We start from the raw sequence: 224,468 nt of genomic DNA, 5'->3' as shown, positions 1-224,468 counted from the left end.
CGTACACCGCCGTGACATAGGGGCGGGCCAGCAGAACGGCGTCAGCACCCAGCGCCAGTGCCTTACACACGTCCACGCTGCTGCGGATGCCGCCGTCCACCAGGATGACCATCTGATCCCTCACCGCGTCGGCAATGGCGGGAAGGGCTTCGGCCGTGGCGGGGACACCGTCCAGCACCCGGCCCCCATGGTTGGATACCACGATGCCCGCCGCGCCGGCCTCCAGAGCCTTGCGGGCCCCCTTCACGGTCATAACGCCTTTGATCAGGAAGGGGACTTCGGCGTACTCCACGATCTCCCGCAGCTCCGCCACCGTCTTGCTACCCGCCGGGGGCTGGAGCCCCTTCAGGAAGGGGAGGCCGGCGGCGTCGATGTCCATGGCGATGACCTGAGCGCCGGCCGCCTTGGCCTCGTCCAGCTTGGAGAAGAGTGTGTTGCGGTCCCAGGGCTTTACGGTAGGAATGCCCTTCCCGCCGGAGGCACCGATGGCCCTGGTTGCGGCGGTGAAGACTGCGGGGTCGGTCCCGTCGCCGGTGAAGGCGGCGATGCCGGCCTGGGCACAGGCCGGGACCAGGATGCTGTTGTAGGCCTGGTCGTCATATTTTTCGCCGTAGTGCAGCTTGGTGGCGCCCACCGGGCCGGCAAAGACGGGCAGATCGTACTGCTGCCCGAAGAAGGTGTAACGGGTGTCCACAGGCTTGTTTTCGCAGATGGTGTCCAGATCCAGCCGGATGCTCTGCCACGCCTCATAATTCCGGACGGCGACGGTGCCCTTTGCTCCCGGGCCGGGCATGGAGCTGCCGCAGGCCCGGCCATTGCATACCGGGCAGGCTTTGCAGTAAGGGCCGCTGCATCCCCTGGCGGCCTGCAGGACTTCAGAATAGGTCATGGATCTTCCTCCTCACGTTTTCTCTCGTTATTGTATCGGCTGGGAGGCGGCACGTCAAGAAGAACAGGACAGCCCGCCGAGCCCTCCAAGGGGCACGGCGGGCTGCTCTGCTGTTTCAGCGGCGGTAGGTGCGGGTGATCTCACGCAGCTTACCGGAGACGTAGGGGTTGAAGGCCTCCTGACGGACCCGCCAGCTCCAATTCTGGCTGCCCATAGTGCCGGGGGTGTTCATCCGAGCGTCGCTGCCCAGCCCCAGTACATCCTGGAGGGGGGCGATAGCCAGGCGGCTGGGAGCGGCCCAGGCGCCGGAGATCACGCCCCAGCCCAGCCCCTCGTCCTGCCGGAGCCGGAGATAGCGGCTGGCGAACAGGCGGGAGTCGGGGTCGGTCTCTCTCAGCCACTGGAGGAAGGTCGGGGTGTCATGGGTGCCAGTATAGATGACGGAGTCCCGCTGGCAGTTGTGGGGGAGGTAGGCGCTCTCCCCCACGGGGTCGAAGGCGAACACCATCACCTTCATGCCGGGGATGCCGCAGGTACGGACGAACTGCAGGGCTTCGGGCCCCAGGTCCCCCAGGTCCTCCGCAATGAGCTCCAACTGGGGGGCGGATTTTTGCAGGGCATGGAGGAGCTCCATCCCCGGTCCATCCTCCCAATGGCCCTCCCGGGCATTCTCCGCGCCAGTGGGGACGGACCAGTAGCTGTGGAAAGCCCGGAAGTGGTCGATGCGCACGGCGTCATAGATGGCGGCGCACCACTGGATGCGCCGCTTCCAGAAGTCAAAGACCCCCTGCTTGTTTCCCTTCCAGTCATAGAGGGGGTTACCCCACAGCTGGCCCTGGTCAGAAAATGCGTCGGGGGGAACGCCGGCCGAGGCGGCCAGATGGCCCTTCCCATCCAGCTGAAAGAGCTCGGGCTGGCGCCACATCTGAACGCTGTCTGGGGAGAGGTAGAAGGGGATGTCACCCATGATGCGGATGCAGCGCCGGCTGGCATATTTCTTCAGAGCCATCCACTGGCGGTAGAAGGTCTCCTGGAGGAAACGGTGAAAATCAATCTCCTCCGGCTCCGGCGGAGGGGCGTCCTCAGGCCACTGCCAGAAAGGGGCTTGATACCGGTCGTGGAGGGAGGCGAAGGTGCAGTAGTCCTCCAGCCAGGGCAGGTCTGGGGCGTCAGACTGGAGGTGGGCGGTTTGGGAGCGTTCCCAGGCCTTCTGCAGCAGGGGGATACGGGTCTGGGCCAGATGGTCGTAATCCACCCGGTCCGGGTCGGGCCAGCGGGCCCCGTCCAGCTCCTGGGGGGTGAGGAGCCCCTCGGCCGCCAGTTCATCCAGGTCGATGAGATAGGGGTTGCCGGCAAAAGCGGAGGGGGACATATAGGGGGAGGAGCCGTCCCCCGGTGGGACAAGGGGCAGGATCTGCCAGTAGTGCTGCCCGGCCTCGGCGAGAAAATCCACGAACCGCCGGGCGGGTCCGCCCAGGGAGCCGATGCCGTAGGGGCCGGGCAGAGAGGACACGGCCAGCAGGATGCCGCTGGAACGATGATCTTCCATGAAACGATGCCTCCTAAACGGGAATATGGCAAGCCCCGCTGGTGACCAGCGGGGCCGTGCATGTGCTGAGGGGTCGCCTTATGGGCATTATACCACAAAAGAAAAGGAAAGGAAAGAGAAAATTGTGCAATATTTCCGTTCATTTCGGGGAAACTGGGCGAACTGTGACCTTGCCTTGGGAGACGGAGACCTGGAGCGTGTCTCCGGGTACCAGGGCACCCCGCAGCACCAGGTCTGCGGCGGGGTCCTCCACCAGGGAGGAGACCGCGCGGCGCAGAGGGCGGGCGCCGTACTCCCGGTCCCCGCCGCTGCGGGCCAGCAGTTCCACCGCACCCTCCTCCGCAGACAGAGAGACGCCCAGCTCCGCCAGGCGAGCCCCCGCCTGGTCCAGCAGCTGCCGGGTGATGGAGACCAAGGAAGTGTGGTCCAGTGGGTGGAAGACAAGGGCGGCGTCCAGACGGTTGAGGAACTCCGGGGGAAAGGACTTCCGTGCGTCGGCCAGCACCTCCCGCTCCAGGGCGGTCCGGTCCCCCTCAGGGCCGGGGGAGAAGCCCAGGCCGGGTCCCCGCACGAAGCGTTGGGAACCCAGGTTGGAGGTCATGACCAGCACGGTGTTGCGGAAATCCGTTTTGCGGCCCCGGCTGTCGGTAAGCACCCCCTCCTCCATCACCTGGAGCAGGATGGACCAGATATCCCGATGGGCCTTCTCCAGCTCGTCCAGCAGCACCACGGACCAGGGGGAGCGGCGCACTGCCTCGGTGAGCTGTCCGCCGTCCTCATGGCCCACATAGCCCGGTGGGGAGCCGATGAGGCGGGAGACGGAGTGGGGTTCCATATACTCCGACATGTCGAAGCGGATCAGGGCGTCCTGACTGCCGAAGAGGACAGCGGCCAGGGCCCGGCACAGCTGGGTCTTGCCCACGCCGCTGGGACCCAGGAGGAGGAAGCAGCCGGTGGGCCGGCGGCCGTCTTTTAGTCCCAGCCGTCCCCGTCGGATGGCTCGGGCCACCTGTTCCACTGCGGCATCTTGGCCCAGCAGCTGCCCGCGCAGATGGTCCTCCAGCTCCAAAAGGGCCCGGCGGTCCCCATCGTCCAGATCGGTGACCGGCACCCCGGTCCATTGGGAGAGGACCTCCCGGATGTGGCAGGGCTCCACCGAGCGCCGCTCCTGGCTGGCCTGCCAGGCCCGGCGGGAGTGATTCAGCTCCTCCCGAAAATCCTCCTCCGCGTCCCGGAGCATGGCTGCCTGCTCGAAGTCCTGGGCCCGGATGGCCTCACGCAGCTGGCGGCCGGTCTGGACGGCCCGGAGCTCCAGGGCTTGGAGCTCCGGGGGGAGGGAGCGCCCGGCCAGCCGGGCCCGGCTGGCCGCCTCGTCCACCAGGTCGATGGCCTTGTCCGGGAGAAAGCGCTGGGGCAGATAGCGGCAGGACAGGTCCACCGCCGCCTCCAGGGCCTCATCGGAGATGGAGAGGTGGTGGTGCCCCTCGTATCGGCCCCGAAGGCCCTGGAGGATGGCCAGGGCCTGGTCACGGGTGGGCTCCCGGACCGTGACGGGCTGGAAGCGGCGCTCCAGGGCGGCGTCCTTCTCGATATAGCGCTGATACTCGTCCAGTGTGGTGGCCCCCAGCACCTGGAGCTCCCCACGGGACAGAGCGGGCTTCAGGATGTTGGCGGCGTCGATGGCCCCCTCCGCGCTCCCCGCCCCCACGATGGTGTGCAGCTCATCGATGAAGAGGATGATGTTGCCTGCCCGGCGGACCTCCTCCAGCACGTGTTTGAGCTTCTCCTCGAACTCCCCACGGTACTTGGTGCCCGCCACCATGGCGCATAGGTCCAGAGCGCACACACGCCTGCCCAGCAGGTGGGAGGGGGCGGTGCCATCAGCGATGGCCAGGGCCAGCCCCTCCACAATGGCAGTCTTTCCCACGCCTGGTTCCCCGATGAGGGCGGGGTTGTTCTTGGTCCGCCGGGACAGGATCTGGATCACCCGGGTCAGTTCCTCCTCCCGGCCGATCACCGGGTCCAGCTGTCCGTCGGCAGCCATCCGGGTCAAGTCCCGGGCGCACTGGTCCAGCAGGCGGGTATCGGTGCTGCGCTCCGGTTCCCGGGGTCGGACGGAGCGGGTGGGGAGTTCCTCGCCCCCCAGAAAGGCTGCCAGTCCCTGGGAGAGCTGGTCCAGATCCGCCCCCTGCTCCGCCATAAGGCGGCAGGCGGCGCACTCACGGTCCTGGAGCAGACCCAGCAGCAGGTGCTCCGCGCTGACAGTGTTCTGCCCCAGGCGGCGGGAGGCGGCCGCTGCCTGCTGGATGGCCAGGCAGCACTTGGGGGTCAGGCCCTGGTGGAGGGACCGGGCGGGCACGCCGGTGCCCACCAGCTGGGAGATGGCGGAGCGCAGGGAGCGGCTGTCCACCCCGCTGCTCTGAAGGGACCGGGCGGCGGCGCTGTACTCCTGGCTGGCCAGACCCAGCAGCAGGTGCTCGCTGCCCACATAGCTGTGCCCAAGCCGGGCGGCGTTCTCCTGGGCCAGCCGCAGGGCGCCCAAGGCGGTGGAGGTAAAGCGGCATTCTGGCATACATATCACCTCTGGATAGGTTTTCCTCTCAGTATTTCCAATTTCAAAAAAATTATCATTGCATTTTTCAAAACTTGTGATAAAATGAGACTAGATTTTTATGGAGGTGTTTCCCATGGCTTACAAGATTAGCGATGCCTGCATCAGCTGCGGCTCCTGCGCCGACGGCTGCCCTGTGGGTGCGATTTCTCAGGGCGATTCCCAGTATGTCATCAGCGAGGATGCCTGCATCGACTGCGGCGCTTGCTCTGACACCTGCCCTGTGGGTGCCATTTCCCAGGGCTGATTGGCAACAAAAAAACAGCGCCGGCGTGTGCGGCGCTGTTTTTTTATGCTCAAAAGGGCCTGAAAAGCAGGAGACTGTGTAATATGACGGATATTTTCGGCGGGACGGGAAGAAAATCTCTATTTTTCGTCAAAGATTTCATTGAAGCGGTCCGCCGGGTGTGTTACAATGGACCACAACACAAGAACAAATGCCCTTGCAACACGGACACGGGGCGGGGATGACGCATAGTCTGGAGGGAGACGCAGTTGAGCGGAGGGGCGAAGTACTTTATCGTGGAGGCAGAGGCCATGCCGGAGATCATTCGGAAAGTGGCGGAGGCCAAGCGCCTGTTAGAGACCGGGGAGAAGACCACGGTGAACGGCGCGGCCCGGGAGGTGGGCATCAGCCGGAGCGCGTTCTATAAGTATAAGGACGCGGTGCATCCCTTTCAGGATATGCTCCACGGCAGGATCGTCACGCTCCAGACCGTACTGCGGGATGAGCCCGGCGTGCTCTCCGGCGTGTTGAACGTGTTCGCCGGTACAGGCATCAATATTCTGACCATCAATCAGAACATCCCGGTCAACGGCTGTGCGGTGGTGACCATCACGGCGGAGACCTCCGCCCTGCGGCGCTCCCTGGAGGAGCTGCTGGCCGCCGCGGGGGGCAGCCCCGGCGTGCTGCGCTGTGAGATCCTGGCCGGATAACGGGCCGTGTTTTTAGATTATCGTGGAAGAGATTCATGAGGTGAACGGAATGGTAAATGTTGCGATCTTAGGCTTTGGCACTGTGGGCTCCGGCGTGGCAGAGGTGCTCACCACCAACGGCGGGCTGATCGACCAGCGGGTGGAGAATCTGGTGCGGCTGAAATATATCCTGGATGTGCGGGATTTCCCGGACAGCCCGTACCGGGACTGCTTCGTCAAGGACTTTGGGGTCATCGAGAGCGACCCCGAGGTGGACATCGTAGTGGAGACTATCGGCGGCGCCACGGTGGCGCTGGACTTTACCACCCGGGCGCTGAAAGCGGGCAAGAGCGTGGTCTCCTCCAATAAGGAGCTGGTGGCCACCCACGGCTATGAGCTGCTCCAGCTGGCCCGGGAGCACGGGGTCAGCTATCTGTTCGAGGCCAGCGTGGGCGGGGGCATCCCTATCCTGCGGCCCCTGACCTCCTGCTTGGCAGCCAACGAGCTCAGCCAGGTCACCGGCATCCTCAACGGCACCACCAACTATATCCTTACCCGGATGATCAAGGCGGGCCTCACCTTCGAGCAGGCGCTGAAGGAGGCACAGGAGAACGGTTACGCGGAGCGGGACCCCTCCGCCGACGTAGACGGACACGACGCCTGCCGGAAGATCTGCATCCTGGCAGCCCTGGCCTTCGGGCAGCACGTCTACCCTGACCAGGTGCCCACCCAGGGCATCCGGGGCGTCACCCTGGCCGATGTGGCCTATGCCGACTCCTGCGGCTATAAGATCAAGCTGCTGGGCCGGGCCATCCGGGAGGGGGAGGGAAAGCTCTGCGCCTTTGTGGCCCCCCATCTGGTGCCCGCCTCCAACCCCCTGTCCGGGGTGGAGGACGTGTTCAACGCCATTTCCGTCACCGGAAACGCCATCGGCGACGTGATGTTTTATGGCCGGGGGGCGGGCAAGCTGCCCACGGCTTCCGCCGTGGTGGCCGATGTCATCGACATCGCCAAGGATCTGAAGACTGCCCGGTGTGCGGTCTGGGGACCCGGGTCCCGGGACCTGGTGGTCAGTTCCGACATCCTCAGCTCCCGCTGGTATGTCCGGGGGACGGCCTCCATGGACAAAGTCCGGGCCGCCTTCGGGGAGATCAGCCCCCTGGCAAGGGGAGGTGCGCCTGCCGGGGAGACCGCTTTCCTGACCGCACCCATGACGGAGCCCCAGGTCCGGGCCAGGCTGGAGGGGATGGAGCTCCACTCCCTTATCCGGGTGCTGGAGTGAGGAACGCCGCCGGCATAGAATGGTGTGCAGAGTCCTGCGCGCTGATCGAGAATTGACCTTTAGGGGGAAACAGATATATGGCATTGATCGTACAAAAATTCGGCGGCAGCTCCGTCGCCGACACGGCCCGCATCCGGAATGTGGCCCGGATCATCACGGAGACATATCGCAAAGGAAACAACGTGGTGGTGGTCCTGTCCGCCCAGGGGGACACCACCGATGACCTGATTGCCAAGGCGGAAGAGATCAACCCCGGAGCCTCCCGCCGGGAGATGGACATGCTGCTGGCCACTGGAGAACAGATCTCCATCTCCCTGTGCGCCATGGCCATCGAAGCTCTGGGGTATCCTGTGATCTCTCTCACTGGCTGGCAGGCGGGGATGCTCACCAACTCCGCTTACGGCAGTGCCCGGATCAAGCGCATCCGCACCGACCGCATACAGACTGAGCTGGACGCCCGGAAGATCGTCCTGGTGGCCGGCTTCCAGGGCATCAATAAGTATGATGACATCACTACCCTGGGACGGGGCGGCTCCGACACCTCGGCGGTGGCTCTGGCCGCCTCCCTCCATGCAGATCTGTGTCAGATCTACACCGATGTGGACGGCGTGTACACCGCCGATCCCCGCTCGGTCACCGGAGCGAGAAAGCTGGAAGAGATCACCTATGACGAGATGCTGGAACTGGCCAGCCTGGGGGCGCAGGTGCTGCACAACCGCTCGGTGGAAATGGCCAAGCGATACAACGTCAATCTGGAGGTTCTCTCCAGCTTCACCGGGAATCCGGGTACGAAAGTTAAGGAGGTCGTAAAAAACATGGAAAAATCCCACGTCAGCGGTGTGGCGAAAGATAAAAATGTGGCCCGGCTGGCCTTGGTGGGCCTGGCCGACGAGCCCGGGATCGCCTTTAAGATCTTCTCTCTCTTGGCAAAGAACCGGATCAACGTAGACATCATCCTCCAGTCCATTGGACGGGACAGCAGCAAGGATATCAGCTTCACCGTGGCCCGGGGCGACACTGAACGGGCCAAGGCGCTGCTGGAAGAGCACAGGGAGGCCATCGGCTTCCGGGAGATCGAAGTGAATGAGCAGGTGGCCAAGGTCTCCATCGTGGGGGCCGGGATGGTAAACAACCCCGGTGTGGCCGCCAAGATGTTTGAGGCCCTCTACGGTGCCAGCGTGAACATCAACATGATCTCCACCAGCGAGATCAAGGTCTCTGTCCTGGTGAATGAGCGGGACGCAGACCGGGCGGTCCAGGCCATCCACGACCGCTTCTTCAACGAATTTGGAGGCAACGCCTGAACAGGCGTCAAAGCGATGCAGCCCCCCTCATGGCCCGGTCCCGGGCCGCGAGGGGGTGCCCTGTTTTCAGGTTTTCGCCCGTTTTTGCCGGAAAAATCCTTTTTTAGCTTGCAATATTTGTGCCGGTCTGGTAAAATAATAACTCGACTGGATATTCTTTTCCCATCCAGTCTGTTTTATCCCCCCGCCGGGAGGCAGACGGAACGGGATGCGGGCTGACTGAAAACGAGAATCTCAGGGTTGCCGCCCAAGGGCGCCCCTGCTGCAAGTAAGGAGAGAATCATCGCAATGGACAAGAATCAGAGAGAAGAGCGGCGCCGTCAGGAGGATATCGCACTGAACCGGGGCTTGCTCTGGGTCGGGGCGGCCATCCTGATGGAGCTGCTTTTGATGCTGGTCAATAAATACTATATCAACTACTACTCCACGGTGGAGTCCATCAATATGGTCTACGCCTTTGACGCGGGCCTGAAGGCGGTGCGCATCGTGGCGCTGATAGCCCTGGCGGCCTCCGCAGTGTGGTGCTTCCTGCGCTTCTCCCGGGAGGGGCGCACCGGCACCATGCCCCTGGTCCTGGTGGCCGCTTTCAGCGCGGTGACGGCCATCGCCCATATCACGATCTGTTTTAAGGACGCCGGCGTCCGCATGCTGTTCCTGCTGGTGCCTGCCTGGGCCGCCCTGGCGCTGGTGTACTACCTGTATCAGCGGGAGTTCTTTTACTCCGCCTTCTATACCGGTCTGGGCACCATGCTCCTGTGGATGCTGCGCCACAAGGACAGCACAGTGGACCCCTCCTCCTCCCGGCTGACTACGTACGTGTTCCTGGCCATCGTGGCCATCCTGATGGTGCTGGGGCTGGTGATGCTGCTCCAGGCCAGGAAGAACGGCGGCGTGTGGAGCCTGGCGGGCCGTGAGGTCCGTGTCCTTCCCGCAGAGGCTGGATACTCCCTGATCTTCCTGACCCTGGCCGTCAATGTGGTGGCGGTAGCCGCCGCCGCAGTGATGGGCGGAAATGTGGGCTACTATCTGATTTATGTGCTGGTGGCCTGGCTCTTCGCTCTGCTGGTGTATTACACCGTCAAAATGATGTAAGAGCGGCCTGAGGAAAAGTAAGGCTGCGGTGTGCTTTGACGCCTCCGTAGAAAAGTGTCAGGAGACGCCTATACTGTGTGGTCAGCAAGTGAAATGTGGAAATTTAAAGAGGGACTATCGGTGAAAAGCCGATAGTCCCTCTTTTTGTGCTGCATTGGGCACAGATAGAGCCGGAATACAAGAAATGCCGGCTGTCAAAGGAGGCTTCTCCTGGCAGACGACGTTTCATTGTCCTTTTGGAAGATATTTCTTTTGTCAATGCTCATGTGCGGTAAAGCAGCACATAAGGATTTGACAGACAGCCTCCCACTATTCCGGCTTAATGGGAATTTCAATTTGAGTGATATAATCGTCTATACTATCAATAACCAACTCATTGATCCCCGTTTCATAAGCATAGCCACACAGAGTTGTCCCTTGCTTTTTTGCGTAGGCAAGGATTTCTTTGTATCTTTCGGGAAGCTTTTCCCAATTTCCCTTACAAAAAGCCCTTAGGTATGTTCCGGCAGGCTGCAGATGCAGTCCTCTTTTGGAAACAGGAAAAGGCATTTCAATATATATGGCACTATACTCGCTGAATTTTCCTTGATATAAATGCTCCACTGGAAGCATGGCACCATAGGAAGCGTCATGCAGACGGCGAAGTTGGTGTTTTTTTGTTTCGGCAATGACCCGTTCAATTTCTTGTTCAAATGATAAGTTTTCAGCCATATCAACAGCCACCAAATAGCGGCTCTGCTTTTCCACAAGGCTGATTTCTGCAATATCCAAAGAGCGCAGCATATCCATATCCTGCTGCTGGTTGATCAGAATTTTTTGGATAGATCTCAAATGGGAAATGGTTTGATTTAATTCTGTGATTTTTTCTTGCAAAAGAGAAGCGAAGTTATCAATGGTACGGTTTTCCATAAATTGTTTGATTTCATCAAGAGATACATTTAACTCCCGCAGCATTAAAATGGTTTCCAGTGCCGCACTCTGCTGGTAGCTGTAATACCGATAGCCGTTTTCCTTAATACAGGCAGGTTTCAGCAGACCGATCTCATCATACCACATCAAAGTTTTTTTGTTGATTTCATGGAGCGCCGCAAACTGCCCTATGGTAAACAGTGCAGCTTTTTCTTTCAGCATTTTTGAAGATCCCCCTTGACTGTACTGTTACTGTACGGTTTATTATATAAAATGTTCAGAGAAAAAACAAGGAGGATCTTTATTTATGCTGAGCGAGAACGCATACAGCCGCCCGGTAACATTAAAAAATGTTTTGAGATTTGCTGTCCCGACTATCGTTATGACGGTATTCATGTCCTTTTATACCATGGTGGACGGTCTGTTTGTATCCAATCTGATTGGTACAGATGCACTGTCCGCAGTCAATTTGACCGCCCCGATTATTTCACTGGTAACTGCCATCTCTACCATGCTTGCTACGGGTGGAAGCGCTGTCATTATGAGAAAGGTAGGAGAGCAAAAAGCAAGGGAAGCAAATGAGGACTTCACATTTCTAATTGTTGTGAATGTGATCGTAGGGCTTGTCATGTCCGTTTTAGGTTATCTTGTCATGGACGGCATCTTTGGAAGCATGAACCTTTCGCCGGTTGTATTTGATCACTGCCACGATTATTTGAGCCGCTATTTGATTTTCACAATCCCTATCCTGCTGATGAATAACTTTACCCTTTATATGATCGCCGCCGGGAAGTCAGATCTTTCTATGGTCTGCTCCATTACAGGCGGCGTGTTGAATATGGTCCTTGACTATGTTTTGATCGCTGTACTTGATATGGGGATTGCGGGGGCGGCGATTGCCACCGGCTTGGGGTATTCTGTTACGGCGGTAGTGGGAATTGTGCTGTTTTCCAAGAAAAACAGCCTGCTTCATTTTGTAAAGCCGGTATGCCGGAGGAAAACTTTGTGGGAAGCTGCCACAAATGGCAGTTCGGAAATGGCGACCGCCTTAGTGACAGGTATCGTTACTATGATGTTTAACTGGACAATGCTGAAATATGTAGGGGAAAACGGCGTAGCAGCCATTACCATCATTATGTATGTGCTGATGTTCGCCACTTCTCTCTATACCGGCTATTCCTACGGAGTCGCGCCTATGATCAGTTTTTACTATGGCGAACAAAATCATGGAAAATTAAAAAAGCTGATACGTATGAGCTTGAAGATCATCAGCGTGATCGCTGCTGTGACCCTCATCGCTTCGCTGGTCGTTACAGAGCCGCTTGTCTCGGTGTTCGCCCGCCCAGATAACCCAGTATATGATTTGGCGGTTACAGGAAACCGTATCTGTTCCTTTGCCCTTATCTTTATCGGCTTTAATGTTTTTGCCAGCGGAATGTTTACGGCGTTATCCAACGGGCTGATCTCAGCGGTGCTTGCTTTTTCACGCTCCTTTGTATTCATGGTGATCGCTATGCTGATACTTCCCGCACTTTTCGGCGTAACAGGTGTGTGGTTTGCGACACCCGCTGCGGAGTTTGCGGCGATCTGCCTATCTCTTATTATGTTTGGCAGATACCAAAAGAAATATGGATATTAACAGGAACGATCATTTATGATGTGGATTTTTGGAATTGTCTTGATTTCAGGCATGAAAGCGCTTTTATGCAAGGGATTTTCGTTAGGAGGGTTTCTGCTGCTGTTTTGGATCAAAGGCAGACAGCTCCGATTTAACTCTGACGAGTGGGATAGCTTTTTCATTTCACTTCCGGAAAGAAAGCTGCAAAAGTATGTTATCTGTATCTATCTGGTGGCTGCTATGTTCTCTTCGTTTATCAGTTATTTCATTCTTGAGTTGACTGGATACCGGAATAGCATTGGAATAGCGATATTGATCTTTGCAGTTGGGGTACTGATCACAGCCTGCAAATGGCATACAAAAGAAAGGGACTATCTGCTCAGACGGTATCGAGAAATACCAGACACGATCCTTGAAAGACAGAAGCAAGAAACGGAGGAAATAGAAAAAAGTGAGTGAACTGATTACTGAAGGGAATATCAGAAAGCAGACTGTTCTTGAAGCGCATAGCAGCTAAGGTGTTATGCGGGCGTCGGCTCGATCAGCATATTTGAAAGAATATTTGCTTGCCTTGGTTGCAATAGGAATGAGTTTGTCTGGCATTTCCCAGGAGCTTAAACTCAAAAGAGCCCAGTAAACAGCGGACCTGCCTGAGCCAGTCAGCACGGCAAGTAAATGGGGCTGCGCTCACCGCTGACAGCCCCGTCTGCCCTCGCCGCCTGCCAGGTGTGAGATCCAACTGGCCGATCTGTATCCTGCCCCGTGGATAAAACGGACAAAGACTCTTAGACCATCACTTATCTGTTCCATTGTTAATATGTGACATGTTAACGGGGAAATTGAGATCGCAGAGAGCGCCGTTCAGAGGAGCTGTTTTTGAATTGTGCGGCGGTAGAGGAGTGCGGCGGCAAAGCAGGAGATCAGCTCCGAGAGGGGAAAGGCGGCCCAGACCAGGGCCGGCTTCAGGGCCAGCAGAAGGGCAGCGGCGGGGAGCAGGAGCAGGATCTGGCGCAGCAGGGCCACCAGAAGAGACCAGCGGCTGCGGCCCAGGGATTGAAAGGCGGAGCAGAAGATAATGCTGGTCCCGGCGAAGAAAAAGGAGAGGGCGATGATCCGCAGAGCGGGGGCCCCCATGGCCAGGGCCTCGGGGCTCGCCCGGAAGGCGGAGCGGAGCAGGGGGGAGGCCAGCAGGGAGAGCAGCAGGGCCCCGGACAGGGAGAGGACGGCGGTGAACTGCTGGCCAAAACGGACAGAGGCTGACACGCGCCGGAGTGCCCCGGACCCGTAGTTATAGCTCAAAATAGGGATCAGGCCGCTGCTGATGCCGAATATGGGCATGAAGATAAAGGTCTGGAGCTTGAAGTAGGCGCCCAGTACAAAGACCGCGGACTCGGACCACCGGGTCAGCAGCTGGTTCAGCCCCAGGGACATGAAGCTGCTCAGCGACTGCATCACCACGGCGGGGGCGGCGACGCGGCCCATCTCAGCCAGCATTTCCCCCCGGGGGCGGAAGCCCCGCAGGCGGATGGGGAGCTGGCGCCGGAGGCGGTACACCAGCCAGAAGCCGATCAACGCGCCGGAGATCTGACCGATGACCGTGGCTGCCGCGGCCCCCGCAACTCCAAGGTCCAGGACGAAGATGAAGATAGGGTCCAGGATCAGGTTGAGGATGGCACCCGAGCCCTGCACGATCATGAAGCCGGCGGGGCGGCCCATGGCCTGAAGAATGCGCTCCGTCAAAAACTGCATGCAGGTGCCGATGGACAGTCCGCAGCAGATCAGCAGGTACTGGGCCCCCTGCCGGGCGACGGAGGGGTCCTCTGTGGAGAGGCGCAGGAAGGGGGCGGCCCCTGTCAGGGCGAAAAGAAGGAAGAGGAGCCAGCAGAGTCCATAAAGGAAAAACCCGTGACAGACCGCAGAAGCAGCCTGTTCCTGGTCTCCCTCCCCCAGCCGGCGGGAGAAAATGGCGCTGAAGCCCACCCCGATGCCAGAGCAGAAGGCCACCAGCAGCATCTGGATGGGGTAGGCGTAAGAGAGGGCCAGAAAGGCCTCGTCGCTGTACTGGGCCACATAGACGCTGTCCACCAGATTGTAGACGGCACTGATGAGCATGGACAGCATGATGGGCAGGGACATAGTCACCACCAAACGGGGCACCGGCATGGCGCCCAGCATACCGTCATTGGACTGCCGCACAGAGCTCTCACCTCCTGTTTTACCGATGTGGGGCGGCATCATGGCAGGGAACGGGTGTAGCGCAGGTCCACGCAGATGGTGTCCGGCGGGAAGGGGATGTCCTCGTGGGTCCCGTCCCAGGCAAACCCCATTTTTTCGTAGAAGCGGCGGGCGTTTTCATTCTCCCGCAGGACAAAGAGAAAGACCTGAAGATAGCCCTGGCCGCTCAGGCGGCGGAGGACTTCCTCCATGAGCTTGGTGCCATAGCCCTTCCTTTTATGGTCTGGGTGGGTATAAAAGGAGATGATCTCTCCCCAGCCCTCATATCCTCGGGAGTTGAACTTGCACACCGTACCTGCTTGGAGACCTGCATCGATCCGGGCGGGGCCGAAGGTGGCACAGCAGACGGGAATATCCTCATCGTATAATAGAAGGAGTTGATTGCGATTTGTTTTCAGATTTTCCCGGAATGTGGGGACCCAGCGGTCATCGGTGATCTCCCGGGCCATGAAGTCGGCGGGGATGGCGCCGGCGTAGGTGGTCCGCCAGCCCAGGGCGTGGATCAGGGACAGGGCGGCGAACTGCTCCTCTGTGCGGGCCTCTTCAAAATGAAGGCGGGACATGGACAGCGCTCCTTTCAGAATGTTCTGCTCTACTGTCTTCGATTATATCCGTCCGATTCCCGGTTGGCAAGGAGGAAAGCGCCGCTGGGCCCCCGCCGCCGAAGGGGAGGCCGGCCCCGGAAGGCAGAAAAACTGGACAGAAGGTGGAAATTGTACAAAAAGTCCTGAAAAAGGGGTGGAACGGGAAAAAGGCATACAATATATCCACCTTTTTGGAAAAAATGAGAGGTGAAAGAAGAATGAAATGGGAGGGAAATAAGAAAAAAAGGAAAATTCCCCTTGCTTTTTTGGACAAATTCACATAGTATTGGAGCAGATACCCCCACAGCAGGTCCGCTGCGTTGAGATGGGGGAAGCGGGTGGTGAGAATATGGAAATGGACTCCATTCAAAAGGTAGCCGGCGCAGAGCAGGAGAGCCAGGAGCGCCGGGAGGCGGCCGCGGCGGAGAGCCGGCGGACCGTGGCTGAGGCCCGGAAGGCAGCTGAAGAGCTGCTGGAGGAGGCCCGCCGCCAGGCGGGGGCTGAGACCCGGCAGATGCTGGCCCGGGCGGAGGCGGACGCCGCGGAGGAGACGAAGACCATCCTGGCGGAGGCGGAGCAGCGCTGCCAGGCGCTGAAGCAGAACGCCCGGACCCGTCTGGATCAGGCGGCGAAGCGCATCGTGGAAGGGGTAGTGAAGGGCTGATGGCGATCGTCAAAATGAAGCATCTGCGCCTGGCGGCCATGCAGTCGGACCGGGAGGCCCTGCTGCGGCTGCTTCAGGGGATGGGCTGCTTGGAGATCGAAGAGCCGTCGGTGGACTGGAGCGATCCGGAGTGGGCCGGGCTGAAGAGCCCGGACAGCGGGGCGCTCTCCGCCGCCCGGGAGGAGAAAAACGCAGCCCAGCACGCCCTGGAGGTGCTCAAGCGCTACGCAAAGGTGAAGGGGGGCCTCCTGAGCCCCAGGCCGGTGGTCTCCCCCCAGCAGTTTTTTGAGGAGCAGGCGTACCGAAGCGCCCTGGAGACCGCCAGAGCCATCAATGATGGGGAGCGGGAGCTGGCGGCGCTGAAGGCGGAGCGGGACAAGCGGGCTGCCCAGCGGGCCTCCCTGGCACCGTGGATCCCCCTGGAGCTCCCCCTTGACACGGCCTCCACCCGGGAGGTGGAGGTGCAGTTCGGCACGGTATCGGCGGAGACCCCCTTCCCCCAGCTGGCGGGGGAGGTGCAGGCAGTGAGTGAGCTGGCCCAGTTGACGCTGGCCAGCGCAGACCGGGAAAACCAGTATCTGCTGCTGATCTGCCACCGCTCCGCCTTGGACGAGGTGCTGGAGAAGCTGAAGGAGCACGGCTGGTCCCGGGCAGTGTTCCGGGATCTGACAGGCACGGCGGCAGACAACGACCGCCGGCTGGAGCAGGAGATGGAGGAGCTGTCTCAGCGCAGGGCGGAGCAGGAGCGGCGGATCGCCGCCCAGGCCGGCCAGCGGGAGGCGCTGAAGCGGGCGGTGGACCGAGCCTCGGTGGAGATCGACCGTGAGGAGGGCAAGAGCCGCCTGGTGGAGACCCAGGTGGCCTTCTTCCTGGAGGGCTGGGTGCCGGAGGAGCGCTGGGACCAGCTGCGGCAGGCCCTGTCCGACTACCCCTGTGCCTGGGAGGTCCGGGACCCAGAGCCGGAGGAATATCCCCAGGTGCCGGTGCAGCTGAAAAACAACTGGCTCACCCGGCCGCTGAACATGGTCACGGAGATGTATTCCCTGCCTGCCTACGGAAGCGTGGACCCAAACCCCCTGATGGCCCCCTTCTTTATCCTGTTTTACGGCATCATGATGGCGGACATGGGCTATGGCCTGCTGATGATGCTGGCCTCGGTGGTGGTCCTGCGCCGGATGAGACCCAAGGGCACCATGAGCCACTTCTTCGGTCTGCTGGGACTGTGCGGCGTCAGTACCTTTTTGATGGGGGCGGTCACGGGAGGCTTTTTCGGTGACATGATCCCTCAGGTGCTGAAGATCCTGAATCCGGAGAGCACCTTCGTCTGGTTCTGGCCGCCCCTGTTCACCCCCCTGGATGACACCCTGATGATCCTGGTGGGGGCCATGGCCCTGGGTTTGATTCAAATCGTCACGGGCATGGCCATCAGCTTCATCAAAAAGATCAGGGAGGGGCAGATTCTGGATGCGGTATGGGAGGAGCTGACCTGGTGGATCGTCTTTGCCGGTCTGGCCCTGGCAGTGCTGGGGGTGACCAACGTGGTCATCATCCTGGGCGGCGTCATGGTGCTGGTGGGCTCGGGCTGGAACGCCAAGGGCTTCGGTAAGGTGACCGCCGTGTTCGGCTCCCTGTATAACCATGTGACCGGGTACTTTGGGGACATCCTCTCCTATTCTCGTCTCATGGCCCTGATGCTGGCAGGCAGCGTCATCGCCCAGGTGTTCAATACTCTGGGCGCGATCCCGGGCAACCTGGTGATCTTTTTCATCATCTCCTTGGCAGGCAATGCCTTGAACTTTGCCTTGAATCTGCTGGGCTGCTATGTGCATGACCTGCGTCTGCAGTGCCTGGAGTATTTTGGAAAGTTCTATCAGGATGGCGGAAAGCCTTTCCGGCCTATGGCGGTGAACACCCGGTATGTGGATATCAAAGAACAATGATTTGAGGAGGATACAAAAATGGATATGTCACAAGTGGTAGAGTATGGACAGAGCATGACTTTCCTGGGTAGCATCGGCGGGCTGGCCCTGGCCCTGCTGGGGGCTGGACTGGCGGCTGTACTCAGCGGCATCGGCAGCGCAAAGGGCACCGGCCTGGCCGGCGAGGCGGGCACCGGCCTGCTGTGTGAGGATCCCTCCAAGTTCGGCAAGGTGATGATCCTTCAGGTCATCCCCGGCACCCAGGGCCTGTACGGCCTGGTAGTCTGGTTCTTCGCCATCTTCCGTATGGGCCTGCTGTCTGGGACCCTGCCTCAGCTGACCATCGCCCAGGGGATGCAGTATTTCGTGGCCTGCCTGCCTATGGCGCTGGGCGGCCTGTTCTCCGCCATCGCCCAGGGCCGTGTGGCCGCCGGCTCCATCAACATTCTGGCCAAAAAGCCGGATGACTGGTCCAAGGGCATGGTGCTGTGCATCACTGTGGAGTTCTACGCCATCCTCTCCCTGCTGGCCTCCATGCTGATGATCATCAACATCAGCGCCTGAGCGCCGGAAAGGAACAGCTATGGACGGACTTGAAAAGATCACGGCCAGGATCAGCGCCGACGCGGACGCGGAGATCCAGGCCATTCGGGACAAGGCCCAGGCCCAGGCGGAAGAACTGCTGGCCCAGGCCAGGGCCCAGGCGGAGAAGGAGAAGGGCGAGCTGCTCGCCCGGGGCCGCCGGTCCGCGGAGGAGCGGAAGGCCCGCCTGATCTCTGCCGCTCAGATGGAGGGGCGGAAGATGTCCCTGGCTGCCAAGCAGGAGGTGCTGGACGAGGCGTTCCGCCAGGCTCTGGAGGAGATGTGCTCGCTGCCGGAGGAGCAGTACATCCAGCTGCTGGCCCGCCTGGCGGTGCAGGCGTCCTCCACCGGCCGGGAGCAGCTGATCTTCTCCCCCAAGGACCGGACGCGCATCGGCAAGGCGGTGGTGATGGCGGCCAACGACGCTCTGGTGAAGCAGGTGGCCCCGGAGCTGCCCGACGCCATCACCGACTCCAAGGTGGGGGCCTTCCTGGGCAAGGTGGTCAACAGCGCTGCGGCGCAGATCACCGGCACCGGGCTTTTGACCCTGTCCGAGGAGACGAGGCCCATCCGGGGCGGCTTCATCATGGTGGACGGCCCGGTGGAGGTCAACTGCGCCTTTGAGGCCATGGTGCGTGCCCAGCGGGAGCAGCTGGAAAAGCCGGTGGCGGAGATCCTGTTTCAAAAGTGAAGAGTGAGGAGCGGAGCGGGGGGACGGAGGGCCCGGGTGCCCATTGCCAGATCCCGCAGGAAGCAAAGACTGCCCGCAGAGATACGCGCGGCGCTCTGCTCTGACCCGAAAGGGGTGGTATTTTGTCCCAGAAACGAGATACGGATTATTTAGCCGTCTCCACCCGCATCCACGCGATGGAAAACCGCATGCTGACCCGGGAACGGATGGAGCGGATGATCGACGCCAAGGACAGCGGCGAAGCAGCCAAGGTGCTCAGCGAGTGCGGGTACGGCGAGCTGACCCAGCTGACCTCGGCGGCGCTGGAAGAGCTGCTGGCCGATGCCCGGCGGAACACCTTCCGGGACATGACGGACTCGGTGCCTGACCGGCGGCTGGTGGAGGTCTTTCAGCTGAAATACGACTACCACAACGCCAAGGTGCTGATCAAGGCCCAGGCCATGGGGCTGGACGAGGCGCGTCTGCTCTCCCAGGGCGGGCGGTACGATCCCCAGCGGCTGCGGGAGGATTTCCTTCGAGATGACCTTCGGGACTGGGGCGAGGTGTTCCGCCAGGCGGTGCTCCGGGCCAGGGAGGTGCTGGCCGCCACCGGAGATCCTCAGCAGGCCGACCTGGTGCTGGACCGGGCCTGCTTTCAGGAGATGGAGAGCCTGGCACGGGCATGCGGCAGCGCTTTCCTGCAGGGCTATGTCCGCCTGTCGGTGGACGCCGCTAATCTGCGCGCCGCTGTCCGGGCAGCCCGGATGGGCAAGGGCAGCGAGTTTTTGAACCAGATCCTGCTCCCCGGTGGGAACGTATCGGAGCGCGCCCTGGCCGGAGCGAGACCGGAGGAACTGGCAGAGCGCTTCCGTAGCGGCCCCCTGGCCCAGGCGGCGGCGCTGGGGGCGGCCCGGACCCAGCCGGATTCTGGTCCTCTCACCGAATTTGAGCGCCTGTGTGATAATGCGGTCACGGGATATCTGGCCTCGGCCAGCCGGGTCCCCTTCGGGGAGGAGACGGTGATCGGCTATCTCTACGCCCGGGAGGCGGAGATCACCGCTGTGCGCATCATCATGGCGGGACGCATGGCCGGCCTGGATGGGGAGACCATCCGCAGCCGCCTGCGGGCCACCTATGTATAAGGGGGAGAGGAGCATGTATAAGATCGCGGTGGTGGGCGACCGAGACAGCGTGCTGGGCTTCAAGGCCCTGGGGCTGGAGGTCTGTCCTGCCCAGAGCGCGGACGAGGCCAGAGAGATCATCCATCGTCTGGCGAAAGAGAACTGTGCCATCCTCTACCTCACGGAGCAGCTGGCGGTCCAGCTCCAGAGTGAGCTTCAGCGCTATAAGGACGCCCTCACCCCCGCTATCATCCTGATCCCGGGCAAAGAGGGCTCCCTGGGGATCGGGATGGCCAATGTGAAGACCGCCGTGGAGCGGGCGGTGGGGGCGGATATCCTATGAGAGATGGATTCGGGACCTTCCGCAGGGCAGCAGCTGGGGAGGCGGAGCAGGTCTTTGACCTGATCCGGCAGCGGATCGCCTGGATGGATGAGCGGGGCATCCAGCAGTGGAACCACCCCGGCTACCTCAGGCGGTATCCCTTGGACTATTTCCGGCAGTGCGCTGAAGAGGGACAGCTCTACGCCCTGTGGACGGAGTGCGGCGCTCTGGCCGCGGGGGCCGTGGTGTTGGAGGAGGACCCGCGCTGGACCGGCTATGGCGGGAAAGCGCTCTATGTGCATAATCTGGCGGCCAGCCTCCACTTCTCCGGAGCGGGCACGGAGCTGCTCAGGCGCTGCCTGGCCCTGGCCGCGGAGCGGGGGCAGGACTATCTCCGCCTGGACTGCGCCCGGGACAACCCGGTTTTGCATGATTATTATGAACGTTTTGGCTTCCGATTTGTGGCGCCTGTGGAGGACCAGGGGTATCTCGGGGATCTCCTTCAGTACCCCCTGGGGTCCCGGGACTGAGCGGGACGGCGGCACAGGAAGGATCAGAAAGAAGGTTTGAGCCAATGGGAAAAATCGTCAAGGTCTCCGGCCCGCTGGTGGTGGCCACCGGGCTCCAGGAGGCCAACATGGCCGACGTGGTCCGGGTGGGCGAGCAGGGCCTGATCGGAGAAGTGCTGACCATGAATGGGGACACCGCCTCCATCCAGGTCTATGAGGAGACTTCCGGCCTGGGTCCCGGGGCGGAGGTGGTCACCACCGGCGCCCCCCTGTCCGTGGAACTGGGCCCCGGCCTGATCGAGAACATCTACGACGGCATCCAGCGCCCGCTGGAGGTCATCATGGAGACGGTGAAGGGAAATAACCTCCCCAGAGGCGTGGAGGTGCCCGCCCTGGACCGGGAGAAGAAGTGGGATTTCCAGGCCGTGGTGGAGCCGGGCACCCAGGTAGTGGGGGGCGACATCATCGGCACGGTGCAGGAGACCCCCTCTATCCTCCACAAGATCATGATCCCGCCCAGGATGCAAGGGAAGATCGTCTCCATCCAGTCCGGCTCCTACACCGTCACCGAAACAGTGGCCGTGCTGGAACGGGAGGACGGCTCCCGGGTGGAGCTGCCCATGATGCAGAAGTGGCCCGTCCGCGTGGGACGGCCCTATAAGCACAAATATCCCCCTGTGGTCCCACTGTCCTCCGGCCAGCGCATCGTGGACACCTTCTTCCCGGTGGCCAAGGGCGGCACAGCCGCCATCCCCGGTCCCTTTGGCTCGGGCAAGACGGTGATGCAGCACGCCCTGGCCAAGTGGTCTGATGTGGACATGGTGGTGTATATCGGCTGCGGCGAGCGGGGCAACGAGATGACCGACGTGCTGCGGGAATTCCCCGAGCTGGTGGACCCCCGCACCGGCGAGACCCTGATGAAGCGCACTGTGCTGATCGCCAACACCTCCGACATGCCGGTGGCCGCCCGGGAGGCGTCCATCTACACTGGCATCACCATCGCCGAGTATTTCCGGGACATGGGCTACGCCGTGGCCGTCATCGCCGACTCCACCTCCCGCTGGGCGGAGGCGCTGCGGGAGATGTCCGGCCGCCTGGAGGAGATGCCCGGCGAGGAGGGCTACCCCGCCTACCTGTCCTCCCGCCTGGCCCAGTTCTATGAGCGGGCGGGCTCGGTGTCCTGTCTGGGCTCTGAGGAGGACCGCAGAGGCTCCCTCACCGCTGTGGGCGCGGTCTCGCCCCCTGGCGGCGACTTGTCCGAGCCCGTGTCCCAGGCCACCATGCGCATCGTCAAGGTGTTCTGGGCCCTGGACTCCTCCCTGGCCTACCGCCGCCACTTCCCCGCCATCAACTGGCTCAACTCCTACTCCCTCTATCTGGACTCCCTGAAGCCCTGGTACGACGAGCACCTGGGCCCTGAGTTCCTCCAGAACCGGGAGTGGGCTATGGCGGTCCTCCAGGAGGAGGCCAGCCTGAACGAGATCGTCCAGCTGGTGGGCAAGGATTCCCTGTCCGCCAAGGACCAGATCACCCTGGAGACGGCCAAGATGATCCGGGAGGATTTCCTCCAGCAGAACTCCTTTGTGGACATCGATTCCTTCTCCGAGTATGACCGGCAGGAGAAGATGCTGGCCATGATCCGAAGCTATGACCGGCAGTGCCGGGCCGCCGCTGAGAAGGGCGGGGCGCTGGCCGAGCTGTTCACCATCCCCGCCCGGGAGGGCATCGGCCGGGCCAAGTCTGTCCCCGCCGACCGGTATGTGGAGGCCTATGCCCAGCTGGTCCGCCAGATGGAGGAGCAGATCTCCGCCGTGGCAGAGAAGGGAGAGGAAGCGCTGTGATTCGGGAATATAAGACGATCCAGGAGATCTCCGGCCCCCTGATGGTGGTGGACCATGTGCAGGGCGTCACCTATGACGAGCTGGGGGAGATCGAGCTGTCTGACGGTACCATCCGCCGCTGCCAGGTGCTGGAGGTCAACGGTGATTCCGCCGTGGTGCAGCTGTTTGAGAGCTCTGCGGGCATCAATCTGGCGGAGTCCAAGATCCGCTTTTTGGGGCACCCCCTCCAGCTGGGGGTGTCGGAGGACATGCTGGGCCGGGTCTTTAACGGCATGGGCCGGCCCATCGACGGCGGACCTGCCATCCTGGCTGACGAGTACCGGGATATCAACGGCCTGCCCATGAACCCTGCCGGCCGGGACTACCCCAACGAGTTCATCCAGACGGGCATCTCCACCATCGACGGACTGAACACCCTGGTCCGGGGCCAGAAGCTGCCAATTTTCAGCGGGTCCGGCCTGCCCCACGCCGCGCTGGCCGCTCAGATCGCCCGCCAGGCCAAAGTGCTGGATGGGGAATCCAACTTCGCGGTGGTCTTTGCCGCCATCGGCATCACCTTTGAGGAGTCGGAGTTCTTTGTCAGCGAGTTTAAGCGCACCGGTGCCATCGACCGCACGGTGCTCTTCACCAACCTGGCCAACGACCCGGCGGTGGAGCGCATTGCCACCCCCCGTATGGCCCTGACCGCTGCGGAGTACCTGGCCTTTGAAAAGGGGATGCACGTACTGGTCATCATGACCGACATCACCAACTACGCCGAGGCCCTGCGGGAGATCTCCGCCGCCAAGAAGGAGGTCCCGGGCCGCCGGGGCTACCCCGGCTATCTGTACACCAACCTGGCCACCATCTACGAGCGGGCGGGCCGCCAGCTGGGCAAGGAGGGCTCTATCACCCTCATCCCCATCCTGACCATGCCGGAGGATGACAAGACCCACCCCATCCCTGATCTGACGGGGTATATCACCGAGGGACAGATCATCCTCTCCCGGGAGCTGTTCCGCCGGGGCATCAATCCGCCGGTGGACGTGCTGCCCTCCCTGTCCCGCCTGAAGGACAAGGGCATCGGCGTGGGCAGGACCCGGGAGGACCACTCGGGCACCATGAACCAGCTCTTCGCCGCCTATGCCACCGGTAAGGAGAACAAGGAGCTGATGTCCATCCTGGGCGAGGCCGCCCTCAGCCCCACCGACCTGCTGTATGCCAAGTTCGCGGACGAGTTTGAAAAGCGCTATGTTTCCCAGGGAACAGAGGAGAACCGCTCCATCCAGGAGACACTGGACCTGGGCTGGGAGCTGCTGTCTATCCTGCCCACCGCGGAGCTCAAGCGCATCAAGCCGGAGCTGATCGAGAAGTATCTGCCCCAAAAGGGCTAAGGGGGGACCAGAATGCCTTCCACGACCATAAATCCCACCCGTATGGAGCTGACCCGCCTGAAGGGCCGCCTGCGCACCGCCCAGCGGGGCCACAAGCTGCTCAAGGACAAGCGGGATGAGCTGATGAAGCAGTTCATGGAGGTGGTGCGGGAGAACCGGGCCCTCCGCCGCCGGGTGGAGGAGCAGCTGATGCGCGCCCAGAGCTCCTTCACGGTGGCTGCCGCTGTCATGTCCCCGGAGATGCTGGAGCAGTCCCTGCTCTATCCCAAGCAGAGCGTAGAACTGGACATGACTTTTCAGAATATCATGTCGGTGGATGTGCCTCAGTACCACTTCAGGACCCACAGCCAGGACCCGGGGGAGATCTACCCCTACGGCTTCGCCAACACCTCAGGAGAGCTGGATGACGCGGTCTCTGCCATGTCCCAGGTGTTCCAGGATATGCTGAAGCTGGCCGAGATCGAAAAGACCTCCCAGCTGCTGGCGGAGGAGATCGAAAAGACCCGCCGCCGAGTCAATGCCCTGGAGTATGTAAAGATCCCGGAGATGCAGGAAAATATCAAATATATCACCATGAAGCTGGACGAAAACGAGCGGGCCAACACCATACGCCTGATGAAGGTGAAGGAGCTCCTGCTCAGAGACGCCATTGAGGAGCGGAGAGAGGCCGACGCCAAGGCGGTGGAGGCCTTCGCCGGATACCCGGAGGGACCGGCAGGCGTTTGACGCCCAGCAGGATCTGCATGAAAGAGCCCGGATGGGACCATAGGGTCCCATCCGGGCTTTTCGCAGCCCGTTCAGCTGTGCCGCTGAGAGTCGGACTGCGCCCGGGCCCGCTGGAGGACGAAACGCAGGAAGGCCTGCATAGAGGGGGGCTGCTCCTCATCCCGGCGATAGGCCATATAGATGGTGCGCTTGTAGAGGCGGTCCTTCAGGTGAAGGAGCTTCACTTGGCTGTTGTCCAGCACATCCGTTTTGGCCACGATGGAGACTCCGAAGCCGCTGGCCACCAGAGAGGAGATGCTGGCCTCTCCGGTGGCATTGCAGAATACCTGAGGCGTCCAGCCGCTCTGGGAGATGTACGCCATGATATCCCGGTAGATCTGGACATGGGGCATATAGGTGATAAAGGGGTAGGGGGCGAGCTGACTGAGCAGGATCTGGTCCTCCGCAGCCAGCGGATGGTCCGGCGGCACGATGGCCACCAGCTCCTGGTCCAGCAGGGGGACGAACTCCACCTCCGGCTCGCCCTCCTCGTAGATACAGAAGACCACGTCATAGAGGAAGGTCTTCAGCCCGTCCAGCAGCTCCCGGGTGGGCAGCTCCCGAAAGCCGAAGGTGACCTGCTCATAGCCTGGCTGCTGGAGAAAGGCCCGCACCGTCTCGGGCATGAATTTGGGGGAGAGGGGGGCGATGTAGCCCACGTCGATGTGGCCCTGCCCCGGGCGGGCGGCCCGCTTCAGGGTGGCGTTCACAGAGTCCAGGCGGCCCAGGAGGGCGTCCACCTCCTTAAAATAGAGCAGGCCGTATTTGCTCAGTTCCAGGTGGCGTCCCTTTCGGAGAAAGAGGGGGACTCCCAGCTCCCGTTCCAGGCTGGCGATGGCGGCGCTGAGGGAGGGCTGGGAGATCATCAGCTGTTCCGCGGTCCGGTGGAAGTTCAGCTGTCCGGCTGCTGTCCTAAAATAATAGAGCTGATTCAATGTCAAATTGCTGCACCTCCCCAAAAATGCGGAAAAATATCCTATATATTTCCCTATATTTTATTAAAAATTGAGAAGTTTGTCAAGAAATAAACAAATATTGATAAAATTAAATCTATCAAAAAGGCAATGAATTGGTATTTTACTTTTTGACGACTTGGCTGGATAATAGAGACAGGAAAAGGAAAAGAAAACCCAATTAGATTTGTGATAATATCCAAACAAAGAGCTTTAGAAATGAGGGATCGATATGGAGCGTTATCAGGATAAAGTGGTGCTGATCACCGGTGCGGGTGACGTGGCCGAGGCGGCTGCTAAGCGGCTGCTGTGTGAGGGAGCAAAGGTGGCTTTCTCTGACTTCTCCCAGGAGGCGCTGGACGCAGCCATCTCCGGGCTGAAGGCCGAGGGGTGGGACGGGGAGCGCCTTATGGGCATAAAGTGCGACGTGCGGAAGTATGAGGAGTGCGAGGCGGCGGCCAATGCCGTCCTGGCCAGGTGGGGGCAGATCGACACCCTGGTAGCCACCGCCGGCATCATCCGCCACTGTCCTATCGACGAGATGACTGAAGCCCAGTGGCAGGATGTTGTGGACATCAACCTCACCGGCGTGTTCCACGCGGTGAAGTCGGTGGTCCCCTCCATGAAGGAGCGGAAATACGGACATATCGTGGTCATCTCCTCCATTGGAGGTCGGACGGGCCGTCCCGGCGTGGGTGTCAACTACGCTGCCACCAAGGCCGGTGTGAACGGGTTGGTGATGTGCCTGGGCTATGAGCTGGGGCCCTGGCAGATCACGGTGAACAGCGTGGCCCCCGGCCCCCTGAAGGGAAAGATGTTCGCCGGCATGACCCAGGACCGTATCGAATCCCTGTCCGCCGGTATCCGCCTCCAGAGGATGGGCGAACTGAGCGACGTGGCCGCCGCCATCGCCTATCTGGGCAGCGACGACGCCGCCTGGACCACCGGCGAGGTGCTGGATGTGAACGGCGGCCTCCAGTATTGAGGCCGGCAGATCCTTTGTGCAAAAGCCGTGAAAACGGCGCTGATCCATAGCTGATACATAAAACGAGGAGGAAAGACAATGAAAAAAGCGATTGCCCTGATTCTGACCCTGGCCATGTCCCTGAGCCTGGCCGCCTGCTCAGGCGGTGGAAGCGGCTCCGGAGCCGCTTCCAATCCCCCGGCTGCTTCCGGCGGTAGCAGCACATCTGGTACGGTCTCTTCCGGTTCTGCTTCCGGGGCCTATGCGGATCTGGAGCCTGTGGAGCTGTCTCTGGCAGATGCTGCCGCGGTGGGGGCGGCTGGAGAGACTTTCGACCGCCTGTTTGCGGAGAAAGTGGAGGAGATCACTGGCGGAAAACTGACAGTCTATCTCTATCAGAATGGAGAACTGGGCAGTGACATGGACATACTTTCCCAGATGCAGGATGGACACCTTGATTTAGTGGGCTCCCAGATCGCAGCGGTCGTAAACTTTGTCCCTGAGATGGCTATCTTCGACCTGCCCATGGTGTTTGCCCAGTATGACGGCGAGACCATCGACCAGGTGCTCAACGGCGACAGCCAGACCCATGCCGCCATGTCCGCCGCCTATGAGACCGCCGGTCTGGAACTGCTGGGCATCCAGCAGTACGCCACCTACCGCCTCACCACCGCCAACCGGGACTTGAAGACCTTGGCAGACTTTAAGGGGCTTCAGATCCGCACCATGGAGAACGGCAACCACATGGCCTTCTGGACTGCCATCGGCGCCGCCCCCACCCCTCTGGCCTGGGCTGAGGTGTTTATTGCCCTGCAGAACGGGACCATCGATGCCCACGAAAATGCGGCGGATACTGTTCTCGGGGCCAATATTCAGGAGGTGCAGAAGTACCTGGCCTGCACCAACCACATCCTGTACGCCAACCAGCTGTCCATGAACAAGGAGAAGTATGACTCTCTGGACCCCGCCTATCAGGCGGCTATCGTGCAGGCGGTGGAGGAAGCCATTGAGGAAATGAAACCTGAAATGAAGAATATTGATGAAACCAGCAAGCAGGCTTTGGTGGACGGGGGTATGACTCTCATCGAATATGATGATTCTTTCTATCAGGAGATCCTGGCGCTGGATACTGTCCAGGCCCTCTACGATAAGATCGATGCGGATGTAAATGGTTTGGGCACCACCCTTCAGGAGGAGCTTGCCGCCGCTCAGGGCTGATCTATCCCGCGATATTCCGCTTAGCAGCAGTTTCTTCCTGTTGCTCCTCTTAAACCGAATGCCTCTTTGCGGTCCGCTGGTCAGAGCGGGCCGTAAGGGGGCATTCCCCTTCCAGCAATCAAACAGACGGGCGAACGCCCCACAGAATAAGGAGGTCTCTCTTATGAGCAAGTTTTTTTCCCTGGCCTATCTGACTCTGCCCAACACCCACCCGGTGGATCAGATCGAGATCGCCGCCCAGTGCGGCTATGAGGGGGTGGGCCTGCGGACCATCTCCCAGCACCTGCCCGGAGAACCGGACTACGCCCTGGCCAACGGCCGAATGTTCCAGATGGTCCGCGCTGCCCTGGAGCGCACCGGCGTGAGGCTGATGGACATCGAACTGGCCCGGGTGGCGGACGGGGTGGACGTAATGAGCTACGAGAAGGAGTTCGCCCTGGGGGCCGAGCTGGGGGCGAAATACGCTATCGCCAGCGTGTGGAGTGCGGACCGGGACTTCTCCCGGGTGCAGTTCGAGAAGATGTGCGATCTGGCGGACAAATACGGCATGAAGCTCAATCTGGAGTTCGTCCCCTTCTCAAACATCCCCGGCCTGACCGAAGCCCTGGCCTGGATGGACCTGATGGACCGGCCCAATGTGCAGGTGCTGGTGGACACTCTGCACGCCCACCGGGTGAAGGTCACCCCAGAACAGCTGCGGGAGGTAGCGGCAGAGCGATTCGGCTTCGTCCACCTGTGCGACGGTCCGGCCTTCATCCCGCCGGTGGACCACCCGGACATGGTGGGCGTGGCCCGGGGCGGACGGCTGTACGTGGGAGAGGGCGGCATCGACCTGGCGGGGATGCTGAAGAACATCCCTGATCCCCCCTACTATTCCATCGAGCTGCCCAACGCGGCGGAGGTGGCGATCCGGGGCAAGCTGGAGCACGCCAGACGCTGCCTGGAGACCGCCAAAACCTTCTTCGCGGCGCACCAGATCTGAAGAGAAAAGAGGCCCGGGATCTTCTGATCCCGGGCCTCTTTTTGGCGTTTGGTCAGTCCTGACGAGCGGCCAGGCGGCGGCTGCGGAACTCGGCGGCCGCGGTGAACAGCACGTCGGAGGAGGAGTTCAGTGCCGTCTCGCAGGAGTCCTGGACGACGCCGATGATGAAGCCGATGCCCACCACCTGCATGGCGATGTCGTTGGGAATGCCGAACAGGCTGCACGCCATGGGAATCAGCAGCAGGGAGCCCCCCGCCACACCGGAGGAGCCGCAGGCGGCGATGGAGGCTACCACGCTGAGCAGGAAGGCGGTAGGAAAGTCCACCGAGATGCCCAGGGTGTTGGCAGCGGCCAGGGTGAGGACCGAGATGGTGATGGCGGCCCCAGCCATGTTGATGGTGGCTCCCAAGGGGATGGAGACGGAGTACTTCTCCTCGTCCAGGCCCAGCTCCTTGCACAGCCGCAGGTTGACCGGGATATTGGCGGCGGAGCTGCGGGTGAAGAAGGCCATGATGCCGCTCTCCTTCAGGCAGCGGAACACCAGAGGATAGGGGTTGCGCCGGATGCACAGGAAGACCAGAATGGGGTTGACGATCAAGGCCACGAAAAACATACAGCCCGCCAGGACGCAGAGCAGGCGGCCGTAGTCCATGAAGGAGGAGAAGCCGGTCTCCGATACCGTGGTGAACACCAGACCCAGGATGCCGAAGGGGGCGCAGCTGATGACCCAGCGGATGGCGGTGGAGAGGGTGTCAGACAGGTCGCCCAGCACCTGCTTGGTGCGGTCGGAGGCGTCCCGCAGGGCGATGCCGAAGACCACAGCCCACAGCAGCACCCCGATATAGCTGGCCTCCGCCATAGCGGAGATGGGGTTGCTCACCGCGTTGTTGAGCAGGGTATGGAGGATCTCGCCGATGCCGCCGGGGGCGCTGGAGGCCGCCTCCTGGGCCAGCGCCAGGGTGGAGGGAAACAGAAAGCTGGCAACCACCGCACACAGCGCAGCCAGAAGGGTGCCGATGAGGTAGAGCGCGATGACGGTGCTCATATTGCTCTTGGCCCCTTTCTTGTGCTGTGCCAGGGAGTGCAAGACCAGGAAAAAGACAAGCAGGGGGGCCAGGGCCTTCAGCGCGCCTACGAACAGGGTGCCCAGGAGGCTGAGGAAGGAGGCGCCGGGCAGGAGGAAGCCCAGGACAGCGCCCAGGATCAGGCCGATCAGAATACGTTTGACCAGGCTGAGCTGGTTCCATTTGCAAAGCAGTTCCATGAAGAGGTTCCTTTCTGGCCAAAGGCCGGGGAATGGAGGGTGTTCCGCCGGAAGAGGACATCTGTCCGTCCGGACAAAGAGGTCAAAAAAAGACACGCTTAGAAGCGTGTCTTTCTTTTTGGAGCGAGTGACGGGGCTCGAACCCGCTACCTCCACCTTGGCAAGGTGGCGCTCTACCAGATGAGCTACACTCGCAACGACAAAGCATATTATAGCAGAAAATTTGTCGCTGTCAAGCATAAAATGAAAAAATTGAGAATGATCTCATTCCGCCCCGTCGGAGGAGGCGGAGGAGGTGCCGGGAACCTCCTCCGTCCCCTCCTGGCTGTCCGACGGCTCCCCGCAGGGGGGGACCGCCTGGGTATCCCACTGGTAGCCCAGGGCGGCCATCTCCCGGTCAGAGAGGAGGGGGTACTGCCCGCGGCTGTCCGCCCCCCGGGTGAGGTCCAGATGGCGATAGCCGCTCTCGGTGCGGACGACGTTCCAGAAGTGGGGTGACCCGTCCAGGGTGCCCGGTACCACCATGCCGGTCAGCTCCAGCCGTTGGGCCAACAGCAGGGCGGCCAGGGCAAGTCCCTCGCTGTCTGCTGCCCCCGCCACCAGGGCGTCATAAGCGCTGCCCCCCCCCTCCGGATCGTAGTGTCCGGCGTCCAGCACGGCGGCAGATACGGTCTGGATGGCCTCGTCCCCCTCGGTCCCCCAGATGGAGACCACGATCTCATTGGCGCGCCGGGCCAGGGCGGTCCGGCGGCGCTGGAGCTCTTTCTGCTCCAGGTGGTAGGTAAGCAGGACCTCCACGATGCGCTGGCGGCCGCTCTCCTCCCCTTGGGGATAGATATAGACCTGGGCCTCGGGCAGATCCAGGGCGGTGTCTGGACTGGCATAGTAGGCCTCCCGGAAGAGGGTTTGGATGTAGGTCTCGTCCCCCTCGAAGTAGCTGATGCGCAGGGCGGCCTCGGTGCCGAAGGAGGAGAGCAGGTCCTTGAGTTGGGAGCGGATGGCGGTGGCACCGGTGGCGGCCACGATGGCGGAGACCTGCTCCCGGGTGCGGCGGTAGGTGATCTCCACAGCGGCCTCATAGTAGGAGACAATAGGGGTCACATCATAGCGGATGAAGTCCACTGAATAGGCTCCCAGAGGGTCCTCCTGGACCACCTCCAGACAGGCGTTGGACAGGGACTGCTCCACATCCTGGTCGTAGTTGTACATCCGGACAGTGCCCTCCTCCTCACCCAGGGAGATGAGGTAGATCAGGGCATTGACCAGCTCCTGGTAGTTCTCCACCCGAAGGATGGAGGAGTCCCCCTCGGCAGGGGGCGTGGCGCTGTGGGGAGTCACGCTGGTGTAGCTGCGGGCGAGCAGTGAGGAGCACCCGGACAGCAGCAGGGACAGCGCGGCCACGGCCGCGCAGAGCCTCCATTTCATCAGATCCCTCCTCCCATGTTCCCGCCGGGGCTCACATCCCCAGCGCCTCTCCGATCAGTACGACTTCCATCTCCTCTGTGGCATTGGGACGAGCCCAAAGAACCGCAAGTCCTCGGCAGATGCGCTCCGGGCTCTTGCAGTCATAGCACCGGTCTGCCTTGGCGGCGCAGGGGGTCCTGCACCCCATGGACTGTGCCCGCTTGGGGGCGGCCACGTTCCGGGCCCGCCACAGTGCCGCCTCAAAATCGGGGGCGACCTTGTTGACACCCACCAGGAAGTAGACCTTCTGGTGGCCGTACAGGGTGGAGGAGACCCGGTTGCCGTTGCCATCGATGTTGACGATCTCCCCGGTCTCCGCCAGCGCGTTGGCGGAGGTGATGTACACATCGGTGAGGACGGCGTCCCTCAGGGCGCCCCCCTCCCAGTGCCAGACCACCTGGTTGTGGGCAGCCAGCCTGGGGTAGAGCCCCATCTCCTTCACCGTCATGGACCCGCCGATGCCCACCGTTTTCCCATCGATCTGGCCGTCCAGATAGGCGGCCGCCTCATCTGCGGTGGGGAAGTAGGCGGTGCGGAAGCCGCGGGCCTCCAGGTTGGCGCGGAGTTTTTCCAGATCTGCCATGGTGATACCTCCCTGAAAAAATGAATGGATCACAGGTCATGCTGGTGATAGCTGTGGAAGCCCTGGCCCAGCACCTCGTGGGCATCGCAGACGATGAGAAAGGCGGAGGGGTCGGTCTCCTTTACCGCCCGCTTCAGGGCCACGATCTGCTTCTGCTTGAAGGCGCACATGAGCACGTCTTTTGCCTCCCCGGACCAGGCCCCGGCCCCCCGGAGGATGGTGACGCCCCGGTCCAGCTCCGTACTGATGGAGCGGATGATCTCCTGGGGGCGGTCGCTGATGATATAGGCCACCTTGGCGTTGTCCAGGCCGTAGAGCACCCGGTCGATGACCAGGGAGGAGATATACAGGGAGACCAGCCCGTACAGGGCGCTGCTCAGGCTGTGGAAGGCCAGAGCGGCCAGGGCGATGACCACCAGGTCCACCGCCATGACCAGGGTGCCCATGGGCAGATGGCCGAAGCGGAGCTTCAGCAGCCGGGCGATGAGATCGGTGCCGCCGGTGGTGGCTCCCTGGAGGAACACCATCCCAAGGGACAGCCCGATCAGCGCGCCGCCGAAGACGGAGGCCAGCATGGGGTCCATGGGCGGGAAGGAGTAACAGGCGGCCAGCAGGTCCACCCCCAGGGAGGTAGCGGCGGTGGCGAAGAGGGAGGAGGCCAGCAGCTTCCACCCCAGCAGCCGCCAGCCCAGCAGGAACAGGGGCAGGTTGAGGGCGATGACCGCACTGCCCACCGGGATGGCGGGGACGATGGCATGGATGATCTGCCCCAGACCGGTCATCCCGCCCAAGGTGATCTGGTTGGGAACATAGCACCAGTCAAAGCCCAGGGCAAAGACAGCGGAGGCCAGTGTGATCCACAGATAGGGCCGGAAGGCGGCCCAGAGCTTGCCGGTGCGCACAAAAAAACTTCCTTTCCTTTTCTGGTTGGGCGGCGCGGCGGCTGCCCGGGACGGTGGTGTTACAGCAGGGTCATCTGCTCCTCTCCCCGGTCGGGCTCCCGAAGGAGGGCTCCCGCAATGGGCAGGGAGCGGGCCCGGTAGCGGGCGGCGTTGCGGATGGGGGTCTGAGCCAGGGGCAGGGCCTTCTCCACCCGGTATTTAGGCTTGAGGGACATGACGTTGACCCCCTGGGTGGTGCGGGTAGTCTTGGGGGAGAGGGCGGAGGTGTGGAAGATCATGCAGCGCCCCTCGGTGGAGTAGACCGCCATCTCCTGGTCCTCCTCCAGCAGGAAGGCGGAGACCAGGGGGGCCTTGTCGGAATAGGCCCCGGTGAGCTTTTTCCGGCGGGTCTGGGTCTGGTAGGCGGACAGTTCCACCCGGGCCGCCTTGCCGTTGTCAAAGAAGAAGAGCAGCTGGCGGCGGTAGTCCCCGGGGATGCAGGCCCAGACCACCCGCTCCTCCTGGTCCATGGCAAGCTTGGTGGGCAGGTAGTCCCCCAGCACGCTGGCCTTGGTGTCCTCAAATTCGCTGAGCCGGGTCTTATAGCACTGCTGCCTGTCGGTAAAGACCAGCAGCTCGTCCCGGTTGGAGGCCTCCCAGGTAAGGAAGGGGCCGTCGCCGTCCTTATACTTCTGCTCGCCGGACATCCGCAGGGACTGGGGGGTGATTTTCTTCAGATATCCCTCCCGGGACAGGAAGAGATTCACCGGGTAGTCGGGGACCTCCTCCTCAGCGGTGAGCAGCTCCTCGGTCTGGTGGTCATAGACGATATCGGTGCGGCGGGGGAGGGCGTACTTTTTCTTGACTTGCTCCAGCTCACCGATGATGACCTGACGGATGCGGCGGGGGCTGTTCACCAGGTCCTGGAGGTCAGCGATCTCCTCCTCCAGGGAGTCCACCTCCTGGGTGCGCTTGAGGATGTACTCCTTGTTGATGTTCCGCAGGCGGATGTCGGCTACGAACTCGGCCTGGATCTGGTCAATGCCAAAGCCGATCATCAGGTTGGGCACTACCTCCGCGTCCTCCTCGGTCTCCCGGATGATGCGGATGGCCCGGTCGATGTCCAGCAGGATGCGCTTGAGGCCCTTGAGCAGGTGCAGCTTCTCCTGCTTCTTCTTCAGGGAGAAGTATGTGCGGCGGCGCACGCAGTCGCTGCGCCAGGCGGTCCACTCCTCCAGGATCTCCCGCACCCCCATCACCCGGGGCATCCCGGCGATGAGGATGTTGAAGTTGCAGGACTGGCTGTCCATCAGGGGGGTGGACTTGAACAGCTTGGCCATCAGCTTGTCCGGGTCAGTGCCCCGCTTCAGGTCGATAGTCAGCTTCAGGCCGGACAGGTCGGTCTCGTCCCGCATGTCGGCGATCTCACGGATCTTGCCCGACTTGATGAGCTCAGCCACCTTGTCCATGATGGCCTCCACGGTGGTGGAGTAGGGGATTTCGTAGACCTCGATGATGTTGTCCGCCTTGAGGTAGCGCCACTTGGCGCGCACCTTGAAGGAGCCCCGTCCGGTGCGGTAGATGGAGGCCAGCTCCGAGGCGTCGTAGAGCAGTTCACCGCCGGTGGGCAGGTCGGGGGCCTTCAGGGTGGACATGAGATCGTGGTCCGGGTCCTTCAGATAGGCGATGGTGGTGTCGCACACCTCCCCCAGGTTGAAGCCGCACAGGTTGCTGGCCATGCCAACGGCGATGCCCTGGTTGGCGGAGACCAGCACGTTGGGAAAGGTGGTGGGCAGGAGGGTGGGCTCCTTCAGCTTGCCGTCGTAGTTGTCCACAAAGTCCACGGTGTCCTGGTCGATGTCCCGAAACAGCTCGGCGCAGATGGGGTCCAGCCGCACCTCGGTGTATCGGCTGGCGGCCCAGGCCATGTCTCGGGAGTACACCTTTCCAAAGTTGCCCTTGGAGTCCACAAGGGGGTGGAGCAGGGCCCCGTAGCCCCGGGAGAGGCGGACCAAGGTGTCGTAGATGGCGGCGTCCCCGTGAGGGTTGAGCTTCATGGTCTGGCCTACTACGTTAGCGCTCTTGGTACGGGCCCCGCCCAGCAGTTTCATCTGATACATGGTGTAGAGCAGCTTCCGGTGGGAGGGCTTGAAGCCGTCGATCTCCGGGATGGCCCGGGAGACGATGACCGACATGGCATAGGGCATATAGTTGATCTCCAGCGTCTCGGTGATGGGCTGCTCCAGCACCTCGGCCCGCAGGCCCATGACGTTGGGGTTGGTTACCTTGGGTTTGGTCTCGTCGGGGTTTTTCTTCTTTGGCATAGGGATATCCGTCCTATCTTCTGCCCCAGCTTAGGGGGACATTTTCAATCAAACACTGAAAGAGATCACGCATCTGCCCGATATAGAGGGATCAGGCTGGCAAAACAAATGCTCAAAGATCCAAAGATTTGAGTACATAAAATAAGATCCTGGTCGAACCGCAGAAAAAACCACAGAAGAAAACCTGTGGGGCAGAGCGCTCCATTGAGCAAAAACAGAGCTCCGAGGATCTTTTTCCAGTAATCCCATACGGCGGAGGAAACTTTCCGACTTGTCCAGGCGGAAGGCATTCCGCTGGCCGTCAGAAAGGATACACCGAATAACAGAGAGAAAATGGTCATGCAGGCGTACAGAGCGGGGAGAGAGGGAAAACTGTGTGAGAAGACATTCAGAAAAGCGATGGATGCCAGTGTATAGAAAAAGAGATGTGTGAGCCGTTTCATATCACCCCTCCTTGGGTGCGTACGCCATCCCAAAGGGCGTTGCGGCCAGGCCGCCCTTTCCCGTCTCCCGGAGGGAGGGGGGCAGGGAACGGCCCACCTCTGCCATGGCGTCCAGAACCTGGTCTGGGGGGACCCGGCTCTCGATGCCGGCCAGAGCCATCTGGGCCGCCGAAAGGGCGTCCATGGCCCCGATGACGTTGCGCTTGACGCAGGGGACCTCCACCAGCCCGCCCACAGGATCGCACACCAGCCCCAGCAGATTCTTCACAGCCATGGCGCAGGCGTGAGCCATCATGGAGGGAGTGCCGCCCCGGAGGTGGACCAGGGCGGGGGCGGCCATGGCGGCGGCAGAGCCGATCTCCGCCTGACAGCCGCCCTCGGCCCCGGAGATGGAGGCCCGGGCGGCGATGACCATTCCGAAGCCGGAGGCCACATACAGGGCCTGAACCAGCTGCTCCCTGGAGAGAGAGAAGTGCCGGGCGCAGGGGAGGAGCACCGCGGGCAGCACGCCGCAGGCCCCCGCCGTGGGGGCGGCCACGATGCGCTTCATGCAGGCGTTGCACTCCCCCATCCGCAGAGCCCCGGCCATCACCTGGGAGAGAAGGGGGCCGCACAGGGGGTCCCCGGCGGCGTACAGGGTCATTTTGGCCCCGTCACCCCCAGACAGGCCGCTGTGGGAGCGGTCCTGGGCCTGATAGCTCTCGTCCGCCTGCACCATGGCGTCCAGCATGGCCCCCATCCGCTCCAGAGAGCGGGCGCGGGGCAGGTCCTGCCGCCGGCAGTCGGATTCCAGAATGTTTTCCCAGAGGGGCAGGCCGGACTGTTCCGTATCCTGGAGCATCTGGGCGATGGAGTCAAAGGCGATCAAAGGGGCACCTCCTGTTCTTCCGGGGTGTAGCGGGTGACCCGCAGGATGCCGGGCAGGGCCCGCACGTCCCGGGCGGCGTCCTCGGGGATGGGCTGGTCGCACTCGATGACCATGACGGCGCTGCCGCCCCGGCCGCCCCGATTGAGCTGGAGGGTGGCCACGTTGAGGCCCCGCCCGGCCAGCACGCCGGTGACCTGACTGACGCAGCCGGGCTGGTCGGTGTTGTGGACCACCAGGGTGGGCAGCTCCCCGCTGAAGGAGGTGTGCAGTCCATCCACCTGAAAGACCCGGATGCGCCCGCCCCCAGGGGAGGAGGCCCCCACCTCCAGCTGTCCGCCCCCGGCATCCTCAAGACGGATGAGGGCGCTGTTGGGGTGGACGTCCCGCAGGACGCAGGTGCCGAAGGAGAAGGACAGCCCCCGCTCCCGGGCCAGACGGAAGCTGTCTGGGACCCGGCCGTCGGCCGGGGAGAGGCCCAGCAGCCCGGCCACCAGGGCCTGGTGGGTGCCGTGGCCCTCTCCGGTGGAGGCAAAGGAGCCGTGGAGCAGCAGCTGGGCCCGGACGGGCTCCTGCCCCAGCAGAGCCCGGGCCATGCGGCCGATGCGCACCGCCCCCGCCGTGTGGGAGCTGGAGGGCCCCACCATGACGGGACCCAGGATGTCGAACAGGTTCATAGGTGTGTTCCTCCGCTGCGATCTCATGTGAAGTAAAGCAATAAAAGAAAGAGAAACATCAGGCAGGAAAGGCCGATCACAAAGCGCCCCAGCCATCTGGCCAGCCGACGGCGGTCCTCCGGCGTGTCGTCGGCAAGTCGCCTGCCGTTTTTGACCAGATAGATGCCTCCGTCCTTAAAATAGCAGAGGGCCTGAATTGCAGCGTCAGTCCTGTACAGGATGATGCCCAGCAGGAGAAAGAAGATACACAGGATGGAAAATCCAAACATCACAATGGAATCGTCTGACATTGGGCTTCTCCCTGCCACTCGTGATGAGATGATTACGAGATGTCCGCCAGCTCCAGATATTTGTAGCCGTTGTCTGCGATGTGGCTCTTGCGCCCCTGGAGGTCATCCCCCAGCAGCAGGTCAAAGACCTGGGCGGTGCGCTCCACGTCCTCCGGCATCACCTTGATGAGCCGGCGGGTCTCAGGGTTCATGGTGGTCAGCCACATCATATCGGGCTCGTTCTCGCCCAGGCCCTTGGAGCGCTGCACATCGCACTTTTTTCCCTCCAGAGAGGCGACGATGTCGTTTTTTTCCTTGTCTGAGTAGGCAAACCAGGTCTTTTCCTTACAGGTGATCTCGTACAGGGGGGACTCCGCGATGTAGACATAGCCCTGCTGGATCAGGGTGGGGGTTAGGCGGTAGAGCATGGTGAGGATCAGGGTGCGGATCTGGAAGCCGTCCACGTCGGCATCGGTGCAGATGACCACCTTGTTCCAGCGCAGGCTGTCCAGGTCAAAGGAGGCCAGGTCCTTCACGTGCTTGTCCTGGACCTCCACTCCGCAGCCCATGACCTTGAGCAGGTCGGTGATGATCTCGTTTTTGAAGATCTTGGCGTAATCCGCCTTGAGGCAGTTGAGGATCTTGCCCCGGACGGGCATGATGCCCTGGTACTCCGCGTCCCGGCTGAGCTTCACCGCCCCCATGGCGGAGTCTCCCTCCACGATGTAGAGCTCCCGGCGGGACACGTCCTTGGTGCGGCAGTCCACGAACTTCTGCACCCGGTTGGAGATGTCCATGGAGCCGGACAGCTTCTTTTTGATGTTCAGGCGGGTCTTTTCCGCGGTCTCCCGGCTGCGCTTGTTGATGAGCACCTGCTCGCAGATCTTGTCTGCGTCGAAGGGGTTCTCGATGAAATAGACCTCCAGCTGGGCGCGGAGGAAATCGGTCATAGCCTCCTGGACGAATTTGTTGTTGATGGCCTTTTTAGTCTGGTTCTCGTAGCTGGTCTGGGTGGAGAAGTTGTTGGAGACCAGCACCAGGCAGTCCTGGATGTCGTTGAAGCTGATCTTGCCCTCCGACTTCTGGTACTTGCCCAGCTGCTTGAGCCGGGCGTCGATGGCGGAGACGAAGGCGGATTTCATGGCCTTCTCCGGGCTGCCCCCGTGCTCCAGCCAGGAGGAGTTGTGGTAGTGCTCCACGATGGACACCCGGTTGGAGAAGCAGAAGGAGACCGACAGCTTCACCTTGTACTCCGGCTTGTCCTCCCGGTCCCGGCCCTTCCGCTCGGTCTGCCAAAACACAGGCTGGGTCAAGGGATTTTCCCCGGCCAGTTCAGTGACATAGTCCAGGATGCCGTTGTCATAGCGGAAGTCAGTGGTCTCGAACTTCCCACCGGTCTGGTTGCGGAAGCGGAAGGTGACGCCGGAGTTAACCACAGCCTGGCGCTTCATCACGTCCAGGTAGTACTCCACGGGGATGTCGATGTCGGTAAAGACCTCCAGGTCGGGCTTCCAGCGGAAGGTGGAGCCCGTCTTTCTGCCCCGGTCAGTGGGCTCTTTGTGGAGCCCGCCGATATTCTCCCCCTTCTCAAAGTGGAGGGTGTATTTGGAGCCGTCCCGGTAGATGGTTGCGTCGAAATACTCGCTGGCGTACTGGGTGGCGCAGGAGCCCAGGCCGTTGAGGCCCAGGGAATACTCATAGTTGTCGCCGTCCCCGCCGTACTTGCCGCCGGCGTACAGCTCACAGAACACCAGCTCCCAGTTGTAGCGCTGCTCCTTTTCGTTCCAGTCCACCGGACAGCCCCGGCCGAAGTCCTCCACCTGGATGGACTTGTCCTCGAACCGGGTGACGATGATGAGATCGCCGTGGCCCTCCCGGGCCTCGTCGATGGCGTTGGACATGATCTCAAACACGGCATGCTCGCAGCCCTCCAGCCCGTCGGAGCCGAAGATGACGCCGGGGCGCTTGCGGACCCGGTCGGCCCCTTTTAGGGCGGAGATGGATTCGTTGCCGTAGCTGGGTTTCTTCTGAGCCATAGTAATAAAGATCCCTCACAGTACAATGCGGCGCGGGACCGCGCAAAATAACAATTATAATAATACCCCATTTGGACGGAGAAAGTCAAGAAAAGGGCGGAGCGGCCTGGGACAGAAAAAAGAGGCTGGGAGACAGACAAAAAGGGAAAGAATGGGTGGGGTGGGAATAAAAAGAGGAGAAATGCCCCAGACTGAGGAGGAAAGGGGCGGGATCTGTGGAGAATTTCTGGGTAGCCGAGGAGAGCGAGGGCATCGGGGAGGCGGTGCGCCGGCAGCTGGGGGAGCGGGACCGGCGCACGGCAGCGGGAGGATCACCCTGGCTGCTGGTGGTCTCCCCCCGGGCAGCGGAGCGGAGGAGGCAGCTGCCCACTGGGTGCCGGACGGTGCTTCTGCCCGGCGGAGCGGGGGGGCTGCTCTCCGGGCTGGACCCCGCGGCGGCGGTAAGCTACGGCACCGGGCCCAGGGACACCCTGACCCTGTCCAGCCGGGAGGGGCGGCAGCTGTGGTGCGCCATCCAGCGGGAGCTGGTGACGGTGGAGGGACGGGTGGTGGAGCGGCAGGAGCTGCCCCTCCGCCTGCCGGATCACATGTCTCCCCTGTCTGTGCTGGCGGCGGCGGGGGCCCTGCTGCTGCTGGGGGTGCCCCCGGAGGAGCTGGGCCGGGACCGCGGGGCGGTCAGGGGCGGCCAGGGATGAAAGACCGGCGGCCGGAGGTGTCCCCTCCGGCCGCCGCACCCGTGTTACGGTTTTTTCATGGTCAGGCTGATGCGCTTTTTCTTCTCGTCCACCTCCAGAACCCACACCGTGACCACATCTCCCACGGAAAGCAGCTGGGAGGGGTGCTTCACCCGCTGGGGCAGCTTGCTGATGTGGACCAGCCCATCCTGATGGACCCCGATGTCCACAAATGCCCCGAAGTCGATGACGTTGCGCACCGTCCCCTGGAGCTCCATCCCGGGCTTCAGGTCCCGGGCCTCCATCACATCGGTGCGCAGGATGGGGGCGGGCAGCTCGTCCCGGGGGTCCCGGCCGGGCTTCATCAGCTCCTTGATGATGTCCGCCAGGGTGGGGACGCCCACGCCGCACACCCGGGCCAGCGCCTCCAGGCCCATGGCCTCCGCCTTCTCCTTCAGGGCCCCCATGGCCCCCGCCCTGACGTCGGACAGGGTGTAGCCGCACTGGGCCAGCAGCGCCTCCGCGGCGGCGTAGCTCTCCGGATGGACACCGGTGTTGTCCAGAACGGAGGCGCTCTCCGGCACCCGCAGGAAGCCGGCGCACTGCTCAAAGGCCTTGGGGCCCAGCTTGGGCACCTTCAGGACCTGCCTGCGGGTGGTGAAGGCCCCGTTCTCCTCCCGGTATTTCACCAGGTTCTTGGCAGTGGCGGCGGTGAGGCCGGACACCCGCTGGAGCAGGGAGGGGGAGGCGGTGTTCACATCCACGCCCACCGCGTTGACGCAGTCCTCCACCACCCCGTCCAGGGCCTCGCCCAGCCGGGCCTGGGGCATGTCGTGCTGGTACTGGCCCACGCCGATGGCCTTAGGGTCGATCTTCACCAGCTCAGCCAGAGGGTCCTGGAGCCGCCGGGCGATGGACACGGCGGAGCGCAGGTTCACATCGTACTCGGGGAACTCCTCGGCGGCCAGCTTGGAGGCGGAGTAGACCGAGGCCCCGGCCTCGCTGACGATCATATAGCTCAGGCCGCCCCCCAGTCTGTGGATCAGCTCCACCGCCATCTGCTCGGTCTCCCGGCTGGCGGTGCCGTTGCCGATGGCGATGTGCTCCACGCCGTGCTTTCTCACCAGATGGGACAGCTTGGCGATGGCCTCCTGTTTCTGCCGCTCCCCATAGGTGGGGTAGACTACCGCCGTGTCCAGCACCTTGCCGGTGCCGTCCACCACCGCCACCTTGCAGCCCATGCGGTAGCCCGGGTCCAGCCCCATGGTGACCCGCCCCTTCACCGGGGGCTGCATCAGCAGGGGCTTCAGGTTCAGGGCGAAGTTGTGGATGGCACCCTCGTCCGCCTGCTCAGTGAGGTGGGCGCGGATCTCCCGCTCCATGGAGGGCTGGATCAGGCGGTCATAGGCGTCGTCCGCCGCCGCCCGGACAAAGTCCATGCAGGCCGCGCCGGGCACCACGGCCCGGCGCACCGCCACGTGGGCGGTCTCCGGGTCCAGCTCCACCGTGACCTTGAGCACCCCCTCCCGCTCACCCCGGTTGACGGCCAGCACCTGGTGGCCCTGGGCCCGTCCCACCGGGACCTTGAAGTCATAGTACAGGCGGTAGACCGTGTCCTCCGGCTCCTTGGCCGCAGCCCGGGAGGCCAGCATGCCCCGGCGCAGATACAGCTGCCGCAGCTCCCTGCGGATGTCGGCGTCGTCGGAGATCTCCTCGGCCAGGATGTCACTGGCCCCCTGGAGGGCGTCCTCCGCCGTCTCCACCCCCTTGTCCGGGTCCAGAAAGTCCAGGGCCGCCTGACGGGGGTCCACCGCCGGGCCCTGAGCGGAGAGCAGCCGGACCAGGGGTTCCAGCCCCTTCTCCCGGGCGATGGTGGCCCGGGTGCGCCGCTTCTGCTTATAGGGGCGGTACAGGTCCTCCACCTCCGCCAGAGTGGCGGCCGCAGCGATGGCGTCGGAGAGCTCCTGGGTGAGCTTGCCCTGGTTCTCGATAGCGGCGGCGACCTCCCCCTTCCGGGCCTCCAGGTTCCGCAGGTACTGAAGGCGGTCCGCCAGCCGGCGCAGCAGCTGGTCGTCCATGGAGCCGTGGAGCTCCTTGCGGTAGCGGGCGATAAAAGGGATGGTGGCACCCTCGTCGATGAGGGTCACCACATTTTGTACATGCTCCGGAGAGCGTTCCAGCTCCCGGGCGAGCGTTTGAAGGATGGCGTCCATGCAAAAGTCTCCTTGGTTCAGAAATCCCTCCCAGTGTAACCGAATTGGAAGAAAAAGTCCAGGGGGAAAGGGTCACCAGGTGATATGGATCTCCCACTGGTCCCACTCCCCGTCCCAGGTGAGAGTGAGAAAACAGTCCTCCGCCTGAACGGCCTCCCCTTCCCGGAGCCCCCAGACGACTGTGTAGTCCTGGTTCTGGTCCAGCATCTGGAAGCGGCCCAGAGACTGGTCCGGCCTGTGGCGGAGGCAGTAGAGAGGATGGGGGCCCGGGTCATCCGCGAAGCGGACGATGCCCGTCCGGGCGGTGGAGGAGCACTCGCTGTGCATGCCGGTCCTGATGTCCAGCATGGAGACGCCGTCGGAGTGACAGTGGCGGTAGACGGACAGGGGCTCCAGATAGCCGCCCCTGGTGTCCCAGATGTAGGTCTCGCCGTTGCTGATGAAGTAGTCCTGGCACAGGGGGCAGAAGGCACCGTTGCAGACGACGAAGTACAGGCCGGTGACCAGAAGGAAAAGCGCAGTCAGCCCCAGGACCATAACGTCGAATTTGGTGGGCTTGAATTTTTTCATCCGGATTCCTCCCTCAAAGACAACAGTTTTCTGTAAAGCACGCCCTCCTGCAGAGCCCGGTGCCCCTGTCGGGCGGCGTGCCGTTTTCCCCAAAGCCTTCCCCCTCTGGGGGGAAGGTGTCACGGCGCATGCCGTGACGGATGAGGGGTCTTCCTTCCCGTGTCCCAGCCGTGGGATGGCGAAAGGGGTTCCGCCCTGCGGGGCGGGTCCCTTTCCCAGCGATGGGAAAGGAACCAAAGGATCGCCGGGGGACACTCCCGGCGGGACCACGGCTCCACGTGCGTTCCGCCTGGGTCCCACAGTCCGCTTTCCCCCGGCCCCCCAGGCACGTGAGCCACCGAGCGGAGTTGTCTGAAACCTGACCGGCGCGGCAATGCTTTCGCACTGACCAGCGCCTTGCGCCGCTGCCGCTGATGCCCTGCGTCATTTGGGTCCATGCGCTGTGCCAGCTTTGCGCCTAGTGTTTCCGGCCTGGCAGGGGTTGCGGCCCCCTGTTCGCGTTGTTGCCGCGAGTGCGTTCAATGGGAGCGGCCCAACGATAATCTTGCACATTTGCTCAAGATACATGATATAAGAGGGAGGGCTGTCCAGGAAGATATTCACAATGCATATATATGCAGTTTGAATATCTGGTAAAAAATCTCAGTCAATTTATTATAATGATATGCAGAGGTTTAGCTTATGAACTCTGCATATCACCGCCTATACAGAACATTAGGCATCAATATTGCCTATTATCGAAATATGAAAGATATGAGTCAGGAACAGCTCGGAGACAGGCTGGAGATCGACCAGAGCCATGTCAGCAAAATCGAGAGGGCTTCCATCGGGATATCCATGGATATGCTGTGTGATATTGCAAAGGAACTGGTGGTAGAACCGTACCTCCTGCTGAAACCGAAGGATTGAAAAGGAAAATAAAGTTGGGACCGGGCCGTCTGCATCACCAGACGGCCCGGTCCTATTGTTTTGTGCCGCCCCTAAAGCCTTCCCCCCTCAGGGGGGAAGGTGTCACGGCGGATGCCGTGACGGATGAGGGGTCTTCCTACTCCCGTCTCTGTTCCAGTCATGGGACCTGCCAGAGAGGTTCCGCCCTGCGGGGCTGGTTCCTTTCTGAGCGTCCAGAAAGGAACCAAAGAGACGCCGGGGAACGCTCCCGGCGGGACCACGGCTCCACGTGCGTTCCGCCTGGGGCCCGCAGTCCGCTTTCCCCCGGCCCCCCGATGCGAGAGACGCGGGCCTTGGGCATGGCACCGGCGTCCGGCGCGGGTGGGGGACGACACACGGTTCCCCCGTTTGCGCTGCCGCCGCTGGTGTGTCCAATGGGCATACACACCCCGCGGTGGTGTCGCGCCTGGATTGGCAGAATAGGGGCAGCAGGTGCGAAATCAGCGGGCGCGCAAAAGCTGAAGATATCTCCTCGCAGGGGCGGCTTCCAGCCGCCCGAAAAGCCTTCCCCCCTCAGGGGAGAAGGTGTCACGGCGTATGCCGTGACGGATGAGGGGTCTTTCCTTCCGCGTCCCAGTCACAGGATAGGGAAAGGGGGTCCGCCCCGCGGGGCGGACCCCCTTTCCCCTGCATCTCCCACTGTCCCCGAGGAGAAAACCATGGTATAATGAAGGACAAGAGACCCCTGAAACAAAAATAGAACAGGAGGGACTGCTGTGAGGACATTGGAGGATATCAACGCCGAGCTGGAGCAGGTGCGGCAGAAGCTGGACCGGGCCCGGAAGCTGTCCGCCGTGATGGAGGATCTGAAGGCCCAGCATGAGGAGCGCAAGCGGGCGGCGGAGGACGCCCTGAAGGTGCTGTACCGGGAGCAGGAGGATGTGGAGGAGCTGGAGCGGCTCTCCTTTGCCTCCTTCCTGGCCAGAATTCGGGGGGAGCAGGCGGAACGGCTGGACCAAGAGCGGAGGGAGGCGGTGGCGGCCAAAGCCCGCTATGACGCGGCCCGCCGTGATCTGGAGGATCTGGAGGCCCGCTTTCAGGCGGCCCAGAAGGAGCGGGCGGGTCTGGAGGGCCTGAGGGGGCGCTGGAAGGCCCTGATGGAGGAGAAGGAGGAACTGCTCTGCCAGGCGGGAGGGGAGCGGGCGAAGCGCCTGATCCAGATCGGCTGTGATCTGGACAGCCTGGGCGCCCAGATCCGGGAGCTGGATGAGGCCATATGTGCGGGAAAAGATGTGGGCTATGCTCTGGACCAGATGATCGGCCAGCTGGACTCGGCGGCGGGCTGGGGCACCTGGGACATCCTGGGGGGCGGCATGCTGGCCACCATGGCCAAGCATGGACGTATGAACGATGCGCAAAACGCGGCTTTCCAAGCCCGACAGGCCATAAGCCGCTTCCGCACCGAGCTGGCCGACGTGTCCCAGCTCCGGGTGCCCGACCTTCAGGTGGGGGAGTTCACTTCCTTTGCGGACTATTTCTTCGACGGATTGTTCGTGGACCTGTACATCCAGGACAAGATCGGGACGGCCCGGCGTTCCGCGGAAGAGACGGCGGCCCAGGTGGAGGACCTGCTCTCCCAGCTGCGCCGGGAGCGGGACCGGACAGTGGAGCGGGCCGCCGAGCTGGAGCGGGAGCGGGAGAGACTGCTGGCCGGCATGTGAGGACAGCGGCCAGGAAAGGAGCATGGATATGGAACAGGAGCAGAGGACCCTGCAGAAATGGGTCGATGAGAGCAGACGCATCGTCTTTTTCGGCGGGGCGGGCGTGAGCACGGAGTCGGGCATCCCCGACTTCCGCAGCGTGGACGGGCTGTATTACCAGAAGTATGACTATCCCCCGGAGGAGATCCTCAGCCGCAGCTTTTTTGATGCCCGACCGGAGGAATTTTACCGCTTTTACCGGGAGAAGATGCTCTGCCTGGACGCCCAGCCCAACCCGGCCCACCGGAAGCTGGCGGAGCTGGAGGCGGCGGGGAAGCTGACCAGTGTGGTGACCCAGAACATCGACGGACTGCACCAGCGGGCGGGCTCCCGGCGGGTGTGGGAGCTCCACGGAAGCGTCCACCGCAACCACTGCATGAGGTGCGGCAGGGCCTATCCCGTGGAGTTCGTGCGGGACAGCGGAGGTGTGCCCCGATGTGCCTGCGGGGGCATCGTCAAGCCCGATGTGGTGCTCTATGAGGAGCAGCTGGACGGGCATACCCTGCAGGGGGCTCTTTCGGACATCCAGGGGGCGGATATGCTCATCATCGGCGGCACTTCACTGGCGGTGTACCCCGCCGCCAGCCTGGTGAACTACTACCGGGGGCACCGCCTGGTGCTCATCAACAAGTCCCCCATCCCCTACGACGCCCACGCCGACCTGGTGATCGCCGGCCCCATCGGGGAGATCCTGGGCGGCGTAGCGGTGGTGTGAGGGCGCGGGATGAAAAACGGCCGCCTGTTTGAGCTGCTCTATCTGCTGGTGGAGCGCCGCGCCCTCACCGCCGGGGAGCTGGCGGAGCGCTTCGAGGTGTCGGAGCGGACCATCTACCGGGACGTGGACGCCCTTTCCGCCGCCGGTGTGCCGGTCTATACCCAGCGGGGACAGGGGGGCGGCATCCGCCTGATGGATCAGTTCGTGCTGGACCGCTGCCTCCTCTCCCCCAGGGAGCAGGATGAGGTGCTCTTTGCCCTGCGGGCCCTGCTGTCCACCGGCGGGCTGGAGGGGGCGGAGGCCCTGGAACGGCTGTCCGCCCTGTTCCGGCGGGAGGCGGAGGGCTGGGTGGAGGTGGACTTCACCGACTGGGGCAGCGGGGAGCAGGAGAGGGAGAATTTCCGCATCGTGAGGGAAGGCATCCTGGGGCGCCGCCTGCTGGATTTCACCTACTACGCCTCCTCCGGCACCCGCACCCGCCGCAGGGTAGAGCCGGGCAAGCTGGTGTTCAAATCCGGTTGCTGGTATCTCCAGGCGTTCTGTCTTGCCAGGAGGGACTGGAGGATTTTTCGACTTGCGCGGATGGAGGGGCTGTGTCTGGAACGGGAGGGCTTTCCTCCCAGACGGCCGCCGGAGCAGCTGGAGGTTCCTTCCCCGGAACAGCGGCAGAATGGGACCCTGACCCTCCGTTTTGCCCCCTCCGCGGCCTGGCGGGTGCGGGACTATTTTGCCCCGGGCCAGATCCGGGCGGGAGAGGACGGCTGCCTGCTGGTGGAGTGTGACTTTCCTCAGGACGGGTGGCTGCTGGGCTTTCTTCTCTCTTTCGGAGACCAGGTGGAGGTGCTCGCCCCTGCCTCTTGGCGGGAGGTCCTGGGCCGGACTGGGAAAAAGATCGCGGCCCTGTATGAAACTGGACATTCCGTGTCAGGTATTCAGGCGTATCCTGAGGGCACAGAGGAGGGGAGCACCCCTCCCGAACAAAAGGAGGAACCTGATATGGAAGAGCGGATCTTTTGCCAGTGCTGCGGCATGCCCCTGGATGCCTCCGAGGACATGGGGAGCAACGCCGACGGAAGCCCCAACCGGGATTACTGCCGCTGGTGCTATCAGAGGGGCGCATTCACCGCGCCGGAGGCCACAGTGGAGGACATGATCGCCTTTGACCTGAAATTCAATGAGGAAAACGGACATCCCTTCGGCCCCCAGGAGGAGGCGGAGAGGCTCCTGCGGGCCTGGCTCCCCACCTTGAAGCGGTGGCGGAAGTAGGAAATGGCAATTGAGGCACGGCCTGCGGCTGGCCGGCTTTTCTCCGTGCAGGGTGTCGGGCGCATGATATGCGCCCCTGCGAAATAGACGGAGCCCCACGCCTCCCCCAAGGGGGAAGGCGTGGGGGCGTCCTTCTGCGGGGCCGGATCAACAGGATGGACAGGGCCCCCCTCTCTGAGGGAGGTGTAAAAACAGCTGCTTCCGGGGCGGCCCTGACGGACGGAGCCCTCCGCAAACAAAAAACAGACGGATCTTGTAACAGATCCGCCCCTTGGCCGTTATACAGACAGAGGGGAGGGAGCCCGTTGGACTTTGGACGCATCTATGAGGAATACTTCCGGGAGCTTCAGCGGTACCTCCTGAGCCTGTGCCGGGACAGCCGAATAGCGGAGGAACTGACCCAGGAGACCTTTTTCCGGGCCGTCCGCTCCGCCGGGCAGTTCCGGGAGGGGAGCGACCTGCGGGCCTGGCTGTACACCATTGCCCGGAACGTGTTCCTGGACCAGGCGCGGCGGAAGCGGAACACCGAGATCCAGCTGCCCCGGGAGCTGCCAGACACGGCGGGAGTCACTTTGACGGAGGCGCTGGAGGACCGGGAGGAGGCCCTGCGGCTCCACTGCCTGCTCCACGGCCTGGGGGAGCCTTACAAGGAGGTGTTCCATCTGCGGGTGTTCGGGGAACTGCCCTTTGGGGACATCGCCCGGGTATTTGGGCGGACGGAGAGCTGGGCGCGGGTGACCTTTTATCGGGCCAAGCAGAAGATCATCGCGGGATTGGAGGAGGAGAAGCATGGCGGATAGACCCATGGGCTGCGGGGTGATCCAGGATCTGCTGCCCCTGTATGTGGACGGCGCGGCGGGGGAGGAGTCCCGGGCCCTGGTGGAGGAGCATCTCAGATCCTGCCCCGTCTGCCGCCGGGAGCTGGAGCAGCTGCGGGGGCGGGTGGTCCTTCCGCCGGAGACGGACGGAGGGGAGGTCCGGGCCTGGGAGAAGGGCATCCGACGCCGGCTGGAGCGGCGGGTGACGGCCGCAGCCGCCGGGGTGGCGCTGCTGCTCATTGCCGCCATGCTGGCGGCCTCCCAGTTCGTCCGCTTCGGGATACCGGGCTGGCAGCTGGCGGAGCGGGACCGGGGGCGGGGAGAGGAGGGGCAGCCGGTGGTGCTGTCAGAGGCGCGGAACGGGGACATGGCCTTTTTCCTCTATCAGGAGGGCTCCAGCCTGCGCTACACCTACTATGAAAACGAGCCTGGGCTGGACTTCGGCTATCACTTTCGGGCCAGCGGCACCGGCCATGAGGAGACCGGGGTGTATGTGGTGCAGCACGGGGAGACACTGCTGGTGGTCTCGCTGAACCGAGTGGAGGAGGTGGAGGGGATCGAGGTGACCGACCCGGAGAGCGGTACGGTCTGGCAGACATATCCGGTGGCCCCGGGGGAGCCCTTCGCGGTGCTGGTGACTCTGGGAGAAGGGGCGGAGGACTTGGCCCTCCGGGCAGTGGACCGCAGGGGGGAGACCGTTCCCTTTGAGAACTACTACGTGCGGTGAACGGGAACGAAACCGCAGAAAAAGCAGGAGCAGGACAATACAAAATGTATTGTCCTGCTCCTGCTTTACGATTTGGATAGAGACTGGGCCCTCAGGTGCCCAGATAGGCCTTCTTCACGTCCTCGTTTTTCAGCAGATCCCGGCCGGAGCCGGTAAGGGTGATGCGGCCGGTCTCCAGCACATAGCCCAGGTCCGCGATCTTCAGGGCCATGTTGGCGTTCTGCTCGATGAGCAGCACGGTGACCCCCTGCTTGTTGATCTCCTGGATGATCTCAAAGATCCCCTTGACCACCAGGGGGGCCAGCCCCAGGGAGGGCTCATCCATCATGATGATCTTCGGCCGGGACATGAGGGCCCGGGCCACGGCCAGCATCTGCTGCTCACCGCCGGACAGGGTGCCCGCCGCCTGCCAGGAGCGCTCCTTCAGCCGGGGAAACAGATCGTACACCCAGTTCAGGTCGTCTTCCAGGTCGTCCTTCCGCAGATAGGCCCCGATCTTCAGATTCTCCACCACCGACAGGTCGGGAAACACCCGGCGTCCCTCGGGGACCAGGGTGACCCCCTTGGAGACGATGCGGTCGGGGGACAGACCGGTGATGTCCTCCCCCTGGAGATGGATGCGGCCGTGGGCGGGCTTCACCAGCCCGGCGATGGTGCGCAGGGTGGTGGACTTGCCTGCTCCGTTGGCGCCGATCAGGGTGACGATCTGCCGCTCGGGCACTTCAAAGGTGATGCCCTTCACGGCCTCGATACCGCCATAGCTCACCTTCAGTTCATCAATCTTCAGCATCGTCTGCCACCCCCAAATATGCCTCGATGACCCGAGGATCGTTCTGGACCTCCGCCGGTGTGCCTTGGGCGATCTGCTTGCCGAAGTCCAGGACGTAAATGCGGTCGGAGATCCGCATGACCAGGTCCATGTGGTGCTCGATCATCAGGATGGACAGGTCGTACTCATCCCGGATCTTGTGGATGAAATCGGTGAGCTCCTGGGTCTCCTGGGGGTTCATGCCGGCGGCCGGCTCGTCCAGGAGCAGGAGCTTGGGAGCAGTGGCCAGGGCCCGGGCGATCTCCAGATGGCGCTGGAGGCCATAGGGCAGGGAGCCGGCCACCTCGTCCTTCAGGTGGGCCAGGTTCTGCTCCTCCAGCAGGGACATGGCCTCCTCCCGCATCCGCTTCTCCTCCGCCCTGTTGAGGCGGAAGGCGGCCGAAAACACGTTCTGCCTGGCACGCATGTGCTTGGCGATGAGCACGTTTTCAAATACCGTCAGGGCCGAGAACAGGCGGATGTTCTGGAAGGTACGGGCGATGCCCTTCTGGGTGATTCGGTCCGGGGTGGGGGAGAGGACCTGAGAAAACATACCCTGGTTCTCCCCCTGATAGAGCTTCTGCATTCTGCCTTGGGGGTGGTTTTCCACCATGGGCTCTCCCAGAAAGGAGATCCGCCCGTTGGTGGGCTCATACACTCCGGTGATGCAGTTGAAGGCGGTGGTCTTGCCGGCGCCGTTGGGGCCGATCAGAGCCACGATCTCCCCTTGGTTCACCTCCAGGGAAAGGTCGTTCACCGCCACCACGCCGCCGAACTGCATGGTGACGTGCTCCAGCCGGAGGACATTTTCCACTTGGCTCATTTCACCGCCCCCTTTCCGGACGCCTTGCGGCGGGCAAACAGAATGTCAGAGAATTCCTTGTCCCCCATTATGCCCCGGCGGAAGAAGAGGACCACGATCATGATGATGACCGAGAAGACCACCATGCGGAAGCCGGTGCGCAGCAGGGGAACGGTGAGGGAGCCGCTGATGATGAAGAAAGCCAGCCAGACCAGCAGGGCCAGGGCCGCCAGGGAGACCAGCAGCTCCTTCCAAACCTTTTTGGTGGTGCGGCGCTCCCGGCGGATCAGCAGGAGGGCCCCGCCGATGACCAGGGCGGCGAAGACCAGGATGAAGAGGATGCGCCGGGTGTCGGTAACGGAGGTGAAGGTCATGGGGCTGTCCAGAAAGCGCAGCCACCACTCGGCGCAGGCCACATACAGGAAGGTGGCCAGGCAGGAGCCGGAGATGGAGCCGATGCCGCCGATGACCACGATGAGCAGGATCTCATAGGTCATGGTGGAGGTGTACACTTTGGCCTGGGCGTTGTTGACGAACATGGCAAACAGGGCGCCCCCCACTCCGGCGAAGAAGGAAGAGATGCAGAAGGAGAGCATCTTGTGCTTGGCCAGGTTGATGCCCATGGCTTCGGCGGCGATCTCGTCCTCCCGGATGGCCTTGAAAGCCCGGCCGTAGGAGGAGTTGATGAGCATAACGATGACGATAATGCAGAGAATCGCGATGAGGAAGGGGAAGAAGGTGGAAAGGCGGAGGAACACCTTCCCGCTCCCGTCGGTGAGGTTGAAGTTGTTGAAGGAGGGGATCTGAGTGATCATATTGGCGCCGTTGGTGACGGGCCCAAGGGCCTGCCACTGGAACACCGCCCGGATGATCTCTGCAAAGCCCAGGGTGGCGATGGCCAGGTAGTCGCTCTTCAGACGCAGCACAGGCAGGCCGATGAGCCAGGCAAAGAGGGCGGCCACGCATCCGCCCAGCAGGATGGCCAGCAGCACCCCCAGGATCAGGCCCGCGGGGGTGTCCACCCCGCCGAACAGGTCAGGAAGGGAGAAGGGCACCGCCGAGCCCCCGTACAGGTAGTACACCGAATCTTTGGCGGAGACGGGGACGGTGAGGATGGCGTAGGTATAGGCGCCCAGCAGCATGAAGCCCGCCTGCCCCAGGGAGAACAGGCCGGTGAAGCCGTTGAGCAGGTTCATGGACACGGCCACCAGGGAGTAGACCGCCCCCTTTTTCAGTACAGTGAACAGCTGGCTGGTGGGCTGAAGGACAGCGGGGACGCTGGGCAGCAGGCTGCTCAGGTTCTCCAGCAGGACCACCAGCACCAGCACCACAGCGGCGAAGATCAGCCCCGCCGCGGCGCCCTTTTTGCTTTTTCTGTCTTGGATCATGTCGTCATTCCCTCCTTACACCTTGTCGGTGGCCTTTTCCCCGAAGAGGCCGGTGGGTTTGAAGACCAGGATGATGATGAGCAGGGCGAAGGTAAAGGCGTCCACGAAGGTGGTGGCGCCGTCAAAGGGCATGATCTTCACAAAGTTCTCACAGATGCCGATGAGAAAGGCCCCGATCACCGCTCCTGGAATGGAGCCGATGCCGCCGAACACCGCGGCCACGAAGGCCTTCAGGCCGGGCATGGCGCCCGCAGTGGGGACAATGGCGGGGTAGGTGGTGAAGTAGAGCATGGAGCCCACCGCAGCCAGGGCGGAGCCGATGACGAAGGTGACGGAGATCACCGAGTTGATCTTGATGCCCATGAGCTGGCTGGTCTCGAAATCCTTGGCCACAGCCCGCATGGCCATGCCCACCTTGGTATGGTTGATGAGCTGGGTGAGCACCAGCACCAGGGCGGCCACCAGGAAGGGGGTGAGGATGACTACCCACTTGATGGAGGTCCCCGCCAGGGAGATGGTGTCCGACAGGAAGGGAATGGAGGGGTAGGTCATGGGCTGGCCGCCGGTGATGTAGGTGGCCGAGTTCTGGAGCAGGTAGCTCACCCCGATGGCCGAGATCATTACGCTCATCCGGGGAGCGGAGCGCAGGGGCTTATAGGCTGCCCGCTCGATACAGAAGCCCAGGGCCACCGTCAGCGCCAGAACCAGCAGCAGGCTGACGGGGATGACGGCGGCGGGGGGCAGGTAGGCGGAGAGAAAGCTGCTGAGGTAGATGCCCAGCAGGCCGGCCACCATGAACACGTCGCCGTGGGCGAAGTTGATGAGGCGGAGGATGCCGTACACCATGGTGTAGCCAATGGCGATCAGGGCGTACTGTCCCCCCACCGAGATGCCGAAGAGCAGGGTGGAGACAAAAAATTCCATAGGGGTTCCTCCCATTTGCTGTTTTTCAGGCCGCAGGGCCTGGAGAGGCGGCGGAACGGTCTCTGTGGGACAGGTCTGGACTGTCTCAAAAAGAGGCGGGACTGCCTCCTTTTGAGGCGGCCCAGTCCGGTACGGCGGGGACCTGGAGGCCCCCGCCGTACCGGAAAGCGGTATCAGTCAGAGAGCGGCGCTCACTGAACGGTCTGCTGGGTCTCCAGCTCCCAGGCGCCGTCGTTGGTGGAGTGCTTGATGTAGGCGGTGTCACGGACGGCGTCGCCGTTTTCGTCGTCAAAGGCGATGTGGCCGGAAACACCGTCATGCTCCACATCCCACAGCGCGGCCTTGATGGCGGCGGGGTCCACGGAGTCGGCGGCCTTGATGGCCTCCAGAGCCACATAGTATGCGTCATAGCCCATGGCGGACACCGCGGCGACGGTGTCGTTTCCGCCGTTGGCCTCCAGAGCGCCGGAGGCGGTGTTGATGTACTCCTTGATGCCCGCGTCAAACTCGGGGTTGCCGCCCTCCTGATAGAAGGTGGACACATACAGCTGCACGTCGGTGCCCTTGGCGGCCTCCAGCACCATGTTGTCGTCCAGGGTGTCGGAGCCCAGGAAGGGGATGTCGATGCCCAGAGAGGCGGCCTGGGAAATGATCTGGGTGGCGTAGGCGATGGAGACTGGGGTGAAGATGACGTCGGCCCCCTCGGCCTTGGCCTTGTTCAGATAGGAGTTGAAGTCGGAGTTGTTGGTGGGGAAGGCGTCCTTGATGACTTTGCCGCCGGCGGCGGTGAAGGCCTGCTCGAAGAAGTTGATCAGGCCCTGGTCATACTCATTGCCCGCCTCGCCCAACAGATAGGCGGTCTTGGCCTGGAACTTCTCCATGGCGAAGTTGGCCAGGACGGTGCCCTGGAAGGGGTCCAGGAAGCAGATGCGGAAATAGTAGTCATTGCCGGCGGTGACCATGGGGTTGGTGCAGGTGACGCCGATGGCAGGCAGCCCCGCGTTGCCGAAGGTGGGGCCGGCGGCGATGGACACGCCGGAGCCGTAGGAGCCCAGCACCAGAGAAACGCCCTCGCTCACCAGCTGGGTGGCGGCGGTCAGGGCCTTGTCAGTGGAGGAGCCGTTGTCGGCGTAGACCAGCTGGATCTGATACTCCTGGCCGCCCACAGTGACGGTGGGGGTCTCAGAGTTGGCGTACTGCATGCCCAGCATCTCCTTCTTGCCGCCGGAGGCGGAGTCGCCGGTGGAGGGCTCGAACACGCCGATCTTGAGGACATTGTCCCCGGAGACAGCCGGGGTGGAGACGGCGGCACCGCTGCCGGCGGGGGCATTGCCGCTGCTGGAACCGGCGCCGGCACAGCCGGCCAGCAGGCCCAGCATCATAGAGGCGGAGAGCACGCAGGCAAGAAACTTTTTCATCTTCGATACTCCTTTTTTCAGTTGGATTCAAGTGATTCACCGCACTGAAATGTCTGTGCAACAAAAACACTTGTGCGCGGATATAAAGGAATTATACCTTGCCAGACGAAAAAAAGCAATACAAAATGCAAAATGGATCAGAAAAAATTGCAGAAAGGGGACAGGCCCAGGGAAACGCATTAACGGGAGACTGTCGGGCGGTGAGAAATACGGCCCATCCGCTTGTTCTCCGGGGAGGGGTGTGATACAATAAAAAACGAGGAAAGGAAAAGCGGGGCGCGGGACCCGGATGCCCCATAAAAAGCAGCCGGACCGCCATACTAGAGGCAGCACAGCGTGCCGCCCGGGGCGGCTCAGGGAGGTCATTTATGTCTCAGACACTGTATTTTGGAGGGCCTATCGTCACGATGGAGCGGGAGCTCTATGTCCAGGCGCTGCTGACAGAGGGGGAGCGGATCCTCTACGCCGGCAGTCTGCACGGCGCGGAGGAACGAGCGGAAGGGACTGTGCGCCGGGTGGACCTGAAGGGGCGGGCCCTGCTCCCTGCCTTTGTGGACGCCCACAGCCACCTGACCGCCTATGCCAACACCTTCCTCCAGGCCGGCCTGGGGGAGTGCGCCGGCTGGGAGGAGCTGGGGCGGCGGCTGTCCGCCTTCGCGGCAAGGGAGGGCCTGGCCCCGGGAGAATGGGTCCGGGGAGAGGGCTACGACCACAATGAGCTGGCGGAGGGGAGGCATCCCGCCCGCCAGCTGCTGGACGCGGCCTGCCCGGGCCATCCGGTGATGATCCAGCACCGCTCAGGACACGTGGGGGTCTTTAACACCTTGGCACTGGAGCGGCTGGGGGTAAATGAGGAGACCCCGTGCCCGCCGGGCGGGAGGATGGAGAGGGGCCCTGACGGGAAGCTCACCGGATATATGGAGGAGAACGCATTCCTGCAGCTCCAGAAGCGGGTGCCCTTGCCAGACACAGAAGACCTGCTGGCGGCTTATGACAAGGCCCAGAGGAGCTATGCCTCCTACGGCGTGGCCACAGTACAGGAGGGGATGATGCCGGACCAGCTCATCCCCCTCTACCGCCAGCTGCTGGAGCGGGACCTGCTCTGGCTGGACGTGGTGGGCTACGCTGATGCCGACGGACAGGCGGCGGAGGCGTTCTCCGGCCATATCCGGGCGTACAGCGGCCATTTCAAGCTGGGGGGGTATAAGATATTTCTGGACGGCTCGCCTCAGGGACGCACCGCCTGGATGCGCACCCCCTATCTGGGAGGCGGACCCCAGGACCGGGGCTACCCGGTCCTCACCGACCGGCAGGTGTATGACCGGATGGCCCTGGCCCTGGACCAGGGGATGCAGCTGCTGGCACACTGCAACGGCGACGCGGCGGCAGGGCAGTACTTGTCCGTGCTGGAGCAGCTGGAGCGGGAACGGGAGGCACATCTGGAGCGGCCAGTGATGATCCATGCCCAGCTGCTGGATCTGGACCAGCTGGACAAGGTGAAGGAGCTGGGGGTGGTGCCCTCCTTCTTCGCGGCTCATGTGTACCACTGGGGAGACGTGCATGTGAAAAACTTTGGGGCGGAGCGGGCGGCCCGGATCAGCCCCGCCGGGGCGGCCCTGGAGCGGGACATCCCCTTCACCTTCCACCAGGACACCCCGGTGCTCCCGCCGGACATGCTGGAGACGGTGTGGTGCGGAGTGAACCGGCTGACCCGCTCCGGCGCGGTGCTGGGGCCGGAGCAGAAGATCCCCGTGGTGGAAGCCCTGGCCGCAGTGACCATCCGGGCGGCCTGGCAGTATTTTGAGGAGGGGGAGAAGGGCAGCCTGCGGGAGGGGAAGCGGGCGGACCTGGTGTTGCTGGAGCGGGACCCGCTCACTGCGGACCCCATGAGCCTGCGGGACATCCCCGTGCTGGCCACCTGGAAGGATGGACGGCTGATCTACCGCCGGGAGGGCTGAAGCCCTGGGGGCGCAAAATAAAGAAAGAGGTGCCTGACTATTATGAAAACCATCTTGCAGGAACAGCGGCGCAGCAGCGTCATCGTGGCTTTGATCACCATGGTGCTGGGGGCGGTGCTGGTGGTGTGGCCCGACCGGTCTGTGCGGCTGATGTGCACCCTGCTGGGGGCGGCCCTGCTGATCTGCGGCCTTGTGTATATCCTGGGCTGGCTGGTCCGCAGGCGGGAGGGGGGCATATCGGCCTTCACCCTGATCCCCGGCGTGGTGCTCTCCGGCCTGGGGATCTGGCTGATGACCAGCTCCGACTCGGTGATCGCCCTGGTGCAGTATGTGTTCGGCGCTGTGGTCATCTTCCACGGCGTGCTGGATGTCCAGAGCTCGGTCTCCCTGATGCGCCAGGGAGCGGCTCGGTGGTGGCTGGACCTGGCCCTCTCCGCCCTGACCCTGGCCCTGGGGGCGCTGATCCTCATCAACCCCTTCGGCACCTTCGCCGCCCTGGTGACCCTGATCGGCCTGGTGCTGATCTACGACGGGCTCAGCGACCTGTGGATCATCCACCGGCTGAGCCGGATGGTGCGGGACCTGGAGCGGGATCTGAATGGGGACATCATCGAGACAAGGGGGCGGGACTTGGATGAATGACCTGCGGGAGGTGGACCTGGAGCGGGGCATGCCCCGGGCCGAGCAGGCTATCCGTCAGATGCTCTTTGAGCTGCGCCGCAGCCCCGGCCTGGGGTGCTCCGGGGTGAAGCTTATCCACGGCTACGGCTCCTCCGGCGCGGGAGGGCGCATCCGGGTGGAAGCCAGGCGGCGCCTGGATCGGATGAAGGCGGGGGGAGAGATCTGGGGCTACATCCCCGGAGAGTCCTTCTCCATCTTTGACTCCGACACCCTGGCCGCCTTTCAGCGCTGTCCCACCCTGCGGAGGGACCGGGACCTGGAGCGGCACAACAACGGCGTGACCTTCGTCCTGCTGTAAGGGAGCGGCAGAGTTCTGCCCTGGACAGAAAAAATGAAGGATAAAAAATTTTTCTTGCATTTTGGGGCGGGAACCCTTATAATTCCTTTCAAAAGAGCGGGGCGGAGAAGGATGGGAGGCCCCGCGGGGAGAGTTCCGGAGATCAATAGAGCGCGGCTGCCTCGGACCGCGCTCTTTTTTTACCCTGACCGGGCCGGACGCTCCCAGAAACAGGAAAGGAAGGGAAACCATGATTGAAATCATCACCAAGATCAACTCGGCCGTCAACAACTTCGTGTGGGGGCCGGTGATGCTGCTGCTCCTGGTGGGCACGGGCGTCTACCTCACCGCCCGCACCGGGTGCATCCAGGCCGCAAAATTTGGGTATATCATGCGCAATACGGTGGGCTCACTGTTTCGCAGGCGGGAGAAGCGGGACAAGGATGCCAAGAACCTCACCCCCTTTCAGGCAGTGACCACTGCGCTGGCCGGCACCGTGGGCACTGGCAACATCGCCGGTGTCACCGGGGCTATCTTCGCCGGAGGGCCGGGGGCGGTGTTCTGGATGTGGTTCGCGGCTTTCTTTGGGATGTTCACCAAATTTGCGGAGATCGTACTGGCCCTGAAGTACCGGCAGGTTGACGAGAACGGGGTCCACTACGGCGGGCCCATGTATTACATCGAAAAGGGCCTGGGCATGAAGTGGCTGGCGGTGCTGTTTTCACTGGTGGCGGGCTTCGCCTGCTTCGGGATCGGGAACATCTCCCAGAGCAGCGAGATCGCCGGGGCGATGGAGGGGCTGTTCGGGATGAGCGGCCTGACCACCGGCGTGCTCCTGGCGGTGGTGGTAGGCATTGTGGTGCTGGGCGGAGTCCAGCGAATCGGCCGGGTGACCTCCTACATGGTGCCCTTCATGGCCATCTTTTACATTGGGGCGGGGCTGGCGGTGATCCTGCTGCGGATCGACCAAGTGCCGGCGGCCCTGGCCTCCATCTTCACCAGCGCCTTCAGCTTTGAGGCGGTGGGGGGCGGCGTATTCGGCTATGCCATTATGGTGGCTATGCGCCAAGGATTTGCCCGGGGCGTATTCTCCAACGAGGCGGGCCTTGGCTCCGCCCCCATGGCCCATGCGGCCTCCGAGACCCAGGAGCCGGTGGAGCAGGGGATGTGGGGCGTGTTTGAGGTGTTCATCGACACCATCGTCATCTGCACGCTGACCTCCCTGGCCGTCATTCTATCCGGTGTGCTGGACGTGGGGCTGGACAGCTACGCCACCAACGGCGCGGCGGCGGTGGCCGCCTTCAATGCCATCCTGCCCGGGACCATCGGCGGGACCATCATTCAGATCAGCCTGCTTTTCTTTGCCCTGTCCACCATCCTGGGCTGGAGCTACTACGGTGAGCGGTGCTGGGCCTATCTGTCCAACAACAATAAAGCGGTGGTGTGGGTCTTTAAGGTAGTCTTTGTTCTGGTGTGCATCGTAGGTGCCACCGGAAACGGCACCCTGATGTGGGATATCTCCGACACCCTGAACGGCATGATGGCCATCCCTAACCTCATTGGCCTGCTGCTGCTGTCCAATGTGATCATTCGCAGCACCAACGACTATTTCAAAAAGCACTGACTTCCGGGAGAGACCTGGTATTTTGAAGCACCGGCCGGATGCCGGAAAAGCCCGCGGCCCCCGCCTGCCCCAGAGCAGGCGGGGGCTTTTGCTGTGGAGCTGGCACCGCAGGGGCGCCAGGAGCCATCCCTGTTTTCGGACGGAGTGCCTTTTTCCGCAGAGGGGTGAGCCATTCCCCTGCAAGGGGCACAGGCGGCAAAAGAAAACCGGCGGATGGACGCTTGCGTCCGTGGGGTGGAACCGATATAATATAGAAAGAAAAACGGAGGTCCGCCTGAGGCGGGGAAAGGAAGGCCAGATCATGCAGGAGAGAGCACTACAATTTCATATCCAGTGCGGTCCGGGGGATGTGGGGGGCTACTGTGTCCTGCCGGGTGATCCGGGCAGATGCCGCTCCATTGCCCAGCGGCTGGAGGGGGCGGTCCATGTGCGCACCAATCGGGAGTTTGAGACCTGGACCGGCTCCCTGCTGGGGGAGAAGGTGAGCGTGGTCTCCACCGGCATCGGCGGCCCCTCCGCCGCCATTGCCATGGAGGAGCTGGCCAACCTGGGGACCCACACCTTTGTCCGGGTGGGTACCTGCGGCGGCATCCGCCTGGATGTCCGCAGCGGAGACGTGGTGGTGGCCACCGGCGCGGTGCGAATGGAGGGGACCAGCCGGGAGTACGCCCCCATCGAGTACCCCGCTGTCCCTGATTTCCAGGTGGCCGGCGCGCTGGTGCAGGCCTGCCAGGCGCTGGGGAAGCCCTGGCACGCGGGGGTGGTCCAGTGCAAGGACTCCTTTTACGGACAGCACGACCCCGCCCGGATGCCGGTATCTGGGGAGCTGGAGGCGAAGTGGGAGGCATGGAAGCGGCTGGGGGTGCTGGCCTCAGAGATGGAGTCTGCGGCTCTGTTCACCGTGGCAGCGGCCCGGGGAGTGCGGTGCGGCTCTGTGTTCCACGTGATCTGGAACCAGGAGCGGGAGCAGGCGGGGCTGGACCAGCAGGAGTCCCACGACACCGCGCTGGCCATCGACGTAGGGGTGGAGGCGCTGAAGCTGCTGATCCGCCAGGACGCCCAGAGCCGGGCCGGAGAAGGCCGCTAGACAGAAGAGGGAGGAGCCCCATGGAGCAGGAGAAGAGACAGAAGGAGATTACCCGGCACGGCCTGATCCGGGTGGGACTGTGGCTCGGCGGGGGCTGGCTGCTGCTGGTCCTGTGCGCCTGGGGCATCCTCCCAGACCGGGAGGTGCCCGGGATCCTCTGGGTAGGGCTGGGCCTGTTGACCGCGGAACTGGCCATCCTGTGGGGGAAGACGTGGTGGGAGAGCCGGGGACGCGGCCAGGCGATCCCCGCCGGAGCGCACTGGTGGCAGGCAGAGAAGGAGGAGCTGGCGGCCGCCGCTGTGATGCTGGCGGTGTGGTGGGGCTTTCTGGCCCTGCGCGCCGCGGGGGTGCTCCCCCACATGGAACCGGACCGGTACAGCTGGCTCCTGGCGGGAGCGGTGACCATCCTCTTCGGGGCGGAGCTGCTGCTCTGGCAGAGAGGGAGGCGGGACCGGTAGCCGGTGGCGCCTGCCACCGGCGGGCCCCGGCCGTCAGGCGGCCGGGGCTTTTTTCCGGCTGACCGCTTTTAGTTGGCAAACGGGGAAAAGCGTGGTATAATGGCCCTGAATTTGAAGCAGGCCGCCCCAAATGGGACGCGCCGGGGAGGGAGCGGAAAATGGACCTGACAGAGCGCACCATTGAAAGCAAAACGATGTTCCAGGGCCGGATCATCACGGTCCTGCTGGATACCGCCGGCCTGCCGGACGGGGGGACCGCCCAGCGGGAGGTGGTGCTCCACCCAGGGGGCGTGGCCATTTTGGCATTGGATGAGGCGGACAACGTGGCGCTGGTGCGGCAGTACCGCTATCCGCTCCACGGTCTGCTGCTGGAGCTGCCCGCCGGCAAGCTGGACCCGGGGGAGGACCACCGCCCCGCCGCCCTTCGGGAGCTGAGCGAGGAGACCGGCCTGGAGGCGGGGGAACTGACCTATCTGGGCCATATCTATGCCTCACCTGGATTCTGCGACGAGGCGCTGCACATGTATCTGGCGCGGGACCTGACCCGCGCCCGGCAGCACTTGGACGAGGACGAGTTTCTGGATGTGGTGACCATGCCCTTTGACACATTGGTGGAGCAGGTCATGTCCGGGGAGATCACAGACGCGAAGACAGTGGCCACCGTGCTGAAGGTTAAGACTCTGCTGGGCCGCTGATATGGACGACAAGGAGGGATTTCTGTGGGAAAGAGCATCCTGATCGTAGAGGATGAGCAGAACATCGTGGATATTTTGTCCTTCAACCTGAGCCGGGAGGGGTATGACACACTGGAGGCCTACGACGGCCCCACTGGGCTCCAGCTGGCGCTGGAGCAGGACCCGGACCTGATCCTGCTGGACCTGATGCTGCCCGGGATGGACGGCTTTGAGGTGTGCCGCCAGGTGCGGGAGAGCGGCTCCTCAACCCCTATTATCATGCTCACCGCCCGGGAGGAGGAGACCGACAAGGTCCTGGGCCTGGAGCTGGGGGCGGACGACTACATCACAAAGCCATTCTCCATGCGGGAGCTGCTGGCCCGGGTGAAAGCCAATATCCGTCGTATGAGCATGGTGCCCGCTGGGAAGGGGGCGGCAGCCTCCACCAACCGGATGGAGCTGGGCCGGGTGACAGTGGACACGGACCAGATGGCGGTGCTCAAGGACGGGCAGCCCCTTCAGCTGTCTCAGCGGGAGTACGATCTGATCCGTTTCCTGGCGGCCCAGCCGGGCAAGGTGTTTTCACGGGAGGCCCTGATGGAGCATGTGTGGGACTATGAAGGCTATGTGGGCGATGTGCGGGCGGTGGACGTGGCCGTCCGCCGCCTGAGAGAGAAGATCGAGGACGACCCCGCCAGTCCTAAATTCGTGGTGACAAAGCGGGGGATGGGGTACTACTTCGGCGGCTGAGCCGGAGAGGCCGAGGGCGGGGACGTCCTCGGGGACCCGCCGCAGGGGGGACGCCGGTGGTCCGGCGCGGACCCGGAGCGGGAGCGGAGGGTCCTCTCCGGGACGATCCATTCGTCCTGGAGATCAGAAAAAAGAAAAGGGCTCCCGCAGGACGAGTCCTGCGGGAAACTGACCCCGCCAGTCCTAAATTCGTAGTGACAAAGCGGGGGATGGGGCACTGCTTCGGCGGCTGAGCCGGAGACCGCCCAGGGTGCCGCAGAGGCCATTTCCCAGGGCGCCGAGGTGTGGTGCCTGTGACCGGCAGGCGGATGGAACAGAGCCCGCCCCCCTGAGACAGAGGGACGGAGAGAGAAGAGAGGAGGTGCCCCGATGCTGCGCAGCCTGCACATGAAGCTGGTGATGCTGATGGTGCTGCTCATCCTGTCGCTGATGACGGTGGTGGGGGCTTTCCTCATCAACTCTGTGGTGGCCTTTTACATCCAGGACTTTTACAGCCAGATGAGCACAGTGTTCGGAGACCAGGAGATCGTCTCCGACCTGCGCACCGCTGCGGATGGGGAGACCGACGGGGCAGGGGCGCTGAAGACGGTGCTGAATGCCTATGCCGGCCAGCTGGGCGTGGATACCCGCAACCGCAATTTCTACATCCTGGACGGGGAGGGGACCTCAGTGCTGGCCAGCTCCAACGGTGAGAGCGGCGCCTCCGGCTTGTCCTACACCGGGAACCTGATGACGGCTATCGAGTCCGGCCAGGTGGGAGACGAGAGCAACGCGGCCGCCGATTACATGGATGTGGCCATCCCCATCCAGCGGGGCGGCAGCGACTATATCATCTATATCCTGGACAACAAGGCCACCGTGTCCAACCTGAACAACCAGCTCTTCCTGCTGATCATGGAGGCGCTGCTGTTCGGTCTGGTGATCTCAGTGCTGCTGTCCTTCCTCCTCTCCAAGACCATGATCACTCCCATCCAGCGGCTGACGGAGGGAGCCATGCGGGTGGCAGAGGGGGACTTCGCCCATAAGATCGAGGTGGCCTCCCGGGACGAGATCGGCGTGCTCACCGACACCTTCAACGATATGGCGGGTCAGCTCCAGGACACCATCCGCCAGGTGGAGAACGAGCGCAACAAGCTCAACACCCTCTTTCTCCACATGACGGACGGCGTGGTGGCCTTCTCCCGGACTGGAGAGGTCATCCACTTCAATCCCTCCGCGGAGGAGATGCTCCACCGGCCCATCGGGACGGACACCACCTTCGGGGAGCTGTTCGGCGGCCTGGTCTCTCTGGAGCGGGTGCTGGCGGTGCCCGACTACCTCCAGGAGGAGCAGACGGTTGAGGAGCGATTCCTCCAGCTGCTGATGGCTCCCTTCGACCGGGACCGGCAGGGGGGCGTACTGGTGGTCATCCACGACGTCACCGAGCAGCGGAAGAACGAGGAGATGCGCCGGGAGTTCGTGGCCAACGTGTCCCACGAGCTGCGCACCCCCCTCACCAACATCCGCAGCTATGCCGAAACGCTGGTGGACAGCGCCGGAGACCTGCCCCCAGCCATGGAGAAGAAGTTCCTGGGAGTCATCCTCAACGAGAGCGACCGCATGACCCACATCGTGCAGGACCTGCTCACCCTGTCCCGGTTCGACTCGGGGCGCACCGATTTGAAGCTGACCCAGTTCTCCTTTTCTGCGGTGCTCCATGACCTGTATAACGCGGTCTATATGGAGGCCCAGCGCCACAGCCATGCCCTTGAGCTGAAGATCGAGCCGGAGCTGCCCGAGATCGTGGCCGACCGGGAGCGAGTGGTCCAAGTGATGATGAACATCGTGTCCAACTCCATTAAGTACACGCCGGACGGAGGGCGCATCGTCATCTCCGCCGGACGGCGGGGGGACCGGGTGTGGATGTTGGTGGATGACAACGGCATCGGCATCCCGCCGGAGGACCGGCCCCGCATCTTCGAGCGGTTTTATCGGGTGGACAAGGCCCGGTCCCGCCAGTCGGGCGGGACCGGACTGGGCCTGTCCATCGCCAAGGAGATCATCGACCGGCACCAGGGCGTGCTGGAGCTGGCCGACAAGGAGGGCCCGGGACTGGCGGTGCGGATGGAGCTGAAGATAGAGGGGCCGGACCATGAATAGAAAGAGCAAGCACGCCCGCCTGCTGGAGCTGGGCAAGGACGTGCTGATCGTCCTGCTGGCCTGCTCAGCGGTGTGGCTGACTACCAGGGTCCAGCGCACCGGGAGCTTGGGAGATCTGCTGGCGGACACGCCCCAGGAGGGGCAGGGCCAGACCCAGGCCCCCGGCCAGATGGAGATGGTCCGCCCGGTACGGATGGCGGCAGTGGGCAGGAGCGGAGAGACCACCATCCGCTATGGGGCACAGTATGACCAGCAGAGCACCGACGCCCTATTCCAGCAGGTGGCCAATCTGCTGGTGGAGGCGCTGAGCGACGGGGGAGAGATGAGCCCCGTCAGCCAGTGGGAGTGGCGCACCGCCCTGACCTCCCCGCCCAGCCTGTACTTCGACCTGATGGAGGGGGTCCCCCTGTCGGTGCTGACGGGCTGGCTCACCGGGGAGAGCACAGGGGGGGAGGTGTTCGTGCGCCGGCTGGCACTGGCCGCCTCCCGGGGACAGGTGTTCCTCTACTACCAGGATGAGGAGAGCGGGCAGTTTTACGCCGGCCCGGTGGACGTGATCAGCGTCAGCCGGCTGGAGTCCGCTGTCTCCGGCCTGTCGGACAACGGCGCCTGTTTTGCCTTTGAGAAGGAGGGGTACAGCCTCCTGTCTCCCTACACCCTGCTGATGCCGGGCACACCCCAGCCGGCGGTCTATCAGGTCTACAACCCCCTCAGCCGGGAGGAGGGCCTCAACAGCCTGCTGGAGGCACTGGACTTCCCGGCCAGCAGCAGCTACACCTATCAGGGGACCGACGGAGAGTTGGTGGTGCGCAACGGGTATGACACCCTGCGGGTATCTGCCCAGGGCACGGTGCGCTACCATACTACGGAGGGGGAGATATCCCGTTATCCGGTGGCCTCGGACACCGGCGGAACGGGGTCCTATGAAGCGGTAGAGGCCTGCCGGGTGCTGGTCTCCGAGACACTGGGCACCCAGTGCGGGGCCGCCCGGCTGGTGCTCACCCATGTGGAGCGGATCACGGGGGGCTGGGCGGTGGAGTTCGGCTACTGTCTGGACGGCGCGGCAGTCCAGGTGTACGAGGAGGGATGCGCGGCCCGGTTCCTGGTGCAGAACGGACAGATCGCGGAGATCACCCTCCAGGCCAGAAGCTATGAGGAGACGGCGGAGAGCGGGCTGGTGCTGCCCCGGCTCCAGGCCATGGCCGCCATGGAGGCGGCGGGGCTGGAGGGCCGGGAGCTGCTGCTGGGATATCAGGACAGCGGCGGCGGAACGGTCACCGCCGGCTGGATCGCCCGGTGAGAGAGACCGGAGGGGAGGGAGAGCCGTGGCCTGGCCCAAGATCAAAAATATCATCATCCTGATGCTGCTGGTGACCAACCTGTGCCTGCTGGCCTTTGTGGGCTGGCGGGAGATCCGGGACTGGCAGCTCCAGGACAAGGCGCTGGAGCAGGCCGTCTCCTTCCTGGCGGAGCGGGGCATCCAGGTGGACGAGCGCATCGTGCCCAGGTCTGCGGAGCTGCCGCCCATGGGCATGGAACGGGACCTGGAGGAAGAGCAGACCCTGGCAGCAGCGCTGCTGGGGGATGGCCTGACCCGGGAGGAACGTAGCGGCGAGGTCTATGTCTATGAGGGGGAGCGGGGGCTGCTCCAGTGCCACAGCAGCGGGGAGTTCTGGGCCGACTTTCAGAGCGGCGCCTTCCCGGTCCCAGAGGGGGCGGAGATGGCGGAGCATGCTCTGGAGACCATGGAGCTGCTCCACTTCCAGGGGGAGGTGGTGAGCAGCGCGGGCAACGCCCAGGACGGGAGCGTCACCCTGCGGCAGCTGTGGAATGGCGTGCCGGTGCTGCCCTGTCGGGCGACCTTGGTCTACGAGGGGGGCGAGCTGAAGCGGATCGAGGAGGGCCGGCGTCTCACCGGGACGCCCCAGACCACAGCAGGTACGCCCATCACGGCGACGACGGCGCTGATGCGCTTTTATGCGGGCCTGAGCGAGCGGATGGACATCTGCAGTGAGGTCCGGGAGATCGAGATTGCCTATACCCTCTCCAACGCCCTGGGGGGTCCCATCTCGCTGATCCCGGTCTGGCACATCACCACCGACACCGAGATATATGAGCTGGACACCTTGGACGGGAGCCTGGCTGCGGCAGGCGCCGAAGAGACAGAGCGGACGGAGCAGTAGAACGAGACCACTGACATGCCCGGCCGGAAGGGCCGGAGCGGGACAACAAAGAAAGAAGGAGATCATCATGTTCAGCAAAGAAAGCCCCATTGGGATCATCGATTCGGGGATCGGCGGCTTCAGCGTGGCCCGGAAGGTGCAGAAGCTGCTCCCGCGGGAGAATCTGGTCTATCTGGGGGACGGGGCCAACACGCCCTATGGCAACCACACCGCGGAGGAGATCCTCACTATGACCCGCTACATGCTGCGCTTCATGGAAGAAAAGGGGGTCAAGGCCCTGCTGGTGGCCTGCAACACCATTTCCTGCCTCATTGATCAGTACCGGGATGAGATGAGCTGCCCGGTGCTCAGCGTAGTCCAGGCGGGTGCGGACGCGGTAAAGGACTTGGATGTCCATAAGGTAGGAGTCATCTCCACCTGCTTCACTGCCTCCACTCACTGCTACCCGGATCTGATCGGCAAGGCAGCGCCGGACAAGGTGGTCATCAGCCATGGCTGCCCTGACCTGGCCAACGTGGTGGAGCGAAACGTGGGCAGGCCGGAGGGACAGGCGCTGATCGATGCAGATGTGCAGAAGAACCTGGAGGGACTGGTCCGGGACGAGCAGATCGAATGCTGTGTGCTGGGCTGCACCCACTATCCCTTGGTGGAGGAAAATATCCACAGGCTCTTCCCGGACCTGCGGCTGCTGGACCCGGCGGAGCAGATGGCCAAGGACGTATTGGCCTATCTGGAGCGGGATGGCTTGGTGAACGACGGTCCTCAGCCCGGACGGCTGGATATCTTCACCACCGGCAGCGCGGAGGAGTACGCCATGAAGGCGGAGAAGGTGGGACTGGAGCCGGTGACCTCGGTGCAGTTCTATCCCCCCATGAAACTGTAAAAATAGTCCGGCGGAGCCGGCGTCAGAAAAAAGGCTCAAGGGCCGCCCCACCGGGGCGGCCCTTGAGTTTAAAAAATCTGCTTACAGCTTCATGATCCAGCCGTGGGGATCGGGAACGCGGCCCCACTGAATGCCGGTGAGGGTGTCGTACAGCTTCTGGGTGACAGGGCCGATCTCATTGTGGTTGATGATGGCCTTCTCGTCCCCCTCGGCCAGCTCGCCGATGGGGGAGACCACAGCAGCGGTGCCGGTGCCCCAGGCCTCCTCCAGGGTTCCGTCCTTGGCGGCCTGGAAGAGCTCCTCGGCGGAGATGCGGCGCTCCTCCACCTCATAGCCCCAGTCCTTCAGCAGCTGGATGCAGGAGCGGCGGGTGATGCCGTCCAGCACGGAACCGTTCAGGTCGGGGGTGAGGATCTTGCCGTTCACCTTGAACATGACGTTCATAGCGCCTACTTCCTCAATATATTTGCGGTGGACGCCGTCCAGCCACAGGACCTGGGTGTAACCCTTCTGCTCGGCGCGGTTGCCCGCCCGCAGGGAGGCGGCGTAGTTGCCGCCGGTCTTGGCCATGCCGGTGCCGCCCCGAACGGCGCGGACGTCCTGGTCCTCGATATAGATCTTGGTGGGGGCCAGTCCCTCGGGGTAGTAGGCGCCCACAGGGCAGACGATGACGATATACTGGCAGTGGTGGGAGGTGTGGACGCCCAGGGTGGGGTCCAGACCAATGACAAAGGGACGGATATACAGGGAGGTGTCCTTCTCATAGGGGACCCACTCCTGATCCAGCTTGACCAGCTCAGTGATACCGGCCAGGGCCAGGTCTTCAGGCACCTCGGGCAGGGCAATGCGCTCGCAGGACAGGTTCAGCCGACGCACGTTGTCCATGGGGCGGAACAGCTGGATGGAGCCGTCTGCGGTGCGGTAGGCTTTCAGACCCTCGAAGATCTCCTGGGCGTAATGGAGGACCTTGGCGGCTGGGTCGATCTGGAGGGGGGCATAGGGGACGATGCGGGCGTCATGCCAGCCCTGACCCTCATCATAGTCCACCACAAACATGTGGTCGGTCATATACTTGCCGAAGACCAGCTTGGAGGAGTCAGGCTTCTCCTTCCGCTGCTCGGCGCGGGTGATCTTGATCTCTTGCATCTTGGTTTCCTCCTAAAGTAAACTCAAATCGAGCGGTCCTGGTTTGGAGGACGGCTTTTCTGGTATTTCCATATTATATCAGCCTTTTTTTCCAGACGCAACGGGTAATCGTGGGAAAAGTGGGGCCGGCCCAACTTTTTAGGGAAAGAATTCCGCCATTTCCCCAGAGAATGGCCCCGCCTGGACGGTTTGCTATTGTTTTTCCCCTGGGGGTTTGATATAATATCACCAATCACCGCGCTGATACGGCGGCACGGCGCGGGAATGGGGCGTGAAGAAGGTCCTGCTGACGGGCGGACCTTTTTGTTGTGATAGGAGGTCCCGCCCCCGGGAGGGGGAGGAACGGCCGCCCCAAAGAGGAGGAACGGATCTTGAACCGAAAAATGACGCAGATGCTTCAGCCAAGCTTTCAGCTCTATTTCGTCTGTCTGATCCTGTTTGCCGCGGCATCCGCCTTTTTCAGCATGTATCTGGCGGCGGCGGAGGCCGTGGTGGTGGTCCTGCTGGGGCTGTATTACCGGGAGAACAGCCGCCGGCGGCGGCGGGAGATAGCCAAGTACATCGAGAACGTCACCGGGAACATGGATGTGGCCACCAAGGACACCATGGTAAACTCCCCCCTGCCCATGGTGATCTTCCGGCCGGAGAGCGACGACATCATCTGGACCAATGACCGTTTTCTCCATCTGGCAGGGGAGAAGGAGCACCTGTTCGACGCCAAGCTGAGCAGCGTGATCCCGGATTTTGATACCCGCTGGCTCATGGAGGGGAAAAACGAGTGTCCCACCGAGGTCACCTTCGGTCCCCGCCGCTTTCTGGTGTACGGACACCTGGTCCGGGCCTCGGGCCGGGAGGGGGGCTTCCTGGCCACCACCTACTGGGTGGACGTGACCGAGTTCTGCCAGGTGCGGGACCAGTTCCGGGGGAGCCGCCCGGTGATGGCGGTGCTGCTGCTGGACAACTATGAGGACCTGATGAAGAACCAGACGGAGAACCAGCGATCCACCATCTACGCCGAGGTCAACGCCCGGCTGGATGCCTGGGTGGCGGGCACCGGGGGCATGCTCCGCAGAATGGAGCGGGACCGTTACCTGCTCCTGTTCGAGGAGCAGTACCTGTCCCGGTTCGTGGACCAGAAGTTCGACATCCTGGACACCATCCACCAGGTGGTCAATTCCAGCGGCCTGGCGGCGACCCTGTCCATCGGCATCGGCAAGGACGGCGGCAGCTTCCAGGAGCTGATGCAGTACGCCAACCTGTCCATTGAGATGGCCCTCTCCCGGGGGGGAGACCAGGCGGTCATCCGCAACAAGTTCACCTTTGAGTTTTATGGAGGCCACTCCACCGAGACGGAGAAGCGCACAAAGGTGAAGAGCCGGGTGATGGCAAACGCCCTGTCCGCCCTGGTGTCCGACTCCTCCAAACTGTTCATCATGGGCCACAAGATGCCCGACATGGACGCCACCGGCGCCGCGGTGGGCGTGTGCGCCATCGCCCGGAAAAAAGGAGTCCCCGCCTACATCATCCGGGAGGGGGGGACCAATCCCTCCAAGCCCATCCTGGATAAGCTGGACCAGCTGCCCGAGTACCGGGGGAATTTCCTCAGTGCCCAGGAGGCCCTGGTGGCGGCGGACAGCCGCTCCCTGGTGGTGGTGGTGGACACCAACCGCCCGGAGCAGGTCCAAGCCCAGGAGCTGCTGGAGTCCTGCAACCGGGTGGCGGTCATCGACCACCACCGGCGGGCGGCCACCTATATCGAGGGAGCGGCGCTGAACTACCACGAGCCCTACGCCTCCTCCGCCTGTGAGCTGGTCACCGAGCTGCTCCAGTACATCGCAGAGCCCACCGACCTGCTCCGCACAGAGGCGGAAGCCCTGCTGGCGGGCATCGTGCTGGATACCAAGAACTTCACCATGCGCACCGGCGGCCGCACCTTTGAGGCGGCAGCTTTCCTGCGCCGCTCCGGCGCCGACACCGGGGAGGTGAAGCGGCTGTTCCAGAACGACCTGTCCGGCACCATCGCCAAATACGATATCATCCAGAATGCGAAGCTGTACCGGGACCACATCGCCATTGCCGTGGTGGACCACACGGTGGGCCGGGTGACAGCGGCCCAGGCGGCGGACGAGCTGCTGAACATCGTGGGGATCAGCACCTCCTTTGTGCTCTTTCCCGACGGGGAGCAGATCATCATCTCAGGCCGCTCCATGGGAGACACCAACGTCCAGGTCATCCTGGAGCAGCTGGGGGGCGGAGGCAACGCCGCCGCCGCCGGCGGACAGGTGGCGGGCAAGACGCTGGAACAGGTGGCCGTGGAGCTGACACAGGCCATCGACCGCTATCTGGAGGAGGACTCCTGAGGGAGCCGCTCATTCCCAAATAAGATATTTCCTAAAATTATTACTGATAGTATTTGGAGGAACACAACATGAAAGTGATTTTACAGCAGGATGTCAAGGGCCAGGGCAAGAAGGGCCAGATGGTGGAGGTCTCCGACGGATACGCCCGCAACTTCCTTCTGCCCCGGAAGCTGGCCGTCTCTGCCACGGCGGACAATATCAACACCATGAAGCAGCAGGAGAAGGCACGCAAGGCCCAGGAGGCCGCCGAGAAGGCGCAGGCCGAGGCCACCGCCAAGCAGTTGGAGGGACTGATGGTGAAGATCACCGCCAAGGCCGGCGAGGGCGGGCGCCTCTTCGGCGCTGTGACGGCCAAGGAGATCTCCGAGGCCCTGGCCGAGCAGCACCAGGTGGAAATCGCCAAGACCAAGCTGGTTCTGGACGAACCCATCAAGGCCTGCGGCGGCTATCAGATCCGCGCCAAGCTGGGCTATGAGGTGGTCGGCACGGTAAACGTCATGGTGGCGGAGGCCTGAGAAGGAAGGTGAGGGGTGAGGAGAGGGGCGCTGTGCAGAGCGTTGATGCGCGGCCCTCCCACCGCCCGGCGGTTCCGGGCACCAAAATCCCGAACTCTCGATTTTGAATTCCTGATTTGGAAGGCAGGTGGTCTCATATGGCGCTGGAAGAGGAAGAGCTGCTCCTTAAGCAGCTCCCCCATTCTGTGGAGGCGGAGCAGGCCGTGCTGGGCTCCATGCTCATCGACCCCCGCTGTGTCCCGGATGTGATCGAGCAGCTCCGGCCGGAGGACTTCTATATCCGGCAGAACCGGGAGATCTACGAGACCATTTACTCCATGTTCAACTTCTCCCTCACCATCGACCCGGTGACGGTGCTGGAGAACATGCGGAAAAACGGGGTCTACGACGAGAATGTCTCCCGCAACTACATCCTCCAGCTGATGGACACCACGCCCACTGCGGCCAACGTGGGGGAGTACGTGGCCATCATCAAGGACAAGACCCTGCTGCGGCGCATCGCCGAGACGGCGGGGGACATGACCGCTATGGTCCAGCAGGGCACAGACAGCGGCCAGGACGTGCTGGAGGCGGCGGAGCAGCGGATCTACGCCATCCGGCAGGGGCGGGCCGCCCGGGGACTGACACCCATCTCCGCCGTGCTGCTGGATGTGTATGACCGGCTCAATGAGCTGGCCGCCAGCGACGCGGCGGTGCCCGGCCTGTCCACCGGACTGGGGGACCTGGATCTGGCCATCTCCGGCCTGAACAAGTCCGACCTGATCCTGCTGGCCGCCCGGCCCGGCATGGGAAAGACCTCCATGGCGCTGAACATCCTGCTCCACGCGGGCAAGTTCTCCGGGAAGAGCGTGGCCTTTTTCTCCCTGGAGATGAGCCGGGAGCAGCTGGTGCTGCGCCTGATCTCCAACGAATCCTTTGTGGACAACAAAAAGCTGGTGACCGGAAAGCTCAATGAGAGCGACTGGGAGAAAGTGGCCGCCGCCGCCGACGCCCTGAACCGCACTAAGATCCTCATCGACGACGACTCTACGGTGTCGGTGGCCGATATCAACGCCAAATGCCGCCGGGTGGAGGACCTGGGGCTGGTGGTCATCGACTACCTCCAGCTGATGACCTCCGCCGGCGGAAAGGAGCGCAGCGGCGACAACCGGCAGCAGATCGTCTCCGACATCTCCCGGGCCCTGAAGATCATGGCCAAGGAACTGAACGTGCCGGTGCTGTGCCTGTCTCAGCTCTCCCGTGCCAACGAGAGCCGGACCAATAAGCGGCCCATGCTCTCAGATCTGCGGGAATCGGGGGCCATCGAGCAGGACGCCGATATCGTCATGTTCCTCTACCGGGAGGACTACTACGAGAAAGAATCAGAAAACCACAACCTGGCCGAGTGCATTATCGCCAAAAACCGGCACGGGGAGACCCGGACGGTGGAGCTCCAGTGGCTGCCTGAGTACACCACCTTCTCCTCCATCGACCGGACCCATGAGGAGTATTGACCATGGCCCATTCCAGCCCGTTCCATGGGCTGAACACCCTCATCGAGACCTACGGAATGATCCCGCCGGGGAGCACGGTGCTGTGCGCCTGCTCTGGGGGGGCGGACTCGGTGTATCTCCTGCACCGGCTGTACCTGCTCCGGGAGCGGATGGGGTTCCGTCTGGCTGCCGCCCACTACAACCATCAGCTGCGGGGGGAGGAATCCCGGCGGGACGAAGCATTCGTCCGCCGCTTCGTCGCCCAGTGGTGCGGCCCCGCCCAGGTGGACGGACATGAGCTGCCCGGTGTCCCCCTCTATGTGGGCCGGGGCGACGTGGCTGCCCAGGCCGGAGAGCTGGGACGAGGCCTGGAGGAGACCGCCCGGGAGATGCGTTACGCCTTCCTCCGGGAGACCGCGGCAGAGCTGGGCGGAGCCCTGATCGCCACCGCCCACACCGCGGATGACAATGGAGAGACCATCCTGCTCCACCTGCTCCGGGGCAGCGGCCTGCGGGGGCTGACCGGCATCCGCCCGGTGGGGGAGGGGCTGATCCGCCCCATGCTCACCACCACACGGGCCCAGGTGGAGGAATATCTGCGCCTCTACGGACTGCCCCATGTGGAGGACAGCTCCAACAGGGACGAGTCCTTTTCCCGCAACCGCCTGCGCTGGCAGGTGGTGCCGGAGCTGGAGGACATGTGCCCCGGCTTCGCCAGACGGACGGCGGAGACCGCAGCCCTGCTGCGGACAGACGAGGACTACCTCACCGGCCTGGCGGAAAAGGCGGTGGCGGACCTCCTCCCCCGCGCGGGGACCCTCCGCCTGCCCGCGGCAGCGGTGGGGGATCTGCCTGACGCCTTGGCGCCCCGGGCGGCCCGGCTGCTGCTGGCCCGCCTGCGGGACGGAGATACCGATCTGGCCGCCCCCCATCTGGGGGGGGTGGTGGCCCTGTGCCGGGGGAGGGACCCCTCTGCCCGGCTGGATCTGCCGGAGGGCATCACCGCCCGACGGGAGTATGAGATGCTGGTGCTCACCCGGGAGACTGCGCCCCCGGCACTGGAGGAGGCATCCCTCCCCATGCCCGGGCAGCTGCGGACGGGGGAGTGGACCCTGACCTGCGCGGCAGCGGTGTACCAAGGGGAGCCCCAGTCGGGCCGGGAATTCTGGCTGGCTGGGGCAGAGGGGCTCACCGTCCGTCCCCGGAGGACCGGGGACCGGCTGGAGCGTCCGGGCCGTCCGGGCCGAACCGTGAAAAAAATCATGATCGACCAGAAGCTGCCCAGGCACCTGCGGGATACCGTCCCTGTGCTGGACAGCGGCGGCAGGGTGGCTGCGGTGGCGGAGCTGGGGCCGGACGCGGCCTTTCTGCCCCGCCTGGGGGAGCCCTGCTGGCATATTACGGCGAAAAGAAAAGGAGAATATTTCATGTTGGAAAAGGATATCCAGGAAATACTGTTTTCAGAGGAACAGCTGGCCCAGCGGGTGAAGGAGATCGCCGGTGAGATCAACCGGGACTACGTCGGACAGGAGATCATGCTGGTCAGCGTGCTCCGAGGTTCCTTTGTGTTCATGGCGGACCTGTGCCGGCGCATCGATCTGCCCTGTACGGTGGACTTCATGGCGGTGTCCTCCTATGGCGGCGGGACCTCCTCCAGCGGCCAGGTGCAGATCACCAAGGACCTGTCCAGCGACATCACGGGGAAGAACATCATCGTGGTGGAGGATATCCTGGACAGCGGAAACACCCTGAGCTATCTGCTGAAGGTGCTGGAGCAGCGCAGCCCGGCCTCCATCCGGCTGTGTACCCTGCTGGACAAGCCGGAGCGCCGGGTCAAGCCAGTGGAGGTCCACTACTCCGGCTTCACCATTCCAGACGCCTTTGTGGTGGGCTATGGGCTGGATTACGCAGAGCATTACCGGAACCTGCCCTACATCGGCATCCTGAAGCCGGAGGTCTACGGCGGCTGAGCCGGAGAGACTTGGAGGGCGGCGGCCTCCTGAAATTTGTGATCCGCCGGAAAGGACGTGGTTTTCCTGAAACGGTTCAGCGCGCGGGACCTGATCTTCTATCTGCTGGCCATCCTGGTGATGGTGTTCACCTTCAATGCGGTGCAGCAGATGAACGAGCCGGATGACCCCACTTATAATGAGATCCGCCTGCTCTTTGAGCAGGAGAAGGTGAAGTACTTCTCCGTGGAGGACAATGTGCTCACTCTGACTCTGCGGGGGGAGGGGGAGGACACCTCCACCCTGAAGTACCACCTGGCCGACTTCAATGTGTTCTATAACGACCTGCACGAGCTTATCGACAGCCAGCGCCAGGCTGGGATCATCCAGGACTATGACTACCCCGCCGGCTGGGCGGAGCCTTGGTGGTTCGTCTATGTGCCCTACCTGGTGATCCTGCTGGGCTTCGGCATCCTGATGTACACCATGTATCTGCGGCAGAACACTGGGGGCGGCGGAGGAGGGGGGCCGTCCCGCTTCGGCCATGCCCGCACCCGCACCCTGGCAGACCAGGGGAAGAAGGTCACCTTTAACGATGTGGCCGGTGCGGATGAGGAGAAGGAGGAGCTGGAAGAGATCGTGGAGTTCCTCCGGGACCCCCAGAAGTTCACCGCCCTGGGCGCCCGCATCCCCAAGGGCGTGCTGCTGGTGGGGCCTCCGGGCACGGGCAAGACCCTCATCGCCAAGGCGGTGGCCGGCGAGGCGGGGGTCCACTTCCTGTCCATCTCGGGCTCTGACTTCGTGGAGCTGTATGTGGGTGTGGGTGCCAGCCGGGTGCGGGACCTGTTCGACCAGGCCAAGAAGGACGCCCCCGCCATCGTGTTCATCGACGAGATCGACGCGGTGGGCCGGCAGCGGGGCGCCGGCCTGGGCGGCGGCCACGACGAGCGGGAACAGACCCTGAACCAGCTGCTGGTGGAGATGGACGGCTTTGGCTCCAATGAGGGGGTCATCGTCATGGCGGCCACCAACCGGCCGGACATCCTGGACCCCGCCCTGCTGCGGCCTGGCCGGTTCGACCGCCAGATCTATGTGGGACTGCCCGACATCAAGGGCCGGGAGGAGATCCTGAAGGTCCACGCCCGGAAGAAGCCCCTGGCGGAGGACGTATCCCTCTCCGATGTGGCGAAGGCCACCTCCGGCTTCACCGGTGCGGATCTGGAGAACCTGCTCAATGAGGCGGCTCTGCTCTCTGCCCGGGAGGACCGGCGTTTCATTACCCGCCAGGACCTCCACGAGGCCATGATGAAAGTAATTGCCGGCCCGGAGAAGCGCAGCCGGGTGGTGACGCCCCATGCCAGGCGGCTTACCGCCTACCACGAGGCGGGCCACGCCGTGGTGATCCACGAGCTGGACAGCCAGGACCCCGTGCACCAGATTACCATCGTGCCCCGGGGACAGGCGGGAGGCATGACCATCTCTCTGCCCAGGGAGGACCGGGCCTATCTGTCCAAGCGGGAGCTGGAGGAGCGCATTGCTGTCTGCCTGGGCGGCCGGGTGGCGGAGCAGCTGGTGCTCAACGACATCTCCACCGGTGCCTCCAGCGACATCCAGAAGGCGTCTCAGACTGCCCGGGCTATGGTCACCAAGTACGGCATGAGCGAGCGGCTGGGGACCATCGCCTACGGCAACGAGAACGATGAAGTGTTCATCGGCCGCACCATGGCCCAGGCCCGGACCTACTCCGAGGAGGTGGCAGGCCAGATCGACGAGGAGGTCAAGGCGATCGTGGACCGGGCCTATGCCCGGTGTGAAGAGATCCTGACCCGGCGGCGGCAGGAGCTGGAGCTCACCGCACGCTATCTGCTGGTCCATGAGACCATGAGCGGCGAGATCTTTCAAAAAGTGTTCACTGACCCGGCGGCCCCTGAGCTGGCGCTTCCGGAGGAGGACCAGCCGGCCCAGGAGGGCTGAGCGCGGCGGCAGCCGGGAGGTGGAAGGACCTCCCGGCTGTTTCATATGGATAGGGAGAGGGGGACGGAGGATGAGAAAAAGAAGAGCTGGAGGGACGGCGGCGCTGGTCCTGCTGCCGCTGCTGGCCGGATGCGGCGCCTCAGGGCCGGAAGCGGCGGGCTCCGGGCTGGAGGAGGTGTCCTCCCGATAGGGGCCAGACGCACAGGGGGCGCGCCTGCTGGGCACGCCCCCTGTGCGTTATGTCATGTTACAGCTGACGCAGCTCCTGAATGGTCTCCTGGATGGTCCTCTGGGGCAGCCAGACGGCGGCCATCTCCGCCAGCTGAGCCAGGGTCAGGGACCGGGAGGCCCCCACCAGCGGGTGGTTCATGAATTTCCCAAACCGGCGCTGGAATACAGACCGGGAGGCCCGGTTATCCAGCAGCTCCCCCACCGTAATGGTGTTGTTTCTCAGATCCAAGGTCATTTCACCTCCGCTCCATTCTATGCAGGGGAGGGGAAAAGAATGTGGAGTCAGGACGGTGAGACTGTTGAAAAAGTAGCTCTGCCGCTTTTTCGAGCAGGAGCTTAGAAAAGTTTACCCACAATTCCTTGCAGAATTGTGGGTAAAGATTTCATGAAAAGCATCATTTCTAAGGCACATGCCCTGAGAAATGACGCAATCAAACCTTGCTCGGCTGCCTGCGGGCGCTGGAACTCCGAGCAGGAGGTTTTTTCCACAAGCTAAGTGGGAGCTTCCTTATACAAGAAGCTCCCACTGGTGAGGTTTAAAATTGTGGTGTGCTCAACTCTCCGCATACCGGGAGAGGAACTGCCGGGTGCGCTCCTGAGAGGGGTGCTCGATGACCTGATGGGCTGGGCCCTGCTCCACAATGACGCCGCCGTCCATGAAGATGACCTGATCGGCCACATCCCGGGCGAAGGCCATCTCGTGGGTGACGATGATCATGGTGGTCTTCTGCTCCGCCAGGGAGCGGATGACCTTGAGCACCTCACCGGTGAGCTCCGGGTCCAGGGCGGAGGTGGGCTCATCAAAGCAAAGAATGTCCGGGTGGAGGGCCAGGGCCCGGGCGATGGCCACCCGCTGCTGCTGGCCGCCGGAGAGCTGACTGGGGTAGTGGTCCGCGCGGTCACTCAGACCCATCTTGGCCAGCAGCTCCCGGCCCTCGGCCTGGATCTCCTCCAGGATCTGCTTCCGGTTGGCTTTGAAGTCAGGCCGTTCCTGGCTGAGGAGCTCCTTGGCCAGGGTGACGTTCCGCAGGGCGGTGTACTGGGGGAACAGGTTGAAGGACTGGAACACCAGGCCGAAATGGAGCCGCTTTTTCCGCACCTCGCTCTCCCGCTGGGTGGCGGGATCGTCGGCGTCGAACAGAGTGTCCCCCTGGACGACGATCTGCCCCTGGTCGGGGGTCTCCAGAAAGTTCAGGCACCGCAGCAGGGTGGTCTTGCCGCTGCCGGAGGAGCCGATGATGGCCAGAGCCTGGCCCTGCTCCAGGTCAAAGCTGATGTCCTCCAGCACCCGGGTCGCGCCAAAGTGCTTTTCAATATGATGTACTTCTAAGATCGGCATGTTCGCTCCCCCTTATACCCGGAAGTAGTCCAGCTTCTTTTCCAGCCGGCCCAGCACCATGGTCACGATGGCGCTGAAGGCCAGGTAGTAGACCGCCGTGAACATCAGCGGCCACCACAGGCCGGAGATCCCCTGATTGCCCTTCATGAAGGACTCAGCCGCCCAGATGACCTCCTGCAGCGCAATGGCACGGGCCAGGGAGGTGTCCTTGACCAGGGTGATGATCTCGTTGGACATGGGGGGCACGATGCGCTTGACCATCTGGAGCAGGGTGACCTTGAAAAAAATCTGCCGCTTGGTCATGCCCAGCACCAGGCCGGCCTCGTTCTGCCCCGCCGGCACCCCCTGGATGCCGCCCCGGTAGATCTCGGAAAAATAGAAGGCGTAGTTGATGATGAAGGCCACGCATACCGCCGCCATCCGTCCCACCTCGCCCCGGGGCCATGGGCTGCCATCCTCCAGTATCAGACCGGGCACATAAAACAGGGCGATGATCTGCAGGATCAGGGGCGTGCCCCGGACAATCCAGACCAGCAGACGGGTGACCAGGCTGATGGGGCGGAAGGAAATGAGCGCCCGGGCCACCCGGCCGGGCTCCTGCCCCCGGCGGAGCAGGACCCACCGGGTGGGCCGGGACAGGGGCGTCCAGCGGTTCATGGAGCCGAAGGCGATGACCAGCCCCAGAGGGAGCGCCCCGATCAGGGTCACGAAAAACAGCTCCAGGGTCACAAGAAACCCCTGGTTCAAGGCTATCAGTACCGTCTGGGTCACTGGTGATTGAAAAAAGTCGAGCATAGGGGTCGTCCTCTCTGTCTGTGATAGTGGGGCGCAACCGCTCAAAAGCAGAGAGCGGACCCGCTCTCTGCTTTCAAGGGATTCAGCTGCGGAGATCGTTTACTCCAGGATGACGGCATCCTGCAGGCCATAGGTGGCAGCAATCTGCTCCACGGTGCCGTCAGCCACGGCCTGCTTCCAGAACTCGTTGAAAGCATCCACCAGGTCAGAGCCCTTGCGGAAGCCCACGCCGTAGAACTCAGATGCCTCTGCTCTTATGTCGTTAAGGTTAAGGTCGTACACCAGATCGCCGTAGCTGGTGCCCTCGCCGGTCATCTCGGCGGCCATGAGCACGTCGATAACAGCGGCATCGGAGGTGCCGGAGGCGACCTCCATCAGGGTGTTGGCCTGGGACTGCACGGGCACGGTGGTGGCCCCCAGCTCCTTGGCGGCGTCCTCACCGGCGGAGCCGGACTCTACGGCGATGCTCAGCCCCTCCAGAGAGGTCAGCCCCTCAAAGTCCGCCGCCCTGTCGGCGGGGTAGACCAGGGTCTGATAGTTGGTGCAGTAGGGCTCGGAGACGCCCATGGCGGCGGTGACCTCGTCATTGATGGTCATGCCGTTCCATACACAGTCAATGGTCTTGGAGTCCAGCTCCTGGACCTTGTAGTCCCAGGTGATCTCCTGGAACTCCACGTTCACGCCCAGGCTCTCGGCAAAGGCCTTGGCCATGTCGGCATCAAAGCCGATCCACTCGTCACTCCCCGCTTCCTTATAGTCCATCGGGGCGAAATTGGTGATACCCACATACAGGGTGCCCTGGTCCTGGACATAGGCCAGGTCGCTTTCCGCGTCCGCGGGAGTGCTGGATGCCCCCTGGCTGGAGCTGGCGGCGGGGGTGCTGGCAGCGGGAGACTGGCTGCTCTCCCCCTGAGAAGTGGTCCCGCCAGAGCAGGCGGCCAGAGACAGGCACATAGTGATTGCCATTACAAGAGACAACATCTTTTTCATACCGAGAGATCCTCCAAAATGCAGATTGGTCAAAAACAGAGCATTTGACACTTTCACATTTTAGCACGCTAATGTAATGTTGTAAAGAGGTTTTTAATTTTTTTTGATCTTTCGGGGAAAAAGCAAGCGTCCCCCCGCAGCCCATAGGGGACAGCGGGGGGACGCCTTCCGCATCCGATCAGAGAGGCGGCAATTACTTCATGCCGTTCTCGTAGGCTTCGATCATCTTCTTGACCATCTGGCCGCCCACGGAACCGGCCTGCTTGCTGGTCAGGTCGCCGTTGTAGCCCTGCTTCAGGTTGACACCCACCTCGTTGGCCGCTTCCATCTTGAACTTATTCAGAGCCTCGCGGGCATTGGGGACCAGAGACTGCTTGTTGGTAGACATAATTCGTTTCTCCTTTACCTGTTCATTTTGATCTTCTTTGTTTCGTTGGATGGAACATCCGAGCATAGCATTGCCCTGGAGAAGCGGACTATGCAGGAAAAGGCTTTCCTGTTTTTGTTGATTTTCCATCATTTTCAGATCAGGGAAACGGCAGGAAGGAAACCGGCGCAGAGAACGGGGGCCGGGCGGACGGCGGGGCTCATCCGCGGCGGCGGAGACGGCGCAGCAGGCCGCCCAAGGGGCCGGAGGGCAGGGCACGGGCGGCAAATTCCACCTCCCGGCAGCTCCGAACGGCCTCGTCCATGAAGAAGTCCTGAGAGGAGAGGCCGGGGGCGCCCGGGGCGGGCACTTTTTTTTGATAGCTCCCTTCACTGTCCAGGGCCCGGGCCTTCACGGTGTCCCGCAGCAGGATGTCCAGAATGTGATTCAAGCGGGCCTTGGTGTGGGTGGCATAGACGGGACAGATGACCTCCACCCGGCGCTGGGTGTTGCGGGTCATCATGTCCGCCGAACCCAGGAAGAGGCGCTGGTTCTCTCCAGAGCCAAAGCTATAGATGCGGGAGTGCTCCAAAAAGCGCCCCACCACGCTGGTGACGGAGATGTGCTCCGTGTGGCCGGGGACGCCGGGCCGCAGGCAGCAGATGCCGCGGATGATGAGATCGACCCGAACCCCTGCACGAGAGGCCTCGGCCAGCTTTTCCATGACATCGTAGTCGGTGAGGGAGTTCATCTTCATGATGATGCGGCCGTGGCTGCCCCGGGCGGTCTCTTCCCCGATGAGCAGGAGGATGATCTGCTTCAGGTTGGAGGGGGAGACCAGGAGGTTGTGGTAGCTGCCCTCCAGATTGCCCACAGCCATGTTTTTGAAAAATTCCGCTGCATCCCGGCCGATGCCCTGATCCGCGGTGATGAGGGAGAGGTCTGTGTACTGCTCTGAGGTCTTCTCGTTGTAGTTGCCGGTGCCGATCTGGGTGACGTACTGGATGCCGGATTTGCCTTTCAGGGTGATGAGACACACCTTAGAGTGGATCTTATAGTCGCTGAACCCGTAGATCACCCGGCAGCCCGCGTCCTCCAGGCGCTCGGACCAGTCGATGTTGTTCTGCTCATCAAAGCGGGCCCGCAGCTCAATGACGGCAGTGACCTCCTTACCGTTTTCCGCCGCCGCACACAGATACTCCACGAGCCGGGCCTTCTGGGCCAGGCGGTAGATGGTGATCTGGATGGAGAGGACCGACGGGTCGGAGGCGGCCTCCCGGATCAGGCGGAGGAAGGGCTCCATGCTTTCAAAAGGGTAGCTGAGAAGCAGGTCCCGGCGCTGGACCAGGTGGAGATAGGTCTCCCGCTTGGGCTTGGGGGGCGTCTGGGGGGAGAAGGGCGGGTAGAGCAGCGCACTGTGGAGGGGTTCCGGCAGCTTTTTCAGCATGGGGTGGACAAACCCCATGCGCATGGGAGCCTGGGAGAGGAAGATCTGGGCGGGGGCGACGTGGCAGCGCTTGCAGAGAAAGGCGGACAGGGCCTCGCTGAGGGGAGCGGCGCACTCCAGCCGGACCACGGCCATCCGTTTGCGCTTGTGAAGCAGCTTCTGCATCTGGCAGCGGAAGTCATCGTCCACATCAAAGCCCTCGTCCTGGGGGGCGATATCGGCGTTGCGGGTGACGCAGACACAGTTTTTCTCCGCCACGCCGTAGGGGTCAAAGACCCGCTTCAGGTTATCCAGAAGCAGCTGTTCGGTGCGCACATAGCGCAGTCCCTCCCCGGGGAGATAGACTACCTCGGGGGCGGAGGGAGGCACAGGGACGATGCCGAAGAGGCTGCGGTCCTTCCCATGGAGGCGGGCCACCACATAGACGCTCTTGTTCTGGAGGTGAGGGAAGGGGTGGTTGATGTCCACGATTTGAGGGGAGAGGATGGGGAGCAGCTGGGTCTTGAAGTAGGTCTTGAGAAAGTCCTTGTCCTTCCCGGCGAGCTGGCCAGGGGAGACTTCGCAGACCCCATAGGCCTGGAGCTGGGTCTGGAGCTGGGCGTAGACCTGGTCCCGCTGCTCCATCAGAAGGACTGCCCGGCGGTAGATGGCCTCCAGCTGCTGGGAGGGGAGCAGGCCGGTGCGGCTGTCCACCTGGTCGTCCCCCATGACAGCCATGTCATAGAGGCTGCCCACCCGGATCATAAAGAATTCGTCCAGGTTGCTGGTGAAGATGGAGACAAATTTCAGCCGCTCGGCCAGGGGATTGGAGGGATCGCGGGCCTCCTCCAGCACCCGCTCATTGAACGTGAGCCAGGAGAGCTCGCGGTTCTGCATGTAAGGTTGGGGTTCCCGGGCCATCAGACAGTCACGCTCCTTCGTTTCAATACCTCGGTGAGCAGGAAGCCCTCCCGGACGCCGTAGCTGCTGACCTCAATGGCGTCGCCCCGGCACCGATGGGCCAGGGTGGAGAGGATGACCAGCCCAGGGAGCAGGGTGTGGACCCGCTCGGGGACGATCTTCAGCAGGATCTGGAGGTCCGCCTTAGCGGGAGCGGAGAAGCGCTCCAGGAGGCCGTCCACCATGTTCAGGGTGATGGTGCGGTTGCCGGCGGGCAGCTTGTAGAGGTAGTTGCACAGCTTCCCGGCCCCGCGGATGGTGCCGCCCACCCCACAGATCACCGGACAGGGAAAGTCGGGCAGGGGGGCGCTGTCCAGCGCTTTTTTCACCTGCTTGCGGATCTTGGCCTGTTCTTTGGGGGAGGGGAGCAGGGTCTCCACACAGCGGTTATACAGGTTCAGGGAGCCCAGGGGGATGGAGGCGGCGTGGCGTATCCTGCCCTGAGAGAAGCAGACCCACTCGGTGGAGCCGCCGCCGATGTCCAGCACCATGCCCTGCTCCCGCTCCTCCATGCCGGAGGTGGCTCCCACATAGTCCAGGATGGCCTCCTCCCGGCCGGAGAGGAGGCGGATCATCAGTCCGGTGCGCTCCTGGAGCTGGAAGACCGCCTCCTCACTGTTGGTAATGTTGCGCAGAGAGGCGGTGGCGAAGACCGCCCGGTTCTCAATGTGGAGGGCATCCAGGATGGACCGGAAGCGGAGCAGGGCGTCTGCGGCCCGGTCGAGGCCCTCCCGGCTCATGGAGCCGTCCTCCCGAACATAGCCGGCCAGGCCGGCCGTCTCCTTGCTTTGAAAAATGCTGTGGATAGCTCCGTCCTCCTCCACCTGATAGACATTCAGGCGGATGGTATTGGAGCCGATGTCGATAATAGCGTACATGCAAGCTCTCCTCTGTGGCTGCGGTCCGCTCGGAAGCGGGACCGGATCATCTGAGTCGTATGATATCAAATGCAGGGGGCTGGGTCCAGAAATAGGATGCAGAATTTTGGTTAAATGTATGTAAAATCACTGGCTGGACAGACAAAACGATGATTTTTGACGGCAGAGTATAGAGATCCCCGGGGAAATGTGGTAAACTTCCTTCATCTGGAGATCTTACAGAGAGGAAGGAACTGAGCATGCTGTCTTTTGTCAACGACTACTCTGAGGGGGCCCACGAGCAGGTGCTCCGGCGGCTGGCGGAGACCAATCGGGAGCAGCAACCCGGATATGGGACCGATCCATACTGCGCCCGGGCAAAGGAGAAGATCCGGCGGGCCTGCGGCTGCCCGGAGGGGGACGTCTTTTTCCTGGTGGGCGGGACCCAGACCAATCAGGCGGTGATCTCCGCCCTGCTGGCCCCCTGGGAGGGGGTGATCGCCCCCGCCACGGGACACATCTGTACCCATGAGGCGGGAGCCATCGAGGCAACCGGGCACAAGGTGCTGGAGCTGCCCCAGCGGGAGGGGAAGCTGTCAGCGGCGGAGCTGCGGACCTATCTGGAGGGCTTTTACGGGGACGAGAACCACGAACACATGGTATTTCCGGGCATGGTGTACCTGTCCTGGCCCACCGAGCTGGGCACCCTCTATACCCGGGCGGAGCTGGGGGAGATCCACCAGGTGTGCCGGCAATACAAGATACCGCTGTACCTGGACGGCGCCCGGATGGGCTATGGGCTGGCCAGCCGGGGGAGCGGCATGACCCTGGCGGACCTGGCGGCCAGCTGCGACGTGTTCTACATCGGGGGGACCAAGGTGGGGGCCCTGTTCGGAGAGGCGGTGGTCTTCCCCCGGCACAACGCCCCCGGGCGCTTTATGACCGCCGTGAAGCAGCGGGGCGCCCTGCTGGCCAAGGGCTGGCTGCTGGGGGTGCAGTTCGACGCCCTGTTCACCGATGGACTCTACCAGAAGCTGGGCAAAAATGCCATCGAGACGGCGGAGCGGCTGAGAGAGGGATTCCGGGAAAAGGGGTTCTCCTTCTATTTGGACACCCCCACCAACCAGATATTCCTGGTGGTGGACCGGGCCCAGCGGGAGGACCTGGCCCGGAAGGCCGCATTCAGCTTCTGGGAGCAGCTGGACGAGGAGCGGACGGTGATCCGCTTCGTCACCAGCTGGGCCACCCGGATGGAGGACGTGGAGGAGTTGATCCGCCGGCTGTGAAGCGGGCTGTTTGAATCATTTGGGAGGAAAAAAGAGATTGTTCTTGTTGGAAATAGACAAAAAGATTGACAAATAAAAGAAAAAGATATATATTATTCTAAAAGGAAGCGGGGGCGATGGTCAGATAACGGAGAGATGTATGAAAAAATCAGTGAGAAATTTCATAAAAATCTATTGGGAAGTTCTGCTTGTAGTGGCTGCTGGAATTGCAGGTGTGATACTTTTAAAAGTAAAAGGTGAAGATTGGCCTGCTGCGTTGAATTTTCCCACAGAGGCAGTAGCGGCTGGCTATTGGATCTTGATACTGGGAATGACGGCATTAGAAGGAATCCTGATTTTCCGTTTTCTGGTGAAAGGGCTGGAATATGTAATATATACTGTTCTGCCGCTATGGCTCTACCTTATGTTTGCCTCGCCAGAAGGACTGCTTTTCCCAAGCCTGATTTGGACATATAGCTTGGTGATCCTGATCGCCCGGCTTGTGATGCTGATAAGGTGCAGGCTAAAAAAACAGGACCGGCAGTTTTCTCATCTGTCATCTATGATATGTATTGATGTGATCAGCACCATAGGCATCCTTCAAGAATTTGTATTGTTTGGATAGCGGTAAAAAGCATCGGCCCCATCCATCACGGATGGGGCCGATGCTTTTTATCGGTAGGAATCGGCCAGGGCCTTGAATTTGGGAAGGGCCCGCTGGATCATGTCGGTCTGGACGCAGTAGGCGATGCGCACGTGGCCGGGGGCGCCGAAGCCGGAGCCGGGGACCAGCAGCAGATCGAACTGCTTGGCCCGCTCGCTGAAGGCCATATCGTCGGGCTCCAGGGAGCGGGGGAAGAGGTAGAAGGCGCCGCCGGGCTCCACACAGTGGTAGCCCATCTCCCGCAGGGCGGGGACCAGCAGCTTGGCGTTGCGCTCATAGACGGCCAGGTCGGAGGTGAGGTCGCAACACAGGGAGGTGACCTGCTGGAACAGGCTGGGGGCGTTGACGTAGCCCAGAGACCGTCCGGCGCCGGCCACGGCGGCGTAGACCTCCCGGCTGTCGGTGACGGAGGCGGGGACCAGCACGTAGCCCAGGCGCTCACCAGGGAGGGAGAGGGACTTGCTGAAGGAGTAGCACACGATGGTGTCTGGGTAGAGCTGGGGAATCCAGGGCACCTGGAAGCCGGAGAACACGATCTCCCGGTAGGGCTCGTCGGAGATCAGGTAGATGGGGTGGCCGTAGGCCCGGCTCTTTTCCGTCAGGATGGCGGCCAGCCGCTCCAGCGTCTCCCGGGAGTAGACCACGCCGGAGGGGTTGTTGGGGGAGTTGACCACCACGCCCTTGGTGTGCTCGCTGATGGCGGCCTCAAAGGCGTCAAAGTCGATCTGGAATCCCTCGATCTCCGGAGGAATGAGCACCATCTTGGCCCCAGCGCCCTCGATAAAGACCTTATACTCCGGGAAGTAGGGGGCAAAGACGACGAACTCGTCCCCGGGGCAGGTCAGGCCGTTGAACACACAGCACAGGGAGGCGGCGGCCCCCACGGTAATGTAGAACTGGTCGGCGGTATAGCAGGTGCCGAAGCGGCGGTTGAGGGAGTCGGCGAAGCGCTGGCGGGCCTCCTGGTCCCCCTGGGCGCTGGTGTAACAGTGGATGACCTCCGGCTGCTCCCGAAGGATGCGGACGGCGGTGTCGTTGACCTCCTGGGGGCAGGGGACGCTGGGGTTGCCCAGGGAGAAATCGAAGACATTCTCCGCCCCCACCTGGGCGGCACGTATCTTGCCGTATTCAAAGAGCTCGCGGATGACGGACCGGGCGGTGCCCAGCCCCAACATGCGTTGATTCACCATGAAGATGGCCTCCTGTCCTTTGTCTGATTTGAGCCTATTATAGCACCGGGGCCAAGCCCCGTAAAGCGCATCTTTTCCCGCAGAAGGGAGGAGAAGCGGGCCGGGCCCGCTCTGCCGCGCGCGGCGGCGGCGTCAGGAGGCGCCTTGAAAAGTGACCATATCAGATGCTGAGTCAAAACATATAGTAATTTAAAATTGACATATTGCGATAAGTTTTAAAAATCTGGGGGGAGATCAAGCCGATCCAGTCAGCGTCCCGAAGAAATGGTGCCCATGCGCCGCCGTCGAAAATGCCCAGAAAAACAGGCGTAAAAACGCCGCACTCCCACGGGAGTGCGGCGTTCAAATTCTCACATCTCCTGACGGCCCTCCAGGGCCCGCATCAGGGTGGCGTCGTCGGCGTACTCCAGGTGGCTGCCCACCGGGATGCCGTAGGCCAGACGGGTGATCTTCACCCCAAAGGGGCGCAGCAGCCGGGAGAGGTACATGGCGGTGGCCTCCCCCTCCGTGTCCGGATTGGTGGCCATGATGACCTCCTGGACCCCGCCGGCGGCCACCCGCTCTACCAGGGACTTGATGTGCAGGTCATCCGGCCCCACGTGGTTCATGGGGGAGATCACCCCGTGGAGCACGTGGTAGAGCCCCTGGTACTCCCGGGCCCGCTCCATGGCCACCACGTCCTTCGGGTCGGCCACCACACAGATGACGGAGGCGTCCCGCTTGGGGCTGGCGCAGATGGAGCAGGGGCCGTCCCCCTCCGTCAGATTCTGACACACCGGACAGCAGTGGATGGCGGACTTGGCGGACAGAATGGCCTGGGCAAAGGCGGCGGCGTCCTCCTCTGGGAGGGAGAGGACGTGGAACGCCAGCCGCTGGGCGGATTTGACGCCGACGCCGGGCAGGCGGGCGAACTGCTCCACCAAATTTTCCAGTGCGGGGGGGAAATACTGCATGGGAAAGACCTCCGGAGTCGTAAATAGTACACGGTGTGAACAGGGGGAGATCAGCGCTCCCGCTCCAACACGACGGCAAACAGATAGCTGACACCGGCCGGAAAGCCGGCGGGATAGGGCGTGAGGGAGGTGGTCCGCCACCCGGCCAGGGCCATGTCGTTCATGACCTGCTCCGCCTGCTCCAGGCTGTCAGCGGAGAGGATCTTATACTCTCTCACCGCGCACCCCCTGACACGCGGAGGGCCTGAATGGCGGCGGGGATGTCCTCCGCCCCGTAGACAGCGGAGCCGGCCACCAGCACGTTGGCCCCCGCCTCCACCACCAGGGGGGCGGTCTTGGGGGAGATGCCCCCGTCCACCTCCAGTTCGCAGGCGGGGTTGTACCGCTCGATGAGGGCGCGCACCTGGCGGATGGTGTCCAGCTGGGACTCCATGAAGGCCTGGCCGCCGAAGCCGGGCTCCACCGTCATCACCAGCACCAGGTCCAGCTCCTCCAGATAGGGGAGGATGGCCTCCGCCTTGGTGATGGGCCGCAGGGCCACCGCTTTTTTTACGCCGCACTCCCCCATGACCCTCAGAGCCTGGGCGATGCGGGTGGGGTGGTCGGCCTCCAGGTGGATAGAGAGCAGGTCCGCCCCAGCCTTGGCAAAGGCTTCGATGTACCGCACCGGCTTTTCGATCATCAGATGGACATCCAGGAACATGTCGGTGCACCGGCGGATGGACTGGACCACCGGGACGCCGATGGTGAGATTGGGAACGAAAGCGCCGTCCATCACGTCCACATGGAGGTAGTCGGCATCGGAGACCCGCCGGATATCCCGTTCCAGATTGACAAAATCGGCGGAGAGGATGGAAGGTGAAACTTTTATCATGGTTTTGACCCCGCTTTCCGAAAAAATGAGAGGTTTTGATCAGGGCTGTAGGGGCTGGGCCAGGGGCAGAGGGCCGGTCCGACGCATAGGATGCAGAGCGGAGAGCGGGAGGGCGGAAGCACTCCCCGGAGCCCCGGACCCGAGGCCTGCTCCAGGCTGATCCCACGGCCGCCCGGCGGCCCCGGCCGATCCGGATGGCCCGCCGCTTTTCAGATACCCCCCGCCGGGCCCTGCCCGGCGGGGGCAGTGGCTGTGCGCCGGCGGGGCGGGGCCCCCGGGCTCACCAGTGGTTGTAGCTGAGGATGTCGTCCAGCTCCTTGCGTACCTTGGGCCGGGGAGCGGTCTCCTTGGCGGGATAGCCCACGGTGACGATCAGGCGGACGGGCCGCTCCTCCGGGATGCCGAAGGACTGGTGCAGCTTGGCCTGGTTCATGGTGCCGATGAGGCAGGTGCCCAGCCCCATGGAAGTGGCCTCATAGCACAGGGCCATGGCAGCCATGCCGATGTCCATCTGGGCGAAGTGCTGGGCACCGTAGTGCTCCGCGACGCCGGGCTTGACGTGTGCCTCATCCTCACAGATCAGGATGAAGTTGGGCACCCGGTCTCCCCAGGGGCAGCCGGTGAGCCCGTCGTCGTCCAGCGCTTCAATGAGCTTGGCCCGGGCCTCTGGCTCGTCGATGATGATGAAGCGCCAGGGCTGGGCGTTGCAACCGCTGGGGGCCAGCCGGGCTACGTCCACCAGGTGGGCCAGGGTCTCCCGGGGCACGGGGCGGTCGCTGTACACACGGCAGCTCTCCCGGGCCGCCTGCAAAGCCTCAAAATCCATTTCAAAGATCCCCTTTCTGTTTTGTTGGATACGGTCTGACGTGGGGGCTTCCCCAAAAAGAGCGCGAGTCAACAGGGCCGGATCAGTGATAGAAATCGGTGGTGTCCACCTCGTGGGCCTGGTAGCCGGCCTGGCTCAGCGCCTCCAGGATGCGGTCCTTGTGGTCGTGGCCGAAGGCCTCCAGGGTGACCTTCAGCTCCACGCCGCTCTGGCGGTTGATGTTCACGAACTGGTTGTGCTCCAGCTTGATGACGTTGCCGTTCTCCCGGGCCAGGATATCGGCGATGCTGAGCAGGGCACCGGGACGGTCGGGGAGGAGGACGGAGAAGGTGAAGATGCGGCCCCGCATGATCAGGCCGTGCTGGACCAGGGAGGCCATGGTGATCACGTCCATGTTGCCGCCGGAGAGGACGCAGACCACGTTCAGCCCCTGGCAGGACAGGTGGCGCAGAGCGGCCACGGACAGCAGGCCGGAGTTCTCCACCACCATCTTATGCTTTTCCATCACATCCAGGAAAGCCTCCACCAGCTCCGTATCTGGGATGGTGATGATCTGGTCCACATGGTCCCGGATGTAGGGGAACACCTTGTCTCCAGGGGTCTTGACGGCGGTGCCGTCAGCGATGGTGTTGGCGGTGGGCAGGGAGACCACATGGCCCGCCTCCAGGCTGGCCTTCATGCAGGCCGCCCCCTCCGGCTCCACGCCGATGACTTTTACGTTGGGGTTGAGCAGCTTGGCCAGGGTGGACACACCCGCCGCCAGCCCGCCGCCGCCGATGGGCACCAGGATAATGTCCACGTCGGGCAGGTCCTGGAAGATCTCATAGGCGATGGTGCCCTGGCCGGTGGCCACCTCCAGGTCGTTGAAGGGGTGGATATAGGTCAGCCCCTCCTCCTCCGCCAGCTTGGCGGCCAGCTCGGCGGACTCGTCAAAGACCTCACCGTGGAGGATGACCTTGGCCCCGTAGTCCTTGGTATTGTTCACCTTCACCAGGGGGGTGGTGGTGGGCATGACGATGGTGGCGGGCACGCCGGCGGCCTGGGCAGCGTAGGCCACGCCCTGGGCGTGGTTGCCGGCGGAGGCGGTGACCAGGCCCCGCTCCCGCTGTTCCTGGGTCAGGGTGCTGATCTTATAGTAAGCGCCCCGGATCTTGTAGGCGCCGGTGACCTGCATATTTTCGGGCTTGAGATAGACCCGGTTGCCGCAGCCTTTGGACAGGGCCGGGGAGTCGATGAGACTGGTCTCCCGGATCACGCCCTTTAAGACGCTCCGGGCGTTTTTGAACTGTTCCAGTGTGGGCATGGTCAAAACTTCCTTTCTGCGCTTGGACGACGTATTACATAAAGTGAATCATACCCAATTCCGGGAGGAAAGTCAATGGAGGGGGCGGGAGCGGGAGCGGATTTTTTTAGAAAAGGGTGGAATTTTGCGGGAAGAGGGAGGGGGACGCTTGCGCAGCTGCCGGGGGATGGAGTAAAATAGAGAAAAAACGGGGGGAGAGCGCCATGGGGGGACTGGGGAGAAAAGGCTGGAGGATCGGCCCGTGGCAGCGCAGGCTGCTGATCGGGCTGGCAGTGGCCCTGACCTCCCAGCTGTATCTGACAGTGTGGGCGGAGGGCTTCCGGGTCTCCACCGCCGCCATCCTCTACCCGGCCCTGCTGGTGACCATGATGCGGGAGAGCCACCGCCCGGACACTGGGCTGGTCACCGGACTGTGCGTGGTGATGATGCGGCTGGCACTGGACCTGGCGGCAGGGATGCCGCCGGGGGAGGCGCTGCGGATGGAGTATCCCGGCGGCGTGTTCTACCTCTGCTATGACTGTGTGCTCTGCCTGCTGATCCGGGACCGGCGCACCGCCTCTCTGGGGCGGATGGGAGCGGCCTTTCTGGTCAGTGACTTTATCTCCAATGTGATCAATCTGTACCTGTCCTCCGGAGTGCGGGGGCTGGAGACGGAGGCCCGGGCCCTGCTCCCCCTGATCGGACTGGCGGTGGCCCGATCCTTCACTGCGGCCATGATCCTGTGGGGAAGCCGGTACTACCACCGCCTGCTGCTGCGGCAGGAGCACGAGCGGCGCTACCAGCGCCTGTTCCTGATGACGGCGGAGCTGAAAAACGAGCTGTACTTTTTAAAAAAGAACTCCGACGACATTGAACAGGTGATGACCAACGCATACCGCCTCTATGAGCGGCTGGGGGAGAAGGAAGGGGAGAGCGGTGAGCTGAGTGCCCTGGCCCTGTCCATTGCCCGGGACGTCCACGAGGTGAAAAAGGACAACCTGCGCATCATCCGGGGCATCGAGGGGGAGGTGGAGGAGGTCTACGACCAGGAGCAGATGGAATTCCAGGATCTGATGCACATTCTGGAGAACTCCACCCGGCGGATGCTGGGGGAGAACCGGGCCAGCATCCGCCTGGAGTGCAGGCGCACCGCCGACTTCTCCACCCAGGAGCACTACCGCCTGCTGTCCATCCTGAAGAACCTGGTGACCAACGCCATCGAGGCCATTCAGGGAGCTGGCGGCCGTGGGATCGTGCTGGTGGAGGAGCGGGTGGAGGGTGACACTCTGTTTCTCACCGTGTCAGACGACGGCCCCGGCATCTCGGAGCGCTCCATGCACAATCTGTTCCAGGTGGGCTATTCCACCAAATTTGACCCGGAGACCGGCAACATCAACCGGGGCGTGGGCCTGCCCGCAGTCAAGTCGCTGACAGAGGAGCTGGGCGGCTCCGTCTCGGTGGAGAGCCAGCCGGGGCGGGGCGCGCGTTTTTCCGTGGAGCTGCCGCTCCACCGTGTGAAGGGGGAGAAGAGAGAGAAATGAGGATCTATATCGCGGAGGACGACCCCTCGGTGATCGGGGTGCTGGAGGATATCCTGGAGAGCAGCGCACTGGGCCGGGTGTGCGGCGCCAGCGAGGAGGGAGCCCCGGACCCGGAGCGGATCATGGCGCTGGACCCGGATCTGGTGCTGGTGGATCTGCTGATGCCCGGGCGGGACGGCATCCAGCTGGTGCGGGAGCTGAAGGAGCTGGGCAGCCGGGCCAAGTTCGTGATGATCTCCCAGGTGTCGGCCAAAGAGCTGATTGCAAAAGCGTATCAGGCCGGGGTGGAGTTCTTTATCCAGAAGCCCATCAACCTGATCGAGGTGCGCCAGGTGGTGGGCAACGTGATCCGGCAGATGGAGAACGAGAGGGCCCTCCACACCATCCAGAGCGTGTTTCAGAGCCGGGAGCCCCAGCCCGCCGCTCCGGCGGGGCGGCAGGAGGTGTGGCGCCGGCGCATCCAGTATATCCTGAGCCAGCTGGGCATGGCAGGGGAGAAGGGGGCCGGGGACATCATGGAGCTGTGCCTCTTCCTGCTGGAGCGAAAGCAGACGGCCTCTCAGATCGGGGTGGGCACCCTGTGCAGCCAGCTCAGTGACAGCCCCAAGACCATGGAGCAGCGGGTCCGGCGGGCGGTGGAGCGGGGGCTGGGCCATATCGCCAGCCTGGGGGTGGAGGACTATGGGAACGAGTTCTTCACCCAGTATGCCGCGGTGCTCTTCCCCTTTCCCGAGGTGCGGGCTGAGATGGCCCATCTGCGGGGAAAAGGGGGACGCGGCAAGGTGAACCTGAAAAAATTCCTGGACGGCATGCTGATCCTGACAGAGGAATACTGAAGCGCACAGCTGGCCGCCCTGGGACAACGTCCCGGGGCGGCCAGCTTGTCAAAAAAGCCCTCCTGCAAGGAGTTCCGTTGCCCACAGGCGACGGAATCAAATTAAATCACGTCATTTCCGGGGGCGTGTACCTCGGAAATGACACCTCTTACGCAAGATGGGGCCACTTTCCTGCAAGGGATCGGGACCCAGCTTGCGTGCTTGATTTCTCGAAAAAGCGGCTCTGCCGCTTTTTCGACAGTCTGGCCGCCCCGGAACGTTGTCCTGGGGCGGCCCTCTGTCTGATTTATTTGGCGTCGGGGCACATCAGCAGGTACATGACGGCCTTCTGGGCGTGGAGGCGGTTTTCCGCCTCGTCAAAGATCTCCTGGGCGTGGGCCTCAAAGACCTCCGCCGTGATCTCCTCCCCACGGTGGGCGGGCAGGCAGTGCTGTACCATACACCCCGGGTTGGTGAGGGTCATAAGGCGGTCGTTGACCTGATAGCCGGCAAAGGCGGCGGCCCGGACGGCACGCTCCTCCTCCTGGCCCATGGAGGCCCACACGTCAGTAAAGACCACGTCGGCCCCGGCGGCCGCCTCCTGGGGGGTGCGGACCAGGGAGAATTTGAAGTCCGGCTGGCTGGCGGCAAATGCGAGCACCTGGGGGTCAGGGTCGTAGCCGGCGGGGCAGGCCACCGATACCTCTATGCCGCACTTCAGGCCGCCCACGATGAGGGAGTTGGCCATGTTGTTGCCATCCCCGATGTAGCACAGCTTCAATCCCTCCAGGGTGGCCTTGTGCTCCCGGACGGTCATCAGGTCGGCCAGCACCTGGCAGGGGTGACAGAAGTCGGTCAGGCCGTTGATGACGGGGATGTGGGAGTGACTGGCCAGGGATTCCACCTCCTCTTGATGGAAGGTGCGGATCATGATGCCGTCGCAGTAGCGGGCCAGGACCCGGGCGGTGTCCTCGATGGGCTCGCCCCGGCCGATCTGGCTCTCCTTGCCGGACAGGAACAGAGCGTGTCCGCCCAGCTGGTACATTCCAGTCTCAAAGGAGACCCTGGTCCGGGTGGAGTTCTTCTCAAAAATCATGGCCAGAGTCTTGCCCCGGAGATAGTCGTGGACCAGACCGTGCTTCTGGCTGTATTTCAGCTGGTCAGCGGTGTTGAGGATCTTGATGATGTCCTCCTTGGACAGATCCAGCAGCTTGAGTAAGTCTTTCTGCATGATAAAAACCCCCGATGTTCAGAGTGAGGATGACAGAGGGAGCGGGCCTGCCCTCCGCGATGAAGTTAAGAAAGCGCTGCTTTCAGGATGGCCAGGCCCTTGTCCATCTCCTCCTGGGTGATGACCAGGGGGGGGAGCAGGCGCAGGCCGGGGCCAGCGGTGAGGACCAGCAGGCCGCTCTGGATCAGCTTGGCGGCCAGCTCCTTGTTGGTGCGCTCCCCCTTCACGTCGATGCCGATCATCAGGCCCATGCCCCGGGTGGCGCCCAGGCATGGCAGGTCCAGGGCCTCAATGCGGCTGCGGAGATATGCCCCCTTCTCCTGGACGGACTGGAACATGGCGTCGTCCATCCGGTCCAGCACGTAGCAGGCTGCGGCCGCGGAGATGGGGTTGCCCCCGAAGGTAGTGCCGTGGGTGCCGGTGGTGAAGACATTGCGGCACTTCTCTCCCGCCATCACGCCGCCGAAGGGCAGGCCGCCGGCGATGCCTTTGGCGAAGGAGACTGCGTCAGGCTGGATGCCGTACTGCTGGAAGGCAAAGAGAGAGCCGGTGCGGCCCACGCCGGTCTGCACCTCGTCGATGAGGAGCAGCCAGTCCCGCTTGGCGCACAGGTCGGCCACCTTCTGCACAAACTCCCGGTCCAGGGGGAGCACGCCGCCCTCGCCCTGGATGAGCTCGAACATGACGGCGCACACATCATGTCCGGCCATGGCTTCCACGCTGTCGAAGTCGTTGGCGTCGGCGTGGCGGAAGCCCTCGGTAAAGGGGAAGAAATAGTTGTGGAACACGTCCTGCCCAGTGGCGGAGAGGGTGGTGATGGTGCGGCCGTGGAAGGACTTGTGGAGGGTGATGATGGTCCCCCGTCCCTTGCCGTACTTGTCAAAGGAGTACTTGCGGGCCAGCTTGATCAGGCCCTCGTTGCTCTCCGCGCCGGAGTTGGCGAAGAACACGTTGGACATGCCCGCTTTCCGGCACAGCTTCTCCGCGGCCTTCACATAGGGCTCAGCGTAGAACAGGTTGGAGATGTGTCCCAGCTTGCCTGCCTGCTCGGTGATGGCGTTCACCCAGCCCTCGTCGGCGTAGCCCAGGGAGCACACGCCGATGCCGGAGGTGAAGTCGATGTATTCCCGGCCCTGGGTGTCCCAGAGGGTGGCGCCCCTGCCGTGGTCTACGGCCACGTCGAAGCGGCCGTAGGACTGCATCACGTACTGATGGTCCAGTGCTTTGATCTCTTCAAAGGTCATAACGATTCTCCTTCCGGCGCTCCTGGTTCAGTTGACCAGCATGGTGCCGATGCCCTCGTTGGAGAGCAGCTCGATGAGGATGGAATGGGGGACGCGGCCGTCCAGGATGATGGCGGACTTGACGCCAGAGCGGACCGCCTCCACGCAGCAGTCCACCTTGGGAATCATGCCGCCGGAGATGACCCCCTCCCGGACAAGGGCGGGGACTTGGGAGAGCTGGAGCTCCGGGATCAGGGTGCGCTCATCCTTCGGGTCCCGCAGCAGCCCCCGCACATCGGTGAGCAGGATCAGCTTCTCCGCCCCCAGTGCCACCGCCAGCTTGGCGGCCGCCGTGTCGGCGTTGATGTTGTAGGAGGTCTCCGCATCCGTCCCCAGGGCCACGGTGGACACCACGGGGATGTAGTTGTTGTCCAGCGCGTCGTTGACCGGGGTGGGGTCCACCTTGGTGATCTCTCCCACCAGGCCGAATCTCTCGTCCAGAAGACGGGCCTGGAACAGCGCGCCGTCCAGGCCGCACAGGCCCAGGGCCCGGCCGCCCAGGCGGTTCAGGGTGGCCACCAGATTCTTGTTCACCCGGCCGCACAGCACCTGCTGTACCACATCCATGGTCTCCTCATCGGTGTAGCGCAGGCCGTCCACAAATCGGGACTCCTTGCCCGTCTTTTTCAGCATCTCGCTGATCTCAGGTCCGCCGCCGTGGACAACCACCACCCGCAGCCCCACCAGGTGGAGCAGGATGATGTCGGAGATCACGGCCTGCCGCAGCTCGTCGGAGATCATGGCGTTGCCGCCGTACTTGACCACAATGGTCTTGCCATAATATTTCTGGATATAGGGCAGCGCCTCGGCCAGCACCTGGGCGCGGTCCACTTCATTGAAGGACATGCGTATTCCCCCTCAAACAGTAAAATATGGGGAGGGAGGAGCCGGAGCACATGGCGGCGCTCCCCGTGCCTCCCTTCCCTCTGGGCCAGGGATCAGGTGCGATAGTCTCCATTGATCTTCACGTAGTCATAGGTGAGGTCACAGCCCCAGCACTCGGCAGCCTCGTCCCCCTCGTGCAGGTCCACAAGGATGACCACTTCCTTCTCGCTGAGAATGCGCTTGGCGGCGTCCTCGTCAAAGGGCAGGCCGTCCCCCTGCCGGCAGACCGGGACGGAACCCACCTGGGACTGGAAGGTGACGTCCACATGCTCGGGGCGGAAGGGGGCCTTGGAGTAGCCCATGGCGCACAGCACCCGCCCCCAGTTGGCATCGGAACCGAACATGGCGGCCTTCACCAGGGAGGAGCTGACCACCGCCTTGGCCAGGCGCTCGGCGCTCTCCTCACTGCGGGCGCCGGTCATCCTGCAGGTGACCAGCTTGCTGGCCCCCTCGCCGTCCCCGGCAATGGAGCGGGCCAGCTGGCGGCAGAGCTCCTCCAGGGCGGCCAGGAAGGCGGAGTAGTCCTCGTCCTTCCACTCGATGAGGGGGTTGCCGGCCATACCGTTGGCCAGGGCCAGACACATGTCGTTGGTGGAGGTGTCCCCGTCCACCGTTACCCGGTTGAAGGTGCGGGCCACTACCTCCCGCAGAGCGTCCTCCAGCATCTCGTGGGTGATGGCACAGTCGGTGGTGATGAAGCAGAGCATGGTGCCCATGTTGGGGTGGATCATACCGGAGCCCTTGGCGATGGCACCCAGGGTGACCTCTTTTCCACCCAGGGTGAGGGAGAAGGCCAGCTCCTTCTTCACCGTGTCGGTGGTCATGATGGCCCGGGCCGCATCCTCGGAGCCCTCCGGGCCCAGCTTGGCCGCCAGGGCGGGCATCCCGGCCTGGATGGCGGTGATGTTGATGGTCTGGCCGATGACGCCTGTAGAGGCCACGGCAAAATCCTCGGGGGCCCGGCCGGTGGCCTGGGCGGCGGCCAGACACATGGCCTGGGCGTTCTCGTGGCTCATGGGACAGCAGGCGTTGGCGTTGCCGCTGTTTGCTACCACGCCCCAGGCTACCCCGTTCTCCAGGTGGTCCATGGTGACGTACAGGGGGGCCGCCTTCACCCGGTTGAGGGTATAGGTGGCAGCGGCGGTACACTCCTTCTCAGAGAGGATCAGGGCGAGGTCGTTTTTATCCGGGCTGCTGCTGGCCTTGACGCCGCAGTGGACGCCGGCGGCCACGAAGCCCTTTGCGGCGCAGACGCCGCCAGATACCTGTTTCATAGCTGTACAGACTTCCTTTCCAGCAAAGTGCCCCAGAAGGGGGAAGGGAAATTCTCAGTTCCATTAAACCGCCGGTCCGGGGCTTTCGTCAAGTCCCGGACCAGAAATTTCAGAAAAAAGAGGGAGAATGGCCGCCTATTTCAGCTCAGGCTCAGCCCTTCGGTCTCCTCAAAGCCCAGCATCAGATTCATGTTCTGTACCGCGGCGCCGCTGGCACCCTTGCCCAGATTGTCGAAGAGGGCCGTCACCGTCAGCTGGCCGTCGTTGCCTGCCACGGTGAGGGTCAGGTCATCGTCCCCGGCCTTGCCCGCGCCATAGAGCTTGCCGTCGGCTCCCTCAGGGGCCACGCGGACCAGCTTCTGCCCGGCGTAGTAGTCGGAGAGGGCCTTCCACACGTCGTGGAGGCTGCTCACACCCCGCAGCTGAGACAGGTGCAGGGGTACGGTGGTGGCCATACCCTTGTAATAGTCGTCCACAATGGGGCTGAACACCGGCGGACAGCTGAGGCCGCAGCGGACCTGCATCTCCGGCAGGTGCTTGTGGCTCTGGGTGATGCCATAGATGGCGGGGCTGCTCAAAAGGTCCTCCCGCCCCTCTGCCTCATACTGGGCAATCATCTTCTTCCCGCCGCCGGAATAGCCGGTGAGGGAGAAGCAGCTGAGAGGCGTGTCGGCGGGCAGGATGCCCATGCCCACCAGGGGATAGACAATGCTGATGAACCCGGTGGCGTGGCAGCCGGGGTTCGAGACCCGCATGCTCTCGCAGATCTGCGCCCGGTGGAGCTTGGACAGCTCCGCAAAGCCGTAGGCCCAGCCGGGGGCGGTGCGGTGGGCGGTGGAGGCGTCGATCACCTTGGTGTTCCCGTTCTCAATAAGGGAGACCGCCTCCACGGCGGCAGCGTCGGGCAGGCACAGAAAGACCAGGTCGGCGGCGTTGAGGAACTTGCGCCGCTCCTCGGTGTCCTTCCGCTTGTCCTCGTCAATGAGCAGCAGCTCCAGATCGTCCCGGCCGCCCAGCCGTTCATAGATCTGCAGGCCTGTGGTGCCCTCCTTGCCGTCAATATAGATCTTGGGTTTGTTCATAAGGACCACCTGATTTTTGAAAGATAAGTTCCGATCGTCTGTGTGTCCTGCCCCGCGGGAGAGGGGAGCACAAAAAGGCCCCCGCCAGGAACACGAAACGAAATGGGGGAGGAATAAAAGTCAGCTCCGCTGCGCAAGGAATCCCTCGATATTGGAGATCTGCTTCTCCACGCTCTCCCGGGCGGGACCGCCGTAGACGCTCCGGCCGTTGACGCAGGTCTTTAACTCCAGGGCCTTGTACACATCCTCGTCAAACAGTCCGGAGATGGCCCGGAAGTCCTTCAGGGTCAAGGTGTCCAGGGTGTCCCCGGTCTTGATGCACAGGTTGACCAGGCGGCCCACGATCATATAGGCCTCCCGGAAGGGCAGGCCCTTCTTGACCAGGTAGTCGGCGCAGTCGGTGGCGTTGATGAAGCCGCCGGCCGCCGCCTTGGCCATGTTTTTGGGGCGCACCGTCAGGGTGTCCACCATGGCGGCAAAGACGGGAAGGCACAGCTCCACCGTGTCCACGGCGTCGAACAGGGCCTCCTTGTCCTCCTGCATGTCCTTGTTGTAGGCCAGGGGCAGGCCCTTCATCATGGTCAGCAGGGTGACCAGATCGCCGTACACCCGGCCCGTCTTGCCCCGGACCAGCTCGGCCACGTCAGGGTTCTTCTTCTGGGGCATGATGGAGGAGCCGGTGGAGTAGGCGTCGTCCAGGTCCACGAACTTGAACTCCCAGGAGCACCAGAGGATGATCTCCTCGGAGAACCGGGACAGATGCATCATCAGGATGGACAGGGCGGAGAGCAGTTCGATCACATAGTCCCGGTCAGAGACGGAATCCATGGAGTTGTCGGTGGGCTTTTTGAAGCCCAGGGCCTGGGCGGTGGCGAAGCGGTCCACCGGATAGGTGGAGGTGGCCAGGGCGCCCGCGCCCAGGGGGCACTCGTCCAGCCGCTCCAGACAGTCCTCCAGCCGGGTCACGTCCCGCTTGAACATGTTGGCGTAGGCCATCATGTAGTGGGCGAAGGTGGTAGGCTGGGCCCGCTGGAGGTGGGTGTAGCCGGGCATCACGGTGTCCAGATGGGCCTTGGCCTTCTTCACCAGGACCCGCTCCAGATCCAGCACCTTGCCGATAAGGACGGGGATCTCCTCCTTCACATACAGACGGGTGTCCACCGCCACCTGGTCATTTCGGCTACGGGCGGTGTGGAGACGCTTGCCCGCATCGCCGATGCGCTGGGTGAGCATGGCTTCGATGTTCATGTGGATGTCCTCGTTGTCCAGGGAGAACTCCACACCATCCCCTTCAATCTCGGAGAGGATGGTCTTGAGACCGTTGATGATCTTCTCCGCCTCGTGCTCCTCGATGATGCCCTGCCGGCCCAGCATGGCGGCGTGCGCCATGGAGCCCTGGATGTCCTGCTTATACAGCCGGGCGTCGAACCCGATGGAGGAGTTGAAGTCGTTTACTAAGGTGTCGGTCTCTTTCTGAAACCGGCCGGCCCAAAGTTTCATATTGAATCGCTCCTTAATTAGGAATGAGGAATTAGGAATTAGAAATTGAGGGGTCCGGCGAAGCCAGACGGCTTGAATTTCATTCGCCGCAGGCGAATCCGTTTATTCCTCATTCCTAATTCCTAATTGAAATTTATTTCAGCTTTCCCTGCTCCCGCAGCGCCTGGACGGTATCGGGCAGGCCCCACAGATTGATGAAGCCAGTCGCATCGTCCTGGTTGTAGTCGCTCTCCTCGAAGGTGACTAGGTTCTCGGAGTACAGGCTCTCGGGGGAGGTGACGGAGGCGGTGATGATATTGCCCTTGTACAGCTTCAGCTTCACCTGTCCGGTGACATGCTTCTGGGTGTCCACGGCGAAGGCGGTGAGGGCCTCCCGCAGGGGGGTGAACCACTTGCCGTTGTACACCAGGTCGGCAAAGTCCACCGCCAGCTTCTGCTTCATGTGCTTGGTGTCCTTATCAATGGTGATCATCTCCAGCACCTCGTGGGCCCGGTAGAGAATGGTGCCGCCGGGGGTCTCGTACACGCCGCGGTCCTTCATGCCCACCAGCCGGTTTTCCACGATGTCCAGCAGACCGATGCCGTTCTCACCGCCCAGCTGGTTCAGCTTGCGGATGATATCGCTGGCTTTCATCTTCTCGCCGTCCACGGCCACAGGCCAGCCCTTCTCAAAATCCAGGGTCACATAGGTGGCCTGGTCGGGGGCCATGGCGGGGGAGACGCCCATCTCCAGGAAGCCGGGCTTGTCGTACTGGGGCTCGTTGGCCGGGTCTTCCAGGTCCAGACCCTCATGGCTCAGGTGCCACAGGTTCTTGTCCTTGGAGTAGTTGGTCTCCCGGCTGATCTTCAGGGGCACATTGTGGGACTCGGCATAGTCGATTTCCTCGTCGCGGCCCTTGATGTCCCACTCACGCCAGGGGGCGATGATCTTCATCTCGGGGGCGAAGCGCTTGATGGCCAGCTCAAAGCGCACCTGGTCGTTGCCCTTGCCGGTGCAGCCGTGGCAGATCGCGTCGGCACCCTCCGCCTTGGCGATCTCTACCAGCCGCTTGGCGATGATGGGACGGGCGAAGGCGGTGCCCAGCAGATAGTCCTCATACTTGGCTCCCATCATCATGGAGGGGATGATGACGTCATCTACCATCTCATCTGTCAGGTCCTCCACGTACAGCTTGGAGGCGCCGGTCTTGATGGCCTTCTCCTCCAGGCCGTCCAGCTCGGTCCCCTGTCCCACATCGCCGGAGACAGCGATGATCTCGGGGTCACCGTAATTCTCTTTCAGCCAGGGGATGATGATGGATGTATCCAGGCCGCCGGAATAGGCCAGTACCACTTTTTTGATTTGAGACATAGTTCATTTCCTCCTGATTATGGGCGGGCGTGGGGCCGGATCAGGGCCGCCGCAGCTCCGCATCATTCAATGTTAAGGGAAGTCTACCACCGTTTAAAGCAAAAAGCAAGTGCTGAATCGTATGATTATCCAGAAACGACAAAAAATATTCCGTTTACTTTCACCAAAAATGAATATTATGCAAAGAAAAATGAATAAATAGGCATAAAAATCGTGCATCCGGGGGATGCACGATAGCAAGCGTGGGTCACAGCATGGACAGGCCGAAACTGTTGGCCAGGGCATCGATCTTCTGGCCGGCCCGGCACATGGGGCACTCCTTGGGGGAGCTGGAGATATATCCGGCGATGTCGTCAGGGGAGAAAAGACTGTACACCGGGATGCCGTCCACCTGTTCCAGCATGCTGAAGATGGCGGCAATGCCCTGGACCTTGCCGCCGTAATACTGGACACACTCCAGGGTGCGCCGGGCGCTCTTGCCGGAGTTGACGGTGGAGATCAGGATCAGCACCTCCCGCCCCACGATCATGGGGGTCAGGTTGTCCCGGAAGATCAGCTGCCCGTTGGAGTCATACTCCGGGGTGACTACGTTAATGTTTTTGTTGCTGTTGACGGAAAAGACTTCCTTTTTGGCCAGGTGGCGGGCGAGGAACGCGCCGATGACCTCGCTCCCGTCCAGACATACGATGGTGTCCACCCCCTTGTCATAGGCGTAGTTCTGGGCCAGGGTCATGGCAGCTTCCCGGGCCATGGTGAACTCGTGCTTCATGCGGGTGATGTCGATGTAGTGGCTGTTGTGGGAGTGCCGGGTGGCAAAATGCCCCTGGAAGACCGACACCTCAAGCTGGGGGTTGAATCTCGATGTAAGCTGGATCGCGTTCATATTCTTACCTCCCGTCTTGTGAAAAGTGTTTGGTATATCCGCTTTTAATATAACACTGATTGGAGAATATTACAACAGAAAAAAGAGGCATGAGGGAGATCCAGAGCAGATCAAAAGCTGCGGCCCCGCCTTCCGGCGGGGCCGCAGAAAATTTGTCGAAAGCTTGCCCGCAGAAAAGAGCGCGGGTCAGCCGGCCTGAAGGGAATCAATGATGGAGTCAAAGACCGTATCCTGGTCCTCACACATCACCATGACCACGGTCCCGTCCTCCAGCGTCTCCAAGCGGGCGTTCTTGGCGACCTCATACTGGTCAGGCAGATACATCTGGAAATTCTGCTGCTGCTGGTCGATAAAGCCCTGAAGGCCCTCTTTCACTGTGTCCTCGCTGTCCTGTGCGGGCTTGATGACGGCAATGCCGTAGGCCTTGACGTTCATCAGTGACACGCTGATGGCAAAGGACTCCATATCCTCGGCGGTGACCCCTAGGAGCTGGAAAGTCATATCCGCCGTGTCGTCATCCGCGGAGCTGAGGATGCTGTTGTATTCGTTGTCCTCCTCGCTGCGGGCATCGGTGATGGCAGTGACGAAGCGCTGGGTGCGCTCCTCAGGGGTCAAGCTGTCTGTCTCACCGGTGCCGCCGCCGGAGCAGGCGGTGAGGGCCAGCAGAGAAAGGGCAAGGATCAGAGTAAAGATTCGTTTCATTTGGGTTCTCCTTATTATGATATTTGAGATTTTTGAGGGAAGTTCCTCTGTACACTCTTTTGGACGACAGGAATTAAGAAAAGTTCCCAGCAAAAAAATATTATTTTGCAACGAAGAGCCTTCGGACGACCGGAGCGGTCCGAAGGCTCTGTTATAACTGATTCGGTGTGGAGAGGCGGATGCTTGGATCAGGAGGGCCCAGACGGGAGAGGATGTCAGGGGTAGGGTCCACATACAGCTTCTGCGCTCCTCCATCTAGAAGGGCAGTGTGGCCTTCCAGGGAAGCTGAGAGATCGAGCTTCACCAGGGCGGGGATGGAGAGGGCTCGGGACAGGGCAGCGGCGTGGCTCTGTACACTGCCGCGCATAGCAATAAAGCCCAAAATACAGGAGCGGTCGAGGGTGATGATCTGGCTGGGAGCAAATTCTGTGCTCACCAGGATAGAAGGAGAGAAAGAGACGGGGGGCACAGTGCCGCGGCCGGTGAGGATACGGAGCATTCGATCGGAGATGGCCCGGACATCAGAGGCGCGGGCCTGCATATAGGGGCTGTCCATCTGCTCAAAGAGGGATACCAGGTGATCCATAGCAGTCTTAGAGGCGTGCTCAGCTGTACAGCCGCAGGAAAATATCATGGAGTAGACAGTGTCCTGATAGTCTTGGTCATCCAGGAGCATGGCGTGGATGGCAAAAATGGTGGCCAGCTTTTCCCCCACCATCTGGACAGCTTGGTCATAGAGCTGGGCCAGCTCCAGTACTGCCTGGCGGTGAGCCGTGGAGAAGCGCTCCCACTCCTCTTCTGGCGGGAGGGGAGAATGAGCAGATATCGTCGGCGGTGCGGGCGTAAGGAAATGAAGAGGGCCGAAAACGACATCAGATGAAATTGACTGTCCGGAGAAGATCTGCATGGCTGTTCACCTCTACCCGGCGGGAAGAGCTATCCGCCGGCCGCATGTGGAAAGGAAAACGGCAGAATTGTTTTATATTCATTATAAGCGTACAGCGGGAATTTGCCTATTGGACAAACTGAATAATTATATGAGAACTTCCCGCGGAGGGAATCATTGGGAATTTACAAATGCTGGGGTATAAATTTGAATTCCAGTCATCCCCAAAACAGGATGGGAAAGAGGATAAAAAAATTTGCGGTAAGGGCTTTACATTTTTAATAAATCTGGTATAATAAAAACCTGTCTAAAGGCTGCCCCCTGCTGTGAAGGGCAGGATGGTCCCATCAACGGCCTGTCATAAAAACGTGTTTCTTTTGAAGACCGGCATATAAAACAAAGCAAAGTGCTTCAAATTATATAAGATAACTAAATATGGGCCTATAGCTCAGCTGGGAGAGCGTACGGTTCGCATCCGTAAGGTCGTCGGTTCGATCCCGATTAGGTCCACCATTTTTAAGGAAAATCACCGCCAATTTGGCGGTGATTTTTCGTTTGACCATAATTTTACCACAGACAAATTTCTGTTTTGACCACTTGAAGGATACTCCCTTTGAAAAGAATTGACCCAGACTGATTCCAAAAGTGTTGCAAAGAGTTTCCAGGGTAGGGATGCTAGGTATGGAACCGCGATGAAATATATTTGAAATTGTAGACATGGACAATTTGGATTCTTTTGCTAGGCGGTATTCGGACCATCCACGGCTGTTCATAAGCTCACGGAGTCGAAGAATAGTATCCAAAGATATCACCTCCTGGCCACAACTATTTTGACCTTCAAATAAGATATAAAATAAAACTATAAAGAGCTGCAATATAATACTCAAATGAGATATAATAAAAAAAGACAACAGAACTCTTGATAGGATGCAAAAAGTGTATCCCATTAAAGGGATACACTCAGTTTACATGGTGGGAAACTATATTGAATCATGGCCTACTTTATTTCCGGTCCCAAATAAGAAATATCCCGTTCTTTTGCTCTTATATAGTGGATACCATTGATATACTCTTTTAACAATCGCTCGGCACTATGCAACAACGGCTCATCAACAGATTCCAGAAGAGCGGTTATCGACTTAATATCGGAAGGCCCATGGATACCCCTTAATAAATAATCCGTTGTGGTACATAGGGCATCCGCTAACTTACATAAAGTTACATTTGAAACGCCCCGTCTGCCAAGTTCAATTTCAACTAAAAAATAATCGGAAATATCAAGCAATTCAGCTAAGTCTTTTCGAGATAAATTGAGTGCTTCACGCAGCTCTTTTACCCGCTGGCCCAGTTCAAGGTTTAATTCCATGTTTTGTCCTTTGTCAGCCAAAACAATCGTCCTTTCTTTTGTGTGGGGGTGGCAATTTATTTCCTCTTTGGTCTAAAATTTTTAGCACGGAATTCGCTTGTACTATAAGTACTATATTGTTTAAAGAATATCCCAAGGTAAGTAATTCGTATATTTTCTATATGTACTTGAAAAAATTGTACCAATAGATTAAAATGTATGTTATACTAAGGGAAAATATAAAAGTGTATCCTCTCGTTAAGAGGATACACTCAACTCAAGGTGCAGGACACTACATAATTTTTAAGAATCACCTTCGTCTTCAAATGAAAAGTCATTCAACTCAGGAAAGTCAACCAATTCGGCCAGAGTAAATCCAAACGCCAAGGCAATTTTATGGAGCGTTTTGATTTTCGGGTTATATGTCTTGCGGTTGACTAGATTATCAATCGTCGAATGGCTCACACCACTCATAATGGACAGTTGATATATAGAAATATCCCGTTGCTTACACAGTGATAGAATTCTGTTGACAATGATCTCAGAATAGTCGTCTTTCATAATGAACTACCTTGCTATCTTTAGGATATGCCATTGAATTTGACTTATCCATGATAGCAATAAAATTTGCCCACTATGCCCGTGCACGGGCACGGGGAGATAAAAAGAAGTGAGTGAGAATGAAAGTTTGCACTTTCTTAGGCGACCCCTTCCGTATATATGATGAGGTCACGCAGCGGATTGAGGAGGCCCTGGAGGAGATCCTGGCCGCTCACGGGGAAATGGAGCTGTATTTCCCCGGGTGGTTTGGTGAATTTCCGAGGGCCTGCGCGGCGGCCGCCCTGCGGGTCAAGGGGCGGCATCCAGACAGGATTGTCACCCTGACTCTGGCGGTCAGCGCCCAATGGCAGGAGGAACCAGCGGCCTGCTGCGTTTTTGACCGGATCATCCGTATCCCGGTGCTGGACAACAGCCCCGATATGGGCCGTCACAGGCTGCTCCAGGCTATCCTACGCCGGTGCGACTGCCTGATCTCCTATGTGTACCTGGAGCTGCGGGGGGAAGAGGCGCAGATCCTCTCCTCCGTCCGGCGCCGGAGGAGACTGACTGTGCTGGACGTCACCGACCCGGACACCGCCGCCTATCTGAAAGAGCGCATCCGGGCCCTGCCGCGGGAAGAGCGGCTGGTTTTCCAGGCCGGGGACCGTGTGCAGCGCCGGGCGGTCTCAGAAGAGCTCGGTATCTCCACAGCGTCCTTGTCCAAGATGGCGTACAAAACCCGGGTCGCCCTGCTGAAGCAGCTCATCGCCCGGTATGAGATGATGCGCCGGGAGGGGGCCCTCCCCCTGGTGGTGGGATTGATGCACCTGAAGGCGGGGCCGGACGTGGTGTTTGAAGTGATCGACCGTTTTCTCGCGTTGCTCCAAATGATCTGCTTCCGGCATAACGTCCGATTCCTGGTGGACGAGGCCACCTGCGCCCCGGTGTTCCCTGCCTTGCTGCGGTATCTGGCCCAGAACGGCAGAGGGGAAACGTGGATGGAGCTGGTCACGCCCAGGGGAGATGTGGAGCGGCGATACGCGGCGGCCTTCCATCAGGTAATCCATGGAGAGAGCCAGGCCGTAGCGGAGATAGCGGACGTCCTACTCTGCGGAGGGAGTATGGAGCGGACATCAGGCAACTGTCTCAGTGCGGAGGGGCATGTGGTACTGGACCTGGAAAACGCCCCGGAGGTGGTGAGTGTCCCCACCCCCTGGCTGCGCGGCGCTGCCCCGAAGGGCAGAGGGGGAGAATGAAATGAAGGATGAGAAGGCGGAAGTCTATATCCGAGTGCTGGATGACAACCACCGAGTATGTATCCCTATCCAGGTACGGCAGGAGATGGAAGTATCCCCCGGCTGTTCCATTGAATTTCTGGCGGATGGGGACAGGATCATACTGCGGAAATATGGACAGGAGGTGTCCAGCATCTTCTGGACGGTATGCGGGAAGTTTATGAATTTCAGGGGAAACCGGTCTGCTCCACCTGTTGGAACTGGATGATCCGGTTCTATGGGCCATCATTGCAGCATAAATAGGGTACAAGCCTGTCTGGGCAGCAGAGGACAGCTTAAGGGAGGGATCTGCAATGACTATGAACCAAATGCAGTATTTTTCCACGGTCTGCCGTTACCACAATATTACGACGGCGGCAAAGATCCTAATGATCTCTCAGCCGGGACTCTCCGCCCGCCTCTCAGAACTGGAGGCGGAGGTGGGAGTGAAGCTGCTGGAGCGCACCTCCAAGGGGGTATCCCCCACAGAGGAGGGAGCCCGGCTCTTAGCCCATGTTGAGGCTGTCCTGGGGCGGTATCGTCTGCTCCAGAACGACCTGCCGGCCATTGCCCAGGGCCGCAGCACAGTCCGGGTGGGCTTTCGCCCCTACTCCGGCGAGGCGGAGATGATCCAGCTGTGCCGGGATTTTCAGCAGTGTTTCCCGGAGACCAGAGTGGTGTTCAACGAGATGCGGAATGTGACCCCATCCCTGTTTCTGGATGAGGACCAATTTGACTTTCTGGCTACTACTATGCGCCTGCTCCCTCCGGACTGGCAGGAAAAATACGGGTACTGCGTACTGGGAGAGATGGAGGAGGTCAAGCTCTACTGTCATGCCATGAATCCGCTGGCCAAGCTGGGAGAGATCGGGCTGGCGGAGCTGGACCGCTGTCCCATCGCCTTTTGGGACGGGCACAGGGAGGTACTGGAACGGCTCAGGGCGGCGATGGACAGCAGGGGCTGTGTATTGAACCATGTAGCCACCCTGCCCCAGTTGTCCGGAATCGCCAATCTGATCTGCAACGACGCCGCGGTGGGGATGCTCAACGGGGACTTTGTGGACCATATCGGCATCATACACGGCTGCCGCCTCAAGCAGGAGCTCTCGTCCGTGTTCCTGAGCGGCGGTCCCATCCAGCTCTATCTGGTATGGAAAAGATCCTCGGAGCGGTATGAAAACATGAGAAAATTCATCGAGTTTGCCCGGAAGCGGTCCAGGCAGCAAAAATGGCCCATAGGCTGAGTCGCCATAACCTCAGCTTATGGGCCATTATTTATCGGTATTTGTGGTGCGTTCGTAGAAACGCTACAATAAACCCAACATATGTTAGAGCTCACTTGTGCAAGGAGACAAAGTGCGAGGCGGTGATAAACACACAGAGGTCAGAGTTGTCCCACTGAGTACCTTCCGAAAATCGAGAAAAAATGGGAGTGTGTCAGAACTATGACTGTTCAAATCGGTATCGTCCTTTTAACCTTTGTAATATTCGTCGTCCTAATCCTGAGTAATAAAGTGAAGATAGACCTGGCCGCCATGGCGATTCCTATTATTCTGGAGGTCACACAGATCCTGGACTTCGGGGAAGCATGGTCCGGCCTGGTGAACAACTCGGTCATTATGATGGCATCCATGTTCGTAGTGGGGGCCGCCGTGGGCAAGACCTCCCTGCTTGGCAAGATGACCGGCGTGCTGATCAAGCCAGGGGCCTCCGACCTGAAAATCATGATCGGGATTGCGATTCCGATCTTGTTCCTGGGCAACTTCGTTAACGGCGTCGCGACCCTGACCATCGTCATTCCCATGATTGTGGGCATCTGCGCGGAGCAGCAGCGCCCCATCAGCAAATTCATTTACCCAGCCTGCGTACTGGCCCACATCTGGCCTGGCTTTCTGCCCACAGGCGGCAATGCGGCGGGCTATCTGCAGTATAATACGATCCTTGAAAATCTAGGCGGTGTCGGAACCTTTGAGTTCTTCAGCATGATGATTAACAAGATCCCCATCGAGATCATCGTGATTCCCTTTGTCATCCTTGTCACGCTGAAAATGGCTCCGGATCTGGGTAACATCCCCAGCAAGGTGGAGGGAGCCGCCGCGAACCAGGCAGTTGCGGAAAACAAGGCCAAGGCATCCTCCACAACGATGACTCCGGCGCAGGAGAAATTCACGGTGTTTGTCTTTATCGCCTGTGTGGTGGGTATCGTCACCTGCGCCCTGACAGGGTTGAGCACATGGTACCCTGCCACCATCGCCGCCTTTGTCCTGACCGCCTCCGGAGCCATGAGTATCAAGGAATCCCGGGACGCCATGACGACGCCCGTAATCTGGATCACGGTAGGCACGCTGCCTCTGGCCACGGCGCTGAGCAAGACCGGCGCGGACCAGCTGATCGCAGAGGTGTTCCACCAGCTGACCGGGGACCTGCCGCCCATCGCGATCATGGTCTCCATGTACATCGTCTGCATGCTCTTGACCCAGTTTATGTCTAACCTGGCCGTGGGTAGCGCGTTCCGCACCCTTGCGGCGGTCATTGCAGTACAGTTTGGTTATGACGGCCGGGCCATGATGATGAGTGCACAGGAGGGTGCCTCCAACTGCTTCATGCTCCCTACCGCCACTCCTGCCATGATGATGGGATATGAGGCAGGCGGATATCGGATCAAAGACTTTGTCCGTATGGGCCTGCCCATCACGATCCTGATGACCATTATTTTCTCTATTTACACGCCCTATATGTTCCCGCTGATCCCCTGAGTGGGGGAAATCGATAGCCGGAATTCCATCCGGGATCGCAGCGAGGTCCCGGATGGATTCCGAGATACCGGCAGGCACCGGATTTTCAGGAGGTAATTTATGCGGTTTGAGAATCAAACAGCGGTGGTAGCTGCCTGCGGCTCTGACGCAGGGGCTGCTTGTGCTTTGAACTACTTGCAGCAGGGCGCAAAGGTTGCGCTGTACTATGATGAGGAGGCCCGGCTCTGGCCATTTGACCAGATCAGCGTAGAAGAGAGATCCAGACTGCTCACCATCCAGATCAGCGACTTCCGGGACCATGAGGAGCTGAAACGGGCGGCGGACCAGGTGAAGGAGAAGTTTGGGACCTGTGATATCGTTGTGACCGCGGTCACCACCGTGCCCTCCAAGCCCGCCTACGACATGGATGAGGAGGAATATGACCGTGTCATGAAGACGATCACCAACGGGAGCCTCTATACGATCCAGCCGCTGATGCCCATGATGATCGAAAAAAACTACGGGCGCATCGTGTTGGTCTCCAGTATTGCCGGGCGCACAGCTATCCCCGGGGTCGCACCGGTCTACGCAGCCGCCAATGCGGCGCTGTGTGGGATGGCACGCAATATCGGGTGTACCATGGGAGTGCATTTTATCACTGGAAACGCGGTGGCGGTTACCGCATTGGAAGACGGCTCTTACCGGACCGGCGGCACGCCGGAGCCGCAGGGTATCCTCCCGGGGCATGAGCTGTGTCAGCTGAACGATGTGGCTGGGGCTGTGGAATATCTCACAGCGCCTCTGGCCTCTTGGACCACTGGTGAGACATTGGACCTCAACGGCGGATATTTCATGGTATAGGAGGGGTGGTCTTGAAAAAGTTACAGGATAAAGTGGCGGTCTTTGTGGGCGGCGGCTCTGCGGTTGCCACCATTGCGCTGAAGCACTTTATGGACGAAGGGGCAAAGGTGCTCCTTGTGGATGTAGATGAGAAGTATTTTGACCGTAGCAGACAGCTGCGAGATGAATACCCGGAGCGAATCCGCACCTTTATCGGGGCGTGCACCTGCCAGGGAGATATGGAGCGTGCGATGGCATTCGCAGAGCAGGAGTTTGGCGGGATCGACATCCTGTGCAACTACGCCGGATTCCACGGAGGCGGCGACATTACGACGGTCCTGAGGGAACAGTGGCGGATCGCCATGGACGTGACCTGCCTGGGGATTTATCGGGCTGTGCGCGCTGCCTATCCCTATATGAAGAAACATCACTATGGGCGGATCATGAATTTCGCCTCCATAGGTGGTCGGGCCAACCGGGGCGTACCAGTCACCTATGCCGGGTTCAAAGCGGCGGCCATCGGCCTCACAAGGGCGTTGGCTCTGGAATTGGCAGCCGACGGCATTACCGTAAACAGTATGGCGCCTGCTTCACTGGACACTTCCGCCTTTGAACGCATCCCGGAAAAGGACTCGATCCCCATGCAGCCTCCAAAGGGGGCGTTGAAGGGAGGACCAGGAGCCACGAGAGGCGGCTCGTTCCTGCCAGACCGCCCGGTCGCGACCCTGGATGAGATCGCCCATGTCATCGTGTTTATGAGCAGCGACGATTCCGCCTTTTTGACCGGAGACTGTCTGGATGTCAACGGCGGACAGTTCATGCAGCCATAGAGGGGGGAAAATTTATGAGATTTCAAAATAAAATTGTGGTGATCGCCACGTCTGGCGGTTCTATTGGAATAGAATGTGCACGGATGCTGCAGGGTGAGGGAGCCAAAGTGGTGTTTCTCGTCTCAGACAAGTCTGAGACAGCGGGAATGGTGGAGTCTGATACCTGCAAGATCGTATCTGTGGATCGTTTCTATGACGAAGCGGAGATGGAGGTCAAAATACGGGATGCTCTGTCAGAGTTTGGAGCAGCGGATCTTGTGGTAACCTGCCTCGCCGCACAGCCGCCCGCATTTGTATGGAATGAGATACCGGAGGATGAGGCGCATAGATACTTTGATGAGATCATGACAGGTGTGCAGACTGTTCTGAAATACACAGTCCCCGCCATGATCGAGCAGGAGAGCGGAAGCGTTGTTGTGGTGGAGAGCATCTGCGGACGTACTGGAGTGAAGGGGGAGAATGTGATGAGTGCCGCCGCGCATGCGGGGCTTGGCGGACTGATCCGTAATATGGCTACGGTTTTTGGCAAGCATAGGATCACCGTAAACGGTGTAGCTGTGGGCCCAATCAAGGGAGAGTACGCCGAACCTGCGGTAGAGAAAAATGCGGGGCCTGTGCTGGGAGTGAAAGGAACTGGAGCGGATGTGGCCAATGCAGTGATGTACCTGGCTGATCCTGCGGTGTTCTGGAATACGGGCGAGATCATAGATCTCAATGGCGGCCGGTTTGCGATTTGAGGAAGGAGGGGAACATTTTGAATCGTTTGAACAACAAGGTAGCTGTGTTCATCGGCGGCGGCTCTTCCGTCGGCTCCGTGGCCTGCAAAACATTTTTGGAGGAGGGGGCTAATGTCGTCCTGGTGGATATTGACGAAAAATATTTTGAACGGACCGCCGAACTGAGAAATCAGTATGGTGAGGACCGGGTCGTGACATTTATTGGCGCCTGCACGGAACAGGCGGACATGGACGAAGCTATAAGGTTTGCGGTGAATCACTTCGGAGGCGTGGATATCCTTTTAAACCTGGCTGGCTTTCACGGAGCAGGCTGGGTGGACGCTATCCTGCCGGAGCAGTGGGACCGGGCGATGGATGTGACCTGTACAGGGGCATACCGGGCCGCCCTGGCTGCAATGCCCTATATGAAAGAGCAGCACGGCGGACATATTATCAACTTCACTTCATTGGGCGGACGGGGAAACCGGATGGTGGCGATCTCCTATGCCAGCTCAAAGGCCGCATGTACCGCCCTGACCAGGGCTCTGGCTATGGAGTTGGCACCCTATGGAATCAATGTGACTGCATATGCCCCTGGAACGCTGAATACAAAGCAGTTTGAGCGGATCGCAGAGAAAGGGTCCATTCCCTTCAAGATGCCACCGGGCGGTGTGCCGGGTATGCCAGGATACCAAGGACCTGACCTCTATAACGGCCAATCTGTGATCGTGGACCGGCCGGTAGCAAATCTGGATGAAGTGGCTGCGGCACTGGTCTATCTTGCCAGTGAAGAGTCCCGATATTTGACCGGAGACTGCTTGGACATGAACGGTGGAATTTTGATGGCGACCTAAACCCTTTTGTGAAAGGATATGTGGTGGTATGAAAAAATTATGGAAAGGTATGTTTATGACCCCGCATCTGTGGGAGAGCATCTATATGGCCCACCGGGCCGGATATGACGGATGCGGTGCCATGATCCTGCCCAGGGGAGGGAAAGGGCCGCTTCATGAGCTGCTTGCGGAACCTGGCCTGTGGAGTCGGGTGCAGACCGCCTTGGATGAGACAGGCCTGTTTTTGGACGGCATTGGAAATTGTATCATTGACGATCCGGCTAATGTTCATCCTTACGGCATGGGAATGTCTCCAGAACCGGATGATTTGCGAGACTATTTTGAATTTGCGGGAAAACACGAGCTGGGAGGGGTGCAGACCAGCGTCTGGACCACAAATCAGGACCTGGCAGTGGAGCGGTTTGACCACCTGTGCGCTGTTTGCGGAGAGTATGGACTGACCGTCAATTTGGAGTTTGTTGCCTGGGGGATATGCGACGATTTGCAGAAAGCTAAAGACCTTTTGAAAATGGTTGGGCGGTCAAATGCCCGGATTACTCTGGATATCATGCATCTGTATTATAGCAGCGTTACACCGGAAGAGATAGCCGCATGCCCTCCGGAGCTGTTCGGGGAATTTCATCTGTGTGATGTCCCACACATCACGTTCCCTGATGGTCACAGGGAACTGGCTGCCGAGGGACGCAGTTACCGCCTGTGGCCGGGTGAGAGCGGGCTCGACCTTACAAAGTGGCTGGAAGTGATCCCGGATACGGCGGTAATCATGCCGGAGATCCCCAACCAAGACCGAAACGCACTTTATGGCCAGTTTGAATATAACTGTCGTACTTTGGAGGAGTGCAAGCGCTATTACAGGGCTCATGGGATCAGCCTCTGAATGATAAGAGGCTGAGAAAAGGGGCGAGCAGAATGACAGATGCCTCAATGAAGCGGTAGTTTGGGCCGCCGCTTCATTGAGGCGTGATTGCTATTATGAAAGGTAAAGTTGTCCAAAGGGTATGGTGCAGTACATTTTGTGCACCTCCAAATGGAGTGTAGCACAGGAAAGAGATGATGAAAAGGATATGGAAGGACAGGAGGAGCAAAAGGAAAAAACTTCGAAAAGAAAAACGCTGATAAAGGACCTCACGGAGGGGAGCGTACCTAGAGAGCTGATGCTCTTTGCGCTGCCGCTTGCCCTCTCAGGTGTCCTTCAGGCGGTCTATAATATGGTAGATATGGTGGTTGTGGGGCGCTGTTTGGAAAGCGCAGGTGTGTCAGCGGTATCCATTGGCGGCGATCTGATGATGGTGCTGACCTTCGTAGCAATGGGATTTTCCAATGCAGCACAAGTGATCATTTCACAGTATGTCGGTGCAAACCACCCCGAAAAGGTTTCCAAAATGATTGGGACACTCTTTACCTTCTTGGGTGGGGGCGCAATTGCTATGACTGTGATATTTCTGCTGTTGCGTAACTCTATTCTTGTATGGGTCAAGACGCCGGCAGAATCCTGGGACTATACGATGGACTACGTTGTTACCTGTATGATAGGATTGGTCTTTATCTACGGTTATAACCTGGTCAGCGCCATTCTGCGCGGCATGGGGGATTCCAGACACCCGTTTTTATTTATTGCAATCGCCTCCGTCCTGAACGCGATTCTGGATGTTGTATTTGTGGTGTCCTGGGATATGGAGGTGTTTGGAGCAGCCTTGGCCACCGTGATCGGGCAGGCAGTCAGCTTTCTCTGTGCCTTGATGATCTTGTACCGGAGACGGGCGGAGTTCCTATTTGACTTTAGACCGAAAAGTTTCCGAATTACAAGAGACACATTGCTTCCACTGATCTCACTGGGGATCCCTATGTCAATTCAATCCGCTGCTGTCAGTATTTCCAGGGTGTATGTCAACTCTTGGGTCAACTCCTATGGGGTGATTGCCTCGGCAGTCTCCGGAATGGGACATAAACTGGAGATGTTCAACAACACCATTGTCCATGGTTTTACAACAGCGGGGTCCTCCATGGTGGCACAGTGCATTGGTGCAAAAAAATACAAGAGAGTCACCGAAGTGATCCTGACGCTCCTGGCGATCAATGGTGCTGCCAGCGGCGTATTTATCCTGTGTACGGTCTGCTGGCCTCGGGCGGTTTTTGGGATCTTCCTCAGCGAGCCGGAGGCGCTGGATATGGCGGTGACCTATGTGCCCGTGGCGGTGGTCTCCTTTATTGGCTCGATCATCCGGCCGTCCATGCTTTCACTGATTAACGGGTCTGGAAATTCCAGGTTGAACCTTGCTGTGGCACTGTTGGATGGAGTCATTGTCCGGATAGGGTTGGCGTTGCTGCTGGGCCTCTGCTTCCATCTGGGAGTTTACGGCTTCTGGTATGGCAATGCCTTTGCGGGCTGGGTGCCCTTCTTCGTTGGGACGATCTATTATTTCAGTGGCAGCTGGAAGCGGAGTGGCCGGTTGCTTAGAAAAGACTGAGCATCGTGTCTGGAAAAGTGAAGAGAAGGCCCCATTTGAAAAAGCAGGCTGACCTGAGTTCAGGCCAGCTGCTTTCATAAAAAATTAAAATTAATAACTGCCTGAATTTATATTTTACAGACTTCCTTTTATCTCAAATTAAAATTAGCTGTGCATGTGAAAGAAATATCCTCTATATAGTTAGTCTTGCTTTGCGTTTAGCACTTACTCCAAATTGTAACCTATTCAAACTTTGTACTGGACAGAATCAATGGAATAGGAAGTGCCACACCCTATTTTCATAACGGCTCAGCGGGCAATTTCCAATCCGTTGATCCAGGACGCATACCGTTCCAGAAGCGCATCCCGTTTTTCAGGGGTATCGCCGCAGACCAGAATATAAAATTTGATTTTAGGTTCGGTACCAGAGGGCCGAACAACCAGTTCAGCACCGTCTTGTAGCACCAGCCGCAATACGTTGGAGGCTTGGGCGGGGGCAGAACGCTTTCGTTCCTTGCTCTGTTGGTCATCGGAGAGATAGTCCCGGACAGCAACCACCCGAGTTCCCAGGATCTGCTTCGGCGGCGCTTCCCGCAAGTGGGTCATAAAGTCAGCGATTTCCTTGGCTCCCGCCTGTCCAGTCCGGTAAAACTGCTCAGTCCGCTCACCGTACCAGCCGTATCGCGTATAGAGGGCTTGCAAGGCATCGTACAGAGAACAATTTTGCCCAGCGTACCACGCCGCCATCTCGCCAATCAGCATAGCGGTGGATACCCCGTCTTTATCTCTGACGTGGTGTCCAATCATGCAGCCGTAAGCCTCTTCGAAGGAAAAAATCACCTCGCCCGCCCCTGCCTGCTCCAGCTGTTCCATCCGCTGAGCAAGAAAGCGAAAGCCCGTAAAGGTATCATAGCACGCGATGCCGTTGTCTTGCGCTATGGCTCGGGCCATATCGGTTGTCACAATGGTTTTAAGGACAATTGCCTTTTGCGGCAGCCTGCCAGACCGTCTTTGGGCACCAATCAGGTAGTCAAGAAGGAGTACACCTGTCTGGTTGCCGGAGAGGGGGAGAAATTTCCCTGACGGTCCTCTCACCAGAAGGCCCACCCGGTCACAATCCGGGTCGGTTCCCAAAATCAGGTCCGCGTTTTCTCTGATGGCAAGTTCTGCTGCCCGGGCAAAGCTCTCCGGATATTCCGGATTGGGCGATTCCACTGTAGAAAAATCCCCATCCAACACCATTTGACTGGGTTCGCAGAGCAGTCTCTGCAACCCCGTCCGGCACAGGATTTCTGGTACCAGCTGGTATCCGCAGCCGTGGAGGGGCGTATACACGATTTTGACTTTCTCTTTATCAGCTTCCATCCCCGGCCAGACAGTGGACAGCTCCTCCACCGCTTTTAGATATGCCTCATCGCAGGACCGTCCCAGCAAACAAATCCGTCCCAGCTCAATCCCACGCTGAAGATCCATACGCTTTGGCCCAGCAAACACATCGATTTCTTCAAGCCGTGCGGAAACAGCCATCGCCGTCTCTGTCTGTAGCTGGGCCCCATCACACCAGTACGCTTTATATCCGTTGTATTCTTTGGGGTTGTGGCTGGCCGTGATATTGATGCCTGCCAGGCACCCATAGGCCCGCACGGCAAAGGAGAGCTCCGGAGTTGGGCGAGGGCCGTCAAAGAGATAAACCGTTATGCCATTGGCAGCCAGTACCTCTGCGGCCGCTTCGGCAAAACGCCGGCTGTTCTTACGCCCATCCATGCATACCGCGGCCTTTCGGTCCCCGACCCAATCAGACTCGGCACAGATTACCTCGGCAAATCCCTGGGTCACCCACCGGACAACATGGACATTCATATGGTGTAGACCCACTTTCATCGTCCCGCGAAGTCCGGCGGTACCGAAAGCCAAAGGGGCGCAAAAACGCTCTCGCAGTTCCATCTTGTCCTTCTGAATGGCCCTCAGCTCTTCCTGTTCCTGTTGGGACAGGGCAGGCGCGTTCAACCACTGCTCGTAAGCTGTTTCCCAACACATTCCTTCTCTTCCTCCGTTTCAATACCGCTGTTCCAGCATAGTTCGTAGGCGCTGTACGTCCTTCGGCCAGATGAGAACCCGCTTCCGACCTATGGTGACCAATTTTTCCTCTTTCAGCCTCTTCAGAACTCGATTTACCGACCGCTCACTCATCCCGGAAAGAAAAGCCAGTTCAAAGTGGGAATAGTGCAGAGCCAGCATGCCGCCGTGCTCCGCCCGATCCGGCAGATAATCCAGTATGGTCTTAGTCAGGCGGTAGATGGCATCCTCATATTTTTCCGTGCCAAACCTGCCCGCCATTTTATACGCCTTTTGGGCGATGTGAGCTACCACATGATCCCGAAATAGCTTATCGCAGTCAAACCAGTATTGGAAAGACTCCAGATCCAGCTCCGCCAGTGTCACCGTGGTCTTGGCAATCACCGACGAGGCATACTGCTTCACCCCGGAAAAATACTCTATGTCTCCCAAAAGGGTCAAGCTGCGCTCATTGGTGTAGCCGAACTCTTTCCCATCGGAAAAGGAGTTGACCACGTGTATCTCTCCCTGAAGAAGGATATCGATCGCATTCAGATTGCTCCCCGCCAGCACTAAAACCGCCTTAGCTGGTACTGTCCTCAGGTGCATCTTCTTCCATACATAATCAGGTGGCTCAAAGCCAAAGGGACATAAGAACTGACGTATCGTCTGATTATCATGTTCCATCTCATACACCTCTTTTATAGACAGCGCTGTAGGCAGTGCTCTCTATTTCTTTTATGATAGCATAAATTAAAATTTTAACTATGACGCATGTCATAGTTTTTAAAAGTGTGTTTGTGTAAAATAAACATGCCGGCAAGAATTTTTGATGAAAGGAATGTTAAAAATGAGTGCATTAGACTGGTTGGTAATTCTTGCCTATCTCGCTGTAATGCTTTACATTGGCTATCATTCCATGAAAACAGTCAAGACGGACGAAGACTTTGTCCTCGCCGGACGGAACGTAGGCAACATCTATATTATTCTATCGCTCTTTGCCTCTTTCACTGGCCTGTCCGGTCTGTTCGGTACCCCCCAGTATGTATATGAATATGGAATTGCCGGTTGGTGGTGGTGGGCTACTTTCCCCATTGGTGTGTTTATTATGGGTATGACCATGGCAAAGCTGCTTCGTCGAAGAATGCACGTTACTCTTCCCGACGTAGTGGATGTGAACCACTCCTCCAAGGCTGTCCGTGTGGCTGCCTCCCTAGTGACCGTGTGGAATTATCTGGCTTGGACCGCCGGTCAAGTGGCGGGGATTGTCCTGGTCATCACCACCTTTACCGACCTGAACGGAACTGCCGCCGTGATTGTGGCCTATATCATTATTGTTCTCTTCACGCTGCTGGGCGGTTTCCGGGCGGTAGTGTATACCGATTCCCTGCAGGCAGTCCTCTTTCTTGTGGTCCTGGGCCTTGTTATCCCTGCGGTACTGCTGCTTCACTACGACGTGCCAGAGGCCCTGGCTCAAACCACTTCTATCGACGGATTTTACAAGCTTTTTGGCAGTGTGCCCGCCGGAACTATGATTACCTGGTGGCTCCTGGCTCCCGCCGGTTTTATTGATAACATGGCCTTGCAGCGGGTATTTGCGGCCAAGGACGAGAAATCCGCCAAGGGCAATATCACTGCCGCTTTCCTGCTGATGATTATCTTTGGCCTGATCCTTATGTTCATCGGTATTATGGCCAGATTTATTTTGCCTGCCGGCTCCGATCCTGCCAGCGCTATGCTCAATCTTTCCCAGCTGGTCCTGCCCAAGGGGATGCTGGGTTTGCTGGTGGCCGCCTTTGCCGGGGTGGCTGTTTCCACCGCCAGTTCTACCCTTCTGGTATGTTCCTCCACCCTGGAGCAGGATGTCTACTCCGTCCTGCGAAACACAGGAAAGGAAAAGCCGGCCTCTTCTTTACTGGTCAACCGGCTGTTTGTGGTGCTGGTAGGACTGATCGCCCTGGTACTGGCTCTGAAAGTACCCAGTGTCACCCAGATCCTGATGTATGGCTATTCCGTCTATGTCCCCGGTCTGCTTCTGCCCGTCATCGCCGGTTCTTTCCACTGGAAGCTTTCCGACCGCGCCATGTTGCTCACCATTGTCTCCGGCGTACTCACCGCTGTCATTCTCATTCTGATGGGGGAACCTTTCCCCGGCTCCCTGGGCGGCCTGATCGTCTCCGCCATTCCTTTCTGCATCGGACTTTGGAACGGCAGGCAGCGGGCGGAAGTCCACTGACCACACCGGTCGTCCCGATTAGTAGATAGGAGGATTTTTATGACCATCACTACATTTGACAAGCTCTCCCCACAGGACCAAAGCCTGGTTCGGCTGGCTATGCAGTACCGGGACAACGCATATACCCCCTACAGCCACCACCAGGTAGGGGCCAGCGTCCGTACAGCTTCCGGCACCTGCTACGGTGGGTGTAATGTAGAGGTTATCTCTCTCCAGACCACCTGCCACGCCGAGCGCAACGCCGTGATGAACATGGCCATCCACGGTGAACGGGTGATTGACACACTGGTATGCTACGGCCCCTATTCCGGCGTTCCCTGTGCTGAGTGCCGCCAGGTTATTTGGGAGTTTTGCGACAATAACCCAGATGTGCGCATCATCGGTGCCACCACAGAAGGGGAAATTGAATTGATGACCATTGGGGAAATATACCCCTATCCCTACGGCCCCGCTACAAAGGGCATTGACTGCAAGGAGTATTAATACTATGTCTCATCTGGAAACCGAATTTCCCCGCCCCAAAGCGGAGGAATATCACATTCAGCTCCATCCCGGCGATATGCCCAAAGGTGTGCTGCTTCCCGGCTCTCCTCAGCGGGTTGACCTGGTACTCGACGTGCTGGAGGAGGGAGCCTGTCTGAAATATAACCGAGAGTTCCGCTCCGCCCGTGGCCGATATCAGGGTACTGAAATTGGCTGTGTCTCCACTGGCATCGGTACTACCAGTGCAGAAATCTGTATCCACGAGCTGTGCAACATTGGGGTGGAAACCGCCATCCGCATCGGCACTACCGGCTCCATCAGCCCCCGCTTTGCCCCGGGAGACCTGATCATTCCAGTGGCTGCTATCCGGGCTGACGGTACCAGCGATTGTTATATCGATCGAAGCTTTCCTGCTGTGGCTAATCTGGACGTGGTAAATGCTCTGGGCGAAGCCTGCGAGCATCTGGGATTTCGTTACGGATATGGAATCATGTACAGCCCTTCCTCCCTGTATATCGGCCAGGGGCGAAAACTTAGCGAACAGGGCTATTGGCCCTCCTCCGCCCAGCACTTAATTGACGATCTGCGCCAAGCACGTGTGACCAACATCGATACAGACTCAGCCGGACAATTTGTGGTGGGATACCTCCACAATATGCGTATGGCCTCCATTCTCTCTGTCATTACAAACCGCCTAGACAACACCTGGTCCACGGATGACAGCAGCGAGCGTCGGGCCTGCCGTGCTGCCTGTGAGGCTCTGCACATCCTGCAGCAACGGGACCGGCATAAAAGTTCTTTCCGCCTGTAGTCAGCTGCATCTTCCCCGCCACATACAACAGTTGTGCGCTGAAGCATTTATTTGCTTTCGTTTTGCTCAGGCTAACGCTGAGAACCATCTAAAGCATTGAAGAAAAACTCGGCGGAGTAGAGCATTCCAACCTTTTCTAAACCACTTGTTGAGATTTGCAGCAGAATATTTAGCTTTCTAACAATGGTCGAGCATCTGTAAGACTGGCTATATAGAAGTCAAACCTAAAAAGGCAAGTTATCAAGTCAAGTGCAACAGCGTCGAGAAAAATATCTCAGCCGGGAACGACAGGCAAGGCATTTTCGAGGGCACAGATTTAACAGGAAAATGAAGTGGTCAATGGTATCCAGTAAAACAAGAGCGAAATCGGAACCTTTGGGCAGGAATTCACGGAGCAGGCCATTTGTATTTTCATTGGTGCCGCGTTGCCGTGGAGAGTGAGGGTCGGCAAAGTAAAACGGGACATTGCTGAGAGCATTAGAGACATCCTGATAGAGTGAGAACTCAGCCCCACAGTCAGGCGTGATGCTTTCACCGTGTTTGGAGGTAAACTGCCAAGCAGAACAGTCATAGTGTCACGGGCTGCCTGCGCTATTCCTCGGGGCAACTTGACGGCCAGGGTTAAACCTAGATTCCCGTCTACCAGAGATAAGAGACATGCTTCTCCGCGCTTGCCCACAGCGATATCCGACTCAAAATCTCCCAATTCGCTGCGGTCATTGGCTGCGAATGGGCGGTCATGTATCCGGCATCACAAAAATGGGGGCCTTGCCGGCGTTTATCCCACTTCTTACCTCGTTTTTCCCCTTGCGTCGAAGATGATAGGCGAGCGCCTGCTTTTTACTCCTGCTGATTGCCCGCTTGTTCCAGTCAAATACCCAGGCTTTGAGCGTGCGATAGATGGCCGCATAGCCGATCTGTACCTCTGCGGATTCCAACTTCAACCGGTTCGATAGTTGCTCAGGAGACCAATGGCCCTCTTGAATGAAGCGGCGAACATACTTCTGTTTTTCGGGATCACAAAGAATATGTTTCCGACCCTTTCATCTTTTTTCATAGTTCCTCTATGCCTGTGATGGGCTATATGGCTGCCGTACCTGCTTATTTTTTCAGTTCCCGACTGATCGTTGACACAGCACGCCCAAGTTCCTGGGCAATCTCACATAGCTTCGCCCCCAGTCCTCTTGTCAGGCATAGTTTTTCCCGTTCTTCTATGCTAAGATATCTATAGTGGCTCAGGGCTAGGCCTCCTTCTTGGTTGTTCGCAAACACCATTTTGGGAGTTCTTCCGCCTTGAGTCACTTCTTTTTTTGCTGCACTTGTATCGTAAACTTAAGACTCACATCTTGGAGACAAAAATGTGGTTCTTCCCCTTCGCCAAAATGAGGTCAGGATCAAGGCGTAACCATTTCTTCAGCAGCTCCATATCGCTCAGAAGCTGCTCCTGCAAGGCAATGGTTGACGTTGCGATTACGACTGGATGAAAGGTTTTGGAATTGTAAAGCAAAATGGGCATCAGATAGGCAAAGCTTTTTCCTATCCCAACGCAGTCTCAATCACAACATAACGCCGCTTTTAATTGCGTCCGGCACGTCGAAAGCCATGTCCTGCGGCCCCTCTCGCTGCTGAATGCCGAGCCGGGGCGCGTCATCCCAGAAGAATTTTATGACGCTTTCGCTGATATATAATATCTTAGAGGCTAAATTCCTCTTTTTGTCTTCTGACGGATCAAATGCCGATATGTAGCTCAATTAGTATCCGACTCCTATCCCATATCTAACTTTTTAGATGATACAGATTGTTCTCGTAACATACGACCATCTTGCATTATTGCTTTTCTTAATAATAGTGCAGAATGAGGAAATGTCAATAAACAACTAGAAATGACCTGATCGAACTGGAGTTTCCAATGCGGCTGTAATAGAAGATTTTTGCTCTCTTCTTAGTTATTTCTATGGTCCTTGCCGACGGATTAAAAATGTTTTACCATCCTAATTTTACCACCGGTTCCCTGAAACAGGGGATCGGGCGGTGCTGTCAAATTCACAGGTTCTGCTTATCTGCTCCCCCATCATCAACATAAATAGCTACAACCCTGTTCCTCTCGAATACAGCAAAAGAACAATGACATGGTGCCGTAGTATCGTGCCGTTGTCTTTGCAGAATATGAAAAACTTCTTTATCAGGGTACGCCTTTTTGATCGCCTGCATTTCTTTTGGGCAAAAAGAATCACCAGCTTTGCTGGTAAGCTCCCTTCGTATGCTTTAGCAAAAAGCTGCGAGCGAAGCGAGTTGACAACTTACCAAGTGACAGTTATGAGGAAATTTGAAATAGAAGATAATATACCCGTTTGCGGGCGGCGGAGAGCAAGATGCAGGCGAAGGATATTCTATGCGTCTTGAGATGCCTGCCGGCGCCAGGCCCTTCCAGGGACTATTCAAGTCTCCAGCTTAGCCGGAGGTTTTGGCTCGCGTTTTACGCTTACGCTTGCCGAAACCTGCCTCAATTTGAGGTAGGATAATTTGAAGGCATCTATACAAAGCGGAAAGGGGAATAGAGGACTTTTTAATTTATATTGGGAAATACACCGGAACTTAACCACCTGCCGTCGTAATGCAGAGTGGAGCCACGAACAAAGGAAGATGAAACGGAGGAAAAACATGACTATACAGGGGATTGTCCAATATCAGGAGTCAATTTTTGAATCCTACTGCACAGCGTTAATCTAAAATGAGGGAAAAGACACAAGAGTAAGCCGCCCCAACACAATGTCAATCTCTCCATGCTGGCCCCCAACGAACAGGAGTATACAAGAGCCCAGAGCACCGATGACATTGGCAGCGTGACGTTTATCGCAGGTAAAATCATGTAAAAATGATATGAAACAATCGAAAATGCACATTAGAAAATAGAGGGTGGACATAGTATAATAAAAAAGAGAAAATATGAGAGGAAAATTATAGAAAATGACCAAAATGTGAAGGGGCAAACAAAAATATAAGGAGGTATCCGAGATGAAAAGAAAGATGCAGAGATTTGTGACTGTGTCCACTGCGGCGGCGCTGTCTCTGGCCATGGCGGTGCCTGGAAGCGCGGCGTATCAGCCGGAGCAGAAGTTCCAGGACGTGAGCTGGAGCGCATCCTACTACGAGGATGTGATGGACGCCAACTACTACGGCCTGATGGCGGGCGTGAGCGGGAAGACCTTCGATACGGAGAGCACCATCACCCGGGCCATGTGGGTGACGATGCTGTACAAGATGGCGGGACAGCCAGCGGTGCAGAGCAAGGACACCTTCACCGACGTGAAGACGGGCGACTGGTTTGCCCAGGCGGCCACCTGGGCGGTGGAGCAGGGGATCACGGCGGGCTACGAGGACGGAAGCTTCGGTGTGAACCAGACCATCACCCGCCAGGAGATGGCGGTGATGGCGTCCAAGTTTGCGGCGCAGTATAAGGACGCGGTGGTCAGCGCCTCTGCGAACCTGGCCGGTTACGCCGATGCCGGGGAGCTGGACAGCTGGGCCAGCGAGGCCATGTCCTGGGCACTGTCCAGCGGTGTGATGCAGGCGGTGGACGGCAAGCTGTCCCCCAAGAGCACGGTGAGCCGGGCCAACACGGCGGGTGTGGCGGTGCGGCTGTATGAGCTGGGCGGCGTGGATCTGGACACCATCACGGCGCTGGAGAAGGACTGGACCCAGGCGGCCCAGCTGCCGCTGACCGGCTGGTTCACGAAGAACATCGATGTGGAGGGTGACCGCCAGGTGACGGTGTACATCTCCGAGGAGGCGTCCATCCGCTCCTACTTCACCGTGATCGCGGTGCCCAATGGTGTGGATACCCAGCAGTTTCTGGAGGACGAGGGGTGGATCGACCTGATGGACCAGAAGGGCGAGGCTCTGTTCGTACTGGAGCCCGGCGCGGAGGGCTGGGGCAGCGCGGCGGAGGAGAAGGCCTACATGGACGCCGCCATTGCCTTCCTGAAGAGCGGCAACAACGAAGCCGGCATCAACGTGTTCTCCACCTTCGGAGAGTTTTATCTGGCGGGCTACGGCGAGGGTGCCGCTCCCCTGGAGGCCTGGGCCGCTGAGAATCCCATCTTTGTCATCAGCCAGGCTTTCGTGGACGGCGAGAGTGCCGGAGACGACTATCTGGCCAGCGTGAGCAGCAAAACGTATGACGGGAAGAGCGCCAATGGCGACATCACCGATGTGCTGGATAAGACCCTGAAGCAGGTGGGCATTGCCGGGGAGATCGCCCCGAAGGACGTGCCTGTGCCTACATGGCTGGCTGCCTATACCGGCAGCGACGCCCACTGGAAGACGGCAAACGACTGTGAGGCCGCAGCTGAGGGAGACACCTATTACCAGAAGCTGGATTCTGACGCCTATCAGACCGACTATGCCAACAGCCGTCTGGAGGCCGCCGGGGCCGACCACGGCATCTCTCAGGTGAAGGTGACCGGCAGTGCCGATGTGAGCGCCGCAGAGCTGTACGCCTGGATGGCCCAGTACACCCGGTATGATACGACCTTCGCATATTCCAATGCCATCGCCCAGCGCCTGGACTACACCTCCGCCCGGGTGGCCGCCCAGAAGCAGGCCAAGGCCGGACAGGTGCAGAAGACCCTCAGTGACGGGACCCAGATCCTGGCCCAGGAGGATGTGGCCATTGACGGCCACGGCACCGTCCAGGTGGGCGTGATCGCCTTCAGTGACAACAGCGGAGATGGGCTGTGGGACCCCCGGGAGTATATCATCTACGTGCCTGAGGGCTTCGAGGGCAAGGAACTGCCAGTGCTGATGATTTATCCCGGCAACACCCAGACCGACTCTATCTTCCTGGACTCCACTCTGTGGTGGCAGATCGCCGAGGACGAGGGGATCGTGCTGGCCTTTGTGTGCGAGACCTATAATGCCAGTCCGTGCAGCGTGTCCCATGCCGACTCCGACAAGTTCTACCACTCCCTGATCACCATCCTGGAGGAGCAGATCGACGGCAGCTATGCAGATCTGGACTTCACCCGGATCTATGGCTCCGGCCAGTCTGCGGGATCTATCGCGACTCAGGGCTTTGCGATGACGAATCCGGAGTTCTTTGCTGCTGTAGGCTCCACCTCTGCGATTCCTGTCCCGAGTGATGTCCCTAATTACGATAGCTATGACGTAAATATGAAGCTGACAGCGGAAGAAGCAGACGAAATGATACCGGTTATGCTGATTAGTGGACAGATGGATGTCAGCGATTTGGCAAACGGTTTTGATTCCGAAAATCTCAAGGGATGGGGTGGCTACATGCTGAGAGTGAACGGAATCGGTGAAGAACTGACTAGGGAAAATGCCAATAAAGTGACCAACATTGATTCCCGCCATCCAGAACTGTATACTTGGAGCAAAACAACTGATGGCAATGAGATTCCCATGGTTCAGTGGGCGCAGTGCCTCCTGCGTCCCCACAACTGCTATCCCTCTGATATGCCTATGCTGTGGGACTTCATGGAGCACTTCAGCTTTGAGAAGGCCGCGGACGGCACTGTGACCCGCTATTACAGCCCCTCCGCCTTTGAAAAGGACGATGCGGTGGCGCTGAACTGAGAGAAGCAAATTTTAAAAAGACAACGGTTCGCTTCCATCTGTCAGAGAACAAAAAGGAAAGCGCAGGGCTTCTCCCCACACGGGGAGAAGCCCTGCGCTCGTTTGCACAGAAAGAACTCAAGGGGTCAGGTCCGCCTGACGGCGCAGGATGGAGAGGGGGGGCACCGACTGGGGCAGCTGCATGCGGAAGCGCATCTGGGGCTTGCGGACCTGGGTAAGGGGCAGGCCGTCCTCGTCCCACAGCGCCGTGACCTCCAGAGGCTGGGGGCGGACGCCGGGGCCCACCAGCTCCAGCCGGTCGCCCAGGGAAAACTTGTTGTTCAGGGTGAGCAGGGCGCGGCCCTCCTGGTCACAGCTGACCACCTTTGCGGTGATCTGCCAGTCCCGGATGTAGCGGGAATCCTCTGTGAACTGGCCTGGCTGGCCGTAAAAGAAACCGGTGGAATAGTGCCGGTGGCTGATGTGCTCTACCTCATCCCGCCAGACGGGGTCCAGAGGCATGCCGCTCCAGGCGGCGTCGATGGCGTGGCGGTAAGCTCCGGTGACGATGGCGGCGTAGTAAGCTGATTTGGCCCGCCCCTCGATCTTGAGGGAGTCCAGGCCGGCGTCCATTAGCTCGCCCACGTGGTCGATCATGCACATATCCCGGGAGTTCATGATGTAGGTCTCCCCATTCTCCTCATAGACGGGGAAGTATTCTCCCGGCCGCTTCTCCTCCATCAGGGCGTACTGATAGCGGCAGGGCTGGGCGCAGGCCCCCCGGTTGGAGTCCCGGCCCGTCATGTAGTTGGACAGCAGGCACCGGCCGGAGTAGCTGACGCACATGGCGCCGTGGGCAAAGACCTCCAGCTCCAGCTCGGGGGGCGTCTTGTCCCGGATCTCCCGGATCTCGTCCAGGCTGAGCTCCCGGGCCAGGATGACCCGCTTGGCCCCCAGTTGGTGCCATGCCCGGGCGGACTGGTAGTTGACCACACTGGCCTGGGTGGAGATGTGCCGCTCCACATGGGGGGCGTGGGCGGCGGCCAGAGCCAGGGTGCCCACATCGGCCAGGATGATGGCGTCCACCCCCAGGCTGTCCAGATATTCCAGCCACTCCGGCAGGCGGGCCACCTCATTGTTTCGGGGCATGGTGTTGCAGGTAACATGGACCCGGATGCCCCGGCGGTGGCAGAGCTCCACCGCCTCCTTCAGTGCTTCCGGCGTAAAGTTGCCGGCAAAGGAGCGCATGCCGAAAGTAGTACCGGCCAGATAGACCGCGTCTGCCCCATAGGCGGCGGCCATCTGAAGGCGCTCCATGTCGCCGGCCGGAGCCAGCAGTTCGATCTTCTTTCGTTCCATCAGGATCAGCCTCCCATCAGAGCGGCATAGGAGCCGCGCCTTTTCAACAGGTCGAGCGGGCCCCGGAAGTCGTTCCGGGGCCCGCTGTAAATCGTCAGCCGCCGCTGTAAAGCGCCTGGGTGGACATGAAGGAGGTCATCTCTCCGTAAGTGTTGAAGAAATGGTGCTTGTCGTCGTCGCCCAGGGTATAGTAATAGTAGGAGGTGCTCTCCGGCTCCATAGCGGCCTTGATGGATTCTAGGCCAGGGTTGGCGATGGGGCCGGGGGGCAGGCCGGGATACAGATAGGTATTGTAGGGGGAGTCGATGGACTTGTCCGCCTCGGTGGGCACCTTGCCCCCGTTGAGGTAGGCCAGGGTGGCGTCGATCTGAAGGTAGCCGTTGGTGCCGGCGGAGGCACCGGGGTTGTTCAGGCGGTTGTAGATGACGGAGGCGATCTTCCCCCGGTCCTCACCGTCAGTCTCCTTTTCAATCATGGAGGCCACAGTGAGCACCTCGTGGATGGTGCGTCCGCTGTCCGCCACCTCCTGGCGCATCTCATCGGTGAACTGGGCGTCGAAGGTCTGAAGCATCTTGTTGATGGCGTACAGGGGATTGTGGGGCGTGTAGAACTCGTAGGTGGCGGGGAACAGGTAGCCCTCCAGCCGCTCGGGGTCACCCAGGGGAATGTCCTGGAGGAAGGAGAAGGCGTAGTCGTGGGTGGCCGCCGTCTCGTTCAGGTCCTCCACCGTGGCCACCCCCTTCTCCTCCAGGAGCTGGAAGATCTGGGCTACCGTGTAGCCCTCCGGGATGGTGACATCCACCACTGCCCGGGAGGCGGAATTGGCGCTGATGCCGGAGATCAGGGCGCGGTAGTCCATGTCGGAGTTCAGGGTAAAGGTGCCGGAAGAGGCGATCTTGTCCTTGCCGCCGGTGATGGCGGAGAAGAGCTTGAAGAGAGATTTGTACTCGATCAGGCCGTTGTCCTTGAGCATATCCACCACGTCGTCATAGCTGTCCTCCGGGGTGATGGTGACGGTGACGGAGTGCTCCTCCTTGTTCAGGGCCAGCACGTCGCTGGCGGCGATCCAGCCCACACAGGCCAGCAGAGCGGATACGCCGATGACGGCCACAGCGTAGAGCACAGCAAAGCTGGCGGAGCGGGCGGCACTGCGCCGGCGCCGGGGGGCGGGGGAGGAGGACCGGCTGCGCCGGCCGGCCTCCCGGTAGTCTGAGTTTCTGCGTTCCTGAGGCATAGGGTCAGCTCCTAACAAAATTTCCTTCCCCGTGGAACCGGGGACAGGGGTGGGCCATAGAATGGTACAGAGGCGAGAGACCGGCGACGGTCTCGGCCGACTTTGAGTGAGGTGAATGTTTCATGTGCTTTGGAAACAACGGTTGCGGCGGTAACAGCTGTCTGTGGATCATCCTGATCCTGATCATCATCTGGGGCTGCGGCGGAAACAGCTGGGGCTGCAACAGTAACTGCGGCTGCAACAGCTGCGGCTGCGGGAACAACTGCGGCAACAGCGGCTGCGGCTGCGGCGACAGCTGCTGCTGAGGCGGACTACATCCGCTGGAGACAGGCGGGGCCCTCCGGCCCTGCCTTTTTCCTGCGGGGCCGGCGGACAGGCAGGGGCTCAGAAGCGGAGGACCCGTCGGTCCGTCACCAGAACATGGACCCCCAGGTCGTGGGGCTCTACCGGCAGACTCCGCTGGAGGACGCACTCCCGGCACAGGCCAACGGTGGTCCCGGAGAAGCTCTCCAGCCAGCGGTCGTAGTAGCCTCCCCCGAAGCCCAGGCGGCGTCCGCCCTCATCATAGCACAGAGCGGGGACAAGGGCAAGGCCGATCTCCTCAGGGCGGATCAGAGGGGCCTGCTCCGTGGGCTCCTGGATGCCGAAGTCGGAGATGGCCATGGGCAGCTCCGGGCGGTAGACCCGGCACTCCATCCCGAAGCCGGGGACTACCCGGGGCAGACAGACCGTCTTCCCCAGCTTGGTCAGCGAGGCGGCCAGAGAGCCGGTGTCCGGCTCCAGGCCGGCGATGCCCCAGAAGAGGAAAAAAGTGCCAGTCTGCCGGACCTCCGGCAGGGAAAGAAATGCCTGGAACATGGCCCGGTCTCCGGCCGTCCGCTCCTCCGGGGAGAGGGTGGTGAGCAGGCTGCGGACGGACTTACGCAGTTGTTTCTTCTGTTCCGCGGTAGTGGATGGCATGTTGGACCTCCTTTGCTTTTTCGGCGCCGGCGAGGATCTCGATGAGCTTGAGGGCAAAGTCAAAGGCGCAGCCGGCGGAGCGGGCGGTGATGATGCGTCCGTCCACTACCACAGGACACTCCGGCCGGACCACGGCGGAGCCCATCTCTCCCTCCATGCCGGGGTAGCAGACCGCGCTGCGGCGGTCCAGCAGCCCAAGGTGGGCAAGCAGGGTGGGGGCTGCGCAGATGGCGGCCAGATAACAGCCCACAGTGTGGGCTTTCTGGATCAGGGCCAGGGCGAACAGGTCCATCTGCATGGACTCCACGCCCCCCTTCCCTCCGGGCAGGAGCAGCATGTCCTGGGAGGAGAGGACGACCTGCTCCAGCGTCAGGTCGGCGGCAACAGCGATGCCATGCCCGCCAGCCACGGTGGCGGCGTTCAGCCCCACCAGGGAAACAGGCAGTCCGGCCCGGCGGAGCAGGTCGGCGGGGATCAGGGCCTCGGCCTCTTCAAAGCCTTCGGCCAGGAGAATATAAACCATGGGGAGCTCCTTCTTAATTCAGATTCAACAGGGGGGAGACCAGGGACCAGACCTCCCGGTGGATCTCCTCCACCGTGCGCAGACGGCCGTCCCCCGTGACGCAGGGGATGACCTGCCAGCCCAGGAGCCGGGCAGCCTGGAGGGCGCTGTCCCGGCAGGCGGCCAGATAGTCGGGGTCCACCTCGTGGATGTCCCCCTGAGTGTGGGTGGCTGCCTCCCGGCTGCGGAGCAGCTCCAGGGAGCAGCGGGTAGGCATATCCAGATAGAGGACCAGGTCGGCCCGGGGCAGGCCCAGCTTGTCGTGCTCAAAGTCGTCCAGCCAGCCCAGAAAGGCGGGGCGCTCCTGAGGGGCGCACTTGGCCCCCTGGTGGACGGCATTGGAGGTAGTGTAGCGGTCGGTGAGGATCAGCCCCCCCTGGGAATAGTATTCCCCCCATACTTTTTTCAAAGAGGCGTACCGGTCCACCGCATAGAAAGCGGAGGCGGCGTAGGGATTCACATCCCCTGGGCGGGAGCCGAATTCCCCGCCCAGATACATGCGGATGAGGGCGGATGAGGGCTCTTGGTACTGGGGGAAGACCAGGCGGCGGAAGGGGGTGCCCGTCTGTTCCACCCGGGCGCACAGCGCCTGAAACTGGGTGGACTTGCCAGAGCCGTCCGTCCCCTCAAAGACGATCAGCTTTCCCGGCATCAGCTCCGGCCCCCCTTGCCCCGGAGGCGGGCCCCCAGAGATCTGGTCAGTACCAGAGGCAGCTTGGCCATCCGGCCGATGCGCTTGGGCTCCCGGCTCAGGCGGTAGGCCCACTCCAGCCCCATTCTGCGCCACTTCTCCGGTGCCCGGTCCACGTTGCCGGCAAAGACGTCCAGGGCGCCGCCCAGGCCGATGGCCAGCTTGGCGCCGGTGAGCGCGCCCCACCGGGCCATCCACTTCTCCTGCTTGGGCGCGCCCAGGCAGACGAACAGAAGGTCGGGAGCGGCCTGAGACACCGCCCGGACCACGGGGGCCTCGTTATCAAAGTAGCCGTCATGGGTGCCGCAGAGGACCAGATTGGGGTACTGGGCACAGATGCGGCTGCCTGCCTCCTCCGCCACGCCGGGCTTGGCACCCAGCAGGAAGAGGCGGCCCCCCATCTCGTTGAGCTGGGCCAGCATGTCAGCGGCAAAGTCGATGCCGGGTACCCGCTCCTTCAAAGGTGTGCCCAAAATTTTGGCGGAATAAACCACGCCGATGCCGTCTGGCAGGACCAGATCGGCCTCGTTCAGGATGCGGCGGAACTCTGGGTCCTTCTCTGAGGCCAGGATAAATTCAGGGTTGGGGGTCACCACATAGTGAAAGCTGCCAGAGCGGAGCAGGCCGGCGCCCGCCTGGGCGGCCTCCTCCCGGGTGAGGTCATCGAAACGGATGCCCAAAATATCTGTTTTCAAAGTGCTTCCTCCAGAACTTGAACAGAATACAGCCCGGCCGGGCAGCGGGCCCGGGGGCGGGATCATGCAGCATAAACAGCCCTGCCCGCAGGCCAGGACCGGAAAAATATCGGGGATCTCCGCGATTCTCCGGGTATTATATCATGGGAAAACGGAAAAGTCTATGAAAAAGCACGGGAAAGACAGAGCGTGGTTGACGCCGGGGCTGAGAAGGGGCATAATGGAGAGAAAATGGGCAGAGGCCCGAGGAAAAGGAGAACAGGCATGAAACAGGTACTGTGGATCAACAGCTGTATGAGGGGGGCGGGACAGTCCCGGACGCTGGAGCTGTGCCGCACATTTTTGGAGGAACTGAGGGTCCGCCGCCCGGGGCTGAAGGTGGCGGAGCGGGACCTGACCAGGGCGGAGCTGCCCGTGATGACGGCGGAGCTGTCCCGGCGCAGGGAGGAGCTGGCCGCGGAGGGGCGGGAGGACCCGCTGCTCCTCCCCGCCCGGGAGATGGCCCGGGCGGATCTGGTGGTGGTGGGAGCCCCCTATTGGGATCTGGGATTCCCGGCGGCGCTGAAGGTCTATCTGGAGTGGGCCTGCACACTGGGGATCACATTTGGATACACACAGGCGGGGGAGCAGCGGGGGCTGTGCCGGGCAGAGCGGCTGATTTATATTACCACCGCCGGCGGGCCGCTGGAGGATCGGAATTTCGGATATGAGTATGTCAGAGGGGTGGCTGGGATGCTGGGGATCATCAATACCCACTGCGTCGCTGCCCAGGGACTGGATATCCGGGGCAATGACCCGGAGGCCATTTTGCGGGAGGCCCAGGAGCGGGCCGCCCGGCTGGCCGCAGAGATTTAAGAAAACACAGCCGCCAGTACGCTGGCGGCTGTGTTTTCTTCTGTGATGCGGCGGGAGTTCATGTCTCCACAACGAGATAGCCGTTGCCCAGCGCCCAGCAGCGCAGGCCGCGCGCCTCCAGAGCGGCGGTCCCGCCCCGGTCCAGCTCTGCCCGGATGGTCCGGGCCTCCTCCGGGGTGCGGACCGTGTACTGCACATAGGAGTTTACAGAGAAGGGGGTGCACAGATCAGCTGCCTCCGCCAAGGGATTGTCAAAGGCGACGGAGGTCAAAACGCCCCCCTCGTAGAACTTGGAGAACCCCATGTTCTCATCCGTGACTGCGGTGATCTCTCCGTTCCGGACTGTGACGCGGCATCCGGAGCCGCCGTAGACCGTGGCGCCGTCCGCCTCCTGAGACAGGACATCAAGCTGGCCCTGCTCAAAGGCCCATAGCGGTCCGTCCCCCTGAGTGAGAACCTCCATCCGCTTGGCGTGCAGGCACAGGTGATAAAAGGTCAGAGAGAACACCACGATGGTCACCAGCACCACGGCCGACAGCAGGGCGGCCAGTCGCCCACGGGTGAACCGGAGGGAAGAAGCCTTTCGCTCCATTACTCATCAGCCTCCTGACAATAAAAGCTATGACATATTCGGGGGGAACTCTGTCCTCAGAATACCATACAAGGGGAAAAACTGCAAGGAGCCAGGGGGGCTTTTATCTTGTTTGCCAGGGGAAAAGCTGATATACTATACAATAAATCATTCGATCATTCCTCCGGCTGCGGGCCGGAAACAGGAGGACAGACCCTATGAAAAAACTGATGGTCCTGGATGGGAATTCCATTGTCAATCGGGCCTTTTACGGCGTGAGCCAGAACCTGACCACCCGGGACGGCCAGCCCACCAATGCGGTGTTCGGCTTTCTGGCCATCCTGAACAAGCTGCTGGACGAGTGCGAACCTCAGGCACTGTGTGTCACCTTTGACCGGAAGGCCCCCACCTTCCGTCATCTGGCCTATGAGGGCTATAAGGCCACCCGCAAGGGGATGCCCGACGAGCTGGCCAGTCAGATGCCCATCCTGAAGGAGGTCCTCGCGGCCCTGAACATCCCCATGTACGAGCTGGACGGATGGGAGGCGGACGACCTCATCGGCACCATCTCGGTGAAGGATACTGCTGCCGGGTGGGAGACCGTGGTGGTCACAGGGGACAAGGACTCCCTCCAGTTGGTGACAGAGACCACCACCGTCAAGCTGGTGTCCACCCGCATGGGCCGTACCGCCACCCGGGATATGACCCCGGAGACCTTTCAGGAGGAGTACGGCTTCGGGCCCATCCACATTATCGATCTGAAAGCCCTCATGGGGGATGCCAGCGACAACATCCCCGGGGTGAAAGGGGTGGGGGAGAAGACGGCCATGGCCCTGGTCCAGCGGTATGGATCCATCGACCTGCTGTACGCGGCCATGCCGGAGATTGAGATGGCCGCCGGCACCCCAGCCAAGCCGGGAGTGGTCAAAAAGCTGGCCGAGGGGGAGGAGATGGCCCGCATGTCCCATGATCTGGCCACCATCCGCACCGACGCTCCCATCGAGTTCACACCGGAGGCAAACCTGCGCCGGGAGCCGGACCGGGCCGCCCTGTACCAGCTCTTCCTCCGGCTGGAGTTTGCCAAGCTCATCGATAAATACAGACTCACCGCACCCCAGGGAGAGGGGGATACAGAGACGGCCCCGGTCACCGGAACCTGTGAGAGCGAGGTGGTGGAGAGCCGGGAGCGGATGGAGGAGCTGCTTGCCCTGTGGCGGGGGCTGGACCAGGTGGATGTGCTGGCTCTGCCCGGGCTGGACACCGTGTGCGTGGAGTGGCAGGAGAGTGAGAGCCTCTCCCGGGCGGCGCTGTTTTTCGCCGGCCGGCTGGACTGCCACAACCAGTTCTTGAGGGAGCTCTTCGCCCCAGGCATCCGCAAGGCGGCCCATGGGGTCAAGGAGCTTTGGAAAGCCCTGCTGGACGAGGGGATCGAGCCCGGGGACTTCATCTTTGACACCGAAGTGGCGGCCTATCTTCTGGCCCCTACTGACGGCAGCTACGAGCTGGAGAAGCTGGGGATGACCTACTACAACCAGGAGTTCCCCAAGGCCGCCGCCTATCTGGAGGAGGGGGCCTTCGGCCCCCTGGCCGACCCGGCGGCCCCAATGGGCGCCCTGATATCCCACTGCGCCCTTATCGGGGCCCTCCACCAAACGCTGAGAAAGCGGCTGGAGGAGCTGGACCTGTGGACGCTGTACCAGCAGATCGAGCTGCCCCTCTGCCCAGTGCTGGCAGAGATGGAGCGGGAAGGGATGCTGGTGGACCGGGGGGCGCTGATCCGCTTCGGAGAGATGCTCTCCCAGGGGATACAGGGGGCCCAGGCAGCCATCTTTGCGCTGGCGGGGGAGGAGTTCAACATCAACTCCACCCAGCAGCTGGGCCGCATCCTCTTTGACCAGCTGGGACTGCCCCCGGTGAAAAAGACCAAGACTGGCTACTCCACCAACGCCGACGTGCTGGAGAAGCTGCGGGGCCAGCACCCTATCATCGAGACCATCCTGGAGTACCGGCAGCTGACCAAGCTGAAATCCACCTATGTGGACGGGCTCTCCAAGGTGATCGGGGCGGATGGGCGGATCCACACCTGCTTCCAGAACACAGTGACCGCCACCGGGCGGCTCAGCTCGGCGGAGCCCAACCTCCAGAATATCCCCGTCCGAACCGAGCTGGGGGCGCAGCTGCGGAAGATGTTCGTGGCGGGACCGGGCAAGGTGCTGGTGGACGCGGACTACTCCCAGATCGAGCTGCGCCTGCTGGCTCACATGGCGGAGGACGAGCACATGATCGGCGCCTTCCGTACCGGGGAGGACATCCACACGATCACCGCCTCCCAGGTGTTCGGAGTGGAGCCGGACCAAGTGACCGGAGAGATGCGCCGCCGGGCCAAGGCGGTAAACTTCGGCATCGTGTACGGCATCTCCCCCTTCTCCCTGTCCCAGGACATCGGGGTGTCGGTGGCGGAAGCCAAGGAGTATATGGATCGATATTTCCTGAAGTATGCCGGGGTGCGGGCCTATATGGACCGGGTAGTGGAGCGGGCCAAGGAGGAGGGCTATGTCTCCACACTGTTCGGCCGGCGGCGCTGGCTGCCGGAGCTGAAGTCCTCCAACTTCAATACCCGCTCCTTCGGGGAGCGGGTGGCCCTGAACATGCCTATTCAGGGAACGGCGGCCGACATCATCAAGCTGGCCATGCTCCGGGTGCGGGACCGGCTGAGTACGGAGGGGATGGAGGGCCGGCTGGTCCTCCAGGTCCACGACGAGCTGATCGTGGAATGCCCGGAGGAGGAACAGGGGCGGGTGTGCGCCCTGGTGGAGGAGGAGATGGAGCGGGTGATCTCCCTGTCTGTCCCTCTGCTGGCGGAGACTTCGGCGGGCAAGAGCTGGGCGGATGCCCACTGAGGGGAAAACAGAAAAAACAGGGGAGCCCGGACGGACCGTTCAAGTCCGTCCGGGCTCCTTGTTTTGAAAAGCTCAGTCCTTCTCACGCTCAAAGGAGAGGATGGCACCGTCAGAGGCGGCAATGTCGTAGCTGTACTCCATGCCGCCGGCCTTGAACTCCACCTGGTACTCCAGATGGTCGTCCTCCCACTCCCGCTCTGCCTCCAGCCCATAGACCTGGGACTGGGAGAGCCCAGCATGGGCCAGAGCGATGGATACGGCCTGGTCCTGGCCGATGTCGGCGGAGGAGGCGGAGGGATGTGGCTCCCTCTCGCTCTTGCGGATGTCCCCGGTGGCGCCATCTACCGTGTACTCATACTCGGTGGTATCCACCCAGAACTTGACCTCATACTCCAGACGGCCGTCGTCGTACTCCCGCTTGACCGACAGGGAGACCACATCCCCCTCCGTCAACCCGGCGTGGGCCAGGGCGGCCTCCTTCGCTCCCTGCTCACCGATGTCGGCGCCGGAGGGAGCGCCGCCGGAGGGGGCGGAGCCCCGGCTCTCCTGCTGGGATTTCACCACAGCCCCGGTGAGGGCGTCGATGTCGTACTCATACTCGCTGCCATTGGCATAGAACTCCAGCTCATAGACCATCCTTCCATCCTCATAGTCGAAGTCTATCTCCAGTACAGTGGCCTGGGCGGCGGAGACGCCGGCGTGAGAGAAGGCGGCAGCCTGGGCGGCTTCCACGCCGATGTAGGCGCTGTCGCTGGCCTGGCCGGAGGTCTGGATCATGCCGCTGCTGGGTAGTGTCTGAACGGAAGAGGAGCCGTCGCTGCCGCCGATGACGCCAATGTCCTCGGGGTCGGCGGGGCGGAAGGAGAAGAGGGAGGTATAGAGCAGGTTCAGGTCGTTGATGGGCAGACCCACCAGCTCCTCAAAGGTGTAAAGGCCGGAACTGCTGTCTGCGATGGTCTGGATCAGGGCCGCCTTGCCGGCGGAGATGCCGTACTCGTCCGCCTTCTGCTGGAGGGCATCATTGTGCTGGAAGGTCTGGGAGAGGATGGCACCGTTCACCTGGGCACTGGCCAGGACGGCGTCCGCCTGGCTGGTCAGCTCCTGCTGGAGCCGGGCGCCCCGGGCGGTGTCCTCATCTTCCACCGTAATGAGGATGGAGTTGGCCAGCTCGTCCACATAGCCGTTTTTGACCAGGGAGCCCACGATGGCGTTCATGGCCACATCCAAGGGGGTCCCCTTCAGCTCCATGCCATCCAGGATATCCACCGCATCCTCGTTGGTGGGGGCGGCGGACAGCACCTTTTCCTGCCGGTTCACCGTCAGCTCCACACCGGGGTTCACGTCCAGGGAGATGATGGAGGCTACGGTGTTGGACTGGAGGTAGTAACCGACGCCACCTCCCGTCACAGCCAGCACAAGGCAGGCGGCAGCGGCCAGAGGGAGCCAGCGGTGCTTCTTGGGTCTGGCCCGGGCCGCCGTGATGGGGATCGCACCGCCCTGACGGGGGGCACAGCGGGAGAGGACCCCCTCCACATCGTTGGGGGCCGCGTGTTCCAGAGCGGCGCGCAGGCGCTCTTCCAACTGGCGTTCTGTCATCAGGCGTCATCTCCTTCCAGAAGCAGGTTCAGTTTCTTCAGGGCCCGGCGGTATTTGGACAGGACTGTGGCAAGGGGGAGCTCCAGCAGCTGGGCGATCTCCCGGTGCTTCAGGCCGGTGACCGCATGGAGCATGACCACCTGCCGCTCCTGCTCGGACAGGACGGAAAGGGCGGCGCGGAGGACGTGGCGGTCCTCCGTGGTGACATCGGGGGCCCGGGCGGGCAGGGCGGACCACTCCTCGTCGGTCAGCTCCTGGGTCTTCCCCCGCTCCCGCAGCCTCATCAGAGCCAGATTCCGGGCCACGGTGAGCAGCCAGGCCATAGGCTTGCCCTGGGGGCGGTAGCTGGCGGCGGTGTCCCAGATGCGGACAAAGGCGTCCTGTGTCACGTCCTCGGCGTCCTGGGGGTGCTTCAAGTAGGAGAGCACCAGACCGTAGACTGCGGTCCGGGTCCGGTGATAGAGTTCCTCCAGACTGTGGGAATCCTTGGCTGCCACCCCCAGCAGCAGCGATTCCAGGTCCTCCCGGGCGGAGGGGGCCCCATATGTGGTTGTCAAAAGTCCAAGCACTGTCATGGACACATTCTCCTGTCATCCTTAAAATGCTTGAGACGGGCGTTTTATTGCATGCGGAACAAAAAAATCTGAAAGCGTCCGTACCCATAGGATATCTGTATTATAGCGGGAAAACCTCCTCCCCGCAAGGGGCGAAAATCTTCGGAGCCCCGCTCCAGCCGTCCAGGCAAAATGGGACCGCCCCCTTGTCTCGGGGGGAAAAGCGTGATATGCTGGACACATCTGAGACAGAAAAGGGGCGTACACACATGCAGACCATTGGATTTATCGGCACCGGCATCATGGGACAGGGGATGATCCGCAATTTGATGAAGGCGGGCTACCCGGTCCAGATCTACAACCGCACCCGGAGCAAGGCAGAGGCGCTGGAGCGGGAGGGAGCGGTCTGGAAGGACAGCGCCGCCCAGTGCGCCGCCGGCTGTGGGGTAGTCATCACCATCGTGGGCTATCCCCAGGACGTGGAGGAGGTCTATTTTGGCCCCGGGGGACTGCTGGAGTCCGCACAGCCCGGGACGGTGCTCATCGACATGACCACCACCAGCCCCAAGCTGGCCCAGCGCATCTATGACCAGGCCCGGGAGAGGGGGCTGGACGCCCTGGACGCCCCGGTGTCCGGGGGAAATACCGGCGCGGCCAACGGGACGCTGGCCATCATGGCCGGCGGCGATGAGGCCGTGTTCCAAAAGGTGCTGCCCGTGCTGGAGACCATGGGGGAGAACATCGTGCTGGAGGGAGGCCCGGGCGCGGGCCAGCACACCAAGATGGCCAACCAGATCGCCATCGCCGGGGCGCTGGCAGGGGTGTGCGAGGCGCTGACCTACGCCAAGCGGGCAGGCCTGGACCCGGCGCGGGTCTATGAGACCATCCGTACCGGAGCGGCCCGGAGCGGCCAGCTGGACATCATTGCCCCCAAGGTGCTCAACGAGGACTTTTCCGCCGCCTTCTATCTGCGGCATTTTGTAAAGGATATGGGGATCGCCAGCCAGGAGTGCCGGGACCGGGGCCTGGAGCTGGAGGTGCTGGAGCAGGTCCTGGCCGACTGCCGGCAGATTGAGGCGGAGGGCCATGGGGGTGAGGGGACCCAGGCCCTGATCCGCCACTACCCCTGGGCCGACTGAGGTGGGCGTGCCGGTGACAGGGCGCTTTGCTCCCAGCCCCAGCGGGCGGATGCACCTGGGCAATTTGTGGTCCTCTCTTCTGGCCTGGCTGGCCGCCCGCAGCGCGGGGGGAAGGATGGTGCTCCGGCTGGAGGACCTGGACCCGGACCGCTGCACCCAGGCGTGGTGTGACCAGGTGATGCGGGACCTGGAGTGGCTGGGGCTGGACTGGGACAACGAGCCGGTGTACCAGAGCCGGCGGACCCCGGCCTATGAGGCGGCCTTCCGGCAGCTGGAGGAGAAGAGGCTGGTCTATCCCTGCTTCTGCACCCGGGCGGAGCGGATGGCGGCTTCCGCCCCCCACCGCTCGGATGGACAGGCGGTGTATGACGGGCGGTGCCGGCGGCTGACGGCGGAACAGCGGGAGGATCTGGCCAGGCAGCGGAACCCCGCCTGGCGCTTGGCGGTGCCTGACCGTGCCAGCTCCTTCCGGGACCTGCTCCAGGGGATGTATGAGGAAAACCTGCTCCGGGACTGTGGAGACTTCATTCTGCGCCGGTCCGACGGGGTGTACGCCTACCAGCTGGCAGTGGTGGTGGACGACGCCTGGATGGGGGTGACCCAGGTGGTGCGGGGCAGCGATCTGCTCTCCTCCACCCCGCGGCAGCGGTATCTGCTGGAGCTGCTGGGCTGTCCCGCGCCGGAGTACGGCCATGTGCCCCTGCTGCTGGCCCCCGACGGCCGCCGCCTGGCCAAGCGGGACCGGGACCAGGAGCTGGGAGCCCTTCAGCAGCGGTTTACCGCCCGGGAGCTGGTGGGCCGGCTGGCCCATCTGGCGGGGCTGATCCCGGAGGCGGCCCCTGTATCCCCGGAGGAGCTGGTACCCCTGTTCGCCTGGGAGAAGCTGCCCCGGCGGGATATCGCCATGGAGCCCTGGTAAAAGAGGCGGCGGTCTCGTTTCGAGACCGCCGCCGTGCTCTCTGCTTACAGCAGGAAGAAGCGGACAAAGGCAAATCCGATGAGACCGATGAGGCCGATCAGGACGTAGAGGAGAAAACGCTCCGCCGTCCCGGTCCCGGCACCCCAGCTCTGATCGATCTCCGGGTCCTCATACTCCTGCGTGATGTCCTCCCCCTCCTGGTCCAGCAGGAGAAAAGAGTCGGGGAGGCGGACGTGCTCATCCGGGCCTGTCCCCAGGTCCAGCTCGTCCTTGGGGACAGCCAGGAGGAAGGTGTCCTCCTGCACCGGAAAGGTGACTGGGACCACCCGGTCCAGCCCCTGGGAGTCGTAGACCTCAAACTGGGCGGTGAAGCCATAGATCTCCCGGCAGCCCACCCCGGCGAAGAGCCAGAGGTCCTCGCTGCTATGGAGGAAGACCCCTCCGGTATAGGGGAAGGGGGAGTAGCTTGCGGAAACGAACTGATATTTTCCGTTGAGGCCCCGGTCCAGCTCCGCCACACCGTGGACGTTGTCCTCGCTGTCGGAGGTGAAGGACACATAGAGGGTGCCGTCCACCTCTGTGGCGGCCAGGGCCTCTATGGCGCAGCCCTCCAGATGATCGGTCCAGCCCAGATAGTCCTGGAGCCCCTGGGTGAGGGAGGGGAGGTCCCCACGCCAGTGGTACTCGCTGTCGTACACCAGAAAGATGAGGAGCAGGGCCACCACTGCCGACAGGACGGCGGCGATTAGCCGGGTGCGCTTCACCTTTTTTAGAAAGGCCAGAGCCCGCTTGGGGGCCCGCACCACCGGCAGGCTGGCCTGCATAGCCTCCCGGTGCCGGCGGCACTCCGGACACTCCTCCAGGTGGGCCTCCACCTGCCGGGTGGTCTCCTCCTCTGTCAGCCCCTCCAGGTAGGCGGGCAGCAGGTCCCGTACCACGCAGCAGTCCAGTTTATGTTCCATCCCTGTCACCTCCCATGATCCGAGCCAGCTCCTCTTTTCCCCGGTAGAACCGGACCCTGGCCCATACCTCGCTCCGGTCCAGGATGTCCCCGATGTCTCGGAAGGAGAAGTCACCGGCCAGCCGCAGATGGATGACCTCCCGGGTGTCCGGGTCCAGCTGCTGCATGGCCCGGTACAGGGCCAGCCGGCCCTCCCGCTGCTCCGTCTCCTGCGCTGGATCGTCGGGGGCGGCCTGACCGGCCAGGTGCTCCTCCTCCAGGGGAACGTTCCGCTTCCGCCGCTCCAGCTCCTTGTACCACAGCCGCTTGGCGATGGCGCACAGCCATACCTGAGGCGTGCAGTCCCCGCGGAAGGAGCCCAGCTGTCGGAGGGCCTGGCAGAAGGTCTCCTGGCACAGCTCCTCCGCCAGGTCAGCGTCCCGGCACAGGGAGAAGAGATAGCGGTACACCAGCTGGGCGTGCTGTTCATACAGGTCTTCACCCCGGTGGGCCATGACGGTCGCCTCCTTCCGTGTCCTTCTGTCTATTGGTCCCAGGGACGGGACATTCGTTACAGGATCTGAGCGGAAAATTTTGGAACGCGCCCAGGCTCCTGATGGGGGACGGCCTTTTAGATATCAGAGAGGGGGCCGGCGTCCGCCGGCCCCCTCCGTCTGCTATGTGTCGCCGTAGATCTCCCGGGCCTGACGGAGAAATTCGGCGTCTTTGTCATCTAGGGCGTGAAGGCCGGCCGTCTCCTCCATGTGGTGGGTGAACTCGTGAGCCACCGTGGCGAAGAGCTCATCCTTCCACCCCTCCTCGTCCTCCTCCGGGAGCAAGGCGGCAAAGGAGCCGTAGTATAGGACGATGTACCGGCCCAGCATATCATGGCAGTATTCCCCCATGATGTACATCTCACCGGGGGGAAAATCAGGGTCAGGCAGGGCCTCCTCCTCCAGCTGGATGCCGCCGTCCAGCTCCTCAAAGAAGGCGTCGGGGAATTCCCCGGCGATCTCCTCCAGCCAGTCCCCCATCTGCTCGTAAGTCGGTATCATAGGCCGCTCCTGTCCCCGGGGAGGGGCTGCCCAGCCCGGTAGATTTGGGACCATGATACCACGGGCGCCGGGGAAAAACAAGGGTCAGACTCCCAGGGCGAGGGAGATGAGCAGGTCCTGGAGCCATACAGGGGCTGCAGCGGCGGCCTGGCGGATGGCGGCCGTCACCGCGGCGGGGTCGGCCCCCGGGCCGAAGGTGAGAGCGCCGGAGGCGGCCTGGCTCCCGATGGCCAGGGGAGCGGAGGCGGAGCCGCCGATGGCGATCTGGGTGCCCACCGCCCCGCCGCCCACTGCGTAGGCACCGAAGGAACCGCCTCCCACGGACAGCAGGCCGATGGCCCCGCCGCCCAGGGCGGCCAGTCCCACCGCACAGGCCCCAATGGCGATGCCGCCCACGGACATCCCGCCCAGGGCCAGCAGCAGGCCCAGGGAGACCCCGCCCAGGCTGAACAGTCCCAGGGAGATGCCGCCCAGGGCGAAGAGCCCAACCGCCACGTTGCCCACGGCGAAGATCCCCTTGGCCACGCCGAAGCCCCGATCCCCCAGACGGACGTGGACCAGAGGCAGGCCGAACAGGGTGCGCTGGCTCTTATACTCATAGTGCCAGCGAGGGTAATAGTTGTGGTTGATAATGGTGGTGGGGACTTCCTGGGCATAGGGCTCCGACTCCCGGCCGGTGACTAGATAGTCCAGCGTGACATTGAAATATCGGGCCAGGGCGGCCAGGTTGTCCATGTCCGGCCGGCTGCTGCCGGCCTCCCATTTCTGGACCGCCTGCCGGGTCACCCCCAGCAGATCGGCCAGCCCCTCCTGACTCAGCCCTGCTTTTTTCCGCAGCTCATAGAGACGGTTTTGAAATTCCATAGGGACTCCTCCTGGATCAAGTGATAAGACCGGCCGGCACGCCCCGGCGGCAAGAAGACCTTAGCAAAAAGAGGCAGACAGGGCAACCAAAAGAGGCATACAATTTGACAACTAACGGTTGCATCCGGGATTTTTTCAACTTTTTGGTCCAAAAACGGGAAAAGAGACAGACGTCCGCCGGGGCTTATCTTACCACAGCACACCGGGCTTGACAAGCGCGGTGGGCGGACAGAGCACGGGGAAAGGATTGACAAACACGATGCGGACCGCTAGACTGGGGAAGATGAAGTCCCGGGTGCTGGCGGCCCCGTGGCGTGAGATCGGGAGGAGAGCGCGGATGGAAATGAGCTGGCTGCTGGTGCAGCAGATCGCCAGCATGGTGCTGATGGGTCTGGCCGGCTATGGTGTGGGAAAACTGAAGCTGATCACAGGGGAGCAGAGCCGGGTGCTCTCCTGCATGTGTATCTATCTGGCGGTGCCGTGCAGCCTGATGACCTCCTTCAACACGGCCATGGAGGCGGACAAGCTGACCGGCCTGCTGCTGGCCCTGGGGGCGGCAGTGCTGCTCCACCTGCTCTACCTGGCGCTCAATGGCTTGATGAACCGGAGCGGGCACGGACTTGCCCCGGAGGAGCAGGCGTCCGTGATCTACAACAATGCAGGCAACCTGATCCTGCCCATGGTAATGGCCATTCTGGGGCAGGAGTATGTGATCTACACCAGCGTCTATATCCTGGTGCAGAACATCCTGATGTGGACCCATGGCCAGAAGCTGATGGGGGGTGCCCAGCAGTTTGATTGGAAAAAGATCGTGACCACACCCGCCATCGCCGCCATCCTGGCGGGACTGGCGCTGTTCATCACCGGGCTGCGCCTGCCGGGGCCTCTGGTCACCGCCATGGAGGGGCTGGGCAGCTGCATGGCACCCCTGAGCATGCTGGTGATCGGGATCTTGTTTTCTGAGCTGGACCTGAAGCGGGTGCTCTGTCAGGGGCGCATCTACTGGGTGGCGGGGCTGCGTCTGCTGGTCTACCCCCTGCTCTCCATGGTGGTGCTCCTGGCCCTGCGGGTGCTGTGGCCCCACAGCGACGGGGACAACGTGCTGCTGGTCAGCCTTCTGTGCGCCATTGGGCCGGCGGCCTCCGCCATTACTCAGATGGCCCAGCTCTACCACAACCCCAACAGTGGGTATGTCTCTTCCATCAATGTGCTCACCACCCTGCTGTGCGCGGTGACCATGCCGGTGATGGTACTGCTGTTTCAGCTGGGACTGGACCTGCTGTGAGCAGAGGGCCGGGGCTTTTCCGGAGACCTGAGATCAGAAAAAAGCGCCTGGACCTCCTTTCTCAGAGGTCCAGGCGTATCTTTTTGGTTCAGTCCAGCTCCTTTGCCAGACGGTCCCGCAGCTGGAGCAGGGAGTCGAAGCGCCCCCAGAGGAGGGGCTCCAGCTCAGGAGTGGGGGGCAGCAGGTCGGGGACCATGGCCACCCGCATCCCCGCCCGGGAGGCGGAGAGGATGCCGTTTCGGGAGTCCTCCACCGCCACAGTGCGCTCCGGGGTGCTCCCCAGGGCCCTGCAGGCCATAAGGTAGATCTCCGGGTCAGGCTTGCTGTGCGCCACCTGATCCCCGGTGATGATGGCGGAAAAACAGGGACCCAGGCCGGTCATCTCCATCCGCCGCTCTGTCCGGGGGCGGCCGGTGGAGGTGGCCAGGGCGGTGGGGACGCCCCGGCTCCGCAGCAGCTCCAGCACCTCCCCCACGCCGGGCTTCATAGGGACGCCCTCCGTCTCCATCCGGGCCTGGGAGCGGGCGGAACAGGCCGCCATAAATGCGTCCTTGGGAAACTCCGCCCCAAAGAGATCTTCCATTTTCTGAAAAATGTCGGCACGGTTCTGGCCCACGAACTCCAGATAGGCTTCTCCCACCTGGGGCCAGCCCATTTCCCGGCTGACGGCCAGCCAGGTCTGCTGGGTGAGACGCTCGGTGTCGAACAGCACCCCGTCTACATCAAAGACGACGCCTTCTATCTTCAAGCCGGTCATACCTTCCCAATGTCCGTGCGGAAGTGCATGTCCTGGAAGGAGATGGGTTTGCAGGCGGCGTAGGCCTTTTCGATGGCTTCCTCCAGGTCTCCGCCCACGGCAGTCACTCCCAGCACCCGGCCGCCGGCGGTGAGGACGGTCCCGTCCTCACCCAGCTTGGTGCCGGCGTGGAACACCGTGGCCAGCTTTCCGGCTGCCTCCAGACCGGAGATGGGGTAGCCGCTCTGGTACTTCACCGGGTAGCCGCCTGAGGCCAGCACGATACAGCAGGAGGCGCCGGGCTTCCAGCGGATGTCCATCTGGTCCAGGGTGCCGTCCACACAGGCTTGGAAAATGTCCATCAGATCGGTGTCCAGCATGGACAAGAGGGGCTGGGTCTCCGGGTCGCCGAAGCGGGCGTTGTACTCCACCACCTTGGGGCCGTCCTGAGTGAGCATCAGGCCGAAGTAGATGACTCCCTTGAAGGGCCTGCCCTCCGCCTTCATGGCGGCCACTGTGGGCAGGAAGATCTCCTTCATGCAGCGCTCGGCGATCTCCGGGGTGTACTTGGGGGAGGGGCAGAAGGCGCCCATGCCGCCGGTGTTGGGGCCCTGATTGCCGTCGTAGGCCCGCTTGTGGTCCTGGCTGGACAGCATGGGGACCAGGTGCTCCCCGTCGCAGAAGGCCAGCACAGTCACCTCGGGACCCACCATGCACTCCTCGATGACCACGGTGGAGCCGGAGGCACCGAATTTGTGGTCCTGCATCATGGAACGCACGGCCTCCTCGGCCTCCTCCACAGTGGCGGCCACCACCACGCCCTTGCCCAGGGCAAGGCCGTCCGCCTTCACCACGATGGGGGCCCCCTGCGCCCGGACATAGGCCAGGGCTCCATCCATATCGGTGAAAGTTTCGTATTTGGCGGTGGGGATGTGGTACTTCTTCATCAGCTCTTTGGAGAAAGCCTTGCTGGCCTCAATGACAGCGGCGTTGGCCCGGGGGCCGAAGGCGGGGATCCCCGCCGCCTCCAGGGCGTCCACCATGCCCAGGGCCAGGGGGTCGTCCGGGGCCACCATGACGAAGTCCATCGCGTGCTCCTTGGCCCAGGCCACCATGGCCTCCACGTCCGTGGCCTTGATGGGCACGCACTGGGCCACCTGGGCGATGCCCCCGTTGCCAGGGGCGCAGTACAGCTCGGTCACCTTGGGACTCTGAGCCAGCTTCCAGCAGATGGCGTGCTCACGGCCGCCTCCGCCGACGACTAATGCCTTCATAAAAACACGACCTTTCAGCAAGTTAGGAATTAGAAGTTAGGAATTGTTCCGTCACGGACAGACTTTGTGATGGAGGAGAGCAGTTTTCTCAATTCTTCGCAGTCCGAATGGAGAGAGTCATATTCAGTGCGGGAAATGTAGTCGCAGGAATAGAGCAGTTCCAGCCAGTAGAGAGTCTCCGCACATTCCTTCAAGGCAATGTACAGTTTATTTAAGAAGTCCTTCCGGCTGCTTCCGTACTGAGCCTCTGCGATATTAGCGCCAATGCTGGTGCCGCTGCGCAGCATCTGCTTGGAGAGGACATATTCCTTCTTCTCCTCCGATAAATATCGGTAAGCAAAGACAATGCGCTTGGCAAAAGCAAGGCTTTTGGGCATCAGGATACGTTCGCTGCTCATAAATTCCTAACTCCTCATTCCTAATTGAATTAGTGGTGGAACAGCCGAATCCCGGTAAACGCCATGACCATGCCGTACTTGTTGGCGGTGGCGATGACCTGATCGTCCCGGATGGAGCCGCCGGGCTGGGCGATGTACTGCACGCCGGACTTCCGGGCCCGCTCTACGTTGTCCCCAAAGGGGAAGAAAGCGTCGGAGCCCACAGTGACCCCGGACATCTGGGCGATCCAGGCGGCCTTCTCCTCGGCGGTGAGCACCTCGGGCTTCACCTGGAAGGTGTTCTGCCATACGCCCTCGGCCAGCACGTCCTCGTACTCGTCGGAGATATACAGGTCGATGGCGTTGTCCCGGTCGGGGCGGCGGATGTTGTCCACGAACTGGAGGCCCAGGACCTTGGGATGCTGGCGCAGCCACCAGATGTCCGCCTTGCTGCCCGCCAGTCGGGTGCAGTGGATGCGGCTCTGCTGGCCGGCGCCCACGCCGATGGTCATGCCGTCCTTCACATAGCACACGGAGTTGGACTGGGTGTACTTCAGGGTGATGAGGGAGAGGAGCATGTCGTGCTTGGCCTGCTGGGGCAGGTCTTTGTTCTCGGTGACGATGTTCTGGAGCATCTCCTCGCTGATATCCAGGCTGTTGTATCCCTGTTCGAAGGTGATGCCGAAGATATTGCGGCGCTCGATGGGGGCGGGCTCATAATTGGGGTCGATCTCAACCACATTATAGCCTCCCTTGCGCTTGGCTTTCAAGATATCCAGGGCCTCGTCGGTATAGCCCGGGGCGATGACGCCGTCGGATACCTCAGCAGCCAGGAAGCGGGCGGTATCCCCGTCGCACACATCGGACAGGGCGGCCCAGTCTCCGAAGGAGCACAGCCGGTCGGCCCCCCGGGCCCGGATATAGGCGCAGGCGATGGGGGACAGCTCTCCCTCCGGGGCAAAGTAGATGCGCCGCTCTACGTCGCTGAGGGGCAGGCCCAGGGCGGCCCCGGCGGGGGAGACGTGCTTGAAGGAGGCGGCGGCGGGCAGGCCGGTGGCCTTTTTGAGGGCCTTCACCAGCTGCCAGGAGTTCAGGGCGTCCATGAAGTTGATATACCCCGGACGGCCGTTGAGCACCTTCAGGGGCAGATCGCCCTCCTCCATGAAGATGCGGGCGGGCTTCTGGTTGGGGTTACATCCGTATTTCAGTTCCAGTTCTGTCATGATCTGCACCTCTTTTTCTCAGTTTGGGACTTTGGAGGCGGCGTGGGCCTGCTCTCCGTGCTTGTTGAGGATGACGGTCTCACGCTCCCCGGTGGCCAGGTGGATATACTGCACAAACAGGGACACCTTGTTGTCCTCATTCAGGCTGGCCCACACCTGACTGGCCAGGGTCTCAGCGTCAGGGGCGGAGACAGACACCCGGCGGGGCTCCCCCTCAAAGGAAGGGAGAGGTTCGGCATTCTCCTGGTAGGTGTGGATGAAGCGGCCCTCCCCAGCCAGGGGGGCGTCGTACTCATAGAAGTAGCGGTGGCTGCAGGCGGGGTCACCGTCGGCGGATTTCAGGATGGACAGGCAGAAGGAGCCGTCCTGGTCCACCACGCCGGAGATGCGGGGGGTATAGTTGGGGCCGTCGGGCTCATAGCACCGGGTGCGCAGGGCGTCGATGTAGCTCTTGCCCGCCAGCAGGCTGTCCCGGATGGTGTCGGTCTGGTCTCCGTTGGTGACCACCGTCACCTCCCCCACCTGGCGCACCGGGTGGTAGATGATAAGGGAGGGGTCCACCATCTTGCTCTCGTCATAGGCCCGGGTGCGGATACCGTCCCCGGTGGCCTCAAAGATGCGGTTACGGCTGTTCCCGCTGCGGCCCATGATGAAGTAGATGATGACCGCCTTCTGGCCATCGGCGGAGCGGCCCAGGACGATGCCACGGCCGGGGTAGGGGTGAGCTTGCAGGAGTTCATTTATATCAAGAATTTTCATGGGGATCCTCCTTGTTGTCCTCATTTGTGGATGATGGGGGAGACTTGTGATACCATGTGAGATAGCGGGACCCCAGGTGGATGAGCAGGGGGACCGCTCCTGCCAGCGTGAACAGCAGGCCAAAAAGACTGTAGAAATCACTGTAATCCAGGCTGCTGACGACCAGAAGCAGGGCTCCGCCCAGAAGCAGAAAGCCGGAGGCGAGAATGGTCTTGGCGGACATGAGATGCTCCTTTCTTTCTCATTTGGGGTCCTGATCTTGTGTAAATGTGTGGGTCCTGCGATACCAGGACCAAAAATCACGCCACAGGCAGAGCAGCAGCGGAATCACCCCCAGCAGGACAAAAATCAGGCTGAGCAAAGGGATGAAGTAGCTCAGCCAGCCGAGCGCAGCCGCCCAATAGGGCAGGAAGATCCCGCCCAGGAGCAGAAAGCCGGAGGCAAGGATGGTCTGGATGGACATGAGGGTGCTCCTTTCTTTCTCATACAGCGGCAAAAAGGGCGCACCGCGTTTCGGAAAACGGGTGCGCCCAGACGGTCGGCATGGTCCACAACGATGCTCCCTGTGGTCCATTCCACTTCCGTCAGTTACACCGCGTGTTTGATCTTTGTGTGGAGGCGTATTACAGGCAGTCCAAGATGCGGACCGCCCGGCCCTCCACCTTCAGCCGGTCCTGGCAGAAGAGGGAGACGGCCTGAGGCAGCAGCTTCCACTCGCACTGCTCCATGATGCGCCGCTGGAGGACCTCCGGCGTGTCGCCGGGCAGCACCTCAGCTGCCTTTTGCAGGATGATGGGGCCGGCGTCACACTCCTCCGTGACAAAGTGGACGGTGGCACCAGAGATCTTTACCCCGTATTCCAGAGCCTTCTCGTGGACATGGAGGCCATAGCAGCCCACTCCGCAGAAGGAGGGGATGAGGGAGGGGTGGATATTGATGACGGCGTTGGGGTAGGCCTGGAACAGCTCCTCCGTGAGGATGGTCATAAAGCCGGCCATGACCACCAGATCGGCCCCTACCGTCTCCCGCAGCAGGCGGGTCAGGGCGGCAGTGTAGCCGCGGCTGTCGGAGAAGTCCCGCCGGGGGAGCACATAGCCGGGGATGCCGGCGTTCTTGGCACGCTCCAGGGCGAAGGCGTCCGGAGTGGAGGAGATGACGGCGGAGATCCGGCCATTCACCAGCTCTCCCCGCCCCTGGGCGTCGATCAGGGCCTGCAGATTGGTCCCGCCGCCGGAGACCAGGACGGCGATACGTTTGGACATAGCGAACCTCCGAGTGAGTTAGGAATTAGAAAGTTAGGGATTAAGAATTTGGAATGGATGGAGTGCGCCTGGGGCGCACGGTTTGAAATCGGTCCGGCGGAGCCGGAGACACAATTCCCAACTCCTCATTTCTCATTCCTAATGTGATCAGACCAGCTCCACGCCGGCCTCGCCGGGGATGACGCGGCCGATTTGATAGGCGGTCTCACCGGCCCCCTTCAGAACGGACAGAGCCTGCTCGGCCTGCTCTGCGGGCAGGGCCAGGATCATGCCGATGCCCATATTGTAGGTGTTGTACATGTCCCGCTCCGGGATGTCCCCGGTCTTCTGGATCAGATCGAAGATGGGCAGGCGGGGGAAGGTGCTCAGGTCGATCTGGGCGGTGAGCCCCTGGGTCATCATCCGGGGCACATTCTCATAGAAACCGCCGCCGGTGATGTGACTGACGGCATGGATGTCCACCCCGGCCCTCAGCAGGGCCTTCACCGATCTTACATAGATGCGGGTGGGGGCCAGCAGGGCCTCGCCCAGGCTCTTGCCGCCCAGATCCTCACGGGGCGTCTTCAGGTCGGCGTGCTCCACGTCAAACACCTTCCGCACAAGGGAGAAGCCGTTGGAGTGGACCCCAGAGGAGGCCAGGCCGATGAGCACATCCGCCTCGCTCAGGCGTCTGCCGTCAATGATCTTTTCCTCGTCTACCAGCCCGACGGAGAAGCCGGCCAGGTCGTACTCCTCCTCGGGGTAGAAGCCGGGCATCTCTGCGGTCTCGCCACCCACCAAGGCACACTCCGCCTGGCGGCAGCCCTCGGTGATGCCGGAGACGATGTCCGCGATGCGCCCGGGGTAGTTCTTGCCGCAGGCGATGTAGTCCAGGAAGAAGAGGGGGGCAGCGCCGCCGCAGATGATATCGTTGACACACATGGCCACGCAGTCGATGCCCACGGTGTCATGCTTATCCATCAGGAAGGCCAGCTTCAGCTTGGTACCCACGCCATCGGTGCCGGACACCAGCACAGGCTTCTTCATGCCGGTCAGATCAGGGGCAAACATGCCGCCGAAGCCGCCCAGGGTGCCCATCACCCCGGGGATATAGGTGGACTCCACCATGGGCTTGATGCGCTCCACCGCCTCATATCCGGCGGTGACGTCCACCCCGGCGGCGGCGTAGGACTCCGAATGGGAGTTTTTCATCTTAAAAACCTCCAAATCACTGTGTTAAAGCCTCGCAGACTTTCCGCCGAAAGCGGAAAGGACAACAAAGAGTCCGCAGGCGAATCCATTTCGCCGCAGGACATCATGACCCCTGGCCGTGGCGGCCAGGGCCGCCTTTCCTGTGGAAAGGCGAGGGGATATCGACGGGGAAGCGACGTTGCGTCCAGGGGGGACATCGCCCCCCTGGAGGGGCCTTATTCCCTGCCGTTCCAGCAGTAGGTGCAAACCTTGTCCCGGTCCAGGCCGATGGACTCCAGCAGTCCCTCCAGGGACTGGTAGCCCAGGGAGTCGAAGCCCAGCTTCTCGCAGATGGCCTTCAGCATGCACTGGCCCCGCTCAGTATGTACGTCGGCGTACTCCTCCAGATGCTGCTGCCCCTCATCCCCCTCCAGCTCCTGGATGGTGCGGCGGGCCAGCAGGTCCATGTCGGAGTTGCCCCGGGAGAAGTTCAGATACTTGCAGCTGTGCATGATGGGGGGGCAGGCGGAGCGCATATGGACCTCCTCCGCGCCGGACTCATAGAGGAATTCCACGGTCTCCCGCAGCTGGGTGCCCCGGACGATGGAGTCGTCCACAAAGAGGAGCTTTTTGCCCTCGATGAGCTCAGGCACCGGGATCTGCTTCATCTTGGCCACCTGCTTGCGGACATCCTGATTGGTGGGCATGAAGGAGCGGGGCCAGGTGGGGGTGTACTTGACGAAGGGGCGGGCAAAGGGCTTGCCGCTGCGGTTGGCAAAGCCGATGGCGTGGGGGACGCCGGAGTCAGGCACCCCGGCCACATAGTCCACCTTGGGCAGCTGGCCCCGGGCCACCTCGTCCCGGGCCATGATCTCCCCGTTGCGGTAGCGCATGACCTCTACATTGATCCCCTCGTAGTTGGAGTTGGGATAGCCGTAGTAGGTCCACAGGAAGCCGCAGATCTTCATCTCCTGGCCGGCGGGGGAGAGGGTCTCGAAGCCGTCAGCGGTGATGCGGACAATCTCACGGGGGCCCAGCTCGTAGGCGTCGTGGTAGTCCAGCTTGTGGTAGGCAAAGGACTCGAAGGAGACACAGCAGCCGCTGTCGTTCTGCCCCACCAGGACCGGCAGACGGCCGAGCCGGTCCCGGGCGGCGATGATCTCACCCTGCTCTGTAAGGAGCAGCAGGGTGAGGGAGCCATCGATCTCCTCCTGGGCGTGCAGGATGCCGGAGACCAGGTCATCCTTCTGGTTGATGAGGGCAGCGGCCAGCTCGGTGGAGTTGACCTTTCCGGAGCTCATGGCCATAAACTGATGGCCGTGGTCGGAAAAATACCGCTGGATCAGCTCCTCGGCGTTGTTGATGATGCCCACCGTGGTGATGGCGTACAGTCCCAGGTGGGACCGTACCAGCAGGGGCTGGGGGTCAGTGTCGCTGATGCAGCCGATGCCGCTGCACCCGTGGAAATCGGACAGATCCTTCTCAAACTTGGTGCGGAAGGGGGTGTTTTCAATGGAGTGGATCTGCCGCTGGAACCCATCTTTGGCGTCATGGATGATCATGCCGCCCCGCCGGGTGCCCAGGTGGGAGTGATAGTCCACTCCAAAGAAGATATCCAGGGTCACATCCTGGTGTGAAACTGCGCCAAAAAAGCCGCCCATGTGGTCCTCCTAAAAAATTTAGAGTGAAGAGTTGCGCGTGGAGAAAAGGGAAAGAGGAGAACATACTCCCTCGCTCCCCACCCCCTGCGCCTGCCCAGGGAGATCTATTTCCTGTATTTGCGGATCAAAAGCCAGGCCAGGGTCCCCGCGCCCAGGATCAGCAGCGCCAGGAGCAGAAGGACTGGCCCCGGAGAGCCGGTCACGATTACGGCAGTGGGACCGTCCGCTGAACCGATGATCCCCAAGGCTTATTTCCCCATCAGGCGGCGGGCCATCTCCTGGTAGGCGCCCTCCACGTTGCCCAGGTCCCGGCGGAAGCGGTCCTTGTCCAGCTTCTCCCCGGTCTTGGAGTCCCAGAAGCGGCAGGTGTCGGGGCTGATCTCGTCGGCCAGCACGATGGTTCCGTCAGAGGTCTTGCCAAATTCCAGCTTGAAGTCCACCAGGGTGACACCGCACTCGGCCAGGGTCTTCTTCAGGAAGTCATTGACCTGGAAGGCGTACTTCTTGATGGTGTCGATCTCGTCCCAGGTGGCCAGCTTCAGGGCTACGGCGTGGTAGTCGTTGATGAGGGGATCGTGCAGGTCGTCGTTCTTATAGGAGAACTCGATGGTGGGGGCGTCGAACACGATGCCCTCCTCCACGCCGTAGCGCTTGGCGAAGGAGCCAGCGGAGATGTTGCGGATGATGACCTCCAGGGGGACGATGGTCACCTTCTTCACCACGGTCTCCCGCTCGCTCAGCTCCTCCACAAAGTGGGTGGGCACGCCGGCCTTCTCCAGCTGGCCCATCAGGTAGTTGGTCATCTGGTTGTTGATGGCCCCCTTGCCGGTGATGGTGCCCTTTTTCAGACCGTCAAAGGCGGTGGCGTCATCCTTGTAGGACACGATGACCAGACCCGGGTCCTCGGTGGAATAGACCTTCTTGGCCTTGCCCTCATACAGCTGCTCGACTTTCTTCATAGTAGACCGTCCTTTCTTTTTCTCAAAAATCTAGTTGATCGGGAAGCAGAGACCTGCTTGAGATTAGGAGTTGAAGAGAGGTGCTGGGGTGCCTAAAATGCGCGCGCAGCGCGCTCCATCACTCCGATTTCCTGTCTGGATCAAAGCTCTGCCTGGAGCTTGGCCTCCTTGGCGGCGATCTGCTCCGCCATCTTCTCCCGGGCGGCGTCCAGCTTGGCGGCCAGCACATCGTCGGAGACGGAAAGGATCTGGGCGGCCAGCACAGCGGCGTTCTTAGCCCCGTTGATGGCCACAGTGGCCACGGGGATGCCGCTGGGCATCTGCACGGTGGCCAGCAGGGCATCCAGGCCGTCCATGGCGCCCCCCTTCATGGGGATACCGATGACGGGCAGGGTGGAGTTCCCGGCGAAGGCCCCCGCCAGGTGGGCGGCCATGCCGGCGGCGCAGATGAGCACGCCGAAGCCGTTGGCCCGGGCACCCCGGGCGAACTCGGCGGCAGCGGCGGGGGTGCGGTGGGCACTGAGGATGTGGGCCTCATAGGGGATGCCGAACTCCTTCAGCTGGGCGCAGGCCCCCTGGACCACCGGCCAGTCAGAATCAGAGCCCATAATGACAGCGACTTTCTTCATAAAAAACTCTCCTTTCAGGATCCCGGCCGGGGGACAGGCGAAAAGGAGCGGCCCGGACCGCTCTCCCCGGGGAAAAGATTCAGGCCGCCCGCCTGGAACGGACAGCCTGGGATCGCTTACCTGTTATTTTTGGGCGCACAAATCCCCCCGCAGGATGCTGTGCTGCCGACAGATGGAAGACAGGCACACAAACATAGGAGGACCTCCTTGCCCAACAATGAATGGACTTTCATTTTATCGAAAAATCCCGATATTTGCAAGGGGGCAGGGCATTTTTGTCAGCTTCCACAAGGAGCGGGAGAAAAAATGACAGGGAAGTCGTCAGGACGGCGGGGGCGGGCTCACAGCAGGCCCGCCGTGACCAGGATGCGCTTGACCTCGTCGGCCCGCCGTGACCAGGCGGCGGCCGCACCGTAGTCCCGGCGGCGCTGATCCACCCAGCCCGGGTCCTCCGCCAGCGCCTGCTGGCACAGATGGAGGAACTCCTCCGGGGAGTGGGCGCCGTAGACCACATCGGGGAAGAGCTCCACCTGTTCCGGCCACAGCATGGATACGATGGGCTTGCCGGTGGAGAGATACTCATAGAGCCGGGGCGGGACCACGTCGTTATAGGGCTGGCTGTCCCGCAGCAGGTCCAGCAGAACCTGGCAGCGGCCCAAATAGTCGGGGACCTCCACCAGCGGGCAGGGGCCGGCCAGCATCACATTGGACAGGCGGGAGAGACGGCGCAGCAGAGGGTTTTCTTCCCGGCGCCCCAGCAGCAGGAAGGTCCAGGCGGGCCGGGCCTGGGCGGCATAGAGGATGGGGGTCAAATCCAGGTCGGCATGGATGGTGCCTGCCCAGCCCAGCAGGGGCCCGGGCAGGTGGTCCAGCTCCCCCCGACGCCCGGCGGAGCCCGCGGCGGCGAAGAGAGGGTAATTCACCCCGTTGGGAAGCAGCGCGATGTTGCCGCTGCACGGGGAGAGGCGGTCGGCCAACCCTGGGGAAGCGGCAAAGACCACGTCCGCCGCACCAGCCAGACTGCCCTCCCACCGGTCGGGCAGCTCGTCCCACACCTGGTCGCAGTCGTAGACCAGACCGTCGTACTCCAGCGCATCCAGGGCGTGGATATGGACAGGGGAGGTGGTCCACAGAAGGGGACGGCGGAAGCGGTGCCGGGCCAGCTTGTCGGCGAGAAAGCGGATCTGGCGCTGCCGGGAGAGCCGGAACAGCCGGTCGTGGCGCTCATCCACAGGGAGGGCGGGGGGCATGGTATAGACGGTGACGTTGGGGCGGACCTTCCTGCCCGGCTGGCGCCAGCGTTGATCCAACAGTCCGCCGCCGGGGCAGAAGTAGAGGACCTGGGCGTCCTTGAGCCGGGTGATCAGGTGCTGGGTCCGGCCGGGGGTGGGGCTCCAGGGCTCGGTGGAGAGACAGACGACTTGCTTCAAAAGGGAGGACCTCCCGTGTTCTCATGATCTAACAAAAACGGCTTGCCTCGGGCCCGGGAGCAGGGTATAATATCCCTGCCGGCCGGTCGGGCTTTGACCGGTCATATCTCACTTTATTATAGTCCCGGGGCCCCGGCGGGTCAAGGGAAGGAAAGGCAGGAAGTTTTTCCATGTTATCCGTGCTTCAGACATTGGATGGAGGGGCCTTGCTCTGGATCCAGGAGAACCTGCGGGGACTGTTGGACCCCGTCGTGGAGGGATATACTACACTGGGCAACACCGGCCTGATGTGGATCGTGCTCTCTCTAGCCATGCTGTGCTGGAAGCCTACCCGGAAAGCGGGGGTGGCGGCCCTGGCGGCCATGGTGCTGGGGCTGCTGTGTACCAACGTGGTCCTCAAGCATCTGGTGGCCCGCCCCCGCCCCTGGCTGGATGTGGCGGGGCTGGTGCCGCTGATCCAGGAGCCGGACCCCAACTCCTTTCCCTCAGGGCATACCTGTGCTGCCTTTGCGGCAGCATCCGCCTGGTGGCGGACGCTGCCCAGGAGATGGATGAGGTGGACCGGGCTGGTGCTGGCGGTGTGCATGGGCCTGTCCCGCCTGTATGTGGGGGTCCACTACCCCAGCGATGTGATCGCAGGGGCACTGGTAGGCCTGTTCTGCGGCTGGGCGGCCTGGAAGCTGCTGCAGCTGTGGGAGGAGCGGCGGGGATCTAGGCTCCGCTGAATTGCCATAGAGGAGCGCAGAAGCGCCGCCCGGCATCTAAACAGATGCCGGACGGCGCTTTTCTCTTGGGAGTTCATCCCCGCTTTCGCAGCAGGAAGGTGACCAGAAAGATGCCGGCCAGATACAGGGTGATGGAGGCGCCGGCGGAGGAACCGATGTAGTAGGAGGTCATCAGCCCGGCGATCCCGGCGCCCACCGCGAAGAGCAGGGAGCACAGGTGGTATTGGAACATGTTCCGGGAGATGTTCCGTGCCGCGGCGGCGGGGAGGACCAGGAGGGAGTTGATGACCAGCAGGCCCACCCAGGTCATGGACACCGTGACCACCACGGCGATGGCGGCGGAGAACAGGGCCTCCTGCCAGAAGACGCGGACCCCGCGGCTGTCCGCCAGGGCAGGATGGACCGCGGAGAGCATCAGGTGGTTGAAGGACAGACCCCACAGGGCCAGGACCAGCAGCAGGATCAGGGCCAGCAGGCCGATCTTGCCGGGCTCCACCGAGAGGATGTCGCCGATGAGCAGACTGTTGAATTTGGTAAAGGAGCGGCTGCCCAGGGTGGAGATGAAGATGCCCAGTGCCACCGCAGTGGAGGAGAAGACGCCGATGACCGTGTCGCTGGCCAGCCGGGTGCGGCGGCGGACAAAGTTGAAAAGCAGGGCAAAGACCAGGGAGAAGAGGACGGCGGCCCAGGTGGGCTCGGAGAAGCCGCAAAGGGCACCGATGGCCATGCCGGTGAAGGCGGAGTGGCCCAGGGCGTCGGAGAAAAAGGACATCCGGCTGTGGACCACCATGGTGGACAGGATGCCGAACAGAGGGGAGATGACTAGCACCGCCAGCAGGGCGTTTTTCATGAAGTACATGGAACCGGGCTGGGCCCACTCAAAGGGCAGCAGGTCCACCAGTGCGTACCAGAGCTCCATCATGCCTGTCCCCCTTTCCCCACCCGCAGGTGGAAGGTCTCATAAAATTCCGGGGAGGAGAGCACCTCGTCCGGCGGGCCTGACTTGAGCACCCGGCGGTTGAGGAGGATAACCTTGTCGGCGAACTGGCCCAGGGTGGCGAAGTCGTGGGTGGACAGGAAGATGGACAGGTCATAGCTGGTGCGGATCTCATCCAGCATCTCCAGCAGCTGGTGCTCCCCCTCGATATCCACACCGGACAGGGGCTCGTCCAGGATCAAAATATGGGGTAGCGGCTCCAGGGCCATGGCCAGAAGCACCCGCTGGAGCTGGCCGCCGGACAGGCCTCCCATGGGCTTGTCCAGCAGGTCCTCCCCATGGACTCGGGCCAGACAGCGGGCCACCAGCTCCCGGTGGCGCCTGGGCACGGGCAGGCAGACAGGCCAGCGGGTGACGGCGGCGGCGAAGAAGTCCAGTACGCTCACCGGGTCCCCCCGGTCAAAGCTGGGGGACTGGGGCACATAGCCGATGAGGGGGCGGGTCCCCCGGGCGGCGAGGGGAGCGTTGGCCCCGTCGGACAGCCGGACGGCAGGCCCGCCGGCAGGGGAGAAGGTGATGGTGCCGGAGTATGGCATCTGCCCCAGGATGCTGCGGAACAGGGAGGACTTGCCCGCCCCGTTGGGGCCGATGAGGGCGGCGATCTCCCCGCAGTGGAGGTGGAAGGACACATCCTCCAGGATGTCCTCCCCTTGGATGTGGACCGACAGGCCCTCCAGCTTCAGGCAGCAGGCGTCGGAGCAGCCCCCGGCCAGCCTGCCGTGCTTGATCTTTCTCACAGCTGATCCAACTCCTCTCCCCCGAAGAAGGATACGATGGTGTTCACGTTGCTCCGCACGCCTTCCAGATAGGTGGACAGGTCCCCCTCCTCCGGGCCGTCCATGAGCATGGTGAGCTGGGCCACCTGACAGCCGGTTTCCCGGGAGATGGCGTTGGCGGTGGCGTCGGAGCCGTTGACCTCGGTGAAGATGACGGGCAGCTGGTGCTCCTTCACCAGCTGGGTGATCTCATTGATCTCCATGGCGCTGGCCTCGCTGCCCTCCTCCTCCTCGATGGAGGCCAGCAGGGGCAGGCCCAGTGCCTGGGCAAAGTAGCGGAAGCCGTCGTGGAAGGTGATGAGGGCCGCGCCTTCTGCCCCCTCCAGGGCCTGGGTGCAGTCGCCGGCAAAGCTGGGCAGCTGGCCGGCGGCCTCCTCCCCATTGCGGGCGTAGGCGTCTCCGTGGTCCGGGTCCGCCAGGGCGAAGCCCTCCTGGAGATTGCGCACCATGACGGCGGCGTTTCCCGGGTCCATCCAGTAGTGGGGGTCCCAGTGGCCGTGGTCGTGGCCACCGTCTCCCTCCTCGTGGATGTGGTCCGCGTTTTCAAGCAGCGCCACCCCCTGAGAGCAGTCGATGACCGCCGCGCTGGAGGCGGCCAGGGCGTCATCCATAAAGTCCTCCAGCCCGGCGCCGTTCATGGCGATGACATCCGCACCCTCGATCTTTTTCATGTCGTCCACCGACAGGGTATAGTCGTGGAGGCAGCTCACAGAGCCGGTGTTCAGCCGCTCCACGGTGACGCCCTCCACGCCCTGGGCAACGGTCCGGGCGAAGAGATAGACCGGATAGGTGGTGGCCAGGACGGTCAGCCCCTCCTCCTGGGAGGAGCCCGAGGGGGCCTGGGTGCAGCCGGGAAGCAGGAGCAGGACGGACAGGAGCATGGATAAAATGGGTCGTTTCATGGGATACCTCAAATTTCATCAGAGTGGATCGAATCATATTATTATAGCGCGATGGCGGGGATTTGTAAACGGATAGCGGGGAAAGTCTCTTTTTGCCCCGGCAGAAGGGAGAAGAACACTCCGCCCGTCAGGGCTCAGAAGGCGCCGGCTTCGTCGCCGAACCAGGTCACCAGCAGGTCCACGCAGGCACCGTAGGACTGGATGCCCAGATCTTGGCCGTTGCTCTTCAGAAAGGTGTCAAAGGTCTGGGCAGCGGCCTCCTCCACGGGGGACTCCAGAGCACGCCAATAGGCGTTGTTGTCCTCCCAATCGGTGGACAGCTCCGGTGTAAAGGAGGCCGCCGCGATCTGATACCACAGATCCGGGGAGACGGCGTAGAGGGCGTTGCACAGCTGGATCAGGCCCATCAGCCATCCGGAGTACTGGAACACCGGATCGCCGCAGGACACCGCCGCGGCGATGCCCACAAAATTGGCCTCCAGCTCGGAGAAGACCATCCGCTGGTGGGACATCTCGTGGGCGATGGTGGCCGGCACCAGGCAGGCGGGAGCGTCCACGTTGACATTGGCCTCGCCGGTGAAAGGGAAGTAGACGCCGGTGAAGCCCATCATGCTCTGCAGCCGGGAGAAGAACATGGGCTTGCAGGGCACGGAGGGCATAGCCAGACAGGGGAGCTTCTGCTCCAGCTCCTCATAGACGGAGACTCCCCGGCGGAAACAGTCGTCCAGATCCTCAGCGAAGTGGCCCTCGCTGTCTCGGACCATCTGGGTGGAGAGGTCTGCGGCCTGGCAGGCAAAGTACAGCGTGACCTGGGCCAGGGTGGACACGGTGTAGGGCCGGGTCTCCAGACCGCTCTTTTCTGCGAAGGAGGCGGAGTAGTAGCCCGCAGACCAAAGCCAGCAGTAGCCGGTCCATACCCAAAGCAGGGCACAGAGCAGGCAGACCAGCCGCCGGCCCAGCTCATGCGGAGCGTGGAGCCGGACGGCCAGCACCGTGCCGCGGATGAGGCAGAGAGCGCAGGCGGTGAGAAAGACCGTGACCAGCACCTCCGCCAGGGAGAAGGGAAGCGGGGCAGACAGGCGGCCCAGAAGCTGCTCCGCCGGTGCCATGACATGGATGACCCAGCCGTCCATCAGGGCCTGACGGCCCCGAAACAGGTAGAAGAGAAGAGAGAGCAGGACAGGGGGGAGCAGGGGTAGGAGCGGACGCAGGCGGCGGGTGGTTTTTTCCTTGGTTTCCATGGGACCTCCTGGGACGGGTCAGATCAGGACGGGGCCGGTGGTCCACTCCAGTCCGCCGGGGCGGGGAGTGGAGAAACACAGGCCGTACAGGTCGGTGCAGCGGGCCTCCAGCTGGAAGAGTCTGCGGCCCGGCCCGTCCAGGGACCGGGCGTGGGCCGGCTTGGTGAGGATGGGGAGGGAGGCCGCTCCCTTCATGGCCCGCAGGAGCTCCTGCCCCCGTGGGGTGAAGCCCAGAACCCGGAGGTAGGGCGGGGCAGCCGGGCGGTCGGCGGCGGTCAGGCCCAGGAAGGCCCACAGCAGGAGACGGCGCAGGCGGGCGTGGGAGTACCGCTTGGTCTTGGCCAGGGTGAGAAATTCCTCCACAGACAGGGCCCTGCTTCCCGCCTGGACGAGCCGGGCAGGAAGCCCCTCCTCCACACCGGAGTCCGGGAGGAGGGCCCACTCCGCCTGGGACAGAGAGCGGACACGGGCCAGGAGGGCACGCTCCAGGTGGGACAGGGAGGCGGGCTCCAGCTCCTCCGGCCAGGGGGCGGGCAGGAAACAGTCTGCCAGGTCCCGCCGGCCGGCGGCAATCCACTCCCGGAGGATGGAGGCGGAGGCGAAGCCCTCCGCGGGGCGCGGGGCGTCGTGGCCCGCTCCCTGGCGGGGGACCGCCAGCACCTGGGGGGACCAGCCCAGGGCGGAGGCGGCCCGCAGGTACTCCACCCCCAGGTTGTCATTGGGACGGGAGAGGACCTTCGCCCGCTCCGATCCCAGCAGGGCCGCCACCACAGCCTGGCGGCAGGCGGCGAAGGGCATCCCTTCGTCCAGAAAGCGGCTCAGGCCCGCCCGGTATGCCTCGCTGTCCAGGCAGGCGGCCGCCGCGGCCAGGGCGGCCGGGTCCCCGCTCTCGCTGCCGAAGGAGAGGACGTCCACCACGCCGCAGGCCCGGAGCAGGGCGACGGCGCCCGTAGCAAAGGACTCGGCGGCGGAGGCCGCCCACACTGTGGGCAGCTCCAGCACCAGGTCCGCCCCCCCGGCCAGGGCCCAGCCCGCCCGGGTCCACTTGTCCGCTGCGGCGCAGGCGCCCCGCTGGACCCAGTTGCCGCTCATGACAGCGACGACGGCGCAGTCCGCACCCAGGAGCCCCCGGGTGCGGGCGATCTGATAGGCGTGGCCAGTGTGGAAGGGATTGTATTCGGCTACGATACCGGCAGTTTTCAAACGGAACGCCCCCTGTCTGATAGGATGTCTGTATGGAGATGCTTGAAAAAATGTATGATGAAATCCAAAAAAATGGTTGTCCTCCAGGGGAAAAAGCAGTAGAATGATTCCATCAGGTACAGATACAGTTTAGTACATTCCGCCCAGATAGGCAACAAAAACTGTGAAAAGGAGATCGTTTCCCATGAATATTCTGGTCATCAACGCCGGCAGCTCCTCCCTGAAGTATCAGCTGCTCAACCCCGAGACCCAGCAGGTGCTGGCCAAGGGCCTTTGCGAGCGCATCGGCATCGACGGCAAGTTCACCTATAAGCCCCAGATGGAGGGCAAGCAGGTGCTGGACGCTATCGACATTGCCATGCCCACCCACTCTGAGGCCATCCAGGCTGTGCTGGACGCCCTGGTGGACAAGGACAACGGCGTGATCGGCTCCATGAAGGAGATCGACGCGGTGGGTCACCGGGTGGTCCACGGCGGCGAGGCTTTCAACCAGTCTGTCCTCATCACCGACGAGGTGATGAAGGCTCTGGAGGACTGCATCCCCCTGGCGCCTCTCCACAATCCCGCCAACATCACCGGCATCAACGCCTGCACCGCCGTCATGGGCAAGGACGTGCCTCAGGTGGCCGTGTTCGACACCGCCTTCCACCAGACCATGCCCGCCAAGGCTTACATGTACGCGCTGCCCTACGAGTACTATGAGAAGGACAAGGTCCGCCGCTACGGCTTCCACGGCACCAGCCACAAGTACGTAGCCGGCCGCGCCGCCGCCATGCTGGGCAAGCCCATCGAGGAGCTCAAGCTGATCTCCTGCCACCTGGGCAATGGCTCCTCCGTCACCGCTATCGATGGGGGCAAGAGCGTGGACACCACCATGGGCTTCACCCCTCTGGCCGGACTCCCCATGGGCACCCGCTCCGGCGACCTGGACGCCGGCATCCTGGAGTATATCATGGGCAAGTACGGCTATGACATCAAGGAGATGGTGTCTATCCTGAACAAGAAGTCCGGCGTGCAGGGCGTGTCCGGCGTGTCCTCCGACTTCCGTGACCTGGAGAACGCCCACAAGGAAGGCAACGAGCGGGCTGGCCTGGCGGTGGATATGTTCAACTACGGGGTGAAGAAGTACATTGGCGCATATGCCGCCGCCATGGGCGGCGTGGATGCCATCATCTTCACCGCCGGCGTGGGCGAGAACTCCGCCTCCCAGCGCCTGGCCATCGCTTCCGACCTGGAGTTCATGGGGGTCAAGATGGACGCCGAGGCCAACAGTGTCCGGGGGAAGGAGACCGTCATCTCCGCCGCCGACTCCAAGGTGAAGGTGCTGCTGATCCCCACCAATGAGGAGCTTATGATCGCTATGGATACCGCCGCCATCGCCAAGGGCTGAGCGCGGTCCTGAAAACAAAAAACGCCCGGCAGTCACAGACTGCCGGGCGTTTTTTGATGTCGTTCCGGGCCCCTTTTTGTGCCCACACGCTCTTGGGGAGAAAGATGGCGGCGGCAGCGCCGCCAGAGGGACGCAAAAGGACTTGGGGATCTTTACAGGGCGGACAGGACCAGCTGCTCGCCGTCGGAGGAGGCATCCAGCCGGGCGACCGGGTGCTGCCAGCTGTCGATGATGCGGGAGGCGATGGCATCCTCCAGCTCCTTCTGGATCAGGCGGCGCAGGTTGCGGGCGCCGTAGGCGGCGGAATAGGACTTTTCCACCAGATAGTCCAGCAGGCTGTCCTGCCAGGTGAAGACGATGCCCTTCTCGGCCAGGGAGTCCTGGAGCTCCTGGAGCATCAGGGCGGCGATGGCCTTGAAGTTGTCCTCTGTGAGCTGGTTGAAGTAGACGATCTCGTCTACCCGGTTGATGAACTCGGGCCGCAGGAACTCCTGAAGGGCCTTCATGGCCCGCTCCCTGCCCTGTTCATTGGCGGTGCGGGCGAAGCCCACAGAGCCCGATTTGGTGTTGCTGCCGGCGTTGGAGGTCATGACGATGACTGTATTTTCAAAGTTCACCGTCCGGCCGTGGGCGTCGGTGATCCGGCCGTCATCCAGGATCTGGAGCAGGATGTTGAGCACGTCGGGGTGGGCCTTCTCGATCTCATCGAAGAGAATGACGGAGTAGGGCTTGCGGCGGATCTTCTCTGTCAGCTGGCCCGCCTCGTCATAGCCCACATACCCCGGGGGGGAGCCGATGATGCGGGAGACCGCGTGCTTCTCCATGAACTCCGACATGTCCAGCCGGATCAGGGACTCCGGCGTGTTGAACAGGTCGTGGGCCAGCTGCTTCACCAGCTCGGTCTTGCCCACGCCGGTGGAGCCCACAAAGATGAAGGACACCGGCTTGCGCTTGGGGCTGATGCCCACACGGCCCCGCCGGATGGCGGAGGAGACGGCGTGGACCGCCTCATCCTGACCGATGATGTGCTGCTTCAGCCGCTCCTCCAGCCGGGCCAGGCGCTGGTACTCACGTTCCTGGATCTGGCTGGCGGGGATCTTGGTCCACAGCTCGATGACGTTGGCCAGATGCTCCACCGTCAGGGCGGGGGTGGGGGCGGCGTCCAGCTGTCCCTTCTCCTGCTCCAGCCGAAGCTCCTGGCTGCGGATGGCGGCAAGCCGGGCATAGGACTCCTCGGTGGCGGCGGCCATCATGACCTCTTTCTCCTTGTCCAGGTCGGCCAGCTCCTTATCCACCTCGGCCCGGCGGGCCAGAGTGCGGTTCTCCAGGTTCACATTGGAGCAGGCCTCGTCGATGAGGTCGATGGCCTTGTCGGGCAGATAGCGGTCGGTGATATACCGCTCGCTCATGGTGACGGCCAGGCGGCACATCTCAGGGGAGATGACTACCTGGTGGTAGGCCTCGTAGTAGGGGGCAATGCCCTCGATGATCTGCACGCTGTCCTCGATGGAGGGCTCCTCCACGATGACGGGCTGGAAGCGCCGTTCCAGGGCGGTGTCCTTCTCAATGTGCTTGCGGTACTCATTGAGGGTGGTGGCGCCGATGACCTGGAGCTCCCCCCGGCTCAGGGCGGGCTTGAGGATATTGGCGGCGTTCATGGAGCCCTCGGCATCGCCGGCGCCCACGATGTTGTGGACCTCGTCGATGACAAGGATGATATTGCCCAGCTTTTTGATCTCCTCAATGAGGCCCTTCATCCGGCTCTCGAACTGGCCGCGGAACTGGGTGCCCGCCACCAGGGCGGTGAGGTCCAGCAGATAGACCTCCTTGTCCAGCAGCTTATAGGGCACGTCGCCCTTGGCGATCTTCATGGCCAGCCCCTCGGCGATGGCGGTCTTGCCCACGCCGGGCTCGCCGATGAGACAGGGGTTGTTCTTCTGGCGGCGGTTGAGGATCTGGATGACCCGCTCCAGCTCCCGCTCCCGGCCGATGAGCCGGTCCAGCTTGCCCTCCTGGGCGCGCTGGGTCAGGGAGATGCAGTAGTTCTCCAGAAACTTCCGCTTCACGGGGCGCTCCTGCCCCTTGCCGCCGTTCTTGTCCGGCCGGGGGGCGGCGTCCTTCTTGGGCTCGGCGTCCCCGCCGGCGGCGCCGGCGCCGAAAAGCTGGTTCAGGAAGGGGAAGGTGGCGGTGCGTCCGTCGTCCTCGTCCCCGTCCTCCCGGTCCTGGGGCATCAGTCCCTCCATCCCCTCGGCCCCGCCGAAGGCGGACATCATCTCACTGGTGAGGTTTTCCAGGTCCTCGTCGGTGATGCCCATCTTCTGGATCATGTCGTCGATGGGCTTGATGCCCAGCTCCTTGGCGCACTTGAGGCACAGTCCCTCATTTTTGGACTGGCCGCCTTCCAATTTGGTGATAAAGACCACCGCCACATGCTTGTGGCAGCGGCTGCACATGGTGGGCTGCATCTATGCAAACACTCCTTCCGGGAGAGAGAAATTTTTTGGAACAAAGACAGGATAACCCCGAAATGTGAACTTGTCGTGAATTCGCAAGAAAAGGCTGGGAACACAGAGAGAAACTCAACGAAAGAGCAGGGGCGCCAGCAGGGAGAGAGGGGTGTGGGTGCAGAAAAAGCGGAGGAGCACCGTCCCCTCCACCGCCTCCTGGGAGATCAGGGAGCCCCTCAGGAGCCAGCAGAGGATGAACACGATCAGTCCCCCCTTCACCAGCCCGAGGGCGGCGCCGCTCCAGTGGTTCAGGGTGGACAGGACAGGCAGCTTGCAGGCCAGGTCCAGCACCCGGCTCAGCAGCAGCCAGAGAAGCAGGACCAGGGCAAAGGAGACCAGGAAGAGGAACATCCGGGTCAGCTCCAGGGCCAGATAATCCGCCACCGCCCGGGCGGCGGAGGTAGTGACCTCCATCACCCCATCCTGGATGGCATCCTGGATGGGCTGGATAAAGTGCTGGTACAGGCTGGAGGCCTGAAGGGCGTCCAGGACCTCGTCCAGGGGGAGCTGGGCGAGCCAGTCCTCCTCGCCTTCCTGGCCCTCTTCCCCGCTGAAGGCGTCCGAAAGGGCGGGGGGCTGAGAGGCCTCGGAGGTCTCAGGCGGGGGGAGCACCGCATGGGTCTGTTCCTCCAGCACCTGAGTGATGCTCCGTTCCAGAGCGGGCTGGATCAGGCGGCTCATGGGCCGGGCCAGCTGGCTGGAGATGACGGTGGCACCGATGAAGGCCACAAAGACGGCCAGCAGGGAGCACAGCGTCAGCACAAAGCCGCGGCGGTAGCCCTTCCAGGCGGTGAGGAGGAGCAGGATGAGGATGACAACATCAAAAATCACAAAAGACATCAAAATACCTCGCTTGGATCAGGAGAAAAGGGAACTCAGGAGGGGATATAGAGCCAGGCCTGCTGGCTGTCGGCCAGCAGGGCGCTGCCGTTGGGGGAGAGGGCGGTGAAGCGGGCGTCCTGGGTGTCCTCCAGGGCGCGGTAGAGGGACATGTCCCGGGTGTAGATCTCCAGGCCGCTGCCGGTGAGCAGGGACAGGTAGCGCCCGGCGGCGGAGAAGGAGAGCACCTGCCCCCGGAGGGGGGCCTGGGCGATGAGCTGGCACTGGGGGTCGATGGTGAGCACCTGCTCGGCACCGCCGGCCTGGTAGCGGCCCAGCAGGAGCACTGCGAAGCCGTCCCCGCCCAGGTGGCAGCCCTTGAGGTAGCTGCGGCCAAAGGAGTAGGTCTCATAATCGGAGCCGTCGGCGGCCACCGAGAGCAGGCGGTCCTCCCCCAGAACCCACAGCTGCTCCGCCTCATAGTCCAGGTCCAGCACCGCCAGGTTGCCCAGGGAGAGGGTGGCGGAGGGCTCACTGCTGTCCACCGGATAGAGGAGGAGCTGACTGAAAAAGGAGCCGTTCTCCTGCCCGATGGTGATCACGGCCACCGTCTTGCTGTCCGGAGAGACAGCGGCGTCGGCCACGAACACACTGGAAAAGTTCAGCTGGATGATCTCCTTCCGGCTGGTGCTGTTGACGTTGTACACCGTGACCGAGCCCTTATAGCCGCTCTGCTGGGCGGTAACAGCCAGCCAGCCGCTGTCGTTGACCCGGGCGGAGAGGAGGGTGCCGTCCACGTCCAGGGAAAAGGCCTCCTGACCATCCTGAAAGAGAAACAGGCTCTCTCCGCCGGCGTCATAGACCACGCCTGCGGAGGAGGAGGCGGACAGGACGGGCTGGCTGAGGGGGGTGACCTCCTCAGCGTACTGGTCGCCGGAGAAGGAGTAGTAGTGGGCGCCGGCGGCGGAGCACTGAAGGATGCCCCCCTTCAGATAGGCGAAGGAGATGCTGTCCCCGCCCGCGTGGGTGAAGGGGGCGGCGGCGCCGGAGGCGTCGGTCTCCACAGAGCGCAGGGCGAGCCAGCGCTTCACCGCGTCCAGGTTGAACTGGTCCCGGTAGACCACCAGGGTCAGGGCTCCCAGGGCCAAAGCGGCGGTGACCAGCAGAGCCAGCAGCCGGACCAGAATATTCGGTTTTTGGGAGGCGGATGCCTGCTTTGTTGTCTGATCCTTCATGTTACCTCTCTCCCCGGGGCGGGAGGGGGCGCCAGGCCCCCTTACACAACGTCCTCGTCATACCACAGCCTGGTCATATACAGCCCGCCGGGTGGGACGGTGGGGCCGGCGAGGGTGCGGTTGCCCGAGTCCAGGATGGCGGGGATGTCCTCCGGGGCCAGCTTGCCCTCGGCGGCATAGACCACAGTGCCCACCATGGCCCGGACCATGTTGTAGAGGAAGCCGTCGGCGCACACCCGGCACTCGATCAGCTCCCCCTTCCGCTCCACATGGAAGTAGTGGACGGTGCGCACGGTGGTGCGGGTCTCGGTGCCCACGGAGCGCACCGCCCGAAAGTCGTGGGTGCCCACGAACTGGCTGGCGGCCCGCTGCATCACCGACTCGTCCAGATGCTTGGGGTAGAACCAGGCCCGGTCCACATAGAAAGCGTTGCCCAGGCGGGAGTTATAAATGCGGTAGGTGTATTCCTTTTTCCGGCAGGAGCCGATGGCGTTGAATTCCATGGGCACCTGGACGGCCCGGACCACCACGATGTCGTCGGGCAGGCGGGTGTTGACCGCCAGGGGCAGGCGGTCGCAGGGGATGGTGGAGGTGGTGCGGAAGTTGGCCACATAGACCTGGGCGTGGACGCCGGCGTCGGTGCGCCCGGCGCCGGTGCATTTGACCGGGTGGCACACCACGGTGGACAGGGCCCGCTCCAGCGTCTCGGCCACGGTGACGGCGTTTTTCTGGACCTGCCAGCCGTGGTAGGCGGTGCCCACATACATCAGTTTTAAAGCAATGTTTCGTTCCATTTTATCACCAAAGGGGGGCGGATCTTGTCTTTTTCGGGGGCGGTCAGCGGTTGATCTCCCGCTTGTCGGTGCGGCCCATGAGATAGTCCAGACTGACGCCGAAGAAGTCCGCCAGGGCCACCAGGCCCAGTGCGGAAGGGTAAGACACCTGATACTCATAGTCCTGATAGCTGCGCAGCTTCAAACCACAGATCTCCGCCATTTCCCGCTGCTTCAAGCCGCGTTCTTTCCGAAGAAGTCTCAGGCGGGCAGAAAAATTCTCCATAATAACTCCTAAATACATAGTTGACACGCGGTAAAACCGTGCTATAATAAACACGATTATACCGTGTAAAATGTGAGGGAGGAATGAACCATGAATACGCTGTTATACGCAGTATTTCAGGATAATCCGCTTTTGTCAAATGAAATTTACGAATTTTGCAACGGCGTCCCCGATTATGTCAGGGCGGAGCGGGAATATCTCCAGATCGCCCGGCAGGTGGCGGACCGTCTGGGGTATGACCTCTATAACGAATTTGAGGAGAAGCTGAACGACTATATGGCCCAGCAGCTCGACGCCTGCTACCTCTTCGGGCTGGGGCTGCGGCGGGAGCTGGCCGCCGGGCTGATGCTGGAGGAGTGAGGGCTTACAGCCCGAAGCGGCCCAGCACCCCCACCCCCGCCGTGAGGACCAGGAAGAGCAGGATGACGGCCGCGTCATTGCGCCGGTATTTCAGCTGGCGCAGGCGGGTGCGCCCCTCGCCGCCGTGGTAGCAGCGGCACTCCATGGCGATGGCCAGCTCGTCTGCCCGGCGGAAGGCGGAGATGAACAGGGGGACAAGCAGGGGGACCAGCGCCTTGGCCCGCTGGATCAGGTTGCCCGACTCAAAATCCGCCCCCCTGGCCCGCTGGGCGGACATGATCTTGTCCGTCTCCTCGATCAGCAGGGGGATGAAGCGCAGGGCGATGGACATCATCATGGCCAGCTCATGGACCGGCACATGGATCTTTTTCAGCGGGCCCAGCAGGTTCTCCAGCCCGTCGGTGAGCAGGATGGGGGAGGTGGTGTAGGTCAGCAGGAAGGTGCCGGCAATGAGCATCAGGATGCGGACCACCATGAAGAAGGCGTTGAACACGCCCTCCAGCGTGATGGTGAAGATCCAGAAGCGGACCAGCACCGTGTCCCCCGGCGTGTAGAACAGGTTGAGGATGGCGGTGAAGATGACGATGAACACCACCGGCTTCATGCCCCGGAAAATGGACTTCACCGGCACCTTGGAGACGGCGATGGACACGGCCAGCAGCAGGAACATGATGCCGTAAGTGACAAAGGACTTGGCCAGGAACAGGGCCACGATATACAGCACCACCGCGATCAGCTTGGTGCGGGGGTCCAGGCGGTGGACGATGGAATTGCCGGGGAAGTACTGCCCCAGCGTGATATCCTTCAAAGCCATTTACTCCACCCCCTTTTCCCGAAGCCTGCGCAGAATGGTCTCCTTGGCCTGGGGGATGGTGTAGACGGAGGCGTCGATGTCCACGCCCATGGCCCGCAGGCGGCTGAACACCCGGGTCATCTGGGGCACGCCCAGCCCCATGCGCTCCAGTTCCGCACCGTGGCGGAACACCTCCCGGGGCGGGCCCTGAAAGGGGATGCGGCCGTCGTTGACCACCACCAGCCGGTCCACCGTGCGGGCCACCTCCTCCATGGAGTGGGAGACCAGGATGATGGTGGCATTGTTGGACTGGTGATAGTCCCGGATGTTGCCCAGGATGGACTCCACTCCCACCGGGTCCAGCCCGGCGGTGGGCTCGTCCAGAATGAGCACCCTGGGCTCCATGGCGATGACCCCCGCGATGGCCACCCGCCGCTTCTGGCCGCCGGAGAGCTCAAAGGGGGACTTTTCCAGCTGGTCGTCCCGCAGTCCCACGAAGCGGGCGGCCTCCCGCACCCGGCGGTCCACCTCCCCCTCGTCCAGCCCCATGTTTTTCGGGCCGAAGGAGATGTCCTTGTAGACGGTCTCCTCAAAGAGCTGGTACTCCGGGTATTGGAACACCAGCCCCACCTGGAACCGGGTCTGACGAGTGCGCTTGGCATCCGCCCAGATGTCCTCCCCCTGGAAGAGCACCTGGCCGGAGGTGGGCTTGAGCAGGCCGTTGAGATGCTGGATCAGGGTGGACTTGCCCGAGCCGGTGTGGCCGATGATGCCCAGGTATTCCCCGGCGTAGGCGGTGAAGTCCACTTCCAGCAGCGCCCCCCGCTCGAAGGGGGTGCCGGCGCTGTAAATGTGGGAGAGCTTTTTGGTCTCCAGAATTGCTTCCATCCGTTGTGTTCCATCCTTTTTCAGTGAAGTGGTGCACGCCCCGCGGGGTCGCGCCCGAAAATATCACAGTTACGGCAGGACGCCGGTCTGTTTTGCCAGATCATCCAGCTGGGCCTGGAGATGGCGGGCCTGCATCTCCAGCCGCTTGACCCGCTGCCGGAGGGAGACCAGACACACGACCGCCCACGCGGCGGCCAGAGCGGTCAGTCCCAGCAGTACCGTGGGAAAGCTGTCATCAAACATCTCCAGCAGCAGCCTGGGGGCAGAAAAGACCACCAGAAATGCGGCGATGCCCGCAAAGACCCGGGTGCTTCTCTCTGTACTGTTCATGGCTGGCTTCCTTTCTTTGATGCAGCGTTCAGCAGCTGACAGAGAGCCTGGGCGCACTCCTCGTCGCTGAGGGCGTCCAGGGGGACGTCCAGCCCCTCCTGCCGCAGTTCCCACAGCAGCTGAGTGGTGTCAGGGACAGTGAGCCCCACGGAGCGCAGGCCCTCCACGTCCTGGAACACCTGCCGCGGGGGGCCGTCGGCAATGACCCTGCCCTTGGTCATGACCACCAGCCGGTCGGCCTGGGCGGCCTCATCCATGTGGTGGGTGATCAGGACCACGGTGACCCCCTTCTTCCGGTTCAGATCCCGGATGGTGCGCAGCACCTCGGAGCGGCCGATGGGGTCCAGCATGGCGGTGGGCTCGTCCAGCACAATGCACCGGGGCTGCATGGCGATGACCCCGGCGATGGCCACCCGCTGCTTCTGACCGCCGGAGAGGAGATGGGGAGCGTGCTCCCGGAACTCATACATCCCCACCGCACGCAGGGCGTCGTCCACCCGCTCCCGGATCTCGGCGGGGGGGACCCCCAGGTTCTCCGGTGCGAAGGCTACATCCTCCTCCACCACGTTGGCGACGATCTGGTTGTCCGGGTTCTGGAACACCATGCCCACCGTGCGCCGGATGTCCAGCAGGCGGTCCTCATCCACAGTGTCGATGCCATCCACATACACTTTGCCGCCGCTGGGCAGGAGGATGGCGTTCATGTGCTTGGCGAGGGTGGATTTGCCGCTGCCGTTGTGGCCCAGAACAGCCACAAAAGTGCCCTCCTGGATGGACAGGTCCACCCCGTCCAGCACAACGGGGGCGACGCCCTCGGCGGAGGTGTAGGAGAAGCGGAGAGCTTCCGCGCGGATGATCGCGTCTTTCAATCAAAACACCCCTTGTTTTGAGTCAGGAATGAGAAGTTGGCAATTGAGAATTTTTTTCGGGAGCTGGAGAGGGCGGCAGTAAACGGCCGCGCCCATAACTCCTAACTGGTCAAGATCTGATCCAGCGCCCGGTGGCGCCGCAGGGGAGGACCAGGCCGCTCTCGGTGACGGGGAGGCCCAGCTCCTGGCTGTCGGTGCGGCCGCCGAATTTCCGGGAGAGCAGGGTCTCCAGGATATAGGTGACTACGCTGGGGGCCAGACCGGTGGTATAGGAGTTGAGGATCACAAACAGGGGCTGGTCGGACAGCACCCCCCGCACCAGCTCCACAAAGGGGTAGAGGTTCTCCTCCAGCCGCCACACCTCGCCGGTGGGGCCCCGTCCGTAGCTGGGGGGGTCCATGATAATGGCATCGTACTGCCGGCCCCGGCGGATCTCACGTTCCACGAATTTGGCGCAGTCATCCACGATCCAGCGGATAGGAGCGTCCTCCAGTCCAGAGCTCCTGGCATTCTCCCGGGCCCAGGACACCATGCCCCGGGCGGCGTCTACATGGCACACGCTGGCCCCGGCGGCGGCGCAGGCCACCGTGGCTCCGCCGGTGTAGGCGAACAGATTGAGCACCCGGATGGGCCGTCCCGCCCGCCGGATCTGCTCTTGGGCAAAGTCCCAGTTGGCCGCCTGCTCCGGGAAGAGGCCGGTGTGCTTGAAATTCATGGGCTTGATGTTGAAGGTGAGGCCGCCGTAGCGGATGGTCCAGCGCTCCGGCATGTCCTTCTTCTCCCACTGCCCCCCGCCGGAGGAGGAGCGGGCATACCGCCCGTGGGGATGCTTCCAGCCCCGATGGGTCCGGGGCGTGTTCCAGATGGCCTGGGGGTCTGGCCGCACCAGCAGCTGGTCCCCCCAGCGCTCCAGCTTCTCCCCACGGCCGCAGTCGATGAGCTCATAGTCCGTCCACCGGTCGGAAACCCACATAACAGGCACACACCTCTCTGGATAAGATCACTTCAAAATAAAACTATAATAGTATATCATCCGCCTCCCCCTCCGTCAATGAAAAGGAAGGGGAAATTCCCCCGTTTTTGTGGAGAAAAGGGGAGGAGAGGAGTGGCTTTTTTCCAAAACAGAGGGCCAGGGTTGTGTTTTTCCTCCGCCTGTGATAGAATCAGACAAAGTCAGACAAAACCATCCGCTCCCGTCCGGGGACGGAGAAAACGAGGTGCCCCATGGACCATCAGTTCAGAAACGCCGTCTTCGGCGGCTTTAACCGGCAGGATGTGCTGGATTATTTGGAGACCCTGGCCCGGGAGAATGCCCAGAAGCGCCAGGAGCTGGAGCAGAGCATCGGCCGGGCCGAAGGGGAGCGGGACGAGCTCCGCGCCCAGAAGCAGGCGCTGGAGGAGCAGAAGCGGGCCCTGGAGGGGGAGAAGGAAGAACTGCTGCGCAGCGTGCAGCGCAGTCAAAGCGAACTGGCCGCCCTCCGCACCCAACTGGGCGAGCGGGAGCAGACCGCCCGACAGACGCAGCAGGCCCTGGAGGAGAGCCGCCGGGAGGCGGAGGCGCTGCGGGAGCAGGTGGCCCGGCTGGAGCCGGACGCGGCTGCCTACGCCGCGGTGAAGGACCGCTCCGCCGGGGTGGAGCTGGAGGCCCACCGCAGGGCCCAGGGGGTGCTGGACCAGGCCAACAGCCAGGCCCGGCATCTGCGCCAGCAGATGGAGCAGTGGATGACCCGGGTGGGCCGGGAGTACGACGCCCTGCGCACCGAGGTGGAGGCCACTATCTCCCACGCCGCCGATCAGCTGGACAAGGCGGGAAAGTGCCTGGAGCAGGTGTCCGCCCTGCTCTCCGACCAGGACGTGGCTCTGGAGGAGCTCTCCCGTGCCTATGACAGCACCGCCCCGGACAAGGTGCCCGCCCCGGTTCCGCTGGAAGAGGAGCCCTGAGCTCTCTGTCGTGTGACGCTGCGCCCGGCACTCCAGCCTTCCCCTGGGGGAAGGTGGCGCGGCGTATGCCGAGACGGATGAGGGGGCGTCTTTTCGCCGGGCCGATCAATATAGGACGGGAGAGTCTGAGATTTGCACCTGTCCGCCCCGGTCACTGAATGATCTCATGTGGGAAAAAACAGACCGCGGGAGCCGTATTCCCTGATCGGCCCGCTTTCTGCGCTCCTCATTTGACAAAGGGGGAGGGCTGTGCTATACTGTCACCGATTTTAAGAAAAGGGTGGTGGCTTGATGTCGGCGATCCGCTGAAAACAGGACAAGAAAGACCTGGTTCTCATCTTTTGCTGGGATGGGCCGTCTTGCTGTACCTATTTTGCGGATCGATCATCAAGCTGTCTCCGAAGGGAGGGGGAGCTTTGCCGCGCCTGTCAGGCGGCAGGGTCCCCTAAGCAGCCGGAGGGATGGCTGCTGCCGCAATATGGGAAAACGGATGGCCCGGGACCAGCGGGGCCATCCATTTTTTGTTGTCCTGAACAGAAGACGTGCAGGCCGGCCGTGCCGGCACTGTCATGATATTTGATGAGATGAGGGACCAAACCATGAATCGGGAACATAAAAGACAGAAATACGAAAAAGGATATTATAAGACCCACCCCTGTACAGACAGCTTCACCTGCAAGGCGTGCGGCCGCCTGGTGGTATCGGATGGGGCCGGGAGCGGCCACCGGAACCACTGCCCCAACTGCCTGTCCAGCCTCCACCTGGACAACGAACCGGGAGACCGGGCATCAGACTGCGGCAGCGTCATGGATGCGGTGGCGGTGTGGGTGAGGAAGAACGGGGAATGGGCAGTGATCCACCGCTGCCGGCGCTGCGGCGCACTGAGTTCCAACCGCGTGGCGGCGGACGACAGCCCCATGAAGCTCATGTCCATTGCCATGAAGCCCCTGTGCCTCCCGCCCTTTCCGCTAGAGAGGATCGAGGAGCTGACTGAGCTGATGGGTGAAACGATTTGAGGAAAACGCGAAGGACGCCGCGGGCTCAGCCCACGGCGTCCTCTTTTTTCATCAGGCGTAGACAAAGTTGGCCAGCATGACGGACAGCTCCCCCCGGGTGACGGCCCCCTCGGGGTCCAGCCGCCCGTCTGGCTGTCCGGCCAGGATGCCCTGCTCCAGGGCCCAGGCCACGGCGGCAGCCCCCTCCCCGGAGAGCTCTCCGCCGTCCGGATAGGCCATCAGTGCCCCGGTGTCCGTCAGGGCCTCGGCACCCAGAGTGAGGGCAAAGCGGTAGAGGACCAGGGCCACGTCCTCCCGGGTCATGTCCTGCTGGGGCAGGAGCGCATCCTCACGGACCAGCCCGGCGGAGAGGGCGAAGTTGGCCCCGCCGGCATACCACGCCCCGTCCCAGGGACCGGACAGCTGGGGGGCGCCGGCCACCTGCCAGAGCACGGTGAGCAGCTCCGCCCAGGTCACGCCGCTGTCCGGGCGGAAGTTGCCGGCCTCATCCCCGGAAAAGAGGCCGGAGGAGGCGCAGGTCAGGGCGTAGCGGGCAGACCAGTGGCCCGTCAGGTCGGGAAAGGACAGACCGCAGATCTCCCGATAGAAATACTGCTCCACCGCCTCCAGGACATCCTGAGCGGCACCGGGCTGGAGCATGTCTGTGAGACCCGCCTGAGCGACGGCGTCCCGGTAGCCGGCTGTGTCTGTCTGGGCCACCAGGGCCAGATAGGTGTCGGCGGCGGCATCGAAGTCCTCCGCGGAGTCCACAAGGAGCTCCAGGGAATTGAGAACAGAAGTCACATAGCTGATGGTGTAGCAGGGCTGTTCAAACAGCTGGGAGTTGGCGGCCCAGTCATAGGCCTCCTCCCCGCCGATGGAGTAGAGGAAGCCGTAGGACTCCGAGATAGAGCGGTAGAGCCGGTTCATCCCGGACACCGTGAGGCCGTCCGCCTGATAGACCGCCTGCTCAAACTCGTCGTACATGCAGAAGTACAGCATCCCCAGCAGGTCGGAGAGAATGGCCACCCGGTAGGCGTCCCCGCCCGCCTGGCCCGCCAAGCTGTCAGCAAAGGTGAGGTACAGGGCCTCCAGCCCCTGAGAGTGGGTCTCGGCCACGTCGTAGCAGAACTGCTCATCCTCAGCCAGGCAGTGGTTGGCGAAGTGGCCGAACTCGTGGATCAGGGTCTTTACGTCCAGATAGCTGCCCTGGGCGGAGCTGAGGATATAGGCAGAGCGATAGGCGGGCAGGCTGACAGTGACGCCCAGCGTGCTGGAGCTGGCCAGTATGTCCAGATCGTAGAGACCGTTGTCCCGCATATAGCCGTACAGTTCCCTGTATTCGCTGGAGACTGCATCCATATAGGGCTCCACAGCGTCCAGCACCTCCTCCTGGGTCATGTCCTCCAGGGAGGAGAGCCGGACGGGGGACAGGGAGCTGAGGCGGGACTGGGCGATCAGCAGTTCGGACTCCAGACGGGGCAGAAGGGCCTTGACCGCGCGATGGAGGAGGGCGGCCTCCTCCGGCGTATAGTCCCGGCCGTAGACAGTCTGATAGGCGTACTGGACATAGTCATCATAGCCCTTGGAGGCGGCGTACTGATTGCGCACCTTTACCAGCTCCAGGTAGATAGGGGCGAGGACCCCATTGCGGACGGCGGCCAGCTCCCCCACCAGGGTCAGATAGGCATCCTCCTCCAGTGAGCCCACCAGATAGGCGGCGTCCGCCTGGGCACGGGTCCAGGTCCTGCCGCCGGACTGGACAGAGGGCTCCTGGACCACCGCCTCCCAGTATTCGTTGACCAGAGCAGTCTCACGCTCCAGCAGGGCCAGCTCCTCCCACGTATTGGGAGAGGTGGACAGGAGGGACTGAGCCTGCCCTTCCCCCAGCAGCCGGGCCAGAACGGAGCCGTAGGCGCTGTTCAGCACCTCCTGGACGGCGGAGAGGTAGTCGCTCTCCGCCTGACCGCAGACGGAGCTGTAACGGACATACTCCTGGGTGCAGGAGGCGGGGGAGCGCATATAGTCCAGGGAGCAGAAGTAGTACTCGGTGAGCAGCTCGTTGAAGCGGTCCGTCATCCTGGACAGCAGAGAGAGGACCGAGCGCTCTGAGGCATCCTCCTCCCGAACGGCGGTCAGAAGTGCCTGCCGGGCCGCATCAAAGCTGCTGGGGTCGGCGGGGCTCCAGTCCTGGGCCGAGGCGGGGACCGGCTCCGGGAAGTCCGGGAAGAACTCGGTCTCCCGGGCCAGGGCCGCCGGAGCGAGCAGCGAGACAGACAGAAGGAGGGAGAGCAGGAGTGGCAGAAGACGGCCGCACTTCATAGAGATGCCTCCAATACAGACGATTTCGGGCCCGGAAGCCTGTCTCCATCCTATCATATCCGGGGTGGAAAGACAAGCGCCAGGCCAAGGGGCAGAGCTGAAAAATACGCCGCGGAAGGGGAAAACAGCGTCAAAAAGGCCCGCTCCCGTATGAGAGATGTCACACGGGAGCGGGCCGGGGGCTGATGGTCCGGGGGCGGCTCAGACGGAGACCGGATCCATCTCAACGGTCAGCTGCTCCATCAGGTCCACCACGTCGGCGCCGGCGGGGGGCTGGGTCTGGGGCTGGGTGCTGGAGGCGGAGTAGGTGCCGTCCATCGTCACGGTGTAGGTGAAGCCGGGAATGGAGACGCCGGAGGCCTCGTCGATGACGGCGGGCGTGCTCATCTCCATGGTCATAGCCAGCTCTTTGCCCTTCATGGAGGCGTCCACGGACACAATGGCCCCCTCCTGGTCCGCCTTCATGGTCATGGAATAGCCGGTGACCTTGGAGTCGGAGGTGAACAGAGTAAAGGTGATGTCCATGTCCTCTGCCTGGGTGGTGGAGATATAAGTGGTCCCCTTCTGTTCCAGGGCACTGTCGGAGAACATGCTGTTATAAAGAGCCAGGAGATCACGAGTGGTCATGGAGGCGGAGGTGAGGGGGACCTCCCGCAGGATAAGGGCCAGAGAGTCGGCAAAGCTCATGTCCTGAGCGGCCCGGGCCATGAGCAGGAGGTCGGTGTAGTCCAGGCCGGTCTGGAGGGAGAGCTGGTCCATCATGGACTTCAGATCCATCTTAAACCACAGGCCGGTGACGCTGGGATCGGACATCTGGGTCAGTGCATCGGAGGAAAAGTAGAACAGGCCCTCCTCCAGGTCGCCCCGCAGTTCCAGGTCGATGGGATCGATCTGGGCGGATACCTCAGCATCAGGAGCGGACAGTTCCATATCCAGCTCTGTGCTGAACTGGAAAGCGGAGCTGTCGCTCTGGAGCATGGAGTAATCTCCCTGGATGCCGCCGGTCATGAGGGAGGAGAGCTCCATCTCCACTGCCAGACTGCCCTCCACCTTGCAGGTGCCGCCGGTCAGATCCCGGGTGTACTCCAGATACCGGTCCATCATGGCGTAGGTCTCGGAGTTGGCGGCCAGGATGGCATCTACGTCGTCGATGATGACAGTAGAAGTCTGGGCATCCCAGCCTACGTTGTACCCCAGGGCACCGGCCACCAGTCCCACGGGGACGTAGGTGCGGGAGGAGGCGGCGTCGATGAAGGGAGCGGCATCGGTGGTGATGGTGTCCGTCTCAGCGGCGTTCTCCTGCCCACGGGTCACAGTGAGCTCCTTCTGGTCGATGGTCAGGGTGATGGAGGTGTCATCCTTGGCCGCGGTGACACTGCGGGTGGCGGCGTCCCAGGTGATATCCCCCTGGGCGAAGCCCAGGGCGTCAAAGGTCTCCACCATGGGCAGGAAAGAACGGCCGTCCTTCAGCAGGGGGGCGGCGTCGGTAAAGGTGACGGCCTCCCCATTGACCAGGACGGAGAAATCCCCCTCCTGGGCTGCGGAGGCGGGCAGGCAGAGCGCCAGAAGAAGGGCGCCGGCGCACAGGGCGGTGCGGAACGCGCGGTTTAACATGACAGATCCACTCCTTAAAATTGACATGGGCCGCCAGGCGGCCCGAAAGCCGAGCTTTTTTCCGGTCTCAATATACCATATCCGGGGGGAAAAGACAAGGAGCGAGAGGGAGAAGGAAGAAAAAATCCGGCGCGGGCCCGCAGGTCCGCGCCGAAAAAAGGAGGAATAGGGGAGGAATCAGGCGTCGATGACCTCGCCGGTGAGCACCTCCCGGCTGTCCACGGTGAGCTGTCCATCCCGGCAGTCCACGGTGATGCGGGAGCCGGGCTCCACCTGGTCGGCAATGATCTTCTTGCTGATAAGGGTCTCCACCGTATGCTGGAGATAGCGGCGCAGGGGCCGGGCGCCGTAGATGGGGTCGTAGGCGCTGGCAATGATCTCCTCCTTGGCCGCGGGGGTGAGGACCACGGTGAGCTGTTTGTCCTCCAGCCGGCGGTTCAGGTCGGCGGCCATCAGATCGATGATATGGGTCACGTTGTCCTTTGTCAGGGGCTTGTAAAACACGATCTCATCCAGCCGGTTGAGAAACTCCGGGCGGAAGGACCGCTTGAGCAGATCGCTGACCTGCTCCCGGGCCTCCTGGCTGATCTCCCCCCGGCTGTCGATGCCGTCCAGCAGGAACTGGCTGCCCAGGTTGGAGGTAAGAATGATGATAGTGTTCTTGAAATCCACGGTGCGGCCTTGACTATCTGTAATACGACCGTCGTCCAATACTTGAAGTAATATATTGAATACGTCCGGGTGGGCCTTTTCCACCTCATCAAAGAGGATAACGGAGTAGGGTTTCCGCCGCACCGCTTCAGTGAGCTGGCCGCCTTCCTCATAGCCCACATATCCGGGAGGAGCCCCGATGAGCCGGGACACGGAGAATTTCTCCATATACTCGCTCATGTCGATGCGAACCAGGTTCTTCTCGCTGTCGAACAGGGCCTCAGCCAAGGTCTTGGCCAGTTCGGTCTTACCAACGCCGGTGGGGCCCAGGAACAGGAAGGAGCCAATGGGCTTGTTGGGGTCAGCGATGCCGGCCCGGCTGCGGAGGATGGCCTCGGACACCAGGCGTACCGCCTCGTCCTGGCCCACCACCCGCTGGTGGAGGATGTCCTCCAGGTGAAGCAGCTTCTCACGCTCCCCCTCCATGAGCCGGGAGACGGGGATTCCGGTCCACCGCTCGATGATGCGGGCGATCTCCTCCTCGGTGACCTTGTCCCGCAGCAGGGAACGCTGCCGCCCCTCATTGGCGATCTGCTCCTCCGCCTCCAGGGCCTTTTTCAGCTCGGGGATGCGGCCGTACTGGAGCTGGGCGGCCCGCTCCAGGTCGTACTCCCGCTGGGCCTTCTCCAGCTGGGCGTTGGCCTCCTCCAGCTCCTCCCTGAGCTTCTGGACCTTGCCAATGGCGTTCTTCTCGTTCTCCCACTGGGCTTTCTTGGCGTTGAACTCATCCCGCATGTCGGAGAGCTCCTTCTGGATCTCCGACAGATGCTCCTGGGACAGCTTATCTGTCTCTTTTTTCAGAGCGGCCTCCTCGATCTCGTGCTGGATGATCTTCCGCTGGATGACGTCCAGCTCGGTGGGCATGGAGTCGATCTCGGTGCGGATCATGGCGCAGGCCTCATCCACCAGATCGATAGCCTTGTCGGGGAGGAAGCGGTCAGTGATATAGCGGTTGGAGAGAGTGGCGGCGGCGATGATGGCCCCGTCGGTGATCTTGACGCCGTGATAGACCTCGTACCGCTCCTTCAGGCCGCGGAGGATGGCGATGGCATCCTCCACCGTGGGCTCATTCACCATGACAGGCTGGAAGCGGCGCTCCAGAGCGGCGTCCTTTTCAATATACTGCCGGTACTCGTTGAGGGTCGTGGCGCCGATACAGTGCAGCTCTCCCCGAGCCAGCATGGGCTTGAGGAGATTGCCCGCATCCATGGAGCCCTCCGTCTTGCCCGCCCCTACGATGGTGTGCAGCTCGTCGATAAAGAGGATGATACGCCCCTCGGACTTCTTCACCTCGTTGAGGACGGCCTTCAGCCGCTCCTCAAACTCGCCCCGGTACTTGGCCCCGGCGATGAGGCTGCCCATATCCAGGGAGAAGATGGTCTTGTCCTTCAAACTGTTGGGCACGTCTCCCTTCACGATCCGCTGGGCCAGTCCCTCGGCAATGGCGGTCTTACCCACGCCGGGCTCCCCGATAAGGACGGGATTGTTTTTGCTCTTGCGGGAGAGGATGCGGATGACATTGCGGATCTCGTCGTCCCGGCCGATGACCGGGTCCAGCTTGTTCTGGCGGGCCCGTTCCACCAAGTCGGTGCCGTACTTCTTCAGGGCGTCATAGGTCTCCTCAGGGTTGTCACTGGTGACCCGCTGGTTGCCCCGGACAGAGGTCAGGGCCTGCATCACTTTTTCCCGGGTGACGTTGTAGGTGCGGAACAGCTCCTTCAGGGCGCTGTTGGCACTGTCCAGCAGGCCCAGCAGGATGTGCTCCACAGAGATATACTCATCCTTCATGGACGCCGCGGCGGACTCGGCGGATTTCAGGGCACGGTCCACGTCCTGAGCCACATAGACCTTGTCCGCCTCCCGGCCTCCACCGGAGACCCGGGGCAGCTTCTCCACCTCGTGCTGGACGGCGGCCTGGAAGCTGGGGAGGGTCAGGCCCATATTGGTGAGCAGCTGGGGGATCAGCCCCTCGCCGTCCTGGACCAGCGCCATGAGCAGATGGGCCTGCTCGATCTGCTGGTGCCCGTACTCCAGGGCGATGTCTTGGGCGCCCTGAATGGCGGCCAACGATTTCTGGGTAAATTGATTCATATTCATAAAAGGAACACCTCCTAGATCCGATCTATATTGATTCTTAAACTTTAGCACTCGATAAACTTAACTGCTAAAATTAGTATAGAGCCATTGGACAAGATTTGCAAGTCTTTTTTCAAGTTTCCATACTTTTGTGTGCTGCGTCCTGCAGGGGCACACAAACTGAAAATTGAGTTTTGGAAGAAACGCGATTTGGAAAAGAGTCAGGCGGAGCCGGTACGCCGGCTCCGCCTGACCGCGGCTGGGGAGACCTCACTGGATCTGGATCTTGTGGCACTGGGGAAGGACCTCCTGCCGCTTGGGCAGAATGAGCTCCAGCACCCCGTCCTGATAGGAGGCCCGGATGGCGTCCTCCTGGATGCCGTCCAGGGTGAAGGACCGGGAGAAGCTGCCGGTGCGGCGCTCCCGGCAGATGTAGTTGTCGGCGGCGGTGCGGTCATCGGCCTGGTGCTTGGCGGAGATGGTGAGCACGCCGTCCTTTACATCCAGATCGATGTCCTCCTTGCGGAAGCCGGGCAGGTCGGCCTGGAGCAGGTAGTGGGCGCCCTCGTCCCGGATATCAGTGCTGAAGACCGGCGTGCGGCGGCCGCTCTCGCCGAACATGCTGCGCTCCAACTCGTCAAACAGATCCATCATGCTGCTGTTGCTGCGGCGGGTGTAGGGGATCATATACATAAGTCAAAACTCCTTTCGGTCCCGGGCGGAGCATCCTCCGGCCCGGGCCTCTCTGAACTTTGGCTTTATTATAGTGAGGGATTATGAATTTTTTGTTACACAGATGTGTCACAAGTGTAAATATTAGCACTCAATAAATAAGAGTGCTAATATTTTGCAGAAAGGCTCCCCTTGTATTGGCGAAAAACGGGTGGTATAATTGTCATACAATTAAAATAAGGAGGGCACCCCATGAAGATATTAGTTTTTGGCCCCAGAGACCGCTATGACGTGTACCGGCCCCCATTTGCGGATGAGATGCCGGTGGAGCTGGTGTTCCGCCGCCCGGACCAGACCTATGTCCAGGCGGCCCAGGAAAATGCGGACGCGAGGATCATTTTTGTGGATGCCATCACGGATGTGGGTCCCGATGTGATGGACCAGCTTCCAGAGCTGAAGATGATCCACTCTGAGGGTGTAGGGTACAACTGCATCGACTGCCAGGCCGCCCGGGAGCGGGGGATCTATGTGTGCAACAATAAGGGGTGCAACGCGGAATCGGTGGCGGAGCACACCATCATGCTGATGCTGATGGCTCTGCGCTTCGGCATCCCTGGACACAACGCGGTCATCCAGGGGCAACAGATCCAGATGAAGCAGAAGGCCATCGCCGCCCACGCCCCCGGCCTGTTCCAGTGTGCGGTGGGGTTGGTGGGCTTTGGAGACACCGCCCAGGCCACCGCCCGGCGGCTGGCCAGCTTCGGCTGCAAGCTATACTATTACACCCGCCACCGCCGTCCGCCTCAGGTGGAGGAGGACTTTGGGGTGACCTATCTGCCTCTGGAGGAGCTGACCGCCCAGTGCGACATCATCTCGCTCCACTGCGCGGTCACCGACGAGACCCGGGAGATGGTGGATGGGGCCTTCCTGGCCCGGATGAAGCCCAACTCCATCTTGGTCAACTGCGGCCGGGGCGACCTGGTGGACAACCAGGCCCTGCGGAAGGCACTCATAGACGGGACCATCCGGGGCGCGGCGCTGGATACTATTTTCCCGGAGCCCACCCCCGGCGACCACCCTCTGGTGGACCTGCCGCCGGAGGTCAGAGATCGGGTGGTTTACAGCTCCCACCTGGGGGGCAGCTCCGGGGGGGCTTTTGCCAAGGCGCATCTGACCATGTGGACCAACGCCCGGCATATTTTGAACGGAGAGCGGCCCACCAACGTGGTCAACGGGCTGTAAGAGGGGGGGCGGCATTATGATCCGGGCTCTCCGTCCGGAGGATCTGGACCAGGTGATGCAGATCTGGCTGGACGCCAACCTGGAAGCCCACTGCTTTCTTCCTGAGAGCTATTGGTGCGACCATATGGAGGAGGTGCGGGCGGCGCTGCCCGCCGCCCAGGTGTTCGTCTATCAGGACTGGGAGGGGCTCCAGGGCTTTGCGGGACTGACCGGCGACTATCTGGCGGGGCTCTTCGTCCGGCGTGCCGCCCGGTCCAGGGGAATCGGGCGGGCGCTGCTGGAGCGGGCCAAGGAGGGGCGGGAGAGCCTGACACTCCACGTGTACCGGGAGAACAGCCCGGCGGTCCGCTTTTACCAGCGGGAGGGCTTTGCCATCCGGGCCGCGGAGCGGGAGGAGAACACCGGCCGGGAAGAGTACCATATGGAGTGGCACAGGGGAGGACAGCACCTTCCACCGCGGCGCGGGGAGCCTTGATCCGCTAAGACCCCGCTGCCCCGGGAGCAGGTACGTAGCTCCGCTTGACACCGGGCGTCCGGGGATGGTAAGATGGGGAAAAGCTGGCATGGGACGGGAGGAGAGCTTATGGCAGAGGAGCTGTTTGGCGGACAGGATGTGGGGGCCACGCCCTCTTATAAAGAACAGGCATACCGCCTGATCAAGGAGGCGATCCTCTTCAACCGGTTTCGGGTAGGGGCCATCTACTCCCAGGACGACATCTGCAAGGAGCTGGGCATCAGCCGAACCCCGGTGCGGGAGGCTCTGCTGGAGCTCCAGAAGGACGGCTATGTCTCCTTCTCCCGGGGCAAGGGGGTGCAGGTGGTGCCGGTGTCTGACCGGGACGCCCGGGACATCCTGGAGACCCGGATGTATATCGAGTGCATCAACGCGAAGCTGGCGGCGAACCGTGCTGCCCAGCGGGACCTTCAGGCCATGCGGGAGAGCCTGGACCGCCTCCGGGACCAGCTCTCCACCAGGGATGGGCAGCACCTGTACCGCCTGGACCACATCTTCCACCGGGCAGTGGCGGCGGCCACTCAGAACCGCCTGCTCTACCGGGAGTGCGAGCTGCTCCTGGACCACTATCTCCGGTTTGAGGTCAAGTCGGTGTATAACAACTCCATCGACGCCAAGATCGTCTTTGATGAGCATGTGGCCATCTGCGATGCCATCGCGGAAGGGAGCGCCGAGCGGGCAGAGCAGGCCATGGCCCGACACCTGACCAACTCCTACCGCCGCACCGTCAGCCGTTTCTGGGCGGAATAGTGGAAGAAAACATGGACGGCCGTGTCCCAGGAGGATGCGGCCGTTTGACTTGTCTGAATATGTAAATATATCCCATATAAAATGTTTTCAACCAGAGCTCGAAAAAGTTCTTGACATTGCCCCTAAAATATCTTATGATAAGGCCATAAAACAAGTGTATTGGAGAGCGAACAGAATAGCGGTTCTGCGCGCTCTCCTTTTTTAGAACTCAAGTAATATATTACATATTTAATAAAACAGGAAAAATGTAATATGTTGCAAGGGGAGGGCACAGGCAGGTTTGAGCAGCTGCGGTGGGCGGTATCTGTTCCGCATCCGGAGGCGGGGCGGCGCCGGCATCCGCTGCAAATAAACAAAAGGGAGAGAGAACCGTATGTTAATCGCAACATGGATCGTGACCTTTGTCATTATCGTGGGGATCGGTGTCTGGTCCGGCACCAAGATCAAAAGTGCCAACCAGTGGTCGGGCGGTGACAAGACCATGGGCCCCCTGACTCTGGGCTGTGTCTTTGCTGCCTGGCAGATTGGCGGCATGGCCGTGGTAGGGGCGGCTCAGAACGGCTACACCCTGGGCATCTCCGGGGCCTGGTACTCCATCGCCGGCTCCTTCTACTTCATCGCGCTGGCCCTGTTCGCCAAGCTGATCCGCAACAACATGCCCGGCGACTCGGTGCCCATCTATCTGCAAAAGCGCTTCGACACCAAGACCAGCCGCCTGTACTCCTACGCCTGGATCGTCTACGGCTTCCTGTACATCCCCTATCAGCTCAAGACCGTGGCTTCCATCATCCAGATCGCCATCCCCGGTCTGAACATCACGCTGGCCATGCTCATCGGCCTGACCATCGCCGTGATCTACACCAGCTTCTCCGGCATGCGGGGCATGTCCGCTGTGGGGCGCATCGTATGCTTCGGCATCTACATCCTGCTCATTGCCTTCGTGCTCATGACGCTGCCCAAGTTCGGCGGCTTCACCGTGATGCTCTCTGAACTTCCCGCAGAGTACTCCTCCATGGGCAATATGCCCACCCAGCGCATCATCGCCTGGATCCTGGGCGGCTGCCTGTCCACCGCAGTGATGCAGTCCGTGCTCCAGCCCCTGCTGGCCGCAAAGAGCGCTTCCGCCGCCCGCACCGGCTCTATCCTGGGCTATGTGCTGGCTGCCCCCATCTGCCTGCTCACCGCCACCTGCGGCATCTTTGCCAAGGCGTCCGGTGCGGACCTGGGCGACGGTGCCACCGCATTTGCCTACTCCATCAAGACCTTCAGCAATCCGGCTTTCGCTGGGATCATTTTTGCCTTTGCCACCATGATCATCGCGGCTACCATGGCCACCATGATGCTGGCCACAGGCACCATCATTACCAATGTCTATAAAAACGACATCAATCCCAACGTGGACGACGCCAAGCTGCTGAAGCTGTCCAAGATCATCACCTTCGTCTTTGCCTACCTGACTCTGATCCCTGCGGTCATCATGCCCAGCGCCGCCCTCACCAACCTGTTCCTCACCCTGCAGCACGTGGCCGCCGCCCCGGTGAGCTTCGCCATCCTGGTGGGCCTGACCTGGAAGCGCTGCACCCGGCAGGGGGCCTTCTGGGCCATGGCCAGCGGCATGGTGGTAGGTGTGGCCTGGATGCTGCTGGGCCTGACCGACACACTGGAGGCGGTCTACCCCACAGTGCTGGTCAGCTATACAGTGGGTGTTGTGGTATCTCTGGCGACCAGTAAAAAGATGCATGGTTTGGCGAAGGAATAATAGAATCCGAACAAGACTCGATGAAAACACTGTCCGGCGCGGCCGGGAAGGGAAGCGGATCAAGTATGAGTGAAGCAAAGAAGCAGCAGTACATGTGGCCCTCGCGGTGGAGCAAGCCCTCCGCCCACGGGGACTGCGGAGCGGTCAGCTGCAACAATATCTATGCCACCCGGGCGGGGTTGGAGATGCTGCGGGCCGGAGGGAACGCCTTTGACGCCGCCGTGGCGGTCTCTCTGACCCTCTCTGTGGTGGAGCCCCACCACTCCGGCATCGGGGGCGGCTGTTTCAGCCTGCTGTACTCCCAGCGGGATCAGAAGGTCTTGGCGCTGGACGCCCGGGGCGTGGCTCCCGCCAAGGCGGGGGAGGACCTGTTCCTCAAGGATGGAGAGGTCCAGGACGAGTGGAAGGACCTGGGGGGCCAGTCGGTAGCCATTCCGGGGCTGCTGAGAGCCATGGAAACCATGCTGCGGGAGTACGGCACTATGACGCTGGCGCAGGCGGCGGCTCCCGCCATCCGCTGTGCCCGGGAGGGCTTCGGCACCAGTTATACCGGAGAGCTCACCATGGAGGACGACTCGGTCCGGCGGAAGCTGGATCTTTCACCCCAGTTCCGGCGGCTGTATCTGAAGCCGGACGGGAGCCGCTACCGCTTCGGTGAGAAGCAGGTGAACTCTGAGCTGGCCGGCCTGCTGGAGCTGGTGGCGGCGGAGGGGGCGGACGCCTTTTACACCGGGCCGGTGGCCCGGAAAATGGTGGAGCAGATCAACCAGCGGGGCGGGTGCTTTACCCTGGAGGACCTGAGCCGATATCAGCCCAAGTACCGTACCCCGGTGAAGACCACCTACCGGGGGCTGGAGGTGGCGGCCTTCGCGCCGCCCAGCGGCGGATGCGCCGTGGTGGAGATGCTGAACATTCTGGAGCACAGCGATCTGGCCGCCATGGGACACAACACCGCCGCCTCCATCCATGCCATCGCGGAGGCCATGAAGCTGGGCTTTGCGGACCGAAGCGTGGCTCTGGGCGATCCCGACTTCGTCCAGGTGGACGTGGAGCGGCTGACCAGCAAGGCCCATGCGGCGGAGCGGTATGCCCTCTCATCACCGGAGACGGCGGGGGAATACGCTCCGGCGGAGGGGATCGAGGCCAAGGAGTACCCAGGAAACACCTCTCACTTTGCAGTGATGGACCGCTTTGGGAACGCGGTCTCCCAGACCCAGACTGTACGGGACTGGTTCGGCTGCGGGATCGTGGTGGACGGCTGCGGCTTTGTGCTCAACAACGCCATGTCCGACTTCAGCGCCAAGCCGGGCGCACTCACCAGCCAGGGACTGACCTATGGAAGCGCCAACAGCATCCAGGGGGGGAAGACGCCTCTGTCCTCCATGGCCCCCAGCATGGTGTTCAAGGACGGACGGCCCTATCTGGCCATCGGCGCGGCGGGCGGTCCCCGGATTATCACCGGAACCCTCCAGGGGATCGTCAATGCGGTGGACTTTGGGATGCTGCCGGAGCAGCTGGTCCGCCAGCCCTACCTCAACTGCCTGACCCGGGAGCAGGGACTGGAGCTGGAGTTCGGGATCTCAGAGGACACCATCCGGCTTCTGGAACAGAAGGGGCACCGGCCGGTGCGGGTCCCGGTGGACCAGGCCATGAGCACCATGCTCAACAGCGTCATGTATGTGGACGGGGAGTACCACGCTGCCGGCACCCAGCGGGTGGACGGCTGCGGCGGAGCCCTTCTCTCTGACGGGCATATGGTGCTGGACGGGATCAGTCAGGAGGATTGAGCGGCCTGCCTGAAGCATCAAAAAGCGAAAAGAGAAAAATGGTCAGCAGAATTTCTGCTGACCATTTTTTGATATTGGGAACCAATAAAGAGAAGGGACGGTGCGTACCGGGGCCAGAACCTGGCACAGGGGACTCACTGTGCAGAGGGCTCTCCGATCTGGACATGGGGCAGGGCCAGACAGGGATTTTGCAGCGTAGTCCACACCTCGCGGTCCTCTACCACGCAGAGGGTGGTGGAAACGGTGGTGGCGGGGACGCCCTCGTGGGGATGACGGCAGATACAGTTCGGCTCGTTGGTGTGGTCTGACATGATGCGGTAGAGATCCTGGAACCGGAGGGAGCCGTAGCGCTCTTCTACCATCTGGGCAATGCGGTCATAGCGCTTGTGAGTGGAGGGGTAGTTCTCCTCTGGGGGATTGAAATGGCTGAGCTGGTCACTGACCACGTGGTTGGTGCGGAAGAGGACCCCCCTGCCCTCATCCTTTTCCACATAGATCTCGTCGGAGGTCATCTCGATGACATAGGCCTCTGTGGGGTCGGCGGCAATGACGTTCAGGCCGTTCATACGGGGGGCGGTGCGGCAGAACTCCACCGCTTGGGCGGCGGTCCTGCAGGAGGAGAGGAGGACCCGCACATTGAGGAAGATATCGGCCTCCTCCACCCGGTCGATGCGGGTGGGGTCCTTCTCTGTCCAGAAGCCGGTGGTGGTCACAGCCAGACCATGGCTGTTGATGCCTACAGCGGGATAGGTGAGGATACCGGCCCCACCCACCTCGATGATCTCCTGGCCGTCGGGGTAGATGTGGCGGACCAGAGCCTGCTCCATGGGCATGCCCATATCCCGGTTCTTGATGATGTAGGTGCAGCCGTCAGCGGCAGCCTGTCCCCGGACACAGAGCATGCTGCATTCCTGCGTGATGTGACGGAAGGACTCACAGAGGAAATAGGCGGGGATGTTCAGCAGCAGGATGTCGTCAAGGGGCAGACCGCTGCCTTGGGCGATGCCCTGGAGCTCCTCGTACATCTCAGGCCGCTGCTCCTGGAAGAAACGGAGGTTTTGGTTCACAAAGGCCTGATAGGCCTGGAGGTCCACCTTCTCCTGCTCCAGCTTCCGGTGGACGGAAGCCAGGTTGCGGCGGATGGCATCAGAGAGCTCCTGCCCCTGCTGGACGCCCTGCTCGAAGGGCGTGCCGCTCACTTGGCAATAGGCGTGCTGATATTGGGAATTCATACAGAAATACCTCCTTAAGACTGAGACTGTCCGCACAGCAGGCAGCTGCAGATATGTCCGTTCTGCGTGATGTCCCTGGCTTCCGGGACGGCAGAGGCACACTCTGCCATGGCGGCAAAGCATCTGGGGTGGAAGGGGCAGCCGCTGGGGACGGCGATGGGGCTGGGCAGGTCGCCCTGAAGGATGATGCGTTCCGGCTGCCGTGTGGGGTCTGGCAGGGGGACGGCGGAGAGGAGAGCCTGGGTATAGGGGTGGGTGGGGTGGGCAAAGAGCTCCTGCTTCTCCGCATATTCCACCACTTTGCCCAGGTACATGACCGCCACATGGGTGGAGATGTGCTGTACCACACGCAGATCATGGGAGACGAAGACCAGCGCGATGCCCAGCTTTTGCTGCAGGTGCATGAGCAGGTTGATGATCTGGGCCTGGATCGACACATCCAGGGCGGAGACGCACTCGTCACAGACGATCAGCTTGGGACTGACGGACAGGGCGCGGGCAATACAAAGCCGCTGGCGCTGGCCGCCGGAAAACTCATGGGGGAATTTCCGCATGCTGTCCTGGGACAGTCCCACCAGATCCAGCAGCTCCTCCGCGCGCTTCATGGCGGCCTCCCGGCTGCCCAGCTTGTGGATCAGAAAAGGCTCAGCGAGGATATCGGAGACCCGCTGGCGGGGATTGAGGGAGGCATAGGGATCTTGAAAGATGATCTGGATATCCCGGCGCATCCGGCGCAGGCTCTCCTTGTCGGCACTGGTCAGATCCTGACCCTGAAAAAGGACCGTGCCCTCGGTGGGCTCGATGAGCCGCATCATGGTGCGGGCCAGGGTAGATTTCCCGCAGCCGGACTCCCCGACGATGCCCAGGGTCTCCCCCTCCCGAATGACCAGGGAGACGTCGTCTACGGCTTTGACGTACTGGGCGGCCTTGGAGAAGACCCCTTTGCGTACCGGAAACCATTTTTTCAGGTGGTCGGCCTGGAGCAGGATCGGGCGTTCAGACATGATCGCTCCCCCCTTCCTCGTCCCACTGGGGCGTATATTTCCAGCACTGGACGGTGTGTTCCCCATCCAGGGTCAGGAGGGGAGGCTGTTTCTGGGTGCAGATCTTCCGGCAGCAGGCACAGCGGTTGTGAAAGGCACAGCCCTCCGGCATGTGATAGATACTGGGGACCGACCCTTCGATGGTGGCCAGGTCCCCCTGGCTGTCATCCATGTGCGGGATGGAGCGGAGCAGTCCCTCCGTATAGGGGTGAAGAGGGTGCTGGAAGATGGTGCGCACATCAGCTTTTTCCACGATGTGGCCGCAGTACATCACTGCCACAGTATCCACCATAGAGGCCACGACGCCCAGGTCGTGGGTGATAAGAATGATGGAGGTGCCCAGCTTTTCGTTTATGGACCGGAGCAGGTCCAGGATCTGGGCCTGGATAGTTACATCCAGGGCGGTGGTGGGCTCATCCGCGATGAGCAGCTCCGGGTCGCATAGAAGAGCGATGGCGATCATGACGCGCTGGCGCATGCCGCCGGACAGCTCAAAGGGATATTGCTTCAGTCGGGTCTCCGGGCTGGGGATGCCCACGGTGCGCAGCATCTCGATAGACATCTCGTTGGCCTGGGCTTGGGAGACCTTCTTGTGGAGGCGGACCACCTCTCCAAGCTGGTCTCCAATGGGAAACAGGGGGTCCAGGCTGACCATGGGCTCCTGAAAGATCATGGAGATCTGGTTGCCCCGGACCCTGCACATCTGGCGCTCGGTCTTGGTGAGCAGCTCTTCCCCGTTGAGGCGGATGCTCCCGGTGATCTGAGCGGGCGGGGTGGGCAGCAGGCGTATGATGCTCTTGGAAGTGACACTTTTGCCCGAGCCGGACTCCCCCACCAGACCCAGTTTCTCCCCTTTTTTCAAGGAGAAGCTGACGTGGTTCACCGCAGCGGCGGAGCCGTATTTGGTCTTGAATCTGACGCTGAGATCTTGTACGCAAAGCATAGGTTCATTCTGCATAACTGAGCTCCCCCCTTATACATCCAGTTTGGGATCCAGGTAATCCCGCAGCCAGTCGCCCAGCAGATTGACGCCCAGCACGGTCAGCGTGATGCACAGACCGGGGAAGATACACTGCCAGGGGTCGGTGAGAATGTTGTCACGGGCTTCGCTGAGCATCCGCCCCCAGGTGGGGATGGTGATAGGGACACCGTAGCCCAGGAAGCTGAGGGAGGCCTCGATCAGTACGATCTTGGCCATCTCCAGGGTGGCGATAACGATGACAGGGCTGATGATATTGGGCAGGATATGTTTGAAAATGATGCGGGCATCGGTGCCGCCGGCAGCGCGTATGGCCTCAATATACTCCATCTCCTTGATGCCCAGGATCTCGCCGCGGACCAGGCGGGCGTATCGCACCCAGCTGGTGATGCCGGCGATCAAAATGACATTGCCCAGGCTGGAGCCCAGCACTGCCGCGATAAACAGGGCCAGCAGCGTGAAGGGGAAGCAGAGCTGGATGTCCACCAGGCGCATGATGACCGCGTCCACCCATTTGCCGTAGTAGCCGGCCAGGCTGCCCAGGACCACGCCCACGATGCCGCCTACTACGGTGCCGGCCAGAGCTACGATCAGGGTGACGCGGGCGCCGTACAGCAGACGGGAGAGAATGTCGCGGCCCAGCTGGTCAGTGCCCAGCAGATGGCCGGCCACAGGGTCAGCGCCCCAGATGGGGTCCTTCAGCTTGATCATGACGTCCTGAGCCAGCGGGTCATAAGGCGCCAGGAGCGGGGCAAAGATGGCACAGATGATGATGAGAAGCACCAGGATCAGCCCAAACATGCCGGTCTTGCTGTTCTTCAGGCTGGACCAGGCGCTTTTAAATCCTTTTTTCACTGATCCTACCTCCTCATTGCAGCCGGACGCGGGGATTGATCACGCAATACAGCACGTCCACGATGAAGTTGATCACCACGAAGATCACCGCCATCAGAAAGACGATGCACTCCACCACCGCAAAGTCGCTGGTGGTGATGCTCTGGATGACCAGACGTCCCACGCCCGGCCAGGCGAAGACCTGCTCGGTGATGACCGAGCCGCCCAGCAGAGAGGCGAACTGCATGCCCAGGATGGTGATGATGGAGCTCATCGCGTTTTTCAGGGCATGCTTGCCGATGATCTTGCTTTTGGGAAGACCCTTGGCCTTTGCCACATCGATATACTCCTTGCCCAGCACCTCGATGAGGTTGCTGCGCAGGAGCCGGCAGATGGTGGCCGCTGAAAAGACCCCCAGCGTGAAGGCGGGCAGGATCAGGGAACGCAGGCCATCCTCTGCGCCGCCAGTGGGCATCCAGCCCAGCTTCACAGCAAAGAGCATGATGAGCATGATGCCCAGCCAGAAGGCGGGCATGCATTGGCCCAGCAGGGCCAGCACCCGGATTACGGCATCGGAGACGCTGTTGCGCTTCACAGCCGCCACAATGCCTGCCGGGATGCCCAGTACCACGGAGATGAGCAGGGCCGCACAGGCCAGCGTCAGGGTGGCAGGCGCCCGCTCCAGCACCACGGACATGGCCGGTTCATTGTAGTAGTAGGAGGTGCCGAAATCCCCCACCAGCGCCCCCTTCAGAAAGCGGACATATTGGACGGGCAGGGGGTCATTGAAGCCCATCTCTTCACTGAGGATCTCCATTTCCTCTTTGGAGGTGGTGGGGGAGACCATCAGCTCCACCGGGTTCCCGGTGAGGTGCAGGATAAAAAATACGACTACGGTAATGCCCAAGATCGCGATGATGGACTGCCCGAGCCGCTTGAGTAAGTATTTCCCCATGCTTTTCAACCTTTCATAGCGAGCCAGGATAGTGAGAAACGGCGCACCCGTTCCAGATCACGGGTGCGCCGCCTGTTTCTCTGCCATTGAAATACCGCACCAGCTGCGGATATTCAGTTAAGGGAGCAAATCGCTCAGCCGGCCACGGAGACGCCGTCCATGAGGACGACTTCGTCGGTGCGGGCAGTCCAATTCTGGACCTTCTTGGAGTTGTAGGCATACAGGGTGTCCTGCTGATACAGCCACAGGGCGGGGGCCTCGTCCACCATCATCTGCTGCATCTGGCTGTAAAGCGCCACGCGCTTCTCAGCGTCCATCTCAGAGGCGGCCTGGGAGGCCAGATCCATAAACTCGGGGGAGACCCAGGTGCAGTACCGGGCACCCTCAGTAAAGCCAATGGAGGCGATCAGGTTGATATCGCAGTAGGGGCCGCCCAGACCCTGGAGGAACAGGGGGGCCACGGTGCCCGCGCCGATCTCGTCCCGCTGCGTGGCGGAGTCCTCCTGCTTGATGGTGACGTTGATGCCGATCTGAGCCAGCTGGGAGGCGATGGCCTGGACCACGTCGGTGCTGTTGAGCAGGCCGGGAGAGACGGAGCACTCGATGTCAAAGCCGTCGGCATAGCCGGCGTCGGCCATCAGCTGCTTGGCCTTCTCCACATCGTAGGTGTAGCCCTGCACATTGGGATCATAGCCCTCGTACTCGGGGGTGGAGATGGAGGCGACCTTGACGGCGTAGCCGTCCAGCACGCCGGCGATCAGCGCGTCCCGGTCCACCGCATAGTTGATGGCCTGACGCACCCGCACATCGTCCAGGGGGGTGGGGCCGCCTACCAGGTTGAACTGCAGCCAGACCACACGGGTGGAGGGCTGGCCCACCACAGAGATGCCGTCAAGGCTCTCCAGATACTCGGCCTGGGTGGTGGGGATATTGCAGATGATGTCCACCTCGCCGGCCTGAAGAGCGGCTACCCGGTCGGCGGCCTCGGGGATGACCCGGAAGACCAGCTGATCGATCTGGGGCACCTCGCCATAGTAGTCGGGATTCTTCTCCAGCACCACCTTCTGGTCCTTCTCCCAGGAGACGAACTTGAAGGGGCCGGAGCCGATGGGGGCGGCGGCAAAGCCCTCGTCTCCCACTTCCTCCACATAGGCACTGGGGACGATCTTGATATAGTTCAAGCGCAGGGGGAGAGAGGGGAAAGCGTAGTCAGTGATGATGTTGAACTCGAAATCGCCCAGTACCTCCACCTGCATGAAGGAGAAATCGCCGGACAGAGCGTAGTGCTTCTCCGAGTCACGCAGGCTGTTGATGGTGTAGGCCACATCGTCAGCAGTCATCTGGGTGCCGTTGGTAAAGTACACGTCCTGCCGCAGAGTGAAGTGCCAGGTAGTGTCATCCACCTGCTCATAGCTCTCAGCAGCGTCGCACACGATCTGCCCCTGGGGGTCCGTCTTGACCAGGGTGCTGTAAAGGGAGGCCAGAATGCTGGCGGTGATGGTGGAGTTGCCGTTTCTGGGGTCCAGGCCGGTGATGTCGCTGGTGCTGGCCCACGTCACCGTCTTAACAGTTTCCCCGCTGCTTTGCGCGGGCTGGCTGGTGCTGTTGGAGCCGGTTTCAGTGCCGCAGCCGCTGAACAGCCCCATACAGAGCGCCAGTGCAAGGGCAAGAGAGAGTGCTTTTTTCATGTTGGCGTTCCTCCTTTTTTAGTGGGGTAAGCATATTCAGACCACCCTCGGTGCGAGGGGAGATCCCATAAGAGAAGATCAGCGCTTGTTCCGCTCGAAGTAAGGGTTCAAAAGATCCAGGCGCTTGGTGGCGGTCTCGTCCATCTGGTCTGCGACCAGAGAGACAAGAAGCTCCAGAAGAAAAGTGGCGGATACATTGGAGTTGAAAAAGCTGACGCTGTATATGTCAGCCAACAGCAGCACATCAGTAAAATCGGAGAAGGGAGTGGAGGGCTTATCAGTGAGCAGGATGATTTTCGCCCCGCGGCTGTGGGCAAGATCAATCCAGCGCCGGACTTCCTCACCATAGGGATTGAAATTGATGACGAACAGGCAGTCCTCTGGGGAGATGTCCAGCAGCTGTTCAAAGGTGACGCTCCCTGTGGCCGATACGACACCGGGGACAACCATGCGCATCAAAAAGCTGAATTTCTCAGCAATAGGTGCGGTGGGCCGGCGCCCGGCAATATATTTGATGCGGCAGGAGCAAAGCAGATCCGCCGCCGCATGGATGGATTCTTCGGAGTTTTTTTCCAAAACGCTCTGTAGGTTCTTGTAGGTAAGGGTGGAAAACTGTGCTACGATATTCTCCTTGGCATCCAGGCTCTGATGGGTATGAAGACGCTCAATGGGAGGGAAGAAGCCACGCTGTGCATAATCCGCTTTCTGAGAGACAAAGGATTGTATCTCCTTCTGAAGGTCCAGAAAGGAGCGGTAGCCCAGCACTTTGCTGGTACGGGAGACCGTGGCGTCGCTGACGCCCAAGATGCGGGCCAGTTCACTGGTGGACACATAGCATACGGAGAGAAAATTGTTCAGGATGTATTCCGCCACCAAGGCTTCCTTTGCGGTAAGAGGAGTGGACTTGATCCGCTGGGAAAAGGCGGCGGGAAGCTCCATGTCGAAATACCATCCTTTTTTGCAGTTTCTTTGGTTAGACCTATGATAACATGAAATGTTGAAAAGTCAATACTTCAAATCGAAAATATCGAATACTCGATATTTTGACGATTGAGTAAACGGAGGGAACATCTGAACAAGGAAAGAGATGAAGGGGGTGGACAGCACAACAGGCAAGAGAATAGAGAAGGGTGCCGCAGAAATTGAATGTTTTGACCAAAAATAAACCCGGAAGAAAGGCGAAAAAAAGAAAAGAGAGGGAAAAGGTTATGCGTTCTTACATGGAAGGAAAAAAGTACAGAGAAAACAAAGGAGAAAGTGCAATAATGGAGAAAATGAAAAAATATATTAAATTTGCAAGGGGAAAAATATTTTTTTCATTTTATGAAGAAAAAACGGAGACGTCCCGGAAATTCTGCCGGGATGTCTCCGCTTGATAAAATAAGAGCTTGAATAGGACTGTTTTACAATTCCGTCACATGGAGGTCGCTGAAGAAACTGCGGCCCATAGACAGAGCACCCAGGCCCACCATTCCGCTGCTGAGCGTGGAGCAGAAGAACGGCGCCGTGGACAGGGGGAACTACTCCGCCTTTCGGTCCACCCAGGTGGCCTTGAATTTGGAGTAGATGATCTTCTGCTCGCTGTAAAGGCCGTAGTACCCGGAGAGCATGTAGGAGATGGCACAGCACAGGGCGTAAAGAGGCAGGCCCCGGCTGGTAAATAGTTCATAGGCCAGGAGGATGGAGGTGATGGGGCAGTTGGTAGCGCCGCAGAATACCGCCGTCATCCCAAGCGCCCCGCCGAAGGACTGGGACAGGCCCAGCAGCGGTCCGACCACCGTGCCAAAGGCGGCACCAGTGAAGAGCACTGGCACGATCTCGCCGCCGCGGAAGCCGGCCCCCAGAGTGAGGGCGGTAAAGACCAGCTTGAGCAGGAACGCCTCCGAGATGGTCTCGCCCGCCAGCATCCGGCGGATGACAGCATCCCCGGCGCCGTTGTAGGTCTGTTCCCCCACCAGCAGGGTCAGCAGCAGCACCAGGGCGCCGCCAACAGCCGCCCGGACCAGGGGATTGGGGAAGTATTTGGCATAGAGCTTGGGGGCCGCATGCATCACTTTGCAGAACAGGATGGAGAGCAGAGCGCACAGCACCCCCATCACGCACACCTGGACCATGGACCAGGGACCCAGGACAGCCACATTTCCGATGAGATAGCCTGTTCCTATATGAAGGCCGAAGAAGCGGGCCAGCTGGACCGAGACCAAAGAGGAGACGACACAGGGGACGATGGCGGCGTAGTACATCACTCCCACGCTCACCACCTCCATGGCGAAGATGGCGGCGGTGATGGGGGTGCCGAACAGCCCGGAGAAGGCGGCGGACATGCCGCACATGACCATGATCCTGCGGTCCTTCTCATCCAGGTGGATCTTTCTGCCCACCCAGGCCCCGATGGAGCCCCCCAGCTGGAGGGCGGCCCCCTCCCGGCCGGCCGACCCGCCTACCAGGTGGGTCAGGATGGTGGACAGGAAGATGAGGGGGGCGGTGCGCAGACGGATGGGCTCGGCCTCCCGGACCGCCGTCAGCACCAGATTGGTGCCCCGGTCCCGCTCCATCCCGCTCCAGCGGTAGAGCAGGACGATGACCACGCCTCCCAGGGGAAGGAAAAGAATGACCCAGGGCTGGTGCGCCCGGAACTGAGCCGCCCAGTCGATTCCGCAATGAAACGCCACCGCAACAGCGCCCACGATGAGCCCGATGTTGCAGGCGTACAGGACCCATTTGAGAAAGGTCAGCGCCTCGTCGATGTGGCCCCGTATCCGGGGGGAAAATGCGGGCATGGAATCGGCCTCCCCTCAGACCGGCCCTGGGGGCCGGCTCTGATCATTCTGCCTCTATCATACCATAAGATAGCAGGATTGCCACCCTTTTTTCATGATTCTGACTTTCGCTCTCTGTTCCGGGAGACCAAGACAGAGAGGGACGGCCACCGGGCGCCGCCCCGGTTTCCTTGACTTTTGTTCCGGAAACCGCTATACTATAACAATATATAATATAAAAGGGGAGATATAGATGCGGCCAAAAGATCCCGGCAAAACTGCCCGGATGCGGCGTGAGCTGCGGGAAGAGCTGAAGGGGAAAAAAACGGTGGTCACCATCTACATCATTCTTCGAGTCCTGGTCATCCTGACCATGGTGGCCCAATTTCTCAACGGGAACTTTGAAAACGTGTTCCTGTGCATCCTGACGCTGGTACTGTTCACCCTGCCCACCGTCATCGAGCGGCGGGTCCGCATCGATCTGCCCGACACGCTGGAGATCATCATCCTGCTCTTCATCTTCTCTGCGGAGATCCTGGGAGAGATCCAGGCTTACTATACCTATTTCCATGGCTGGGACACCATGCTCCATACGCTCAACGGCTTCCTCTGCGCGGCCATCGGCTTCTCACTGGTGGACCTGTTCAACCGCAACGAGCGGTTTTCCCTGTCCCTCTCCCCGGTGTTCATGGCCATCGTGGCCTTCTGCTTCTCCATGACCATCGGTGTTTTGTGGGAATTTTTTGAGTGTATCATGGACAGCTTTTTCCTGCTGGACATGCAGAAGGACACCATTGTCCACGACATTAGCACCGTCATGCTGGACCCCACCGGCGGCAACAAGATCACCGCCATCCGGGGCATCACAGACGTGATCGTGGTGGCAGGCGGGAAGGAGATCCCTCTGGGGCTGGGCGGCTATCTGGACATAGGTCTGCTGGATACCATGAAGGATCTGTTCGTCAATTTCATCGGCGCCTTTGTATTCTCCATCATTGGGTATTTTTATGTGAAAAACCGTGGCCGGGGCAGGTTTGCCCGCCGTTTCATCCCCAAGGTGCTGCCTGAAGAGCCGGTGCAGGCCGATGAAGAAGATTCCGGCCCGGACCACACATAAAACTGCCGCGGCAGCTTATACTAGGACCGTCCACAAAAGGAGGTCTTTCAGATGGATAACAAAAAGAGCTGCAATTCCAATATTCAGTGTACTGTCAACAGCTGCGCCTATCACAATCCCCAGAACTACTGCTCCCTGAGCCAGATCAAGGTGGGCTGCACCGACGCCTCCCCCTGCAATTGTCGGGAGACCGAGTGTGCCTCCTTTGAGCTGAAATAAGGGAGAAGCAAAAGACCGGCCCCGGACATCTGATGATGTCCGGGGCCGGTCTTTTGCTTGCCTTACGGATCAGGACAGGTGCAGCCCGTAGAAGCCAACCAGGGCCAGGGCCATCAGGCCGGCAGTTACCATCTCGATGGCCGGGCCGCGGAAGGGCCGGGGGCAGCTGGTGAGGCTGATCTCCTCCCGCAGGCCGGCGTAGCTCATCAGGACCACCAGGACGCCCAGGCCGCCGCACAGGGCGAAGGTGAGGGCCTGGGACAGGGTGTAGCTGCGCTGGGCGGCCAGATAGGCCGCACCCAGCACCGCACAGTTGGTGGATACCGAGGCCAGGTCGGCGTCGATTCGATGGGAGAGCTCCGGCCAGAGACGGGCTGCCTTTCGCAGCAGGAAGACAGTGAGGAGGGCAATGAGGGAGAAGACCAGGGTGCGCAGATACACCCACCCAAAATGCCGGAGCACCAGAAAGTCCGCACACCAGGTAAAAAATACGGTGACCACCATGGCCAGGGTCAGGCTCAGGCCGGTGCGGCGGGCTGCTGTGGTGCTGTGGAAGGCCTCCACCCGGGTGCCGATGCCCAGGCAGTTGACCAGGATGAAATTTTCAGACAGCAGGGCGGCCAGTGCCACCCCTGCCAGTTGTACGGAATCCATCCGATCCGCTCCTTTCTTTCCCGCTACACGTCGCTGTCCACATATTGGACGGAGCCGTCGGTCTCCAGGTTGGCCACGATGGCCAGAGCCTGGTTGACCCCGGCCGTGATGGCTTCAGAGGTCGCGGTAGCCCCGGTCACCACATCCACCGAGTTGGCACCAGAGGTCCGGATGGTGCCTGACATGCCCACATACTTTCGCAGCTGGGCATTCTCCATGGCCATGGTCCCCATCCCTGTGGACTCACTGTGGTCCGTCACCGCCACACCGGTGACCTGGCCGTTCAGGTCCACGCCCACCACCATGGTGATGGGGCCGCTGAAGCCATGGGTCTGGACCTCCACACAGTACCCCAGCAGCTCATTTTCCCGGTACCCTGCCGTGATGCTCAGGGCATTTGGGGCGCGGTAAGGGGTCTCAGTGCTGATCTCAGCCCCCGGCATCACCTGGGCCAGCAGGGCCTCCTCCGCCCGCAGCTCAGAGCGCTGGGTGTCCAGGCTGGTGAGCCAGTAGGTGGAGTAGATCCCCAGACCGGTGACCATCACCACCGCCAGCAGGATGCCGGCGGCCTTGGCCTGGGGCCGGAGCTGGTCCAGATAGCGCTCGCCGGGCATGGTCCCCCAGGACAGGGAGGAGGGGCGGCCCGGATTGACAAATTTGATCTCAGACAGGCTCTCCCCTGCGGCGCGGAGCCCCTCCCGCACGGCGGTGAAGCGCTCCACCCCGAACCGGCGGGGCATCCCCGCCCGGTCCATGAGCCACACCAGGCAGTTCATGGTCAGGATAGCCCAGCCCACCCCGTCGGGGTAGGAGCCATAGTACCGGAGCAGTACAGTGAGGAGGCCGCAGCCCACCCCGTATAGTACCTGTCCCCGGGGGGTGACAGGGGAGGTGGTGTAGTCGGTCGCCATAAAGAAAGCCCCAAGCACAAGCCCGCCGCTGCACAGCTGGGCCGTCATCCACTCCAGGGAGGTGCCATCCCGGGGGAAGAGGAAGGTGAGGACAGCCACGGTCCCCAGAAAGGCCGCCGGGATGCGTGGGGAGATGACCCTGCGCATGATCAGGTACAGGCCGCCCAGCAGCAGCATAAAGATAGATACCTCCCCGATGGATCCGCCGTGCTGGCCCAGCAGCATCTGCCCCATGTCCAGCTCGGGCAGTCTGCCGCTGTGCAGGGCGGCCATGGGGGTGGGGGAGGTGACGGCGTCCATCTCACCCCAAACGGGGAGATAGTCCAGCGCGTCCACCCAGGTGGTCATCAAGAAGGGGAAGGTGGACAGCAGCATCCGCCCAGCCAGAGCCGGGTTCATGAAGTTTTTGCCCAGCCCGCCGTAGAACTGTTTCACCACCACGATGGCAAAGACACCCCCCAGCAGGGGGACCCAGTAGGGGGAGGCCGCCGGCAGACACATGGCCAGCAGCAGGCCGGTGACACAGGCAGAGCAATCCCGCAGAGTGTTGGACTGGTGGGTCAGCCGCCGGTAGAGATACTCCGACAGGACGCAGGCGCCCACCGAGATCAGGGTGAGAGCCAGCACTCTGGGACCGAAGAGATAGACGGACATGCCCAGGGCGGGGATCAGGGCCACGATCACATCCAGCATGATGGAGGTAGTGCTGGTGGCCTGTGCCAGCTGAGGCGGGACAGAGGTGCGGAGATCAGCCATGGAGGTCCCCCCCTTTCTCCAGTTCCCGCACCTGACCAGCCGCCTGGCGCACCAGGTCGGCCAGAGGGATATGGGCCGGACAGATATAGGTGCAGCATCCGCAGTCCATGCAGTCCTGCGGATGGAGGGAGTGCAGGCGCTCCGCCGCGTTTTCCTTCAGGGCCCGGACCACAAAGATGGGGGAGAGGTGCATGGGGCAGACGGAGACGCATTGCCCACACCGAATACAGACGGTGGGAGCCTGTTCCCGGGGCTGCTCCCAGGGGGCCAGACACAGAAGGCCGTTGGTGTTGGGCAGTACCGGGGCCTCCAGGCTCTTCTGGGTCACCCCTGTCATGGGGCCGCCCACCAGGATCAGGCCCGGCTCCTCCCGGAAGCCGCCGGCGGAGGAGACCAGCTCCTTCAGCGGCGTGCCCAGGGGGACCCACAGGTTGCGGGGCCGGGCTACCGCGCCCCCCGTCACCGTCACGGCCCGGTGGGTCAGGGGGAGGCCTTTGTTCAGTGCCTCGCCCACCGCAAAGGCTGCCGAGACGTTGAAGACCACACAGCGTACGTCCTCCGCCCGGCCTCCCGGCGGGACCTCCCGGCGGGTGACCGACTGGACGATCTGTTTCTCCGCCCCCATGGGGTAGCGGGTGCGGATGGTCTTCAGCTCCACCCGGCTCCGCTTGCGGCTGATGCGGCGCTCCAGCGCCTCCACGGCGGTGAGCATGTCGCTCTCCGCCGCCAGCACCACCCGGTCCACACCCAGCACCTTGGCAAGAGCGCGGGTCCCCTTCAGAATGGGCTCCCCCCGCTCCTGGAGCAGGCGCAGGTCGGCAGTGATATAGGGCTCACACTCAGCGGCGTTGACGATCAGGGTGTCCACCCGGCCCCGGGCCCGGAGGATCTTCACCTGGGCGGGGAGGGGATCACTGCCCATATCCACGATGCCGGCGGCTTCTATCCGGACCATCAGCTCCTCCTGGGACGCCTGGCTGAGCTTGATGCCCTCAGGCCGCTCTGGCCAGGGCGTATTATCCCCATCGTTGGCGATGACGATGGCGGGGGCGCGGCCGCCCCAGGGGTGGGGCAGCTCCCGGATGGCCTCCACCCGTCCGGAGACGCTGGCGTGGAGCACCGCCCCGTCCTCGCCCTCCGGACGGGCGATAGGCTGTCCCGCATACACCCGTTCCCCAGCTTTGACCAGGGGGAGGGAGGAGGGACCTCCGTGAAAAGCCAGAGGCAGGGCCACCTGGGCCGGGGGGTGCTCCAGCAGCATCAGCGGCTTGCGCCGGGTATTTTCTTTTCGGGAAGCGGGGTGTATCCCGCCGAACATGGAACTGGCCATGGATTACCTCCCTGCACAGGGGCGCGGCCCTCTGTGCCGATGGATGGGCGCCCGAGGGCGCGTACATAGTGACAATATCATACTCGTGTCCCGGGAAAATGTCCAGTAGATCCGGGAAAATTCACATTTTGCTCAAAAAATGACGAACCGTGCCTGCGGTTTTGTCGAAAGAGAGCGGCGCCCGGCCAGGCGCCGCTCTCATATCCATTTATCGGCTGCGCTGTGCCCACATTCCGGCGGACATCAGCTCTGCGCCTCCGTCTCCGGGGCGGCCGGGCGTCCCTCCAGGATGGAGCGGTAAAACAGGGCCTCCGCCGCCGTGCGGTAGGGGGTCAGCCACAGGGTGAGGGGCAGATTGATCAGGAGGGCCAGACCAGTGGCCGGGATGAGACTGGACAGGACGGAGTAGAACTGCGCGACCGAGTTGACCTGGGCCAGGATACCGGGGAGGAAGGGCAGATAGGCCAGCAGGGTGAGCAGGACGCCCAGCAGTTCCCAGCCCAGGAAGGAAACATACAGTTTGAACAGCTCCCACTTGCGCCCCCGCATCATCTCCACGCTGCGGCGGACCGCAGCCCCTGCGCCGTCGTCCGGGTAGTCGGCCAGCAGGTAGGGGGCCATGGCATAGCGGAGCATGATGGCAAAGACTGCCGCATAGATTCCTGCCATCACCAGCAGTTGCAGAAACAGGGAATCAAGGACAAAAAAAGCCAGGATGGTGGTCACAAAGATCAGAAGCAGGGACCACAGGAAGGTGAACAGCAGGATCAGCAGGTTCATGGCAATGACCCGCCCTGCGATGCCGAAACCCTCCAGCAGCGTCCCATACCCCGCCTGCTGGCTGCGGGTGACGCGGAGGGCCCACAGGCGATAGCCAAAGTCCATCACCCACAGATAGAGGGTCAGCAGGATGGAGATAAACAAGCTGAGCCATCCCACAGTTCCGCCCCAAAGCAGGTCCGCAGGCTGGAAGGTGGGGGCGAGCCAGCCTACCACAGTGCTCAATCCTTCGGTCAGCAGCAGATACACCAGGGTGACCAGCCAGAACACGGGGGCCGCCGCACGGATGGCCTGCTTGGCCTGCGCCTTCAGGCCTTTTCGGTCGATCTTCATATACGCTCCTCTCTCCTGCCCGGGGGCAGATCAAGCATCCCATTTCTCCATGATGGCCTTCAGCTGGTCGGCCAGCCGTCCCAGGTCCTTGTTGGCCCGGCCGCGGCTGCGGCCCACCATATCCTGGAGCTGTTTGGTCACGTCCACCAGGCGGACATAGGCCGCCGAAGGGGCGGAGGCGCCGCCAGTGGTCCGCTTGCTCTCCAGCACCACGCCCTTGGCCAGCATCCGGTCCGCAGCCAGGTCGTAGACCTCCTGGTACAGAGGTGCGTGGGCGGGGATGCCCCGCTGGTTCAGGTCCTCAGCAAACAGCTCGGTGACCGGCGCGTCTCCGTGGACCACAAAGACCTGCCGGGGCGCCGGCGCGATGTGGCCCACCCACTCCAGCAGGTGATCCCGGTCCGCGTGGGAGCTGAGCCCCTTGAAGTTGACGATACGGGCCCGGACGGCGATCTCCTCGCCGAACAGCTTCACCGTCTTGGCGCCCTCCAGCAGGCGGCGGCCCAGGGAGCCCTCCGCCTGATAGCCCACGAAGACCACCGCGCACTCCGGCCGCCACAGGTTATGCTTCAGGTGGTGACGGATGCGGCCGGCGTCGCACATGCCGGAGGCGGAGATGATGATCTTGGGGGACGGGTCCATATTCAGTGCCTTGGACTCCTCCGTGGACTGGGTCAGGGTCAGGCCAGGGAAGGTGAACAGGTCATCTCCCCCCTGGAGCACCGCAATGGCCTCCTCGTCCAGATAGCCGTGGAGGTCGCCGGAGTACACCCGGGTGGCCTCCGCAGCCAGCGGGCTGTCCACGCACACGGTGAAGTTGGGGGCGCTCTTCACCAGCCCACGGTCCTTGATCTCCCGGAGGAAGTAGAGCAGTTCCTGGGTGCGGCCCACCGCGAAGGAGGGGATCACGATGTTCCCACCCTTGGCGAACACCTCGTCGATGAGCTGGGCCAGAGAATCGGTGTAGCTCTCCGGCGGCTCATGGTTCCGGTCGCCATAGGTGGACTCCATGACCACATAGTCCGCATCCTCCACAAAGGAAGGGTCGCGGATAATGGGCTGGTCGATGTTGCCCAGGTCGCCGGAGAAGACGATCTTCCGCTCCACATCCCCCTCGGTGAGCCACAGCTCCACCTCAGAGGAGCCCAGCAGGTGACCCGCATCGGTGAAGCGGACCCGGACCCCCTCGCACAGATCCAGCACCTGGCCGTACTCCACGGGATAGAGCTGCTGGAGGGCGGCCTCCGCGTCAGCCACAGTGTAGAGAGGCTCCACTGCGTCACGGCCGGCCCGCTTGCCCTTCTGGTTCTGCCACTGGGCGTCGCTCTCCTGGATATGGGCCGAGTCCCGCAGCATGATGGACAGGAGCTGGGCGGTGAGACGGGTGGTGATGATCTGCCCCTGGAACCCCTCCTTGACCAGCAGTGGCAGCCGGCCGGAGTGGTCGATGTGGGCGTGGGTGACCAGGCAGTAATCGATCTGGCCGGGGGCGAAGTCCAGGGCGTTGTCGTCATGCTCGTCCCGGCCCTGCTGCAAGCCGCAGTCGATGAGGATCTTCCTGCCGTTGGCTTCCAGACAGTGGCAGCTCCCCGTGACAGCGTGGGCCGCGCCGAAGAAACTCAGCTTCATACCAGTGTCCTCCTTTTTATATGCCGATTTTTCAGTTTTATTGTACACCTTTTTTGTCGAAAGTTCCAGTACAATCTCTCGCCGCCCTCAAATCAGGCCGAAATGGACCAGCGCCTGGACCACGCCGTCCTCGTCTGCCGTTCCGGTGACCCAGTCCACCTGCCGCTTCATCTCCTCATGGGCGCTCCCCATGGCCACCCCGATGCCCGCGTGGAGCAGCATGGACAGGTCGTTTTCCCCGTCTCCGAAAGCCATAGCGTCCTCCACCGGGATGCGGAAGTAGTCCAGAAGCGCGTCCATCCCCCGGTCCTTGCCCCCGCTGGGCGGGATCACGTCCAGGAAATTGGGGTGCCACCGGGTGGTCTTCAGGTGAGGGGCCCGGTCCAGCAGCAGATGCTCCCGCTCCCGGGTCAGGAAGGTCACCGCCTGATAGACCTCCCGGCCCCGGGCGTAGTCCGCAGGGCGCTGGAGCGGCATAGGGATGGACAGATCCCGGATGAACTGCCGGGTCATCTCGTTGATGCAGTTGATATAGATCTCCTCTCCCTCCAGGAAGATGCAGGAGAAGGCGTCGGTCCGGGCGGCGGCCACCAGCTCCTCCACCGCCTCAGGGGGCATGGGAGTGCTCCGCAGCACCTGTCCCTGGGCCGTGCAGTACTGGCCGCTGAGGGTCACATAGCCGTCGAAGTCAAAGACCTGTCGCACCGGATCCAGCATGGCGAGGTGCCGCCCAGTGGACAGGAACAGCTTGATCCCCCGCTCCCGCAGGGCCTGGAGGGCCTGGCGGACGGCTGGGGAGATCTGATGGGTCTTGAAGCTGACCAGCGTGCCGTCTACATCGAAAAAGATCGCCTTTGTCATGGGTGAAGTTCCTTTCTCTCTGATCTGCCCGCCCGGGGCGGAAAAAACAGGACCGCCGCAGGCAAGGCCGCGGCAGTCCTGAAGCGCGTCTCTATTCGCAGGCGGCAGCAGCGGGCGCCTGCTTTTCCACCAGGGCCCACTCCACCCGGCGGTCGCACAGCTCCTCCACCCGGATGCGCAGGCCCAGGGCCTCCACCACGGGGCGGCTCCCGTCCTCCGGGATGACCGCCAGCTGGGCAAAGACCAGCCCGCCCAGGGTGTCATAGTCCCGGTCCTCATCCTCGGGCAGCTGGAAGTCCATGGCCTCGGCCAGCTCCTCCAGGTCAGCGGAGCCGGAGACCCGCCACAGGTTCTCCTCCAGCTGGATGATCTCCTGCTCGGCCTGGGGGTCAAACTCGTCATAGATGTTGCCCACCAGCTCCTCCAGCAGGTCCTCCAGGGTCACCAGTCCGCTGGTCCCGCCATACTCATCCACCACCACGGCCATGTGGATCTTTTTGCTCTGCATGTCACGGAAGAGCACGTCAGCCCGCACCGTCTCCGGCACGAAGTAGGCCGGGCGCAGCAGCGCCCGCAGCTCCTGGGGACGTTCCACATGGAAGTTGAGCAGATACTGGCGGGTGGAGAGGATGCCCACGATGTCGTCTACGTTTCCCTGATAGACCGGGAAGCGGGACAGACCGGACTCCCGAATGGCGGAGAGAATGGTCTCCTCATCGTCATCCAGGGAGAGGGTCACCATGTCGGTGCGGTGGATCATCACATCCTCCGCTGTGGTGTTGTTGAACTCGAAGACGTTCTCGATCAGTTCCTTCTCGTTGCGCTCGATGGCGCCGGACTCCTCGCCCTCCTCCACCATGGCCATGATCTCGTCCTCCGAGACCTCCTCCCCCCTGCGAAGCAGCCTCAGCAGAGGGCGGTAGAACAGCAGGATCAGGTTGCCGGCCAGGCTGACAAAAAACAGGATGGGCCATATATGGTCCGATGACACGGAAATTCCTCCTTAATACCCGGGGAATAAAATATAAACTATCATACCACGATTTGCCCCGCCCCGCAAGGGGACAAAACAGAGGTCTTGCCTGTCTTTGGACACTTTTCCGTTGAAAAATCGGCTTGTGCCCGATATAATGATAAAAAGACACCGGTCGTCCCGACCGGAAAGGAGCGAATGAACATGATCAAATTCAACCACTTCAATTTCAACGTCCTGGATCTGGACAAGAGCCTGGCCTTCTACAAGGAGGCACTGGGCCTGGAGCCGGTGCGGGAGAAGGAGGCCTCCGACGGCTCGTTTAAATTGGTCTACCTGGGGGACGGCCTGACGGAGTTCCAGCTGGAGCTGACCTGGCTGAAGGACCGGGACAAGCCCTACGACCTGGGAGAGTGCGAGTTCCACCTGGCTTTCGTCACCGACCAGTACGACGACTTTTATGCTAAGCACAAGGAGATGGGCTGCGTCTGCTTTGAAAACCCGGGCATGGGCATCTACTTCATTGCCGACCCGGACGGCTATTGGATCGAGATCGTGCCGGAGAAGAAATAAATGGCCCGGGGAGAGCGAAACGCCGGCTGGTCCGGCTTTTTCCTGACCTTCACCGTCTTTGCCGCCATCCTGCTGCTCCTGGCCCGAGAGGGCCAGGGGGAGGCGGTCTCCGCCGGGGCGCGGCAGGTGCTCGTCATCTACGAGGGACTCACCTGCTGGGCGGTGCCGGCCCTGTTCATGGCCTGGGGGATGGTTGCCCTGGAGGAGGGGAAGCCATCCCTCACCGGGGCGCTGGCGGGGCTGGTCCTGCCGGCCTTCTGCCTGCTGCTCTTCTGGGGTGCGGCGTACGCCCTGGCGGCCCACCTGCTGGGCGGCGGGGCGGTGAGCTGGTCCGGCATCCTGGGTGCCCTGCGGTCCGCCGCCCTGGGGGATGTCTATTTCCACCTGCGGGTCCTCTACCCGCTGCTCGGCCTGTATCTGGTACACCCGGTGCTGCGCCGGTTCACCGCCGCGGCCAGCCGGGGGGAGGTGCTGTATTTTCTCCTCCTGTGCTTCCTCTTTGCCAGCCTGCTGCCGGCCTGGACGGCCTTCCACCCGGAGGGGGTGGTGGGTGCCCTGCTGGAGAGGCTCCAGGTCCATCTGGTGCTGGGGTATGCGGGCTATTATGTGGCGGGGTGGTATCTGCGCCACTATACCATCGGGCGGGTGCCGGAGTTTCTGCTCTACCTGCTGGGAATCCTGGGGCTGGTCCTGACTCTGGGTGGCGACGCGCTGCTGGGCGGCGGGCGGGAGCTGTGGTACAGCGACACCGCCCCCGGGGTGGCCCTGACGGCGGCGGCGCTGTGCGCTCTGTTCCGCTATGTGCTGGGGATCAGTGAGGAGCGGTCCCGCCGCCGGGCGGTCCATGCCCTGGGCAGCTATGTCTTCGGCGCCTATCTGATCCACCAGCTGTGGATGCTGCTTTTCCGGTGGCTGGGGCTGACGGTCACCGCCTTGGAGCCGGTGTTCTTTGTTCCCCTGCTGGCCCTGGTGCTGCTGGCCCTGTCCCTGCCCATGGCCTGGCTCCTGCGGCTGATCCCAGGGGCCGGAAAATGGCTGACCTGAGACGACAAAAGGGGGCCGGCGCATGGCGCGCCGGCCCCCTTTTCAAATGGAGTGGTTCTAAATTTTTCAAGTCACTCAGCTGGGCCGGAGAGCGGAGGCGATCTGCTGGGCGACCTGATAAATGGTCCGTTCTTCCCGCATGAGACACTTGATGTCCTGGAGAAAGAGCGGCAGGCGGGAGATCTGGATGCCCCGGTCCAGAACGGAGATGACCCGGACGTCCTCTTCGATCAGCTTCTTGATGAAGGCCCGCATCTCAAATTTACACCAGCGGGAATCCAGAAAGTGCTCTGTGATCCAGAAGAGCACGATGCTGGACTGCTGGATGCCCTCCTGGACCTTGTCGGTGATGGAATCGCCAAGGGCAATGCTGTATTTGTCGAACCAGACGGGCAGATCCATCCCATTGAGCAGCGGGATGATCTCTTCGATCTCCGGCTTATCCAGAGAGGAGTGGCTGAGAAAGACCATCTGTTCCCGTCCAAAGGGAGTCATACGGTAGCCTTTCTCCTCCAGGACCCGGATCTCCGGGAAGAAAAAGAGGTGCCCCATAATGGTGGGAACACTGTCCTCATCCAGCAGAGAGGCAGAGTTGAAGCGCCGGTCCGCCATGGCCCGCATGATATTCAGCGCGGTCAGGTCCTTCCGCTGCCGCAGTCCAGCGTCCTCCAGAAGACGGAACATCCGGTCCAGATGCTCCTCCTTGGGGCGGTCGTAGCTCACTGCGATGAAAAATTCCAGATTGTAAGGATTGTTGTTGACGAACAGGGAGAGCATCTGGAGCGAGGAGGCGTCCTGTTCCCGCAGCAGCTGCTGGAACACCGGGATCAGGTGGGAACGGCGGCCGTACTCCCCCTCCCAGATATAGTCACGGTCCATGGGTCATGCCTCCTGCCTGCGCCGGTAGGTCACATACCGGAAGCGTACTCCGTTCTCCTCCAGGAGTTCTGACTCCTCCACCGACTCCCAGCGAGGGTCGGCATCCAGGTCCGGGAAGTACCGGTCTGCGGGGTACTGGGCCAGGATCTTAGTGACATAGGCGGTGCCGCACCGGTCCAAAAGGGCGCGGTAGACGGACTCCCCGCCGATGACAAAGGCATCCGCCGGAGCGGCGGCGAGGAGGGCGTCCAGGGAGGGATAGACCTCACCGCCCTCCGGGGCGAAGTCCGGCGTGGTGGACAGGATCAGGTTGCGCCGTCCCTTCAGGGGGCGTCCGCCGGGAAAGGTAGAGAGGGTCCTGCGGCCCAGAATGACCGCGTGGCCCAGGGTCAGGGCCTTGAAGCGCTTCAGGTCCTGGGAGAGATAGAGAAGCTGCTCTCCGTCCTTCCCGATGGCCCAGTTCTGGTCCACTGCCACAATGAGATCCATACTGTGCGCCTCCTCTTAGACCGCCACCGGGATCGTTCCCGGCACAGGGTGGGCCTGATACCCCTCCAGGCGCACGCTGTCCGGGGTGAAGGCGTAGAAATCGGTGACAGCGGGGTCCAGGGAGAATCGGGGGGCGTCATAGGGCTGGCGAGTGATGATCTCCCGCACCGCGTCCACGTGGCGGTCGTAGATATGGGCGTCGGCGATGACGTGGACCAGTTCGCCGGCCTCCAGCCCGGAGACCTGGGCGACCATGTGGAGCAGAACGGCGTACTGCATCACGTTCCAGCCGTTGGCGGTGAGCATGTCCTGGCTGCGCTGGTTCAAAATGCCGTTCAGGGTGTTCCCGCTGACGTTGAAGGTCATGGAATAGGCACAGGGGTAGAGGGCCATCTCGCTCAGGTCGTGGTGGTTGTAGAGGCTGGTGAGGATGCGGCGGGAGCCGGGGTCGTGCTTCAGGTCCCACAGCACCTTGTCTACCTGGTCCATGTCCCCCTGGGGGTAGTGGTGTTTCACCCCCAGCTGGTAGCCGTAGGCCTTGCCGATGGAGCCGGACTCGTCCGCCCAGGCGTCCCAGATGCGGCTGTTCAGGTCGTGGACGTTGTTGGACTTCTTCTGCCAGATCCACAGAAGCTCGTCCACCGCGGACTTCAAAAACTGCCTGCGGACGGTGAGAATGGGGAATTCTCTGCGCAGGTCATACCGGTTGACCACCCCAAAGAGCTTAATGGTATGGGCGGGAGTCCCGTCCTCCCAGCGGGGACGGACCTCCCGGTCGGTGTCCCACACTCCCCGGGAAAGAATGTCCTGACAGTTTTGAATAAAGACCTGATCGGCGTAGCTCATGGCGGCCCCTCCTGATATTGGTTTGAAGGTATCATATCAGAAGCGGGGGGAAAAAGCAATAAGGCGGGGACGCGGCATCCTGCCGCGTCCCCGCCGCCTGTTCCGGAAGCCGGACGCCAGGAGGAAAGCGCCCCTCCCCCGGCTCAGGCTCCTTTGTATTTCCGTCGGGTGGCGATGCCGCCCCGGATATGCCGTTCCGCTTTGTTCTCCTCCAGCACGCCCTTGACCTGGAGATAGAGAGGCTGGTTGAAGGCGGGAAGGCGCTCGGACAGGTCCTTATGGACCGTGGACTTGCTGATCCCGAACTTCTGTGCCGCCGCGCGGACCGTGGTCCGGTTCTCTATGATGTAAAGGGCCAGCTGACAGGCCCGTTCCTCGATATTCCCTTTCACACAGCAACAACTCCCCCGGATTTTGCATCTGCTGTACATGTATATGCGGGGGAGAGGATTTTATGAGGCCGGAAATGCCTCAACTGGAAGAATTTCCCGATGAAGGCCCAGTCGTGGAGAGGATTCAGCCGTTGAGAAAGGTCTGAGCAAGGGAGACGTAGAGGGCGGCCCCTTTCCAAAGCACTGACTCGTCCACATCGAACCGGGGACTATGGTGGGGGCGGTCCGTCCCCTTGGCGGGGTCGGAGGAACTGAGAAAGAGAAAAGCCCCGGGGACCTGCTCCAGATAGAAGGCGAAATCCTCACCTCCCATGTTGGGGGCTGGGATGCGGGTGACGACGTGCTCCGGGCCCACGACTTCGGCGGCGGCCCCGGCGGCCAGCTCCGCCATAGCGGGATCGTTGAGGACAGGGGGAGCGCCCCAGGTGATGGTGCAGTCCGCACTGGCGCCGAATACGGCAGCCGCTGCCTGGGCCACCTCACCGATGCGCCGGGCGGCGTACTGCCGCAGACCGTCCTCCAGAGTGCGGATGGTCCCCTCCAGCACTACCTCGTCCGGGATGATGTTATACTGGTCGCCCCCCTGGATCCTGCCGATGGTCAGGACCAGGGAGCGAGCGGCGCTGATCTCCCGGGTGGTGATGGCCTGGAGGGACAGAACGATGTGGGCGGCCGCATTGACGGGGTCTACCCCTTTTTCCGGGGTGGAGCCATGGCAGCCGCGCCCCCGAACCCGGATGGTGAACTTGTCAAAGGCCGCCATGCAGCAGCCGGAGGGGGCAATCACGGTGCCGCTGGGGATGTCGGCCCCCAGCAGGGTGCCGATATGGAAGCCGAAGATGGCGTCCACTCCATCCAGCGCTCCCTGCTCCAGTATGACTTTGGCTCCCTCACACTGCTCCTCGGCCGGCTGGAAGAGGAGGCGGACGGTGCCCCGGAGCTCCTTCCTGTGTTTCTGCAGGACTTGGGCGGCCCCCATGAGCATGGCGGCGTGGGCATCATGCCCGCAGGCGTGCATCACGCCGGGGCGGCGGGAGGAAAAAGGAAGTCCGGTCTCCTCTTGGATGGGCAGGGCGTCCATGTCTGCCCGCAGGGCCACCGTTCGACCAGGCAGGCCGCCCTGGATGGAGGCAATCAGGCCGCTGTCCCGGGGAGAGCGGACGAAGGGGATACCCAGGCGGTCCAGATGGGCGGAGAGACAGGCGGCGGTCTCGGGCAGCTGTGCCCCCACCTCCGGGATCTGGTGCAGCTCCCGGCGCAGGGCAGTGATCTCATCTTGCAGGGCTTGACAATCCTTCCACATGTTAGACGGGCTCCTTCCAGGTGTGAAGATCTAAAATTTCCGGCAGGACTGCCTGCCGGCACATGTCCCTATTATAAGCGGCGCCGGGCAGGACCGCAAGGGGGACGGTGCCCAGGGAGATCAGCAGGAAAAAATTTCTCTTCTTCGAAGGTGGGATATGGTTGCAATGGGTCAAAAAATGCGGTATTATGTCAACATATCACGGGCCCGCGGCGCCGGGCAGGAAAGGATGATCCCATTGCAGCAGAAGAGAAGAAACATGAGGGGACCGGCTCTGCTGGCGGCTCTGTCCATGGTGCTGACAGCGGTGCCCGCGGCCCTGGCGGTCGAGACAGCGGCCGGGACCCCGCCCGCAGTCACGGAGGCCCCCTATTCGGATGTGCCGGCGGAGGCGTGGTACGCCCCCTTCGCGGCGGACCTGAAACAGGACGGGGCGGTGAGCGGCTATGAGGACGGCACCTTCCGGCCGGACAACGCCGTTACGGTGGGGGAGGCCCTGGTGATGGTGCTGGCGGCGGCAGGCTTTGACCGCCGGGAGGCCACCGGGGAGCACTGGAGCAGCGGCAATGCGGACTTTGCCCTGGAGAAGGGCTTTGTCACCCGGGAGCAGGTGACCGATCTGGACAATGCGGTAAGCCGGCTGACGGTGGCCCAGATGGCGGCCAAAGCCCTGAACTTGAGGCCCTCCCGGAACGAGACGCCCTTCGGAGACGTGGACGATGGCTATGTCACCGTGCTCTATGAAAAGATACAGCTCTCCGGGGAGCTGGAGGAGGATGGCACGCTGTCTTACCATCCGGAGGACAGCATCACCCGCTCCGAGCTGGTCGCCATCATCTGGCGGATGAAGAACACCGATGTCCACGCGGGGCAGATCGCCTATGAGGGGTACAGCCAGACCTTCTACCTGGATGTGCTGGAGACAGTCCCCGCCTTCTCCTACATCCCCCAGCTGTTCCGCATGGAGGGAGACTACCTCACCTATGATGATGGGACGGTTCAGGGGCACCTTGGGGTGGATGTGTCCCAGTTCCAGGGGGAGATCGACTGGGAGCAGGCGGCCGATGCCGGTGTGGAGTTCGCTATCGTCCGGGTGGGCGGCCGGGGCTACACCGAGGGCAAGCTCTATGAGGATACATATTTTGACCGGAACGTCCAGGGCGCGCTGGATGCCGGGCTGGCGGTGGGGGCCTACTTCTTCTCCCAGGCCATTACCGTGGAGGAGGCGCTGGAGGAGGCGCGGTTCGTCCTGGAGCGGGTCCGAGACTATGACTTGACCATGCCGGTGGTCTTTGACTGGGAGATGGTCAGCGACAGCAGCGCCCGCACCAACGCCATCGACAGCGACACCATGAATGAGGTGGCACTGGCTTTCTGCGGCGCCATCCAGGAGGCGGGCTATGAGTCTATGATCTACTTCAACTCCTATCAGGGGTATGTGAAGTACGACCTGAGCAAGCTGCTGGATCACAGCTTCTGGTTCGCCCAGTACCAGGCGCAGCCCAGTTTCTACTATGACTTCCAGATGTGGCAGTACAGCTCCAAGGGGAGTGTGCCGGGTATCCAGGGAGAGGTGGACATGAACCTCTATTTCGGAGCCCTGGAGGGCGGAGAGCGCCCCAAACTGCCCAACGGCCAGGAGGCCCCGCTGGACCCGGGCATCAACCCGGAGACCGGCCGGCCCTACGGATATTGAGAGAAAGCGAGCGGTCCGCCCTATGGGGCGGACCGCTTGACTGATTTTGTTACACATATCCGTACATACCGCGGACAGACACCTCTCCCGCGGAGAGGGCCTCCCGGCGGCCGTCGTCGTACTCCACCACCAGACGGAACTCGTCGTCGATGGACAGAGCGGTGGCCTCGGTGCGGGAGGCGGGGGTGATGAGCTGTACCCGATTGCCCGGCGTGAGGCAGTCGGCCCGGTACCGGGCCAGATAGTCCGCCTTGCCCTGGGGAAAGGCGGAGTACATCCGGTCCAGAGCCCGGATGATCTGGACCGCCAGCTCAGAGCGGCGCACCGGGCGGCCCAGGACATTGAAGAGGGAGGCTGCGATGGGCCGCACGTCGGGGCTGAAGTCCTCGGGGCGCTGGTTGACATTCACGCCAATGCCGGTGACCAGATACTGGAGGGCGTTGATCTCGTTCTCCAGCCCCATCTCGGTGAGAATACCGCACAGCTTTTTCCCTTCCAGCACGATGTCGTTGGTCCACTTGATCCTGGGGCGGACGCCGCAGGCGGCCTGGATGCCGTCGCATACAGCCACTGCCACCCAGGCAGTGAAGTCCACCACCTCTATGGGGGGGAGCTGGGGGCGGAGAAGGGCGGTCAGATACAGCCCGCAGCCCCGGGGAGACTGGAAGGAGCGGCCCAGCCGGCCCCGGCCGCCGGTCTGCTCCTCCGCCAGCACCACCAGGCCCTCCGGCGCGCCCGCCATAGCCTGGCGCTTGGCCTCCGTGTTGGTGGAGTCGATGGTGTCCAGACAGAGCAGGCGGCTCCCCACCAGACAGCCGGCCAGGTGGCCGGACAGCTCCCCCTCCCGCACCCGGTCGGGGGCGGACTCCAGGCGGTAGCCCCGGTTGGGGGCGGAGGTGATCTCATATCCCTCCTGGCGGAGAGCCTCGATGGCCTTCCACACGGCGGCGCGGCTGACGCCCAGTGTGCGGCTCATGGCCGCCCCGGACAGATATTCCCCCGGGTGCGCCAGCAGCAGGGACAGAACGGTTTCTCGGCTCAAGGCAGGGCCCTCCTTTAAATCGGCGATCAGAACTTGTGGTCTTTATTATACCCGTGGGGGCTGGGTGGTGTCAACTGAGGCTGGCAGACAGGCATAACCCCAGGTCCTGTCCCATATAAATGGGAAAAACGGGAAAGGGTGAACGCAATGGCGTATGAAGAGAACATGCCCAGGATGGAGGGGGCACACCATGTCATTCTGGAGGGGCGGGAACAGCTGTCCGTCTCCGGCGTGGAGGAGGTGGAGAGCTTCGATGAAAACACCATCATCATGACCACAGTGAAGGGGACCCTGGTGGTCCGGGGGGAGGATCTGCACATCGAGAAGCTCTCTCTGGACGGGGGAGACCTGCGGGTGGAGGGCGTGGTGGATTCCCTATCCTATGAGGACGACAGCCGGGAGCGGGGCGGATTCTTCGCCCGTCTGCTGCGCTGACATGACCATTTCGGTGGCGCAGCAGGCCGCCGCCCTGGCCCAGGCGGCGGCGCTGGGGCTGGCGGTGGGGCTGCTGTATGACCTGTTCCGTGTCCTCCGGGTCCGGGTGGCCCTGCCCCTGCTGGGGGCGGTGCTGGATCTGTCCTTCTGGATCATTGTGACAGTGGCGCTGTTCGTCTGGTCTCAGCAGGCATGGCGGGGGGAGATCCGGCTGTACGGGATCTTCTTTCTCTTTGGGGGCGGGGTGCTCTATTTCTGGCTCATCAGTACCTGGATGCTGAAAATCGGCTATTTTTTGGCAGATGCGGCGGCCCTGGTGTGGCGCATCCTTACCCTCCCCCTGGCGGCGGCGGGAAAATTGCAGAAAAAAACTAAAAAATTTGCAAAAAATAGCTTTCATTTTGCGCAGGAATGGTTTAGAATAAATCAGATAACTGAGGAACTGGATGCCGCCGCCCGGAGACGGGAGCGGCGGGAGACGGGAGGGAGTGCGCATGCGGTTCAAGCGAGCCGGTCTTTTGACCAAGGTCGTGGTGATGGTCCTGCTGATCTACATGGCCACGGCCCTGCTGGATCTCCATGGGCAGATCCAGACCATCCAAGTGGAGCGGGAGGAGCTGAATCAGCAGGTGGCCGCCCAGCAGCTGGAAAACCAGCAGCTGGCCAACGCCATCGAAAACAGCGACGATCCTGACATGCTGGAGTCGGTCGCCCGGGACAAGGGCTATGTGAAGTCGGGGGAGACCCTCTACATCGACGTGGCCAACTGACCACCCAGGAAACGGCCTCAGGGGGAAATTTACAAGGAGGATATATCAGTCGCTTATGGAGTTTGGTGTTGGGTCCATTGTGGATGGGAAGGTTACGGGAATCACAAAATTCGGTGCCTTTGTGGCCCTGCCGGAAGGGAGATCCGGCTTGGTCCACATCTCTGAGATCGCTTATTCCTATGTGAACGAGGTGTCGGATCACCTCAAGGAGGGGCAGGAAGTCAAAGTAAAAGTCATCGGCATCGATCAGAACAACCGGATCAATTTGTCCATCAAGAAGGTGACAGAGCCCCCTCCCCGCCCGGCCGGCGGCGGACAGGGCGGACGGCCCCGTTCCGGGGGAGGGCGGCCTGGCGGCTTCGCGCCCCGGCCTGCCGCGCCCAAGGAGCCCACTGACTTTGAGGACCGGCTGAAGCAGTTTATGCAGTCCTCTGACAGTAAGCTGTCTGAGCTGCGCTACATAGAAAAAAAGGGAAACTCCCGCCGCTCCCGCCGGTGAGAGGCACCGGGACCGCGCAGCTGCCTGCGCGGTCCTTTTTTATCCCGGCATACAAAAACGCCCCCGGATGGATCTCCATCCAAGGGCGCTCAGCAAATGCAGGAACAGATTCGCAGAGAAAACCAGTTTGGTTGAGCTGCCTGACAAATATACCATATAATTACAAATATGTCAACTAAAGAATTGCCGGAAAGGAGCAATATATGCTGATCATTCACGGAACGGTGCACACCATGGACGGACCGGCCATCGACAACGGGTTTGTAGCCATACGGGAGGGAAAGATCTGGAAGGTGGGACCGATGGAGGAGTGCCCCGCCGACTGGAAGGGGGAGACGCTGGATGCCCGGGGGGGGCACATCCTGCCTGGCTTCGTGGACGCCCACTGCCACCTGGGGATGTTCGGGGACGCCATGGGCTTTGAGGGGGACGACGGCAACGAGGCCACCGACCCCTGCACCCCCCACCTGCGGGCCATCGACGGAGTGAACCCTATGGACCGCTGCTTCCGGGACGCGCGGCTGGCGGGAGTGACCACGGTCCTGACCGGTCCGGGCAGCGCCAACCCCATCAGCGGCCAGTTCGTAGCCATGAAGACCGCCGGCCGCTGGCTGGACGACATGGTCATCAAGGCCCCGGCGGCCATGAAGCTGGCGCTGGGAGAGAACCCCAAGCTCACCTACCACGAGCGGCATGAGGGACCCATCACCCGGATGGCCACCGCTGCCGTCATCCGGGAGAATCTGGCCAAGGCAGTGGAGTACCGGGACAAGCTGGAGCGGGCGGCTGCCGACCCAGACGAGGAGAAGCCGGAGTTTGACGCAAAGCTGGAGGCCCTGCTCCCTGTGGTCCGCCGAGAACTGCCTGTCCATATCCACGCCCACCGGACGGACGATATCGCCACCGGCATCCGCATCTGCAAGGAGTTCGGGCTGGAGTATGTCATCGTCCACGGTACGGAAGGCCACCTCATCGCCAACGAGCTGGCCCGGGAGGGGGCCCGGGTCATCACCGGCCCCTGCCTGGGGGACCGTTCCAAACCGGAGCTGGCTAACATGAGCCTGGAGACCCCGGTGCTGCTGGCGATGGCGGGGGTGAAGATCGCTATCTGCACCGACCACCCGGAGACCCCGGTCCAGTACCTGCCCCTGTGTGCCGCCATGGCAGTGAAGGGCGGCCTGCCGGCGGATGCGGCCCTGGCGGCCATCACCATCTGGGCGGCGGAGATCGGCGGAGTGGCTCACCGGGTGGGCTCCCTGACGCCGGGGAAGGACGGTGACGTGGTGGTGATGAGCGGCCACCCCCTCAACTGGCTCAGCCGGGTCTCCGCCGTGGTGGTGGACGGCCGGCGGGTGACGGAATGATGTTCTGTTAGAAGAGGGAAACTCTTGAGAAAAATTCACAAAAAAGTCTAGAATTTTTTGACGCCTGTGGTATAATTGACTCATCGGAGGCCAGATCTCCGATGAAGTTGGCCCTCCGGGGCGAAAGGAGCGGAATGTTATGAAGTTTGTGTTTACGGACAAAAAGGTGAACCTGCCCGCCGTGATTCATCGGTACGCGGAGAAAAAGGTGGGGAAGCTGGACCGTTTCTTTAAAGAGGACGCCACCGCAGCTGTCACATTCAGCATCGAGAGGGACCGGAACAGAGTGGAGGTCACCATCCGGTCTGGCGGCACCATCTTCCGCGCGTCGGAGAGCACCTCCGACATGCATGCATCCATTGACGCCGCTGTGGCCACGCTGGAGCGCCAGATCCGCAAAAATAAGACCCGGCTGGAGAAGCGGCTGCGCCAGGGGGCTTTTGAGCGCAGCGTGGATGAGGAGATCTCCACTTTTGTGCCCGACGGGCCGGAGGAGGGGGAGTACAACCTGGTCCGCAGCAAGCGCTTTCCCATCAAGCCCATGACCCGGGACGAGGCCATCCTTCAGATGAATCTGCTGGGCCACAGCTTCTTCGCTTTCCGGGACGAGGATGCGGACGGTGCTTTCGCGGTGGTCTACTGCCGCAATGACGGAGATTACGGCCTGATTGAAGACGAGGCCTGACCCAGCTTGAATAGAGCGGAAAGGGCCGGACGGACAGAAGTCCGCCCGGCCCTTCTTCCGTGATCCAAAACGGGAGGGGAGTTTCCCTCCGGACAGAATGGAGTGGCTTTATGAATCCCAAAGCGCTGATTGATCTGCACTGTGACACGCTGACAGACTGCCGGCCCACCCCTGCGGGGAATCCGGACACGCTGGACGACCCGGAGCGGGTGCTGTCCCTGTCCGCCATGCCGGAGGATGTGCACTGGGCTCAGTTTTATGCGGTCTTTATTCCCGATGAGTATCGGGGACAGGCGGCCATCGACTATTTTGAGCAGAACCGGGAGAACTTTTTTCGCCAGATGAAGAAGTTTTCTCAGCGGGCAGCCCCCTGCCGCACCTATACGGACATGGAGCGGGCATGGGCCGGAAATCAGACAGCGGCCTTTCTCACCATCGAGAACGGATCGGCGCTGGCCGGAGACCTGAGCCGCGTCCAGGTGCTCGCAGACCAGGGGGTGCGGGCGGTGACGCTGGTGTGGAACGGCGAGAATGAGATCGGCTCGGGCCACACCACGGACCACGGGCTGTCCGCCTTCGGAAAAGCGGTGATCCCAGAGCTGGAGCGATGCGGCATCCTGGTGGACGTGTCTCACCTCAACGACCCGGGCTTCTATGATCTGCTGGAGGTGGCCCAAAAGCCCTTTCTGGCCACCCATTCCAACGCCAGGGCGGTGTGCGGCCACAGACGCAACCTCACAGACGAGATGATTCGGGAGATGGTGGACCGGGACTGCCTGATCGGCCTGAACTACTTTGTGAAATTCCTGCGGGACGAGGGCAGGGTGGAGAGCTTGGATGACCTGTACCGCCATGTGTCCCACTTCCTGGAGCTGGGGGCGGCCAAAAACCTGGCCCTGGGCTCCGACTTTGACGGGGCCGACCTGCCGGACTACCTGAACAGCCCGGCCAAGGCGGCGGGGATCTATGAGTATCTGCTGTCTCGGGGTATCGGCCAGGAACTGGCCGACGGGATCATGTTCGGCAACGCCAGCCGCTTTTTCCAGACCCATTTGACGTAACAAGACGCCCCCTCCCTCCACGGAGGGGGCGGACTTCTTCTGTAGGGCGTGAGTGCCGACACGCTAGAGAAAGGAGCGAAGTGATGGAAGGGCTGGATGATCTGGAATTTTTGTCAGAGTACCGGGAGGACAACCGTATCGAGGCCAAGCGGGCCCAGGGCGGCCTGCCCCACAGCCTCTGGGAGACCTACTCCGCTTTTGCCAACACACTGGGCGGGGTGATCCTGCTGGGGGTGGCGGAGGCGAAGGACGGCTCCCTGTATTCGGTGCCACTCCTGGACCCGGAGGAGCTGGTGGAGGAGTTCTGGTCCATCGTGCAGGACCCCAAGCTGGTCAGTGCCAACGTGCTCCGGACGGAAGACGTGCGGCTGATGCGGAGCGGGCGGAACACGGTGGTGGCCATCTTTGTGCCCAGGGCAGATTTCCGCCAGCGGCCGGTGTATCTGGGCTCCGACCCCTATCGGGGCACCTACTACCGCTGTGGGGAAGGGGACCGCCGCAGCCCCCGGCACGAGGTGGAGGCCATGCTCCAAGACCGGGGAAACGACTGAGCGTAGGGAGAATAGCGAGGACGCAGGGGGGAGCCCTGCGTCCTCGCTGTATCCAGGAGCTGATCAGCTCTCCATGTGTTTTCCCAGGAAGGCGGCCGCCGCCTGGGCCAGCTTGTAGTCGATCTCGTCGGGAGACTGGCTCTCCCCGTCCTCCGCAAAGATGACGCAGCCCAGCACATCGCCCTCGGACAGGATGGGGGCGGCAGTGCCCACATGGAACGCGGTCCCGTCGGCGCAGAGGGGAATGGTCTCGGCTCCCGGCTTGTGCTGATAGATCTGACGGCCCTCCATCAGCCGCTCCAGCTCAGGGGAGATCTGCTTGTCTTGGATCTCACGCCTGGGGGCGCCGGTGACGGCCACGCAGTTGTCCCGATCGGTGATGACTGCGATCTTGCCGGCGGTGCGGCCGATGGTCTCACACAGCTGGCCGGCGAACTCGGACACGCCCCCCATGAGGGAATACTTTTTGAAGATGACCCCGCCGTCCCGGTCCGTGTAGATTTCCAGCGGGTCACCTTCCCGAATACGCATCGTGCGGCGGATCTCCTTGGGGATGACCACCCGGCCCAAGTCATCGATGCGCCGTACGATTCCAGTGGCTTTCATATATCAAATTCCTCCTGCGGTTGCATTTTGTAGACAGAGAGTAGTATCCGCAAAATCTGGTTGCCTATGCAAAAATTTGCGGAAGGACTTTGCGGGCAGAGTCGGAAGATCCGGCGCGAGAGCGCCTTGCGGCAGGAGGCTTTTTTGCTTTGATATGAGAGGCACCCGAAGGGCCTCCGCCTTGACGGAGGCTCTCCATGGAGAAAAAAGTGCTGCCGTCCCAGGGGGACGGCAGCACGGGAACAGCAGGGTCACAGGAGGAACATGGCCACTAGGGGCAGGGTTATCATGCAGAACAGACTGGTGAGGAACACGATCTTGGCGGCAAGGCCCCGGTTGCCGTTGTAGGTCTCCGCCAGAATGGTAGTGACCGAGGGGGCGGGCATGGCCATGGTGATGAGGACGATGGAGGCGATCAGCGGGTTAGACAGGGGGAGCAGGGACATCACCGCCCAGGTGAGCAGGGGGACAACGATGAGCCGCATACCGGTGGCGGTGTAGGCATCTTTGTCCCGGAACAGCTCAGTCCCCTTGCCGGAGGCCAGGGTCATGCCAGTGACGAACATGGACAGGGGCGTGGTCACGTTGGACAGATGGGTGACGGGGGTCATCAGGGCCTCCGGCAGGGGGATCTGCCCCACATAGAAGATGAGGCTGAGGATAAGGGCGATGTTGATGTTGCTCAGCAGGGTGCGGACCAAATTGACAGGCTGGGCGTCGGTGCCGCAGTCAGCGCACACCATCCGCACACCCAGGGTATAGACCAGCAGGTTGAAGGGTACGCCGAACATGACGGCCAGGGCCAGGCCCTCCTCGCCAAACAGGGCCAGGGCCACGGGGAAGCCCATAAAGCCGTTGTTGCAGAAGGTGGCACCGAAGGACCAGATGCCCCGCCGGCCCGCCGGTACCTTCAGCACCTTGGAGATGCCCCAGGACAGGGCAGCGTACAGGGGGAAGAGGACCAGTCCGATGACGATGATGATGACCCCGTCCACCAGGAAGGCGGAGTCAAACTCCCGGGTGGCCAGGGAGGAGAAGATGGTGCAGGGCAGGGTGACCTTCAGCAAAAGGCTGGACATGGGGGCGGAGGCGGAGGGGGGGACAATCTTTGTCTTTACGGAGACCCATCCCACGCCCATGAGAAGAAACAGGCCGATCAAGCTGGAAAATACCATTCCGATGTCTAGCTGCATAGGAACCCCTCCCGGGCCGGCCGATGGCCGGCGTTCTTTCTGTAAGCCTAGTTTATCAGAGAAGGGGAGGGCTGTCCAGAGATACCGGGGCCGGGAGCGTGAAGATTTTTCCTGGATCTATGAAAAACAGACATGCCAGTGCTCAGTGGGTCCTGAAATCCACCGCGATGCGGCTGACCAGGCCGTCTTCAAAGAAAAAGAGGATGGCCGGCTTGAGGCGCCCCTCCTGGGAGCTGTACCAGACGCCCGGAAACTCCTGGCCGTTGAAGGGGGGATCCTGGAGCGTGGGGTAGGCGTTCTCCACCTCCGCACGGGTGGAACCCACTCGGATGCCCCGGGCGGTGTAAAAGGCCGGGTCAGTGGTCTCCAGATACCAGACTGAGCGGCGGTCATACTCCGGCTGGCAGTAGGTGACGGAGGTAAAGCCCTCCCAGCTCAGCTGCTCGAGCTGGAGGCTGTCGCTGGAGTCGCTGCCCCGCCAGCTCTTCAGGACGGTGTGGACGGGGTGGTCCTCCTCCCCGTAAAAGGAGATCTCGCTGGACCAGAGGCCGGCGGGCATGGGGAAGCCGTCCCGCCAGAGAGCGGCGTACACGTCAGACAGCACGCCCTCCCAGGAATCCGTCAGGGCGGCGGTGAGGAGATGGCCGCCCGGCACCGACATGACGGTGCGCACCCCAAGAAAGTTCTCCGACTGGTCCAGATCAAAAAAGAGGTAGTCCTCCAAATCGTGCGGATCGGTCAGACGGTCCCCGCTGCCGTACAGCAGATAGCAGATGCGGTAGATCCCACACAGGGTCTCATAGGTGGGGTAGAGGGCGGCGGGCTGGATGTCCTGGATCACCAGGTCGCCGGCCTGGGGGGAGAGCCCCTCCCCCAGGAAC

217 protein-coding genes, 2 tRNA genes, 3 pseudogenes and 1 riboswitch (2 of these 223 only partly in view) are annotated in these 224,468 nt (G+C 61.8%); of the genes and pseudogenes, 95 read left to right on the top strand and 127 right to left on the bottom strand.

Features of this window, described 5'->3' with window-relative positions:
- The 3 genes from L9O85_RS12835 to L9O85_RS12825 form a co-directional block, all read right to left on the bottom strand.
- A protein-coding gene (locus L9O85_RS12835) for an alpha-hydroxy-acid oxidizing protein (RefSeq protein WP_301578839.1) crosses the window boundary here: on the bottom strand, positions 1-889 show its 5' portion. 119 nt of this gene lie to the left of the window's left edge; the window shows 889 of its 1,008 coding nt (coding positions 1-889); it begins with the start codon at positions 887-889; its stop codon lies off the left edge, out of view.
- Positions 890-1,004: 115 nt separating this feature from the next.
- Positions 1,005-2,438: a 4-alpha-glucanotransferase gene (locus tag L9O85_RS12830; RefSeq protein WP_277102834.1), complete on the bottom strand. Its 1,434-nt coding sequence runs from the start codon at positions 2,436-2,438 to the stop codon at positions 1,005-1,007.
- A 139-nt stretch (positions 2,439-2,577) separates the two neighbouring features.
- Positions 2,578-5,010 (bottom strand): ATP-dependent Clp protease ATP-binding subunit, encoded by a 2,433-nt coding sequence (locus L9O85_RS12825; RefSeq protein WP_301578836.1) that lies wholly within the window; start codon positions 5,008-5,010, stop codon positions 2,578-2,580.
- 115 nt (positions 5,011-5,125) lie between these two features.
- On the opposite strand from L9O85_RS12825, the gene L9O85_RS12820 reads away from it, so the two are divergent.
- The 5 genes from L9O85_RS12820 (at position 5,126) to L9O85_RS12800 (ending at position 9,642) form a co-directional block, all read left to right on the top strand.
- Positions 5,126-5,296: a DUF362 domain-containing protein gene (locus tag L9O85_RS12820; protein WP_050625401.1), complete on the top strand. Its 171-nt coding sequence runs from the start codon at positions 5,126-5,128 to the stop codon at positions 5,294-5,296.
- 248 nt (positions 5,297-5,544) lie between these two features.
- On the top strand, positions 5,545-5,985 hold the full coding sequence (locus L9O85_RS12815) for an ACT domain-containing protein (RefSeq protein WP_077138704.1): 441 nt from the start codon (positions 5,545-5,547) through the stop codon (positions 5,983-5,985).
- A gap of 49 nt (positions 5,986-6,034) precedes the next feature.
- Positions 6,035-7,246 carry a homoserine dehydrogenase gene (locus L9O85_RS12810; RefSeq protein WP_276756485.1) on the top strand — a complete coding sequence of 404 codons (1,212 nt, stop codon included), beginning with the start codon at positions 6,035-6,037 and terminating at the stop codon, positions 7,244-7,246.
- Between the two features lie 77 nt (positions 7,247-7,323).
- The gene (locus L9O85_RS12805) at positions 7,324-8,550 is read left to right on the top strand and encodes an aspartate kinase (protein ID WP_301578834.1); all 1,227 of its coding nucleotides are present in this window, start codon (positions 7,324-7,326) and stop codon (positions 8,548-8,550) included.
- 288 nt (positions 8,551-8,838) lie between these two features.
- The gene (locus L9O85_RS12800; protein ID WP_050623417.1) at positions 8,839-9,642 is read left to right on the top strand and encodes a hypothetical protein; all 804 of its coding nucleotides are present in this window, start codon (positions 8,839-8,841) and stop codon (positions 9,640-9,642) included.
- Positions 9,643-9,951: 309 nt separating this feature from the next.
- On the opposite strand, the gene L9O85_RS12795 is transcribed toward L9O85_RS12800, so the two are convergent.
- A complete protein-coding gene (locus tag L9O85_RS12795; protein WP_108980528.1) occupies positions 9,952-10,773 on the bottom strand; it encodes a MerR family transcriptional regulator in 822 nt (273 codons plus the stop codon).
- A gap of 85 nt (positions 10,774-10,858) precedes the next feature.
- Here L9O85_RS12795 and L9O85_RS12790 point away from each other — a divergent pair, with 85 nt between their 5' ends.
- Both L9O85_RS12790 and L9O85_RS12785 read left to right on the top strand, forming a co-directional pair.
- Positions 10,859-12,190 carry an MATE family efflux transporter gene (locus L9O85_RS12790; RefSeq protein ID WP_276756487.1) on the top strand — a complete coding sequence of 444 codons (1,332 nt, stop codon included), beginning with the start codon at positions 10,859-10,861 and terminating at the stop codon, positions 12,188-12,190.
- Between the two features lie 15 nt (positions 12,191-12,205).
- Entirely contained in the window at positions 12,206-12,628 is a 423-nt protein-coding gene (locus L9O85_RS12785; protein WP_108980529.1) for an MFS transporter, read from the top strand.
- Positions 12,629-13,030: 402 nt separating this feature from the next.
- On the opposite strand, the gene L9O85_RS12780 is transcribed toward L9O85_RS12785, so the two are convergent.
- Both L9O85_RS12780 and L9O85_RS12775 read right to left on the bottom strand, forming a co-directional pair.
- Positions 13,031-14,365: an MATE family efflux transporter gene (locus L9O85_RS12780; RefSeq protein ID WP_157954711.1), complete on the bottom strand. Its 1,335-nt coding sequence runs from the start codon at positions 14,363-14,365 to the stop codon at positions 13,031-13,033.
- Positions 14,366-14,403: 38 nt separating this feature from the next.
- Entirely contained in the window at positions 14,404-14,967 is a 564-nt protein-coding gene (locus tag L9O85_RS12775) for a GNAT family N-acetyltransferase (RefSeq protein WP_050623422.1), read from the bottom strand.
- Positions 14,968-15,343: 376 nt separating this feature from the next.
- On the opposite strand from L9O85_RS12775, the gene L9O85_RS12770 reads away from it, so the two are divergent.
- From L9O85_RS12770 to L9O85_RS12725, 10 genes are all read left to right on the top strand, one after another.
- The gene (locus L9O85_RS12770; RefSeq protein ID WP_133248297.1) at positions 15,344-15,652 is read left to right on the top strand and encodes a hypothetical protein; all 309 of its coding nucleotides are present in this window, start codon (positions 15,344-15,346) and stop codon (positions 15,650-15,652) included.
- Positions 15,652-17,592 carry a V-type ATP synthase subunit I gene (locus tag L9O85_RS12765; protein ID WP_108980532.1) on the top strand — a complete coding sequence of 647 codons (1,941 nt, stop codon included), beginning with the start codon at positions 15,652-15,654 and terminating at the stop codon, positions 17,590-17,592. The genes L9O85_RS12770 and L9O85_RS12765 overlap by 1 nt, the downstream gene beginning before the upstream one ends.
- An 18-nt stretch (positions 17,593-17,610) precedes the next feature.
- Positions 17,611-18,135: a V-type ATP synthase subunit K gene (locus tag L9O85_RS12760; RefSeq protein ID WP_413464689.1), complete on the top strand. Its 525-nt coding sequence runs from the start codon at positions 17,611-17,613 to the stop codon at positions 18,133-18,135.
- A 19-nt stretch (positions 18,136-18,154) separates the two neighbouring features.
- A complete protein-coding gene (locus L9O85_RS12755) occupies positions 18,155-18,844 on the top strand; it encodes a V-type ATP synthase subunit E (RefSeq protein ID WP_050623425.1) in 690 nt (229 codons plus the stop codon).
- 122 nt (positions 18,845-18,966) lie between these two features.
- Positions 18,967-19,965: a V-type ATPase subunit gene (locus L9O85_RS12750; protein ID WP_301578826.1), complete on the top strand. Its 999-nt coding sequence runs from the start codon at positions 18,967-18,969 to the stop codon at positions 19,963-19,965.
- A gap of 13 nt (positions 19,966-19,978) precedes the next feature.
- The gene (locus L9O85_RS12745; RefSeq protein ID WP_050623427.1) at positions 19,979-20,287 is read left to right on the top strand and encodes a V-type ATP synthase subunit F; all 309 of its coding nucleotides are present in this window, start codon (positions 19,979-19,981) and stop codon (positions 20,285-20,287) included.
- A complete protein-coding gene (locus tag L9O85_RS12740; protein WP_108980534.1) occupies positions 20,284-20,796 on the top strand; it encodes a GNAT family N-acetyltransferase in 513 nt (170 codons plus the stop codon). The genes L9O85_RS12745 and L9O85_RS12740 overlap by 4 nt, the downstream gene beginning before the upstream one ends.
- A gap of 44 nt (positions 20,797-20,840) precedes the next feature.
- Entirely contained in the window at positions 20,841-22,616 is a 1,776-nt protein-coding gene (locus tag L9O85_RS12735; RefSeq protein ID WP_276756501.1) for a V-type ATP synthase subunit A, read from the top strand.
- Complete coding sequence (locus L9O85_RS12730; RefSeq protein WP_050623430.1) at positions 22,613-23,989, top strand: V-type ATP synthase subunit B; 1,377 nt, start codon at positions 22,613-22,615, stop codon at positions 23,987-23,989. Before L9O85_RS12735 ends, L9O85_RS12730 begins: the two co-directional genes overlap by 4 nt.
- A gap of 12 nt (positions 23,990-24,001) precedes the next feature.
- The gene (locus L9O85_RS12725; RefSeq protein ID WP_276756502.1) at positions 24,002-24,715 is read left to right on the top strand and encodes a V-type ATP synthase subunit D; all 714 of its coding nucleotides are present in this window, start codon (positions 24,002-24,004) and stop codon (positions 24,713-24,715) included.
- A 71-nt stretch (positions 24,716-24,786) separates the two neighbouring features.
- On the opposite strand, the gene L9O85_RS12720 is transcribed toward L9O85_RS12725, so the two are convergent.
- Entirely contained in the window at positions 24,787-25,695 is a 909-nt protein-coding gene (locus L9O85_RS12720) for a LysR family transcriptional regulator (RefSeq protein ID WP_133248298.1), read from the bottom strand.
- A gap of 244 nt (positions 25,696-25,939) precedes the next feature.
- Here L9O85_RS12720 and L9O85_RS12715 point away from each other — a divergent pair, with 244 nt between their 5' ends.
- From L9O85_RS12715 to L9O85_RS12705, 3 genes are all read left to right on the top strand, one after another.
- Complete coding sequence (locus L9O85_RS12715) at positions 25,940-26,692, top strand: SDR family NAD(P)-dependent oxidoreductase (RefSeq protein ID WP_108980538.1); 753 nt, start codon at positions 25,940-25,942, stop codon at positions 26,690-26,692.
- Positions 26,693-26,770: 78 nt separating this feature from the next.
- Positions 26,771-27,889: a TRAP transporter substrate-binding protein gene (locus L9O85_RS12710; RefSeq protein ID WP_050623434.1), complete on the top strand. Its 1,119-nt coding sequence runs from the start codon at positions 26,771-26,773 to the stop codon at positions 27,887-27,889.
- A 163-nt stretch (positions 27,890-28,052) separates the two neighbouring features.
- The gene (locus L9O85_RS12705; protein WP_050623435.1) at positions 28,053-28,871 is read left to right on the top strand and encodes a sugar phosphate isomerase/epimerase family protein; all 819 of its coding nucleotides are present in this window, start codon (positions 28,053-28,055) and stop codon (positions 28,869-28,871) included.
- Between the two features lie 52 nt (positions 28,872-28,923).
- On the opposite strand, the gene sstT is transcribed toward L9O85_RS12705, so the two are convergent.
- The 11 genes from sstT to L9O85_RS12650 form a co-directional block, all read right to left on the bottom strand.
- Positions 28,924-30,135, bottom strand: a complete 1,212-nt coding sequence (gene sstT / locus L9O85_RS12700) for a serine/threonine transporter SstT (RefSeq protein ID WP_301578819.1) — start codon at positions 30,133-30,135, stop codon at positions 28,924-28,926.
- A 119-nt stretch (positions 30,136-30,254) separates the two neighbouring features.
- Positions 30,255-30,330: transfer RNA gene (locus L9O85_RS12695), tRNA-Gly, on the bottom strand.
- A gap of 69 nt (positions 30,331-30,399) precedes the next feature.
- Positions 30,400-31,560: a hypothetical protein gene (locus L9O85_RS12690; RefSeq protein ID WP_276756509.1), complete on the bottom strand. Its 1,161-nt coding sequence runs from the start codon at positions 31,558-31,560 to the stop codon at positions 30,400-30,402.
- 31 nt (positions 31,561-31,591) lie between these two features.
- Entirely contained in the window at positions 31,592-32,182 is a 591-nt protein-coding gene (locus tag L9O85_RS12685) for a lactate utilization protein (RefSeq protein WP_276756510.1), read from the bottom strand.
- 29 nt (positions 32,183-32,211) lie between these two features.
- Positions 32,212-33,084 carry a YitT family protein gene (locus L9O85_RS12680; protein ID WP_276756512.1) on the bottom strand — a complete coding sequence of 291 codons (873 nt, stop codon included), beginning with the start codon at positions 33,082-33,084 and terminating at the stop codon, positions 32,212-32,214.
- 59 nt (positions 33,085-33,143) lie between these two features.
- Entirely contained in the window at positions 33,144-35,387 is a 2,244-nt protein-coding gene (locus L9O85_RS12675; RefSeq protein WP_050623440.1) for a DNA gyrase/topoisomerase IV subunit A, read from the bottom strand.
- A gap of 65 nt (positions 35,388-35,452) precedes the next feature.
- Complete coding sequence (locus L9O85_RS12670; protein WP_301578816.1) at positions 35,453-35,830, bottom strand: hypothetical protein; 378 nt, start codon at positions 35,828-35,830, stop codon at positions 35,453-35,455.
- A 1-nt stretch (position 35,831) separates the two neighbouring features.
- Positions 35,832-36,695, bottom strand: a complete 864-nt coding sequence (sdaAA, locus tag L9O85_RS12665; protein WP_276756732.1) for an L-serine ammonia-lyase, iron-sulfur-dependent, subunit alpha — start codon at positions 36,693-36,695, stop codon at positions 35,832-35,834.
- Positions 36,695-37,372, bottom strand: a complete 678-nt coding sequence (gene sdaAB, locus L9O85_RS12660; RefSeq protein WP_050623442.1) for an L-serine ammonia-lyase, iron-sulfur-dependent subunit beta — start codon at positions 37,370-37,372, stop codon at positions 36,695-36,697. Before sdaAB ends, sdaAA begins: the two co-directional genes overlap by 1 nt.
- A 23-nt stretch (positions 37,373-37,395) precedes the next feature.
- Positions 37,396-37,662, bottom strand: a complete 267-nt coding sequence (locus tag L9O85_RS12655) for a hypothetical protein (RefSeq protein ID WP_108980546.1) — start codon at positions 37,660-37,662, stop codon at positions 37,396-37,398.
- Positions 37,663-37,694: 32 nt separating this feature from the next.
- On the bottom strand, positions 37,695-39,677 hold the full coding sequence (locus tag L9O85_RS12650; protein WP_108980547.1) for a DNA gyrase/topoisomerase IV subunit B: 1,983 nt from the start codon (positions 39,675-39,677) through the stop codon (positions 37,695-37,697).
- A 215-nt stretch (positions 39,678-39,892) separates the two neighbouring features.
- Here L9O85_RS12650 and L9O85_RS12645 point away from each other — a divergent pair, with 215 nt between their 5' ends.
- The gene (locus L9O85_RS12645; RefSeq protein WP_276756515.1) at positions 39,893-40,372 is read left to right on the top strand and encodes a hypothetical protein; all 480 of its coding nucleotides are present in this window, start codon (positions 39,893-39,895) and stop codon (positions 40,370-40,372) included.
- 44 nt (positions 40,373-40,416) lie between these two features.
- Here L9O85_RS12645 and L9O85_RS12640 read toward each other — a convergent pair whose 3' ends face one another.
- Both L9O85_RS12640 and L9O85_RS12635 read right to left on the bottom strand, forming a co-directional pair.
- Positions 40,417-42,564 carry a Tex family protein gene (locus L9O85_RS12640; protein ID WP_276756517.1) on the bottom strand — a complete coding sequence of 716 codons (2,148 nt, stop codon included), beginning with the start codon at positions 42,562-42,564 and terminating at the stop codon, positions 40,417-40,419.
- 72 nt (positions 42,565-42,636) lie between these two features.
- A complete protein-coding gene (locus L9O85_RS12635; protein ID WP_276756519.1) occupies positions 42,637-43,134 on the bottom strand; it encodes a hypothetical protein in 498 nt (165 codons plus the stop codon).
- 681 nt (positions 43,135-43,815) lie between these two features.
- Between L9O85_RS12635 and L9O85_RS12630 the strand changes: the two genes are divergently transcribed.
- From L9O85_RS12630 to L9O85_RS12605, 6 genes are all read left to right on the top strand, one after another.
- Positions 43,816-44,043 (top strand): helix-turn-helix domain-containing protein, encoded by a 228-nt coding sequence (locus L9O85_RS12630; RefSeq protein WP_301578810.1) that lies wholly within the window; start codon positions 43,816-43,818, stop codon positions 44,041-44,043.
- Positions 44,044-44,798: 755 nt separating this feature from the next.
- Entirely contained in the window at positions 44,799-45,743 is a 945-nt protein-coding gene (locus tag L9O85_RS12625; RefSeq protein ID WP_301578809.1) for a hypothetical protein, read from the top strand.
- Positions 45,744-45,771: 28 nt separating this feature from the next.
- Complete coding sequence (locus tag L9O85_RS12620) at positions 45,772-46,497, top strand: NAD-dependent protein deacylase (protein ID WP_301578807.1); 726 nt, start codon at positions 45,772-45,774, stop codon at positions 46,495-46,497.
- Between the two features lie 9 nt (positions 46,498-46,506).
- Positions 46,507-47,763, top strand: a complete 1,257-nt coding sequence (locus L9O85_RS12615; protein ID WP_301578805.1) for a WYL domain-containing protein — start codon at positions 46,507-46,509, stop codon at positions 47,761-47,763.
- Between the two features lie 305 nt (positions 47,764-48,068).
- Positions 48,069-48,563, top strand: coding sequence for an RNA polymerase sigma factor (locus L9O85_RS12610; protein ID WP_050623451.1), 495 nt, complete (start codon positions 48,069-48,071; stop codon positions 48,561-48,563).
- Positions 48,553-49,308: a zf-HC2 domain-containing protein gene (locus tag L9O85_RS12605; protein ID WP_301578803.1), complete on the top strand. Its 756-nt coding sequence runs from the start codon at positions 48,553-48,555 to the stop codon at positions 49,306-49,308. The genes L9O85_RS12610 and L9O85_RS12605 overlap by 11 nt, the downstream gene beginning before the upstream one ends.
- A gap of 91 nt (positions 49,309-49,399) precedes the next feature.
- Here L9O85_RS12605 and L9O85_RS12600 read toward each other — a convergent pair whose 3' ends face one another.
- The 5 genes from L9O85_RS12600 to L9O85_RS12580 all read right to left on the bottom strand — a co-directional run bounded on the left by L9O85_RS12600 (position 49,400) and on the right by L9O85_RS12580 (position 54,648).
- Positions 49,400-50,098, bottom strand: a complete 699-nt coding sequence (locus tag L9O85_RS12600) for an ABC transporter ATP-binding protein (protein ID WP_050623453.1) — start codon at positions 50,096-50,098, stop codon at positions 49,400-49,402.
- Positions 50,085-50,939, bottom strand: a complete 855-nt coding sequence (locus tag L9O85_RS12595; protein ID WP_276756528.1) for an ABC transporter ATP-binding protein — start codon at positions 50,937-50,939, stop codon at positions 50,085-50,087. Before L9O85_RS12595 ends, L9O85_RS12600 begins: the two co-directional genes overlap by 14 nt.
- The gene (locus L9O85_RS12590) at positions 50,936-52,306 is read right to left on the bottom strand and encodes a branched-chain amino acid ABC transporter permease (protein WP_050623455.1); all 1,371 of its coding nucleotides are present in this window, start codon (positions 52,304-52,306) and stop codon (positions 50,936-50,938) included. Before L9O85_RS12590 ends, L9O85_RS12595 begins: the two co-directional genes overlap by 4 nt.
- Before the next feature lie 15 nt (positions 52,307-52,321).
- Positions 52,322-53,230: a branched-chain amino acid ABC transporter permease gene (locus L9O85_RS12585; RefSeq protein ID WP_050623456.1), complete on the bottom strand. Its 909-nt coding sequence runs from the start codon at positions 53,228-53,230 to the stop codon at positions 52,322-52,324.
- 191 nt (positions 53,231-53,421) lie between these two features.
- A complete protein-coding gene (locus L9O85_RS12580; protein WP_108980555.1) occupies positions 53,422-54,648 on the bottom strand; it encodes an ABC transporter substrate-binding protein in 1,227 nt (408 codons plus the stop codon).
- Between the two features lie 368 nt (positions 54,649-55,016).
- Between L9O85_RS12580 and L9O85_RS12575 the strand changes: the two genes are divergently transcribed.
- From L9O85_RS12575 to murI, 12 genes are all read left to right on the top strand, one after another.
- A complete protein-coding gene (locus L9O85_RS12575) occupies positions 55,017-56,606 on the top strand; it encodes an amidohydrolase (protein WP_276853057.1) in 1,590 nt (529 codons plus the stop codon).
- A gap of 42 nt (positions 56,607-56,648) precedes the next feature.
- Positions 56,649-57,248 carry an HdeD family acid-resistance protein gene (locus L9O85_RS12570; protein WP_050623459.1) on the top strand — a complete coding sequence of 200 codons (600 nt, stop codon included), beginning with the start codon at positions 56,649-56,651 and terminating at the stop codon, positions 57,246-57,248.
- The gene (locus L9O85_RS12565) at positions 57,241-57,585 is read left to right on the top strand and encodes a hypothetical protein (protein WP_276756536.1); all 345 of its coding nucleotides are present in this window, start codon (positions 57,241-57,243) and stop codon (positions 57,583-57,585) included. The genes L9O85_RS12570 and L9O85_RS12565 overlap by 8 nt, the downstream gene beginning before the upstream one ends.
- A gap of 229 nt (positions 57,586-57,814) precedes the next feature.
- Positions 57,815-59,188: an alanine/glycine:cation symporter family protein gene (locus L9O85_RS12560; protein WP_256182046.1), complete on the top strand. Its 1,374-nt coding sequence runs from the start codon at positions 57,815-57,817 to the stop codon at positions 59,186-59,188.
- A gap of 301 nt (positions 59,189-59,489) precedes the next feature.
- A complete protein-coding gene (gene udp / locus L9O85_RS12555) occupies positions 59,490-60,275 on the top strand; it encodes a uridine phosphorylase (protein WP_108980559.1) in 786 nt (261 codons plus the stop codon).
- 20 nt (positions 60,276-60,295) lie between these two features.
- Complete coding sequence (locus tag L9O85_RS12550) at positions 60,296-60,733, top strand: hypothetical protein (protein WP_301578799.1); 438 nt, start codon at positions 60,296-60,298, stop codon at positions 60,731-60,733.
- Positions 60,734-60,891: 158 nt separating this feature from the next.
- On the top strand, positions 60,892-61,428 hold the full coding sequence (locus L9O85_RS12545) for an NUDIX domain-containing protein (protein ID WP_050623464.1): 537 nt from the start codon (positions 60,892-60,894) through the stop codon (positions 61,426-61,428).
- A gap of 24 nt (positions 61,429-61,452) precedes the next feature.
- Entirely contained in the window at positions 61,453-62,157 is a 705-nt protein-coding gene (locus tag L9O85_RS12540; protein ID WP_050623465.1) for a response regulator, read from the top strand.
- Between the two features lie 369 nt (positions 62,158-62,526).
- Entirely contained in the window at positions 62,527-64,296 is a 1,770-nt protein-coding gene (locus tag L9O85_RS12535) for an ATP-binding protein (RefSeq protein ID WP_050623466.1), read from the top strand.
- Positions 64,289-65,596, top strand: coding sequence for a hypothetical protein (locus L9O85_RS12530; RefSeq protein ID WP_301578796.1), 1,308 nt, complete (start codon positions 64,289-64,291; stop codon positions 65,594-65,596). The genes L9O85_RS12535 and L9O85_RS12530 overlap by 8 nt, the downstream gene beginning before the upstream one ends.
- 25 nt (positions 65,597-65,621) lie before the next feature.
- Positions 65,622-66,479, top strand: a complete 858-nt coding sequence (locus tag L9O85_RS12525; protein WP_301578794.1) for a hypothetical protein — start codon at positions 65,622-65,624, stop codon at positions 66,477-66,479.
- Between the two features lie 67 nt (positions 66,480-66,546).
- Positions 66,547-67,362 carry a glutamate racemase gene (gene murI / locus L9O85_RS12520; RefSeq protein WP_301578792.1) on the top strand — a complete coding sequence of 272 codons (816 nt, stop codon included), beginning with the start codon at positions 66,547-66,549 and terminating at the stop codon, positions 67,360-67,362.
- An 81-nt stretch (positions 67,363-67,443) separates the two neighbouring features.
- Here the strand turns inward: murI and L9O85_RS12515 are convergent, their stop codons facing one another.
- Positions 67,444-68,508 (bottom strand): branched-chain amino acid aminotransferase, encoded by a 1,065-nt coding sequence (locus L9O85_RS12515; protein WP_108980565.1) that lies wholly within the window; start codon positions 68,506-68,508, stop codon positions 67,444-67,446.
- A 371-nt stretch (positions 68,509-68,879) separates the two neighbouring features.
- Between L9O85_RS12515 and L9O85_RS12510 the strand changes: the two genes are divergently transcribed.
- The 6 genes and pseudogenes from L9O85_RS12510 to ftsH all read left to right on the top strand — a co-directional run bounded on the left by L9O85_RS12510 (position 68,880) and on the right by ftsH (position 76,778).
- Complete coding sequence (locus L9O85_RS12510; protein WP_301578789.1) at positions 68,880-70,868, top strand: DHH family phosphoesterase; 1,989 nt, start codon at positions 68,880-68,882, stop codon at positions 70,866-70,868.
- Between the two features lie 68 nt (positions 70,869-70,936).
- The gene (gene rplI / locus L9O85_RS12505) at positions 70,937-71,383 is read left to right on the top strand and encodes a 50S ribosomal protein L9 (protein WP_050623471.1); all 447 of its coding nucleotides are present in this window, start codon (positions 70,937-70,939) and stop codon (positions 71,381-71,383) included.
- 137 nt (positions 71,384-71,520) lie between these two features.
- A complete protein-coding gene (gene dnaB, locus L9O85_RS12500) occupies positions 71,521-72,876 on the top strand; it encodes a replicative DNA helicase (RefSeq protein ID WP_050623472.1) in 1,356 nt (451 codons plus the stop codon).
- A 2-nt stretch (positions 72,877-72,878) separates the two neighbouring features.
- A pseudogene (gene tilS / locus L9O85_RS12495) lies at positions 72,879-74,243 on the top strand (tRNA lysidine(34) synthetase TilS); the annotation flags it as partial.
- A 39-nt stretch (positions 74,244-74,282) separates the two neighbouring features.
- Entirely contained in the window at positions 74,283-74,825 is a 543-nt protein-coding gene (gene hpt / locus L9O85_RS12490) for a hypoxanthine phosphoribosyltransferase (RefSeq protein WP_050625406.1), read from the top strand.
- 57 nt (positions 74,826-74,882) lie between these two features.
- A complete protein-coding gene (ftsH, locus tag L9O85_RS12485; RefSeq protein WP_256182037.1) occupies positions 74,883-76,778 on the top strand; it encodes an ATP-dependent zinc metalloprotease FtsH in 1,896 nt (631 codons plus the stop codon).
- Positions 76,779-77,025: 247 nt separating this feature from the next.
- Here ftsH and L9O85_RS12480 read toward each other — a convergent pair whose 3' ends face one another.
- From L9O85_RS12480 to L9O85_RS12450, 7 genes are all read right to left on the bottom strand, one after another.
- Entirely contained in the window at positions 77,026-77,244 is a 219-nt protein-coding gene (locus L9O85_RS12480; protein WP_242850285.1) for a hypothetical protein, read from the bottom strand.
- Between the two features lie 318 nt (positions 77,245-77,562).
- Positions 77,563-78,348: an amino acid ABC transporter ATP-binding protein gene (locus L9O85_RS12475; protein WP_108980568.1), complete on the bottom strand. Its 786-nt coding sequence runs from the start codon at positions 78,346-78,348 to the stop codon at positions 77,563-77,565.
- Between the two features lie 12 nt (positions 78,349-78,360).
- Entirely contained in the window at positions 78,361-79,143 is a 783-nt protein-coding gene (locus L9O85_RS12470) for an amino acid ABC transporter permease (protein ID WP_050623474.1), read from the bottom strand.
- A gap of 99 nt (positions 79,144-79,242) precedes the next feature.
- Positions 79,243-80,133 carry a transporter substrate-binding domain-containing protein gene (locus L9O85_RS12465; RefSeq protein ID WP_301578784.1) on the bottom strand — a complete coding sequence of 297 codons (891 nt, stop codon included), beginning with the start codon at positions 80,131-80,133 and terminating at the stop codon, positions 79,243-79,245.
- A 193-nt stretch (positions 80,134-80,326) separates the two neighbouring features.
- The gene (locus L9O85_RS12460; RefSeq protein ID WP_108980570.1) at positions 80,327-80,521 is read right to left on the bottom strand and encodes an alpha/beta-type small acid-soluble spore protein; all 195 of its coding nucleotides are present in this window, start codon (positions 80,519-80,521) and stop codon (positions 80,327-80,329) included.
- A 199-nt stretch (positions 80,522-80,720) separates the two neighbouring features.
- Positions 80,721-82,847: a polyphosphate kinase 1 gene (gene ppk1 / locus L9O85_RS12455; protein ID WP_301578783.1), complete on the bottom strand. Its 2,127-nt coding sequence runs from the start codon at positions 82,845-82,847 to the stop codon at positions 80,721-80,723.
- Entirely contained in the window at positions 82,847-83,764 is a 918-nt protein-coding gene (locus tag L9O85_RS12450; RefSeq protein WP_301578782.1) for a phosphatase, read from the bottom strand. The genes ppk1 and L9O85_RS12450 overlap by 1 nt, the downstream gene beginning before the upstream one ends.
- A 239-nt stretch (positions 83,765-84,003) precedes the next feature.
- Here L9O85_RS12450 and L9O85_RS12445 point away from each other — a divergent pair, with 239 nt between their 5' ends.
- The gene (locus L9O85_RS12445) at positions 84,004-85,029 is read left to right on the top strand and encodes a threonine aldolase family protein (protein WP_301578780.1); all 1,026 of its coding nucleotides are present in this window, start codon (positions 84,004-84,006) and stop codon (positions 85,027-85,029) included.
- A gap of 139 nt (positions 85,030-85,168) precedes the next feature.
- A complete protein-coding gene (locus L9O85_RS12440) occupies positions 85,169-85,633 on the top strand; it encodes a hypothetical protein (RefSeq protein ID WP_301578779.1) in 465 nt (154 codons plus the stop codon).
- Positions 85,634-85,680: 47 nt separating this feature from the next.
- On the opposite strand, the gene L9O85_RS12435 is transcribed toward L9O85_RS12440, so the two are convergent.
- The 7 genes from L9O85_RS12435 to ilvA all read right to left on the bottom strand — a co-directional run bounded on the left by L9O85_RS12435 (position 85,681) and on the right by ilvA (position 90,818).
- On the bottom strand, positions 85,681-86,862 hold the full coding sequence (locus tag L9O85_RS12435) for a pyridoxal phosphate-dependent aminotransferase (protein ID WP_108980574.1): 1,182 nt from the start codon (positions 86,860-86,862) through the stop codon (positions 85,681-85,683).
- 172 nt (positions 86,863-87,034) lie between these two features.
- Complete coding sequence (locus tag L9O85_RS12430) at positions 87,035-87,208, bottom strand: hypothetical protein (protein WP_301578777.1); 174 nt, start codon at positions 87,206-87,208, stop codon at positions 87,035-87,037.
- A gap of 4 nt (positions 87,209-87,212) precedes the next feature.
- Positions 87,213-87,815, bottom strand: a complete 603-nt coding sequence (recR, locus tag L9O85_RS12425) for a recombination mediator RecR (RefSeq protein WP_108980575.1) — start codon at positions 87,813-87,815, stop codon at positions 87,213-87,215.
- A gap of 50 nt (positions 87,816-87,865) precedes the next feature.
- Positions 87,866-88,033, bottom strand: a complete 168-nt coding sequence (locus tag L9O85_RS12420; protein ID WP_154669725.1) for a hypothetical protein — start codon at positions 88,031-88,033, stop codon at positions 87,866-87,868.
- Positions 88,030-88,689: a ribulose-phosphate 3-epimerase gene (gene rpe / locus L9O85_RS12415; protein WP_276853862.1), complete on the bottom strand. Its 660-nt coding sequence runs from the start codon at positions 88,687-88,689 to the stop codon at positions 88,030-88,032. The genes L9O85_RS12420 and rpe overlap by 4 nt, the downstream gene beginning before the upstream one ends.
- 280 nt (positions 88,690-88,969) lie before the next feature.
- Positions 88,970-89,515 (bottom strand): nitroreductase family protein, encoded by a 546-nt coding sequence (locus L9O85_RS12410; RefSeq protein ID WP_108980577.1) that lies wholly within the window; start codon positions 89,513-89,515, stop codon positions 88,970-88,972.
- Positions 89,516-89,597: 82 nt separating this feature from the next.
- Positions 89,598-90,818 (bottom strand): threonine ammonia-lyase, encoded by a 1,221-nt coding sequence (gene ilvA, locus L9O85_RS12405; protein WP_050623503.1) that lies wholly within the window; start codon positions 90,816-90,818, stop codon positions 89,598-89,600.
- Positions 90,819-91,021: 203 nt separating this feature from the next.
- On the opposite strand from ilvA, the gene L9O85_RS12400 reads away from it, so the two are divergent.
- Positions 91,022-92,338: a sensor histidine kinase gene (locus tag L9O85_RS12400; protein ID WP_050623504.1), complete on the top strand. Its 1,317-nt coding sequence runs from the start codon at positions 91,022-91,024 to the stop codon at positions 92,336-92,338.
- Positions 92,335-93,174 carry a DNA-binding domain-containing protein gene (locus tag L9O85_RS12395; RefSeq protein WP_301578771.1) on the top strand — a complete coding sequence of 280 codons (840 nt, stop codon included), beginning with the start codon at positions 92,335-92,337 and terminating at the stop codon, positions 93,172-93,174. The genes L9O85_RS12400 and L9O85_RS12395 overlap by 4 nt, the downstream gene beginning before the upstream one ends.
- Before the next feature lie 286 nt (positions 93,175-93,460).
- Here the strand turns inward: L9O85_RS12395 and argF are convergent, their stop codons facing one another.
- The 10 genes from argF to L9O85_RS12345 all read right to left on the bottom strand — a co-directional run bounded on the left by argF (position 93,461) and on the right by L9O85_RS12345 (position 104,251).
- Positions 93,461-94,384 carry an ornithine carbamoyltransferase gene (argF, locus tag L9O85_RS12390; protein ID WP_301578769.1) on the bottom strand — a complete coding sequence of 308 codons (924 nt, stop codon included), beginning with the start codon at positions 94,382-94,384 and terminating at the stop codon, positions 93,461-93,463.
- A gap of 65 nt (positions 94,385-94,449) precedes the next feature.
- Complete coding sequence (locus L9O85_RS12385) at positions 94,450-95,628, bottom strand: acetylornithine/succinylornithine family transaminase (protein ID WP_050623507.1); 1,179 nt, start codon at positions 95,626-95,628, stop codon at positions 94,450-94,452.
- Between the two features lie 27 nt (positions 95,629-95,655).
- Complete coding sequence (gene argB, locus L9O85_RS12380; RefSeq protein ID WP_050623508.1) at positions 95,656-96,513, bottom strand: acetylglutamate kinase; 858 nt, start codon at positions 96,511-96,513, stop codon at positions 95,656-95,658.
- Between the two features lie 92 nt (positions 96,514-96,605).
- Positions 96,606-97,826: a bifunctional glutamate N-acetyltransferase/amino-acid acetyltransferase ArgJ gene (argJ, locus tag L9O85_RS12375; RefSeq protein ID WP_301578767.1), complete on the bottom strand. Its 1,221-nt coding sequence runs from the start codon at positions 97,824-97,826 to the stop codon at positions 96,606-96,608.
- A gap of 140 nt (positions 97,827-97,966) precedes the next feature.
- Positions 97,967-98,908: an N-acetyl-gamma-glutamyl-phosphate reductase gene (gene argC / locus L9O85_RS12370; RefSeq protein ID WP_108980581.1), complete on the bottom strand. Its 942-nt coding sequence runs from the start codon at positions 98,906-98,908 to the stop codon at positions 97,967-97,969.
- Positions 98,909-99,028: 120 nt separating this feature from the next.
- On the bottom strand, positions 99,029-100,408 hold the full coding sequence (gene argH / locus L9O85_RS12365; protein ID WP_108980582.1) for an argininosuccinate lyase: 1,380 nt from the start codon (positions 100,406-100,408) through the stop codon (positions 99,029-99,031).
- Between the two features lie 133 nt (positions 100,409-100,541).
- Complete coding sequence (locus L9O85_RS12360; protein ID WP_050623512.1) at positions 100,542-101,759, bottom strand: argininosuccinate synthase; 1,218 nt, start codon at positions 101,757-101,759, stop codon at positions 100,542-100,544.
- 247 nt (positions 101,760-102,006) lie between these two features.
- Positions 102,007-102,642 carry an orotate phosphoribosyltransferase gene (locus tag L9O85_RS12355; protein ID WP_256183051.1) on the bottom strand — a complete coding sequence of 212 codons (636 nt, stop codon included), beginning with the start codon at positions 102,640-102,642 and terminating at the stop codon, positions 102,007-102,009.
- A 186-nt stretch (positions 102,643-102,828) separates the two neighbouring features.
- A complete protein-coding gene (locus L9O85_RS12350; RefSeq protein ID WP_050623514.1) occupies positions 102,829-103,344 on the bottom strand; it encodes a DUF4358 domain-containing protein in 516 nt (171 codons plus the stop codon).
- A gap of 151 nt (positions 103,345-103,495) precedes the next feature.
- Positions 103,496-104,251 (bottom strand): phosphoenolpyruvate-utilizing N-terminal domain-containing protein, encoded by a 756-nt coding sequence (locus L9O85_RS12345; protein ID WP_108980584.1) that lies wholly within the window; start codon positions 104,249-104,251, stop codon positions 103,496-103,498.
- Positions 104,252-104,667: 416 nt separating this feature from the next.
- Here L9O85_RS12345 and L9O85_RS12340 point away from each other — a divergent pair.
- Positions 104,668-104,743, top strand: a tRNA-Ala gene (locus tag L9O85_RS12340).
- Positions 104,744-104,907: 164 nt separating this feature from the next.
- Here the strand turns inward: L9O85_RS12340 and L9O85_RS15235 are convergent.
- The 3 genes and pseudogenes from L9O85_RS15235 to L9O85_RS12330 form a co-directional block, all read right to left on the bottom strand.
- Positions 104,908-105,003: pseudogene (locus tag L9O85_RS15235) on the bottom strand (helix-turn-helix domain-containing protein); the annotation flags it as partial.
- 224 nt (positions 105,004-105,227) lie between these two features.
- Positions 105,228-105,617, bottom strand: a complete 390-nt coding sequence (locus tag L9O85_RS12335) for a helix-turn-helix domain-containing protein (RefSeq protein WP_108980585.1) — start codon at positions 105,615-105,617, stop codon at positions 105,228-105,230.
- Between the two features lie 261 nt (positions 105,618-105,878).
- Complete coding sequence (locus L9O85_RS12330) at positions 105,879-106,136, bottom strand: helix-turn-helix transcriptional regulator (protein WP_108980586.1); 258 nt, start codon at positions 106,134-106,136, stop codon at positions 105,879-105,881.
- A 119-nt stretch (positions 106,137-106,255) separates the two neighbouring features.
- On the opposite strand from L9O85_RS12330, the gene L9O85_RS12325 reads away from it, so the two are divergent.
- From L9O85_RS12325 to L9O85_RS12280, 10 genes are all read left to right on the top strand, one after another.
- A complete protein-coding gene (locus tag L9O85_RS12325) occupies positions 106,256-107,371 on the top strand; it encodes a hypothetical protein (RefSeq protein ID WP_301578765.1) in 1,116 nt (371 codons plus the stop codon).
- A 1-nt stretch (position 107,372) separates the two neighbouring features.
- Positions 107,373-107,618: an AbrB/MazE/SpoVT family DNA-binding domain-containing protein gene (locus tag L9O85_RS12320; protein WP_301578764.1), complete on the top strand. Its 246-nt coding sequence runs from the start codon at positions 107,373-107,375 to the stop codon at positions 107,616-107,618.
- 85 nt (positions 107,619-107,703) lie between these two features.
- Complete coding sequence (locus L9O85_RS12315; RefSeq protein WP_301578763.1) at positions 107,704-108,633, top strand: LysR family transcriptional regulator; 930 nt, start codon at positions 107,704-107,706, stop codon at positions 108,631-108,633.
- A gap of 201 nt (positions 108,634-108,834) precedes the next feature.
- Positions 108,835-110,145, top strand: a complete 1,311-nt coding sequence (locus L9O85_RS12310) for an SLC13 family permease (RefSeq protein WP_108980590.1) — start codon at positions 108,835-108,837, stop codon at positions 110,143-110,145.
- 99 nt (positions 110,146-110,244) lie between these two features.
- A complete protein-coding gene (locus tag L9O85_RS12305) occupies positions 110,245-110,985 on the top strand; it encodes an SDR family NAD(P)-dependent oxidoreductase (RefSeq protein WP_301578762.1) in 741 nt (246 codons plus the stop codon).
- Positions 110,986-110,996: 11 nt separating this feature from the next.
- Positions 110,997-111,794 (top strand): SDR family NAD(P)-dependent oxidoreductase, encoded by a 798-nt coding sequence (locus L9O85_RS12300; RefSeq protein ID WP_157954714.1) that lies wholly within the window; start codon positions 110,997-110,999, stop codon positions 111,792-111,794.
- Positions 111,795-111,808: 14 nt separating this feature from the next.
- Positions 111,809-112,531: an SDR family NAD(P)-dependent oxidoreductase gene (locus L9O85_RS12295; RefSeq protein WP_108980593.1), complete on the top strand. Its 723-nt coding sequence runs from the start codon at positions 111,809-111,811 to the stop codon at positions 112,529-112,531.
- Positions 112,532-112,548: 17 nt separating this feature from the next.
- Positions 112,549-113,364 (top strand): SDR family NAD(P)-dependent oxidoreductase, encoded by an 816-nt coding sequence (locus tag L9O85_RS12290; protein ID WP_256183052.1) that lies wholly within the window; start codon positions 112,549-112,551, stop codon positions 113,362-113,364.
- Positions 113,365-113,392: 28 nt separating this feature from the next.
- The gene (locus tag L9O85_RS12285; RefSeq protein WP_108980595.1) at positions 113,393-114,241 is read left to right on the top strand and encodes a sugar phosphate isomerase/epimerase family protein; all 849 of its coding nucleotides are present in this window, start codon (positions 113,393-113,395) and stop codon (positions 114,239-114,241) included.
- Positions 114,242-114,428: 187 nt separating this feature from the next.
- Entirely contained in the window at positions 114,429-115,832 is a 1,404-nt protein-coding gene (locus L9O85_RS12280; protein ID WP_301578761.1) for an MATE family efflux transporter, read from the top strand.
- Positions 115,833-116,120: 288 nt separating this feature from the next.
- Here L9O85_RS12280 and L9O85_RS12275 read toward each other — a convergent pair whose 3' ends face one another.
- Together L9O85_RS12275 and L9O85_RS12270 are read right to left on the bottom strand one after the other, a co-directional pair.
- The gene (locus L9O85_RS12275) at positions 116,121-117,848 is read right to left on the bottom strand and encodes a phospho-sugar mutase (protein WP_301578759.1); all 1,728 of its coding nucleotides are present in this window, start codon (positions 117,846-117,848) and stop codon (positions 116,121-116,123) included.
- Between the two features lie 18 nt (positions 117,849-117,866).
- Complete coding sequence (locus tag L9O85_RS12270; RefSeq protein WP_108980598.1) at positions 117,867-118,553, bottom strand: Crp/Fnr family transcriptional regulator; 687 nt, start codon at positions 118,551-118,553, stop codon at positions 117,867-117,869.
- Between the two features lie 163 nt (positions 118,554-118,716).
- On the opposite strand from L9O85_RS12270, the gene L9O85_RS12265 reads away from it, so the two are divergent.
- Genes L9O85_RS12265 through L9O85_RS12255 form a run of 3 tightly spaced genes read left to right on the top strand, consistent with a single transcriptional unit; the run spans position 118,717 to position 121,396 of the window.
- Positions 118,717-120,102, top strand: coding sequence for a sodium:solute symporter family protein (locus L9O85_RS12265; RefSeq protein WP_157954717.1), 1,386 nt, complete (start codon positions 118,717-118,719; stop codon positions 120,100-120,102).
- Between the two features lie 39 nt (positions 120,103-120,141).
- Positions 120,142-120,585 carry a cytidine deaminase gene (locus L9O85_RS12260; RefSeq protein WP_108980600.1) on the top strand — a complete coding sequence of 148 codons (444 nt, stop codon included), beginning with the start codon at positions 120,142-120,144 and terminating at the stop codon, positions 120,583-120,585.
- A 4-nt stretch (positions 120,586-120,589) separates the two neighbouring features.
- Positions 120,590-121,396 carry a nucleoside phosphorylase gene (locus tag L9O85_RS12255; RefSeq protein ID WP_108980601.1) on the top strand — a complete coding sequence of 269 codons (807 nt, stop codon included), beginning with the start codon at positions 120,590-120,592 and terminating at the stop codon, positions 121,394-121,396.
- A 245-nt stretch (positions 121,397-121,641) separates the two neighbouring features.
- On the opposite strand, the gene L9O85_RS15230 is transcribed toward L9O85_RS12255, so the two are convergent.
- From L9O85_RS15230 to L9O85_RS12245, 3 genes are all read right to left on the bottom strand, one after another.
- Positions 121,642-121,923 carry an IS30 family transposase gene (locus tag L9O85_RS15230; protein WP_430688794.1) on the bottom strand — a complete coding sequence of 94 codons (282 nt, stop codon included), beginning with the start codon at positions 121,921-121,923 and terminating at the stop codon, positions 121,642-121,644.
- 574 nt (positions 121,924-122,497) lie between these two features.
- Positions 122,498-122,671: a helix-turn-helix domain-containing protein gene (locus L9O85_RS15225; RefSeq protein WP_430688773.1), complete on the bottom strand. Its 174-nt coding sequence runs from the start codon at positions 122,669-122,671 to the stop codon at positions 122,498-122,500.
- 281 nt (positions 122,672-122,952) lie between these two features.
- A complete protein-coding gene (locus tag L9O85_RS12245; RefSeq protein WP_276756631.1) occupies positions 122,953-123,147 on the bottom strand; it encodes a hypothetical protein in 195 nt (64 codons plus the stop codon).
- 1,264 nt (positions 123,148-124,411) lie between these two features.
- Here L9O85_RS12245 and L9O85_RS12240 point away from each other — a divergent pair.
- Positions 124,412-126,991 carry an S-layer homology domain-containing protein gene (locus L9O85_RS12240; RefSeq protein WP_301578755.1) on the top strand — a complete coding sequence of 860 codons (2,580 nt, stop codon included), beginning with the start codon at positions 124,412-124,414 and terminating at the stop codon, positions 126,989-126,991.
- 117 nt (positions 126,992-127,108) lie between these two features.
- Here the strand turns inward: L9O85_RS12240 and L9O85_RS12235 are convergent, their stop codons facing one another.
- A complete protein-coding gene (locus L9O85_RS12235; RefSeq protein WP_108980606.1) occupies positions 127,109-128,329 on the bottom strand; it encodes a peptidase U32 family protein in 1,221 nt (406 codons plus the stop codon).
- A 94-nt stretch (positions 128,330-128,423) separates the two neighbouring features.
- Complete coding sequence (gene mltG / locus L9O85_RS12230) at positions 128,424-129,563, bottom strand: endolytic transglycosylase MltG (protein WP_050623536.1); 1,140 nt, start codon at positions 129,561-129,563, stop codon at positions 128,424-128,426.
- A gap of 122 nt (positions 129,564-129,685) precedes the next feature.
- Between mltG and L9O85_RS12225 the strand changes: the two genes are divergently transcribed.
- The gene (locus tag L9O85_RS12225) at positions 129,686-129,868 is read left to right on the top strand and encodes a hypothetical protein (RefSeq protein WP_050623537.1); all 183 of its coding nucleotides are present in this window, start codon (positions 129,686-129,688) and stop codon (positions 129,866-129,868) included.
- Between the two features lie 79 nt (positions 129,869-129,947).
- Here L9O85_RS12225 and L9O85_RS12220 read toward each other — a convergent pair whose 3' ends face one another.
- Genes L9O85_RS12220 through L9O85_RS12205 form a run of 4 tightly spaced genes read right to left on the bottom strand, consistent with a single transcriptional unit; the run spans position 129,948 to position 132,471 of the window.
- Positions 129,948-130,523, bottom strand: a complete 576-nt coding sequence (locus tag L9O85_RS12220) for a 5-formyltetrahydrofolate cyclo-ligase (RefSeq protein ID WP_108980608.1) — start codon at positions 130,521-130,523, stop codon at positions 129,948-129,950.
- Positions 130,483-131,046 (bottom strand): DJ-1 family glyoxalase III, encoded by a 564-nt coding sequence (locus L9O85_RS12215; protein WP_050623539.1) that lies wholly within the window; start codon positions 131,044-131,046, stop codon positions 130,483-130,485. Before L9O85_RS12215 ends, L9O85_RS12220 begins: the two co-directional genes overlap by 41 nt.
- 13 nt (positions 131,047-131,059) lie before the next feature.
- Positions 131,060-131,737: a dTMP kinase gene (locus L9O85_RS12210; protein WP_050623540.1), complete on the bottom strand. Its 678-nt coding sequence runs from the start codon at positions 131,735-131,737 to the stop codon at positions 131,060-131,062.
- Positions 131,737-132,471, bottom strand: a complete 735-nt coding sequence (locus tag L9O85_RS12205; protein ID WP_050623541.1) for a WecB/TagA/CpsF family glycosyltransferase — start codon at positions 132,469-132,471, stop codon at positions 131,737-131,739. Before L9O85_RS12205 ends, L9O85_RS12210 begins: the two co-directional genes overlap by 1 nt.
- 64 nt (positions 132,472-132,535) lie before the next feature.
- On the opposite strand from L9O85_RS12205, the gene L9O85_RS12200 reads away from it, so the two are divergent.
- Positions 132,536-132,739 (top strand): hypothetical protein, encoded by a 204-nt coding sequence (locus L9O85_RS12200; RefSeq protein ID WP_301578752.1) that lies wholly within the window; start codon positions 132,536-132,538, stop codon positions 132,737-132,739.
- Positions 132,736-133,326 (top strand): NAD(P)H-dependent oxidoreductase, encoded by a 591-nt coding sequence (locus tag L9O85_RS12195; protein ID WP_050623542.1) that lies wholly within the window; start codon positions 132,736-132,738, stop codon positions 133,324-133,326. Before L9O85_RS12200 ends, L9O85_RS12195 begins: the two co-directional genes overlap by 4 nt.
- 58 nt (positions 133,327-133,384) lie before the next feature.
- Here L9O85_RS12195 and L9O85_RS12190 read toward each other — a convergent pair whose 3' ends face one another.
- On the bottom strand, positions 133,385-133,918 hold the full coding sequence (locus L9O85_RS12190; RefSeq protein ID WP_301578750.1) for a hypothetical protein: 534 nt from the start codon (positions 133,916-133,918) through the stop codon (positions 133,385-133,387).
- A gap of 197 nt (positions 133,919-134,115) precedes the next feature.
- On the opposite strand from L9O85_RS12190, the gene polA reads away from it, so the two are divergent.
- Entirely contained in the window at positions 134,116-136,797 is a 2,682-nt protein-coding gene (gene polA, locus L9O85_RS12185; RefSeq protein ID WP_301578748.1) for a DNA polymerase I, read from the top strand.
- Positions 136,798-136,869: 72 nt separating this feature from the next.
- Here the strand turns inward: polA and L9O85_RS12180 are convergent, their stop codons facing one another.
- Both L9O85_RS12180 and L9O85_RS12175 read right to left on the bottom strand, forming a co-directional pair.
- Positions 136,870-138,393, bottom strand: coding sequence for a PepSY domain-containing protein (locus tag L9O85_RS12180; protein ID WP_277102778.1), 1,524 nt, complete (start codon positions 138,391-138,393; stop codon positions 136,870-136,872).
- On the bottom strand, positions 138,393-138,968 hold the full coding sequence (locus L9O85_RS12175; RefSeq protein ID WP_301578747.1) for an RNA polymerase sigma factor: 576 nt from the start codon (positions 138,966-138,968) through the stop codon (positions 138,393-138,395). The genes L9O85_RS12180 and L9O85_RS12175 overlap by 1 nt, the downstream gene beginning before the upstream one ends.
- A gap of 248 nt (positions 138,969-139,216) precedes the next feature.
- On the opposite strand from L9O85_RS12175, the gene L9O85_RS12170 reads away from it, so the two are divergent.
- Both L9O85_RS12170 and gluQRS read left to right on the top strand, forming a co-directional pair.
- Positions 139,217-140,086 carry an NAD(P)-dependent oxidoreductase gene (locus tag L9O85_RS12170; protein ID WP_301580164.1) on the top strand — a complete coding sequence of 290 codons (870 nt, stop codon included), beginning with the start codon at positions 139,217-139,219 and terminating at the stop codon, positions 140,084-140,086.
- Positions 140,087-140,099: 13 nt separating this feature from the next.
- Positions 140,100-141,005: a tRNA glutamyl-Q(34) synthetase GluQRS gene (gluQRS, locus tag L9O85_RS12165; RefSeq protein WP_272867224.1), complete on the top strand. Its 906-nt coding sequence runs from the start codon at positions 140,100-140,102 to the stop codon at positions 141,003-141,005.
- A 44-nt stretch (positions 141,006-141,049) separates the two neighbouring features.
- Here gluQRS and L9O85_RS12160 read toward each other — a convergent pair whose 3' ends face one another.
- From L9O85_RS12160 to L9O85_RS12145, 4 genes are all read right to left on the bottom strand, one after another.
- Positions 141,050-141,967: an anti-sigma factor family protein gene (locus tag L9O85_RS12160; protein ID WP_050623549.1), complete on the bottom strand. Its 918-nt coding sequence runs from the start codon at positions 141,965-141,967 to the stop codon at positions 141,050-141,052.
- On the bottom strand, positions 141,957-142,460 hold the full coding sequence (locus tag L9O85_RS12155) for an RNA polymerase sigma factor (RefSeq protein ID WP_108980618.1): 504 nt from the start codon (positions 142,458-142,460) through the stop codon (positions 141,957-141,959). Before L9O85_RS12155 ends, L9O85_RS12160 begins: the two co-directional genes overlap by 11 nt.
- A 162-nt stretch (positions 142,461-142,622) precedes the next feature.
- Positions 142,623-143,000 carry a metallopeptidase family protein gene (locus tag L9O85_RS12150; RefSeq protein WP_050623551.1) on the bottom strand — a complete coding sequence of 126 codons (378 nt, stop codon included), beginning with the start codon at positions 142,998-143,000 and terminating at the stop codon, positions 142,623-142,625.
- 84 nt (positions 143,001-143,084) lie between these two features.
- Positions 143,085-143,864: a helix-turn-helix domain-containing protein gene (locus tag L9O85_RS12145; RefSeq protein ID WP_301578743.1), complete on the bottom strand. Its 780-nt coding sequence runs from the start codon at positions 143,862-143,864 to the stop codon at positions 143,085-143,087.
- 259 nt (positions 143,865-144,123) lie between these two features.
- On the opposite strand from L9O85_RS12145, the gene L9O85_RS12140 reads away from it, so the two are divergent.
- Positions 144,124-145,149 carry an AEC family transporter gene (locus L9O85_RS12140; RefSeq protein WP_301578741.1) on the top strand — a complete coding sequence of 342 codons (1,026 nt, stop codon included), beginning with the start codon at positions 144,124-144,126 and terminating at the stop codon, positions 145,147-145,149.
- Positions 145,150-145,237: 88 nt separating this feature from the next.
- Here L9O85_RS12140 and L9O85_RS12135 read toward each other — a convergent pair whose 3' ends face one another.
- The 13 genes from L9O85_RS12135 to L9O85_RS12075 all read right to left on the bottom strand — a co-directional run bounded on the left by L9O85_RS12135 (position 145,238) and on the right by L9O85_RS12075 (position 156,629).
- Positions 145,238-145,906, bottom strand: a complete 669-nt coding sequence (locus L9O85_RS12135) for an HAD family hydrolase (RefSeq protein WP_301578740.1) — start codon at positions 145,904-145,906, stop codon at positions 145,238-145,240.
- The gene (purD, locus tag L9O85_RS12130) at positions 145,903-147,159 is read right to left on the bottom strand and encodes a phosphoribosylamine--glycine ligase (RefSeq protein WP_301578739.1); all 1,257 of its coding nucleotides are present in this window, start codon (positions 147,157-147,159) and stop codon (positions 145,903-145,905) included. Before purD ends, L9O85_RS12135 begins: the two co-directional genes overlap by 4 nt.
- Before the next feature lie 29 nt (positions 147,160-147,188).
- Positions 147,189-147,557, bottom strand: a complete 369-nt coding sequence (locus tag L9O85_RS12125; RefSeq protein ID WP_108980622.1) for a four helix bundle protein — start codon at positions 147,555-147,557, stop codon at positions 147,189-147,191.
- Between the two features lie 29 nt (positions 147,558-147,586).
- Entirely contained in the window at positions 147,587-148,759 is a 1,173-nt protein-coding gene (locus tag L9O85_RS12120; protein ID WP_276756658.1) for a phosphoribosylaminoimidazolecarboxamide formyltransferase, read from the bottom strand.
- A gap of 18 nt (positions 148,760-148,777) precedes the next feature.
- Positions 148,778-149,518 (bottom strand): IMP cyclohydrolase, encoded by a 741-nt coding sequence (locus tag L9O85_RS12115; protein ID WP_050623558.1) that lies wholly within the window; start codon positions 149,516-149,518, stop codon positions 148,778-148,780.
- Complete coding sequence (locus L9O85_RS12110) at positions 149,505-149,741, bottom strand: hypothetical protein (RefSeq protein ID WP_050623559.1); 237 nt, start codon at positions 149,739-149,741, stop codon at positions 149,505-149,507. The genes L9O85_RS12115 and L9O85_RS12110 overlap by 14 nt, the downstream gene beginning before the upstream one ends.
- A gap of 18 nt (positions 149,742-149,759) precedes the next feature.
- On the bottom strand, positions 149,760-149,981 hold the full coding sequence (locus L9O85_RS12105; protein WP_301578736.1) for a hypothetical protein: 222 nt from the start codon (positions 149,979-149,981) through the stop codon (positions 149,760-149,762).
- A gap of 58 nt (positions 149,982-150,039) precedes the next feature.
- A riboswitch (ZMP/ZTP riboswitch) is annotated at positions 150,040-150,120 on the bottom strand.
- 21 nt (positions 150,121-150,141) lie between these two features.
- Positions 150,142-150,780 carry a phosphoribosylglycinamide formyltransferase gene (gene purN / locus L9O85_RS12100; RefSeq protein WP_108980626.1) on the bottom strand — a complete coding sequence of 213 codons (639 nt, stop codon included), beginning with the start codon at positions 150,778-150,780 and terminating at the stop codon, positions 150,142-150,144.
- Positions 150,781-150,927: 147 nt separating this feature from the next.
- The gene (purM, locus tag L9O85_RS12095) at positions 150,928-151,971 is read right to left on the bottom strand and encodes a phosphoribosylformylglycinamidine cyclo-ligase (RefSeq protein WP_277102786.1); all 1,044 of its coding nucleotides are present in this window, start codon (positions 151,969-151,971) and stop codon (positions 150,928-150,930) included.
- Between the two features lie 215 nt (positions 151,972-152,186).
- A complete protein-coding gene (locus L9O85_RS12090) occupies positions 152,187-153,611 on the bottom strand; it encodes an amidophosphoribosyltransferase (RefSeq protein WP_108980627.1) in 1,425 nt (474 codons plus the stop codon).
- Between the two features lie 248 nt (positions 153,612-153,859).
- Positions 153,860-154,570 carry a phosphoribosylaminoimidazolesuccinocarboxamide synthase gene (gene purC / locus L9O85_RS12085; protein ID WP_108980628.1) on the bottom strand — a complete coding sequence of 237 codons (711 nt, stop codon included), beginning with the start codon at positions 154,568-154,570 and terminating at the stop codon, positions 153,860-153,862.
- Between the two features lie 140 nt (positions 154,571-154,710).
- A complete protein-coding gene (gene purE / locus L9O85_RS12080) occupies positions 154,711-155,199 on the bottom strand; it encodes a 5-(carboxyamino)imidazole ribonucleotide mutase (protein WP_108980629.1) in 489 nt (162 codons plus the stop codon).
- Between the two features lie 341 nt (positions 155,200-155,540).
- On the bottom strand, positions 155,541-156,629 hold the full coding sequence (locus L9O85_RS12075) for a glycosyltransferase family protein (RefSeq protein WP_108980630.1): 1,089 nt from the start codon (positions 156,627-156,629) through the stop codon (positions 155,541-155,543).
- 170 nt (positions 156,630-156,799) lie between these two features.
- Between L9O85_RS12075 and L9O85_RS12070 the strand changes: the two genes are divergently transcribed.
- Complete coding sequence (locus L9O85_RS12070) at positions 156,800-157,354, top strand: phosphatase PAP2 family protein (RefSeq protein ID WP_276853487.1); 555 nt, start codon at positions 156,800-156,802, stop codon at positions 157,352-157,354.
- Between the two features lie 73 nt (positions 157,355-157,427).
- Here the strand turns inward: L9O85_RS12070 and L9O85_RS12065 are convergent, their stop codons facing one another.
- The 5 genes from L9O85_RS12065 to L9O85_RS12045 all read right to left on the bottom strand — a co-directional run bounded on the left by L9O85_RS12065 (position 157,428) and on the right by L9O85_RS12045 (position 162,473).
- Positions 157,428-158,276 carry a metal ABC transporter permease gene (locus tag L9O85_RS12065; RefSeq protein ID WP_202973708.1) on the bottom strand — a complete coding sequence of 283 codons (849 nt, stop codon included), beginning with the start codon at positions 158,274-158,276 and terminating at the stop codon, positions 157,428-157,430.
- The gene (locus L9O85_RS12060) at positions 158,273-159,088 is read right to left on the bottom strand and encodes a metal ABC transporter ATP-binding protein (protein ID WP_050623567.1); all 816 of its coding nucleotides are present in this window, start codon (positions 159,086-159,088) and stop codon (positions 158,273-158,275) included. The genes L9O85_RS12065 and L9O85_RS12060 overlap by 4 nt, the downstream gene beginning before the upstream one ends.
- Positions 159,085-160,029 (bottom strand): metal ABC transporter substrate-binding protein, encoded by a 945-nt coding sequence (locus L9O85_RS12055; RefSeq protein WP_108980631.1) that lies wholly within the window; start codon positions 160,027-160,029, stop codon positions 159,085-159,087. The genes L9O85_RS12060 and L9O85_RS12055 overlap by 4 nt, the downstream gene beginning before the upstream one ends.
- Before the next feature lie 134 nt (positions 160,030-160,163).
- Positions 160,164-161,270 carry a DUF3810 domain-containing protein gene (locus tag L9O85_RS12050; RefSeq protein ID WP_108980632.1) on the bottom strand — a complete coding sequence of 369 codons (1,107 nt, stop codon included), beginning with the start codon at positions 161,268-161,270 and terminating at the stop codon, positions 160,164-160,166.
- Positions 161,271-161,288: 18 nt separating this feature from the next.
- Positions 161,289-162,473: a tRNA(Met) cytidine acetate ligase gene (locus L9O85_RS12045; protein WP_301578733.1), complete on the bottom strand. Its 1,185-nt coding sequence runs from the start codon at positions 162,471-162,473 to the stop codon at positions 161,289-161,291.
- 184 nt (positions 162,474-162,657) lie between these two features.
- Between L9O85_RS12045 and L9O85_RS12040 the strand changes: the two genes are divergently transcribed.
- Positions 162,658-163,863 (top strand): acetate/propionate family kinase, encoded by a 1,206-nt coding sequence (locus L9O85_RS12040; RefSeq protein ID WP_050623571.1) that lies wholly within the window; start codon positions 162,658-162,660, stop codon positions 163,861-163,863.
- A gap of 152 nt (positions 163,864-164,015) precedes the next feature.
- On the opposite strand, the gene L9O85_RS12035 is transcribed toward L9O85_RS12040, so the two are convergent.
- From L9O85_RS12035 to L9O85_RS12015, 5 genes are all read right to left on the bottom strand, one after another.
- Positions 164,016-166,328, bottom strand: a complete 2,313-nt coding sequence (locus L9O85_RS12035) for an ATP-dependent Clp protease ATP-binding subunit (protein ID WP_301578732.1) — start codon at positions 166,326-166,328, stop codon at positions 164,016-164,018.
- Positions 166,329-166,442: 114 nt separating this feature from the next.
- Positions 166,443-167,210 carry a CvpA family protein gene (locus tag L9O85_RS12030; protein ID WP_050623573.1) on the bottom strand — a complete coding sequence of 256 codons (768 nt, stop codon included), beginning with the start codon at positions 167,208-167,210 and terminating at the stop codon, positions 166,443-166,445.
- A 35-nt stretch (positions 167,211-167,245) separates the two neighbouring features.
- The gene (locus tag L9O85_RS12025; RefSeq protein WP_108980634.1) at positions 167,246-168,424 is read right to left on the bottom strand and encodes a DUF5711 family protein; all 1,179 of its coding nucleotides are present in this window, start codon (positions 168,422-168,424) and stop codon (positions 167,246-167,248) included.
- A gap of 41 nt (positions 168,425-168,465) precedes the next feature.
- Positions 168,466-169,218 carry a tRNA pseudouridine(38-40) synthase TruA gene (truA, locus tag L9O85_RS12020; protein ID WP_301578730.1) on the bottom strand — a complete coding sequence of 251 codons (753 nt, stop codon included), beginning with the start codon at positions 169,216-169,218 and terminating at the stop codon, positions 168,466-168,468.
- Between the two features lie 43 nt (positions 169,219-169,261).
- Positions 169,262-169,435 (bottom strand): helix-turn-helix domain-containing protein, encoded by a 174-nt coding sequence (locus L9O85_RS12015; RefSeq protein WP_301578729.1) that lies wholly within the window; start codon positions 169,433-169,435, stop codon positions 169,262-169,264.
- A 138-nt stretch (positions 169,436-169,573) separates the two neighbouring features.
- Between L9O85_RS12015 and L9O85_RS12010 the strand changes: the two genes are divergently transcribed.
- The gene (locus tag L9O85_RS12010) at positions 169,574-169,843 is read left to right on the top strand and encodes a hypothetical protein (protein ID WP_301578728.1); all 270 of its coding nucleotides are present in this window, start codon (positions 169,574-169,576) and stop codon (positions 169,841-169,843) included.
- 4 nt (positions 169,844-169,847) lie between these two features.
- On the opposite strand, the gene L9O85_RS12005 is transcribed toward L9O85_RS12010, so the two are convergent.
- The 5 genes from L9O85_RS12005 to L9O85_RS11985 form a co-directional block, all read right to left on the bottom strand.
- On the bottom strand, positions 169,848-170,657 hold the full coding sequence (locus tag L9O85_RS12005) for an energy-coupling factor transporter transmembrane component T family protein (protein WP_276756679.1): 810 nt from the start codon (positions 170,655-170,657) through the stop codon (positions 169,848-169,850).
- Complete coding sequence (locus L9O85_RS12000) at positions 170,658-171,524, bottom strand: energy-coupling factor transporter ATPase (RefSeq protein WP_050623580.1); 867 nt, start codon at positions 171,522-171,524, stop codon at positions 170,658-170,660.
- Positions 171,525-171,593: 69 nt separating this feature from the next.
- Positions 171,594-171,854 (bottom strand): hypothetical protein, encoded by a 261-nt coding sequence (locus L9O85_RS11995; RefSeq protein WP_050623581.1) that lies wholly within the window; start codon positions 171,852-171,854, stop codon positions 171,594-171,596.
- On the bottom strand, positions 171,851-172,723 hold the full coding sequence (locus tag L9O85_RS11990; RefSeq protein WP_050623582.1) for an energy-coupling factor transporter ATPase: 873 nt from the start codon (positions 172,721-172,723) through the stop codon (positions 171,851-171,853). Before L9O85_RS11990 ends, L9O85_RS11995 begins: the two co-directional genes overlap by 4 nt.
- Positions 172,724-172,832: 109 nt before the next feature.
- Positions 172,833-173,696, bottom strand: a complete 864-nt coding sequence (locus tag L9O85_RS11985) for a class I SAM-dependent methyltransferase (protein WP_277117629.1) — start codon at positions 173,694-173,696, stop codon at positions 172,833-172,835.
- A 251-nt stretch (positions 173,697-173,947) separates the two neighbouring features.
- Between L9O85_RS11985 and L9O85_RS11980 the strand changes: the two genes are divergently transcribed.
- Both L9O85_RS11980 and L9O85_RS11975 read left to right on the top strand, forming a co-directional pair.
- Positions 173,948-174,664 (top strand): hypothetical protein, encoded by a 717-nt coding sequence (locus L9O85_RS11980; protein WP_276853275.1) that lies wholly within the window; start codon positions 173,948-173,950, stop codon positions 174,662-174,664.
- Positions 174,665-175,263: 599 nt separating this feature from the next.
- The gene (locus L9O85_RS11975) at positions 175,264-175,680 is read left to right on the top strand and encodes an RNHCP domain-containing protein (protein ID WP_108980639.1); all 417 of its coding nucleotides are present in this window, start codon (positions 175,264-175,266) and stop codon (positions 175,678-175,680) included.
- Between the two features lie 51 nt (positions 175,681-175,731).
- Here the strand turns inward: L9O85_RS11975 and L9O85_RS11970 are convergent, their stop codons facing one another.
- The 4 genes from L9O85_RS11970 to L9O85_RS11955 form a co-directional block, all read right to left on the bottom strand.
- Complete coding sequence (locus L9O85_RS11970) at positions 175,732-177,981, bottom strand: S-layer homology domain-containing protein (RefSeq protein ID WP_301578726.1); 2,250 nt, start codon at positions 177,979-177,981, stop codon at positions 175,732-175,734.
- Positions 177,982-178,182: 201 nt separating this feature from the next.
- Positions 178,183-179,595 (bottom strand): copper amine oxidase N-terminal domain-containing protein, encoded by a 1,413-nt coding sequence (locus L9O85_RS11965; protein WP_276756688.1) that lies wholly within the window; start codon positions 179,593-179,595, stop codon positions 178,183-178,185.
- A gap of 177 nt (positions 179,596-179,772) precedes the next feature.
- Complete coding sequence (clpB, locus tag L9O85_RS11960; RefSeq protein ID WP_050623588.1) at positions 179,773-182,403, bottom strand: ATP-dependent chaperone ClpB; 2,631 nt, start codon at positions 182,401-182,403, stop codon at positions 179,773-179,775.
- Between the two features lie 249 nt (positions 182,404-182,652).
- Positions 182,653-183,075 carry an Hsp20/alpha crystallin family protein gene (locus L9O85_RS11955; protein ID WP_050623589.1) on the bottom strand — a complete coding sequence of 141 codons (423 nt, stop codon included), beginning with the start codon at positions 183,073-183,075 and terminating at the stop codon, positions 182,653-182,655.
- A gap of 231 nt (positions 183,076-183,306) precedes the next feature.
- On the opposite strand from L9O85_RS11955, the gene L9O85_RS11950 reads away from it, so the two are divergent.
- The 5 genes from L9O85_RS11950 (at position 183,307) to ggt (ending at position 189,106) form a co-directional block, all read left to right on the top strand.
- Positions 183,307-184,296, top strand: coding sequence for a 2-hydroxyacid dehydrogenase (locus tag L9O85_RS11950; protein WP_050623590.1), 990 nt, complete (start codon positions 183,307-183,309; stop codon positions 184,294-184,296).
- 16 nt (positions 184,297-184,312) lie between these two features.
- Positions 184,313-184,771, top strand: a complete 459-nt coding sequence (locus L9O85_RS11945; protein ID WP_108980642.1) for a GNAT family N-acetyltransferase — start codon at positions 184,313-184,315, stop codon at positions 184,769-184,771.
- Positions 184,772-184,879: 108 nt separating this feature from the next.
- On the top strand, positions 184,880-185,560 hold the full coding sequence (locus tag L9O85_RS11940) for a GntR family transcriptional regulator (protein WP_050623591.1): 681 nt from the start codon (positions 184,880-184,882) through the stop codon (positions 185,558-185,560).
- Positions 185,561-185,933: 373 nt separating this feature from the next.
- Positions 185,934-187,319 (top strand): sodium:solute symporter family protein, encoded by a 1,386-nt coding sequence (locus tag L9O85_RS11935; protein ID WP_276756692.1) that lies wholly within the window; start codon positions 185,934-185,936, stop codon positions 187,317-187,319.
- 65 nt (positions 187,320-187,384) lie between these two features.
- Positions 187,385-189,106: a gamma-glutamyltransferase gene (gene ggt, locus L9O85_RS11930; RefSeq protein ID WP_050623593.1), complete on the top strand. Its 1,722-nt coding sequence runs from the start codon at positions 187,385-187,387 to the stop codon at positions 189,104-189,106.
- 134 nt (positions 189,107-189,240) lie between these two features.
- On the opposite strand, the gene L9O85_RS11925 is transcribed toward ggt, so the two are convergent.
- The 7 genes from L9O85_RS11925 to L9O85_RS11895 all read right to left on the bottom strand — a co-directional run bounded on the left by L9O85_RS11925 (position 189,241) and on the right by L9O85_RS11895 (position 196,776).
- Positions 189,241-190,338, bottom strand: a complete 1,098-nt coding sequence (locus L9O85_RS11925) for a C45 family autoproteolytic acyltransferase/hydolase (RefSeq protein WP_050623594.1) — start codon at positions 190,336-190,338, stop codon at positions 189,241-189,243.
- A gap of 14 nt (positions 190,339-190,352) precedes the next feature.
- Positions 190,353-191,342 carry an ABC transporter ATP-binding protein gene (locus L9O85_RS11920; protein WP_050623595.1) on the bottom strand — a complete coding sequence of 330 codons (990 nt, stop codon included), beginning with the start codon at positions 191,340-191,342 and terminating at the stop codon, positions 190,353-190,355.
- Entirely contained in the window at positions 191,335-192,339 is a 1,005-nt protein-coding gene (locus tag L9O85_RS11915; RefSeq protein WP_050623596.1) for an ABC transporter ATP-binding protein, read from the bottom strand. The genes L9O85_RS11920 and L9O85_RS11915 overlap by 8 nt, the downstream gene beginning before the upstream one ends.
- Before the next feature lie 15 nt (positions 192,340-192,354).
- Positions 192,355-193,215 (bottom strand): ABC transporter permease, encoded by an 861-nt coding sequence (locus L9O85_RS11910; RefSeq protein WP_077138715.1) that lies wholly within the window; start codon positions 193,213-193,215, stop codon positions 192,355-192,357.
- 13 nt (positions 193,216-193,228) lie between these two features.
- On the bottom strand, positions 193,229-194,149 hold the full coding sequence (locus L9O85_RS11905) for an ABC transporter permease (protein ID WP_050623597.1): 921 nt from the start codon (positions 194,147-194,149) through the stop codon (positions 193,229-193,231).
- 134 nt (positions 194,150-194,283) lie between these two features.
- The gene (locus L9O85_RS11900; RefSeq protein WP_050623598.1) at positions 194,284-195,837 is read right to left on the bottom strand and encodes an ABC transporter substrate-binding protein; all 1,554 of its coding nucleotides are present in this window, start codon (positions 195,835-195,837) and stop codon (positions 194,284-194,286) included.
- Between the two features lie 78 nt (positions 195,838-195,915).
- A complete protein-coding gene (locus tag L9O85_RS11895) occupies positions 195,916-196,776 on the bottom strand; it encodes a MurR/RpiR family transcriptional regulator (RefSeq protein WP_050623599.1) in 861 nt (286 codons plus the stop codon).
- Positions 196,777-196,967: 191 nt separating this feature from the next.
- On the opposite strand from L9O85_RS11895, the gene L9O85_RS11890 reads away from it, so the two are divergent.
- Positions 196,968-197,213, top strand: a complete 246-nt coding sequence (locus tag L9O85_RS11890; RefSeq protein ID WP_147577019.1) for a hypothetical protein — start codon at positions 196,968-196,970, stop codon at positions 197,211-197,213.
- 144 nt (positions 197,214-197,357) lie between these two features.
- Here L9O85_RS11890 and L9O85_RS11885 read toward each other — a convergent pair whose 3' ends face one another.
- Positions 197,358-198,617 (bottom strand): chloride channel protein, encoded by a 1,260-nt coding sequence (locus L9O85_RS11885; protein WP_301578717.1) that lies wholly within the window; start codon positions 198,615-198,617, stop codon positions 197,358-197,360.
- Between the two features lie 232 nt (positions 198,618-198,849).
- Here L9O85_RS11885 and L9O85_RS11880 point away from each other — a divergent pair, with 232 nt between their 5' ends.
- Together L9O85_RS11880 and L9O85_RS11875 are read left to right on the top strand one after the other, a co-directional pair.
- Positions 198,850-199,713 carry a hypothetical protein gene (locus L9O85_RS11880; protein WP_050623601.1) on the top strand — a complete coding sequence of 288 codons (864 nt, stop codon included), beginning with the start codon at positions 198,850-198,852 and terminating at the stop codon, positions 199,711-199,713.
- Positions 199,714-199,764: 51 nt separating this feature from the next.
- The gene (locus L9O85_RS11875) at positions 199,765-199,932 is read left to right on the top strand and encodes a DUF1540 domain-containing protein (RefSeq protein ID WP_077138716.1); all 168 of its coding nucleotides are present in this window, start codon (positions 199,765-199,767) and stop codon (positions 199,930-199,932) included.
- Positions 199,933-200,001: 69 nt separating this feature from the next.
- Here the strand turns inward: L9O85_RS11875 and L9O85_RS11870 are convergent, their stop codons facing one another.
- From L9O85_RS11870 to L9O85_RS11840, 7 genes are all read right to left on the bottom strand, one after another.
- Positions 200,002-200,586 carry an Rnf-Nqr domain containing protein gene (locus L9O85_RS11870; protein WP_050623602.1) on the bottom strand — a complete coding sequence of 195 codons (585 nt, stop codon included), beginning with the start codon at positions 200,584-200,586 and terminating at the stop codon, positions 200,002-200,004.
- 23 nt (positions 200,587-200,609) lie between these two features.
- On the bottom strand, positions 200,610-202,253 hold the full coding sequence (locus L9O85_RS11865) for an RnfABCDGE type electron transport complex subunit D (RefSeq protein ID WP_077138717.1): 1,644 nt from the start codon (positions 202,251-202,253) through the stop codon (positions 200,610-200,612).
- Positions 202,246-203,583, bottom strand: a complete 1,338-nt coding sequence (gene rsxC / locus L9O85_RS11860) for an electron transport complex subunit RsxC (protein WP_276756702.1) — start codon at positions 203,581-203,583, stop codon at positions 202,246-202,248. The genes L9O85_RS11865 and rsxC overlap by 8 nt, the downstream gene beginning before the upstream one ends.
- Before the next feature lie 243 nt (positions 203,584-203,826).
- A complete protein-coding gene (locus L9O85_RS11855; RefSeq protein ID WP_276756704.1) occupies positions 203,827-204,696 on the bottom strand; it encodes a DUF975 family protein in 870 nt (289 codons plus the stop codon).
- A gap of 30 nt (positions 204,697-204,726) precedes the next feature.
- Positions 204,727-206,325, bottom strand: coding sequence for an MBL fold metallo-hydrolase RNA specificity domain-containing protein (locus L9O85_RS11850; protein ID WP_301578713.1), 1,599 nt, complete (start codon positions 206,323-206,325; stop codon positions 204,727-204,729).
- A gap of 87 nt (positions 206,326-206,412) precedes the next feature.
- Entirely contained in the window at positions 206,413-207,186 is a 774-nt protein-coding gene (locus L9O85_RS11845) for a Cof-type HAD-IIB family hydrolase (protein ID WP_050623606.1), read from the bottom strand.
- A gap of 91 nt (positions 207,187-207,277) precedes the next feature.
- On the bottom strand, positions 207,278-208,177 hold the full coding sequence (locus L9O85_RS11840) for a hemolysin family protein (protein WP_050623607.1): 900 nt from the start codon (positions 208,175-208,177) through the stop codon (positions 207,278-207,280).
- Positions 208,178-208,363: 186 nt separating this feature from the next.
- On the opposite strand from L9O85_RS11840, the gene L9O85_RS11835 reads away from it, so the two are divergent.
- Both L9O85_RS11835 and L9O85_RS11830 read left to right on the top strand, forming a co-directional pair.
- A complete protein-coding gene (locus L9O85_RS11835) occupies positions 208,364-208,732 on the top strand; it encodes a VOC family protein (RefSeq protein WP_050623608.1) in 369 nt (122 codons plus the stop codon).
- Positions 208,733-209,776 carry an acyltransferase family protein gene (locus L9O85_RS11830; protein WP_301578710.1) on the top strand — a complete coding sequence of 348 codons (1,044 nt, stop codon included), beginning with the start codon at positions 208,733-208,735 and terminating at the stop codon, positions 209,774-209,776.
- A gap of 75 nt (positions 209,777-209,851) precedes the next feature.
- Here the strand turns inward: L9O85_RS11830 and L9O85_RS11825 are convergent, their stop codons facing one another.
- The 5 genes from L9O85_RS11825 to L9O85_RS11805 form a co-directional block, all read right to left on the bottom strand.
- Positions 209,852-210,655, bottom strand: a complete 804-nt coding sequence (locus tag L9O85_RS11825; RefSeq protein WP_108980650.1) for a toll/interleukin-1 receptor domain-containing protein — start codon at positions 210,653-210,655, stop codon at positions 209,852-209,854.
- 3 nt (positions 210,656-210,658) lie between these two features.
- Complete coding sequence (locus L9O85_RS11820) at positions 210,659-211,144, bottom strand: dihydrofolate reductase (protein WP_108980651.1); 486 nt, start codon at positions 211,142-211,144, stop codon at positions 210,659-210,661.
- Positions 211,145-211,159: 15 nt separating this feature from the next.
- The gene (gene thyA, locus L9O85_RS11815) at positions 211,160-211,990 is read right to left on the bottom strand and encodes a thymidylate synthase (RefSeq protein ID WP_050623612.1); all 831 of its coding nucleotides are present in this window, start codon (positions 211,988-211,990) and stop codon (positions 211,160-211,162) included.
- 143 nt (positions 211,991-212,133) lie between these two features.
- Positions 212,134-212,382: a sporulation transcriptional regulator SpoIIID gene (gene spoIIID / locus L9O85_RS11810; protein WP_050623613.1), complete on the bottom strand. Its 249-nt coding sequence runs from the start codon at positions 212,380-212,382 to the stop codon at positions 212,134-212,136.
- A 124-nt stretch (positions 212,383-212,506) separates the two neighbouring features.
- Complete coding sequence (locus L9O85_RS11805) at positions 212,507-213,685, bottom strand: M20 metallopeptidase family protein (protein ID WP_276756711.1); 1,179 nt, start codon at positions 213,683-213,685, stop codon at positions 212,507-212,509.
- Positions 213,686-213,944: 259 nt separating this feature from the next.
- Here L9O85_RS11805 and L9O85_RS11800 point away from each other — a divergent pair, with 259 nt between their 5' ends.
- Complete coding sequence (locus L9O85_RS11800; protein WP_276853796.1) at positions 213,945-215,381, top strand: GH25 family lysozyme; 1,437 nt, start codon at positions 213,945-213,947, stop codon at positions 215,379-215,381.
- Between the two features lie 49 nt (positions 215,382-215,430).
- Here the strand turns inward: L9O85_RS11800 and L9O85_RS11795 are convergent, their stop codons facing one another.
- Positions 215,431-216,423 carry a biotin--[acetyl-CoA-carboxylase] ligase gene (locus L9O85_RS11795; protein WP_108980667.1) on the bottom strand — a complete coding sequence of 331 codons (993 nt, stop codon included), beginning with the start codon at positions 216,421-216,423 and terminating at the stop codon, positions 215,431-215,433.
- 147 nt (positions 216,424-216,570) lie between these two features.
- Between L9O85_RS11795 and yabP the strand changes: the two genes are divergently transcribed.
- The 8 genes and pseudogenes from yabP (at position 216,571) to L9O85_RS11760 (ending at position 221,788) form a co-directional block, all read left to right on the top strand.
- On the top strand, positions 216,571-216,858 hold the full coding sequence (gene yabP, locus L9O85_RS11790; RefSeq protein ID WP_050623617.1) for a sporulation protein YabP: 288 nt from the start codon (positions 216,571-216,573) through the stop codon (positions 216,856-216,858).
- A pseudogene (yabQ, locus tag L9O85_RS15220) lies at positions 216,806-217,069 on the top strand (spore cortex biosynthesis protein YabQ); the annotation flags it as partial. The gene yabP and the pseudogene yabQ, both read left to right, overlap by 53 nt.
- Positions 217,070-217,352: 283 nt before the next feature.
- Entirely contained in the window at positions 217,353-217,628 is a 276-nt protein-coding gene (locus tag L9O85_RS11785) for an FtsB family cell division protein (RefSeq protein ID WP_050623618.1), read from the top strand.
- 55 nt (positions 217,629-217,683) lie between these two features.
- The gene (locus L9O85_RS11780) at positions 217,684-218,127 is read left to right on the top strand and encodes a S1 RNA-binding domain-containing protein (RefSeq protein ID WP_050623619.1); all 444 of its coding nucleotides are present in this window, start codon (positions 217,684-217,686) and stop codon (positions 218,125-218,127) included.
- A 203-nt stretch (positions 218,128-218,330) separates the two neighbouring features.
- Positions 218,331-219,491, top strand: coding sequence for an amidohydrolase (locus tag L9O85_RS11775; protein WP_301578706.1), 1,161 nt, complete (start codon positions 218,331-218,333; stop codon positions 219,489-219,491).
- Between the two features lie 139 nt (positions 219,492-219,630).
- Positions 219,631-220,176: a ribosome hibernation-promoting factor, HPF/YfiA family gene (gene hpf, locus L9O85_RS11770; RefSeq protein WP_050623621.1), complete on the top strand. Its 546-nt coding sequence runs from the start codon at positions 219,631-219,633 to the stop codon at positions 220,174-220,176.
- 110 nt (positions 220,177-220,286) lie between these two features.
- A complete protein-coding gene (locus L9O85_RS11765; RefSeq protein WP_301578704.1) occupies positions 220,287-221,237 on the top strand; it encodes a dipeptidase in 951 nt (316 codons plus the stop codon).
- A gap of 83 nt (positions 221,238-221,320) precedes the next feature.
- Positions 221,321-221,788 carry an AlbA family DNA-binding domain-containing protein gene (locus L9O85_RS11760; RefSeq protein WP_187120334.1) on the top strand — a complete coding sequence of 156 codons (468 nt, stop codon included), beginning with the start codon at positions 221,321-221,323 and terminating at the stop codon, positions 221,786-221,788.
- A gap of 63 nt (positions 221,789-221,851) precedes the next feature.
- Here the strand turns inward: L9O85_RS11760 and L9O85_RS11755 are convergent, their stop codons facing one another.
- The 3 genes from L9O85_RS11755 to L9O85_RS11745 all read right to left on the bottom strand — a co-directional run.
- Entirely contained in the window at positions 221,852-222,394 is a 543-nt protein-coding gene (locus L9O85_RS11755; protein WP_050623623.1) for a stage V sporulation T C-terminal domain-containing protein, read from the bottom strand.
- A gap of 251 nt (positions 222,395-222,645) precedes the next feature.
- Positions 222,646-223,587, bottom strand: coding sequence for an AEC family transporter (locus L9O85_RS11750; protein WP_050623624.1), 942 nt, complete (start codon positions 223,585-223,587; stop codon positions 222,646-222,648).
- A gap of 142 nt (positions 223,588-223,729) precedes the next feature.
- Positions 223,730-224,468 carry the end of a hypothetical protein gene (locus L9O85_RS11745; RefSeq protein ID WP_301578701.1) on the bottom strand. Its footprint extends 1,028 nt past the window's final position, so the window shows 739 of its 1,767 coding nt (coding positions 1,029-1,767); its start codon lies beyond the right edge, outside the window; its stop codon occupies positions 223,730-223,732.

The organism is Lawsonibacter asaccharolyticus, from assembly GCF_022453915.1.
In the GTDB taxonomy this organism is placed as follows: Bacteria; Bacillota; Clostridia; order Oscillospirales; family Oscillospiraceae; genus Lawsonibacter; species Lawsonibacter asaccharolyticus.
This window is presented reverse-complemented; position numbering and strand designations above follow the sequence as displayed.

Excerpts from the sequence above, each read along its gene's own strand:
- L9O85_RS12830 (WP_277102834.1), bottom strand. The coding sequence starts at position 2,438 with ATGGAAGATCATCGTTCCAGCGGCATCCTGCTGGCCGTGTCCTCTCTG.
- L9O85_RS12825 (WP_301578836.1), bottom strand. The coding sequence starts at position 5,010 with ATGCCAGAATGCCGCTTTACCTCCACCGCCTTGGGCGCCCTGCGGCTG.
- L9O85_RS12820 (WP_050625401.1), top strand. The coding sequence starts at position 5,126 with ATGGCTTACAAGATTAGCGATGCCTGCATCAGCTGCGGCTCCTGCGCC.
- L9O85_RS12810 (WP_276756485.1), top strand. The coding sequence starts at position 6,035 with ATGGTAAATGTTGCGATCTTAGGCTTTGGCACTGTGGGCTCCGGCGTG.
- L9O85_RS12805 (WP_301578834.1), top strand. The coding sequence starts at position 7,324 with ATGGCATTGATCGTACAAAAATTCGGCGGCAGCTCCGTCGCCGACACG.
- L9O85_RS12800 (WP_050623417.1), top strand. The coding sequence starts at position 8,839 with ATGGACAAGAATCAGAGAGAAGAGCGGCGCCGTCAGGAGGATATCGCA.
- L9O85_RS12795 (WP_108980528.1), bottom strand. The coding sequence starts at position 10,773 with ATGCTGAAAGAAAAAGCTGCACTGTTTACCATAGGGCAGTTTGCGGCG.
- L9O85_RS12790 (WP_276756487.1), top strand. The coding sequence starts at position 10,859 with ATGCTGAGCGAGAACGCATACAGCCGCCCGGTAACATTAAAAAATGTT.
- L9O85_RS12785 (WP_108980529.1), top strand. The coding sequence starts at position 12,206 with ATGATGTGGATTTTTGGAATTGTCTTGATTTCAGGCATGAAAGCGCTT.
- L9O85_RS12775 (WP_050623422.1), bottom strand. The coding sequence starts at position 14,967 with ATGTCCCGCCTTCATTTTGAAGAGGCCCGCACAGAGGAGCAGTTCGCC.
- L9O85_RS12770 (WP_133248297.1), top strand. The coding sequence starts at position 15,344 with ATGGACTCCATTCAAAAGGTAGCCGGCGCAGAGCAGGAGAGCCAGGAG.
- L9O85_RS12765 (WP_108980532.1), top strand. The coding sequence starts at position 15,652 with ATGGCGATCGTCAAAATGAAGCATCTGCGCCTGGCGGCCATGCAGTCG.
- L9O85_RS12760 (WP_413464689.1), top strand. The coding sequence starts at position 17,611 with ATGGATATGTCACAAGTGGTAGAGTATGGACAGAGCATGACTTTCCTG.
- L9O85_RS12755 (WP_050623425.1), top strand. The coding sequence starts at position 18,155 with ATGGACGGACTTGAAAAGATCACGGCCAGGATCAGCGCCGACGCGGAC.
- L9O85_RS12745 (WP_050623427.1), top strand. The coding sequence starts at position 19,979 with ATGTATAAGATCGCGGTGGTGGGCGACCGAGACAGCGTGCTGGGCTTC.
- L9O85_RS12740 (WP_108980534.1), top strand. The coding sequence starts at position 20,284 with ATGAGAGATGGATTCGGGACCTTCCGCAGGGCAGCAGCTGGGGAGGCG.
- L9O85_RS12735 (WP_276756501.1), top strand. The coding sequence starts at position 20,841 with ATGGGAAAAATCGTCAAGGTCTCCGGCCCGCTGGTGGTGGCCACCGGG.
- L9O85_RS12725 (WP_276756502.1), top strand. The coding sequence starts at position 24,002 with ATGCCTTCCACGACCATAAATCCCACCCGTATGGAGCTGACCCGCCTG.
- L9O85_RS12715 (WP_108980538.1), top strand. The coding sequence starts at position 25,940 with ATGGAGCGTTATCAGGATAAAGTGGTGCTGATCACCGGTGCGGGTGAC.
- L9O85_RS12710 (WP_050623434.1), top strand. The coding sequence starts at position 26,771 with ATGAAAAAAGCGATTGCCCTGATTCTGACCCTGGCCATGTCCCTGAGC.
- L9O85_RS12705 (WP_050623435.1), top strand. The coding sequence starts at position 28,053 with ATGAGCAAGTTTTTTTCCCTGGCCTATCTGACTCTGCCCAACACCCAC.
- sstT (WP_301578819.1), bottom strand. The coding sequence starts at position 30,135 with ATGGAACTGCTTTGCAAATGGAACCAGCTCAGCCTGGTCAAACGTATT.
- L9O85_RS12690 (WP_276756509.1), bottom strand. The coding sequence starts at position 31,560 with ATGAAATGGAGGCTCTGCGCGGCCGTGGCCGCGCTGTCCCTGCTGCTG.
- L9O85_RS12685 (WP_276756510.1), bottom strand. The coding sequence starts at position 32,182 with ATGGCAGATCTGGAAAAACTCCGCGCCAACCTGGAGGCCCGCGGCTTC.
- L9O85_RS12675 (WP_050623440.1), bottom strand. The coding sequence starts at position 35,387 with ATGCCAAAGAAGAAAAACCCCGACGAGACCAAACCCAAGGTAACCAAC.
- L9O85_RS12670 (WP_301578816.1), bottom strand. The coding sequence starts at position 35,830 with ATGAAACGGCTCACACATCTCTTTTTCTATACACTGGCATCCATCGCT.
- sdaAB (WP_050623442.1), bottom strand. The coding sequence starts at position 37,372 with ATGAACCTGTTCGACATCCTGGGTCCCGTCATGGTGGGGCCCTCCAGC.
- L9O85_RS12655 (WP_108980546.1), bottom strand. The coding sequence starts at position 37,662 with ATGTCAGACGATTCCATTGTGATGTTTGGATTTTCCATCCTGTGTATC.
- L9O85_RS12650 (WP_108980547.1), bottom strand. The coding sequence starts at position 39,677 with ATGGCTCAGAAGAAACCCAGCTACGGCAACGAATCCATCTCCGCCCTA.
- L9O85_RS12640 (WP_276756517.1), bottom strand. The coding sequence starts at position 42,564 with ATGGACGCCATCCTTCAAACGCTCGCCCGGGAGCTGGAACGCTCTCCG.
- L9O85_RS12635 (WP_276756519.1), bottom strand. The coding sequence starts at position 43,134 with ATGAAAAAATTCAAGCCCACCAAATTCGACGTTATGGTCCTGGGGCTG.
- L9O85_RS12630 (WP_301578810.1), top strand. The coding sequence starts at position 43,816 with ATGAACTCTGCATATCACCGCCTATACAGAACATTAGGCATCAATATT.
- L9O85_RS12620 (WP_301578807.1), top strand. The coding sequence starts at position 45,772 with ATGGAACAGGAGCAGAGGACCCTGCAGAAATGGGTCGATGAGAGCAGA.
- L9O85_RS12615 (WP_301578805.1), top strand. The coding sequence starts at position 46,507 with ATGAAAAACGGCCGCCTGTTTGAGCTGCTCTATCTGCTGGTGGAGCGC.
- L9O85_RS12605 (WP_301578803.1), top strand. The coding sequence starts at position 48,553 with ATGGCGGATAGACCCATGGGCTGCGGGGTGATCCAGGATCTGCTGCCC.
- L9O85_RS12600 (WP_050623453.1), bottom strand. The coding sequence starts at position 50,098 with ATGCTGAAGATTGATGAACTGAAGGTGAGCTATGGCGGTATCGAGGCC.
- L9O85_RS12595 (WP_276756528.1), bottom strand. The coding sequence starts at position 50,939 with ATGAGCCAAGTGGAAAATGTCCTCCGGCTGGAGCACGTCACCATGCAG.
- L9O85_RS12590 (WP_050623455.1), bottom strand. The coding sequence starts at position 52,306 with ATGATCCAAGACAGAAAAAGCAAAAAGGGCGCCGCGGCGGGGCTGATC.
- L9O85_RS12585 (WP_050623456.1), bottom strand. The coding sequence starts at position 53,230 with ATGGAATTTTTTGTCTCCACCCTGCTCTTCGGCATCTCGGTGGGGGGA.
- L9O85_RS12580 (WP_108980555.1), bottom strand. The coding sequence starts at position 54,648 with ATGAAAAAGTTTCTTGCCTGCGTGCTCTCCGCCTCTATGATGCTGGGC.
- L9O85_RS12575 (WP_276853057.1), top strand. The coding sequence starts at position 55,017 with ATGTCTCAGACACTGTATTTTGGAGGGCCTATCGTCACGATGGAGCGG.
- L9O85_RS12570 (WP_050623459.1), top strand. The coding sequence starts at position 56,649 with ATGAAAACCATCTTGCAGGAACAGCGGCGCAGCAGCGTCATCGTGGCT.
- L9O85_RS12565 (WP_276756536.1), top strand. The coding sequence starts at position 57,241 with ATGAATGACCTGCGGGAGGTGGACCTGGAGCGGGGCATGCCCCGGGCC.
- L9O85_RS12560 (WP_256182046.1), top strand. The coding sequence starts at position 57,815 with ATGATTGAAATCATCACCAAGATCAACTCGGCCGTCAACAACTTCGTG.
- udp (WP_108980559.1), top strand. The coding sequence starts at position 59,490 with ATGCAGGAGAGAGCACTACAATTTCATATCCAGTGCGGTCCGGGGGAT.
- L9O85_RS12550 (WP_301578799.1), top strand. The coding sequence starts at position 60,296 with ATGGAGCAGGAGAAGAGACAGAAGGAGATTACCCGGCACGGCCTGATC.
- L9O85_RS12545 (WP_050623464.1), top strand. The coding sequence starts at position 60,892 with ATGGACCTGACAGAGCGCACCATTGAAAGCAAAACGATGTTCCAGGGC.
- L9O85_RS12535 (WP_050623466.1), top strand. The coding sequence starts at position 62,527 with ATGCTGCGCAGCCTGCACATGAAGCTGGTGATGCTGATGGTGCTGCTC.
- L9O85_RS12530 (WP_301578796.1), top strand. The coding sequence starts at position 64,289 with ATGAATAGAAAGAGCAAGCACGCCCGCCTGCTGGAGCTGGGCAAGGAC.
- murI (WP_301578792.1), top strand. The coding sequence starts at position 66,547 with ATGTTCAGCAAAGAAAGCCCCATTGGGATCATCGATTCGGGGATCGGC.
- L9O85_RS12515 (WP_108980565.1), bottom strand. The coding sequence starts at position 68,508 with ATGCAAGAGATCAAGATCACCCGCGCCGAGCAGCGGAAGGAGAAGCCT.
- rplI (WP_050623471.1), top strand. The coding sequence starts at position 70,937 with ATGAAAGTGATTTTACAGCAGGATGTCAAGGGCCAGGGCAAGAAGGGC.
- dnaB (WP_050623472.1), top strand. The coding sequence starts at position 71,521 with ATGGCGCTGGAAGAGGAAGAGCTGCTCCTTAAGCAGCTCCCCCATTCT.
- hpt (WP_050625406.1), top strand. The coding sequence starts at position 74,283 with ATGTTGGAAAAGGATATCCAGGAAATACTGTTTTCAGAGGAACAGCTG.
- L9O85_RS12480 (WP_242850285.1), bottom strand. The coding sequence starts at position 77,244 with ATGACCTTGGATCTGAGAAACAACACCATTACGGTGGGGGAGCTGCTG.
- L9O85_RS12475 (WP_108980568.1), bottom strand. The coding sequence starts at position 78,348 with ATGCCGATCTTAGAAGTACATCATATTGAAAAGCACTTTGGCGCGACC.
- L9O85_RS12470 (WP_050623474.1), bottom strand. The coding sequence starts at position 79,143 with ATGCTCGACTTTTTTCAATCACCAGTGACCCAGACGGTACTGATAGCC.
- L9O85_RS12465 (WP_301578784.1), bottom strand. The coding sequence starts at position 80,133 with ATGAAAAAGATGTTGTCTCTTGTAATGGCAATCACTATGTGCCTGTCT.
- L9O85_RS12460 (WP_108980570.1), bottom strand. The coding sequence starts at position 80,521 with ATGTCTACCAACAAGCAGTCTCTGGTCCCCAATGCCCGCGAGGCTCTG.
- ppk1 (WP_301578783.1), bottom strand. The coding sequence starts at position 82,847 with ATGGCCCGGGAACCCCAACCTTACATGCAGAACCGCGAGCTCTCCTGG.
- L9O85_RS12450 (WP_301578782.1), bottom strand. The coding sequence starts at position 83,764 with ATGTACGCTATTATCGACATCGGCTCCAATACCATCCGCCTGAATGTC.
- L9O85_RS12445 (WP_301578780.1), top strand. The coding sequence starts at position 84,004 with ATGCTGTCTTTTGTCAACGACTACTCTGAGGGGGCCCACGAGCAGGTG.
- L9O85_RS12440 (WP_301578779.1), top strand. The coding sequence starts at position 85,169 with ATGAAAAAATCAGTGAGAAATTTCATAAAAATCTATTGGGAAGTTCTG.
- L9O85_RS12435 (WP_108980574.1), bottom strand. The coding sequence starts at position 86,862 with ATGGTGAATCAACGCATGTTGGGGCTGGGCACCGCCCGGTCCGTCATC.
- recR (WP_108980575.1), bottom strand. The coding sequence starts at position 87,815 with ATGCAGTATTTCCCCCCCGCACTGGAAAATTTGGTGGAGCAGTTCGCC.
- rpe (WP_276853862.1), bottom strand. The coding sequence starts at position 88,689 with ATGATAAAAGTTTCACCTTCCATCCTCTCCGCCGATTTTGTCAATCTG.
- L9O85_RS12410 (WP_108980577.1), bottom strand. The coding sequence starts at position 89,515 with ATGGATTTTGAGGCTTTGCAGGCGGCCCGGGAGAGCTGCCGTGTGTAC.
- ilvA (WP_050623503.1), bottom strand. The coding sequence starts at position 90,818 with ATGCCCACACTGGAACAGTTCAAAAACGCCCGGAGCGTCTTAAAGGGC.
- L9O85_RS12400 (WP_050623504.1), top strand. The coding sequence starts at position 91,022 with ATGGGGGGACTGGGGAGAAAAGGCTGGAGGATCGGCCCGTGGCAGCGC.
- L9O85_RS12395 (WP_301578771.1), top strand. The coding sequence starts at position 92,335 with ATGAGGATCTATATCGCGGAGGACGACCCCTCGGTGATCGGGGTGCTG.
- argF (WP_301578769.1), bottom strand. The coding sequence starts at position 94,384 with ATGCAGAAAGACTTACTCAAGCTGCTGGATCTGTCCAAGGAGGACATC.
- L9O85_RS12385 (WP_050623507.1), bottom strand. The coding sequence starts at position 95,628 with ATGACCTTTGAAGAGATCAAAGCACTGGACCATCAGTACGTGATGCAG.
- argB (WP_050623508.1), bottom strand. The coding sequence starts at position 96,513 with ATGTCCTTCAATGAAGTGGACCGCGCCCAGGTGCTGGCCGAGGCGCTG.
- argJ (WP_301578767.1), bottom strand. The coding sequence starts at position 97,826 with ATGAAACAGGTATCTGGCGGCGTCTGCGCCGCAAAGGGCTTCGTGGCC.
- argC (WP_108980581.1), bottom strand. The coding sequence starts at position 98,908 with ATGAACAAACCCAAGATCTATATTGACGGCAAGGAGGGCACCACAGGC.
- argH (WP_108980582.1), bottom strand. The coding sequence starts at position 100,408 with ATGAAACTTTGGGCCGGCCGGTTTCAGAAAGAGACCGACACCTTAGTA.
- L9O85_RS12360 (WP_050623512.1), bottom strand. The coding sequence starts at position 101,759 with ATGTCTCAAATCAAAAAAGTGGTACTGGCCTATTCCGGCGGCCTGGAT.
- L9O85_RS12355 (WP_256183051.1), bottom strand. The coding sequence starts at position 102,642 with ATGAACGCGATCCAGCTTACATCGAGATTCAACCCCCAGCTTGAGGTG.
- L9O85_RS12350 (WP_050623514.1), bottom strand. The coding sequence starts at position 103,344 with ATGAAACGAATCTTTACTCTGATCCTTGCCCTTTCTCTGCTGGCCCTC.
- L9O85_RS12345 (WP_108980584.1), bottom strand. The coding sequence starts at position 104,251 with ATGCAGATCTTCTCCGGACAGTCAATTTCATCTGATGTCGTTTTCGGC.
- L9O85_RS12330 (WP_108980586.1), bottom strand. The coding sequence starts at position 106,136 with ATGAAAGACGACTATTCTGAGATCATTGTCAACAGAATTCTATCACTG.
- L9O85_RS12325 (WP_301578765.1), top strand. The coding sequence starts at position 106,256 with ATGAAAGTTTGCACTTTCTTAGGCGACCCCTTCCGTATATATGATGAG.
- L9O85_RS12320 (WP_301578764.1), top strand. The coding sequence starts at position 107,373 with ATGAAGGATGAGAAGGCGGAAGTCTATATCCGAGTGCTGGATGACAAC.
- L9O85_RS12315 (WP_301578763.1), top strand. The coding sequence starts at position 107,704 with ATGACTATGAACCAAATGCAGTATTTTTCCACGGTCTGCCGTTACCAC.
- L9O85_RS12310 (WP_108980590.1), top strand. The coding sequence starts at position 108,835 with ATGACTGTTCAAATCGGTATCGTCCTTTTAACCTTTGTAATATTCGTC.
- L9O85_RS12305 (WP_301578762.1), top strand. The coding sequence starts at position 110,245 with ATGCGGTTTGAGAATCAAACAGCGGTGGTAGCTGCCTGCGGCTCTGAC.
- L9O85_RS12295 (WP_108980593.1), top strand. The coding sequence starts at position 111,809 with ATGAGATTTCAAAATAAAATTGTGGTGATCGCCACGTCTGGCGGTTCT.
- L9O85_RS12285 (WP_108980595.1), top strand. The coding sequence starts at position 113,393 with ATGAAAAAATTATGGAAAGGTATGTTTATGACCCCGCATCTGTGGGAG.
- L9O85_RS12280 (WP_301578761.1), top strand. The coding sequence starts at position 114,429 with ATGGAAGGACAGGAGGAGCAAAAGGAAAAAACTTCGAAAAGAAAAACG.
- L9O85_RS12275 (WP_301578759.1), bottom strand. The coding sequence starts at position 117,848 with ATGTGTTGGGAAACAGCTTACGAGCAGTGGTTGAACGCGCCTGCCCTG.
- L9O85_RS12270 (WP_108980598.1), bottom strand. The coding sequence starts at position 118,553 with ATGGAACATGATAATCAGACGATACGTCAGTTCTTATGTCCCTTTGGC.
- L9O85_RS12265 (WP_157954717.1), top strand. The coding sequence starts at position 118,717 with ATGAGTGCATTAGACTGGTTGGTAATTCTTGCCTATCTCGCTGTAATG.
- L9O85_RS12260 (WP_108980600.1), top strand. The coding sequence starts at position 120,142 with ATGACCATCACTACATTTGACAAGCTCTCCCCACAGGACCAAAGCCTG.
- L9O85_RS12255 (WP_108980601.1), top strand. The coding sequence starts at position 120,590 with ATGTCTCATCTGGAAACCGAATTTCCCCGCCCCAAAGCGGAGGAATAT.
- L9O85_RS15225 (WP_430688773.1), bottom strand. The coding sequence starts at position 122,671 with ATGGTGTTTGCGAACAACCAAGAAGGAGGCCTAGCCCTGAGCCACTAT.
- L9O85_RS12240 (WP_301578755.1), top strand. The coding sequence starts at position 124,412 with ATGAAAAGAAAGATGCAGAGATTTGTGACTGTGTCCACTGCGGCGGCG.
- L9O85_RS12235 (WP_108980606.1), bottom strand. The coding sequence starts at position 128,329 with ATGGAACGAAAGAAGATCGAACTGCTGGCTCCGGCCGGCGACATGGAG.
- mltG (WP_050623536.1), bottom strand. The coding sequence starts at position 129,563 with ATGCCTCAGGAACGCAGAAACTCAGACTACCGGGAGGCCGGCCGGCGC.
- L9O85_RS12225 (WP_050623537.1), top strand. The coding sequence starts at position 129,686 with ATGTGCTTTGGAAACAACGGTTGCGGCGGTAACAGCTGTCTGTGGATC.
- L9O85_RS12220 (WP_108980608.1), bottom strand. The coding sequence starts at position 130,523 with ATGCCATCCACTACCGCGGAACAGAAGAAACAACTGCGTAAGTCCGTC.
- L9O85_RS12215 (WP_050623539.1), bottom strand. The coding sequence starts at position 131,046 with ATGGTTTATATTCTCCTGGCCGAAGGCTTTGAAGAGGCCGAGGCCCTG.
- L9O85_RS12210 (WP_050623540.1), bottom strand. The coding sequence starts at position 131,737 with ATGCCGGGAAAGCTGATCGTCTTTGAGGGGACGGACGGCTCTGGCAAG.
- L9O85_RS12200 (WP_301578752.1), top strand. The coding sequence starts at position 132,536 with ATGCAGCATAAACAGCCCTGCCCGCAGGCCAGGACCGGAAAAATATCG.
- L9O85_RS12195 (WP_050623542.1), top strand. The coding sequence starts at position 132,736 with ATGAAACAGGTACTGTGGATCAACAGCTGTATGAGGGGGGCGGGACAG.
- L9O85_RS12190 (WP_301578750.1), bottom strand. The coding sequence starts at position 133,918 with ATGGAGCGAAAGGCTTCTTCCCTCCGGTTCACCCGTGGGCGACTGGCC.
- polA (WP_301578748.1), top strand. The coding sequence starts at position 134,116 with ATGAAAAAACTGATGGTCCTGGATGGGAATTCCATTGTCAATCGGGCC.
- L9O85_RS12180 (WP_277102778.1), bottom strand. The coding sequence starts at position 138,393 with ATGACAGAACGCCAGTTGGAAGAGCGCCTGCGCGCCGCTCTGGAACAC.
- L9O85_RS12175 (WP_301578747.1), bottom strand. The coding sequence starts at position 138,968 with ATGACAGTGCTTGGACTTTTGACAACCACATATGGGGCCCCCTCCGCC.
- L9O85_RS12170 (WP_301580164.1), top strand. The coding sequence starts at position 139,217 with ATGCAGACCATTGGATTTATCGGCACCGGCATCATGGGACAGGGGATG.
- L9O85_RS12160 (WP_050623549.1), bottom strand. The coding sequence starts at position 141,967 with ATGGAACATAAACTGGACTGCTGCGTGGTACGGGACCTGCTGCCCGCC.
- L9O85_RS12155 (WP_108980618.1), bottom strand. The coding sequence starts at position 142,460 with ATGGCCCACCGGGGTGAAGACCTGTATGAACAGCACGCCCAGCTGGTG.
- L9O85_RS12150 (WP_050623551.1), bottom strand. The coding sequence starts at position 143,000 with ATGATACCGACTTACGAGCAGATGGGGGACTGGCTGGAGGAGATCGCC.
- L9O85_RS12145 (WP_301578743.1), bottom strand. The coding sequence starts at position 143,864 with ATGGAATTTCAAAACCGTCTCTATGAGCTGCGGAAAAAAGCAGGGCTG.
- L9O85_RS12140 (WP_301578741.1), top strand. The coding sequence starts at position 144,124 with ATGCGGACCGCTAGACTGGGGAAGATGAAGTCCCGGGTGCTGGCGGCC.
- L9O85_RS12135 (WP_301578740.1), bottom strand. The coding sequence starts at position 145,906 with ATGACCGGCTTGAAGATAGAAGGCGTCGTCTTTGATGTAGACGGGGTG.
- purD (WP_301578739.1), bottom strand. The coding sequence starts at position 147,159 with ATGAAGGCATTAGTCGTCGGCGGAGGCGGCCGTGAGCACGCCATCTGC.
- L9O85_RS12125 (WP_108980622.1), bottom strand. The coding sequence starts at position 147,557 with ATGAGCAGCGAACGTATCCTGATGCCCAAAAGCCTTGCTTTTGCCAAG.
- L9O85_RS12120 (WP_276756658.1), bottom strand. The coding sequence starts at position 148,759 with ATGACAGAACTGGAACTGAAATACGGATGTAACCCCAACCAGAAGCCC.
- L9O85_RS12115 (WP_050623558.1), bottom strand. The coding sequence starts at position 149,518 with ATGAAAATTCTTGATATAAATGAACTCCTGCAAGCTCACCCCTACCCC.
- L9O85_RS12110 (WP_050623559.1), bottom strand. The coding sequence starts at position 149,741 with ATGTCCGCCAAGACCATTCTCGCCTCCGGCTTTCTGCTTCTGGGCGGA.
- L9O85_RS12105 (WP_301578736.1), bottom strand. The coding sequence starts at position 149,981 with ATGTCCATCCAGACCATCCTTGCCTCCGGCTTTCTGCTCCTGGGCGGG.
- purN (WP_108980626.1), bottom strand. The coding sequence starts at position 150,780 with ATGTCCAAACGTATCGCCGTCCTGGTCTCCGGCGGCGGGACCAATCTG.
- purM (WP_277102786.1), bottom strand. The coding sequence starts at position 151,971 with ATGAAAAACTCCCATTCGGAGTCCTACGCCGCCGCCGGGGTGGACGTC.
- L9O85_RS12090 (WP_108980627.1), bottom strand. The coding sequence starts at position 153,611 with ATGGGCGGCTTTTTTGGCGCAGTTTCACACCAGGATGTGACCCTGGAT.
- purC (WP_108980628.1), bottom strand. The coding sequence starts at position 154,570 with ATGAAGAAAGTCGAGCAGCTGTATGAGGGCAAGGCCAAGAAGGTCTAT.
- purE (WP_108980629.1), bottom strand. The coding sequence starts at position 155,199 with ATGAAGAAAGTCGCTGTCATTATGGGCTCTGATTCTGACTGGCCGGTG.
- L9O85_RS12070 (WP_276853487.1), top strand. The coding sequence starts at position 156,800 with ATGTTATCCGTGCTTCAGACATTGGATGGAGGGGCCTTGCTCTGGATC.
- L9O85_RS12065 (WP_202973708.1), bottom strand. The coding sequence starts at position 158,276 with ATGATGGAGCTCTGGTACGCACTGGTGGACCTGCTGCCCTTTGAGTGG.
- L9O85_RS12055 (WP_108980631.1), bottom strand. The coding sequence starts at position 160,029 with ATGAAACGACCCATTTTATCCATGCTCCTGTCCGTCCTGCTCCTGCTT.
- L9O85_RS12050 (WP_108980632.1), bottom strand. The coding sequence starts at position 161,270 with ATGGAAACCAAGGAAAAAACCACCCGCCGCCTGCGTCCGCTCCTACCC.
- L9O85_RS12040 (WP_050623571.1), top strand. The coding sequence starts at position 162,658 with ATGAATATTCTGGTCATCAACGCCGGCAGCTCCTCCCTGAAGTATCAG.
- L9O85_RS12035 (WP_301578732.1), bottom strand. The coding sequence starts at position 166,328 with ATGCAGCCCACCATGTGCAGCCGCTGCCACAAGCATGTGGCGGTGGTC.
- L9O85_RS12030 (WP_050623573.1), bottom strand. The coding sequence starts at position 167,210 with ATGTCTTTTGTGATTTTTGATGTTGTCATCCTCATCCTGCTCCTCCTC.
- L9O85_RS12025 (WP_108980634.1), bottom strand. The coding sequence starts at position 168,424 with ATGAAGGATCAGACAACAAAGCAGGCATCCGCCTCCCAAAAACCGAAT.
- truA (WP_301578730.1), bottom strand. The coding sequence starts at position 169,218 with ATGGAACGAAACATTGCTTTAAAACTGATGTATGTGGGCACCGCCTAC.
- L9O85_RS12010 (WP_301578728.1), top strand. The coding sequence starts at position 169,574 with ATGAATACGCTGTTATACGCAGTATTTCAGGATAATCCGCTTTTGTCA.
- L9O85_RS12005 (WP_276756679.1), bottom strand. The coding sequence starts at position 170,657 with ATGGCTTTGAAGGATATCACGCTGGGGCAGTACTTCCCCGGCAATTCC.
- L9O85_RS12000 (WP_050623580.1), bottom strand. The coding sequence starts at position 171,524 with ATGGAAGCAATTCTGGAGACCAAAAAGCTCTCCCACATTTACAGCGCC.
- L9O85_RS11995 (WP_050623581.1), bottom strand. The coding sequence starts at position 171,854 with ATGAACAGTACAGAGAGAAGCACCCGGGTCTTTGCGGGCATCGCCGCA.
- L9O85_RS11985 (WP_277117629.1), bottom strand. The coding sequence starts at position 173,696 with ATGTGGGTTTCCGACCGGTGGACGGACTATGAGCTCATCGACTGCGGC.
- L9O85_RS11980 (WP_276853275.1), top strand. The coding sequence starts at position 173,948 with ATGGACCATCAGTTCAGAAACGCCGTCTTCGGCGGCTTTAACCGGCAG.
- L9O85_RS11975 (WP_108980639.1), top strand. The coding sequence starts at position 175,264 with ATGAATCGGGAACATAAAAGACAGAAATACGAAAAAGGATATTATAAG.
- L9O85_RS11970 (WP_301578726.1), bottom strand. The coding sequence starts at position 177,981 with ATGAAGTGCGGCCGTCTTCTGCCACTCCTGCTCTCCCTCCTTCTGTCT.
- L9O85_RS11965 (WP_276756688.1), bottom strand. The coding sequence starts at position 179,595 with ATGTTAAACCGCGCGTTCCGCACCGCCCTGTGCGCCGGCGCCCTTCTT.
- clpB (WP_050623588.1), bottom strand. The coding sequence starts at position 182,403 with ATGAATATGAATCAATTTACCCAGAAATCGTTGGCCGCCATTCAGGGC.
- L9O85_RS11955 (WP_050623589.1), bottom strand. The coding sequence starts at position 183,075 with ATGTATATGATCCCCTACACCCGCCGCAGCAACAGCAGCATGATGGAT.
- L9O85_RS11950 (WP_050623590.1), top strand. The coding sequence starts at position 183,307 with ATGAAGATATTAGTTTTTGGCCCCAGAGACCGCTATGACGTGTACCGG.
- L9O85_RS11945 (WP_108980642.1), top strand. The coding sequence starts at position 184,313 with ATGATCCGGGCTCTCCGTCCGGAGGATCTGGACCAGGTGATGCAGATC.
- L9O85_RS11940 (WP_050623591.1), top strand. The coding sequence starts at position 184,880 with ATGGCAGAGGAGCTGTTTGGCGGACAGGATGTGGGGGCCACGCCCTCT.
- L9O85_RS11935 (WP_276756692.1), top strand. The coding sequence starts at position 185,934 with ATGTTAATCGCAACATGGATCGTGACCTTTGTCATTATCGTGGGGATC.
- ggt (WP_050623593.1), top strand. The coding sequence starts at position 187,385 with ATGAGTGAAGCAAAGAAGCAGCAGTACATGTGGCCCTCGCGGTGGAGC.
- L9O85_RS11925 (WP_050623594.1), bottom strand. The coding sequence starts at position 190,338 with ATGAATTCCCAATATCAGCACGCCTATTGCCAAGTGAGCGGCACGCCC.
- L9O85_RS11920 (WP_050623595.1), bottom strand. The coding sequence starts at position 191,342 with ATGTCTGAACGCCCGATCCTGCTCCAGGCCGACCACCTGAAAAAATGG.
- L9O85_RS11915 (WP_050623596.1), bottom strand. The coding sequence starts at position 192,339 with ATGCAGAATGAACCTATGCTTTGCGTACAAGATCTCAGCGTCAGATTC.
- L9O85_RS11905 (WP_050623597.1), bottom strand. The coding sequence starts at position 194,149 with ATGGGGAAATACTTACTCAAGCGGCTCGGGCAGTCCATCATCGCGATC.
- L9O85_RS11900 (WP_050623598.1), bottom strand. The coding sequence starts at position 195,837 with ATGAAAAAAGCACTCTCTCTTGCCCTTGCACTGGCGCTCTGTATGGGG.
- L9O85_RS11895 (WP_050623599.1), bottom strand. The coding sequence starts at position 196,776 with ATGGAGCTTCCCGCCGCCTTTTCCCAGCGGATCAAGTCCACTCCTCTT.
- L9O85_RS11885 (WP_301578717.1), bottom strand. The coding sequence starts at position 198,617 with ATGCCCGCATTTTCCCCCCGGATACGGGGCCACATCGACGAGGCGCTG.
- L9O85_RS11880 (WP_050623601.1), top strand. The coding sequence starts at position 198,850 with ATGCGGCCAAAAGATCCCGGCAAAACTGCCCGGATGCGGCGTGAGCTG.
- L9O85_RS11875 (WP_077138716.1), top strand. The coding sequence starts at position 199,765 with ATGGATAACAAAAAGAGCTGCAATTCCAATATTCAGTGTACTGTCAAC.
- L9O85_RS11870 (WP_050623602.1), bottom strand. The coding sequence starts at position 200,586 with ATGGATTCCGTACAACTGGCAGGGGTGGCACTGGCCGCCCTGCTGTCT.
- L9O85_RS11865 (WP_077138717.1), bottom strand. The coding sequence starts at position 202,253 with ATGGCTGATCTCCGCACCTCTGTCCCGCCTCAGCTGGCACAGGCCACC.
- rsxC (WP_276756702.1), bottom strand. The coding sequence starts at position 203,583 with ATGGCCAGTTCCATGTTCGGCGGGATACACCCCGCTTCCCGAAAAGAA.
- L9O85_RS11855 (WP_276756704.1), bottom strand. The coding sequence starts at position 204,696 with ATGAAGATCGACCGAAAAGGCCTGAAGGCGCAGGCCAAGCAGGCCATC.
- L9O85_RS11850 (WP_301578713.1), bottom strand. The coding sequence starts at position 206,325 with ATGAAGCTGAGTTTCTTCGGCGCGGCCCACGCTGTCACGGGGAGCTGC.
- L9O85_RS11845 (WP_050623606.1), bottom strand. The coding sequence starts at position 207,186 with ATGACAAAGGCGATCTTTTTCGATGTAGACGGCACGCTGGTCAGCTTC.
- L9O85_RS11835 (WP_050623608.1), top strand. The coding sequence starts at position 208,364 with ATGATCAAATTCAACCACTTCAATTTCAACGTCCTGGATCTGGACAAG.
- L9O85_RS11830 (WP_301578710.1), top strand. The coding sequence starts at position 208,733 with ATGGCCCGGGGAGAGCGAAACGCCGGCTGGTCCGGCTTTTTCCTGACC.
- L9O85_RS11825 (WP_108980650.1), bottom strand. The coding sequence starts at position 210,655 with ATGGACCGTGACTATATCTGGGAGGGGGAGTACGGCCGCCGTTCCCAC.
- L9O85_RS11820 (WP_108980651.1), bottom strand. The coding sequence starts at position 211,144 with ATGGATCTCATTGTGGCAGTGGACCAGAACTGGGCCATCGGGAAGGAC.
- thyA (WP_050623612.1), bottom strand. The coding sequence starts at position 211,990 with ATGAGCTACGCCGATCAGGTCTTTATTCAAAACTGTCAGGACATTCTT.
- L9O85_RS11805 (WP_276756711.1), bottom strand. The coding sequence starts at position 213,685 with ATGTGGAAGGATTGTCAAGCCCTGCAAGATGAGATCACTGCCCTGCGC.
- L9O85_RS11800 (WP_276853796.1), top strand. The coding sequence starts at position 213,945 with ATGAGGGGACCGGCTCTGCTGGCGGCTCTGTCCATGGTGCTGACAGCG.
- yabP (WP_050623617.1), top strand. The coding sequence starts at position 216,571 with ATGGCGTATGAAGAGAACATGCCCAGGATGGAGGGGGCACACCATGTC.
- L9O85_RS11785 (WP_050623618.1), top strand. The coding sequence starts at position 217,353 with ATGCGGTTCAAGCGAGCCGGTCTTTTGACCAAGGTCGTGGTGATGGTC.
- L9O85_RS11780 (WP_050623619.1), top strand. The coding sequence starts at position 217,684 with ATGGAGTTTGGTGTTGGGTCCATTGTGGATGGGAAGGTTACGGGAATC.
- L9O85_RS11775 (WP_301578706.1), top strand. The coding sequence starts at position 218,331 with ATGCTGATCATTCACGGAACGGTGCACACCATGGACGGACCGGCCATC.
- hpf (WP_050623621.1), top strand. The coding sequence starts at position 219,631 with ATGAAGTTTGTGTTTACGGACAAAAAGGTGAACCTGCCCGCCGTGATT.
- L9O85_RS11765 (WP_301578704.1), top strand. The coding sequence starts at position 220,287 with ATGAATCCCAAAGCGCTGATTGATCTGCACTGTGACACGCTGACAGAC.
- L9O85_RS11760 (WP_187120334.1), top strand. The coding sequence starts at position 221,321 with ATGGAAGGGCTGGATGATCTGGAATTTTTGTCAGAGTACCGGGAGGAC.
- L9O85_RS11755 (WP_050623623.1), bottom strand. The coding sequence starts at position 222,394 with ATGAAAGCCACTGGAATCGTACGGCGCATCGATGACTTGGGCCGGGTG.
- L9O85_RS11750 (WP_050623624.1), bottom strand. The coding sequence starts at position 223,587 with ATGCAGCTAGACATCGGAATGGTATTTTCCAGCTTGATCGGCCTGTTT.